204 protein-coding genes and 5 pseudogenes (2 of these 209 cut by a window edge) are annotated in these 230,686 nt (G+C 43.8%); 186 read left to right on the forward strand and 23 right to left on the reverse strand.

The genetic code is table 11. The annotated features are described in order from the left end of the window. Both NQ536_RS00925 and NQ536_RS00930 read left to right on the forward strand, forming a co-directional pair. Positions 1-844 carry the 3' portion of an AraC family transcriptional regulator gene (locus NQ536_RS00925; RefSeq protein WP_004852128.1) on the forward strand. It extends 11 nt beyond the left edge of the window, so 844 of the gene's 855 nt are visible here — the last part of the coding sequence; its start codon lies beyond the left edge, outside the window; it ends in the stop codon at positions 842-844. A gap of 134 nt (positions 845-978) precedes the next feature. After that, a complete protein-coding gene (locus tag NQ536_RS00930) occupies positions 979-1,602 on the forward strand; it encodes a flavodoxin family protein (RefSeq protein WP_004852126.1) in 624 nt (207 codons plus the stop codon). 220 nt (positions 1,603-1,822) lie between these two features. Here the strand turns inward: NQ536_RS00930 and NQ536_RS00935 are convergent, their stop codons facing one another. Continuing rightward, on the reverse strand, positions 1,823-2,653 hold the full coding sequence (locus NQ536_RS00935) for an AraC family transcriptional regulator (protein ID WP_259805368.1): 831 nt from the start codon (positions 2,651-2,653) through the stop codon (positions 1,823-1,825). Between the two features lie 106 nt (positions 2,654-2,759). Beyond that, positions 2,760-3,323 carry a Uma2 family endonuclease gene (locus NQ536_RS00940; protein WP_044998128.1) on the reverse strand — a complete coding sequence of 188 codons (564 nt, stop codon included), beginning with the start codon at positions 3,321-3,323 and terminating at the stop codon, positions 2,760-2,762. Between the two features lie 281 nt (positions 3,324-3,604). On the opposite strand from NQ536_RS00940, the gene NQ536_RS00945 reads away from it, so the two are divergent. From NQ536_RS00945 to proC, 16 genes are all read left to right on the forward strand, one after another. After that, positions 3,605-4,894, forward strand: coding sequence for a galactokinase (locus NQ536_RS00945; protein ID WP_004852120.1), 1,290 nt, complete (start codon positions 3,605-3,607; stop codon positions 4,892-4,894). Positions 4,895-5,192: 298 nt separating this feature from the next. Beyond that, a complete protein-coding gene (gene galT, locus NQ536_RS00950; protein WP_004852119.1) occupies positions 5,193-6,701 on the forward strand; it encodes a UDP-glucose--hexose-1-phosphate uridylyltransferase in 1,509 nt (502 codons plus the stop codon). 190 nt (positions 6,702-6,891) lie between these two features. Continuing rightward, a complete protein-coding gene (galE, locus tag NQ536_RS00955) occupies positions 6,892-7,908 on the forward strand; it encodes a UDP-glucose 4-epimerase GalE (RefSeq protein ID WP_004852117.1) in 1,017 nt (338 codons plus the stop codon). Between the two features lie 287 nt (positions 7,909-8,195). Beyond that, a complete protein-coding gene (locus NQ536_RS00960) occupies positions 8,196-9,611 on the forward strand; it encodes a LicD family protein (protein WP_044998127.1) in 1,416 nt (471 codons plus the stop codon). Beyond that, positions 9,604-11,211, forward strand: a complete 1,608-nt coding sequence (locus NQ536_RS00965; protein WP_004852113.1) for an NTP transferase domain-containing protein — start codon at positions 9,604-9,606, stop codon at positions 11,209-11,211. The genes NQ536_RS00960 and NQ536_RS00965 overlap by 8 nt, the downstream gene beginning before the upstream one ends. A gap of 87 nt (positions 11,212-11,298) precedes the next feature. Next, on the forward strand, positions 11,299-12,021 hold the full coding sequence (locus tag NQ536_RS00970; RefSeq protein WP_004852112.1) for an IspD/TarI family cytidylyltransferase: 723 nt from the start codon (positions 11,299-11,301) through the stop codon (positions 12,019-12,021). Positions 12,022-12,210: 189 nt separating this feature from the next. Then, positions 12,211-12,993 (forward strand): glycosyltransferase family A protein, encoded by a 783-nt coding sequence (locus NQ536_RS00975; protein ID WP_022059319.1) that lies wholly within the window; start codon positions 12,211-12,213, stop codon positions 12,991-12,993. A gap of 21 nt (positions 12,994-13,014) precedes the next feature. After that, entirely contained in the window at positions 13,015-14,046 is a 1,032-nt protein-coding gene (locus NQ536_RS00980; RefSeq protein WP_004852108.1) for a glycosyltransferase family 2 protein, read from the forward strand. A gap of 28 nt (positions 14,047-14,074) precedes the next feature. Beyond that, entirely contained in the window at positions 14,075-14,863 is a 789-nt protein-coding gene (locus NQ536_RS00985; protein ID WP_022059317.1) for an ABC transporter permease, read from the forward strand. 12 nt (positions 14,864-14,875) lie between these two features. Next, positions 14,876-16,102, forward strand: a complete 1,227-nt coding sequence (locus tag NQ536_RS13830) for an ABC transporter ATP-binding protein (RefSeq protein WP_004852104.1) — start codon at positions 14,876-14,878, stop codon at positions 16,100-16,102. Between the two features lie 72 nt (positions 16,103-16,174). Further along, positions 16,175-18,007: a glycosyltransferase gene (locus NQ536_RS00995; protein ID WP_004852103.1), complete on the forward strand. Its 1,833-nt coding sequence runs from the start codon at positions 16,175-16,177 to the stop codon at positions 18,005-18,007. Positions 18,008-18,043: 36 nt separating this feature from the next. After that, entirely contained in the window at positions 18,044-19,144 is a 1,101-nt protein-coding gene (gene glf, locus NQ536_RS01000; protein WP_004852101.1) for a UDP-galactopyranose mutase, read from the forward strand. 170 nt (positions 19,145-19,314) lie between these two features. Continuing rightward, on the forward strand, positions 19,315-23,136 hold the full coding sequence (locus NQ536_RS01005) for an EAL domain-containing protein (protein WP_004852099.1): 3,822 nt from the start codon (positions 19,315-19,317) through the stop codon (positions 23,134-23,136). 104 nt (positions 23,137-23,240) lie between these two features. Further along, positions 23,241-24,671 (forward strand): MBOAT family O-acyltransferase, encoded by a 1,431-nt coding sequence (locus NQ536_RS01010; RefSeq protein ID WP_004852098.1) that lies wholly within the window; start codon positions 23,241-23,243, stop codon positions 24,669-24,671. A gap of 124 nt (positions 24,672-24,795) precedes the next feature. Next, complete coding sequence (locus NQ536_RS01015; protein ID WP_119201911.1) at positions 24,796-26,286, forward strand: DHHW family protein; 1,491 nt, start codon at positions 24,796-24,798, stop codon at positions 26,284-26,286. 56 nt (positions 26,287-26,342) lie between these two features. After that, entirely contained in the window at positions 26,343-27,128 is a 786-nt protein-coding gene (gene proC / locus NQ536_RS01020; protein WP_004852095.1) for a pyrroline-5-carboxylate reductase, read from the forward strand. Positions 27,129-27,201: 73 nt separating this feature from the next. On the opposite strand, the gene NQ536_RS01025 is transcribed toward proC, so the two are convergent. Next, entirely contained in the window at positions 27,202-29,778 is a 2,577-nt protein-coding gene (locus tag NQ536_RS01025) for a hybrid sensor histidine kinase/response regulator (protein WP_155803869.1), read from the reverse strand. Between the two features lie 222 nt (positions 29,779-30,000). Here NQ536_RS01025 and NQ536_RS01030 point away from each other — a divergent pair, with 222 nt between their 5' ends. The 30 genes and pseudogenes from NQ536_RS01030 to NQ536_RS01170 all read left to right on the forward strand — a co-directional run bounded on the left by NQ536_RS01030 (position 30,001) and on the right by NQ536_RS01170 (position 61,206). Continuing rightward, positions 30,001-31,107, forward strand: coding sequence for an HD domain-containing phosphohydrolase (locus NQ536_RS01030; RefSeq protein ID WP_044998201.1), 1,107 nt, complete (start codon positions 30,001-30,003; stop codon positions 31,105-31,107). Between the two features lie 125 nt (positions 31,108-31,232). Next, entirely contained in the window at positions 31,233-31,580 is a 348-nt protein-coding gene (locus NQ536_RS01035; protein WP_044998200.1) for an Hpt domain-containing protein, read from the forward strand. Between the two features lie 35 nt (positions 31,581-31,615). Next, positions 31,616-32,104, forward strand: coding sequence for a type 2 periplasmic-binding domain-containing protein (locus NQ536_RS01040; protein ID WP_227909673.1), 489 nt, complete (start codon positions 31,616-31,618; stop codon positions 32,102-32,104). Continuing rightward, on the forward strand, positions 32,023-33,075 hold the full coding sequence (locus NQ536_RS01045) for an extracellular solute-binding protein (RefSeq protein WP_227909672.1): 1,053 nt from the start codon (positions 32,023-32,025) through the stop codon (positions 33,073-33,075). Before NQ536_RS01040 ends, NQ536_RS01045 begins: the two co-directional genes overlap by 82 nt. Positions 33,076-33,115: 40 nt before the next feature. Further along, positions 33,116-37,009 carry an ATP-binding protein gene (locus NQ536_RS01050; RefSeq protein ID WP_004852085.1) on the forward strand — a complete coding sequence of 1,298 codons (3,894 nt, stop codon included), beginning with the start codon at positions 33,116-33,118 and terminating at the stop codon, positions 37,007-37,009. Positions 37,010-37,074: 65 nt separating this feature from the next. After that, positions 37,075-38,946 (forward strand): hybrid sensor histidine kinase/response regulator, encoded by a 1,872-nt coding sequence (locus NQ536_RS01055; RefSeq protein ID WP_004852082.1) that lies wholly within the window; start codon positions 37,075-37,077, stop codon positions 38,944-38,946. A 76-nt stretch (positions 38,947-39,022) separates the two neighbouring features. Further along, a complete protein-coding gene (locus tag NQ536_RS01060) occupies positions 39,023-39,568 on the forward strand; it encodes a stage V sporulation T C-terminal domain-containing protein (protein ID WP_004852080.1) in 546 nt (181 codons plus the stop codon). Positions 39,569-39,764: 196 nt separating this feature from the next. Then, positions 39,765-40,037 (forward strand): HU family DNA-binding protein, encoded by a 273-nt coding sequence (locus NQ536_RS01065; RefSeq protein ID WP_004852078.1) that lies wholly within the window; start codon positions 39,765-39,767, stop codon positions 40,035-40,037. Positions 40,038-40,051: 14 nt separating this feature from the next. After that, positions 40,052-40,291: an RNA-binding S4 domain-containing protein gene (locus tag NQ536_RS01070; protein WP_004852077.1), complete on the forward strand. Its 240-nt coding sequence runs from the start codon at positions 40,052-40,054 to the stop codon at positions 40,289-40,291. A gap of 108 nt (positions 40,292-40,399) precedes the next feature. Further along, complete coding sequence (locus NQ536_RS01075) at positions 40,400-40,675, forward strand: YabP/YqfC family sporulation protein (protein WP_004852074.1); 276 nt, start codon at positions 40,400-40,402, stop codon at positions 40,673-40,675. After that, the gene (yabQ, locus tag NQ536_RS01080) at positions 40,672-40,998 is read left to right on the forward strand and encodes a spore cortex biosynthesis protein YabQ (protein WP_004852073.1); all 327 of its coding nucleotides are present in this window, start codon (positions 40,672-40,674) and stop codon (positions 40,996-40,998) included. Before NQ536_RS01075 ends, yabQ begins: the two co-directional genes overlap by 4 nt. 190 nt (positions 40,999-41,188) lie before the next feature. Beyond that, entirely contained in the window at positions 41,189-41,503 is a 315-nt protein-coding gene (locus NQ536_RS01085) for an FtsB family cell division protein (RefSeq protein ID WP_004852071.1), read from the forward strand. A 162-nt stretch (positions 41,504-41,665) separates the two neighbouring features. Continuing rightward, complete coding sequence (locus tag NQ536_RS01090) at positions 41,666-43,885, forward strand: SpoIIE family protein phosphatase (protein ID WP_155803868.1); 2,220 nt, start codon at positions 41,666-41,668, stop codon at positions 43,883-43,885. 159 nt (positions 43,886-44,044) lie between these two features. Further along, positions 44,045-45,538 carry a tRNA lysidine(34) synthetase TilS gene (gene tilS / locus NQ536_RS01095; RefSeq protein ID WP_004852067.1) on the forward strand — a complete coding sequence of 498 codons (1,494 nt, stop codon included), beginning with the start codon at positions 44,045-44,047 and terminating at the stop codon, positions 45,536-45,538. Between the two features lie 82 nt (positions 45,539-45,620). Next, positions 45,621-46,142: a hypoxanthine phosphoribosyltransferase gene (hpt, locus tag NQ536_RS01100; protein ID WP_022059302.1), complete on the forward strand. Its 522-nt coding sequence runs from the start codon at positions 45,621-45,623 to the stop codon at positions 46,140-46,142. 46 nt (positions 46,143-46,188) lie between these two features. Further along, positions 46,189-48,114 (forward strand): ATP-dependent zinc metalloprotease FtsH, encoded by a 1,926-nt coding sequence (gene ftsH, locus NQ536_RS01105; RefSeq protein WP_004852062.1) that lies wholly within the window; start codon positions 46,189-46,191, stop codon positions 48,112-48,114. 214 nt (positions 48,115-48,328) lie between these two features. Then, positions 48,329-49,678 (forward strand): esterase/lipase family protein, encoded by a 1,350-nt coding sequence (locus tag NQ536_RS01110; protein WP_044998126.1) that lies wholly within the window; start codon positions 48,329-48,331, stop codon positions 49,676-49,678. Between the two features lie 1,721 nt (positions 49,679-51,399). After that, positions 51,400-51,780: a hypothetical protein gene (locus NQ536_RS01115; protein ID WP_004852055.1), complete on the forward strand. Its 381-nt coding sequence runs from the start codon at positions 51,400-51,402 to the stop codon at positions 51,778-51,780. A 29-nt stretch (positions 51,781-51,809) separates the two neighbouring features. Further along, complete coding sequence (locus NQ536_RS01120; RefSeq protein WP_004852053.1) at positions 51,810-51,932, forward strand: hypothetical protein; 123 nt, start codon at positions 51,810-51,812, stop codon at positions 51,930-51,932. 331 nt (positions 51,933-52,263) lie between these two features. After that, positions 52,264-52,449 carry a hypothetical protein gene (locus tag NQ536_RS01125; protein WP_004852051.1) on the forward strand — a complete coding sequence of 62 codons (186 nt, stop codon included), beginning with the start codon at positions 52,264-52,266 and terminating at the stop codon, positions 52,447-52,449. Between the two features lie 88 nt (positions 52,450-52,537). Then, the gene (locus NQ536_RS01130) at positions 52,538-52,699 is read left to right on the forward strand and encodes a hypothetical protein (protein WP_004852049.1); all 162 of its coding nucleotides are present in this window, start codon (positions 52,538-52,540) and stop codon (positions 52,697-52,699) included. A 16-nt stretch (positions 52,700-52,715) separates the two neighbouring features. Further along, the gene (locus NQ536_RS13765) at positions 52,716-52,907 is read left to right on the forward strand and encodes an ADP-ribosylglycohydrolase family protein (protein WP_004852047.1); all 192 of its coding nucleotides are present in this window, start codon (positions 52,716-52,718) and stop codon (positions 52,905-52,907) included. A 116-nt stretch (positions 52,908-53,023) separates the two neighbouring features. After that, positions 53,024-53,605: an ADP-ribosylglycohydrolase family protein gene (locus tag NQ536_RS13770; protein ID WP_004852045.1), complete on the forward strand. Its 582-nt coding sequence runs from the start codon at positions 53,024-53,026 to the stop codon at positions 53,603-53,605. A 129-nt stretch (positions 53,606-53,734) separates the two neighbouring features. Beyond that, positions 53,735-53,923: a hypothetical protein gene (locus NQ536_RS01140; protein WP_004852041.1), complete on the forward strand. Its 189-nt coding sequence runs from the start codon at positions 53,735-53,737 to the stop codon at positions 53,921-53,923. 106 nt (positions 53,924-54,029) lie between these two features. Then, positions 54,030-54,554: an HD domain-containing protein gene (locus NQ536_RS01145; protein WP_167530862.1), complete on the forward strand. Its 525-nt coding sequence runs from the start codon at positions 54,030-54,032 to the stop codon at positions 54,552-54,554. Positions 54,555-54,753: 199 nt separating this feature from the next. After that, positions 54,754-54,948: pseudogene (locus tag NQ536_RS01150) on the forward strand (transposase); the annotation flags it as partial. Between the two features lie 406 nt (positions 54,949-55,354). Beyond that, on the forward strand, positions 55,355-57,448 hold the full coding sequence (locus tag NQ536_RS01155; protein WP_004852033.1) for a glycoside hydrolase family 13 protein: 2,094 nt from the start codon (positions 55,355-55,357) through the stop codon (positions 57,446-57,448). Between the two features lie 228 nt (positions 57,449-57,676). Further along, positions 57,677-58,282: a hypothetical protein gene (locus NQ536_RS01160; RefSeq protein WP_004852031.1), complete on the forward strand. Its 606-nt coding sequence runs from the start codon at positions 57,677-57,679 to the stop codon at positions 58,280-58,282. A gap of 32 nt (positions 58,283-58,314) precedes the next feature. Beyond that, the gene (locus NQ536_RS01165; protein ID WP_004852030.1) at positions 58,315-60,531 is read left to right on the forward strand and encodes an RNA ligase; all 2,217 of its coding nucleotides are present in this window, start codon (positions 58,315-58,317) and stop codon (positions 60,529-60,531) included. Positions 60,532-60,660: 129 nt separating this feature from the next. Next, positions 60,661-61,206, forward strand: coding sequence for a metallophosphoesterase family protein (locus NQ536_RS01170; RefSeq protein ID WP_004852029.1), 546 nt, complete (start codon positions 60,661-60,663; stop codon positions 61,204-61,206). Positions 61,207-61,607: 401 nt separating this feature from the next. Here the strand turns inward: NQ536_RS01170 and NQ536_RS01175 are convergent, their stop codons facing one another. Then, positions 61,608-62,240, reverse strand: coding sequence for a TetR/AcrR family transcriptional regulator (locus NQ536_RS01175; protein WP_004852025.1), 633 nt, complete (start codon positions 62,238-62,240; stop codon positions 61,608-61,610). A gap of 219 nt (positions 62,241-62,459) precedes the next feature. Here NQ536_RS01175 and NQ536_RS01180 point away from each other — a divergent pair, with 219 nt between their 5' ends. From NQ536_RS01180 to NQ536_RS01215, 8 genes are all read left to right on the forward strand, one after another. Beyond that, positions 62,460-64,568 carry an efflux RND transporter permease subunit gene (locus NQ536_RS01180; RefSeq protein WP_044998198.1) on the forward strand — a complete coding sequence of 703 codons (2,109 nt, stop codon included), beginning with the start codon at positions 62,460-62,462 and terminating at the stop codon, positions 64,566-64,568. A gap of 61 nt (positions 64,569-64,629) precedes the next feature. Further along, positions 64,630-67,005: a hypothetical protein gene (locus tag NQ536_RS01185; protein ID WP_004852021.1), complete on the forward strand. Its 2,376-nt coding sequence runs from the start codon at positions 64,630-64,632 to the stop codon at positions 67,003-67,005. 93 nt (positions 67,006-67,098) lie between these two features. Next, a complete protein-coding gene (gene acpP / locus NQ536_RS01190; protein ID WP_004852019.1) occupies positions 67,099-67,332 on the forward strand; it encodes an acyl carrier protein in 234 nt (77 codons plus the stop codon). A 525-nt stretch (positions 67,333-67,857) separates the two neighbouring features. Continuing rightward, on the forward strand, positions 67,858-68,781 hold the full coding sequence (fabD, locus tag NQ536_RS01195; RefSeq protein WP_004852018.1) for an ACP S-malonyltransferase: 924 nt from the start codon (positions 67,858-67,860) through the stop codon (positions 68,779-68,781). After that, positions 68,774-69,514 (forward strand): 3-oxoacyl-[acyl-carrier-protein] reductase, encoded by a 741-nt coding sequence (gene fabG, locus NQ536_RS01200; RefSeq protein WP_004852016.1) that lies wholly within the window; start codon positions 68,774-68,776, stop codon positions 69,512-69,514. The genes fabD and fabG overlap by 8 nt, the downstream gene beginning before the upstream one ends. Before the next feature lie 165 nt (positions 69,515-69,679). Continuing rightward, positions 69,680-70,930, forward strand: coding sequence for a glycoside hydrolase family 3 protein (locus NQ536_RS01205; protein WP_004852015.1), 1,251 nt, complete (start codon positions 69,680-69,682; stop codon positions 70,928-70,930). Between the two features lie 223 nt (positions 70,931-71,153). Next, entirely contained in the window at positions 71,154-72,389 is a 1,236-nt protein-coding gene (fabF, locus tag NQ536_RS01210) for a beta-ketoacyl-ACP synthase II (protein ID WP_044998120.1), read from the forward strand. A 25-nt stretch (positions 72,390-72,414) separates the two neighbouring features. Continuing rightward, on the forward strand, positions 72,415-73,308 hold the full coding sequence (locus NQ536_RS01215) for a hypothetical protein (RefSeq protein WP_004852010.1): 894 nt from the start codon (positions 72,415-72,417) through the stop codon (positions 73,306-73,308). Positions 73,309-73,484: 176 nt separating this feature from the next. On the opposite strand, the gene NQ536_RS01220 is transcribed toward NQ536_RS01215, so the two are convergent. Beyond that, positions 73,485-74,228 (reverse strand): XRE family transcriptional regulator, encoded by a 744-nt coding sequence (locus NQ536_RS01220; RefSeq protein ID WP_022059291.1) that lies wholly within the window; start codon positions 74,226-74,228, stop codon positions 73,485-73,487. Positions 74,229-75,073: 845 nt separating this feature from the next. Between NQ536_RS01220 and NQ536_RS01225 the strand changes: the two genes are divergently transcribed. From NQ536_RS01225 to NQ536_RS01295, 15 genes are all read left to right on the forward strand, one after another. Next, on the forward strand, positions 75,074-75,547 hold the full coding sequence (locus NQ536_RS01225) for an HAD domain-containing protein (RefSeq protein WP_022059290.1): 474 nt from the start codon (positions 75,074-75,076) through the stop codon (positions 75,545-75,547). Between the two features lie 100 nt (positions 75,548-75,647). Further along, positions 75,648-76,277 carry a F0F1 ATP synthase subunit A gene (locus tag NQ536_RS01230; protein WP_233419710.1) on the forward strand — a complete coding sequence of 210 codons (630 nt, stop codon included), beginning with the start codon at positions 75,648-75,650 and terminating at the stop codon, positions 76,275-76,277. Positions 76,278-76,321: 44 nt separating this feature from the next. Beyond that, complete coding sequence (gene atpE, locus NQ536_RS01235) at positions 76,322-76,546, forward strand: ATP synthase F0 subunit C (RefSeq protein ID WP_004852001.1); 225 nt, start codon at positions 76,322-76,324, stop codon at positions 76,544-76,546. Between the two features lie 121 nt (positions 76,547-76,667). Beyond that, positions 76,668-77,183 carry a F0F1 ATP synthase subunit B gene (gene atpF / locus NQ536_RS01240; RefSeq protein ID WP_004851999.1) on the forward strand — a complete coding sequence of 172 codons (516 nt, stop codon included), beginning with the start codon at positions 76,668-76,670 and terminating at the stop codon, positions 77,181-77,183. Then, on the forward strand, positions 77,164-77,679 hold the full coding sequence (atpH, locus tag NQ536_RS01245) for an ATP synthase F1 subunit delta (RefSeq protein WP_004851998.1): 516 nt from the start codon (positions 77,164-77,166) through the stop codon (positions 77,677-77,679). The genes atpF and atpH overlap by 20 nt, the downstream gene beginning before the upstream one ends. Positions 77,680-77,683: 4 nt before the next feature. After that, positions 77,684-79,186: a F0F1 ATP synthase subunit alpha gene (gene atpA / locus NQ536_RS01250; protein WP_004851996.1), complete on the forward strand. Its 1,503-nt coding sequence runs from the start codon at positions 77,684-77,686 to the stop codon at positions 79,184-79,186. A 41-nt stretch (positions 79,187-79,227) separates the two neighbouring features. After that, on the forward strand, positions 79,228-80,112 hold the full coding sequence (gene atpG, locus NQ536_RS01255) for an ATP synthase F1 subunit gamma (protein ID WP_004851994.1): 885 nt from the start codon (positions 79,228-79,230) through the stop codon (positions 80,110-80,112). A gap of 251 nt (positions 80,113-80,363) precedes the next feature. After that, on the forward strand, positions 80,364-81,752 hold the full coding sequence (gene atpD, locus NQ536_RS01260; protein ID WP_022059289.1) for a F0F1 ATP synthase subunit beta: 1,389 nt from the start codon (positions 80,364-80,366) through the stop codon (positions 81,750-81,752). Positions 81,753-81,805: 53 nt separating this feature from the next. After that, positions 81,806-82,210: an ATP synthase F1 subunit epsilon gene (atpC, locus tag NQ536_RS01265; protein ID WP_004851992.1), complete on the forward strand. Its 405-nt coding sequence runs from the start codon at positions 81,806-81,808 to the stop codon at positions 82,208-82,210. Positions 82,211-82,609: 399 nt separating this feature from the next. After that, positions 82,610-83,335, forward strand: coding sequence for a lysophospholipid acyltransferase family protein (locus NQ536_RS01270; RefSeq protein WP_044998118.1), 726 nt, complete (start codon positions 82,610-82,612; stop codon positions 83,333-83,335). Positions 83,336-83,551: 216 nt separating this feature from the next. Then, positions 83,552-84,250, forward strand: a complete 699-nt coding sequence (locus NQ536_RS01275; RefSeq protein ID WP_004851988.1) for a hypothetical protein — start codon at positions 83,552-83,554, stop codon at positions 84,248-84,250. 126 nt (positions 84,251-84,376) lie between these two features. Next, positions 84,377-85,795, forward strand: coding sequence for a [FeFe] hydrogenase H-cluster radical SAM maturase HydG (gene hydG, locus NQ536_RS01280; RefSeq protein WP_044998196.1), 1,419 nt, complete (start codon positions 84,377-84,379; stop codon positions 85,793-85,795). 74 nt (positions 85,796-85,869) lie between these two features. Continuing rightward, the gene (gene hydF, locus NQ536_RS01285; RefSeq protein ID WP_044998117.1) at positions 85,870-87,210 is read left to right on the forward strand and encodes a [FeFe] hydrogenase H-cluster maturation GTPase HydF; all 1,341 of its coding nucleotides are present in this window, start codon (positions 85,870-85,872) and stop codon (positions 87,208-87,210) included. A gap of 66 nt (positions 87,211-87,276) precedes the next feature. Further along, on the forward strand, positions 87,277-88,191 hold the full coding sequence (locus NQ536_RS01290) for a patatin-like phospholipase family protein (protein WP_004851983.1): 915 nt from the start codon (positions 87,277-87,279) through the stop codon (positions 88,189-88,191). Continuing rightward, positions 88,145-89,596 (forward strand): MATE family efflux transporter, encoded by a 1,452-nt coding sequence (locus NQ536_RS01295; RefSeq protein ID WP_155803867.1) that lies wholly within the window; start codon positions 88,145-88,147, stop codon positions 89,594-89,596. The genes NQ536_RS01290 and NQ536_RS01295 overlap by 47 nt, the downstream gene beginning before the upstream one ends. On the opposite strand, the gene NQ536_RS01300 is transcribed toward NQ536_RS01295, so the two are convergent. Both NQ536_RS01300 and NQ536_RS01305 read right to left on the reverse strand, forming a co-directional pair. Continuing rightward, positions 89,544-91,706: an LTA synthase family protein gene (locus tag NQ536_RS01300; protein ID WP_004851978.1), complete on the reverse strand. Its 2,163-nt coding sequence runs from the start codon at positions 91,704-91,706 to the stop codon at positions 89,544-89,546. The two genes, NQ536_RS01295 and NQ536_RS01300, sit on opposite strands and share 53 nt — an antisense overlap. After that, positions 91,703-92,311 (reverse strand): HAD family hydrolase, encoded by a 609-nt coding sequence (locus tag NQ536_RS01305; RefSeq protein ID WP_004851977.1) that lies wholly within the window; start codon positions 92,309-92,311, stop codon positions 91,703-91,705. Before NQ536_RS01305 ends, NQ536_RS01300 begins: the two co-directional genes overlap by 4 nt. A gap of 211 nt (positions 92,312-92,522) precedes the next feature. Between NQ536_RS01305 and NQ536_RS01310 the strand changes: the two genes are divergently transcribed. From NQ536_RS01310 to NQ536_RS01335, 6 genes are all read left to right on the forward strand, one after another. Beyond that, positions 92,523-93,182 (forward strand): 3'-5' exonuclease, encoded by a 660-nt coding sequence (locus NQ536_RS01310; protein ID WP_022059281.1) that lies wholly within the window; start codon positions 92,523-92,525, stop codon positions 93,180-93,182. A gap of 92 nt (positions 93,183-93,274) precedes the next feature. Then, on the forward strand, positions 93,275-94,690 hold the full coding sequence (locus NQ536_RS01315; RefSeq protein WP_004851971.1) for an AI-2E family transporter: 1,416 nt from the start codon (positions 93,275-93,277) through the stop codon (positions 94,688-94,690). Positions 94,691-94,763: 73 nt separating this feature from the next. Beyond that, entirely contained in the window at positions 94,764-96,068 is a 1,305-nt protein-coding gene (locus NQ536_RS01320) for an ATP-binding protein (protein WP_004851970.1), read from the forward strand. A gap of 224 nt (positions 96,069-96,292) precedes the next feature. After that, complete coding sequence (locus NQ536_RS01325; RefSeq protein WP_004851966.1) at positions 96,293-97,327, forward strand: AIR synthase family protein; 1,035 nt, start codon at positions 96,293-96,295, stop codon at positions 97,325-97,327. Positions 97,328-97,482: 155 nt separating this feature from the next. Continuing rightward, a complete protein-coding gene (locus tag NQ536_RS01330) occupies positions 97,483-97,983 on the forward strand; it encodes a tRNA (cytidine(34)-2'-O)-methyltransferase (RefSeq protein WP_004851964.1) in 501 nt (166 codons plus the stop codon). Positions 97,984-98,139: 156 nt separating this feature from the next. Continuing rightward, the gene (locus tag NQ536_RS01335) at positions 98,140-99,207 is read left to right on the forward strand and encodes a WYL domain-containing protein (RefSeq protein WP_004851962.1); all 1,068 of its coding nucleotides are present in this window, start codon (positions 98,140-98,142) and stop codon (positions 99,205-99,207) included. A gap of 251 nt (positions 99,208-99,458) precedes the next feature. On the opposite strand, the gene NQ536_RS01340 is transcribed toward NQ536_RS01335, so the two are convergent. The 3 genes from NQ536_RS01340 to NQ536_RS01350 are packed head-to-tail and all read right to left on the reverse strand — an operon-like array spanning position 99,459 to position 104,289. Further along, a complete protein-coding gene (locus tag NQ536_RS01340; RefSeq protein ID WP_227909671.1) occupies positions 99,459-101,030 on the reverse strand; it encodes a sensor histidine kinase in 1,572 nt (523 codons plus the stop codon). Then, complete coding sequence (locus tag NQ536_RS01345) at positions 101,030-101,767, reverse strand: response regulator transcription factor (protein ID WP_004851959.1); 738 nt, start codon at positions 101,765-101,767, stop codon at positions 101,030-101,032. Before NQ536_RS01345 ends, NQ536_RS01340 begins: the two co-directional genes overlap by 1 nt. Before the next feature lie 56 nt (positions 101,768-101,823). Beyond that, positions 101,824-104,289: an endonuclease MutS2 gene (locus tag NQ536_RS01350; RefSeq protein ID WP_004851957.1), complete on the reverse strand. Its 2,466-nt coding sequence runs from the start codon at positions 104,287-104,289 to the stop codon at positions 101,824-101,826. 278 nt (positions 104,290-104,567) lie between these two features. Between NQ536_RS01350 and NQ536_RS01355 the strand changes: the two genes are divergently transcribed. From NQ536_RS01355 to NQ536_RS01380, 6 genes are all read left to right on the forward strand, one after another. After that, the gene (locus NQ536_RS01355; protein ID WP_004851953.1) at positions 104,568-105,005 is read left to right on the forward strand and encodes a hypothetical protein; all 438 of its coding nucleotides are present in this window, start codon (positions 104,568-104,570) and stop codon (positions 105,003-105,005) included. A 134-nt stretch (positions 105,006-105,139) separates the two neighbouring features. Continuing rightward, entirely contained in the window at positions 105,140-106,078 is a 939-nt protein-coding gene (locus tag NQ536_RS01360) for a 3'-5' exoribonuclease YhaM family protein (RefSeq protein WP_004851950.1), read from the forward strand. Between the two features lie 259 nt (positions 106,079-106,337). Continuing rightward, on the forward strand, positions 106,338-107,861 hold the full coding sequence (gene rlmD / locus NQ536_RS01365; protein ID WP_004851949.1) for a 23S rRNA (uracil(1939)-C(5))-methyltransferase RlmD: 1,524 nt from the start codon (positions 106,338-106,340) through the stop codon (positions 107,859-107,861). A 275-nt stretch (positions 107,862-108,136) separates the two neighbouring features. Next, positions 108,137-109,066 (forward strand): hypothetical protein, encoded by a 930-nt coding sequence (locus NQ536_RS01370; RefSeq protein WP_004851946.1) that lies wholly within the window; start codon positions 108,137-108,139, stop codon positions 109,064-109,066. Between the two features lie 20 nt (positions 109,067-109,086). Next, on the forward strand, positions 109,087-109,572 hold the full coding sequence (locus NQ536_RS01375) for a hypothetical protein (RefSeq protein ID WP_004851944.1): 486 nt from the start codon (positions 109,087-109,089) through the stop codon (positions 109,570-109,572). 102 nt (positions 109,573-109,674) lie between these two features. Further along, a complete protein-coding gene (locus NQ536_RS01380; RefSeq protein ID WP_167530861.1) occupies positions 109,675-109,812 on the forward strand; it encodes a hypothetical protein in 138 nt (45 codons plus the stop codon). Between the two features lie 151 nt (positions 109,813-109,963). On the opposite strand, the pseudogene NQ536_RS13890 reads toward NQ536_RS01380, so the two are convergent. Next, positions 109,964-110,394 (reverse strand): annotated as a pseudogene (locus tag NQ536_RS13890) (phage portal protein); the annotation flags it as partial. 120 nt (positions 110,395-110,514) lie between these two features. Between NQ536_RS13890 and NQ536_RS01390 the strand changes: the two are divergent. Both NQ536_RS01390 and NQ536_RS01395 read left to right on the forward strand, forming a co-directional pair. Beyond that, entirely contained in the window at positions 110,515-110,820 is a 306-nt protein-coding gene (locus tag NQ536_RS01390) for a type II toxin-antitoxin system RelB/DinJ family antitoxin (RefSeq protein ID WP_044998115.1), read from the forward strand. Beyond that, positions 110,817-111,146 (forward strand): type II toxin-antitoxin system RelE/ParE family toxin, encoded by a 330-nt coding sequence (locus NQ536_RS01395; RefSeq protein WP_004851931.1) that lies wholly within the window; start codon positions 110,817-110,819, stop codon positions 111,144-111,146. The genes NQ536_RS01390 and NQ536_RS01395 overlap by 4 nt, the downstream gene beginning before the upstream one ends. A gap of 41 nt (positions 111,147-111,187) precedes the next feature. Here NQ536_RS01395 and NQ536_RS01400 read toward each other — a convergent pair. Both NQ536_RS01400 and NQ536_RS13895 read right to left on the reverse strand, forming a co-directional pair. After that, a pseudogene (locus tag NQ536_RS01400) lies at positions 111,188-111,492 on the reverse strand (terminase TerL endonuclease subunit); the annotation flags it as partial. Further along, a pseudogene (locus tag NQ536_RS13895) lies at positions 111,486-111,704 on the reverse strand (hypothetical protein); the annotation flags it as partial. The pseudogenes NQ536_RS13895 and NQ536_RS01400, both read right to left, overlap by 7 nt. A gap of 51 nt (positions 111,705-111,755) precedes the next feature. Here NQ536_RS13895 and NQ536_RS01410 point away from each other — a divergent pair. Next, positions 111,756-111,920, forward strand: a complete 165-nt coding sequence (locus NQ536_RS01410; RefSeq protein ID WP_259805369.1) for a hypothetical protein — start codon at positions 111,756-111,758, stop codon at positions 111,918-111,920. 260 nt (positions 111,921-112,180) lie between these two features. Here NQ536_RS01410 and NQ536_RS01415 read toward each other — a convergent pair whose 3' ends face one another. From NQ536_RS01415 to NQ536_RS01420, 3 genes are all read right to left on the reverse strand, one after another. Beyond that, the gene (locus NQ536_RS01415) at positions 112,181-112,699 is read right to left on the reverse strand and encodes a DUF2800 domain-containing protein (protein WP_004851920.1); all 519 of its coding nucleotides are present in this window, start codon (positions 112,697-112,699) and stop codon (positions 112,181-112,183) included. Further along, the gene (locus tag NQ536_RS14065; RefSeq protein ID WP_004851918.1) at positions 112,677-112,841 is read right to left on the reverse strand and encodes a DUF2800 domain-containing protein; all 165 of its coding nucleotides are present in this window, start codon (positions 112,839-112,841) and stop codon (positions 112,677-112,679) included. The genes NQ536_RS01415 and NQ536_RS14065 overlap by 23 nt, the downstream gene beginning before the upstream one ends. 289 nt (positions 112,842-113,130) lie before the next feature. After that, a complete protein-coding gene (locus NQ536_RS01420; RefSeq protein WP_044998114.1) occupies positions 113,131-113,649 on the reverse strand; it encodes a helix-turn-helix transcriptional regulator in 519 nt (172 codons plus the stop codon). Positions 113,650-114,196: 547 nt separating this feature from the next. Here NQ536_RS01420 and NQ536_RS01425 point away from each other — a divergent pair. The 14 genes from NQ536_RS01425 (at position 114,197) to NQ536_RS01490 (ending at position 135,184) form a co-directional block, all read left to right on the forward strand. After that, positions 114,197-114,391: a helix-turn-helix domain-containing protein gene (locus tag NQ536_RS01425; RefSeq protein WP_004851913.1), complete on the forward strand. Its 195-nt coding sequence runs from the start codon at positions 114,197-114,199 to the stop codon at positions 114,389-114,391. Between the two features lie 36 nt (positions 114,392-114,427). After that, positions 114,428-117,097 (forward strand): type I restriction-modification system subunit M, encoded by a 2,670-nt coding sequence (locus NQ536_RS01430; protein ID WP_004851911.1) that lies wholly within the window; start codon positions 114,428-114,430, stop codon positions 117,095-117,097. Continuing rightward, positions 117,091-118,314: a restriction endonuclease subunit S gene (locus tag NQ536_RS01435; RefSeq protein ID WP_004851909.1), complete on the forward strand. Its 1,224-nt coding sequence runs from the start codon at positions 117,091-117,093 to the stop codon at positions 118,312-118,314. The genes NQ536_RS01430 and NQ536_RS01435 overlap by 7 nt, the downstream gene beginning before the upstream one ends. Before the next feature lie 13 nt (positions 118,315-118,327). Continuing rightward, the gene (locus NQ536_RS01440; RefSeq protein WP_004851907.1) at positions 118,328-121,468 is read left to right on the forward strand and encodes a type I restriction endonuclease subunit R; all 3,141 of its coding nucleotides are present in this window, start codon (positions 118,328-118,330) and stop codon (positions 121,466-121,468) included. A gap of 3 nt (positions 121,469-121,471) precedes the next feature. Continuing rightward, on the forward strand, positions 121,472-124,021 hold the full coding sequence (locus NQ536_RS01445; protein ID WP_004851904.1) for a YgjP-like metallopeptidase domain-containing protein: 2,550 nt from the start codon (positions 121,472-121,474) through the stop codon (positions 124,019-124,021). 23 nt (positions 124,022-124,044) lie between these two features. Then, entirely contained in the window at positions 124,045-126,531 is a 2,487-nt protein-coding gene (locus NQ536_RS01450) for an AAA family ATPase (protein WP_004851902.1), read from the forward strand. Beyond that, on the forward strand, positions 126,528-127,565 hold the full coding sequence (mcrC, locus tag NQ536_RS01455; protein WP_004851900.1) for a 5-methylcytosine-specific restriction endonuclease system specificity protein McrC: 1,038 nt from the start codon (positions 126,528-126,530) through the stop codon (positions 127,563-127,565). Before NQ536_RS01450 ends, mcrC begins: the two co-directional genes overlap by 4 nt. Before the next feature lie 14 nt (positions 127,566-127,579). Further along, positions 127,580-128,626: a virulence RhuM family protein gene (locus NQ536_RS01460; RefSeq protein WP_004851899.1), complete on the forward strand. Its 1,047-nt coding sequence runs from the start codon at positions 127,580-127,582 to the stop codon at positions 128,624-128,626. An 879-nt stretch (positions 128,627-129,505) separates the two neighbouring features. Beyond that, on the forward strand, positions 129,506-129,754 hold the full coding sequence (locus NQ536_RS01465) for a hypothetical protein (protein ID WP_044998112.1): 249 nt from the start codon (positions 129,506-129,508) through the stop codon (positions 129,752-129,754). A 25-nt stretch (positions 129,755-129,779) separates the two neighbouring features. Then, on the forward strand, positions 129,780-130,826 hold the full coding sequence (locus NQ536_RS01470) for a virulence RhuM family protein (RefSeq protein WP_044998111.1): 1,047 nt from the start codon (positions 129,780-129,782) through the stop codon (positions 130,824-130,826). A gap of 219 nt (positions 130,827-131,045) precedes the next feature. Beyond that, a complete protein-coding gene (locus NQ536_RS01475) occupies positions 131,046-131,963 on the forward strand; it encodes a hypothetical protein (protein ID WP_004851894.1) in 918 nt (305 codons plus the stop codon). Positions 131,964-132,016: 53 nt separating this feature from the next. Continuing rightward, on the forward strand, positions 132,017-132,268 hold the full coding sequence (locus NQ536_RS01480) for a hypothetical protein (protein ID WP_004851892.1): 252 nt from the start codon (positions 132,017-132,019) through the stop codon (positions 132,266-132,268). Between the two features lie 63 nt (positions 132,269-132,331). After that, a complete protein-coding gene (locus NQ536_RS01485; RefSeq protein ID WP_004851891.1) occupies positions 132,332-132,682 on the forward strand; it encodes an arsenate reductase family protein in 351 nt (116 codons plus the stop codon). A gap of 24 nt (positions 132,683-132,706) precedes the next feature. Beyond that, entirely contained in the window at positions 132,707-135,184 is a 2,478-nt protein-coding gene (locus NQ536_RS01490) for a beta-mannosidase (RefSeq protein WP_004851889.1), read from the forward strand. A 91-nt stretch (positions 135,185-135,275) separates the two neighbouring features. Here the strand turns inward: NQ536_RS01490 and NQ536_RS01495 are convergent, their stop codons facing one another. Next, positions 135,276-136,226 carry a hypothetical protein gene (locus NQ536_RS01495; RefSeq protein WP_044998110.1) on the reverse strand — a complete coding sequence of 317 codons (951 nt, stop codon included), beginning with the start codon at positions 136,224-136,226 and terminating at the stop codon, positions 135,276-135,278. Positions 136,227-136,365: 139 nt separating this feature from the next. Next, a complete protein-coding gene (locus NQ536_RS01500; protein ID WP_004851886.1) occupies positions 136,366-136,785 on the reverse strand; it encodes an Rrf2 family transcriptional regulator in 420 nt (139 codons plus the stop codon). Between the two features lie 154 nt (positions 136,786-136,939). On the opposite strand from NQ536_RS01500, the gene NQ536_RS01505 reads away from it, so the two are divergent. Beyond that, positions 136,940-137,224, forward strand: a complete 285-nt coding sequence (locus tag NQ536_RS01505; protein WP_004851883.1) for a hypothetical protein — start codon at positions 136,940-136,942, stop codon at positions 137,222-137,224. 11 nt (positions 137,225-137,235) lie between these two features. Here NQ536_RS01505 and NQ536_RS01510 read toward each other — a convergent pair. Further along, positions 137,236-137,325 (reverse strand): annotated as a pseudogene (locus NQ536_RS01510) (IS481 family transposase); the annotation flags it as partial. A 185-nt stretch (positions 137,326-137,510) separates the two neighbouring features. On the opposite strand from NQ536_RS01510, the gene NQ536_RS01515 reads away from it, so the two are divergent. Beyond that, on the forward strand, positions 137,511-137,981 hold the full coding sequence (locus NQ536_RS01515) for an HAD domain-containing protein (protein ID WP_004851878.1): 471 nt from the start codon (positions 137,511-137,513) through the stop codon (positions 137,979-137,981). A 24-nt stretch (positions 137,982-138,005) separates the two neighbouring features. On the opposite strand, the gene NQ536_RS01520 is transcribed toward NQ536_RS01515, so the two are convergent. After that, entirely contained in the window at positions 138,006-138,830 is an 825-nt protein-coding gene (locus NQ536_RS01520) for a helix-turn-helix domain-containing protein (protein WP_004851876.1), read from the reverse strand. A gap of 220 nt (positions 138,831-139,050) precedes the next feature. Between NQ536_RS01520 and NQ536_RS01525 the strand changes: the two genes are divergently transcribed. From NQ536_RS01525 to NQ536_RS01630, 22 genes are all read left to right on the forward strand, one after another. Continuing rightward, entirely contained in the window at positions 139,051-139,620 is a 570-nt protein-coding gene (locus tag NQ536_RS01525) for a hypothetical protein (RefSeq protein ID WP_022058784.1), read from the forward strand. Positions 139,621-139,705: 85 nt separating this feature from the next. Further along, entirely contained in the window at positions 139,706-140,203 is a 498-nt protein-coding gene (locus tag NQ536_RS01530) for a hypothetical protein (RefSeq protein WP_022058785.1), read from the forward strand. 63 nt (positions 140,204-140,266) lie between these two features. Further along, on the forward strand, positions 140,267-141,262 hold the full coding sequence (locus NQ536_RS01535; RefSeq protein WP_155803866.1) for a hypothetical protein: 996 nt from the start codon (positions 140,267-140,269) through the stop codon (positions 141,260-141,262). Positions 141,263-141,361: 99 nt separating this feature from the next. Then, positions 141,362-141,529 carry a hypothetical protein gene (locus NQ536_RS01540; RefSeq protein ID WP_004851867.1) on the forward strand — a complete coding sequence of 56 codons (168 nt, stop codon included), beginning with the start codon at positions 141,362-141,364 and terminating at the stop codon, positions 141,527-141,529. Continuing rightward, positions 141,507-142,208 carry a metallophosphoesterase gene (locus NQ536_RS01545; RefSeq protein ID WP_004851864.1) on the forward strand — a complete coding sequence of 234 codons (702 nt, stop codon included), beginning with the start codon at positions 141,507-141,509 and terminating at the stop codon, positions 142,206-142,208. The genes NQ536_RS01540 and NQ536_RS01545 overlap by 23 nt, the downstream gene beginning before the upstream one ends. Then, complete coding sequence (locus NQ536_RS01550; RefSeq protein ID WP_004851861.1) at positions 142,205-142,390, forward strand: hypothetical protein; 186 nt, start codon at positions 142,205-142,207, stop codon at positions 142,388-142,390. The genes NQ536_RS01545 and NQ536_RS01550 overlap by 4 nt, the downstream gene beginning before the upstream one ends. Continuing rightward, positions 142,374-142,955, forward strand: a complete 582-nt coding sequence (locus NQ536_RS01555; RefSeq protein ID WP_004851860.1) for a hypothetical protein — start codon at positions 142,374-142,376, stop codon at positions 142,953-142,955. The genes NQ536_RS01550 and NQ536_RS01555 overlap by 17 nt, the downstream gene beginning before the upstream one ends. After that, positions 142,942-143,142: a hypothetical protein gene (locus tag NQ536_RS01560; protein WP_004851858.1), complete on the forward strand. Its 201-nt coding sequence runs from the start codon at positions 142,942-142,944 to the stop codon at positions 143,140-143,142. The genes NQ536_RS01555 and NQ536_RS01560 overlap by 14 nt, the downstream gene beginning before the upstream one ends. A gap of 41 nt (positions 143,143-143,183) precedes the next feature. Beyond that, positions 143,184-143,648 carry a DUF4253 domain-containing protein gene (locus tag NQ536_RS01565; protein ID WP_022058788.1) on the forward strand — a complete coding sequence of 155 codons (465 nt, stop codon included), beginning with the start codon at positions 143,184-143,186 and terminating at the stop codon, positions 143,646-143,648. Between the two features lie 28 nt (positions 143,649-143,676). Next, entirely contained in the window at positions 143,677-144,390 is a 714-nt protein-coding gene (locus NQ536_RS01570) for a metallophosphoesterase family protein (protein WP_044998109.1), read from the forward strand. 42 nt (positions 144,391-144,432) lie between these two features. Continuing rightward, positions 144,433-145,113 carry a metallophosphoesterase gene (locus NQ536_RS01575; protein WP_004851852.1) on the forward strand — a complete coding sequence of 227 codons (681 nt, stop codon included), beginning with the start codon at positions 144,433-144,435 and terminating at the stop codon, positions 145,111-145,113. A gap of 177 nt (positions 145,114-145,290) precedes the next feature. Next, entirely contained in the window at positions 145,291-146,154 is an 864-nt protein-coding gene (locus NQ536_RS01580; protein ID WP_044998105.1) for a helix-turn-helix domain-containing protein, read from the forward strand. 142 nt (positions 146,155-146,296) lie between these two features. Further along, complete coding sequence (locus NQ536_RS01585; protein ID WP_004851849.1) at positions 146,297-148,324, forward strand: RecQ family ATP-dependent DNA helicase; 2,028 nt, start codon at positions 146,297-146,299, stop codon at positions 148,322-148,324. A 106-nt stretch (positions 148,325-148,430) separates the two neighbouring features. After that, positions 148,431-148,865, forward strand: a complete 435-nt coding sequence (locus NQ536_RS01590; protein ID WP_004851847.1) for a hypothetical protein — start codon at positions 148,431-148,433, stop codon at positions 148,863-148,865. A 26-nt stretch (positions 148,866-148,891) separates the two neighbouring features. Continuing rightward, positions 148,892-149,371 carry a GNAT family N-acetyltransferase gene (locus tag NQ536_RS01595; protein WP_004851846.1) on the forward strand — a complete coding sequence of 160 codons (480 nt, stop codon included), beginning with the start codon at positions 148,892-148,894 and terminating at the stop codon, positions 149,369-149,371. Positions 149,372-149,500: 129 nt separating this feature from the next. Next, the gene (locus NQ536_RS01600; protein WP_004851843.1) at positions 149,501-150,067 is read left to right on the forward strand and encodes a cytidylate kinase-like family protein; all 567 of its coding nucleotides are present in this window, start codon (positions 149,501-149,503) and stop codon (positions 150,065-150,067) included. A 109-nt stretch (positions 150,068-150,176) separates the two neighbouring features. Then, complete coding sequence (locus tag NQ536_RS01605) at positions 150,177-151,946, forward strand: MutS-related protein (RefSeq protein ID WP_004851841.1); 1,770 nt, start codon at positions 150,177-150,179, stop codon at positions 151,944-151,946. 103 nt (positions 151,947-152,049) lie between these two features. After that, positions 152,050-152,769 carry a response regulator transcription factor gene (locus NQ536_RS01610; RefSeq protein WP_004851839.1) on the forward strand — a complete coding sequence of 240 codons (720 nt, stop codon included), beginning with the start codon at positions 152,050-152,052 and terminating at the stop codon, positions 152,767-152,769. 67 nt (positions 152,770-152,836) lie between these two features. Beyond that, positions 152,837-154,054, forward strand: a complete 1,218-nt coding sequence (locus NQ536_RS01615) for a sensor histidine kinase (protein WP_044998102.1) — start codon at positions 152,837-152,839, stop codon at positions 154,052-154,054. Positions 154,055-154,161: 107 nt separating this feature from the next. Continuing rightward, the gene (locus tag NQ536_RS01620; RefSeq protein ID WP_044998101.1) at positions 154,162-154,923 is read left to right on the forward strand and encodes an ABC transporter ATP-binding protein; all 762 of its coding nucleotides are present in this window, start codon (positions 154,162-154,164) and stop codon (positions 154,921-154,923) included. An 11-nt stretch (positions 154,924-154,934) separates the two neighbouring features. Next, positions 154,935-157,391 carry an ABC transporter permease gene (locus NQ536_RS01625; protein ID WP_155803864.1) on the forward strand — a complete coding sequence of 819 codons (2,457 nt, stop codon included), beginning with the start codon at positions 154,935-154,937 and terminating at the stop codon, positions 157,389-157,391. A 151-nt stretch (positions 157,392-157,542) separates the two neighbouring features. Next, positions 157,543-158,121 (forward strand): DUF1294 domain-containing protein, encoded by a 579-nt coding sequence (locus NQ536_RS01630; RefSeq protein WP_004851831.1) that lies wholly within the window; start codon positions 157,543-157,545, stop codon positions 158,119-158,121. On the opposite strand, the gene NQ536_RS01635 is transcribed toward NQ536_RS01630, so the two are convergent. Then, complete coding sequence (locus NQ536_RS01635; protein WP_044998100.1) at positions 158,108-158,626, reverse strand: DUF6512 family protein; 519 nt, start codon at positions 158,624-158,626, stop codon at positions 158,108-158,110. The two genes, NQ536_RS01630 and NQ536_RS01635, sit on opposite strands and share 14 nt — an antisense overlap. 209 nt (positions 158,627-158,835) lie before the next feature. Here NQ536_RS01635 and NQ536_RS01640 point away from each other — a divergent pair, with 209 nt between their 5' ends. The 18 genes from NQ536_RS01640 to NQ536_RS01725 all read left to right on the forward strand — a co-directional run bounded on the left by NQ536_RS01640 (position 158,836) and on the right by NQ536_RS01725 (position 181,036). Then, on the forward strand, positions 158,836-160,008 hold the full coding sequence (locus tag NQ536_RS01640) for an exonuclease SbcCD subunit D (RefSeq protein ID WP_004851827.1): 1,173 nt from the start codon (positions 158,836-158,838) through the stop codon (positions 160,006-160,008). A 180-nt stretch (positions 160,009-160,188) separates the two neighbouring features. Continuing rightward, the gene (locus NQ536_RS01645) at positions 160,189-162,960 is read left to right on the forward strand and encodes an AAA family ATPase (protein ID WP_004851826.1); all 2,772 of its coding nucleotides are present in this window, start codon (positions 160,189-160,191) and stop codon (positions 162,958-162,960) included. Positions 162,961-162,983: 23 nt separating this feature from the next. After that, positions 162,984-163,541 (forward strand): NUDIX hydrolase, encoded by a 558-nt coding sequence (locus NQ536_RS01650; RefSeq protein WP_004851824.1) that lies wholly within the window; start codon positions 162,984-162,986, stop codon positions 163,539-163,541. A 201-nt stretch (positions 163,542-163,742) separates the two neighbouring features. Further along, positions 163,743-164,249, forward strand: a complete 507-nt coding sequence (locus NQ536_RS01655) for an RNA 2'-phosphotransferase (RefSeq protein ID WP_044998187.1) — start codon at positions 163,743-163,745, stop codon at positions 164,247-164,249. A 190-nt stretch (positions 164,250-164,439) separates the two neighbouring features. Next, a complete protein-coding gene (locus NQ536_RS01660; RefSeq protein WP_004851819.1) occupies positions 164,440-165,039 on the forward strand; it encodes a TetR/AcrR family transcriptional regulator in 600 nt (199 codons plus the stop codon). A gap of 117 nt (positions 165,040-165,156) precedes the next feature. Further along, positions 165,157-165,978, forward strand: a complete 822-nt coding sequence (locus tag NQ536_RS01665; RefSeq protein ID WP_004851818.1) for a class I SAM-dependent methyltransferase — start codon at positions 165,157-165,159, stop codon at positions 165,976-165,978. Positions 165,979-166,062: 84 nt separating this feature from the next. Then, positions 166,063-166,488 carry a Fur family transcriptional regulator gene (locus NQ536_RS01670; protein WP_155803863.1) on the forward strand — a complete coding sequence of 142 codons (426 nt, stop codon included), beginning with the start codon at positions 166,063-166,065 and terminating at the stop codon, positions 166,486-166,488. A 95-nt stretch (positions 166,489-166,583) separates the two neighbouring features. Then, positions 166,584-166,877 (forward strand): hypothetical protein, encoded by a 294-nt coding sequence (locus NQ536_RS01675; protein ID WP_015534692.1) that lies wholly within the window; start codon positions 166,584-166,586, stop codon positions 166,875-166,877. Between the two features lie 173 nt (positions 166,878-167,050). Then, a complete protein-coding gene (locus tag NQ536_RS01680) occupies positions 167,051-168,073 on the forward strand; it encodes a metal ABC transporter substrate-binding protein (RefSeq protein WP_044998098.1) in 1,023 nt (340 codons plus the stop codon). Between the two features lie 49 nt (positions 168,074-168,122). Further along, positions 168,123-168,848: a metal ABC transporter ATP-binding protein gene (locus NQ536_RS01685; protein ID WP_004851810.1), complete on the forward strand. Its 726-nt coding sequence runs from the start codon at positions 168,123-168,125 to the stop codon at positions 168,846-168,848. Then, the gene (locus NQ536_RS01690; protein ID WP_004851809.1) at positions 168,814-169,677 is read left to right on the forward strand and encodes a metal ABC transporter permease; all 864 of its coding nucleotides are present in this window, start codon (positions 168,814-168,816) and stop codon (positions 169,675-169,677) included. The genes NQ536_RS01685 and NQ536_RS01690 overlap by 35 nt, the downstream gene beginning before the upstream one ends. A 625-nt stretch (positions 169,678-170,302) precedes the next feature. Continuing rightward, positions 170,303-170,914 carry an NUDIX hydrolase gene (locus NQ536_RS01695; protein ID WP_004851803.1) on the forward strand — a complete coding sequence of 204 codons (612 nt, stop codon included), beginning with the start codon at positions 170,303-170,305 and terminating at the stop codon, positions 170,912-170,914. 29 nt (positions 170,915-170,943) lie between these two features. After that, positions 170,944-172,680, forward strand: a complete 1,737-nt coding sequence (locus tag NQ536_RS01700; protein WP_004851802.1) for a phospho-sugar mutase — start codon at positions 170,944-170,946, stop codon at positions 172,678-172,680. 377 nt (positions 172,681-173,057) lie between these two features. Further along, positions 173,058-174,782, forward strand: coding sequence for a phospho-sugar mutase (locus tag NQ536_RS01705; protein WP_004851799.1), 1,725 nt, complete (start codon positions 173,058-173,060; stop codon positions 174,780-174,782). Between the two features lie 110 nt (positions 174,783-174,892). Further along, the gene (locus NQ536_RS01710; protein ID WP_044998097.1) at positions 174,893-176,656 is read left to right on the forward strand and encodes a phospho-sugar mutase; all 1,764 of its coding nucleotides are present in this window, start codon (positions 174,893-174,895) and stop codon (positions 176,654-176,656) included. Positions 176,657-176,919: 263 nt separating this feature from the next. Beyond that, positions 176,920-177,717: a hypothetical protein gene (locus NQ536_RS01715; protein WP_004851797.1), complete on the forward strand. Its 798-nt coding sequence runs from the start codon at positions 176,920-176,922 to the stop codon at positions 177,715-177,717. Between the two features lie 35 nt (positions 177,718-177,752). Further along, positions 177,753-179,954, forward strand: coding sequence for an alpha-galactosidase (locus tag NQ536_RS01720; RefSeq protein ID WP_004851796.1), 2,202 nt, complete (start codon positions 177,753-177,755; stop codon positions 179,952-179,954). A 56-nt stretch (positions 179,955-180,010) separates the two neighbouring features. Next, positions 180,011-181,036, forward strand: coding sequence for a LacI family DNA-binding transcriptional regulator (locus tag NQ536_RS01725; protein ID WP_004851794.1), 1,026 nt, complete (start codon positions 180,011-180,013; stop codon positions 181,034-181,036). Positions 181,037-181,048: 12 nt separating this feature from the next. Here the strand turns inward: NQ536_RS01725 and NQ536_RS01730 are convergent, their stop codons facing one another. Further along, the gene (locus NQ536_RS01730; RefSeq protein ID WP_004851793.1) at positions 181,049-181,969 is read right to left on the reverse strand and encodes a helix-turn-helix transcriptional regulator; all 921 of its coding nucleotides are present in this window, start codon (positions 181,967-181,969) and stop codon (positions 181,049-181,051) included. A gap of 290 nt (positions 181,970-182,259) precedes the next feature. Between NQ536_RS01730 and NQ536_RS01735 the strand changes: the two genes are divergently transcribed. The 8 genes from NQ536_RS01735 (at position 182,260) to NQ536_RS01770 (ending at position 192,839) form a co-directional block, all read left to right on the forward strand. After that, positions 182,260-183,705 carry an ABC transporter substrate-binding protein gene (locus NQ536_RS01735; protein ID WP_004851791.1) on the forward strand — a complete coding sequence of 482 codons (1,446 nt, stop codon included), beginning with the start codon at positions 182,260-182,262 and terminating at the stop codon, positions 183,703-183,705. Between the two features lie 148 nt (positions 183,706-183,853). Beyond that, complete coding sequence (locus NQ536_RS01740; RefSeq protein WP_004851789.1) at positions 183,854-184,885, forward strand: carbohydrate ABC transporter permease; 1,032 nt, start codon at positions 183,854-183,856, stop codon at positions 184,883-184,885. 1 nt (position 184,886) lies between these two features. Further along, the gene (locus NQ536_RS01745) at positions 184,887-185,771 is read left to right on the forward strand and encodes a carbohydrate ABC transporter permease (protein WP_004851787.1); all 885 of its coding nucleotides are present in this window, start codon (positions 184,887-184,889) and stop codon (positions 185,769-185,771) included. A 24-nt stretch (positions 185,772-185,795) separates the two neighbouring features. Beyond that, positions 185,796-186,971, forward strand: a complete 1,176-nt coding sequence (locus NQ536_RS01750) for an AGE family epimerase/isomerase (RefSeq protein ID WP_004851785.1) — start codon at positions 185,796-185,798, stop codon at positions 186,969-186,971. A 41-nt stretch (positions 186,972-187,012) separates the two neighbouring features. Continuing rightward, the gene (locus NQ536_RS01755) at positions 187,013-188,191 is read left to right on the forward strand and encodes a glycoside hydrolase family 130 protein (protein WP_004851784.1); all 1,179 of its coding nucleotides are present in this window, start codon (positions 187,013-187,015) and stop codon (positions 188,189-188,191) included. A 128-nt stretch (positions 188,192-188,319) separates the two neighbouring features. Beyond that, a complete protein-coding gene (locus NQ536_RS01760; protein ID WP_004851781.1) occupies positions 188,320-189,345 on the forward strand; it encodes a glycoside hydrolase family 130 protein in 1,026 nt (341 codons plus the stop codon). Between the two features lie 534 nt (positions 189,346-189,879). Continuing rightward, the gene (locus NQ536_RS01765) at positions 189,880-190,827 is read left to right on the forward strand and encodes a type I phosphomannose isomerase catalytic subunit (RefSeq protein ID WP_155803862.1); all 948 of its coding nucleotides are present in this window, start codon (positions 189,880-189,882) and stop codon (positions 190,825-190,827) included. 38 nt (positions 190,828-190,865) lie between these two features. Further along, complete coding sequence (locus tag NQ536_RS01770) at positions 190,866-192,839, forward strand: GGDEF domain-containing protein (RefSeq protein WP_155803861.1); 1,974 nt, start codon at positions 190,866-190,868, stop codon at positions 192,837-192,839. 118 nt (positions 192,840-192,957) lie between these two features. Here the strand turns inward: NQ536_RS01770 and NQ536_RS01775 are convergent, their stop codons facing one another. After that, a complete protein-coding gene (locus tag NQ536_RS01775) occupies positions 192,958-193,251 on the reverse strand; it encodes a hypothetical protein (protein WP_155803860.1) in 294 nt (97 codons plus the stop codon). Between the two features lie 303 nt (positions 193,252-193,554). On the opposite strand from NQ536_RS01775, the gene NQ536_RS01780 reads away from it, so the two are divergent. From NQ536_RS01780 to NQ536_RS01955, 36 genes are all read left to right on the forward strand, one after another. Continuing rightward, the gene (locus tag NQ536_RS01780) at positions 193,555-194,532 is read left to right on the forward strand and encodes a DegV family protein (RefSeq protein ID WP_227909668.1); all 978 of its coding nucleotides are present in this window, start codon (positions 193,555-193,557) and stop codon (positions 194,530-194,532) included. 264 nt (positions 194,533-194,796) lie between these two features. Continuing rightward, positions 194,797-195,207, forward strand: a complete 411-nt coding sequence (locus NQ536_RS01785) for an RrF2 family transcriptional regulator (RefSeq protein WP_004851770.1) — start codon at positions 194,797-194,799, stop codon at positions 195,205-195,207. A 109-nt stretch (positions 195,208-195,316) separates the two neighbouring features. Then, positions 195,317-196,066: a Fe-S cluster assembly ATPase SufC gene (sufC, locus tag NQ536_RS01790; protein WP_004851768.1), complete on the forward strand. Its 750-nt coding sequence runs from the start codon at positions 195,317-195,319 to the stop codon at positions 196,064-196,066. 3 nt (positions 196,067-196,069) lie between these two features. Beyond that, positions 196,070-197,476 carry a Fe-S cluster assembly protein SufB gene (gene sufB, locus NQ536_RS01795; protein WP_004851766.1) on the forward strand — a complete coding sequence of 469 codons (1,407 nt, stop codon included), beginning with the start codon at positions 196,070-196,072 and terminating at the stop codon, positions 197,474-197,476. Between the two features lie 14 nt (positions 197,477-197,490). Beyond that, positions 197,491-198,558, forward strand: coding sequence for a SufB/SufD family protein (locus tag NQ536_RS01800; protein ID WP_004851763.1), 1,068 nt, complete (start codon positions 197,491-197,493; stop codon positions 198,556-198,558). Then, the gene (locus NQ536_RS01805; protein ID WP_004851760.1) at positions 198,539-199,756 is read left to right on the forward strand and encodes an aminotransferase class V-fold PLP-dependent enzyme; all 1,218 of its coding nucleotides are present in this window, start codon (positions 198,539-198,541) and stop codon (positions 199,754-199,756) included. Before NQ536_RS01800 ends, NQ536_RS01805 begins: the two co-directional genes overlap by 20 nt. After that, entirely contained in the window at positions 199,746-200,186 is a 441-nt protein-coding gene (gene sufU, locus NQ536_RS01810; protein ID WP_004851759.1) for a Fe-S cluster assembly sulfur transfer protein SufU, read from the forward strand. Before NQ536_RS01805 ends, sufU begins: the two co-directional genes overlap by 11 nt. Before the next feature lie 219 nt (positions 200,187-200,405). Beyond that, positions 200,406-201,518 (forward strand): sensor histidine kinase, encoded by a 1,113-nt coding sequence (locus NQ536_RS01815; RefSeq protein ID WP_227909667.1) that lies wholly within the window; start codon positions 200,406-200,408, stop codon positions 201,516-201,518. Next, on the forward strand, positions 201,508-202,218 hold the full coding sequence (locus NQ536_RS01820; RefSeq protein ID WP_004851755.1) for a response regulator transcription factor: 711 nt from the start codon (positions 201,508-201,510) through the stop codon (positions 202,216-202,218). Before NQ536_RS01815 ends, NQ536_RS01820 begins: the two co-directional genes overlap by 11 nt. A gap of 143 nt (positions 202,219-202,361) precedes the next feature. Continuing rightward, a complete protein-coding gene (locus NQ536_RS01825; protein ID WP_004851754.1) occupies positions 202,362-204,059 on the forward strand; it encodes an AAA family ATPase in 1,698 nt (565 codons plus the stop codon). A 326-nt stretch (positions 204,060-204,385) separates the two neighbouring features. After that, positions 204,386-205,009 carry a GDSL-type esterase/lipase family protein gene (locus tag NQ536_RS01830; protein WP_004851751.1) on the forward strand — a complete coding sequence of 208 codons (624 nt, stop codon included), beginning with the start codon at positions 204,386-204,388 and terminating at the stop codon, positions 205,007-205,009. 108 nt (positions 205,010-205,117) lie between these two features. Then, positions 205,118-206,050, forward strand: coding sequence for a cysteine synthase A (gene cysK / locus NQ536_RS01835; protein WP_004851749.1), 933 nt, complete (start codon positions 205,118-205,120; stop codon positions 206,048-206,050). A 13-nt stretch (positions 206,051-206,063) separates the two neighbouring features. Then, on the forward strand, positions 206,064-207,074 hold the full coding sequence (locus NQ536_RS01840) for a sulfate ABC transporter substrate-binding protein (protein WP_004851746.1): 1,011 nt from the start codon (positions 206,064-206,066) through the stop codon (positions 207,072-207,074). A gap of 18 nt (positions 207,075-207,092) precedes the next feature. Next, positions 207,093-207,962, forward strand: coding sequence for a sulfate ABC transporter permease subunit CysT (gene cysT / locus NQ536_RS01845; protein WP_004851744.1), 870 nt, complete (start codon positions 207,093-207,095; stop codon positions 207,960-207,962). A gap of 17 nt (positions 207,963-207,979) precedes the next feature. Then, a complete protein-coding gene (locus NQ536_RS01850; protein ID WP_004851742.1) occupies positions 207,980-208,852 on the forward strand; it encodes a sulfate ABC transporter permease in 873 nt (290 codons plus the stop codon). Between the two features lie 155 nt (positions 208,853-209,007). Next, on the forward strand, positions 209,008-210,069 hold the full coding sequence (locus NQ536_RS01855; protein ID WP_004851740.1) for an ABC transporter ATP-binding protein: 1,062 nt from the start codon (positions 209,008-209,010) through the stop codon (positions 210,067-210,069). Positions 210,070-210,094: 25 nt separating this feature from the next. Next, on the forward strand, positions 210,095-211,873 hold the full coding sequence (locus NQ536_RS01860; RefSeq protein ID WP_044998095.1) for an adenylyl-sulfate reductase subunit alpha: 1,779 nt from the start codon (positions 210,095-210,097) through the stop codon (positions 211,871-211,873). Beyond that, a complete protein-coding gene (locus NQ536_RS01865; RefSeq protein ID WP_004851736.1) occupies positions 211,854-212,168 on the forward strand; it encodes a 4Fe-4S dicluster domain-containing protein in 315 nt (104 codons plus the stop codon). Before NQ536_RS01860 ends, NQ536_RS01865 begins: the two co-directional genes overlap by 20 nt. A 23-nt stretch (positions 212,169-212,191) precedes the next feature. Beyond that, positions 212,192-213,091, forward strand: a complete 900-nt coding sequence (cysD, locus tag NQ536_RS01870; protein WP_004851734.1) for a sulfate adenylyltransferase subunit CysD — start codon at positions 212,192-212,194, stop codon at positions 213,089-213,091. A 1-nt stretch (position 213,092) separates the two neighbouring features. After that, positions 213,093-214,733 carry a sulfate adenylyltransferase subunit 1 gene (locus NQ536_RS01875; RefSeq protein ID WP_004851733.1) on the forward strand — a complete coding sequence of 547 codons (1,641 nt, stop codon included), beginning with the start codon at positions 213,093-213,095 and terminating at the stop codon, positions 214,731-214,733. A gap of 81 nt (positions 214,734-214,814) precedes the next feature. After that, a complete protein-coding gene (locus tag NQ536_RS01880) occupies positions 214,815-215,324 on the forward strand; it encodes a hypothetical protein (RefSeq protein WP_155803858.1) in 510 nt (169 codons plus the stop codon). Between the two features lie 154 nt (positions 215,325-215,478). Beyond that, a complete protein-coding gene (locus NQ536_RS01885) occupies positions 215,479-216,852 on the forward strand; it encodes an MATE family efflux transporter (RefSeq protein WP_044998094.1) in 1,374 nt (457 codons plus the stop codon). A gap of 481 nt (positions 216,853-217,333) precedes the next feature. Continuing rightward, positions 217,334-218,557: an O-acetylhomoserine aminocarboxypropyltransferase/cysteine synthase family protein gene (locus tag NQ536_RS01890; protein ID WP_004851728.1), complete on the forward strand. Its 1,224-nt coding sequence runs from the start codon at positions 217,334-217,336 to the stop codon at positions 218,555-218,557. A gap of 27 nt (positions 218,558-218,584) precedes the next feature. After that, positions 218,585-219,445: a 4Fe-4S binding protein gene (locus tag NQ536_RS01895; RefSeq protein ID WP_004851725.1), complete on the forward strand. Its 861-nt coding sequence runs from the start codon at positions 218,585-218,587 to the stop codon at positions 219,443-219,445. Then, positions 219,438-219,683 carry a sulfurtransferase TusA family protein gene (locus NQ536_RS01900; protein ID WP_004851723.1) on the forward strand — a complete coding sequence of 82 codons (246 nt, stop codon included), beginning with the start codon at positions 219,438-219,440 and terminating at the stop codon, positions 219,681-219,683. The genes NQ536_RS01895 and NQ536_RS01900 overlap by 8 nt, the downstream gene beginning before the upstream one ends. A 28-nt stretch (positions 219,684-219,711) precedes the next feature. Next, positions 219,712-220,029 (forward strand): thioredoxin family protein, encoded by a 318-nt coding sequence (locus tag NQ536_RS01905; RefSeq protein ID WP_004851721.1) that lies wholly within the window; start codon positions 219,712-219,714, stop codon positions 220,027-220,029. 164 nt (positions 220,030-220,193) lie between these two features. Next, positions 220,194-220,403 carry a sulfur carrier protein ThiS gene (thiS, locus tag NQ536_RS01910; RefSeq protein ID WP_015534732.1) on the forward strand — a complete coding sequence of 70 codons (210 nt, stop codon included), beginning with the start codon at positions 220,194-220,196 and terminating at the stop codon, positions 220,401-220,403. Continuing rightward, entirely contained in the window at positions 220,403-221,212 is an 810-nt protein-coding gene (gene thiF, locus NQ536_RS01915; RefSeq protein ID WP_004851717.1) for a thiazole biosynthesis adenylyltransferase ThiF, read from the forward strand. Before thiS ends, thiF begins: the two co-directional genes overlap by 1 nt. A 157-nt stretch (positions 221,213-221,369) precedes the next feature. Then, on the forward strand, positions 221,370-221,786 hold the full coding sequence (locus NQ536_RS01920) for a M67 family metallopeptidase (protein WP_004851714.1): 417 nt from the start codon (positions 221,370-221,372) through the stop codon (positions 221,784-221,786). Between the two features lie 98 nt (positions 221,787-221,884). Further along, positions 221,885-223,108 carry a glutamyl-tRNA reductase gene (locus NQ536_RS01925; protein WP_004851712.1) on the forward strand — a complete coding sequence of 408 codons (1,224 nt, stop codon included), beginning with the start codon at positions 221,885-221,887 and terminating at the stop codon, positions 223,106-223,108. A 144-nt stretch (positions 223,109-223,252) separates the two neighbouring features. Continuing rightward, positions 223,253-223,882, forward strand: a complete 630-nt coding sequence (locus NQ536_RS01930) for a precorrin-2 dehydrogenase/sirohydrochlorin ferrochelatase family protein (RefSeq protein WP_004851711.1) — start codon at positions 223,253-223,255, stop codon at positions 223,880-223,882. After that, positions 223,872-224,924 carry a hydroxymethylbilane synthase gene (hemC, locus tag NQ536_RS01935; protein WP_004851709.1) on the forward strand — a complete coding sequence of 351 codons (1,053 nt, stop codon included), beginning with the start codon at positions 223,872-223,874 and terminating at the stop codon, positions 224,922-224,924. The genes NQ536_RS01930 and hemC overlap by 11 nt, the downstream gene beginning before the upstream one ends. A 184-nt stretch (positions 224,925-225,108) precedes the next feature. Continuing rightward, the gene (gene cobA / locus NQ536_RS01940; protein ID WP_004851707.1) at positions 225,109-226,692 is read left to right on the forward strand and encodes a uroporphyrinogen-III C-methyltransferase; all 1,584 of its coding nucleotides are present in this window, start codon (positions 225,109-225,111) and stop codon (positions 226,690-226,692) included. A 120-nt stretch (positions 226,693-226,812) separates the two neighbouring features. Beyond that, on the forward strand, positions 226,813-227,784 hold the full coding sequence (gene hemB / locus NQ536_RS01945; protein ID WP_044998093.1) for a porphobilinogen synthase: 972 nt from the start codon (positions 226,813-226,815) through the stop codon (positions 227,782-227,784). A gap of 280 nt (positions 227,785-228,064) precedes the next feature. Continuing rightward, positions 228,065-229,342 carry a glutamate-1-semialdehyde 2,1-aminomutase gene (gene hemL / locus NQ536_RS01950; protein WP_004851703.1) on the forward strand — a complete coding sequence of 426 codons (1,278 nt, stop codon included), beginning with the start codon at positions 228,065-228,067 and terminating at the stop codon, positions 229,340-229,342. 416 nt (positions 229,343-229,758) lie between these two features. After that, positions 229,759-230,686, forward strand: the 5' portion of a protein-coding gene (locus NQ536_RS01955) for an NAD(P)/FAD-dependent oxidoreductase (RefSeq protein WP_004851701.1). 68 nt of this gene lie beyond the right edge of the window; 928 of the gene's 996 nt are visible here — the first part of the coding sequence; it begins with the start codon at positions 229,759-229,761; the stop codon falls past the right edge of the window.

Genomic DNA, 230,686 nt, shown 5'->3' on the forward strand with positions numbered 1-230,686 from the left:
CTCAGCCTACATCCACAATTCTCTGTTAGACATAGTGGATAAGAGCAAACCAATCATAATAACAAGCTGCGGAACTTACAAGCTGTATACGCAGAAGGAGTTTACAACCTACAGACCAAAAGGGCGAAAAGATTATCAGCTAATATACGTGGCGGCGGGTAAAGCACATTTTGAGATAGACGGAAAGGATATGATTGCCTGCCCCGGAAATATGGTTATCTACAGACCAAGACAGATGCAGAGGTATGTGTATTACGGGGACGAACACACGGAAGTATTCTGGGTGCATTTCACCGGGGGAGAGGTGAAGCAGACACTCAGGCGATACGGAATAAATGACGATGTGAATATGTTCTATGGTGGAGACCATGCTGAGTACAGAACCCTGTTCAAACAGATGATACAGGAATTGCAGCTCTGCCGGGATGACTACGAGGAGATGCTGGAATACATATTCAGACAGATACTCATATCAGTACACAGACAGCAGGGACAGGATGATTCCCCAAATGTGTCAGCCATGGCGGAGGAGATGGACCGCGCAGCGGGATATTTCGGAGAGCATTACAACGAGGAGATAGTTGTTGAGGATTATGCAAATGAGTATAACATGAGCGTTAGCTGGTTTATACGGAATTTCAGGCAGCGCATCGGCACCACGCCCACACAGTACATTATGGCAAAACGCATAGCCAACGCCCAGATGCTTCTTGAGAGCTCTGATTATAACATGACAGAGATCGCCAAGATTGTTGGATACGACAACCCTCTCTACTTCAGCAGGGTGTTCAAGAAAGAAAAGGGGATGTCACCGATGGAGTACAGGAAGTCGATCAGGCGGTGATGGCAGTTTGGACTATGCGCAGACAAACAACTGGAAATTCTTATAGTAAAGTGTATATAATATAGAAGAAACTGCCATGTGTGTTGTGGCTAAGTTAGTAATGAAAAATGATTGAATGATTGGAGGAACTGGATATGAAGGTTTTAATGTTGAATGGAAGTGCAAAGTCACAGGGCAATACATACCGCGCGCTTTACGAGGTAGGCGAACAGCTTAAGAAGGAAGGCATAGATTACGAGATATTCCAGATCGGAGCAGATCCGATAAGAGACTGTATAGGCTGTGGTCAGTGCGGTGCAAAGGGCTGCTGTATATTTGATGATGACAAGGTGAATGAATTTGTGGAGAAGGCAAAAGAGGCTGACGGATTCGTATTTGGATCACCTGTATACTATGCTCATCCAAGTGGAAGAATATTATCATTCCTTGACAGGGCTTTTTATAGTGGTAAGAAGGCGTTTGAGTATAAGCCGGGCGCATCAGTGGCAGTTGCAAGACGTGGCGGTACATCGGCAACTTTTGATGTACTGAACAAATACTTTGGCATATCGCAGATGCCTGTTGCAGGCTCTACATACTGGAATCTTGTACACGGACGCGTACCTGGAGAGGCCGAGCATGATGCAGAGGGTATGCAGACCATGAGGAATCTTGCAAGGAACCTTGCATGGATGCTCAAATGCTTTGAAGCCGGCAAGGCAGCCGGCGTGGCACTCCCTGACACAGAGAGAGGAAACCAGACGAATTTCATAAGATAATAAAAGCTGTCGAAGCATAAAGACGATAAATTCCATATCTGTACTGTCTGCAAAACGATAGTGAAAACGACCGAGTTTCGATGCAAGGTGGAGATTGCACCATTTTGTGGGAAATAGATAGTATATCTGGGATGAAAAAAGAGAAACAAGGGGTCAGACTCCAAGAGAGGGGGTCAGACCCTTTGACAGGGAAAGGACGCCGTACGGCGTCCTTTCTATTTTATAGTTCATCGTCCGTCTCAATGTAATCAGGTCGGTTGTTGTTCATGGTCTCCTGGCTTGAGAGCGTTCTCTGGCGCTTTCCCAGCCGGTAGGCGTTTGGCGACAAGCCGGTGGTCTTGCGGAAGATCTTGTGAAAGGCTTCGGCGGACTGGTAGCCGCATGAAAATGCAATACTCTCAACAGAAAGCTCAGATATGGTAAGCATATGCTGGGCTTTTGTTATGCGGAAGTTCTGCAGGTACTTCACAGGGCTCATCCCAGTGTATTGCTTGAACAGATCAGAAAAATAGCTTCTGTTGATTCCAACGTAGTCAGACAGCTCCTCCACCTTCATCGGCATACTGTAGTGGTTCTGGATGTATGATATTGCGTGGTTCACATATGCGTTTCCGGATGGAGCCTCCAGCTTATCCTTCTGTGCATTGGCGATGACGGACAGAGCGAGATAGAGCATACCCATGAGCCTGTAGTGGTCGGCGTGGCCTGATGTGTTGTGGGCAAGCATGTCGAACACATATTTCTTCAGCTTGTCGCCGTCCTCACAGGTGAAGATTGGCTGGTTCTGAGTGAGGCCGATGCTGCTCAGCGTGTCGTGGGCGCATCTGCCCGAGAAACCAAACCATACATAACGCCATGGATGGTGCTCGTCCGATATATATGTGGCCGGGGTGTCAGGTTCGATGAGAAACCCCTGCCCTTTTTTTAAATGATAGTGGGCGCCTTTCACATAGAAGTCGCCCTCCCCCTCAAGAACAAAATGTATAAGGTAGAATGTCTTGACCGCCGGGCCTGCCTTGTGCAGCGGTTCGGTTATCGAGTGCCCGAACACATTCAGGTAGAGGTCTGTGTCATTCTCCTGGGGGAATTCCATTACGATCTTATTTTCCATTTTACAAACTCCGCAGATTAATTTCTGAATGTATTGACTTCAGAAATTAATCTGATAATCTTGATGAGATTTCGGAAAAATCTATATACAGATCTTCATATATATTAACTTTGATTATAGAGTCAAATGAGTATTGTATATTTAAAAGATTTTTCTCGAAATAATTAACAGTGACTGTTTTTCGCCTAGGGTCTACAATCCAGTATTCTTTGACCCCGGCATTCTGATAATAATATAATTTCCGTATATAATCATCAACAGGATTTTCTGGTGAAACGATCTCTATAATAAAATCTGGTGCGCCGTTGCATCTTTTGCCATCCAGCTTATCCTTATCGCAGACAACCATAATATCGGGCTGAACAACAGTGAGTGGATCGTTTGACAGAATAACATCAAAAGGTGCATGGAAAATCTTGCCACTTCCTTTTTTACTGCGGATATAATTGTTTATTGATGTTGATAATTCCATGGATATGGTTTGATGGTCTTCTGACGGACTTGCCATATTGTATATAATGCCATCAAATACTTCTATTTGGGAATCCTCTGGAAGATTTTCGTACTGTTCTAAATTTATAAGATCTGAACGTTTCTGCAATGCAGGCATATGAACACATCCTTTCATTATAATATATAAGAGTATAACATACATTCAACCGGATTATCCATACAATAATAAGTTCCATCAGAAAAACAATCTAACAAATGGACATATATTTGCAACGCTATGCCATGTTCAAAATCTGTATATTGTTATAGAATTATATTCACAAAGCAAGAAGCGCAACGGCGTAGCGCAGAAAAAACGCGCAATATGGACAACAAAAGAACGGACATTAAGAAAAATAACGAAAAATTATAAAATGGAGAAAGGCGGAGTTACAGAAAATGAAGAAGATCGAAGAGTTAAAAAAGATGATATCAGGTGGAGAATTTGATGAGAAGCTTGCACAGATATATCTTGACAAGGATATGATCCCATACAACAGGGAGAGATATGTAAAGGCGCTTGACAAGTTTGTTGAGTTATTCGGAGATCAGGAGGTTGCTATTTACAGCGCTCCTGGAAGAAGCGAGGTGTGTGGAAACCATACAGACCATCAGAACGGACATGTACTTGCTACATCGATCAACCTTGATGCCATAGCAATTGTGGCACCTAGAGAGGATGGCGTGATCGAGCTTGTGTCAGACGATATGCCTAAGGAAGTTATCAATGTAAATGATATCAAGCAGGATCCTGCACTTGAGGGAACAACAACAGCGCTTATCAAGGGCGTTGTTGCAGGGATCAGAGATTACGGATTCAAGGTAGGCGGATTCACAGCATTTGTGACAAGCGACGTGCTCATGGGAGCAGGAATGTCTTCATCAGCAGCATTTGAGAGTCTTATAGGAACTATACTTTCGGGCCTCTACAATGAGATGAAGGTACCATCTGTAGATGTGGCAAAGATTGGACAGTACGCAGAGAACGTATACTTCGGCAAGCCATGCGGACTGATGGATCAGATGGCATGTGCAGTCGGCGGACTTATATATATCGACTTCTTCGACAAGGCAAATCCTGTCATCAAGCAGGTTCCGGTTGACTTCGAGGCTCATCAGTACAGTCTGTGTATCGTTGACACAAAGGGTTCACATGCAGACCTCACAGACGACTACGCAGCGATCCTTGCAGAGATGAATCAGGTTGCAGAATACTTTGGTGAGGAGCTTCTCAGCAGAGTTTCAGAGGAGGATTTCATCAGCAAGGTTGGTGAGATGAGAGCAAGCGGAAAGGTGAATGACAGAGCGGTTCTCAGAGCTCTTCATTTCTATACAGAGCAGGACAGGGTCGCAGAGGGTGTTGCAGCACTTGAGAATCAGGAATTTGATCATTTCCTCGATGTTATAAAGAGAAGCGGAGATTCATCATTCAAGCTTCTTCAGAATATATACAGCGCAAAGGATCCGCTCACACAGAATGTATCAATAGCACTTGGCTTCTCAGAGAAGTTCATCGGCGAGAATGGTGTGTGCAGAGTACATGGTGGTGGATTCGCCGGAACCATCCAGGCATTTGTCAAGAATGCGGCTGTTGCTGAGTACAAGAAGAACATTGAGTCGATCTTCGGAGAGGGTGCGTGCCACGTACTCAAGGTAAGACCTTACGGCGGAATAAAGGTAGTAGAGTAAATGTCACAATTTTTCGGAGAAAAATTGTGATGCAGCACCAGCCTTCGCTGAAAGCGAACTCTAATGGCTGGTGTTCCCGTAGATGTCACAATTTTCCGAAGGGAAATTGTGATGTAGCACCAGCCTTCGCCGAGGAGGTGCCCATGTGTCGGAGACGCATATCGCATGGCACCGACGAACTGCCGCCGACCCTAGGGAGGGGGCGATACCAGACAAGGCGAATTCTAATGGCTGGTGTTTCCGCCTCGTTGTGGAGAAGAAAGAGTAGAGATATAAGTAAGAAAGAAGGGTTACAACCATGATAGATACAAATATCAAGCAGCTTGTTGAGTACGGAATTGCAAATGAGCTGATAGAGGAAGAGGACAGAATATACACGACCAACACCATCCTCGAGATGTTGAAGAAGGACAGCTACGAGGAGCCGGGTGAGGTGCCGGCTATAGACACACCTGAGAAGCTTGAGGAGTGCCTCAAGGGTATTCTGGATTATGCAGTTGAGAATGGACTTATCGCAGAGGATTCAGTTGTTCTCAGAGACCTGTTTGATACGAAGATCATGAACGCACTGGTTCCAAAGCCAAGCCAGATCATAAAGACATTCAGAGAGAAGTATGCAAAGTCCCCAGAGGAGGCAACAGACTTCTATTATAAGCTCAGCAGAGCGACAGATTATATCAGAACATACAGAGTTGCAAGGGATATCAAGTGGGTAAAGCCTACAGAGTATGGTGATATCGACATCACCATCAACCTTTCAAAGCCTGAGAAGGATCCGAAGATGATCGCCCTTGCCAAGACCATGTCACAGTCATCATATCCAAAGTGTCAGCTTTGCATGGAGAACGAGGGATATGCGGGAAGGATCAACCATCCAGCAAGAGAGAACCACAGGATCATCCCTATAGAGGTAAATGGTAGCAAGTGGGGATTCCAGTATTCTCCATATGTATATTACAATGAGCACTGTATCGTGTTCAACGGACAGCACATCCCTATGAAGATAGAAAAGGCTACATTCCAGAAACTCTTTTCATTTGTTGGACAGTTCCCACATTACTTCCTGGGATCAAATGCAGACCTTCCTATAGTAGGTGGATCTATCCTCACACACGATCACTTCCAGGGCGGACGTTATACATTTGCCATGACAAAGGCACCTGTTGAGACGAAGGTTACATTTGCCGGATATGAGGATGTTGAGGCTGGAATCGTAAAATGGCCTATGTCAGTCATCAGACTTGACGGAGAGGATCCAGACAGGATCATAGAGCTTGCCGACAAGATCCTCGGCGCATGGAGAGGCTACACAGATGAGGATGCGTATATATTCGCGGAGACAGACGGAGAGCCTCACAATACGATCACTCCTATCGCAAGGATGAGAGATGGCAAGTACGAGATGGACTTAGTTCTTCGTAACAACATCACCACAGAGGAGCACCCACTTGGACTTTATCATCCATGGGAGCAGTATCACAACATCAAGAAGGAGAACATCGGACTCATCGAGGTTATGGGACTTGCGGTGCTTCCTGCAAGACTCAAGGGCGAGATGGAAGAGCTGGCAGAGGTTCTTGTGGCAGGCGGAGACATCAAGGCTCATGAGAATATCGCAAAGCATTACGACTGGGTACAGACCTTCATAGGAAAGTACGATATAAATGCGGATAATGTACACAAGATACTTCAGGATGAGATCGGCGATGTATTTGCCAAGATCCTTGAGTGCGCAGGCGTATATAAGAGAGATGAGGCTGGAAAGGCTGCATTCCTCAAGTTTGTGGACTATGTAAATGCAAGATAATCGGACGGGCATCTAATATTTATTATTATGACATTTTATTGTACGTAACGCGATGTAGTGGTATAGTGTTGGAGAAAACGTCAGTGAAAAATAAAAAAGTTTATAAGCAGGTGATGATCATCTGCCTAGTATAATGCGCCCGGTGGACCTCTAAAGACCGGTTGCGGCATCATAAAGGAGGAAATTAATTATGAAGATTTTGGTAACAGGCGGAGCAGGTTATATCGGAAGTCATACATGTGTGGAGTTGCTCAATGCAGGATATGATGTTGTTGTGATCGACAACCTCTACAATGCAAGTGAGAAGGCGATTGACAGAATAAAGGAGATCACAGGAAAAGATGTTACTTTCTATGAGACAGATATCCTTGACAAGGAAGCTATGGACAAGATATTTGCAGAGGAGAAGCCGGACTGCGTAATACATTTTGCAGGACTCAAGGCTGTAGGTGAGTCAGTTGTAAAGCCACTTGAGTACTATCAGAACAATATCACAGGAACACTCAATCTGTGTGAGGTAATGAGAAAGAACGGATGCAAGAACATCATCTTCTCATCATCAGCAACAGTATACGGTAATCCAGCGTTCATTCCTATCACAGAGGAGTGTCCAAAGGGAACACCTACAAACCCATATGGCTGGACAAAGTGGATGATCGAGCAGATCCTCACAGATCTTCACACAGCAGATCCAGAGTGGAACGTAATTCTTCTCCGTTACTTTAATCCTATCGGAGCACATAAGAGCGGACTTATCGGAGAGGATCCAAAGGGAATCCCTAACAACCTTCTTCCATATGTTGCACAGGTTGCAATTGGTAAGCTTCAGAGCGTTGGAGTGTTTGGCGATGATTACGATACACCGGATGGAACAGGTGTGAGAGATTACATACATGTAGTAGACCTTGCGGTTGGACATGTAAAGGCCGTCAACAAGATCAAGGAGAATCCTGGCGTTAAGGTATATAACCTCGGAACAGGAAAGGGCTACAGCGTTCTCGATGTCATCAAGGCATTCAGCAAGGCATGCGGACATGATGTTCCATATGTGATCAAGGAGAGACGTGCCGGAGATATAGCAACCTGCTACTCAGATGCTTCACTTGCAAAGAAGGAACTGGGCTGGGAGGCTCAGTACGATATCGATGAGATGTGTGCTGACTCATGGAAGTGGCAGACTATGAATCCAAACGGATACAACGATTAATCATAAAAATAACCATAGATGGAAGTGTCAGATATAAAGTCTGGCATTTCCGTTTTTTGTATATAGAAAGCATTAGAAAAATGCGGCAATTTTCCAAATAGTTGCAAAAAATCAGAGATATAAGTATAATAAAGCGTCCGATGGGGACAATAATGCCGTGTGGCAAAGATTTGTAAAATGTGGGGTGACTAAAACGCCGACAATAATATCAATCGTTGAAAATACAGATGATATTTGATATAGTTAGTGTTAAGTGTCAAGATTCGAGATCGGAAGGAGAATTTGTTATGTTTTTACAGCCACTTAATTATAATGCTTCAACACTTCATTATAAGCATACCAAGAACTGTTTTGTTGAATCATATTCAAAGGGCATCACAAAGTTATCGAGAAAGCCTAAGTCAGAGGCAGACGATTATGCATGCGTTAATCTTTCGGGATTTATAAGAAGAAATTTACGGTACACATTGAGGGTGTCTTTCAAAATAAAGACAAATTCCCCAAGTATAGATTTTTGTCTGCTGAATAAAGACAGGACAAACGTGCAGACAATAAAATCATATGTGTTTGGCGAGGACGAGAAGGAGAAGTGGCTCATAGCGGAAGCTGACTTTACAGCAAATTCCGACGGCTATGTATACTTTGGATTCCGAGGCGGTTTCCTGTATGGCCCTGGAAACTACATCATGATAGACAGTCTTATCATTGATGAGGTATATGCAAGCTCAGGTCTCAAGATTGTCATTGACCAGACCATCGACAGGATCAACAAGCACGCTGATATCAACTACAACAGAGAACAGTTCATTCACTGGAACGAGGCTCGAATCGGTGATGAGACAGCGCTGGATGCCAAGAAGCGTTTCTTCCGTTCACTGAAAAATGACAATGAGGCATTGCTTGTATTACAACAGGCTACGACCATTCTTCTCAAGGAGTTTGGAAGAATATGTGATAAGCATAACATTCCATACTGGCTTGATTTTGGAACGCTGATCGGTGCTGTCAGACACAACGGATTCATTCCTTGGGATGACGATATTGATGTAGGAATGATCAGAAAAGATATTGACACTCTTGAAAAAGTTATGGCAGAGGAGGACACATGCGTTCAGCTCAGCAAGTACTTCTGTGCAGACAAGGATACATGTAACATTGTCAGGATCATTTTCAAGGATGAGAGCATCAAGATATTTGTGGATATATTTATTTACGATTTCTGCGATACGGATGACATGGACCGCACATGGCAGATGAATCTTGAGAGAAGAAGAAAGTTCAGCAGGGATATGACACAATACAAGTGTATCAGAAATGATCCAGGTCTGAACCACTGGGAGAACAGAAGAATTGACAATCCGGAGCATATAAAGCTTATAGAGGAAGTCAGAGATCAATATAACGAAGAACTTGGCGTGAAGAAAGACTCAGGTAACGCTATCATGTGGGGTGTTGATAACGTAAGTTACTTTGCACGCAAGCAGGGTGGAATAGTTGATTATAACAGGATATTTCCTCTTAAGAGAATGGAGTTTGACGGTATGGAATTCAACATTCCAAATCAGTATGATCTCCAGCTTCAGTGCAGATATGGTGATATTTATTCACTTCCAGCAGATATGGACAGCCACTCACATGTAAGCAGAACCGAGGATATGGTTCAGAAATGTGCAGAGATGGTAAGGAGGTATTATAATGATTAAGAAAAATGCCATTATTTTGGCTGCGGGAAAGTCTAACAGATTTGCCCCATTCACCTATGAGAAGCCGAAGGGGCTTTTCAGGGTAAAAGGAGAGATACTGGTTGAGAGACAGATTGAACAGCTGAGAGAAGCAGGCGTTGAAGATATTTGTATAGTTGTTGGTTACATGAAGGAAAAGTTCTTCTATCTTGAGGATAAGTACGGGGTGAAGCTTATAATCAACAACACATTTGCATCAAAGGGCAATATCGTATCGCTCTATGCTGCAAGAGAGTATCTGGGCAACACATTTATATGTTGTGCAGATCACTATTATCCGGAAAATCCATTTATGGATGACAACAAGGATAATGTATCATACAGACTCTGCTCATATAAGATGGGCAAGTTCAGGGAGTTTGAGGTTGACTGTTCAGATGCGGGCGTTATAACCGGTTCGTATATAGGCGGACACGATGCATATGCCATGGTTGGACAGGCATACTTCAACGAAGGATTTTCCAAGACATTCAGAATGCTTTTGGAACGAGAGATAGATGATTTTGGTGTCGCATCCATGTTCTGGGAGGAGTTCTACGCAAAGCATGAGAAGCAGCTCACGCTCTACTGTAAGAAGGTAAACGACTCTGCGGTCCTGGAGTTCGATTCAGTCAACGATCTGAGAAGATTTGACTCTGAATTCCTGATGAACGTAGACTCAGAGATAGTAACAAATATTTGCAAGGTTCTGGGATGCAAGCCCGAGGAGATCAACGACATCAACGTAATACAGGCAGGTCTCACAAATGTATCGTTCTGTTTCACTGTAAATGGAGCCAAATATGTATACAGACATCCGGGCGGAACGTCCGGCAACATCGTCAACAGAAAGTCTGAGGTATATACACAGACTAAGGCGAAAGAGATAGGAGCCGACAAGACACTTATCTACATTGACGAAGAGGGCTGGAAGATATCACATTTCGTGGAAAATATCATGGAGTGCGATTTTGAGAAGTATCCTGATCAGCTCGACAAGGCAATGGAGTATCTGAGAGCGGTTCATGAGGTCGAGGTGTCCGAGAACGCGGAGGTCAAGCATTACGATCTCGTCAGCGAGGCACTCAGACTTATGAAGCTTGCATGTGCCACAAAGGGCAACCTGTTCGTGGAATTTGCAGATATAATAAACAAAGTTACAAAGCTTGGCGAGTACGTCAAGGAGGACATGGACAAGTACGGTATGAAGTACACACTGTGTCACAATGATGTATATGAACCAAACTTCCTGGCAACATCGGATGGTGGTTTCTATCTGATAGACTGGGAGTTTGGCGGAATAAACGATCCTGCCAGTGACATTTGCGGTATGCTCTGCAGATATTACTATACAGACGAGCAGATCGAGTTCTACCTGAAGAAGTTCTTTGGACGTGAACTCACATATGAGGAGCATAGACATTATATAGCATTTATTCCTATATGTGGTTTCTACTTCTTCTGCTGGTCACTGTACAAGGGTAGTGCGGGCGAGGAGGATGGTTTCTTCTTCCTGCAGTGCTACAGGACATGCAACAGATTTCTTGACAAGGCGATCGCGTCATATGAGAGTGAGCAGTGATGCAGAGAGGACCTTATAAGGTGACAGAGATATTAAATTTGAGAAATTATATCTGAGAATTAGATTTTTCATAAGGAAGGACAAGAGATGAACATAGCAGTTATATTGGCTGGTGGCGTTGGCTCAAGAGTTGGCGCGGGAATGCCTAAACAGTTTGTAAAGATACTTGGCAAGCCGGTCATCGTTTACACGATAGAGGCTTTTCAGAAACATGAGGATATAGATGCCATCGAGGTCGTGTGTGTCAAGTCGCATATTGATTATATGAAAGAACTTGTTGACACCTACGGTCTCAGCAAAGTTAAATGGATAACTGAGGGCGGCGCTGATTTTCAGGGCTCGGTTCTCAATGGAATAAACAATCTTCAGGACAAGTGTTCAGAGGACGACATAGTGCTGGTTCATTTCGGTGCTTCACCGTTTGTGGAGGGAGACATCATAGCAGATGCGGTCAGAGTATGTAAGATAAAGGGCAATGCCATATCGACAACTCCATTTTACCTTCTCTCAGGTGTTAAGGATGACGATGAGAAGACTACAAAGTGGATAGACAGAGATACTATAGCCTGCATGAACAGTCCACATGCCTTCAGATACGGTTATATCAGGGATATATATAAGAGAGCGGTTGAGACTGGAGTTATCAAGGAAGTTGAGCCGCACACAACAACTCTTATGTACAAGATGGGAGAGACTATATACTTCTCAAAGGGAAGTCAGTCCAACATCAAGATAACGACCAAGGAAGATCTGGATCTGTTTGAGGGATATGTGCTCATGAAGCAGAGGCATGCCCAGGAAGATAAATAATACAGATAACAAAAATTATAAAAGCGGAGGATTTGACTAAAACTATAAACAAAGCCCTCCGCTTTTTCGTTGTAATGTATTCTATTGACTTTTGAAGACAATAGTTGTATAAGTAAGTAAGCTATGCGTTCTGCGGACTTTTGGAGAAAGACCGTGAACACTCCTTGGATAAGAATAGGTGTTTGATATATGAGATTAGAGATACTGCTTTCGTGCATGAATCTCCGTGGTGAAGACATAGTCGAAAAATCCTGCATAAAGTCTGATACACTGATAGTTGACCAGTGCGGACATGACGGATACAGAGAGTATGAGAAAGACGGCAGGAAGATCAGAATATATTCGGTGAATGACACGGGACTTACAAAAAGTAGAAATTATGCGATAAAGAAATCAACAGCAGATATATGTCTTCTGTGTGATGATGATGAAGTTTTTGTTGATAACTATGAAGAAGGAATATTGACCGCCTACAAGGATATCCCGGAGGCGGATGTGATGATATTTGACATAGGCAATCAGAAGACGATACACCGGGACAAACCGACAAAGCTTGGATATTTTGATCTGATGCATGTCGCGTCATGGCAGATTTCATTTCGCAGAAAAAGCCTGATAGAGAATGACGTATATTTTGATGAGCGAATGGGAGCCGGCTCGGGTAATGGGGCAGAGGAAGAACTTAAGTTCCTTACAGATTGTAGAAAAAAAGGCCTTGCGATATACTTTGTTCCATTTGTCATAGCCGATGTGGCGCAGACAAAATCGACATGGTTCAAAGGATATGATGAGCAGTTCTTCATCAACAGAGGAAACACGACAAGATATATAATGGGATATGTACCAGCACTTCTGTATGCGGTATACTACAGCGTCAGAAAGAGACATCAGTTTAACAGAGACATTTCGTGGTTCAAAGCCTTCAGGTTGATTCTGAAGGGCATGCATGAGAACCGGCTGGGAAAGAATTAAGTTGAAAATAGGTAGATAGAAATGAGCGAAAAGATATTAAGCGTTATAATTCCGTCCTACAACAGCAAGCCATACCTTGACAAATGTCTGGCATCGCTGATAGTTCCAGACAGAATGGATCAGATGGATATCATAGTTGTCAACGATGGTTCAACAGATGGAAGTGAGGCGATCTGTCAGGATTATATAAACAGATATCCGGACAGTGTGTCGCTGATAAATAAAGAGAACGGCGGGCATGGATCCGCTATCAACGCGGGATCGGAAGCCGCCAGAGGAAAGTACATGAAGGTACTGGATGCTGATGACTGGTTTAACACAGAGAGTATTCCTGAGTTTCTGGATATCATTTCAGGGGCATCTGCGGATGTGGTACTCACATGTCATCACACCATCAATATAAGCACTGGCGAGATAAAGAACTGGAGATGCTTCCCGGATGAGCCTGGAAGAGAGTACACCATGGAGGAGGTCATGGGCAACTGGAAGAACTTCGACAGAAGCCTGACATTCCACGGTATAACATACAGAACTGAGTTCTACAGAGAGCACGGTGTAAAGCTTGCAGAGAATGTGTTCTATGAGGATCATGAATATGCAACATATCCATGCTGTGTGGCTCACACCATACTCCCTCTTGGACTGTTCATATATGAATATAGAATAGGAGATGTCTCACAGAGTGTATCTGCGGAAAACCAGCTGAAGAGGATAGACCACACCAAGATGGTCATAGTCAAGATGCTGAAGAACAGGGTGGATATAACGGATCAGTGGGCTCTCGAGTACTGTGATAAAAAGATACATTTGCTATTGCTGAGTTTTATGGTTACTTCCATGTTGTGCGACCCCGACAGGAAAAAGGGCGTGGCGCGTGTAGATCAGCTGATGGGATATATAGCAAAGAAAGACAGACATGTTGTTGAGATGACCATGAGTCATTACAAGATACTCAAGCTTCTCAATGCGGCTCATGTCGGCCTGGAGGGCTACAACAGGATGCTGAATTCAAAGCTTTACAACAAGCTGAGGCATAACAAGAGTTTTGACTAGAGATTATATGATGGAGGATAGACATAAAATGAAAGTGAAAAGCGGTAGCTTTTTGGAAGTTTTTAATTACAAAGACCTTTTGAACCAGCTTGTTTCGAGAGATATCAAGCTTAAGTATAGAAGAAGTTTTCTGGGATATGTGTGGAGTATACTAAATCCGCTGCTCGTTATGATAGTAATGGTTATAGTATTTTCGAAGATGTTTGACAGAAAGATACCGCACTTCCCTGTATATCTGTTTGCAGGACGTATACTGTATGAATTTGTAATAGGCTCATGTGGCAAGGCGCTCGGAAGTATCACCGATAACTCGGCACTGCTCAAGAAGACATACGTGTCGAAATTCATGTTCCCGCTTGCCAAGATAACAAGTTCACTGGTGGACTGCCTGTTTTCGCTCGGAGCATTCCTTCTTGTAATCATATTTACAAGATCCCCGTTTTACTGGACCATGCTCCTGTTTCCAATAGTGTTCTTTCAGGCTTATCTGTTTGCCTGCGGAATGGGATTTTTCCTTGCACAGCTTCATGTATTTTTCAGGGATACAAGATATATATGGAATGCCATAACCACTATGTGGATGTATTGTTCGGCTATATTCTATCCGATCAGTATGCTTCCTGACTGGTTGGAATTCCTTGTGACATATTTCAATCCATTGTATGTGTATATCAGCCAGTTTAGAAGTATAGCTCACACGGGCACGCTTCCTGATCCTATCATCGTGGGACTTGGTTTTGCCTATGCTATTGTATTCTTTGGTATAGGAACCTTGTCATTCAAGAAGAATCAGGATAAATTCATTCTTTATATATAGGAGGTGAGTCTGATGAGCACAATAGATCACAACAAAGAGACACATGAGGTCAGCAGAGTGTTTACATCAAATGCACAGCAGACCACAACAGTTGCGGATGGTGAGACCATCATAGAACTGAATGATGTCACGATAAGATTTAACAAGAATAACCTCAAGGTCGACAATCTGAAGGAGTACTTCATACGTCTTGTCACCAAGCAGCTCATGTTCCAGGAGTTCATAGCGCTCAGGAACATCAACCTGCAAATCAAGAAGGGCGAAGCTTGGGGATTCGTCGGAACAAATGGAGCTGGTAAATCAACTCTTCTCAAGGTTGTTAGCAGAATATTGAAGCCGTCCATGGGAAGCGTGAAGGTGTCGGGAACTGTTGCGGCGCTCATAGAGCTTGGTGCTGGAATAGACCCACAGCTCACTGCCAGAGAAAATATATTCCTAAACGGAACACTCCTTGGTTACTCCAAGGAATTTATAGAGTCAAAGTTTGACGAGATAGTGGAGTTCTCAGAACTTCAGGAGTTCCTTGATTCACCGGTCAAGAACTTTTCATCAGGTATGAAGACAAGACTTGCATTTTCAATCGCAACGGCGGTTGAACCTGACATACTCATAGCAGATGAGATCCTGGCAGTTGGAGATCTAAAGTTCAGAAAGAAATGTAATGCCAAGATGGATGAGATGCTCAAGGGTGGAACAACTCTACTGTACGTGTCACACAATATTGCGTCTGTAAAGAAACAGTGCAGCAAGGCTATGTGGCTTGATCATGGCAATATAATAATGGTTGGAGATTCCGCTAAGGTATGCGATGCATTCCAGAAGGAGATGGAATCACCTGTGCCGATCATTTTAGGAGGCGCAAGAGACGGCGGTCCGGTGGATCCGGATACAGTTATGGAACCTGTTATTAACACGTTGGCTGATGCCGAGATAATAGCCGATGCAGCCAAGAAAGCGGCGGCTGAGGCTGAAAAGAAAGCTGCATCTGCAAAGAAGACTGCTGCGGCGGCAGCAAAGAAGGCGGAGGCTGCAAAAAAAGCGGCTGAGGAAGCTGAAAAGAAAGCTGAGGAGATGGCTGAAGCTGAGAATCATGATAAAGTCGAAGCCGGGGCTGAGACAGAGAGTGGAAAGGCAGATGCATCAGCTGAGTCCAACCCTGCTGAAGAAAAGACAGAAACAGCGAATGTAGATAACAAAGCTGTGAATGTGGATAATGAGGCGGAGAAGCCACAGGAATAGGGAATTGCACTAAATTATATATGAGTATAATTAAAATAAAGATGATTCACAAGACATAGGAGGATAGGAGTAATGTTACAAAGTGTAAAGTTGCAGAATGTTATGCTTCAGATGAATCTGGATATGAATATAGTTGATTATCCTGAGTTCAGTGCTATAGGCAAGGATTATAGATCGCCATTTACTTATGATTCAGATAAAAAATGCCATATAGTGCAGAAGTTTAACCGAGTCAATTTTATGAGTTATTTCAATTGCATACAGGTTAAGAGGTGGGCTGAATATACAGGTGTAAAGAACTTTAAACTTCATCTTACAATGAAGGGGAAGGCGAATATATCGGTGTATGCAATATATGCTGCCTCGGTTGCGGTAACATACAATACACTTTGCGATCAGGTTGTAGAGTGCGATGAGGTCAGCGAGGTTGTCATAAGCATTCCTGAAACAGACAAGGCACTTGTTGGATTCAGAATGGATGCTCTTGAGGACGTGGAGGTATACAGTGGATATTACTCCGGAGATATAGAAGAAGACAGAATAAGAAATGTCAACATTTCGCTTGCGACCACAACATTCAAGAAGCAGGAATACATCAAGAGAAATATCGACCTTATCAAGAAGAATGTTCTGTGTGAGGGAAGTGACCTGAAGGGACATCTTTTCGTGCACGTAATTGATAATGACAGAGAACTTGATCCGGAGGAACTTGATTCAGAGGATCTGAAGGTATACATGAACAATAATGTAGGTGGTGCCGGTGGATTTACGCGAGGTATGATAGAGGCTCTTCATAGAGAGGACAAGCCTACTCATGTTCTTCTGATGGATGATGATGTAATGGTCATGCCTGAGAGTTTGTTCAGGACATATTATCTCTTGAGGATTCTCAAGGATGAATACAAGAAGTGCTTCTTAAGTGGAGCCATGTTTGACTACGATATCCGTGAGAGACAGTATGAAGATGTAGGATATGTCCATAAGAATGATGGATCATACGGTCCGATAAAGAAGCCTATGGACATGAGAAACATATCTAATATAGTGCAAAATGAAAACTACAGCTTTGATGTCGAGGATGCGTATGCAGGATGGTGGTACTGCTGTATTCCTGTTGAGCACATTGAGGAGAGAGGACTCCCTCTTCCAGTCTTCGTAAGAGGTGATGATGTAGAGTTTTCACTTAGAAACAAGCCTGGATTTATTGCACTCAATGGTATATGTATCTGGCATGTGGGATTTGCTGGCAAGTTCAATGCTGCAATGGAGCTTTACCAGGTGCACAGAAACAGTTTTGTTATACAGGCTGCCAGTGGAATCTGTCAGGATGAGGATTTCCTTGCGAGAATTAAGATTATGTTCTGGAAGGATATCACAAGATTTGCGTACAACAATGCAGAGCTGCTTATTGATGCTGTGGATGATTACCTCAAGGGGCCTGAGTATATCAAGACTCTTGACGGCGAGAAGAGTCTGAAGGAGCATAATGCCAAGAACGAGAAGCTTGTACCTCTCTCAGATCTTGGATATTCAGGAGAACTCCCAACAGATCCGTACAAGTATGAGAGCCTCAACAGATTACAAAAGCTTTGGTATGTGATAACCATCAATGGTCACCTTCTTCCAAACTTCCTGCTCAGAAGAACGCCTTATATCATCGCATATGATTGGTTCTTTGTTCCTGGTAAGAACTATATGAAGAAGACGCTTGTGGCAGTGAACAAAAATAACATGACAGGTGCAATAAGACCAATTAACAGAAAGAAGTGCTTCGCGCTCATAAAGAGATACAGAAAGGTGCTTTCAAAATACAAGAAGACACATACGAAGGTGGATCAGGCATACAGGGATTCATTTAAGGAGATGACAACAGAGAAGTTCTGGAGAGATTATCTTCACATTTAGTAAATATACAAAAAAGGATAAGGAGGATAAAGAGATATGGCAAAGTATGATTACCTCATAGTAGGTGCTGGACTATTCGGTGCGGTATTTGCATACGAGGCAAATAAGAGAGGCAAGAGCTGTCTTGTTATCGACAAGCGTTCACACATCGCAGGAAACATTTACACGGAACAGATAGAGGGGATAAATGTACACAAGTACGGTGCACATATATTCCACACATCTGATAAGAAGATATGGGAGTATGTAAATCAGTTCGCAGAGTTCAATAACTATATCAACTCACCTGTTGCTTCATACAAGGATGAACTGTATAACCTGCCATTCAATATGAACACATTCAGCAAGATGTGGGGTATTAAGAAGCCTTCAGAGGCAAAGGCTATCATTGAGAAGCAGATTGCAGACCTGAACATCGGAGAGCCCAAGAACCTCGAGGAGCAGGCTCTGAAGCTGGCTGGTACAGATGTATATGAGAAGCTTGTAAAGGGATACACAGAGAAGCAGTGGGGAAGACCTTGTACGGAGCTTCCTGCATTCATCATCAAGAGACTGCCTTTAAGATTCATATATGACAACAACTACTTTAATGATCGTTTCCAGGGAATCCCTATGGGCGGATACACACAGATCATTGAGAAGATGCTTGAGGGTGCAGATGTCAAGACTGATACAGATTATTTCGACTTCATCAAGGAGAATCCAGACATCGCGGACAAGACAGTTTATACAGGTATGATAGATGAGTTCTTCGGATTCCAGTATGGTCCGCTTGAGTATCGTTCAGTAAGATTTGAAACAGAAGTTCTTGATGAGGAGAATTATCAGGGAAATGCAGTTGTGAACTACACACACAGGGATGTCCCTTACACAAGAATCATTGAGCATAAGCATTTTGAGTTTGGCAAGCAGCCAAAGACTGTTATCAGCCGTGAGTACTCAGCAGAGTGGAAACCGGGTGTAGAGCCATATTATCCGGTGAACAATGACAAGAACAATGCGCTCTATGAGAAGTACAGAGAGCTTGCTGAGACACGTAAAGACGTTATATTCGGCGGAAGACTTGGACAGTACAAGTATTATGATATGGACAAGGTAATAGCAGCAGCACTTGATTGCGTAGAGAACGAATTCTAAGACAAAGTATAAAAAGACACATTTGGAGATTGGAGCTTTACAGTCTCTGAATGTGTCTTTTTTGTTTAGAGATATATACACTTTTGTCATAACGTGATAAAATCATCTTAATTGTGGGCATCAGTCCAGGGGGTAATTTTAATAACAAAGGGTAAAGGGCGTATGTTGTTATGAGAAGAAAAAGGATAGGCGTACTCACAGCGCAGGCGGATGAGTATACTCAAAGCAGATTTCTTTCGGGTCTGTTTGAGAGATCAGCACAGCTTGGGTACGATGTATGTGTGTTTTCGATGTATCTGAAATGCCAGGACACGAGTGATCGTGGAATAGGTGAGTCGAATATATTTAATCTGGTTGAATTTGGGGCGTATGATGCTGTGATCATATTTACCGACAGAATAAAAACTCCGGGAATAGCTGAGGGACTTTTGTGGCGCTTGAAGCAGGAATATGAAGGCCCGGTTCTCGTCGTGGAGGATTATGTCGATGGGTATGATTCTGTAAATATAGATCACCGGGAGAATATCTGTAAGCTGACAGATCATCTGATAGATGTACATGGATATAAAGATATAGTCCTGCTTAATGGCTGGGAAAATAATATCAATTCAGAAATGAAGAAAAAGGGGTTTCTGGACAGTCTTGGAAAACACGGCATGGAATGCAGAGATTCCGATATATATTATGGTAATAACTGGTATGATTCGGGAAGAGAAATGGCGGATGAACTGCTGGATGACAGGGAGAAAATGCCGGATGCAGTTGTGTGCGCCAGTGACTATATGGCTTTGGGACTTGCTGCCGAACTCGAGAGAAGAGGAGTGAAGGTTCCGGAGGATATTGCACTTGTGGGATACGACACAACAGATCTGAATGATGAGAGAGCTATACCGCTCACATCTGTGGATATTCCAGCTAGACAGGATGGAATATATGTTGCTGACTGGGTAGATGCAAAACTTTCAGGGATAGATCCGAAGCCGTACAAATGCAGGGCACGTATACATTGGGGTAAGAGCTGTGGATGTAAAAAGTGTATGGATTCGGCTGCTGCAGATCAGGCGTACAGCAGCAAGGACAGTGTCAGGGTGTGGAATATTGATTCCCAGATGGGGGCATATGACACATATTACAATCACTTGATGGAGGATCTTCTGTCACAGACTGATTACAGAGGTTTTTTCAACACGGTGTTTCAGTATACACATCCAGATGGCAGTTTAAGGAATTTCAGCATATGCATGAATGAGTACTGGAATGCACCAGAAGTTATGATGGGGGCAAATGCACTCAGAGTAGGCTACACCAAGAATATATATAGAATCATAAAATATGGCGGATCAGACAGAAACAATGCTATAGATTTTGATGAGTGTTTCGATGTGTCGAAACTTCTTCCAGAACTTGACAATGACAGGAATGAACCAGAGGCATATATATTTACACCGTTGAATTTTAATGACAGGTGTTTCGGTTATGCGGCGATCAGTGGGGGGGGCGCTTTCGAGTCTTACAGCGGACTTTACAGAGGCATGCTGAAGCAGGTCATGCAGGGGATGGAGGCGTTTTACAGACAGGCAAATCTTCAGAAACTCATAGACAGGCTTAATGCTTCACAGACGAGAGATGACCTTACCGGTGTTTACAATTACAACGGATTTACTCATAAATGCAGGGATATATGCGAAGATGCGTTGATGAATGGAAAGCGTATTCTGCTATTTGCAATAGATATGAAAGGGCTTGGACAGGTCAATACCAGATTAGGCAGAAAGACTGGTGATGATGCAATACAGGTACTTGCCGATATCATCATGTCTTCAATCAGTAAGTCAGATGTGTGCATGAGAATGTGCAATGACGAATTTGTGGTTGCTTCCAGAATGGAAGAGGAAAATGAAAATTATGCGAGGGACGTCATAGAGCGCATCGAGGCTGGAACAAGAAGGTTCAATGAGGTTAATAAAGATGATTATAAAATAGAGATCTGTTATGCCGTGGATCGAGAGATGATCACAGGGGCGGAAGATCTTGACAAGTACATCAATGACCTTATAAATAATAAGAATAATATGAAGATGAAGGAGTATATAGAAAGCTCCCGCAATCCGGAGCTCACTGAGGCGGATCTGGAAAGAGACAGAATGGTTGCAGAGATACTGGACAACAATAGGCTCGCATATTACTTCCAGCCGATAGTGAATGCCAGGACAGGCCAGATATATGCCTACGAGGTACTCATGAGAACATCTGGTGATGAGTATGTGTCACCGCTCGATATAATAGAGAGTGCGGAGAGGATGGGTAGACTCAGCGATGTGGAGCGGGCGACATTTGTCAATGTACTCAGTCTTGTGGAAGAGAAAAAAGATGAGCTTGAGGGCAAAAAGATATTCCTCAACAGTATACCTGGTTGCAGACTTTCCGACAATGATCAGGAACTTATTGAGGAACTGCTTAGAAAGCTGGGAGATAAGATAGTTGTGGAATTTACGGAGGAAGCAGAACTCAGCGATCAGATGCTTGGAGAGATCAAGGAAAAGTACCTGGGGATGAATGTTGAGACCGCCATAGATGATTACGGTTCCGGCTATTCCAATGTAAATAATCTTCTGCGTTATATGCCGAGGTATGTGAAGATAGACCGAATGCTTATGACCAATATACATGAAGATCCGCAGAAACAGCATTTTGTGAAAGACATCATAGAGTTTGCCCATGACAACGACATAGTGACACTTGCCGAGGGGGTTGAGCTTAATAAGGAACTTAGGGAAGTCATACGTCTTGGTGCGGATCTGATACAGGGGTACTATACTGCTAAACCTTCGTCTCAGGCAATCCAAGAGATAGACAAGAAGGTCGTCATGGAGATAGTTCAGTATAATCAGACGGAGACGACAAAGTACGGAAAGAAAACATATGTTATCACTGATGAAGATGATATATCCATGGTTCAGCTTGCGTTCAACAAATATACTGCCCTCGATTTCAGAAAGATAGGAGAGGAATACAGACATATAAATATGACAGGCACGCCAGGTTTTAAATCAAATATTTTGATGAATATAGGGGACGGCTTCAGAGGTGAGCTTCGGATAGACAGTATAAGCCTTGGAGGAGAAAAAGGAACCCCATGTATAAAGCTTGGAAACAACTGTGACGTCAGAATAGTTCTGACTGGGGATAATGAACTGAGAACCGGAGGTATTCAGGTTCCAGAGTCGTCAAGACTGGAGATTGCCGGAGATGGAGATCTGAGGATAACTCAGGCAGGCGGCAAGTACTACTGCATAGGAAATGATCTGTCCTCAAGACATGGAGACTTGTATTTCAGCCAGGATGGAACTCTGTCTATAACTGCGACGGGGATGAGAGGTATAGGTATAGGTTCTGGACTTGGCGGCAACATATATATCAAGCAGGGAAGATTTGAGATAGACCAGCGTGGCCAGGAGGGTGTAGTAATCGGTTGTATGGATAGTGACTGTGAACTTCGAATTGAGAACTGTGATATAGAGATATATAACGGTATAGCAAGAAGTGTATCCATAGGCTCATACAATGGCAATGCTGATATCCAGATAGAGAATATTTCCGGGAAGATATCCGGAGCATCCATCTCAACAGCAGTTGTGGGAACTCTGGGAGGCAGCAAATGCAGGGTGAGGATGCAGAACATCAATGTAGTCATGAATGTCAGATCCAACGAGTGTTATGGAATAGGTTGTAGGAATGGGGATACGGATATAGAGATAAAGTATGCATATGTCAAGGTTGTGGCACAGGGAAGAAATGCTTATGCAATGGGAAATGGTAAACATACGGCGAAAATACTGTTTGTCAATTCTGATATTAACACTCAGGTCACAAACAGTGTAGGAATGGATATAGGCGCGGATGAGAAAGACATAACAATAGGCAATGGCAGGGTCAGCTTTCTTATAAATGGAATGGCCAGGGACAGAGAGGTTCAGACTGTAGACTTGTAGATCTGCCGATATATTTATGTTTTTTATGTTGAGATAAAGTCTGCTGTGAAGTATAATACTGCCGATTAAGTGATTTTTAGAAAGCTTTTTTGGAGATAATAAGTATGGTTTTTTCAAGTTTGATATTTTTATTTGTATTTTTGACTGCCAATCTCATAGTATATTTTGCAGTCCCAAAGGAGAAACGCAATAAGGTGCTTCTCATATTTTCATTAGTGTTCTACGCATGGGGTGGTCCGAGATATCTGCTGCTGCTGGCCGGCGAAACTCTGGTGAGCTGGATATTTGCGCTTAAGATCGACGAGGCGAGAACTGGATATACAAAGAGATCTGAGAAGTTCTATTTGGTTTGTGATATTGTGGTGATGCTTGGCTGCCTGGCTATATTTAAGTATCTCGGTTTCTTTTTCGGCAATTTTAAAATGATATTTGGCGTTCCAAAGGTGGTGCCGGAGCTGGTGCTTCCTATAGGAATATCATTCTACACATTCCAGCTCATATCATATGTGGTGGATGTGTATAGAAACCAGGTGAGACCGCAGAGAGAGTTCTGGAAGCTTCTTCTGTACTCAAGCCTTTTTCACCAGTGCATAGCGGGACCTATCGTTAGATACGAGACAATAGCTGATGAGATAGACAATAGAAAGATAACAGAAAATGACATATATATGGGTGTCAGACGATTTACGGTGGGACTTGCCAAGAAAGCAATACTTGCCAATTCCTGTGCAAGCATCGCCGATACACTTCTCCCAGCCGGTGTTGAAAGCCTCAAGGCACAGACGACACTTGGAATGTGGATAGGAATGATCGCGTATATGATGCAGATATATTTGGATTTTTCGGCATATTCAGATATGGCTATAGGAATGGGCAGAATGGTTGGTTTTCATTATGATGAGAATTTCAACTATCCATACATGGCAAACTCAGTAAATAATTTCTGGAGAAGATGGCATATATCACTTAGCTCATTTTTCAGGGATTATGTGTACATACCGCTCGGCGGCAACAGGTGCAGCACTGCCAAATACATAAGAAACATGGCGATAGTGTGGTTCCTTACCGGAATGTGGCACGGCGCGAGTTGGAACTATATATTTTGGGGGCTTTACTATCTAGCGTTCCTGCTCCTTGAGAAGTTCTTCCTCGGCGGAAGATTTGGACCTGTGGCATCACACATATATACATTGCTTGTCATCCTGTTTGGCTGGACGATATTTAGGTTTGAGAATCTTTCTGAGCTTGGTACTGTGCTTGCAGGAATGTTCGGAGTTGGCACTTCAGGATTTGCAAATATGGCGCTTGGAACCGTGTTCCTCAAGAACATTTTCTTCCTTATATTTGCAGGAGTGGCATGTACCAATCTGGGCAAGAGATTCAGAAAGACAATGATAGAGATGGGCAAGGAGAATGCGCTGGTGTTTAACGTGCATAATGTGCTGGAGATGATAACACCTGCCATACTTCTGATAGTGTCAGTGTTGGCGTTGGTTGGCGCGAGCTACAATCCGTTCCTGTACTTCCAGTTCTAGGAAGGATGGGTAGAAAAACAGTTGGTTATAGAGACTTATTGATTTAAAGAAATTGTATATTAGATCTCGGTCTGTGTTGGTATACTCAGGCGGGGAGACGAAAGTAGATTTGAGTGGATATGATATGAATAGAAGAAATTCAGGAAATAGTTCAAGACAAAATATCAACCGTAGCAGAAGACGGTATGTGAGAAGATATTCCAGAAGCCAGAAAATGAAGATCAGGAAGTTCAGGGCGATCGGGGTTCTGGCATTTGCGGCGATAATGGCGGTCGGAGCGTTTATCGGTCTGCTGTTCTTCGTAAGACCAAAAAAGTCTATGACAGAAAAAAGGGAATTGGCTAAATTCCCATCGTTTACGATAACATCATTTCTTGACGGTTCGTATTTTGAAGGTGTGTCATTGTGGTACTCAGACACATATCCGATGAGAGATAAACTTGTGGCGGCGGATCAGGGACTCAAGTCACTTTATGGCATAGAGACTGGAACCCAGATGGTTGGCGGAAACACTAAGGGCGATGATATCCCAGAGACTGATGAGAATGAAAAGAAGCAGAACTCCCAGACAACGGCGACAACTACCGAGGTGACAACCGAGGATCCAGAGATCGGACTTCCTGCAAGCAAGACAGGTTCCAAGGTGAATAAGGATGCCTCTACGGAAGACGGAACAGTGCAGACCGTTGATCCACCTGATTCGAAGGCCATGGATGCTGCGTTCCAGAAGCAGCTCCAGGATAACCTCTATGTGAAAGATGGCGCGGCGTACAGCCTGTATTACTTTGTACAGGATTCTGCCACTGAGTATATAAATGCGATGAACAATGCGGCATCAAAGCTTTCTGGTGTGGCAGATGTATACGACATACTTGTGCCAAACAATTCAGGAGTGCTCCTTCCAGATGACGATCTTGCAAAACTTGGGGGCTCTGACCAGAAGCAGGCGATAGAATATTACTATAGTATGATGCAGGGCGTAAAAACTGTGGATATATTCGATACACTCAAAGAGCACAATGATGAATATATCTACTTCAGGAGTGACCATCACTGGACGGCGGACGGAGCTTTCTACGCATATGAGGAGTTTTGCAAGACCAAGGGCATAACAGAGATACCGCTTGATAAGAGAAAAAAAGATATATTTAAGGGGTTCCTTGGCAGCTTCTACAATACCCTCCAGAATTCAGATATGAAGAAGAACCCTGATACCATATATGCTTATGAACCTATAGGAACAAATGATATGACTTACTGGAATGATGATGGTTCAGAGCAGAAGTGGAACGTTATAATGGATGTCAATGGTTGGGATAAGGGTACCCTGTACTCGACATTTGTCGGCGGAGATACACCGATGGCAGTGATAGAGAATCCAAAAGTCACTGATGGATCGACGTGCGTGGTGATGAAAGAATCATATGGAAATGCGTTCATACCGTTCCTAGTGGATCATTATTCCACTATATATATATTGGACTACAGATATTCAAATGTTAATGTAATAGACTTTGTTAAGGAAAAGCAGGCAGATGATCTTATCTGTATCAACAACATATCACTCATAGGTGATGAAGATGTAGCAGCCACGATAAGCGGCGTGCTGCAGTAGCATCAGTTGTCTCAGATAAAGGATATCAACAATACAACAAACCGGAGGAGATCGTTATGGACAAATTAGGGTTTATAGGTATGGGAAATATGGCACAGGCACTCTGTGCAGGATTTGTTAATTCTGGCAAGGTAGCGGCGGGAGATGTGTATGCATATGCACCGCACTATGACAAATTGCTCGGCAATGCGGAGAAATATGGATTTACTCCGTGCAGATCACTTTCGGAGCTGGTGGATGCTGTGGACACTGTCATCATGGCATGTAAGCCCTACCAGATAAATGATGTCCTGGTGGAGATCGGAGAGAAACTTCACGGAAAGGCTCTGGTGTCTGTGGCTGCAGGATGGGATTTTAAGAAGTACAGCGAGTATTTTGACAGTTCAGTGAGGGTTCAGTTTGTGATGCCGAATACACCAGCCATGGTGTATGAGGGTGTCATGCTCTTTGAGGCGCAGAACTCACTTGAGGAGGAAGAACGTGCACAGATAAAGGATCTGTTTGCAGCCGTTGGAATAGTTGAGGAGCTTCCTTCAAATCTCATGGGAATAGGCGGTGCTGTTACTGGATGCGGACCTGCATTTGTGGATTTATTTATAGAGGGATACGCCGATGCGGCTGTAAAGTACGGAGTTCCAAGACAGACGGCGTACAGACTGATATCACAGATGATCCTTGGATCAGCAAAACTACAGCTGGAGACCGGGGAACATCCGGGAGTGTTAAAGGATAATGTGTGCTCACCTTCAGGTACGACCATTTGCGGTGTGGCATCCCTTGAAGAGTCAGGGATAAGGAGCGCGTGCATAAAGTCTATAGACGCTATCATGAACAAGAAATAAGATAGGGGGTATCCACGGATACCCCCTATTCTTAGGTTTATGTTTTTATGTTGATATTATCTGAACATTAATATTATTTGAACTTTGAAAGGATACTTATAAGTCTTCTTATGTTCAGTGGCTTGGATAAGTGTTCATTCATACCCGCCAGGCGGCATCTCTCAATGTCCTTTGCGAAAGCATTTGCCGTGATCGCGATTATAGGGATCTGCTTGGCATCAGGGTGGTCAAGTTCCCTTATGGCACAGGATGCCGCGATGCCGTCCATAACAGGCATCTGAAGATCCATAAGGATTCCGTTGTAAGTGCCAGGGGCTGCGGCTTTGAATTTGTCCACACATATTGCACCGTCTTCTGCCCGCTCGCAGGAAATTCCATTCATGCCTAGAAGCTCAGATATCACCTCGTAGTTAAGTTCGTTGTCTTCTGCTACCAGAAGATGCATGCCGGAACATACGGATGTTATATCCGTGGCATAATCGCGGTCGCCGGTCCAGAGATCATCTTTGATGATGAAAGGAACTTCCACAGTGATAGTGATAGACGTTCCCTTTCCCACAGAACTGTTAACTTCTATATCTCCCTTCATCAGATCTACAAGCTCTTTTACTATGGCAAGTCCAAGTCCGCTTCCCCTCACATTGTTTATTCGGGTGTCTGTCTCGCGGGTAAACTTGCTGAACATATCAGCCTGAAATTCCGGCTTTATTCCAATTCCCGTGTCACTTATTCGTGCAACAAGGCGTATATTGTTTGAGTTGTCAATGCGCTCCTCGTAGAGATCAAAAGTTATGTCACCTCCTGCTGGTGTGAATTTTATGGAGTTAGACAGCAGGTTGGAATATATCTGTTTAAGTTTCAAGCCGTCTGCCATCACGTATTCATAGAGTATATCGTGGCAGCTGAAGGTTATGTTCAGTTCGTCGTTCATAAGCTCCTGGGCAAATATATGACTCAGGGTGCTGCTGATCCCTGATACGGACGTCTCGACGGGGTTGAGTTTCTGTCTGCCGTCCTCAAGACTGGTAATATTCAGTATATTGCTCACAAGCTGTTCGATATATTTTCCGGATGTGGTAAGCTTTTTTAGTGCATCACATACCTTTGGTGAGTTGTCTGGGCAATTTTTTGCTATATCCGCAAATCCCATCACTGCGTTCATAGGTGTTCTTATGTCGTGTGCGATCTTTGACAGAAATTCTGATTTTGCTTCATTTGCCCTGTTGGCTTCCTCTGCGAGCAGCATCCAGCTCTGCTCACGGCGCTTTTGCTCACTGATAAGACGGGTGGCATAAAGTATGCTGGTCACGTTGCCTGAAGAATCTCTCTTCTGTACTATAAAACGGGCAGAATGCCAGTTACCGTCGTTGGAGAGGTAATCCATAGCTATGGTCTCCTCGGTGTGCAGTCTCTCCGGTATAGTTGAGAGATCAAAGAACTGAAGTATTTTGTCCTGATATTCTGGTACTACAAAGCGGTGGCACAGTTCCTTCATCTTGGCTGATGCCCTGCCCATGCGTCCTGTAAGTCTGTGAACCTCATTGTCGCTTGAGACTTCTTCGTACATATCCAGTGCGAGGTCGATCCGGTATATGGAAAAGTAAATCTTACTTATGGCAGATATGATCTCATTGTTGAGTGTTGCCTCATCGAGAGCCTCCTGCAGCTGTCTTCTGGAGTTCTGTTCATAGGAGATAAGGTCATCTATGTTCTTGAAACCGATCAAGACTTTTGAGTCGGATCCAAAGTCAAACGGGAAGACCTCTGCCTCAAAGTACTCCTGCCCCACGGAGTTCGGTGTGACCTGATATCTGAATGACAGTCTGCCATTTATCGATATATGGCTTTTCAGGTGTTCGATGCCGAGCTGCTCAAGGAAATTTGGCGATGCAGACTTTATGACATAATTGTCGTAATATGATTTTATGAGGGCGGAATAGCACTTTGCATTGCCGGCCTTCAGATCACTTATCTTTGCCGCATTTGCCGTGGAGTCAAGTTTCAGTGGTTCAATGGTGTCAAGATTTAAGTCCACGCAGTAGACGGATATGTAATCTGTGCTGAGTATGGACAGAAACTTCTGGTCGCGTTCGATATCCATAAGGCTTTTCTCCAAAGAGCGGTTGCGCTGTTCAAGCAGCTCTGTCATCCTGAGTGATTCCCGGACATTTCCAAGGTGACCGCCCACAACTCCAAGGAGGGTGAGGAATGATTCAGATTCATTGATGTGCGGATTGTCAACGCCTATAAAGCCCCGGAGCTCATTCTTGTAGAATATAGGAAATGAAATCTCTGAGTGTATATTCTGGAGAGTTAATAATCTATATTCAGATGGCATGATATCCTTTACGTCATTGACATCATCGATTATGACACTGTCGCCCCGTTCAAAGGCATTCAGCCAATATGGCATGTCGTTTGGATGTACTGACTGAAGATCCTCTATAAATGGTTTCACATTCTCAGCACACCATTCGTAGGAGTTGCAGAAGTCACCGGTGGATTCGTCCTTGTCAAATATATAAACTCGCTCAGATTTTGTGTAGCTGCCGATTATCCTGAGCAGAGTCTGTATGGATGACCTGAGTTCGGCCCGGTTCTGAGCTCTGTCTATGGCGAACATCTGTTGCAGAATTACAAAATTATCCATAAAATATTCCCCCTTCATAATGGTTTCTTTGTTCTAAATGCTCATCGTATTTGTCCCTTTATGACAATTTTACTCGTAAGTGGACTAAAAAGCTATATAAATAGTAATTAATTCCATAGACAATATTATTAATAGCTTCTAAAATTATTGTGGATGATTGTGAAGATTTTACTTTATTTATTATAAGAGGATTCGATGGATGAATCAGAGGAGAGAATCATAATGAGAGAAAAAGTTTTGATAGTTGATGACATCGAACTGAACAGAGAGATCTTAGCTGTGGCACTTGGCGATCAATATGACATCGTGCAGGCAGCGGATGGAGAGAGGACAATCGAGATTCTGAAGAATGACAATGGGGATATATCAGCAATGCTTCTGGATCTCATCATGCCGAATGTAGATGGGTATGCGGTTCTTGATTATATGAAGAACACAGGACTTATAGACAGGATACCGGTCATAGTAATAAGTGCAGAATCAACAAGGGACGTTGAGGTTAAATGTCTTGACATGGGAGTTTCGGACTTCGTCAGAAAACCTTTTGACAGCGTGACAGTCAGGAGACGAGTTAAGAACGCGGCTGATCTATTCATGTACAAAAACCATCTTGAGGACAAGGTTAAGCTTCAGACAAGAGATCTTAGAGAGAAGAATAAACTGCTTCAGGCTCAGGCAGAAAAGATACGAGAGACAAATGAGAAGATAGTGGATGTGTTAGGTACAGTGGTTGAGTACAGAAATTTAGAGAGTGGGGAGCATATCAAGAGAGTCAAAGGATTTACAAGGATACTTGCTGAGAAAGCTGCGGAGAAGTATCCTGAGTATGGATTGACGCAGGATAAGATAGAGGTGATAGTTTCAGCCAGTGCCCTTCATGACGTGGGCAAGATTTCCATCAAGGACAGCGTGCTGTTAAAACCAGGCAAGCTTACCACCGATGAGTTTGAGTATATGAAGACTCACACCACAAAGGGCTGTGAGATATTGACTCAGATTGCTGGAACGTGGAGTGAGGATTATGAGAAGGTGAGTTACGAGATATGTCGTCATCACCATGAAAGATATGACGGCAAGGGTTATCCTGATAGACTTGTGGGCGAGGAGATACCGATATCTGCCCAGCTTGTGTCTATAGCGGATGTGTATGATGCTCTGGTAAGTGAACGGGTATACAAGAAAGCAATAGCCAAGGATAAAGCATTTCAGATGATACTTGACGGAGAGTGTGGAACATTTTCACCGAGGCTGATAGAGTGTTTCAAGGAGTCCAGACAGGATTTTGAGGAGCTTGCGTGCAGACATGATATGAAGAAGGCAGATGCATAGTAGTTGGCTAATATTACACAGACCACTTCGGTCTGGAGGAACAAGACAGGCTGCTTGATATGGTTATAAACAGGTTTATAAAAAAGATATACAGAAAGACATATAGAAAGATGGGAGAGACAGTTATGAATATAAAGGAGTGTTACGATTCAATAGGAGCAGATTTTGAGGATGTGCTTGGCAGACTTGGAAGTGAAAAGCTTATAGAGAGATTTGCGCTTAAGTTTTTGGAAGACGATAGCTATAGTAACCTGAAGGGGGCGCTTGCAGAGAAGAATGCAGAGAATGCATTCCGTGCAGCGCATACACTTAAGGGTGTGTGCCTGAACCTTGGACTAAAGAATCTTTATACAGTGAGCTCAGATCTTACGGAAAAGCTCAGGGGAAGGTCGCTTGATGGGGCTGACGAACTATTCGAGAAAGTAAGAGAACAGTATGATATAACGGTGAACGCACTTAAAAATGTGGGCTGATCCACGTGTCTGAGGAAGATCAGGAGGAGAATAATATGAAGAAGAGAGTGATCGCCAGGATCATGGCAGCGGTCATGTCAATTGCAATGCTTTCAGGCTGCGGCAGCAGTGGAAAAGATGGAACCCAGAAGGCCCGGCTGGATCCGGAGCATCCGGTATCCATAAAAGTCTGGCACTATTACAACGGTACGCAGCAGGCCACATTTGACTCTTTGGTAGATACATTTAATGCCACAAAGGGTAAGGATGAGGGAATCTATGTGGAGAGTTATAGTTATGGATCTGTGTCAGATCTTGAACAGGCTGTCAGTGAATCACTGTCGGGAACTGTTGGCGCTGAGGATCTTCCGGATATATTCTCATCATATGCGGATACAGCATATGCAGTTCAGAGGGAAGACAAGCTCACTGATCTTTTTCTGATGAGGAGCTCTCAAAATATGTGGATTCATATATTCAGGAAGGTTACTTTACCCAGGACGACTCACTATATCTTCTTCCGGTTGCAAAGTCCACAGAGATAATGATGATCAACAAGACAGATTGGGATAAATTTGCCTCAGCAACTGGCAGCAGTCTCGATGAACTGGCTACCATAGAGGGTGTGGTATCCGTTGCAGAGAAGTATTATAACTGGACAGATGCTCAGACTCCGGATGTTACAAACGATGGAAAGGCATTCTACGGCAGAGATGCCATGGCAAATTATTTTGTAATAGGCATGAAACAGATGGGCAGAGAGATATTTGAGGTTAAAGACAGCAAGGTAACATTCAACATAGATAAAGACCTTATAAAGAGATTATGGGATAATTATTACGTGCCATATGTAAAGGGGTACTTTGCAGCGTATGGCAAATTCCGTTCTGATGATGTGAAGACCGGCGATATCATCGCATATACAGGGTCAACATCTTCTACATTCTATTTCCCGGATAAGGTGGAGACAGATGATATGTCATACCCTATAGGATATGTAGTTCTGGATGCTCCCGTCATGGCTGGAGGAGAGGACTACAAGGTTCAGCAGGGTGCCGGAATGGCGGTGACCAAATCTGACAAGGAGCATGAGTACGCATCATGTGAGTTTCTCAAATGGTTCACAGAGAAGGAGAATAACCTTAAGTTTATATGCGATTCAGGCTATTTGCCTGTTTTGAAAGAGGCAAATAGCATAGATGAACTTGACAAGATTATAGAAGAGGACAGTATAGAGGTCAATGACAAGGCATATGAGTGCATAAAGAAGGTAATGAATGAGTTTGACAGTACCATGTTTTATACCACAAAGAACTTTGACAATGGATATGATGCCAGAAATGTTCTAAACTATAATATGTCAGATGCGGCAGATGCGGCAAGAAAAGAGGTTGCAGCGGCATCAGATGATGAGTCGAGAAAGGCTGTGATCGAGAAATGCACATCTGACGAGGCATTTGACGAGTGGTACGATGGATTTAGCAGCGCACTCCAAGAGGCTGTCGGAGAGCAGTAGGGCTGTCTGGTTATTTCCAGAAGGGGGGGGATGGTACATTATGAATAGAAAAAAGAGACTGATGACGATATTCCTCGTGCCAGTAATTGCGGTTATTGTGGCTCAGGGGCTTGTGCCATTGCTTGCAATGATATTCAGCGGAATACGATCAAAAATGTCTGGAAATGTGATAGATCTGGATAATCACACTGTTGAGAACAGACAGGTCGTGCTTGAAAATGATATGGTAGAGCACTGGAGATCCATATACAAGGAGCAGGATCTATTAAACGATACACTTTCACAGGTGCTTGATGATCAGGGGATAGATATAAAGAAATTCCTGCAGGATGACAATGCACAGATGCAATATCTTAACCAGACTTTTCCTGATATGGTGGATGCACTCCAGTACAACACCACATCGGGAGTGTTTCTCATACTTGCAAATGAACAGAAGCTTCAGAACAGAGCAAATTACAGAGGATTCTTTATACGTGACTCTGACCCACAGAATAAGACGGCATCCAACACAGACCTTCTTCTTGAGAGGGGCAGCAAGGAACTTTCCCAGAACTGGTCAATATCCCTTGACAGTGCCTGGACCACGGATTTCACATTTGATGGAAGCGGACGCAGATCATGTGATGATTTCTTCTATATCCCATACGAGGCTGCCATGGAACATTTCGGTGCAAGGATGGTAGATCTGGGATACTGGTCTAAACCGTTTGTTCTTGAGGATAGCAGTATGGACAATCACCATATGATAACATACACTGTGCCGCTCAGGTACGGCGACACCATATATGGAGTGGTGGGGATAGAGATAAGTGTCAGCTATCTTGAGAGCTATTTCACGGTAAGCAGCCTTGACAGCAATCTGAATGCAGGGTACGCACTTGCCATAAAGGATGGTGATGGTATATATCATGCTATAGCTGGCAAGGGTACGCTGTACGATGCTGTATCCAGAGATACCAGGAGCTTTACACTCACACAGCAAAAAGATAACATATCAAAGGTTGATGGCGTGAAGGCGGGTAAGCAGGATATATATGCCGTGGAAAAGGCAATTGATCTGTACAGCGCAAATGTGCCGTACACTGATACATCATGGGTTCTGTGTGGATTCGTGAAAGAGGATTCTGTGTATGGAATGGGAGATGCCTTATTCCGTATTATATGTATATCTGTACTTGTCAGCGTGCTTATGGCGACGGTTCTGGTACTTATATTGTCGAGATATGTGACAAAGCCGGTTTACCGATTGATGGAGAGTGTACGAGGCGGTGTTGAGGGCATACACAGATTCAAGATATCTGATATAGTGGAGGTTGATGAGCTGCACGATGTGATAGAGAATCTTGCGGATGCACAGAAACAGATCGAAGTGCAGATCATAGAGGAGAAAGAAAGATACAGGATTGCAGTTGAAAGTTCACAGGATGTATTCTTTACCTACAATAAGACGGACCAGAAACTTGAGCTTGTAAATACAGGCAGTAACGATGGCACTTGGGATTGTAAGAAACACCCGGAATTCTTGAACAATGATGCAGTACATCCTTTGGACAAGAGAAGACTATTTGATGCAGCACGAAATGCGGACAGCAGGCTTTGCGTTGAATTCAGATTGAAATCGGATGATGACAGTGAATATGAGTGGGTAGAACTCAGAGGCACAGTTATAAATGATGAAAATGGCAATAAAGACAGAATAGTTGGCTGTATCCATAACATAAACCAGAGAAAGTTTCTTGAGGAGACTCAGCAGAATGAGCAGATATATGATGTGCTGACATCATTTTACAGACTTGGCCATGGCATGGGAGCGATTCAGAATTCAAGGCAGACTGAATGCAGGGGAACAATGGTCATAACTGACATAGAGAAGTTCTCACGTATAAATGAAAAATATGGCTTGATATTTGGCGATATAGTGATTGAAAAATTTGCGGCTCTCATAATAGATATAAGCAATGCGCTGGATATAGAGAACGCGGTATTTATAAGAGCGGGTGCAGACCAGATGCTTTTGTGGTTCCCGGGAGTGGACGCTGAAAATGCCACAGAGCTTGTGGAAAGACTGCGTGATGAGATGGGCAATCTCACCAATGACAATTATCTGGAGCTTGATTTCAGATCAGGACTCACGTATGCGGAAGATGAGAAAATTACGACTCAGGAGATCTTTGACCAGGCGAAGCTGGCTCTTACAGTGGCAAAGAAAAAGAACTGCAGGGATGAGATTTATCAGAATATATCCCACAGCGATATGAAAGATGCAGGCAGAGTATGTCTGTGTGGGATAGATTCGGTTGACAGGCTGGATCAGCTGAGCCTCTCGTCGATAGCACTGAATCTGTTCGACAGGGGAACTGAGGCAAGGGTATCTATGGATATGCTTGCGCTAAAACTTGAGGAGAAATATCATGTCACAAATGTGATCATTACCAGATTCAATAAGGAATATATGTCTAACAGCAGGACTTATCAGTGGAGATCGGATGGTATCAGCTGGGAGGGCATAGTCCACTGCGCTGACAGTGATTACGAGAGATTTGCAGCTAGAAACACTTTCCAGATGGTGCTGATATTAGATCAGGAGAGCGGGGACGATCCGGTGTACGGAGAATTTGCTAAAGGAAAGACTGGGGTAGTGTATCACATGATGGACAATGGTCAGTACAGTGGAAGCTTGTTCTTTATAGGTATGGACGGCGGCATACTGCGTGATGATGCCGAGACGAAGATGTTCGAGGAAATGTTGTCGATAATACAGAACAGGATCAACATGCAGCGACATGATCTGTCAGCCCAGGCAAAGTCAGACTTCCTTGCCAGAATGTCACATGAGATCAGAACGCCTATGAATGGAATCATCGGAATGACTGAGGTGGCGTTGCGCCCTGACCAGACTGAGGACAAGCGTATCGAATGTCTGAAGAAGATAGACAGTGCATCCGGATACCTTCTGGGCATACTCAACGATGTCCTGGATATGTCCAAGATTGAGAGTGGCAAGATGAAACTTGTTATAGACAAGTGCAGCATTCCTGATATGATGAAGAATATAGATTCTATCATGGATGCCAAGATGAATGAGAAGGATATTACGTTTGTGCAGAATATCACCCTTCTTCATGACTGGTACTACGGTGACGAGCTCAGGCTCAATCAGATCCTTGTAAATCTTCTGAGCAATGCGGTGAAGTATTCCAATCTTGGGGGACATGTCGACTTGACTGTCAAGGAACTGCCTGTTGATGAGAAGCACTCAGATATATACTTTGCGGTAAAGGATAATGGCATCGGAATCCCAGAGAGCAAGCAGCAGCTTATATTCCAGCGGTTTGAGCAGGCTGACGACTCGGCAAATGCGAGAAAGCAGGGTACAGGACTTGGCCTTGCCATAAGCAGCAGACTTGTACATATGATGGATTCAGATATAAAGGTTGCGAGCGAAGTGGGAAAGGGAAGCTGCTTCAGCTTTACCGTGAGACTGGAGAGAGTTCCTGAAGGTGACATTGTGGAGAAGAATACAGCTGAGCGTGCCAACTTCTCAGGACGCAGGATCTTGGCAGTTGAGGATAATGAACTCAATATGGAGATAATAAAGATGATCCTTGAGGAGAGAGGCATGACCGTTGAGGAGGCACGTGATGGGCAGGAGGCTGTTCAGCGTGTCGAGGAAGTGTCTGATGGTTATTATGATCTGATCCTTATGGATATCATGATGCCTGTGATGGATGGACTTGAGGCGGCAAGAACCATAAGACACATGGACAGGCAGTATTGCAAAACTGTTCCGATAGTTGCCATGAGTGCGAATGCATTTGATGACGATGTGAAAAGATCCATGGCAAGCGGAATGAATGGGCATCTGTCAAAGCCTGTGAATATAGGCAAATTAGAGGAGATGCTGGCATCGCTGTGGGGTGGGAAACAATAAATATAGTTGTATGTAAGGGATTTCTGAGAAAACAGTTTTTTATATGTCGATAAGGGGGGATAGTGATGATACAATGCTTACAGACTATGGCATGTGAGTACGCCATACTTGTCATAATGATCTATATAGGGCTTCGATGTTTCTTTCAGAGGAATAACCAACTCATCAGGCGGTTTTCTCATTTTGTGGTTGGAATCATAATTTTCCAGATAATAAATATACCTGTGCGAATGATTGACGCGGGACTTGCACATATGTCGCAGATAACAGTGTTTGTTCTAAACAGTGCTTTTATGATAGCGGAGACGTTTGTCACCTATGAATGGTTTGTTTTTTTTGAACACGTACAGGACTCATTTCTCATCAAATCAAAGCTTGTGAGATTGTTCGGGATTGTTCCGCTTGTCCTTATAACAGTGCTCAGCATAGCATCGTGGTGGACGCACTGGCTGTTTTACGCAGACGATGCGGGAGTGTACCACAGGGGGACTTTGTTCGCGCTCCAGATAGTATTTCCATATACCTATGTAGTCGTCACGCTTGTAAGTGCGGTGGCATATTCAATAACGAGAAAGGAGAAGAGATCGGCGGTCATCATGACAATTGCCTTAATACCGGCTTTGATATGTTCTGTACTTCAAGTAATAGCTGGTGGCTCTTACATACTTGCAGGTCTTACCCTGTCGGCGATATTTGTGTACATGGAGCTGTGTATGGAGGATATCCGGAAAGTTGAGAAGCTTGCGATGCTGGAAAAGTCCAAGCGTGAGCTTGAGGAGGCGCTTGACATGGCAAATAAGGCGAACAGCGCCAAGACTGTGTTCCTGAATTCTATGTCGCACGATATAAGAACTCCTATGAATGCTATTATCGGATTTACAGACCTTCTCGGCGAAAATCTTGGGGACGAGAAAAAAGCAAGGGACTATATAGGTAAGATAAAGTCGTCCAGCGACTATCTGCTCTCACTTATCAACAACGTGCTTGAGATGGCACGTATAGAGAGCGGAAGGTCTGATCTAGATGAGAGGGATATATCTGTGGAGAAGAGTCTTGATGCGGTTTACTGGATTTTTGAGGCTCAGATGAAGGAGAAGCACATTGACTTCATATGGGATGTCAACGTCAAACACAACAATATCAAGTGTGATGTTGTCAAGTTGAAAGAGATCCTCATGAATATAATTAACAATGCGTATAAATATTCACTTCCGGGGGACAGTGTAGCAGTCAGGATAGAGGAGATCCCGTGTGACCGTGATGGATATGCGAGGATACAGACGACTGTTAAGGACACTGGAATAGGAATGTCGGAGGAGTTCCTTGAACACATATTTGAGGATTTTACAAGGGCACAGACCTCCACGGAGAGTGGCCAGTTTGGAACGGGGCTCGGCATGGCTATAGTGAAGAAGATAGTCGACCTCATGGGCGGAACCATAGATGTACAGAGCAAGCAGGGGGTAGGCACAACGTTCACGGTCACACTGGAACACAAGATTGCGGAAATTGCTGCAGAAAACAGAGAGGTGGTAAAATCTACAGAAGATTATTCTTTCAGAGGTAAGAGGATACTGCTGGTGGAGGACAATGACCTGAATGCAGAGATTGCCCAGACTATTCTAGCCGGGACGGGTATGACCGTGGATAGGGCATGCGATGGCATCCAATGTGTAGATGTTTTGAAAGGTTCTGAACCGGGATATTACGACATGGTTCTCATGGATATCCAGATGCCGAACATGGACGGCTATGAGGCAACAAGAATTATAAGGCAGTTTGAAGATAAGAGACTTTCAGAAATACCGATAATTGCTATGACAGCAAATGCATTTGCAGAGGACAGGAAACAGGCATTTGATGCAGGTATGAATGGGCATATAGCAAAGCCTATAAATGCAGAGGATCTTAAGATGACTCTGGCGGGCATATTATAAAGAATAATTTAATAAAAATTCCACATAATAACTCCAAAGCAATAATTTAACATGTGATGGAGGATTGATACGGAATATGAAGGCGACAGGTATTATTCGCAGAATTGATAATTTGGGACGCCTCGTGGTGCCAAAGGAGATAAGAAAGGTTCTAAGAATCAAGGAGGGCGACCCGTTAGAGATATTTATGGGAAACGATGGTGAGATCATGCTAAAAAAGTATTCTCCGATGGCGGATTTGGCGGTATTTGCGCAGCAGTATGTGGACGCGGTATCGCAGAGTCTGGGGCTTCCCGTTGCGATAACCGACAGGGATTCGGTCATTGCAGTAGCGGGAATTCCCAAGAAATATATGCTTGGAAAGGAGCTTCACCGAGAGCTAGAAGATGTCATAAGTGACAGGAAGATGATAGTGGCGAGAAAAGGAGAGCCTGGATTTGTCCGTATAACCGTAGACGGTATGGAGTGTGATGGGCAGGTCATACAGACCATAATAGCGGAGGGGGATGCGATAGGATCTGTCATAGTCATGGTGAGGGACAGTAGCCACAAAATAGGTGATATTGAGCAAAAAGCAGCGGCTATTGCAGCCTCTTTTTTGGGCAAACAGATGGAAGGTTAGAGCCATGGGTCATAAACTGGCAAAAAGTAAGTAAAATCAAGGGGTTTCAGCCTTGAAATCCCTTATTTTCCTTGACAAATATAGCCATTTTAGGTATAACTATACATGTTGAACTCATAAGATTGTACATTAGGGTTTAGATTGTGAATGTACAGCATATGGAGAGTTATTAAACATAATAAGGAGGAATTTTCTGATGAATAAGACAGAATTAGTAGCAGCAATCGCTGAGAAGACAAAATTATCAAAGAAGGACGCTGAGGCAGCATTAAAGGCATTCACTGATGTTGTAGCAGACGAGTTAAAGAAAGGTGAGAAGATTCAGTTAGTTGGATTTGGTACATTTGAGGTATCAGAGAGACCAGCTAGAGAGGGAAGAAACCCAAGAACTGGCGAGACAATGACAATCGCTGCTTCAAAGGCTCCTAAGTTCAAGGCTGGAAAGGCATTAAAGGATTCAATCAACTAATCTGAAGGTTTGAGATGAGACTTGATAAGTATCTTAAAGTATCCAGAATTATTAAGAGGAGAACTGTGGCCAACGAGGCATGTGATGCCGGGCGGGTTATGGTGAACGATAAGGTGGCAAAGGCCGGAACGGAGGTCAAGGTTGGGGATGTTATCGAGATAGCATTTGGCAATAAGACTGTGAAGGTCAGAGTTACCATGATCGCAGATTCCACCAAAAAGGAAGATGCGAAAGATATGTTTGAATATGTATAACATGTTTGAGTATGTGTAAAAATATGCCGGAATATACGAAAGTTATTCCGGTATATTTTTTTTATGCCCTCATATAGTTTATTAAGCATCTTAAAAAGGTTTCTAAGTATGGCGGAAGCAGCAAATAAGAACAAGCCACATAAGCTCATAATCGACAATAGAAACAGCATGTCCATGACCGGCGTGACAAAGGTCATATCTATAGATACTGATCTTGTGCTTCTGGTGACGGAGCAGGGGAAACTGAAGATAACGGGTAAGAATATGCAGGCAAGCACTCTGGACCTTGACAAGGGAATATTGGAACTCACAGGAAATTTCAACACGATGGTGTATTCCGGGGAAAAGGAGGGAGCTCTGTCTCTCAAGAGCCTGTTCAAATGATCAGTGAATTCGTGCGCATCCAGGCCGAAGGGTATGTGCTCTGTCTGATGGTGGGAGCAGCGATGGGGATCGTTGGAGTAGTGTTTGGAGGACTCAGAAAGCTTCTAAGGTCAGGCAAAATTGTGACCTGGTTCTGCGATCTTGCACTTTGGTTAGTATTAAGTGTTGCTATAATTGCGCTCAATTACATATGTTGTGGTGGAAGGATAAGGTTATATATTTTTTTAGGATTTTTTTCAGGTTTTTTAATTACTTTTTACACAATAAATTGGGTTGCGTCGAAAATGGCGGACTATATATTGTACAGAAAAAACAAGGATTAGAATAATGTGAAAATGTGAGAGGCAAAAGTGCGTTGACATAATTAGTCTTAAATAGTAAAATTATGTCAATATGTTTGTTCGGATACAATTTTTTTGTATATTATTACAAGAAATAGCAAGAAATATCAGTAAATATGAGAATCCAACAGATTTAACGTAAAGATATCAATGAGTAAGAGGGGATTTCCTGATGAGCAAGAGAACTGGCAGAACGGGTTCAAAAAACAAAATATCCAGTAGAATAGGCGTGATAACTGTTATTTGCTGTCTGGCGCTGCTTGCTGGTGTGGTCATGTACAAGGCAAGGACTCTTGAAACACAGAAGAAGGAACTTCAGGTGCAGGCTGAGGAGCTTCAGGAACAGCTTGACGATGCCAAGCAGAAGCACAAGGAGCTTGAGGAGAAGGAAGAGTATATGAAGACTGATGAGTATGTCGAGGATGTGGCGAGATCACAGCTTGGTCTTGTTTACCCGGATGAGATAGTCATCAAGCCAAAGGAATAATTCATCAAAGGAATTACTTATCAAAGGACTGATTTAAAAGAATAATTTTTAGAATAATATCACAATAAAGCGGATGCTGATCTCAGCATTCGCTATTTTTTTACATATGAGCCGTCTATACTGTTGTTCACTATCAACGTGAAACAGGAGGCTGTATATTATATGAGGGAAAGAATCAATTCGGGAATCAGGACGGGAGTTATGACGCTTCTGTGTATTGCTGGCGGAGCATTTGTGGTGTGCCGTATGGCTCCGTTTGCCGCTGCCATATATGCGGCATGCTGTCTGATGGGCGGCAGCTATCTGCTCCTGTATGTGTGTGCGGCAGGGGGGATTACCCTGGGAGCATTTGGACTTTTGGGTATGCCATATATTGAAAATGGGATCGTGGAACATTCTGGGGATGTAGCAGTGAATGTGTGTAGAAGGTATATGCTGCTTTTGGCATGTGTGCTATTTATAATGAAGATGTGTGATATAAGGAGAAAACGGGAAGGTCAGAGAGGCAGGTCGGCTGCTGATGGGAATGAGGGAGTGCTTCCAATCGCGCTTGCAGCATTGATAGTTGAAACTGTATTTTCGGATAGTGGATGGGCTGTGGGTGTCGGCAGGGGAATCGTCGCCGGAATCGTGTACGTGTGTGCATTTTACATATTAAAGCCGGGGATACTGGCGGTTACTAGCCGGGTTTCGGGAGGTGACTGGAAACGAGAGGCAGGGATTGCCGGATACGATACAAATCAATGTATCGTCAGCATCATGGCAATATGTGCCATTATGCTGTGGCACATTCCTGATGATATAGTCGGTGGCATAGCTCCGTCACTTATGGCAGCCCTCTTGATGCTGTTGTATGTAGTGTACAGGTCGGGTGCTTCCTACGGCTGCGGGCTTGCCGCTGCGGCGGGAGGTATCCTTTCCGTAAAGACAGGTAATATGGGCTGGATCCCTTGGATGCTGCTGGTCACGGTGGTTATGCTCATAGGAAGAGCACTTTCAGGTCACAGAAGGATACCGGCATGTATATTTTATGTGCTTGGAGCGGTTCTTGCCGCCGTTGCTGCGGGACCTGGTTTTATATGTAACGCTGAGATAGGACATGCTATGGGGGAGGGGAGGCTGCTTCAGAGGTATGGGACATTTGACTGGACAACTCTTACCACATATGACATTATAGTGTGCTGTGTCAACCTAGGGCTTCCGGTGATGCTGTTTGTCGCCGTGCCCGGATCTCTTTTGGGGAAATCTGCTGATGATATAAGTCCGGCATGCCTTCAGGCGGCAGCGACGGAGATAAGCAGGATGACATCTTCTAAAATGGAAGATATGGCAAATACATTCAGGCGGCTTGATTACACATTTGCCGGAAGTGAGGATCCTGGGATAAGTCTGAGTCAGGTTGGAGAGCTTGTTGATGGATTCAGAAGGCAGATAGAGAGAATAGGAGAGGCACGGGAAGTATCCGACGAAAAACTGCTTGGACAGATGCGCGAGTTGGGCATGGAAGATGTGAGAGTGACAGAACTCACGGATGACAGTGGGAGAAACCGCTTTTATGTGGTGGGAAGAACGACTGGTCAGGGTATGGTGCTTTCAAGGCAGGTAGCGGTGATCCTCAGCCGGTATTTTGGAAGGAATATAAGGGTAGGAATGAATTCGCCGAGTTTGTTCTTTGATGACTACAGGATGGCGGCATATGAGGAGAGTGCGGCATACAGGGGAATGTACCATGTGAGAAGGATAAGAAAATATGGTTCCCCGGTGTCCGGAGATAATTTTTCCGTCAAGGAATACGAGGATGGCAGGCTGGTGATGATGCTGTCAGATGGAATGGGCAGCGGAAGCCTGGCGTCCTGCGAGAGCTGTATGATGCTTGATACCATGGAGGAGATGCTTGAGGCGGGATTTCCTCCGGAATACAGCATTGCATTTGCCAACAGGTGCATGTCGAAGAAAAATCAGGGGCGCACATTTACCACGTTTGACATGGTGGTAATAGATATGTATGATGGTTCGATGACGAGTTTCAAACAGGGGGCATCTCTGACATACGTTGTTCATCCAGGCGAAAAAGGTAATTCGGTGGAGGTCATATCGAGCACAACGCTTCCAGTTGGGGTGCTTGACGAGGCGGACTGTGATATTGCGGATATTAATCTCTCTGCCGGTGATGCGGTTGTGATGGTGAGCGACGGAATCTCAGATATGGATACTGATGGAGTCATGAACCGCCTGCTCGGGAACATACACATTGGAGATAGCCGTAAGCTGGTGGATGAGATAGTGGGAAAAATGCTTGGACAGGAAGACATATCACCGAGGGATGATGTGACGGTGATGGCCGCGGTGATAGGAAGATCAGAAAAAAGTGGTGCGGCATAGCAGGAGATTTATGTTATAATGACCATTGCGGCAGCTGCGCTTGCGCGAGCTGACATAATGCGAATGCCCACATTGAGCCGGCAGGCGATATGTTATAATGAGCATTGCGATAAGGATAAATGTATTTTTGCAGGATAGAAAGATGGCACGGGAGATAACATGGGAGATAGTATAAATACAGAAGATACACGGAAAAATTCAATTGATCCATTTGAGAGGCAGGTCCTTGGCTATATAAGGAAATACAATATGTTTGACAATGTTAAGCACTGCGTATGCGGTGTGTCCGGGGGGGCTGATTCGGTGAGCCTGATCACGGTGCTCGTGAGGCTTTGCGGATATCTTGGGATAGAACTGCATGTTGTCCATATAAACCATATGATACGCGGTGCTGCGGCCGACTCGGATCAGGAATACGTGGAAGAATTGTGCAGAAAATATGGTGTATCCTGCAATTCTTACAATATAGATGTGCAGACTATGGCATCTGACCGAGGATTCACAGTGGAGGAGGCAGGAAGGCTTGCCAGATATGATGCATTTGACACGGTGAGACGGCAGTATGAGGGCGAGGGCTGTGTGATAGCTGTGGCCCACAACAGAAACGATGTCGCAGAGACAGTCATATTCAATATGGCGAGGGGAACCGGAATGGGAGGAATAAAGGGAATCGCACCAGTGCGGGAGAACATTGTCAGACCTTTGCTTGGCTGTGACAGATCGGAGATAGAGGGTTATCTTGACAGGATGGGGATACCATATTGTACAGATGCCACGAATAATGAGGATGATTACACAAGAAATAAGATAAGACACAAGATCCTGCCGCTTATGGTGGAGATAAATGAACAGGCGGTGGAGCATATATGCGACATGGCGGAGCTGGCAGCGGATTACGAAAGGCTTGCGTTGGGCGTGGTGGAAGAGTTTCTGAAGAGTCAGGGAATAGACATTTCACAGGAAAATCGTGGATGGACTGGTACTGAGAGCAGATGCGGAGAGTACAGTGTTGACAGAGGCACGCTGTTTGCCCAGAATAAGCTGATCCGGGAACTGGCGATAAGACAACTGGTTGGGCTTGTGTGCGGAGGTCTAAAGGACATAGGAAGAAATCATGTCGCGGAAGTCATGAAGCTGTGTGATGCAGAGACGGGATCGGGTATAGATCTGCCAGGGGGAGGCAGAGTGTATGTGCAGTATGACCGGATAATATTTTCCACAAAGACAGACAGTGATACAGAGAAAGAGCGGGGCTGTGATCCTGTCGATATAGATATGACCAGGGATGGTATATACGAAATGGGAAATGTGAGACTGACCGTGAGAATATACGACCGCCCGAAAATGCTTGACCTTTCAAAAAAAGAGTGTACGAAGTATCTTGATTATGATAGAATAATACAGTGTTTGCAATTGCGGACAATGAAAAACGGCGATTACATTGTAGTAAATTCCGCCGGTTCCAGAAAGAAACTGAATAGACTGTTCACCGATGCGAAGATTCCAGCGGATAGGAGAGGGGAGATACCCCTTGTGGCTGCGGGTTCGGAGATAGTCTGGGCTGTCGGACTCAGAATAGGTGAGAACTATAAAGTGACTGATAATACACGCAGGATATTGCATATGGAATTTGAGAATGCTGGACAGAGATGAACGAAAGTATGGTCGTGGGAAATAGCATGCTGATGACCATTTATCATTTACACAGGAAAATGTTTTATAGGAGGAAACAGAGTTGAAAGAACAGATTGGTGTTATGCTGAGTAGCAGTGAAGTTGAGACACGTATCAGTGAGATGGCAGAAGCTATCGATAAGGCATATGAGGGCAAGACGATACATTTGATAGGAATACTCAAGGGAAGCGTTTTTTTTATGTGTGAGCTTGCAAAGAGAATGAAGAATCCAGTGACAATGGATTTTATGTCGGTAAGCAGCTATGGCGACGGAACAAAGTCATCAGGTATAGTTAAACTCAACAAGGATCTGGACGAGTCAATAGAGGGCAGAGATGTAATTATAGTTGAAGATATTCTCGATTCAGGAAGAACACTCTCATATCTTGTAAAGCTTCTGGGTGAGAGAAAGCCTGCAAGTTTGAATGTCATAACATTACTTGACAAGCCAGACAGAAGAGTTATCCCAGTTGAGCTTTATATGACAGGATTTGAGATTCCTGACAGATTTGTGGTCGGATATGGTCTTGACTGTGCCCAGAAATATAGAAATCTTCCATATATAGGAGTGATAGAGCAGTAAAAATTCCATGCTCACACAGTGAAATATGGGTTAATAAGGAGAATATATGAACAAGAGAAAATTCAGAAATGGAATGTTGATCTATCTGCTTATCCTTGTTGTGGCATTTATACTCATCAACAGATGGATGCAGAGCGATACGGATGTGACTACAACTTACAGTTATGTTGATCTGACGAACGATCTCGATGAGGGCAATGTATCAGAGCTTGTCATAAATCAGAACGCAGAGATACCTACGGCTGTTGTGCAGGTTGGGTTCACCAACGGCAAGACCATTGCGTTTTATGCGGCAGATGTAAATGAGATCATTGATATTTACAACAAATATCAGGAAAAGGTCGATGCTTATAACAGCTCAATAACTGATTCTGCAGATAAGAAGCCAATTGTAAAGTACAGTCTCAATGACGTGGAGAAGACCAGTATCTGGAGCGTTATCATACCATACGTGCTTGTCATGGTAGTGCTTATGCTTATAATGATGCTGTTCATGAGATCAGCCCAGGGCGGTGGTGGCGGCGGCCAGATGATGAACTTTGGCAAGAGCAGAGCCCGCAAAGCTGACGAGAGTGCCAAGAATGTCACATTTAAAGATGTGGCAGGACTTGAGGAGGAAAAAGAAGATCTTGAGGAGATAGTAACTTTCCTGAAGAATCCTCAGAAGTTTGTGAAAGTTGGTGCACGTATACCAAAGGGTGTTCTGCTGGTAGGCCCTCCGGGAACAGGTAAGACACTCATGGCAAAGGCCATTGCAGGTGAGGCTGGAGTGCCTTTCTTCAGCATATCCGGTTCAGATTTCGTTGAGATGTTTGTCGGTGTAGGTGCTTCAAGAGTGAGAGACCTCTTCGCAGAGGCCAAGAAGAATGCGCCGTGTATCGTATTTATAGATGAGATTGATGCGGTTGCAAGACAGAGAGGTTCAGGTCTTGGTGGCGGTCATGACGAGCGTGAGCAGACTCTCAACCAGCTGCTTGTCGAGATGGATGGTTTTGGTGTAAATGAGGGAATCATCGTTCTTGCAGCTACAAACAGAGTGGATATTCTGGACAAGGCTATCCTTCGTCCGGGACGTTTCGATAGAAAGATACCGGTCAACAGACCTGATGTAAAGGGCAGAGAGGAGATCCTCAGAGTCCACGTGAAGAATAAGCCTCTTGCCGAGGATGTAAATCTTCACGAGATAGCTAGAACCACAGCAGGATTTGCCGGTGCAGATCTGGAGAACCTGATGAACGAGTCGGCAATTGCTGCGGCAAAGGCCAACAGAGCTTACATCACCAAGGAAGACGTTGACAAGTCATTTATCAAGGTGGGAATCGGCGGGGAGAAGAAGAGCCGTCTGGTGCCTGAAAGCGAGAGAAGGATCACGGCGTACCATGAGTCGGGGCATGCGATCCTGTTCCATCTGCTCCCACATGTCGGACCTGTACATCTCGTGTCCATCATACCTACAGGTATGGGAGCCGGCGGATATACGATGCCGCTTCCTGAGAATGACAATGTGTTCATGACAAAGGGCAAGATGCTCGATGAGATCAAGGTGAGCCTTGGCGGAAGAATTGCAGAGGAGATGATCCTCGACGACATAACGACCGGGGCTTCACAGGATATCAAGGAGGCGAGCAAGTACGCCAGAGCCATGGTCACAAAGTACGGTATGTCCGACAAGCTTGGCCTCATAAACTATGAGAGCAACGATCAGGAGGAAGTATTTCTTGGAAGAGATCTTGGACACTCAAGAGTGTACAGTGAGGAAGTTGCAGCGGAGATAGACGAGGAAGTAAAGAGAATCGTGGATATGTGCTACAAGGAGGCAAAGGCTATCCTTGAGGAGAACATAGATATACTTCATAAGTGTGCAAGTATACTTCTTGAAAAGGAGAGAATTGCAAGACCTGAGTTTGAGGCATTGTTTGTTAAGGAACAGACAGATGCAGCTCAGAATGGTGAGACGACCGCTGATGCGTAGAAAGACAGCCGGGAGTCTGGTGAGATAAAGACAGAGTAGAGAGATTAAAGAAGCAAAAACACAAATAAAAACAGATGCCCGCATAGCTGCGGGCATTTGCTGTATGATGGGGAATTGATGATGAGACTTGAGTACGCGGTGCATGAAAACTGTGTGCGGGGTGATGCAAGCTGTGCTTCAGTTTCATAAAATATACATTTGGAGGATGACGGGGATGAAGATCATAAAGAGAGGGATAAACGCGGTTATACCGTTTCTGCTGGCGAATGTGTATCTGCTGGCAAGGTACCCAAAGTGGCAGATTCCGCTTTTGCCACTGATAATAACGTTGCTGATCATATGGGATATGGTCATATTGGCGATGCCGTTGCTCAGTCTTAAAAATATACAGACAAGGGGAATAAAGAGATGCCAGAGAGGATGCGAGAATCTGTATTCTTTCCTGGCGGCGACAGTATTTTCGGTGGTGGTGCTGATACTTATGATAGTGGGCGTTGTCGATGTGTCAGGGTGGACATGGAAGAACTGGGTGCTGTACATACTGACAGCCGTGATTGTTCTGGCGATAACGTTCTGGTTTGGAATGATCAGAATATATGTATCATCAAAACAGCTTGGGATCAAATGGCGTGTTATCGGAATACTGTGCGGATGGATACCTGTGGTACATTTGATAGTCCTTGGCAAACTGATAAAGCTTGCATCTGACGAGGCGGTATTTGAGAATGAAAAGCTTATAATGGATAACAACAGGAAACAGAATCAGGTGTGCGCCACAAAATATCCAATTTTGATGGTACATGGAGTATTCTTCAGAGATTTCAGATATCTGAACTATTGGGGAAGGATACCTGCTGCTCTTGAGGCAAATGGCGCAAGGATATTCTATGGCAATCATCAGTCCGCGGCGTCAGTTGCGGATTCGGGGCATGAGATCGCGGATAGGATAAAGCAGATAATCCAGGAGACGGGATGCGGCAAGGTGAATATAATCGCACATTCCAAGGGAGGCCTCGACAGCAGATATGCCATATCTAAGCTTGGAATGGCGCCTTATGTGGCATCCCTCACAACTATAAACACTCCACACAGGGGATGTGAATTTGCGGACTATCTTCTGGGCAAGATACCAGAGAAACAGCAGCAGACCGTGGCAAATACCTACAATTCCGCGCTTAAGAAGCTGGGCGACACAAACCCTGACTTCATAGCGGCGGTGACAGACCTTACCGCGTCAGCGTGTGCAAAACTCAACAGAGAGCTCCCAGATCCGCCGGGAGTATATATACAGAGTACAGGCTCATGCATGAAAAAACCTTCCGGTGGACGATTCCCGCTCAATACCACAAATGCGTTTGTAAAGCATTTTGACGGTGAGAACGATGGACTTGTCGGATATGAGTCGTTTAAATGGGGCTCTAACTTCATTTACCTGAAGCCTCAGGGCAGTCGGGGAATATCCCACGGAGATGTCATAGATCTTAACAGGGAAAACATAGATACGTTTGATGTGAGGGAATTTTATGTGAACCTGGTAAGTGACTTGAGGAGACGCGGATTTTAAGAAATATCAGTTGTTTTGTCTAATGTGAACAATAAAAAATGAAATATAGGTAAAATTATGGAAATGCATTGTGATAATGCACAATGACATTTGCCAAATAAAAAAATGTTTGGGCAGACTTTTGACGGGATTTGTATATAATAATAATTGTAACCCCCAATACATTATATAGTTTTGGCTACACCCCATAAGTAACAAAATACCTTCTCCAAAAGAGCTTGCCTACTCCGGCAGGCTCTTTTACTTTTTCCAATGTTTGTGCGGCTTCCGAGACTTTTGGTCTTGTTTTTTTGACCTCAAAAATGGTTTACATAAACGAAAATATTATGTTTACTTTACAAATTGCTTTACAAATGAACCCCGCAATGCCTTTATTTATCTGGGCTGAGCGGGGTTTTTATCTGGACGATTTTCAGTTGATTGGGGTATTTGTAAGAATCAGGTTATTAATACTTTATTAGATATTATCATAAGGTTCACAAATGTGAAAGCAATACTTGACAGTTTACAAAAAGGAACGAAATATCTAGATATTACGAGGTGGACATTAAAAGTCCATAAACCTCTGGAATTCGGACAAAAAAATGGACTTTTAAAGCCATTCCGAAGATTGTGAATTTGAATTAAGATAATGCCACAATTAAATATCAGTTACAGACAAGTGAAAATCTTAGGGTGCTGCCTTTGATTTAATCTACTAACTGTCACTGCTACCACATTAGTAGTCGGATGGATCGAGAGATGAACGGCGAGGCGCAGGGCAGAGATTAATAGAAGGAGTAGCAGTATTGTAGGAGGATAATAAACCACATGGGATATAGAAGAATATCCCAATCCTCGAAATGGCGGTAGAGGAGATAGTGCGTATCATTTGATAAGGGCGTCGTGAACGACAGGAAATACTTCCTGGATCGGCTTTCTGTAACTCCTATGTGTACAGGGCGATGAGGTGAGTTGAGAGACTTAGTGTACACCTACATAGTTACCTTTATATATCTGATGATAGTGGTAAAAAAATAAAGCTTAATGATAGATATTTTAATATTTTGTAAGTCAATATAAATAGGAAAGATATTAAAAATTATACTACTAGTTAAATGCTGATTTGAATTTGCTGTGTTAGAATTTTGATAGATGCTATGACTTACGCTTATTCTAACACAAGCAAATTCCTATATGGAGTTTCTTAAGGATGGTAAGCTAATGAGTGCATTTTTAATTGATTATGAAAATATAAATGGCGTCTCTATTCTCCCAGGATTAGATCTGTTATCGCCCCAAGATAAACTTATTTTATTCTATTCTAAAGCATGTAGCAGTCTTCGAAAAGAGTATTGGGATATCGAAAAGCTCTTGCTGGTACTCCATATCAGTTTATGGTTAACGATATATGTGAGTTTGTATCAAATAGGGAAGAGATTAATAAACGTTCGTAATATACTGAGGCCATGAATAGCTTTGGACGTGAGAATGGAAGAGCTTTATATAACATAATAAAGGATGTTGTTTGATATTTATAATATAGGAGCTGAAAAGCCATGAGATTAGGTGAAATAAGAAAATTCTAAGGAGGAGTTATTAATTACTAAAATCCCTAAAAAATGTATCGAAATTGTTCTATGCGGATCAGATCAAATAAGGTTAAAGTGTGAAAAACATAAAATAAAGATAGATTAAATGATTAAAAATAAAAAACAAACTAATAGAGGAGGAAACGCTTTATGTCAGAGAAAATGTTAGTAACACAGGCGCTTGATGAGAGGGATCTTCTGGTTAAGAAGATTAATGAGAAGATATATAGAGTGAATCCATATTGTCCTCACTGTGGAGAGGAACACTGCTATTTTGCAGTAAGACTTACGCCGGAAGAACAGGAGAAGCTTGATGAATATTATATTAAGCTGGAAAAGGAACATGGAAAGATGTCTTATCTAGAAGTGGCATTACACGAAATCGATGCTCCTGCATTAATAATTGAGCGAGATTTCAGATGTATTTGTGGAAACGTTTTTAAAAGACGTGTAGCTATAAGTAGGGATAGCGAAGTTGGATATCATAATCCGGAAACAGTAGGCGAAGTTGGCTCGCATCCAGTGTTTTAGGATGTTATGTGATTTCGAGGAGAAGGAACATGGGTAGAAAAGTACAAGTAAATATGACAGATGGTGATTACCTCAGATTATTAGACAGGACTCTTGATGAATTTAATATAGACTGGTTTGATGTGGATAAAAAACTGGTTTGCGAGGACTAAAATCTGCGAGGAAGTAATCAGATATGCTGCATACTCCTCTGATGAAGAAGAAAAGCTTCTTGATTTTTTTTGAAAGAAGAAAAGTATTTACAGGCTGAACTGGATAATGAATCTATGCTACCTCATATTGAAAATGAAGGATATACAGAAGAAATGGATATTCCGGAAGTGTATTATCCCTGATGTTTATCTGAAACCGTGGATGTTTGAGAGAGCATCAGAGAAAATTTCAAAGGGAAACTATGACTAGGTAGTTCTACTGGGTGATATCGTAGATGACTGGAATCAGGAGAGAAATCTGGATTTATATTCGGAAACATTTGATACTGTTATGGGATTTATTAAGAAGTATCCGGATACTTTATTTTGTTACGGAAATCAGGATCTTTCGTATCCCTGGGAGGCTCTTGAATCTGGGTATTCTGCATATGCACATGACATGGTTGTAAGATGTTTAAAAGAACTGGTAGACGCCCTACCTAAGGGAAATGCTGCATTTATACATAGAATATATTAATAAAATGGGTAAAGCGTATATGTGGGTTGATGATAGTCCTATATGGGCAAGACCTTAGAATAGCAGTATGAGATTATATCCTTCTGATATGTTACAGGTTGTAGGACATACTCCGGTGGAGTTTGTAGTAAAAGAGGAAAATCTACTGACACTGGATAATTTTTCTACATATAGGAATGGGGAGCCTATTGGCGATGAAAGATATGTATGCGTAGATACGATAACGATGGAATATGAAATGATTGATTAAAGTAAAGGGGTGTCATATGTTAGGAGCAATAATAGGTGATATGGTAGGTGTACCATATGAGTTTAATAACATTAAGACAAAAGATTTTGAACTGTTTTCGGATGAAACTAGATTTTCAGATGATTCAGTTCTTACATGCGCTGTTGCAAAAGCGCTTATTGATTCTGGAATTGATCCATCTGATGAAAAAATAAAAAAAATGTTGTAAAGCAGCTTAAATACTTCGGTAACAGATACATCCATTCAGGATATGGTGGAAGATTCCGGAAATGGCTGCAGAGCGACGAAACAGAACCGTATAACAGCTGGGGAAACGGATCAGCCATGAGGGTGTCACCTGTAGGATGGTTTTACGATACTGTTGAAGAGACAAGAAAAATTGCGGCTATCACAGCTGAAGTAACACATAATCATCCTGATGGAATAAAAGGAGCTGAAGCTACAGCTGCAGTAATATTTCTTGCAAGGATTGGTGATACAAAAGAAGAAATAAAAGAATATGTGGAAAAGGAATTCTACAAATTAGATCGTACGTGTGATGAAATAAGACCTGATTATAAGTTTGATGTAAGCTGCCAAGGGACAGTACCGGTAGCTATTACAGCATTCCTTGAAGGTAATAATTTCGAAGATGTATTACGGATTTCAGTTTCGATGGGGGGAGATTCGGATACCCTTGCATGTATTGCATGTGCTATGGCTGAGGCATATTATGGAATACCATCATGGATGATTGTAAAAGTATTGAACAGACTTCCGGAACACCTGCGCAAGATAGTAAGTGATTATTATAACAAACTGGACTGGTTTCATGAGATTGCTTATAAAAGGGGTGCTCTTAATTATTTTGATGAATATGAATATAAGAAAATGATTGCTGAGGAGTCAATGAAAGATGGGATTTAGGCTTGATCCACCTAGGCGGATATATAAAGTGCTGAGTAGAAAGTATGTGAAAAATACTGCAAACAAAATCATAGCAAAACTTCAGTTATCATATCCATAAAATCAAGCTGGGACAAGGTTGATGCGGATGTGTTTACATCAGATAGTAATAATGTTAAGGATATTTTGAGGCTATCCTTTGATGATATCGATGTTGAAGATAATGCGAATCGTTGTATGCAATATGAAGATGGAAAAAAGATAGCCGAGTTTGTAGATAAGTGGAAGGATATTGAAACTATCATTGTTGAAGAGTGGCATGGAGGAAAGGTGCACTAAGATGAATATAAGAGAATTGATAAAAATACTACGCTCAGCGAATAATACTAGCGATATTGATAAATATAGAGAAGATATTATTACACTGATTCCTCAAACAAAAATAATGATAGATTTTAATCAGCAGAATTATGCGCATCAGTATGATCTCTGGAATCATAGCCTTCAGACGGTAGTAAATCTTCCAGGCGATATTAATGATGATATGGTATATCTTGCGGCACTTCTGCATGACATTGGTAAGCCGGATTGTCAGACTGCCGATATGAAGGATGGGAAGATAAATATGCATTATTATGGACATCCAGAAAGAAGCTATGAGATAGTCAAGGATGATATTGATAATGAACTTACAGCAAAAGGAGAAAGGCTGACAGATGATGAAATGAGAAGACTTCTGTATTATATAAGATTTCATGATGACAGAGTAAGCCTTAGAATGAAACATCTCAGAAGACATCTGAGGATGGGAGTAAGTTTAGCAGAGTTTCAGAATCTGATGAAGCTTGAGGTGGCAGATGCCAGGGCTCATGTGATGTTGCCAATCATAGAGCAGAGAATTGAAATATGTGAAAAGCTGTCAGGAGACTATGGGAAGAAGCTTTATGAAGATATTTTGGCAGGAAAGTAAAAGAATTTTTTTAGTGGAAAAAAATTCAGCATTTGCGTGAGATGAATAAATTCATTATATATATGGGAGAAATGCCGTGAAGACTATACAACAGATTATCAGAGAAATGGATTCAAAAAAAAATGAAAAATGCATTTTTTTGTGAACATCCTATTGAACTATTTGATATCAGTGGTTTAGATGATAAGCCCTTAGGTGAAATTACCGAAACAAAGAAACGGACAATAGTAGAAATGGACATTCCCATAAAACTATGCATACCAGTTATGGAGATATGGATGTAGCCATTCCAAGGGATCGTAATGGTGATTATGAATCACAGCTGATTAAAAAATATCAAAATACCGTAACTCAGGACATGGAAGAAAAAATACTTTCCATGTATGCTAAAGGTGCAGTATTTATTTTGTTACTTTCTGGGTGTAGTAAAAGTAACAAAATAAATGATACTTGGTTTACATAATTATTATTAATCTTACTTTACAAATTACTTTACAAAAATTTTGAGTAATTGACCGAAAAACACCGATTTAGACAGATCTCACAAATATGAACAAACCCCATATTTATGCGGTCTACAGCGGTAGACAGCAAGAGAGGTGTCCAGCTAAAGGGACGCCCCATAAGTAACAAAATACCTTCTCCAAAAGAGACAGTCGTTCGGTGACTGTCTCTTTTATTATATATATGCAGGTTTTGTTGTATTTGGGTAGTTAAGATATGTTTTATTTTGTTGCCTAATCTCTTGAAAAGTATTAATATAAAAAGAGTATGTGTATGTGCAAGGGAGATTTTATTGTATGGTGGAAAAGAAAACCAATGGGCAGAAGATACACGAGTATGTATATAATGTTAAGCCTGTATTAAATAAAGGTGGACTGTTTGCGGACGGAAGCAAGTACTATGTCAGCCCACAGGAGCCGGATGCGGATCAGGATGTGAAAGTCAGATTCAGAACCACAGCCGATAATGTGGATGAAGTATTTCTTATATATAATGAAGAAAAAGTACAGATGACAAAGGAGAGCTCCAACAGGATATTTGATTTTTATAATGCGACTATACCCGGAGGTCTGCCATTCATAAGATATCATTTTGAAATACATTCAGGAAGAGTTACATGCTTCTATGACAAACTGGGACCTACGAAGCAGAACGACAGAGAGTACGACTTTGAGATATGTCCGGGATTCAAGGTACCGGAGTGGGCAAAGGGCGCGGTATTCTACCAGATATTTGTGGACAGGTTCTGCAACGGCGATTTGTCCAACGATGTGTTGGACAATGAGTATGCGTATATAGGTGCTGGTTCAGTACAGGTGAAGGATTGGAATCAGAGGCCGAGCACTATGGATGTGGGACGTTTCTATGGCGGGGATCTGCAGGGTGTCATGGATAAGCTTGATTATCTGCAGGATCTGGGCGTGGATGTAATATACCTGAACCCTATATTCGTATCACCGTCCAACCATAAGTACGATATACAGGATTATGATTATGTCGATCCTCATTTTGGAAGAATAGTTGACGATGAGGGCGACTGCCTTCCAGGAGGTTGTCTTGAGAACAAGCAGTCGCCAAGATATATAAACAGAGTTACAAATAAAAAGAATCTTGAGGCCAGCAATCAGCTCTTTGCCGAGCTGGTTGAGGAGATACACAAGCGTGGCATGAAGGTCATCCTTGATGGAGTGTTCAATCACTGCGGTTCATTCAACAAATGGATGGACAGGGAGTGCATATATGAGAACCAGGAGGGCTATGAGAAGGGTGCATTTGTATCGAAGGACAGCCCCTACAACACTTTCTTCAAGTTCTACAATGACAATGCATGGCCATACAATACAACATATGATGGCTGGTGGGGGCATGATACCCTGCCAAAGCTCAACTATGAGGATTCACCTAAATTAGTTGAGTACATCATGAAGATAGCGAAAAAATGGGTGTCACCTCCATATAATGCAGATGGATGGAGACTTGACGTGGCTGCGGATCTGGGACATTCCCCAGAGTACAACCACCAGTTCTGGCGCGAGTTCAGGAGAAATGTTAAAGAGGCAAATCCGAATGCGATAATTTTGGCTGAGCACTATGGTGATCCAAAGAGCTGGCTGAAGGGTGACCAGTGGGATACGGTCATGAACTATGATGCATTCATGGAACCTATCACATGGTTCCTCTGCGGTGTTGAAAAGCACAGCGACGAGTTCCGCGGAGATCTGCTTGGCAACTACGATGCATTTAAGGGTGCTATGAACTATCACATGTCCAGATTCCTTAGACCATCGATAGACGTGTCCATGAATGAGCTGTCCAACCACGACCATTCCAGATTCCTTACGAGAACCAACAGAAAGGTCGGACGACTTCACACCATGGGAGCGGATGCTGCTGATCAGGGCGTGGACAAGGGAATATTCAGACAGGCTGTTGTGTTCCAGATGACATGGCCGGGGGCTCCTACCATATATTATGGGGATGAGGCTGGTGTGTGCGGCTGGACAGACCCTGATAATAGAAGAACCTATCCGTGGGGACACGAGGATCAGGAGCTTATACAGTTCCACAAAGACATGATAAAGATACACAAGTCGTATGAGGCTCTTAAGTCGGGTTCTGTATTATATCTCCACGGCGGACACAAGATGCTTTGCTATGGAAGATTTACGGACAACAAGCAGGTGGTTGTCATCATGAATACGAATTATGAGGATGTGGATCTGAAGCTTCATATCCGTCAGATAGGCGTGTATAATCACTCGATTCTCAGAAGAGTGATGCTGACAAATGAAGAAGGCTATACGTTAGAGCCACAGGACTATATGGTGGAGCACAATGTGCTCACGATCAAAGCACCTAAGATGAGTGCCATGGTGCTTGTAAGAGCATAAAAATCTAATAGAATATATAGTATATATTAAAAAATCTCCGAAAAAGATTTGAATTTGTGACAAACAGCAGGTGTTTCTTTTTCGGAGATTTTTGTGTATAAACAGGCGATTGATAAATGCTTTTGTAAGCTTGAAGTATAAGAGACTTAAACCACAGGTTGAATGAAAAAATAGGGATATGTGTGTATAGTGATATAAAGTGTTCAATAGGATATGAGGTGGTAAAAGATGGGAATATGGTTTGGAACTACAGAAAGCAAGGGTCCATACGGATATATGTGTACAGGCCTTTTATATTCGAAAGACGGAGATAATACGTTTGCACTGAATAAGCTGGTGCTGGTTATTGTTGATATGACGTTAAAGGAGTGTATAGAGAGGTCATTATACACTGACATGTATGAATATTCGCCAGATGAGATAATTGAAAAGGATGGGGCACACTATTGTAAATCCTTCATGGGCGATGATATCCCGATATTGAATTACGATAAGCTGAACATTCCGCAAAGGCTTGAGTGCAAAACCGGAATTCCGGTTGGAACAGGTAACAGGATTGCCAGAAGCGAAGTGGATGTATGGGGTGAGAAATACAGAGAGCTGTATGCTTTTCTGCTTGACTTTGATAAGGATACTATGACAGGCAAAGTTTTAGGCTTTGATGGACTAGGCAAGATATTTAGACAAAGGATGAATCCGACAGAAGGGACAGATTCTGATGACAGACTGATCCGTATTCGTGCCTCATATATAAATAGCTACCTGAATTTCAGCTATTATAAAGATGAAAACGGGGAAATTGTATGTGAATATACGCCGATATGGACACAATAGATAAAATAGTAGCATAAAGGGGAAAAAGTATAATGAGAGTATTGCTTTTACTTAGGGGATCTGCCGGATGCGGCAAGTCCACGTGGATCGAGAAGAATAATTTAAAGCCTTATACGCTGTCGGCGGATGATATAAGACTTCTGTGCCAGAGCCCTGTGCTGCAGGTGGATGGCACACATGGGATAAGTCAGAAGAATGATGCTGCTGTGTGGAAGACATTGTTCAGTCTTCTTGAGACGCGTATGCAGAAGGGCGAGTTCACGGTTATAGATGCCACGAACTCCAAGACATCTGAGATGAACAGATATAAGAGCATGTGTGAGACATATAGATACAGAATATACTGTGTTGATTTCACAGATATCCCGATAGAAGAGGTAAAGCGGAGAAATGCAGGCAGGGATGAGATAAAGAGAGTGTCAGATGATGTCATAGACAAGATGTACTCCCGGTTTAAGACACAGAAGATACCTGCGGGCATCAAGGTCATTAAGCCGGATGAGCTTGACATCATCTGGATGAAGCTCAGAGATTTCTCAGAGTATAAGAGAATCCACCACATAGGTGACGTGCACGGCTGCTACACGGCGCTTATGAAGTATCTGGATGAGAATGGCGGAATAAAGGATGATGAGTTCTACATATTTGTCGGTGATTACATAGACAGAGGTGTGGAGAATGCGGAGGTCGTGAACTTCCTCATCTCCATAAAGGACAGGAAGAACGTTCTCATGCTCGAGGGCAATCATGACAAGTGGCTTTGGCTTTGGGCAAATGAGTGCACAGGCAGGTCAAGGGAGTTTGAGCTTGTCACAAGACCAATCCTCGAGAACGCGAATGTGAACAAGAAGGATGTGAGACAGTTATACAGAAAGCTGGGACAGTGTGCTTACTACAGCTATGATGGCAATATATATCTTGTTACGCATGCGGGACTCAGCGTGGTTCCCGACAATCTCACATTTGTGGCAACTGATCAGATGATACACGGTGTCGGAGATTACAACGACTTCGAGAAGATAGCTCAGACATTCTACGAGAAGATGCCGGAGAATTACTATCAGATCCATGGACACAGGAATACCAAGCAGCTCCCGGTCAGGGTGAACGACAGAGTGTTCAACCTTGAGGGAAGAGTCGAGTATGGCGGAGACCTCAGATGTGTTCAGGTGGATGCTGATGGAATCCATGAGATAGAGATCCACAACGATGTGTTCAAGGCACCTGAGATACAGGAGGAGCAGACCGTTACCACAAGCTCTGTTGCAGATGTGATCATTTCCTTGCGGGGGAACAGGTACATACAGGAGAAGACATTTGGTAATATTTCGTCATTCAACTTCACGAGCAAGGCATTCAATGACAGGGTGTGGGATGAGCAGACCACAAAAGCAAGGGGCTTGTACATTGACACATTCAAGGGAAGAGTCGCAGCGAGGGCGTATGACAAGTTCTTTAATATCAATGAGCACCCTGAGACAAAGTTTGATATGCTGCAGAATAAGCTGCAGTTTCCGGTGACTGCCTATGTCAAGGAGAACGGTTTCCTGGGACTCGTGAGCTACGATGAGTACAACGACGATCTGTTGATAGCGAGCAAGTCCACTATAGAGGGTCCATTCGCCGGCTGGCTGAAGGATATGATATATGAGAAGGTGACACCGGAGAATATAGAGAATATGAAGCGGTTTGCGAAGGACAACAATGTGACATTTGTATTTGAGTGTGTTGATATGAAGCATGATCCTCACATCATAGAGTACCCGGAGAGCAATCTGTATCTGCTTGATATAGTTTACAACCAGATAAACTATGCAAAGTACGATTACGATGCGATGTGTGATACAGCCCACCGGTTCGGCCTGACACCAAAGAAGAAGGCTTGCGAGCTTGCAACCTGGCAGGAGTTCTATGACTGGTACTATGATATCCTTGAGGATGATTACGAGTATAACGGCAGAGTCATAGAGGGATTCGTCATCGAGGACAGCGCCGGATATATGACAAAGCTCAAGCTTGCATATTATAATTTCTGGAAGCTTATGAGGACAATATCCCATGAGGCGATCAGAAACGGATATATCAAGAGGACTTCAGCACTCACCACCCCTCTTGCAAATGAGTACTATGCGTGGGTGAGAAAGCTTCACGATACAGAGGATCCTGCAAATGTTCCGAGGGATATATGCACGCTTAGAAGATGGTTTTATAATGACAAGAAGCAGGCGGAAGGCGATAGCCTGATATAGGTGATCATAAGAGGTAACACGTTGAATGCTTGACGGGTTATATCATGGCAGCAGCCTGACATAGATAATTATTCGGGCTTCTGTATACAGTTTCATTGTACGTTGAGTAGGAACGAGAGGTGGTATTGTATGATATTTTATACGTCCGATCTTCATTTTGGACATGCAAATGCTATAAAATTTGATGAGAGACCATTTACAGATGTGGATGATATGGCTGATGGAATGATACATAACTGGAACAGCAGGGTAGGAAAGAATGATACAGTGTATATTCTCGGGGATTTCTGCTTTAAATTAAAAGATCCGGAGCCGATCCTTGCAAGACTTAAAGGACGCAAACACCTCATTATTGGCAATCATGATCAGGTAATAATGGGAAGTGAGAAGCTGCAGTCCTACTTCGACGATATACAGAAGATGGACTATGTGAGCGACAGAGGCAAGCTGATAGTCATGTGTCACTTCCCGATAGCTGAGTGGAATAAGAAGAAAAGCGGGGCATACCATTTCTATGGACACATCCACAAGAGCAGTCCCGAAGTGTACAGCTTCATGACCAGTCAGGGACGTGCTTACAATGTAGGCTGCATGATCAACAACTACATGCCATGCACCGCCGACGAGATCATCCGAAATAACGAAATATATCAAGCCAGATTACAGTCAGGATAATCTGTGGATAATTGATGCTATGTAGAAAGATGTCAGCAATCAGTAAATCAGATTTTCAAAGGTTGCCATTCCTAATTATGAAAATAATAAATGACATATAGTGCAATTTAATGCTATAAAAAACCAGCCCATAGGTGTTAACGAAAAAGTAGATTACCTCCGGGGAATAGAATAAAAAGCCGATGCAGCAGTGCCAGAAATCGGTAGCGCAGACTTTTCTGTATCAGCATTTTCTTGCTAAGTCGCAGGCCTCACAGCCCTTATCGAGGCCGGAGACGCATGCAGATAGAAAATGCTGAAGCAGGAAGAGGTCAAGCGTGATTTCAGACACTGCTGCATCGGCTTTTTCTGTTCCCTCGGAGGGGCACAACCTTCCGTCAGCACCTATGGGCGTCCGTCAACTAATTCCTCGGCGGCAGCGTAATGTAGTTCCTGTCAGATGGTTGGAACAGCTTTGGCCTGAAGTCCTCCTTGGTGAGTTCGAATATGGAGTGGGACACCAGGAAGTAGTAAGCTTCCACAGCTTGATCTACATCGATGTTCGTGATCTCCGGGCTGTTAAGGTAACCCTTGATGGCTACGGTGAGACCCATGACAAGATACTTACATATAATGAGAGGAGACAGCATAGGGTTGGATGGAATCTGATCGGTGTCGAATATCTTCAGGTGTTCCTTGAAGAAGCTAGTGAACTGCTCGATCATGACCTGCTCAAAGCTGTTCTGTCCGGTTGTCTCGAAAAGCTTTCTGTAAAGCTTTGCTTCATTGATAATGTGGGTGAAAAGGTACTTGATCGCTTCTAGGATCATGTTGTGTTCCAGCAGGACTTCAAGCTCCTTTGTCACTTCATTGTAAAGCATATAGTCCATCAGTTCGTATTTGTCTTTGAAATATCTATAGAAGATAGGTCTTGATATACCCACATCCTCAGCAATCATAGTAACTGTAATTTTCTCGAAAGAATACTCATTTACAAGCTTTTTAAAGCTTCTGATAATTTTGTCTTCTGTCTTTTCTTCGCTTAGATTTGGCACTTCCCAAACCTCCTTTTTAGTCTATATATGACAGTTCCAAGTGAATCTGTTTATCAGATGTATGACCAAATGTTCCAATTTTGAATATGTGTTCATACGTTTGTTACAGATTACCATATTTGTAACAAAATGTAAACGTTTTCGTATTTTGAGTAGTTTATTAAAAAAAAATCAGGTTGTATAATCCACCACAGAATAGAAAAAGGAGATGTTATGGCTATGTTAAAACTAGGAGAAAAGATAGTAAGTGCGAGAGTCGTGATACTGATCCTCGGCTTCATTCTTCTCATACCAGCGGCATACGGGTATATCAAGACCAAGGTAAACTACGATATTCTGTCATATCTTCCTAAGGATATCGAGACAATGGTAGGTCAGGATATACTGGTTGACCAGTTTGGTACAGGAGCCTTTTCACTGTACGTTGTGGAGGGTATGGAGGATAAAGAAGTATCCGCACTGAAATCAAAGATTGAAAATGTAGACCATGTGTCAAAGGTTATCTGGTACGACAGCTTTGCTGATCTGTCGGTTCCTAAGGATATGCTTCCTGAAAAACTGTATAACGCATTTAACAATGACGACAAGGATGCCACCATGATGGCGATCATATTTGATGATACAACTTCTGCTGATAGCACTATGGATGCTATTGAGGAGATACGAAAGATATCGGATAAGCAGTGCTTTCTTTCTGGTATGTCAGCGGTTGTTGTAGATACAAAGAAGCTGTCTGAGAAGGAAACCCCAATATATGTTCTGATAGCGGTGATCCTCAGCAGTATAATCCTTGCGATCACCATGGATTCGATCATGATACCGGTACTGTTTCTGGCAAGTATAGGTATGGCGATCGCATACAACCTGGGTTCAAATATATTTATGGGTCAGGTGTCCTACATAACAAAGGCGCTGGCTGCGGTACTTCAGCTCGGTGTAACAATGGATTACTCGATCTTCCTGTGGCACAGCTACAAGGCACAGCAGAAGGAGTATACGGATAAGAAAGAAGCTATGGCGCATGCGATCGCTGAGACTATATCATCTGTTGTGGGAAGCTCCATAACAACAGTTGCTGGATTTGTGGCACTGTGTTTCATGAGCTTCACACTCGGACTTGATCTTGGTATCGTCATGGCAAAGGGTGTTGTTTTCGGAGTTATCGCCTGTGTAACGATACTGCCATCTCTCATCCTTGTGTTTGACAAGGCAATAGAAAAGACAACACATAAGGTAATACTTCCTGAGTTTAAGGGAGTAGGAAAATTCATAGCTAAGCACTACAGGATATTCTTGGTATTGTTTGTGATCATCCTGATCCCGGCAATATATGGATACAATCATACAAAGGTTTATTACAAGCTGGATTCATCGCTTCCGGACAGCCTGGAGAGCGTGCAGGCCAACACAGAGCTGGCTAAGGAATTCAATATGAATTCAACACATATGATACTTGTCACAAATGATCAGAGTGATAAGGACACACGAAATATGATGTCGGATATTGAGAATATAGATGGTGTAAAGTTCTGTCTTGGACTTGACAGCATCATCGGTTCAGGAATCCCATCGAACTTCATCCCTTCGGAGGTGACAGAGGCACTTAAGAGTGATGAGTGGCAGTTGATACTTGTTGGTTCTGAGTATGAGGTTGCATCGGATGAGGTCAACAACCAGTGTACTGAGATAGAGAAGACTATAGATTCATACAACGATAAAAACATGCTTGTCGGTGAGGCACCTTGTACAAAGGATCTTATCAGGATAACAGATAAGGATTTCGCCTCAGTAAGTGCAGTTTCAATCGGTGCTATATTCCTCATCATACTCTGTGTATTCGGTTCAATATCACTTCCAATAGTGCTTGTTGCCGTCATAGAGTTTGCGATATTTATCAACATGGGTATTCCTTGCTTTACAGGAACCGAGCTTCCATTCATAGCGTCAATAGTAATTGGAACTATCCAGCTGGGTGCTACGGTCGATTACGCGATACTGATGACTACCAAGTACAAGAGAAATAGACTTGGCGGATACAGAAAGTTTGATGCGGTTGCAACTGCATGTCAGGAGTCAGTACAGTCAATAGTTGTCAGTGCGCTTTCGTTCTTCGCTGCAACATTTGGCGTAGGTCTTTTCTCAGACATAGACATGATCAGTGCACTGTGTACACTTATGGCACGAGGTGCACTCATAAGTATGTGTGCTGTTATCCTGATGCTTCCATCAGCACTGATGCTCTTCGATAAGATCATCATGTTCAGATACAGAAAGAACCTGATCGATGGACCATCTGCTGATGCCGGCAAGGACACAGTTCAGGCATAAGCTGGTTAATATAGAAACAACGTAGTACGCAGAATCCGCTACATGGATTCTCACATATATTATGGAAAGAGGTAATAACATGATCAAGTGGAAGAAATATATGTGTGTTGCGCTGTCAGCAGCAATGATGGCAACACTTACGACCGGATGTGGAGATACATCAAATGACAGTACAACTACAGACAAGGCAGAGGCTACAACAGAGAGCGATTCAGATACACTTCAGGATGCCCTTGCAGCTGAGATATCAGCAGACGATTCAGATGACGCTGACAAGGAGGAGACAGTGTACGTCCTCGCAGATGCAGATGGTACAGCAAATGATGTCACGGTATCCACATGGCTGAAGAACGCCGATGGCTCAGAGGGGCTTAACGACAAGACCAATCTTTCAGATATTGAGAACGTGAAGGGTTATGAAGGCTATAAAGATAATGGTGATGGAACTATTACCTGGGCGGCAAATGGATCAGACATCTATTATCAGGGAAAGTCAAGTGAGAAGCTTCCTGTTGATGTGAAGATCACATATAAACTTGACGGCGAGGAGATAGAGCCTTCAGAGCTGGCTGGCAAGAGCGGTAAGGTAACGATCAGATTTGATTATACAAACAATACTAAGCAGACTGTAAAGGCTGGTAGTAAGAACAGCGAAGTCATATCACCATTTGTAATGCTTTCAGGAATGATCCTTCCGGTAGACAAATTCTCAAATGTACAGGTTGAGAACGGAAAGGTCATCTCAGAGGGAAGCAACCAGATCGTAGTCGGATATGCGGTGCCTGGATTTAAGCAGTGCCTGCAGAAAGGAATAGATGACAGCAAGATACAGACAGCTATAGACAATATAGATGTTCCTGACTACGTTGAGGTTTCCGCAGATGTAACAGACTTTGAGCTTGCCATGACAATGACAGTTGCAGCAAGCGATCTGCTTGACTCAGATGCAGAGGATGCAATAGATGAGGTAAAAGATAAGGCTGATATCAGCGATCTCTCATCCAGTGCAGATAAGCTCGGAAGCTCAGCAGATCAGCTTGAGGAAGGCTCAGGAAAGATTACAAACGGACTTGAGACACTCAAGGATGGAACATATTCACTCAAGAATGGTGCGGAGACACTGGCAAATGGTGCTGCTTCACTCAAGGATTACACAAGCCAGCTCGCAGATGGAACCTCAAAGATATCGTCGGCCATGGATTCATTGGATGCAGGTATCACTTCTATAAAGACAGGTTCAGCAGCATTGAACGATGGTGCGAAGACACTTGCAAGTGGAGCAAAGACACTGGATACGAGTATTGGTACACTCCAGACAGGTGCAGATACACTTAACTCAGGAGTTAAGGAACTTCAGGCTGGATTTGCCGGAGATTCCAACAGTGTAGGTCTGTCAAAGGGCGCAAGTTCACTCGCATCTGGAGTAAAGACAGCATACGATGGATCACAGGCTCTTGCAAAGGGTGCATCTGATATTAAGACAGGTGTTGATACTCTGATAACAATGATGAAAGGAATGCCGACACAGGTTGTAACTCAGGCAGAAGCAAATGTATATAGCCAGCTTAGCGGAAATATAACAAGTGAGGCAGGAATAGATGCAGCAATGGCACAGATAGAGCAGGCACTTCCTATGGGCCAGGCGGCATATGATGCATATGTTCAGCAGGAAGGCGCATACGCGCAGCTGATAGAGCAGTACAATGGACTTGCACAGGCAAAGGGTGCTCTCAATGCCATAGATCAGATAGGGGAATCTCTCACAGCTACAATCACAGATGAAAAGACAGCCACCCAAATAAAGTCATTGCAGGATGGAGCGGCAACACTTGACACCAAGATGGGTGAACTTTCGGCAGGACTTAAGTCTGCAAATGACGGTGCAGCAACACTTTCAGCAGGCGTTGACAAGGCTTACACAGGAGTGAAGGCTTTGGCAAGTGGAACTGGTGATCTTGCTGCCGGAGCAAAGGCCTTGAAGAATGGTTCAAAGAGCCTGAGCGATGGAGCGGCATCATTATCGAAAAATATGAACACTCTCTATCAGGGAAGCTTGACGCTTGCGACAGGCAGTGGTGAACTTAAGACTGCTGCGAGCACACTTGATACGAGCGCAGGGCAGATTGCTGATGGCGCAAAGTCACTCAGTGAAGGTGCAGACCAGCTCAACTCAGGTTCAAAGACACTCGACAGTGGAGCAGATAAGCTTGTATCCGGATCAAAGACGCTCAGTGATGGCATGAAGCAGTTCAACGAGGACGGTATCAAGAAGATCACAAAGCTGTTTGCAGGAAACTATCAGGAAGATATAGACTACATCGAGGCACTGTTCTCAGATGATGCAAAATACACGAGCTTTGGCGGTGCTATAGATGGAACAAAGAGTACTGTAAAGTTTATATATGAGACCGCAGCGATCAAGGCAGATGATAAATAATCTTTGTGTTGACTTTAATGTGACCGTAGGTTATAGTATAAGCGTCCATGAGGGCAATGGTAACATTTACTATATTTTAGGAGGAATTTGAACATGTTTGATAAGGTTAAGGCAATATTCGAGGAGCAGTTAGGAGTTTCACAGGACGAGATGAAGCTTGAGACAAACTTCAAGGATGATCTTGGTGTAGATTCACTTGATCTGTATGAGATCGTTATGAAGCTTGAGGACGAGTTCGATGTTGAGATCCCTGCTGAGGAGCTCGATGATGTAGCTACATTTGAGGATGTACTTAACTACCTTAAGAGCAAGGGTGTTGAGGAGTAATCAGTAGATAATAGTACGACTAAGACATTTTGAGTAGTTCTCATTCGGAGATATTGCTAACTGAACAGATTGGACTGTTTTGAATACATTGTTATTCAAAGTTGTCATGTATCGGACATGACATAACTTTGGTAGCCAGCCAGGACGCCTGTCCTGACTGACCATCCAAGGCTATGGGATGATTTAAGGATAATATTTCACTATTGTTAATATAGCAGGTGTGTACAGTGATGCACATGTGCTTTTTTTATGCCCATTTATTTACCATAATGGCAAAGGGGACAGGTACCTCCGTCCCCCGGTTCGTGAGATGCTAAACCGTAAGGCAGGAATCAGCGGATAACCCTGGCGTCCTGCCGGGATATATCCGCTTGCGATTTGCCGGACCCTGTTCTATAATAGGGGATGGCTGACATGTATTAAGAATATGTCAGGACAAAAAGACTGGTGCAATTCAGTACAGGCAGATCACAATGATGTACGAATGTAAAACAATTACAAAATATAATAAAGGCGGTAAAAAGAATGGGTAAGACAGCAGTTATATTCCCAGGCCAGGGCGCACAGTATGTGGGCATGGCAAAGGATTTTTATGACAACTTTGAGGACAGCAAGAAGGTATTTGACGAGGCGGATGAGGTTCTGGATATAGAGCTCAAGAAGACATGTTTCGAGGAGAATGACGACATCAACAAGACAGAGTACACACAGCCGGCTATGGTTGCAGCGGAGGTTGCCATATATGAGCACCTGAAGAACGCAGGCCTCAAGGCTGATGTATTTGCGGGACTCTCACTCGGAGAGTACAGCGCGCTTGTTGCAGCAGGAGCGATGACTCTCGCTGACGGAATCAAGACAGTTAGAAGAAGAGGTATCCTCATGCAGAACGAAGTACCTCTTGGAATGGGTGGAATGGCAGCAGTCATAGCTATGGACGCTGACAAGATCGCTGAGATATGTGAGAACACACCTGGCAAGGTACAGATAGCAAACTACAACTGTCCTGGACAGATAGTTATCTCAGGTGAGGCAGAGGCTGTTAAGGCTGCATCAGCAGCACTTGCTGAGGCTGGAGCCAAGAGAGTTATCCCACTCAACGTAAGCGGTCCATTCCACTCACAGATGCTTGTCCCAGCAGGTGAGAAGCTTTACGACTTCCTTCAGGATATCAAAATAGCAGATGATTTTGCACCTTACTACTGCAACGCAGATGCGGAGAAAATCACAGACGCAGCAAAGGTTAAGGAGCTCCTGAAGAGACAGGTGTACTCATCAGTAAGATGGCAGCAGACAATAGAGAACATGATAGCTGACGGCGTTGACACATTTATCGAGGTTGGTCCGGGCAAGACTCTCACAGGCTTCATGAAGAAGATCAACAGAGAGGTAAAGAGTATAAATATTGCAACTGTAGACGATTTAGCGAAATTGGAGGAACTGAATGCTTAAGGATAAGGTAGCAGTGGTAACAGGTGCCGGAAGAGGTATTGGACGTGAGATAGCAAAGACATTTGCCGGATATGGCGCAAAGGTAGTAGTAAACTTCAACGGCTCAGAGGAGCGTGCAAACAGCCTGGTTGAGGAGATCAAGGCAGAAGGCGGAGAGGCAGTGGCTTTCAAGGCAAATGTGGCAGATTTCGCTGAGGCTGAGGCTCTCATGAAGTTTGCAGTCACTACATATGGAAGAATAGACATTCTCGTGAACAATGCGGGAATCACAAGAGACAACCTTGTGCTTGGCATGAAGGAGGCTGATTTCGATGATGTTATCAATATCAATCTCAAGGGTACATTCAACTGTATCAAGCATGTGTACAGAACCATGATGAAGCAGAAGTATGGACGTATCATCAACATGTCATCAGTAGTCGGAATAGAGGGAAATGCAGGTCAGGTGAATTATGCAGCGTCAAAGGCAGGCGTGATCGGCATCACCAAGTCTATAGCAAAGGAGCTTGGAAGCCGTGGAATCACAGCAAATGCCATAGCACCAGGATTTATCAAGACAGACATGACAGATGCACTCTCAGACAAGGCAAAGGAGGCTATGCTTGACCATATCACAGTCAAGAGACTCGGTGAGGTTTCAGATATCGCTGAGACAGCGGCATTTTTGGCTTCAGACAAGGCATCATACATAACAGGCCAGGTCATAAAGGTCGATGGCGGCATGAGTCTGTAATCTTTAATGGCCATGACACAAAATAAAACAGGGTATAATCAAAAACGATGATACCCTGTTTTATTTTTTATATTTTCTGGCACGGCACTGGAACCTGCCATGAAGTTGAGCCTATGATATATCATATAATTATTGTATTTTTTTAGACTAACGGAGAGTGAGAAGATGAAAAGGATATTTGCTGTATTGGCGATGCTAGTGTGTGTAATAGGTGGAATAACTGGAATATTACTTTTAGGAAACGATGAAGGAGATGATGTTTCGACTAAAAAGGTACAGGACGCAGCCGGCGGAGATCATGGGATTACAGAAATAAGTTCCAAAGAAAGTGTAAATACTGAAAAAAAGCCAGTCGATACGACAGAGACCACAGAGGATGCTGTTTCTGAGCTGGTCGATAAAACCATGGCGGAGATGAGTCTTCACGACAAGGTGTGTCAGATGATGTTTGTCACACCTGAAGGACTGACAGGTACAGATGATGTCATGGTGGCTGGTGACGCTACAAAACAGGCACTCCAGGCTTACCCTGTTGGGGGAATAATTTACTTTGCCAACAACTTTGACAATGTGGATCAGACCAGGGATATGATATCCAACACACAAAGCTACAGTAAGATAGGTTTGTTTATTGCGACCGATGAAGAGGGCGGCAGAGTAAACCGGATTATGGATACACTGGGGACTACGTATATAGGCCCCATGTATGATTACAAGGATGATGGACCGGATGCTGCATTTGAAAATGCAAAAACCATAGCATCAGATATGTCAGCACTCGGGTTCAACCTGGACTTTGCGCCGGTTGCCGATGTGTGGTCAAACCCGGACAACACGGTGATCGGAGACCGAGCATACAGTGATGACTATGCCCAGGCTGCAGAGCTTGTCGGAAGTGCGGTGAAGGGATTTCAAGATGGAGGCGTGATATGCACTCTCAAGCATTTTCCGGGACATGGAGACACTGCGGAGGATTCACACTACAGCAGCGCGTATGTCAACAGGACAAAGGCACAGATAATGGCGGATGAGATGCAGCCGTTTAGGACCGGGATCGATGCGGGGGCAGAACTGGTCATGGTCGGTCATCTTATAGTTCCTGATATAGATGAGCTTCCGTCTACACTGTCGTATAAGATAGCCACGGAAATGCTCCGCGGAGATATGAAATTTGACGGCGTAGCCATAACGGATTCCATGGAGATGGAGTCCATTGCAGACAATTATGGTGTGGCGGACTCGGCAGTCATGGCAGTTCAGGCCGGAATGGATATGCTGCTTCAGCCCGCGGATCTTGCGGTTGCAGTCAATGCCATCGTGACAGCAGTTCAAAATGGCGATATCACAGAGCCCCGTATCGATGAGAGCGTCCGGCGGATACTCACTCTCAAGGCTGAGCGGGGGCTTCTGGAGTAGCTGGAGGATCGTCTCGGAGCGCGCCAACATAGTATTGAACATAGTATTGAATACTATTTATCCTTGTTATATATATCACATTGTGGTAAAATTTATATATCTGGGACGCAGAAGGTACTAAGAAGTGCATACGGGCCACCGGGCAATGTTCGATGGCGTATAGACAAAAGGACTGCTGCCGGCAGTCCTTTTGTGTTGCAAATATGAAAATATGAGGTATGAGATGAAGAGAGTTGTTGTAACAGGAATGGGTGCAGTTACACCTATAGGAAACAGTGTAGAAGAGTTCTGGGAGAATATAAAGAAGAATACAGTTGGAATCGGAGAGATCACCAAGTTTGATGTCAGCGATTACAAGTGCAAGCTTGCCGCTGAGGTGAAAAACTTTGATCCAAAGCAGTACATGGATCCAAAGGCAGCAAGACGTATGGAGCCATTTTGTCAGTATGCCATAGCAGCTACAGGCGAGGCGATCAAGGATGCAGGTCTTGACCTTGAGAAGGAAGACAGAACAAGGATAGGAACATGTATAGGAAACGGACTTGGCGGTGTGGCAACCATAGAGAAGGAGCACAAGAAGGTCGTAGAGGGCAAAGCGAACAGGGTCAGTGTAATGATGGTTCCTATGATGATATCCAACATGGCTGCGGGTAATGTTGCAATACAGTTTGGTCTTGAGGGCAAATGTACAGACATAGTTACAGCCTGTGCTACAGGAACAAACTCTATAGGAGAGGCATACAGATATATACAGGCAGGAGAGGCAGATGTCATGGTAGCCGGAGGCGCTGAGTCACCTATCTGCGAGACAAATGTATCAGGATTTATATCAATGACAGCGCTTTCAAGCGCAGAGGATCCAATGAGAGCATCCATACCATTTGACAAGGATAGATGCGGATTTGTAATTGCCGAGGGTGCCGGCGTGGTAGTACTTGAATCCCTTGAGCATGCACAGGCGAGAGGTGCTCAGATACTTGCTGAGGTAGTAGGTTATGGCTCAACATGTGACGCATATCACATCACATCCCCTAAGGAGGATGGAAGCGGCGCAGGTCGTGCCATGAAGCTTGCCATGGAAGAGGCAGGAATCTCACCTGCTGACGTTGACTATATCAATGCTCATGGAACAAGCACGCATCACAATGATCTGTTTGAGACGAGAGCTATCAAGTATGCTATGGGCGATGATGCATACAATGTGAATATCAATTCCACAAAGTCTATGATAGGACATCTGTTTGGAGCTGCCGGTGCAGTTGAGTTCATCACATGCGTGAAGTCCATAGAGGATTCATACATCCATCCAACAGTTGGTCTCCGTGAGACTGAGGGTGAAATGGATCTTAACTATACAATGGGTGAGGGTGTTCATAAGGACATTACATATGCACTCAGCAACTCACTGGGATTTGGCGGACACAACGCAAGTATCCTTGTAAAGAAGTTTGAGGCATAGGACAGCAAAAAGGAGGGTTACAGTTATGTATGAGAACAAGAATATGCTCAGCTGGCTTGGATATTTTGCAGATATGATGAAGGTCAGCCCTGAGAAGATAAAGATGCTGAATATATGTGGAAAGCAGAAGAATGTTGTTCCAACTATAGACACGCACAAGAGGGTACTGATATTTGCCGATGAGAGTCATGAGGATCTTCTCTACACACTGTGGGAGAAGGGATTTGGCGAGTATGACATGTGGTATGCCGAGGGAATTGAGCCTGGCGGCGAGGTACATCACGACAAGATAGAGAAGGTGCTCAATAAAAAGATAACAGGACCAACAGCTATATTTATCATGAACGAAAAGACCAGAGAGTCTGTAAGATATGGAATAGCAAACGATTTCTTCTCAGCAGGTACGGTTCACTATGTTGGCAAAGAGATACGTGCAGTTATCATGAGTCTGCTTGACGTTGACACACACGATACGATCCTTGCACTTCAGGCTGAGAGTATTGTCATAGAGGCTGCCATAGTTGCCAGCGAGGGCAATATCATAGCAGTGGAGCCGGATGAAGGCTCTAGACGTTCCATGGAAGAGAATGTGGACAAGTTTGGCGTACATAATGTCCAGATCATCCCAGATATGAGCGAGGAGACCTTGGCAGCGATACCTGTTCCAAGGCTTGCGTTTATAGTTGCCAACCATTATCTTGAGTCTGATATGGAGAGACTTTTGAAGATCAATCCGGAGATGCAGTTCGTCATATATACTCTTGATCTTGGTATACTTGCCCAGGCAAAGCTTATATTTGACAAGCTGGGGATAAAGAATATGGAGGCAATTCAGATATCCGTATCCAAAACAAATAAGGATAATATGTTCGTGACACAGCCATCACCTTGGCTTATCACAGGTGCGGCTGAGAAATAAACGGATTATTAGAAGCTGTAACGAAATATAATAGTAACAAACTATAATAATAAGAACAAATGCCAAAAGAGACTGATTGATATGTAAGAGCTTATGAGATCAGTTCCTTCTGGCATTTGTTTTTTTTATTCGTGATCAGCCGTTAGCAGCAATGTGCTGGCACTGTGTTGGATATTTTAAGAAATAGGCGGCATCCGGGTGTCCTGAAGTCTGATTATGCCAAGGATAGTTCCGAGGCATATGATGTCGCTGGTGAGATAAATGGATTTGTCACATCTGCTGACAGCTTCAAGGTATGGTGAACCGTCGCGCTCGGTGTACTTGCGGATCATCTCAACGCCGTCCTCGTTGAGAAATACTGCGATGTCACCCAATCTTGGAAAATCCTTCTCCACTGCAAGTAAGTCATCCTTCATATATATAGGATGAAGCATGTTAGTGGTGAGGCGCAGGCAATAATCTGCTGTTGGAAAATAATCAGCAGGCATGTCTATGAATTCTGTTGCGTGTGTAGAGTAGTCGGTGTTGGAAGCCAGCGTGTGAGTTGACGAGATACATGGTATCTTTCGTGTGCTGGCAGTGGAATTCCTGCCTGGAAGCTGGCGCTGCATGTGGTCCTCAGAGTCCGCCATGAGCATGACCATGTTCTTGCCATGTATGTTGAGAGTCCTGAATTTGCTCAGAAGATAGAGCTCTTCGTGTGTCAGACTCTGGCGATGCAGAAAACCGTCCATGGTGCAGCCTAGTGCATCCGCAATAGAAATCATAAGCTGTATTCCCGGACTCTTGGTCTTGCCGCTCCTGATTGCTTTTATCGTATCCTCAGAAATGCCAGTCATATCGGCAAGTTGGCTGATAGTTACACCTTTTTCAGCCATGACATCTTTGAGTCTGTATCCTATATCGTAATAATCTCCCATATATACCCACCTCATAAAAAAATCTAAAATTTGTAAAAATGCACTGAGATATGCAAATTATACAAACAGATATATCTATTATATATAGAAGAAATGCAAATGTCCATATCAAAGTGTAAAAAACTACACCAGCGCGCATATTGCCGGTGCGCACTGGTGTAGAAACATCTCTTCCATTTGTCTTGCAAATAGGTATAATAGAAGTATCTGTTACATCGAGAGATGACAAGGGGGTCATTTTCTACAACGATCTGTCACAATGGGGGTGACGGATTTCGGCAGAGGGAACAAGGCTATCACATACCGAGCGTTGGGCGTCGATATGAAGATAGTCTTTTTTCGTGGGCTGGGGACGGCTGTGTATTTTTCGGGAACAAGTAATCATCTGCTATATATGTGGTATCACGCTCTACTACCCTCACTTCGGTTTGCTTCTTATCCCAGGGGGTGTTTGGGATTGGGTATAGGGAAAATATTGTAGTAAATAAAGCTGAATTCTGAGTGAAATAGAAAAACGGTGCGTTACAAAACACAGTTGCGTATAGATTTAATGCTGTTGCTTAGAGTGGTTTGAATGGAATTGACAGAAGTTTGCTGATTATAAACTAAATGTTAAAATTATTAAAAAAGTATAAACTGGTGATACGCTAGGTTTTATGCGGGTTTCTTGCGAAAACTGTAACAAAAACAAGTTTTTGTTATAAAAAACAATACAAATATAAAAAATGATTAAAATATGACTATAAGGGCAAATAAATGACTTTAAATTTGTTTTGAATGGTGCTAAAATACGCAAGCAAGGAGCGAGAGAGCTCGTAAATAAAAAAATAGGGGATTATGACCGTATGAATGTAGTATTTTTTGATGTAGACGGCGTACTGAATTCAGAAAAATTCCTGTGTGATAAACAAGGGGAGTTTATAAATCCAAAGAATGTGGCGAATCTTAAAATGATAGTTGATGCCACACAGGCTAAGCTGGTTATGACCAGTGACTGGAGAAAACAGGTGATCGATAAGGATGTCAGTAAAGCACATGTAAGAGAACTGATAGGCAGACTTGCTGATGCTGGATTGGAAGTTTATGGGGCAACTCCTTCAGGGGATGAACTTAGAAACAAGTATGGCAATTATACCAGAGCATGTGCGGTCAAGGAGTATGTGACCGCCAATTCCGTGGAAGGATATGTCATATTGGATGACATGGATATGGACTGGGAGATTCATGGTCTTGATTCTCATTGGATCAATACGGAGAATGTACTTGTGGGGTTGACTGAGGCAGATGCCAGGAATGCTGTTTCCATAATAAATGGATAACGGCATCATGACATATAATAAACAGTGCGAAAGGAAGTGATGTCTTACGGATCTGGCAGAAGAGTTATCCAATGAACTCCAATGCAAAACAGTATTTACAATACCAATATTTGGTGGGATACCGGTAACAGAGTCCGTGGTGGTAACATGGATCATTATGGCGGTACTTGTGTTGTTATCTATCATACTTGTAAGGAATCTCAAGGTTGAGAACCCTGGCAAGAAACAGCTTGTGCTGGAGACCATAATAACGACCTTTAACAATCTGTTCAAAGGTGTTATCGGAGAGGCTGGAATGAAGTATGTTCCATATCTGATAACGGTTATTCTGTACATTGGTATGGCCAACATCATGGGTGTGTTTGGATTTAAACCACCGACAAAGGATTTGAATGTGACAGCCTCGCTTGCCATCATGAGTATAGTTCTCGTGCAGGTGGCAGGAATAAGAGGAAAGGGAACAAAGGGCTGGGTCAAGAGCTTTGCAGAGCCGGTAGCAATAGTTGCACCGCTTAATGTGCTTGAGCTTGTCATCAAGCCGCTGTCGCTGTGTATGCGACTATTTGGTAATGTTCTCGGAGCATTCGTCATTATGAAACTGATAGAGGCAGTAGTTCCACTCATTGTCCCTATCCCACTCAGCCTGTATTTTGATTTCTTTGATGGATTCTTGCAGGCATTTGTATTTACTTTCCTGACTACGCTTTACATGCAGGAAGCGATGGAGTAAAGATTATTTGAAGTTTAAAATGAAAATAAGAAGGAGAAAATGATATGAACGGATTATTAGCAATTGGAGCAGGTATAGCAGCATTAGTAGGACTTGGAGCAGGACTTGGAATCGGCCTTGCAACATCAAAGGCAGTTGAGGCTGTAGCAAGACAGCCGGAGGCAGACGGAAAGATCACAAAGCTTCTTATCATCGGTTGTGCCCTTGCAGAGGCAACAGCTATCTACGGTTTCGTTATCGGACTTCTTGCAATCATTCTTCTTAAATAATCAGATTTTAGGTCAGATGGATATTTTGATATAAATATCTAATAGAAATCTGGAGTTGCAGAAGAGATGCAGATTCATCTGTATATGCAGATAACAGAAACAGAAAGATAGGAGTGGCTATATGATTGATATAGAATTTTCTACAATAGCATTCACCATTATCAACTTAATAGTTCTGTTTCTTCTTTTGAAGAAGTTCTTGATTGGACCGATCAACGATGTCATCAAGAAGAGAGAAGATATGATCGCTGGCAATATATCGGATGCCAACAATCAGAAGGCTGAAGCGATGAAGCTCAAGGCACAGTATGAGGATACCCTTGCAGGGGTTGATGCAGAGTGCAGAGAACTTCGAGAGAAATCCCGTGTGGAGGCCAAGAATGAGTATAGCCGTATTATAGATCAGGCTGATGCAAAGTCAGTCAAGATGATAAAGGATGCGGAGAAGACCATAGAGATCAAGCAGAACAAGGCACTTTCTGATATGCAGTCACAGATCGCAGAGCTTGCAATGGCAGCAGCCGGCAAGATAGTGGGCGGTGAAGGTGATGCGGCATCAGCAGGTTCAGCCATGTATGATGACTTTTTAAATGAAGTGAATAAAGCAGGTGATTCAGGTGACGCAGAAGGCAATTAATTACGGAATTGTCCTCTATCAGCTTGGAATCAGTCAGGACATGGTGGAGGAGATAAAAGCGCTGGTGGATGAAAATCTGGAGTTGGCAGATGCGCTGGCAAGTCCGGTGGTAGAGCATGCAGAAAAGCGCAAAGTCATTGACAGAGTATTTGACAGATTTGGCAGTAAGGAACTTGTCAATTTTATGAAAACTCTGTGTGACAATGATGGATTTGACATGATAAATGATATATTTGACGAGTATGAGAAGTATGCCAGAGAGCAGCAGGATATCCTTTCGGCAACTCTCTATTATGTCACACCGCCAACTGATAAGCAGAAAGCAGGTATCGAGGACTTCCTTATGAAAGAGTATGGAAGCAAGGCGGTACAGCTTTCCATGGTGGAGAAAAAAGAATTGATAGGTGGATTTGTCATAAGAACGGGAGACCGTGAGTACGACAGAAGCATTCTGGGCAGGTACAAATCCCTTAGACAGAAACTGGTTATGAGGTGATAAATTGAGTTCAATTAGTTCAGAGGATATTATTTCTATACTCAAAGAAGAGATAGAGAATTATGATTTTGACTCCAGGGACAAAGAAGTCGGCAAGGTCATCTATGTAGGTGATGGAATTGTAACCGTATACGGTATAGACAATGCCATGTACGGAGAGATCGTCGTCTTTGAGAATGGCGTCAAAGGTATGGTTCAGGATATCAGAAGAACAGAGATAGGATGTATTCTGTTCGGTCGTGATACAGGAATCAAGGAAGGAACAAAGGTCAGCAGAACAGGCAAGCGTGCAGGTATCCCTGTAGGCGATGCATTTGTCGGACGTATAGTTGATGCTCTTGGAGCACCTATAGATGGAAAGGGCAGCATAGAGACAACTGATTATCGCCCTATTGAGAATCCGGCACCAAGCATAGTTGATCGTAAGTCGGTCAACCAGCCACTTCAGACAGGAATCCTCTCAATAGATGCCATGTTCCCTATAGGTAGAGGACAGAGAGAGCTGATCATAGGAGACAGACAGACAGGTAAGACATCCATAGCGATAGATACCATTTTGAATCAGAAGGGTAAGGATGTCATCTGTGTATATGTGGCTATAGGCCAGAAGGCTTCAACCATAGCAAAGGTTGTAAACAACCTGAATAAATACGATGCGATGGACTACACGATAGTCGTTGCATCTACAGCAAGTGATTCAGCACCACTTCAGTATATCGCGCCTTATTCAGGCACAGCGATCGCGGAGTATTTCATGCATAAGGGCAAGGATGTGCTGATCGTGTACGATGATCTGTCAAAGCACGCAGTTGCTTACAGAACATTGTCACTGCTTCTCGGACGTTCACCAGGACGTGAAGCATATCCTGGAGATGTATTCTATCTCCATTCAAGACTTCTTGAGAGATCAAGTAAGCTTAAGGATGAGCTGGGCGGAGGTTCCATCACAGCACTTCCTATTATCGAGACACAGGCAGGTGATGTATCTGCTTATATACCTACAAATGTCATATCTATCACAGATGGACAGATATTCCTCGAGAGCGATCTGTTCTTCTCAGGTATGAGACCTGCTGTCAACGTTGGTCTGTCGGTATCACGAGTTGGTGGTGCAGCGCAGACGAAAGCGATGAAGAAGGCCGCAGGAAGTATCCGTATCGATCTGGCACAGTACAGAGAGATGGAGGTGTTCACACAGTTCAGTTCAGATCTGGATGAGAACACCAAGGAACAGCTGCAGTACGGCAAGGGACTTATGGAGCTTTTAAAGCAGCCTCTGTGCAATCCGCTGTCAATGGCAGAGGAGGTTATCATCCTGGTAGCAGCTACAAATAAAGTATTCCTTCCAGTAGAGGTTTCGGAGATCAAGAAGAAGAAACTTGAGATGCTTGAGTTCTTCCACAGTGCCCACAAGGATATCGTGGATGAGATCGAGGAGAAGCAGGTGCTTACTGATGAGCTGAAGGACAAGATAGTCGCAGCTGCTAAGGAGTTTATCGAGAGATAGATTTCAGAAGAAATTAGAAGATTCGTTGAGAGGTGATTTGATTGGCAAATACCAAAGAAATCCAGAATAGAATAAAGAGTATCAAGGATACTCAGAAGATCACCAATGCAATGTATATGATCTCATCTTCCAAGCTGAAAAAGGCCAGGACAGATCTTGAGAATACGGAGCCGTATTTCTACACACTTCAGGTTGCCCTTGCCAGAATGCTCAGACATGTTCCTGAGATGGAGCACTTGTACTTCGACAGTAGAGAGGGAATCAAGGAAGAGGACAGAAGACGTGGATATCTTGTGATCACCGCCGATAAAGGTATGGCAGGAGCTTACAACCACAATGTAATCAAAATAGCTGAGCAGGAGCTTGCAGCCCACCCGAACAGTGAGCTGTATGTAGTCGGCCAGGTTGGAAGACACTACTTCGCCAAGAAGGGAGTGCCTATAGATATACATTTCCAGTATACAGCGCAGAATCCTAGTCTTCACAGAGCCAGAGTCATAGCGGACAAGATGCTTGAAAACTATGAGAACGGCGATATAGATGAAGTATACATCATATATACCAACATGAAGAGCAGTGTGGTCGTGGAGCCACAGATGATACAGCTTCTCCCTATGAAGAGAACTGACTTCGCAGGCGTTCCTGCGGATGTGTTCCACGAGGAGATCACCATGGAGCCTTCACCTAAGGCGGTGCTTGACCGAATCGTGCCAAACTGCGTCATGGGATATATATACGGTGCTTTGGTAGAGTCCTTCTGCAGTGAGCAGAACAGCCGAATGATGGCGATGGACTCAGCCACAAAGAGTGCCAAGGAGATGCTAGATGATCTCAATATCAAATACAACAGAGCAAGGCAGGCAGCCATAACCCAGGAGATCACCGAGATCGCCGGTGGCGCCAGAGCTCAAAAAGATAGAAGTTAATTTATATATGTAGATAGGTGGATGCGAAACTCGTAAACTTGAGTGCGGATGAGGTGTTTGTGTTGCCAAGCAGGGGAATTTGAGGTCGCCGGTCCTTAGGTGGCGCGCGTTATGCGGCACCTAAGGACCGTTGCAGACCGAAATGAGCGGGAGCGACCCCGGATTGGCAATACAAATACCTCAGGAACAGTGATGCTTAAAGGTTTCGCATACACCTTCAAAGAGAAAAATTAAGAAGGAGGTCTGATGTTTTGAAAAATGGTAAGATAGTACAGGTCATGGGACCTGTCGTAGATGTAGAATTTCCAGACAACGATCTGCCATACATCAAGGATGCTCTTGAAGTAGATAATCATGGGAAAAAATGTGTTATGGAAGTAGCACAGCATGTAGGCAACAATACAGTAAGATGTATCATGTTGTCCGCCAGCGAGGGACTTTCAAGAGATATGGAAGTCGTTGCAACCGGATCTGGAATCAAGGTTCCTGTAGGAAATCAGACACTTGGACGTCTGTTCAATGTGCTTGGTGAGACAATAGATGGCAAGGAGGATCTCTCGGATACAGAACACTGGGTAATCCACAGAGAGCCGCCAACATTCGAGAATCAGAGCCCGGTCATCGAGATACTTGAGACAGGTATCAAGGTTATAGATCTTCTTGCACCTTACTCAAAGGGTGGTAAGATCGGTCTGTTCGGTGGTGCCGGAGTTGGTAAGACAGTCCTTATTCAGGAGCTTATACAGAACATAGCATCTGTACATGGTGGATATTCCATATTCACCGGAGTTGGAGAGCGTTCAAGAGAGGGTAATGATCTGTGGACAGAGATGAGCGAGTCAGGCGTTATAGACAAGACCGCCCTGGTGTTCGGACAGATGAATGAACCACCTGGAGCCAGAATGAGAGTTGCAGAGACAGGACTTACTATGGCAGAGTATTTCCGTGATGTAAATCATCAGGATGTGCTGTTGTTCATTGACAATATATTCAGATTTACACAGGCAGGTTCAGAGGTTTCATCACTTCTCGGACGTATGCCATCAGCCGTTGGTTATCAGCCAACACTTGCAAATGAGATGGGTGAGCTTCAGGAGCGAATCGCTTCTACCAAGGAGGGTTCAGTCACATCAGTTCAGGCCGTATATGTGCCGGCCGATGACCTTACAGATCCTGCCCCAGCCACAACATTTGCACATCTGGATGCAAATACAGTTCTTTCAAGAAAGATCGTTGAGCAGGGTATCTATCCGGCAGTAGATCCGCTGGAGTCAAGCTCAAGAATCCTTGAGGCTGATATAGTCGGCGAGGAGCATTACGAAGTTGCAAGACGTGTGCAGGAGATCCTTCAGAAGTACAAGGAGCTGCAGGATATCATAGCGATCCTCGGTATGGAGGAGCTGTCAGATGAGGATAAGCTCACAGTTACAAGAGCCAGAAAGGTTCAAAAATTCCTGTCACAGCCATTCCATGTAGCTGAGAACTTTACGGGTATACCTGGAAAGTATGTAAGTCTTAAAGATACTATCAAGGGCTTTAAGATGATAGTTGACGGTGAGATGGATGAGTATCCAGAGTGGGCATTCTTCAATGTGGGTACTATAGAGGAAGTAAAGGAAAAGGCCGAGAAGGGCCAGTAAATATCAGAGGATATCAGCAGACATCAACAGATATCAGAAAAGGAAGTGCATAGATGAATACATTTTATCTGAGAGTTATTTCCAGCAATAAGATATTCTTCGACGGCCGGGCAGAGAAAATAGTTCTTCCACTTGAAGATGGAGAGAAAGCGGTTCTTGCACATCATGAGAATATGGTCATAGCTACCAGCATAGGAGAGATCAGGATCACCACCAGTAAAGGTGAGCAGGTCATAGGTGTTGTGGGCGAAGGCTTTGTTCAGATAGTAAATAACCGAGTTGTCCTTATCGTGGATTCCGCAGAGAAACCGGAGGATATCGACAGAGTCAGAGCCAATGAGGCGAAGATCAGAGCGGAAGAGAGACTCAGACAGAAAGAGAGTCTGAAAGAATACAAGCAGAGCGAGGCATCCCTTGCGCGTGCTCTCACGAGGCTCAAGGTAACAGAAAAGGTGTAGTGCGCAAAAGGGAAAACAAGCGGTTATGCGAAGTGAAACGAGCATGACCATTTGATTTTCCCTTGCGCCTACAACGAGAAGTCGTTCGGCGGAAGCCGAACACAGAGCGCGTCAGTGGGACGAAGGCAGAGCGCGTCAGCGCGGGACTTCGCCACCCTAAAAAGGCAGTGTCCACATTGGTGTGATCCAGTGAGACACTGTCTTTTTATATGTGGTAGATTATTGATAAAAGCTCATCATTTACCTAAAAGTTCAATCTGACACAATGAAAAAAATGTTACTTGACAACTTTTATCTTTGTTGAGAAAATATTAAGATAGTATATGGTAAATTTATGAAAAAGAGTACGTGTGCATGTATGTGCACACATTTTTGAGTTAAAAGGTATTTGAGGTATTTATGTTAAGATTTATTTGGGTAATAGTTTCGTGCATTTTTCTGATCATGTACTATGTGCCAAAGATGTCGTATTATGCAAGACACCCGGAGAAATATAGTGAGGACATATGCTATCAGATGGCCCAGGTTATGTGTAATCATGTGAGACATCGCGCATTTATCAAGACGGTGGCAACGGGTATGGAGAACCTTCCGAAGGAGGGCGGGTACATAATGTATGCCAACCATCAGGGTAAGTATGATGTTCTGGGAGTCATAGTTTCCCATGACAAGCCGATCACGTATGTTATGGATGCCAAGAGATCTAAGCTGTTCATAGCGAATCAGCTCACAGAACTACTCAAGGCACAGAGACTTGACAAGGAGGACATCAAGCAGCAGGTAAAGGTCATAAATGATGTGTCAACGGAGATAAAGGCAGGTAGGAGATATATACTGTTTCCAGAGGGCGGTTACGATCACAGCCATAACGAGTTAAAGGAGTTTATGCCGGGAAGCTTCAAGATAGCTAAGAAGGCAAAGTGCCCGATAGTTCCCGTTGTGCTCTATGACTCGTTTAAGCCATTTGAGGGATGGTCGCACAGAAAGGTGACGACCCAGCTGGCATTTCTCGAGCCTATTCCCTATGAGGCGATAGCGGACAAGACCACAACAGAGATAAGGGATATGGTCGTGGACAGGATCCAAAAGAAGCTTGATACCATGGAGACCATGAACTGTTGGTAAACAGATAGCCGGAATGAAGGACAGATATACGATGGTGACGGAAGAGATTTGATATTTTGATATATTGAATATAACGAGAGAAGACAGATCATATAATTGCTATGGTCTGTCTTTTTTGTAGGATTTTTATGTAGGTAACTTCACTTGACTATATCAAATCAGGTGAATACAATATAGAAAGACATTTTATGATTAAAAAGGATTGGAATTGGAGATATGGGACAAAGTAATAAAGAGAAGATTAAAGATGCCGACAGACAGGGGGCGTCAGAGAAAGAACAGGAAAAGAGAAACAGATTTTTAAAGAAGCTGATAGTTGTGCTTGCCGTGGCAATCGTGGTGACGTTCACGGTGTTTTATGTGATATATTACAGATTTTCTTATCAGGCGGACAAGCTCACAAAGGAAACTGCCAGAATATACGCATTTGGCGATGGCAGCGAAATGGCAGATCATATCGCGCCGGGTTACATTGAGAAGTATGAGAGTAAGTCCAAGGTGCTCTCTGTCAGCGACATCCAGGATATATATATAGGCAAGTTCAGAACCTATGTGGATGAGAAGATCGGAGAGATCGACAAGATAGAGTGCAAGGTAACCGATATGCAGGCGGTAAGCAATGTTGAGGATCTTCAGCAGGCATTTGAGGATAATGGAGTCAGGAAGGTATCGCAGTACAGGACTGTTGATGCCGACTGGATAGTGACAAATGAAAATGGCGATGAGGTGACGATCCACATTCAGGAGGCCATACTTAAGTGTGATGATGGCTGGTTTGTAGATTATGTGCTGCTTCCAGACGAGATAAGTGGAATCGGCTCGCCGGAGGCTGTGGGAGAAGAACAGACATCGGAGTCGGATGGTGTGGATACAGCAGAAGATACAGCACAGCCGGATGAAGGGGACACAGAATAGTCATATGATGCGGATGAGACCGTGGATACGGAATAGACAGAATGAGGACTTTTACTAGTTTAGATATATGTACAGTGTGCATTTGATTGGAAGAGCATACAGTATATGAGAAAGAAGGCAGAAGGAATGTATGATGTGAGATCCATGAAGGCGGAGGACTTCATAGATGACGCAGAGATCAGGGAGACTCTTGATTATGCGGACAGGAACAAGGACAATGTGGAGCTCATAGACTCTATAATAGAGAAGGCAAAGCTCAGGAAGGGGCTGACACACAGGGAGGCATCGGTGCTCCTCGCATGTGAGATGCCAGACAAAACAGCAGAGATCTGTGATCTGGCTGAACAGATAAAGAAGGATTTCTATGGCAACAGGATAGTCATGTTTGCGCCGCTATATCTGTCGAATTACTGTGTAAATGGCTGTGTATATTGTCCGTATCACATTAAGAACAAGCATATTGCCAGAAAGAAGCTCTCACAGGATGAGGTGAGACGAGAGGTAATTGCATTACAGGATATGGGACACAAGAGACTTGCCATAGAGGCAGGTGAGGATCCTCAGATGAATCCAATAGAGTACATTCTTGAGTGTATAGACACCATTTACAGCATCAGACACAAGAACGGTGCCATAAGGCGAGTAAATGTGAATATAGCTGCCACCACAGTGGAGAATTACAGAAAACTCCATGAGGCAGGCATAGGAACATATATATTGTTCCAGGAGACATACGATAAGGATGCTTATGAAAAGCTTCATCCGTACGGACCGAAGCATGACTATGCTTATCATACAGAGGCTATGGACCGTGCCATGGAGGGCGGAATAGACGATGTTGGATTGGGTGTGCTCTTTGGTCTGGACAAGTACAGATATGAATTTGCCGGACTTCTCATGCATGCAGAGCATCTTGAGGCAGTTCACGGCGTCGGACCACACACCATAAGTGTTCCAAGAGTAAAGAAGGCGGATGACATCGATCCGGATGCGTTTGACAATGGAATAAGTGATGATATTTTCTGTAAGATCGCGGCGTGCATCAGGATAGCAGTTCCGTACACGGGCATGATCATTTCTACGAGAGAGAATCCCAAGGTGAGGGATGAGATCATAAGACTTGGCGTGTCACAGATAAGCGGAGGCTCCAAGACCAGCGTGGGTGGCTATTATGAGCCGGAGCCGGAGGATGAGAAGTCGGAGCAGTTTGATGTCAGCGATACAAGAACCTTGGATCAGGTCGTGAACTGGCTTATGACGAAGGGGTATATCCCATCGTTTTGTACGGCATGCTACAGGGAGGGAAGAACCGGAGACAGGTTCATGAGCCTTTGCAAGAGTGGTCAGATACAGAACTGTTGCCATCCAAATGCTCTTATGACGTTGGAGGAATATCTGGTGGATTACGCATCACCTGAGACTGCGGAGCTTGGACGGAGGCTTATACAGGACGAGCTTAAGAACATTCCAAATGAAAAGGTCAGACAGATAGTGGTTGAGAGACTTGACAGGATAAAACATGGGGACAGAGATTTCAGGTTCTAACATGGATGTGGACACCCACATATGTGTGTGATGTACGTGATGTTCAGACAAACCAGAAAACAGGAGGCTCGGAAATGGGACTTAACGATACGCCATCGGCGAACAGAGTGCATATAGGATTCTTCGGCTGCAGGAATGCGGGCAAATCAAGCCTTGTGAATGCGGTCACGGGACAGAGTCTGGCGGTGGTGTCCGATGTGGCTGGAACGACCACGGATCCAGTGTATAAGTCAATGGAGCTTCTGCCCCTTGGACCGGTAGTCATAGTGGACACGCCAGGAATAGACGATGCCGGAAGTCTTGGAGAACTCAGGGTGGCAAAGACCAGACAGGTGCTGTCAAAGGTTGATGTGGCGGTGCTTGTGGTGGATGCAACCGCGGATATGCCGCAGGCGGACAGAGAACTTCTCGATCTGTTCCATGAGAAGAATATAAATCATATAATTGCATACAATAAGAGCGATGCTTCACAAGAGCTGATGGCAAAATGTGGCTTGACCGACGAGACGGGCAGCTCAATTTGGGTTAGTGCGGAAAAGGGATATGGAATACATGAGCTTAAGGAACTGATAGGAAAGCTGACTACAACGGATACCATGACAAAAATGCTTGTGGGAGATCTGCTTAGCCCTGGTGATGTGGTCGTGCTTGTTATACCGATAGATTCCGCGGCTCCAAAGGGAAGACTTATCCTTCCGCAGCAGCAGGTTATAAGGGATGTACTTGAGGCAGGAGCGATATCAGTTGTGTGCCGTGACATGGAGCTTGCTGACACGTTGGAGAGATTTGGCAGTCAGGTATCGATGGTCATAACGGATTCCCAGGCATTTGGAAAGGTGATGAAGATAGTGCCTGAAGACATCTATATGACGTCATTTTCAATACTTATGGCGAGGTTTAAGGGCCAGCTTCAAATGGCGGTTTTGGGGGCACATGTTCTGGATGAGCTGAGAGATGAAGGTGGCATAGAAATTATGGCAAAGATCGGGGCTACGGAGAATGATCGGTCTGAGAGCGAGTCATCAAAGAGCGAGTCTGTCGGCAGTGTGACAGGGAAAGAAGCTGTAGACACAAAAAGAAATATTCCGAGAGTCTTGATAGCCGAGGGCTGCACCCATCATAGACAATGTGATGACATAGGAACGGTCAAGCTTCCGGGATGGATAAGAAACTACACGGGGCTTGAGCCTGAGTTTACATTTGTCAGTGGAACGGAGTTCCCGGATGATCTGACAGGATATGACCTGATCATCCACTGCGGAGGGTGCATGCTAAATGAGAGAGAGATGAAGAACAGGCAGCAAATGGCGCAGCAGCAGGGAGTTCCTATGACAAATTATGGAACGGCTATAGCGCATATGAATGGTATCCTGGAGCGGAGTCTCAGGGTATTTAACGGCATATACGATAATTGATGCAGAAAACAAAAGGGCAGTTCAGTTGATGTTAATACCGCCGGGCGGCGGAAGAATGGAGATCATATGGCGAAGACAGGATTGGTACTTGAGGGCGGAGGACAGAGAGGTATATATACCGCAGGTGTTCTGGACGTTTTTATGGATAATGATATAGAGGTGGATGGTGTGATCGGTGTGTCTGCCGGGGCGATACATGGACTCTCCTATGTGACAAGACAGAGAGGCCGAAATATGAGATACAATATGAAGTACAGGAATAACAAGCATTACATGAGTATGTATTCGCTCATAACAACGGGAGATATATGTGACGAGCAGTTCTGCTACCATGATATCCCAGAGAGATTGGATCCTCTGGATTATGACGCATTTGTGGCAAATCCAACCAGATTCTATGTCGGCTGTTCCAATCTTGAGACAGGCGAGGCCGAGTATCTCGAGTGCACAGATATGCGTAACCCCGCGGATGTGAATAAGGTCAGGGCATCGGCATCGCTGCCACTTATATCTAATACGGTAGAGGTCGATGGGATGAAGCTGCTTGACGGCGGAGTGTCGGACAGCATCCCGATATTTGCGTTCAGAAGAATGGGCTATAGAAGAAATATAGTGATCCTCACAAGACCTAAGGGTTACAGAAAAGGTCCGGACAGGATGCTCAGGCTGGAAGCAGGGAGATACAGGGAATATCCGGAATTTGTCAGAAGGTGCCATATGAGGCATTTGTACTATAATAAGACTCTTGATAAGCTGGAGGAGCTTGAAAAGCAGGGAGACACTCTGATAATCAGACCGAGTCAGACTATAGAGATATCAAGACTTGAGAAGAAACCGGAGATGATTGAGGCTATGTATGAGCTGGGTGTGTATGATGCAAAAGAGAAATTACAACAGGTGAAAGAATTTCTCAGGGAAAGCAGGGAAGATGCACATGGACAGGCAGAGAAACAGACAGCTGTCACAGAGGAAGAACGATAAATATAACACACTTATACTCTCTGGGATGGAGATCCCGGATAGCGTATATACACAAAAGAAGGCACAGGAGAATCAGAGCAAAATGGCTGAGACTCCGGTGCCTTCTCTTATTTTATCGCTCTCGGTGTCAACGGTCATCACTATGCTCGTGGCGACCACGTACAATATCGTAGCCACTTATTTTGTGGCGGATCTCGGCGAGTCTGCTGTTGCGGCGGTGGGGCTCATGTTCTCAGTCATGGCACTTATCCAGGCTGTAGGCTATACCTGGGGGATGGGTGCGGGCAGTGAGATCGCAAGGCTCCTCGGGCAGCAGAATAAAAGGGCGGCAGAGCAGACTCTGGCGACGGCGCTTGCGGGTGGTGTGGTGTCAGGGGTAGTCTTGGCTGTGATATTTGGCATATTCAGATCAGAAATTGTAAGTCTGCTTGGAGCAACGGACACGAGTCAGGAATTGGCGGAGCAGTATGGAATATATATTATGATGGGCGCGCCGGTGATGTGCGGAGCATATGTGCTCAACAATGCTCTGAGAGCGGAGGGGCAGCCGTACCTTGCACTCATGGGAATAGTTGCCGGAGGCGTGACAAATGCTGTACTGGATTATGTTCTTATAAAGGTGCTGGGATTTGGGATAGGAGCTGCAGGGATCGCCACATTTGCTGGGCAGGCAGTGAGTCTGGTTATCATGTATGCATGCGTCAGGGCCAGATTCAGCATGGTCAGGCTGCACATAGGTTATCTGTGGAAATTCAAGGGTGTAGTGCAGGTCATCAGGATCGGTATGCCTTCTTTCCTGAGACAAGGACTTATGTGCGTTGCGGCTGTTTTGCTGAGCCGGAGCTGCCGGCGGTATGGGGACACGGCACTTGCCAATATAACGGTGGCAAATAAGATTTTTGCGGTCGTATTTGCCGTTCTTGTGGGATATGGGCAGGGATTTGCACCTGTGTGCGGGTTTGCGTATGGAGCTAAGACGTACAGAAGAGTCAAAAGATCTCTGAATTTCACCATGGCGACTTCGGTGGTGTTCATGGTGATGGTGGGAGGAATGTCATATCTGTGGGCAGACAGGCTGTGCGGAGTATTTATGGAAGATGCCGGTCTTGCGGCTTTTTCCCTGAGGGCGCATGCTGTATCTATGCCGTTTTCGGCGGTATGTCTTGTGATGGGAATGTACTATCAGGCTCTGGGAGCATATGGAAAGGCCACACTTATATCCGCCCTGAGACAGGGGGTTTTCTTTATCCCCCTCATATGGCTGCTGCCAGTCTGGTATGGCGAACATGGTGTGGCTGTAGTTCAGGCTGCCGCGGATATGTTGTCCGGCATCACGGCCTTGGTGTTCTGGTTTATCTGTCAGAGGACCTTCCGTACACAAATGAAAAATAGTCAGTGCCGATGACTTCATCCGATATGTACAGTCTGTTTTCGACCTCGGCTATCATGGAGTCTAGATAGTCATCCGGTACTTGCGATTCCGGTACCAGATATATGGTCTCTCCCGTTGAGGCGTCATATTTTATCTTGTCGGTTATAAAGCTTTGGTCGGCGAATATCACAAGTTCATCTGAGCTTGAAAGTATGTTGCGCCCGGCAAGCAGTCTTGAATCGAAGTCTGCTCCGAGAAGGTTCAGGACGGTTGGAAGGATATCTATGCTGGCGCAGAGCTTATCTACGACAACAGGCTTTCCCATGGATGAACACCATATTCCGAATTGGTTTCTGTGCAGTTCAAAGTCGTCGTCCTCTATGTCCTTGCCGGCAAGCTCATTGTACACGCCGTCACTCAGCCCATAAGGGTAGTGATCAGGTGCGACTACGAACAGGGTGTTGTCGAGTTTTCCTGCCTTCTCAAGCTTGTCCATGAGGTATTCCAGTGCCTTGTCAAGCTCCATCTGGGCTGCGACATAGGCGACAGCTTCGTCAGAGTAACCCTTGCCGGAGAGAAGTGATTCGGCTTCCTCACGATTCTTCTGACATATGTACTGATTGTCATAGTTGTATGGCAAATGTCCTGAAAAACTCATGAGGTACATATTGAAATGGTCGTCAGCTATGAAATCATTGTATACAGCCTCGATACATTCCAGATCTGAGTACATGACGTGATCCGGGATGTCCAGTCCCGCCCCGATGGCCTTGAAGGTGGTGTATCCCATATTCGGATGGGTGCTGGTTCTGTCGTAATATGTGGCGTCAAAGTCGTGATAGCCGTAGCTCTTGTATCCCTGACTGTTCAAAATATTGCCCAGAGCATAAGGCTGATATGTGTCTGCAGATTCCTCGAAGCTCCATTTGGAGGAGGCCGGGTACTGACTGAGACAGTTGGCAAATTCCCCGTCTATTGTGCTGTGATACCAGAGTGGATTATAAAAGTTGGTAAATTCAAATCCTTCATGGTATATCTTGTACAGGGTAGGGGTTGCCTCCTTGGATATTCCGTAGGTGCTGAGGCTTTCAGCCGTGACAAATACCACATTGTAGTCCTTGAACATGCCGGTGTATTCGTCTGTGTAGGTCGGCTGCACTCCTGAGAAATATGCTGTTATGCTCTTTAACTCATCGTCATCGGTGGAGTTATAGAGCTGGGTGAAGTTGATATTCTCATCTATTTGAGGCACATACTGAGGCTCTGACGATTCGGTGCTGTTTGAGCCGGATGCACTGTTCGAAGACTCGTTGCCTGATGACTTGCTGTTCTGGTTTTCTTTATCGCTTGATAGTGATGACATACTGTTTGACCTGCCCTGTATGTCCAGAGCAGATTCTGCAAGCTCAAATGTCTTGTCAGAGTTGCTCTTGGTTATTATAACTGTGCAGTCCCTGCCGGTGGTCATGATGACTCCCAGTTTGTTCATAGACAGCTCAAGCACGTAGCGGCCGTGGAAAAGGGAGTAAGGAGTGTATGCTCCGGTTCCGTGCACTGCCAGAAGACATATGGATGCGATCCACATGACTGCGGATGATGCGGTCTGTACAATGACGCCTTTAAGTACACCGTTGCTCTCGCCGATACGGCCTCTGTCAAAAGTAAACTTTAATTTGTTTAGCAATACGAGACAGATAAGTGGGAGCAGGAAGAGCAGTATCACGTACCAGTTGGCCCTCAGAGTGGCGAACAGGACAGACTTAAAATTCATGGCATCGTGGGCACCTCCGATGGAGACCAGACTAAGGAAAGTCCTGAAGATCTTATAGTACACAAACTGGGCTATATAGTAGACGGTGAAAATTCCCCATATGGTATACGCTGTGATGGCATTTGCAATTCTGTGCCAAAATGATGTCAGCGCGGATAGAGTGAGACCGCATGCAATGGCAAATGTCAGCGGATGCATTATATTGCTGTCTATACCATGGTAAATGGCTATGTGAAACAGCAGCTCCATGTATATAAAAGCAGCGGAAAAGAATACCGGGCGCCAGAGAGAATTCCTACGTTTTACAGTACTTTTGCTGTGGAGTGTTTTATCGCTACTTCGCGTGTTATCTGTTGGTTCGTTTCGACTCATATATTCTCCTTCTCAAGGATGCTCTCGAGTTTTGTTCTGACAGCTATAGGGTCAGTGACAAGGAGAGTGTTGAAACCAAGCTTTGATGCTGCATCAAGATTTGCCTGTCTGTCATCGAGAAATATACATTCCTCCGGGATGAGGTTGTATTTGCTGCACAGACGCTGGTAAATTCTCTCGTCTGGTTTGGTTATGTGGCACTCGTATGACACGACTCTTCCGTCTGTATAAGGAAGAAAGTGGAATCGCGGAGTGTGAAGTGCGAACAGTCTTCTCGGATAGTTGGACAGCAGGTATACGTGATATCCTCTGTTTTTCAGTGATTTGAGCCATTTGTCCGCATCCGGGAACATGTCGACCACGTCATCCAGATTGTTCATGAACAGATCTATATATTCACTGCATTCCGGGCTCAGTTCCTTGAATTTTTGTATGAGCTCTGATTCTGGGATGTCATCGAGATCAAAATGGTTCCATAGTGGATGATTTACCATGTTGCGATCCAGAGTATCTATAACGTTTTCGGGTATTCCAAGTTTCTGCATTGTTGTTCTCCAGTGGAAATCAACGAGAACCATGCCTATATCAAATATGATGTTTTTCATTTGTCTAATCCTTTCTGCTTGATAAAATATGTGTCAGTGAGTCGTTTAGCCACTAAAATTCTAACCCATATCCGATCAAAAATATATACTAAAATAAATCAGAAATAAGTTTATTTACAGTTTTTTGTTTTTGGTGTAAATTGTTATAATGAATGTATGTATATCACATAATGATGATACGTTCAGAATGCCTGATGAATGGGGATTATGTATGAGATACGTTTTTGTGGATTTTGAGATGAATCTTATAGATTCAGAACACAAACAGGAAAAGAAGATTTGCAAGAGTGAGATAATTGAGATCGGTGCGGTAAAACTGGATGATGAATATAACGAGATAGATTCGTTTAAGAGTTATGTCAAACCGGCATATGGAAACATGGCATCGCGTATAATAAAACTCACGGGAATAACAGATGAGATGCTCGAGACTGCCCCATCATACGAGGATGCTGTGGGCAGATTTATAGAGTGGTGTGCAGATGCGGATGTTATCTATGCGTGGAGCGAGAACGACCTGAGACAGCTGCGAGGTGAGACCAGACTGAAACAGTACACTCATCCGGAACTTGAGAGGGTATTTGCAAAATGGCAGGACTTCCAGAAGGAATATGCCAGGATGATAGGCACATCCAGAAGGATATCACTGTCGGATGCTGTATTTTATCTGGGAGAGAACTTTCAGGGTGCAGAGCATGATGCGCTGTGGGATGCCAGAAACACGGCTGAGGTATTCAAGCTGTCGAAGGATGAGGAGAATTTCTTCAGGATAATGGCTCCGGTCATTGATGTGTATAAGCCAAAGAAAAAGCTGACATATTCATTGTCGGATACATTTGGCAATATTCATTTGGATGATCCGGGGGACTAATCATGGATCTGAACTGAGTGGACAATGGCTGTATGTGTCGAAGTCAAGAGAGAAGCATTGTATGATTTATTAGGAGAGACAGAGGTAATATAATGAATTGGAATAAGAAAGATACGATAAGGATACTGCTCATTTTGTGCGGTGTTGTATTGTTTGCATATGTGTTGTTCAACTTTGATAAGGTATCCAGCCTTTTCAGCTGGCTGGTAAATATCCTTATGCCGTTTGTGATAGGGTTTGCCATAGCATTTGTGGTGAATGTTCCGATGAAGGGGCTTGAGAAGGTTCTTTTCAAAAATGAGAATAGCCGCCTGTACAGATTTAAGCGTCCGGCCTGTCTGATATTGTCGTTTCTGTGCATCATAGCGGTATTTACATTTGCAATAACAATGATCATACCGGAGATGTCCAAGACCATAACTGCATTTGCAGATAAGCTGCCAGATGCTATGGATGACATCCAGAGGAAGGCGATCAAGCTTATGAAGGATCAGCCGGAGATAGTAGACAAGATAAAGAGTATCGATATCAACTGGGATTCAGTTATATCCAATGTGGTCGGTATTGTGAAGAACGGCGGCAGCAGTGTGTTGTCTTCCACGTTCTCCATTGCCAGCAGTGTGGTAGGTGGATTTGTGGATGTCCTCGTGGGTATTTTCTTTGCCTGTTATATATTGGCACAGAAGGAGACTCTGGAGAAACAGGTCAAGGGAATCCTATATGCAGTGTTCAAGGAGGACAAAGCTGACAGATTTATACAGACTTGTGTGCTGGCTGACAGAACTTTTTCCAAATTCATATCGGGACAGTGCCTTGAAGCATGTATTCTTGGCTTGATGTTCTTTATCACCATGACCATATTCAGGATTCCGTATGCACTTACGGTGAGCATAATAATCGCGGTATTTGCGCTGATACCGGTGATCGGTGCTTTTGTGGGATGCTTTGCGGGCGCGATCATGATACTTGTGGAGAATCCGAAACAGGCCATAATATTCCTTATCATATTTATCGTGCTGCAGCAGATAGAGGGCAACTTTATATATCCTCACGTGGTTGGCGGCTCTGTGGGACTTCCATCCATATGGGTGCTTGTGGCAGTCATGTTGGGTGGCGACTTGATGGGCATCCTCGGAATGCTTATATTTGTGCCTCTTTTCTCGGTGCTCTACGCAATGTCTGAGGAGTATGTGGTAAAGAACCTCAGGGAAAAGGGTATATCGTGGAAGAAGTACAATCTGGCGTGCAATATACCGGAGGGACGGTGGAATGGCAGGCTGGACGAGGAATGCGCCTCGGAGGTGAAAGCTAGATCAAAGCATAAAAATGAGAGTGATAAGCAGACCGGCGCGGATAAGGCTCAGATGTCTGGCAGTACAGCCGGAGATGGCTGCACCAAGGACAATACCAATAAAAATTCTAACTGTAATATCGACAGAAATGCCAATAGACAAAACAATATAAATAACGATAAGAGCAACAGCAGAAATAACAGAAAGAGAAAATAATATCGGCGGGAGTGCGTGATGTGCCGCAGGTGGTGATCCGAATTCAGAGCCGTTTAGAAAGAAGGATATACAAATGTACAGAGACATAGCGAAACTTGTTTTATACAGAGATCTTGGAGAGGACAGCATACTAATGAAGCTGTCTGGAATATTTGAGGACTTTGATCTTAAGAGGTGCGAGAACGCGGAGCTGTGTGCCCGCATATACAACCAGATTAAGAGACTCCTGGATCTTGCAACCAGCTATGGATTTGATAAGAATCTGTGGCATAACTACCTCGCATTTATACTTATCACAAATGAAAACTCATTCAGTATAACCAGCGAGAAGGTTGGGGCAAATGACGGAACAGTCAACTATTTTGCAAAGAACGACTTTAAGATATTCAAGAAACTGTTTGATTTTGATTTCTCCGAGATAGAGAGCGCACTTGGAATAGATTGTTTCTCAACTATCAACAACTATAAGTCCATAGGTAAGAAGGAGAGAATGTACAACAAGAATGTCAGCGAGAAGGTTCAGGCTGTCAGCAATGCGATAGAGGAGGCTGAGAACGAGGATCAGATATTCGATATCGTGACGGAGTTCTATAAAGCATATGGCGTTGGAATGTTCGGACTTAACAAGGCGTTCAGAATCACCCGTGAGCACGGAGATCTTGAGTTTGTGCCTATCAACAACACAGAGGATGTAATGCTGGATGATCTCATCGGCTATGAGATACAGAAGAAAAAGATCGTGGACAACACAGAGGCATTTGTGGAGGGACGCAAGGCGAACAATGCACTTCTCTTTGGAGACAGCGGAACAGGAAAGTCCACAACTATCAAGGCGATAATCAATGAGTACTATGACAGGGGTCTTCGTATGATCGAGATATATAAGCACCAGTTCCAGGATCTGTCACAGGTTATCTCACTTATCAAGAACAGAAATTACAGATTTATCATATACATGGATGACCTTTCATTTGAAGAGTTTGAGATCGAGTACAAGTATCTCAAGGCTGTCATCGAGGGCGGACTTGAGATCAGACCTGACAATGTACTCATCTATGCCACATCGAACCGCCGTCATCTCATCAAGGAGACATGGAACGACAGGAATGATATGGAGAATAACAATGGTATTCACAGAAGTGATACTATTCAGGAGAAACTGTCACTTGTCAACAGATTTGGAGTCACGATCAGCTACAGCGCACCGTCACAGAAGGAGTATTTTGAGATCGTCAAGGGACTTGCTGAGAAGGAGCATATCACCATGGATGAGAAGGAACTCTGCGCAGAGGCCAACAAGTGGGAGCTTGCCCATGGCGGAATAAGCGGACGTACTGCACAGCAGTTTATCAACTACCTCAAGGGACAGGGGCTGTAAAATAATTGCTGTTGAACTACGGTTTATATTTTGCTATTATTAAGATAATTTTGAAGTTGCATTTACGATGATAAGGAGTGTGGGAAAATGATAGATCTCAGCAGCAAAAAGGGTAAGACACTGGTATCGAGGATCATAGTTGTGATTCTGTGTATCGCAATGGTAGTTACACTTTTAGTTTCAGCATTCTAATTTAGAATAACAGGTCGAAATGGAGAGTATATATGAGAGGAAAGTTTGGTGAGCATCAGACGGTGCGATCAATACTTAAGAGTTTGCCACATACTGTCCATGATGACGTAACGAGAGCCGGAATAGGAGAAGACTATGCCCGGCTCTTGTTGCGTGATGGGGATGGCGGAGAAAATACAGGTAAGACAGGAGATGCAGATTGCAAAAATGCGGGTGCGGCAAAAAGCAAAAGCGTGAATGTTGCCACTGGAGTGTGTATCGACAGCGGATATATGGGACTGAGGCTTGATATAGCCCGTCTTTACAACAGTGTAAGGATCGGTGGCTATATGCCGTGGGTGGCAACGGATACCATCGTTATGCCAGATGATGATGAACGACGAATGAAGAAATTGCTCGGAAAGCTTGCGGGCATATGTGCAGAATGTGGGGTGGACATCATCACAGGACATACCGAGGTGAATACCGCTGTGTTTGAGCCGATCATAAGTGTGACTATGATGGGAAAACAGTCAGGACATAGTGATGATGCAGACCTGTGCAGACTAAAACGACCAGTTGGTATGGATATAGTTATGTGTGGGCAGACAGGTGTGGGTGGCACCTTACAACTCTATTATGATAATCAGAAAGAGCTTTTCGAGAGGTATTCAGAGAGCTATCTGAGACCTGTAGAGAGAATGGAAGAATTGATACTGCTAGGCAGACAGGTGGATATAGCACTGGAGCATGGCAGTGTGTATGCCCATGATATATCGAGGGGCGGCGTATTTGCTGCTCTCTGGGAGATGGGGGATGCGCTGAAGTGTGGGCTTGAGGTGTGCCATGATGACATACCGATACTGCAGGAGACGATAGAGATATGTGAGCACACAGGGGATAATCCATATATGATAGACGGCTGCGGCGCGGCACTTTTTGTGGTTCCGGATGGAGAACATCTGGCTGATAAGCTCTATGAGGCAGGATATGAAGCATCAGTCATAGGTCACCTTACGGAAAACAGCGACAGAGTAGTGGTTCATGACGAGGAGAGGAGGTTCCTTACCCCACCAAGATATCTATAAATTTGAGTAGAAGCTACGTACGATTTGCATGGAGTAACTGCTGACTGCCATGGATGATCGTACTATATTGATTGCGCGTATCAGTGTGAAATCTATATAGATCACATATAGGTGATTCCGTTGATAACTCGTATTTGAGTATAGGAGGAGTAGTTATGTTAAATATTGTATTACATGAGCCGGAGATACCGGCAAATACAGGAAACATTGGAAGAACATGTGTGGCAGCAGGTGCAAGACTGCATCTCATAGAACCTCTGGGTTTTCAGATAAATGAGAAGCAGCTAAAACGTGCTGGGCTTGACTATTGGGACAAGCTGGATGTGACAACATATGTGAACTTCGAGGATTTTCTTGCAAAGAATCCCGGAGCAAAGATATACATGGCGACGACCAAGGCTAGAAAGAAGTATACAGACGTAAGGTTTGAGGATGATGCATACATAATGTTTGGCAAGGAGAGTGCCGGTATACCAGAGGAGATACTGGTTGACTATAAGGATACAGCAATCAGAATCCCCATGTTCCCGGACATCCGTTCATTAAACCTTGGCAACTCTGTGGCAATAGTGCTCTACGAGGCACTCAGACAGAACGACTTCCCAGGTCTTGAAGAAGCAGGCAACCTACACCGCCTAAATTGGGACTTGTCATAAAGCGAAGCTTTATGATATTGCACGCATCAGCGTGCTACCGCTTGACATGCAATAGAGGGGGATCCGCTTGCGGGGGAGTAGGCTGTTGCGTCATGTCTGGTGCAAGCCAGACATGTCACATTGCACGCATCAAAATAATACAAAGGGGGAAGAAACATGGCATATCCTACCAGTGGAAAGAAAATGCTCAACATCTGTATTCTGGACATATTGAAGAAATATACGGATTGTGATCACACGATGGATCAGAAGGATATCATGAGGAAGCTGACTGAAGATTATGATATCACAGTTGACAGAAAATCCATAAAGGCAAATCTTGACTGTCTGTTCGACTATGGATATGAGATAGAATGTACAAAGACAGAGCGTATCAAAAAGGACGGAACAAAGGAGATCATTACATCAAACTGGTACTACAATCATGAATTTGATGATTCTGAACTAAGAATGATGATAGACAGTATTCTGTTCTCAAAGACTATTCCTGCCGGACAGGCCAGTGAGCTCATTAAGAAGATAGCAGGACTTTCGAATATATATTTCACAAATAAGATGACACATGTCAGCAGTCTGCCAGGTCTGGAGCATACAAGCAATCAGCAGACACTGTACAATGTCGGCTTGATAGATGACGCTATTTCAGAAAAGAAACAGATATCATTTGTGTATAACAACTATTGGGAGGACAAGAAGCTCCATCCGCGACGTGAGGAACCGTATATAGTCAATCCGTATCAGATGGTCGCAAATGATGGAAAGTATTATCTCGTATGCAACTATGATAAGTATGACACTCTATCGAATTATCGTGTGGACAAAATGACACAGGTTAAGATAATCAACAAGCCGGCTAAAAAACGTGATAAAGTCAAGGGCATGGAGCATGGCCTCAATCTGCCGAAGCATATGGCAGAACATATATATATGTTTGCCGACGAACCGGTTACGATAATACTCCGGGTGAAGAAGTCAGCTATATCAGATATAGTGGACTGGTTTGGAAGCAACTTTGATGTGGTGGATGAGAGTATTGCCAGACAGTATGAAGGATTTCGTGAAACCACGGATGCCGTGACGTATGTAAGACTTGTGTGCAGCCGTCAGGCCATGTCACACTGGGCGATGCAGTACGGAACATCGGTGGAGGTTATATATCCTACGGAGCTTCGAACCCAGATTGGTGAGGCTGTAAAGGAAATGAATAATAGATATAATGATTAACAAGACAGCTGTCAGTATAATAAAACTGACAGCTTTTTTGTGATATATATTTTTTGAGAAACTTTTCACCAAAAATCACTTTTACTGCAAGAAATCGAAGATTTTGATCGGAATATATATTAGAAACACACAGGGAGGTGAAAGCCGCTGTGGATAAATGGAGAGAGATGTAAGGTGAATTAAAAAAAACCCGGGTACTACAACAGAGCTTCGCTCTGGTGTAATATCCGGGTTTTGGTTTTTCTTAGAGTTTATGAGTCCTTGATCCTGAACTTGCCGTTACTCTTAATGCTTGGAGAGGAAGTATCTGCTTCGGAGTATCCCTCATTGCGTGATTCAATGTGAACCGGTTTGATAGGAACCAGCATATCCTTCTCTTTCGGAAGAGAGAAGATAAACTCGCTTCCCTTGCCTTCCTCGGATGTTAAGGTGATCTGCTCACCGTGGGCTTTGATGATCTCTTTGGTTATGGCCAGTCCAAGTCCAGTTCCGGTTTTGTCCTTGCCTCGGCTTGGGTCTGTCTTATAGAACCTTTCGAATACCTTCTTCTGGGCATCCTTTGGAATTCCAATTCCCTCGTCCTTGACACTTATAAATATCTTGTTGTCTTTCTCGGTCACCTGCACTCTGATCTGTCGTCCCTCAGGTGTGAACTTTATAGCGTTGTCAACAAGATTATATATAACCTGCTGTATCTTGGTTCTGTCTGCGTACACAATGGTGTTGTCGGTCAAAAATACGCTTTCAAGAAATATTCCTCTGTCCTGACATCTCTTTTCAAATGTATTCACGGTAGGTGTTATTATATCTCTTATATCAAAGTTTGATTTGTCAAGCTGCAGGTCGAACGAGTCGAAGTTGTTCAGCTCCAGAAGTCCTTGTGTCAGCTTGGTAAGTCGCTGCGCTTCATTAAGCACTATTCCTAGATATTTTTCGTGCCGCTCGAGCGGAATGGTTCCATCCAGCATGGCTTCGATGTATCCCTTTATGGACGTCAAAGGAGAACGGAAATCATGGGATATATTGGATATAAATGACTTTCGGTATTCGTTTGAGCGGCTGAGCTCGTCAGCCATCTCCTCCATGTATCTGGCAAGTTCCCCAAATTCGTTGTTGGCTGTCACATTTACACGGGCATTGAAATTTCCCTGCGCATATGACTTTGAGGTCTTGATGATCTCACGTATAGGTTTTAATAGGCTGTTGGACATGAGCATCAATGCTATCATGGCGATCAGCATGAGACTCAGAAATGGCACAAATGTCGTGGAAAGCATTCGAGTCTGGATATCCTGCTTGAACGTCATAGGTGATGCCAGTATGATAGTTCCAACATAATTATTCCATGAGTAAAGAGGCTGTCCAATGATGAGTGTTTCACTAGGGAAATAGCCGTTAAGTGTATTCTCATAACAGAATGCGGATTTTAGGTCATCACTGTCAACGTAGTTTTTTAGCGAATCTGATTTGCTGCCAGTGGAAGAACTGCCTGATGAATCAGAAGAGCCTGATTTCTCTGACTCGGAAGCTTGAGATTTAAATACTATATTGCTCTTATCATCGGTGAGCCATATTTCCATGTCTAGTGTAGTGGCAGTATGCTGAAGATCACTGTATAAAGTTTTATTGTCTATGGTTCCGTTTTGGTATTCTGTGATGGAGCTGTCGACAAGCAGCGAGATTTCGTTTTTCATGGTGGCTTTGCGCTCCGAAAGTACGGATTTCTGTGCGATTGCTATGCTGTATATCATGAGCAACGAAAATATCAGTACGACCAGAATGACAAATCCTACAACGATTTTATCAAATGCAGTTTTCTTCATTATGACGCTCTCCATTCGAACTTGTAGCCAATGCCCCATACGGTGGCAATGCTCCAGTTGTGATTGTTATTTAATTTCTCGCGAAGTCTCTTGATATGTACATCGACGGTTCTGGTATCTCCGACATATTCATACCCCCACAGCTTGTCTAGAAGCTGCTCCCTCGTAAACACCTGATTTGGTCTGCTTGAAAGAAAATAGAGTATCTCCAGTTCCTTTGGCGGCATCTCGAGATTGTGTCCCTCGAAGGTCACGGTGTAATTGGATATATTGACCACCAATCCGTCATACTCAACAAATGTTCCCACGTGGTCTGCACTTGTGACATCATAGGTAGAATTCTGTGTCTGCTTCTGTGTACTCTCGGTCATTGCCGATCTTCTGAGAAGTGCGCCGACCCTGGCGACAAGCTCATTTGAGTCAAATGGCTTAACAATATAATCGTCAGCGCCAATCTTAAGTCCCAGCACCTTGTCAAATACCTCTCCCTTGGCTGAGAGCATGATGATAGGTGTGTTGGATGTCTTTCTGATCTCAGTGCATACCTGATATCCGTCCATACCCGGAAGCATGACATCTAGGAGAACCAGATCAGGTGAATATTCTTCAAATAACTGCAGAGCTTCCGTGCCGCTTGCGGCTATCTCGGTCTCATAACACTCTTTGTTGAGGTAGAGTGAGATGAGCTCTGCGATGTTCTCATCATCGTCAACGATGAGAATATTATTTTTGCTCATATGTGTAAACCTCCCGCTAAAATAATTTACAACGATCACTTACAATAACCACTGTTCTAGAGTTCCACTATGGTAACTCCTGCGTCGCCCTCTCCGAACTCGCCAAGTCTGAAGGATTTGACATGTGGCTGTGATTTCAGGAACTGATGTATTCCCTTTCGAAGAGCACCGGTGCCCTTGCCGTGTATGATGGTGACTCTGTGCAGATGCGCCATAAGTGCATCATCAAGGAATCTGTCCACAAGTGATGTGGCCTCATCGACCGTCATTCCAAGCACATTTATCTCAGGCTTGATATTCATCATCCTCGCCATGCTCTTGCCACCTGTGACTGTGGCTTTCTGCGGTTTCTTCTTCTCGTGCTCAACAAGCAGGAGATCTGTCGGTGGAAGAGATGCGCTGATTATACCCATCTGAACCTTGAGTTTGCCCTTGGAGTCCGCCAGAGCGGTGATGGTTCCCTCGGAATCCATGCTGATAACATGTACGGTATCGCCGACCTTGAAGTCAGATGCTTTGTGATCGGACTTCACTGTCTTGCGCTTCTCCTCGTTCATCTTGCCGAGGTCGTTGATCTTCGCACGGAGCTTCTGCCTCTCTGCCTCCATAGCTTTGGCGTCGGCTTTCGCCGGGTTTGTAGTCCATTTGTTGTATTTCCTGATTGCGGCATCGGCTTCAGCCTTCGCCTCCTCTATGATCTCGGATGCCTCCTGGCGCGCCTTTGCCAGAATCTCGGCTTTCTTGTCGGAGAGCTCTGAATCCTTCATCTGTGCACGTTCCTGAAGCTGCTTTGCGTCTTCCTTGAGTCTTGCAATGTCGGCTTTGTCCTGCTCAATCTCCCTCTTGCTTCTCTCGAGATCCGCGATCAGGGTCTCAAAGTCAACAGTATCGCTGTCGATGTTTGCCTTTGCGCTCTCGATGATGCTCTCGTCGATCCCAAGCTTCTTGGCGATGGCGAAAGCATTTGACTTTCCCGGAATACCGATCATCAGTTTATATGTCGGCTGGAGTGTAGCCACGTCAAATTCGCAGCTAGCATTCTCGACACCCGGTGTGCTCATGGCAAATGTCTTGAGCTCACTGTAGTGTGTGGTCGCCATACATCTGACACCCATGTCGTTCAGATGTGACAGGATGGCGATGGCAAGAGCCGCGCCCTCTATAGGATCGGTGCCGCCGCCCAGCTCATCAAAGAGTACCAGACTGCCAGGCGTGACGTGATCCAGTATGTACACGATGTTGCTCATGTGGGATGAGAATGTGGACAGATTCTGCTCTATACTCTGCTCATCTCCGATATCGGCAAACACGTCGTCAAATACATTCAGCCTTGAACCGTCAAGTGCCGGAATGTGGAGTCCGGACTGTCCCATGAGGGAGAAGAGTCCCAGAGTCTTGAGAGATACCGTCTTGCCACCTGTGTTAGGACCGGTCACGATCAAAAGATTGTAGTCCTCACCCAGTTTGATGTCCACAGGAACAACCGTGTGCTTCTCGAGCAGTGGGTGCCTTCCCTGCCTGATATCGACGATTCCGTCTGTGTTGAATATCGGTTCGGTTCCCTTGTAGCTTCTTGCAAATGATGCCCTTGCGAATATAAAGTCCAGTTCCGCCAGAGTGTCGAAGTCGTATTTTATGTATTCGATCTCCGCTGCGGTCTGTGCTGACAGAGATTCAAGTATCTTCTCGATCTCGGCAAGCTCCTGATTGTCCAGCTCCTTCAGTTCGTTGTTCAGGTTTACGATCGCCATAGGCTCGATGAACACTGTTGCTCCGGTTGACGACTGGTCGTGTATCATACCAGGAAAATGGTTCTTGTACTCGGCTTTGACCGGGATACAGTATCTGCCATTTCTCATGGTTACCAGGTTGTCCTGGAACATGGTCTGCTTGCTGGTATCGCTGACAAGCTTTGCAAGCTGGTTGTGCAGCTTTTCATTTGTCAGGCGCTTGTTCCTTCGCACGGCCTTGAGACCTGATGAAGCGTCATCGGCAAATTCATTCTCAGAAATTATGCATCTGTGGATCTCTCTGGACAGATGCTCTAATGGCATGAGTTCCAGAAATCTCGTGCGCAGACTGTCAGGACATGTAGTGCCATCCGGGTTCATGCTAAGACCAAGCATCTTGTTGGAGGCTTTCTCCTCCTCGATCTGCTCCTTGCTGCGTCTTCTCGTATCTGTCATGCTTGTGCCTTCGTTCTCGCCGTATTTCTTGGCGGTGAGTGCGAGATCCAGCATGCTGGCAACGTCAAGCAGCTCAGCAGTGGTAAGGATGCCCTCAACCTCAAGCCGCTTGAGCGAGGCTCCGATATCCTTGAGGCCTGCAAATGACAGATTACCCTGAGTGTTCAGACGCCTTAATGCATCTCTTGTCTCCTGCTGGAGCGTCTCGATCATGGCGAGGTCCTTGCGGGGCTTTATACGCTGGCATTTCCTCTTCGCCATGGGTGATGAGGCAAATGTTGTCAGCATCTCGACTATCTTGTTGTATTCTATAACTCTTAATGTTCGCAGATTCATTTTCAGTGTTTCCTTTTTATTTTGATAAGTGCTGTAAAAGCGCAATTAAGTATACATAAAGTTTCTAATTCTACACATACATAATTGATTATACCCCTTATAATTATAGAGCGTCAACACATTGCAGGTGTAGAAAAACATACATTTTTCCCTGGTTAATCAAAGCGAATGGTTGCGGGAGGAAACCAAAGCTGATATTATGGAAAAGATAGGTTAAAGGGTGACGAGGCAATATATTACAAACAATATATTTACAAAAGGAAGAGGAGAAAAAGCGGATGAAAGAGTTGTTACAGTTTTTATTGGGAATCGTATTGATGATAGCAGGAGGCGTGATGTTCCTTAAGAATGTCGTCGTGTCTGATTGGGGACTTCTCAGTTCCTTGTTCCGTATAGGCGGTGGGGTGAATGTCAGTGGAATATTTATAATTCTGCTGGTCATCGCATTTATCGCACTTCTGGTTAAGCCGAACATGGGAACAGGTCTTGTGTTTACAGGACTTTGCATTGCATTCTTTGTATGCATCGTAATCTCACTTAATGTTTCACTGAGATATATGTCAGGACTTGAGCTTACACTCATACTTGGCACACTGTGCGTTGGAATAGCATTTGTCATCAAGGGGCTGTTCGGTGTGAGAAAGCTTGACAGGGAGGAGTCACGTAAGAAAGGCAAGGCGGCTTCGGACAAGCTTAATGAGTACGACAATATGTAGAATAAGAGATACAATACAGGCGGTTGTGGAAATGTTCAGTAAATACTGGATTTTCACAACCGCCTATTGTATTCTTATATATGATTAAAATTAAAGCATACAATAATAATTAAACATAGAAAGAGGAAAGAAAAATGGTATTTATAACAGATTTCAACGAAGGCGACATGATATCGAATGTCTATCTCTGCAAGAACAAGCAGACAGGAACTACAAAATCAGGAAAGACATATTACAACCTGGAGCTTGTGGATAAGACCGGAAGCATAGCCGGAAAAGTCTGGGAGCTGAGCAATGCTATAGGGCACTTTGAGGCAAAGAATTTCATCAAGGTGGATGGTCAGGTGACATCATTTAACAATGAGCTTCAGCTCAACATCAAGAAGATCAGGATCGCAGACGAGGGAGAGTACGTTGAGGCTGATTATATGCCATGTACCAAGAAGGATATAGAGCAGATGTACAAGGACCTGATGGCACTCGTAGAGTCACTCGACAAGGATTACTACAAGGTGCTTCTGAAGAAATTCTTCGCCGAAGATCCTGCATTTGTCAAGGAATTCAAGAATCATTCGGCTGCAAAGTCGATACATCACGGATACATAGGAGGCTTACTTGAGCACTCACTGGCAGTTGCCAAGATGTGTGACTACTACACCACATATTATCCGGTGCTCAACAGGGATCTGCTGATCACAGCGGCACTTCTCCACGACATTGGCAAGGTCTACGAGATCTCCAAGTTCCCTGAGAACGACTACACAGACGCAGGTCAGCTTCTGGGACACATTGTCATGGGAACGATGATGATCCGCGATAAGATCAATACCATAGACAATTTCCCTGCAAAGGCGGCAAATGAGCTGGAGCACTGCATACTGGCTCACCACGGAGAGCTTGAGTACGGCTCACCAAAGAAGCCGGCACTCATCGAGGCACTGGCACTGTCCATGGCGGACAACACAGACGCCAAGATCCAGACATTTATTCAGGAGCTGGATGCGGCAAAGGACAACAATGGCTGGCTGGGCTTCAACAGAGCTCTCCAGTCCAACATCCGAAAGACGTCATAGGGACGTTCCTTTTGTCACGAGGAGCGTCCCTGTGTCACAAGGAGCGTCCCTGTGTCACAAGGAGCGTCCCTGTGTCACAAGGAGTGCCCCTGTGTCACAAGGAGTGTCCCTGTGTCGCGAGGAGCATCCCCTGTGTCATGAAGCGGAGCGTCTACGTGCATGAGAAATGGTATCATATAACGGTTAGATTAATAATATAAAGGGACAATCTTCAAGGCATAAGATCGCCCCATAACGGCAATAGGAAGAGAGATAGTATATGTCAGATATTAGGAACAATAGGAGACCTAAGAACAATAGACGAGTAAATGGTGTGCAGAGAAAAAAAGCTGTGGAGGCAGTGAATAGTGCAAGTTCAGTTGTTAGAACATCCGAAACGGATGCGACAAATACTGGTGAAGTCACACTTGTCAAAAATGAGGATTATCAGGTGCTCATCGAGGACATGGGCAATGACGGAGAGGGCATTGGACACGTTCAGGGCATGACTGTATTTGTCAAGGATGCCGTGGTGGGCGATCTGGCGGAGGTGAAGATCGTCAAGGTGAAGAAGAACATAGCCTACGGAAGATTGATGAAGCTCATCACACCATCGCCATACCGCGTGGAGCCGGTGTGCGACAAGGCGAAACGATGCGGCGGATGCACCATGCAACAGGTTTCCTATGAGCAGCAGCTCGAATACAAGTGGAACAAGGTGAAGAACTGTCTGCAGAGGATCGGCAAGATGGAGAACGTGGAAGCCATCATGGAAAAGCCAGCCTACGGCATGGATGATCCATTCCACTACAGGAATAAGGCACAGTTTCCTGTCGGTAGGGATAAGAACGGTGATGTGGTCATCGGATTCTACGCAGGAAGAAGCCATGACATCATAGACACAGAGAGCTGTGCCATCGGTGCACCTGTGAATGACCAAATAGTTGCTATCGTCAGAAGCTTCATTGAGGACAATCACATATCGACCTACGACGAGGAGACTGGAAGAGGTCTGGTCAGACATATCCTTATCAGAGTTGGATTTACCACCAAGGAGATCATGGTGTGTCTGGTGACAAATGGCAACAAGCTTCCGCACAGTGAGATTTTGATAGATGAACTGGTTAAGATAGACGGCATGACATCCATTTGCCTGAATGTCAACATGGAGAATACGAACCGTATACTCGGTGATAAGTGCATAACCCTTTGGGGACAGTCATACATCACGGACTATATCGGTGACATCAAATATCAGATATCCCCATTGTCCTTCTATCAGGTAAATCCTGTCCAGACAAATGTCCTGTACAACAAGGCTTTGGAGTATGCGGATCTGTCAGGCGATGAGACCGTGTGGGATATGTACTGCGGAATAGGAACCATATCCTTGTTCCTCGCACAGAAGGCAAAGAAGGTATACGGAGTGGAGATCGTTCCACAGGCTATAGATGATGCAAGACACAACGCCGAGATCAACGGGATCACAAATGCCGAGTTCTTTGTCGGCAAGGCAGAGGAAGTCGTTCCAGATATATATAAGAAGGGTGGCGACGGCTCCCACGCGGACGTCGTGGTCGTAGACCCACCACGAAAGGGCTGTGATCAGGTTCTTCTGGACACTCTGGTCCACATGGCGCCGGAACGTATCGTCTACGTGAGCTGCGACCCGGCAACCCTGGCAAGGGATGTGAAGATACTTCAGGAGAAGGGGTATGTGGCGAATAAGGTGGCGGTTGTTGATCAGTTTTGTCACAGCGGGCATGTGGAGAGCGTGTGCTTGCTGTCAAGGAAAGATAAATAAAGGCTGAAAAGTAGCGTATTTCCGGGCTTTTTGCGAGGTTAGCATCATCAGAGAAGCCTTGCGGAAAGCTCGGTTTTCTTGTATGGAAACATATCTACTTTTTAGCCTGACCGGAGAAAAAGTCGATGATCGGAAAAATGCGGTAGGGTTTAGGCTGTGGATTAGATGTCATAGGTTGTGGCACTGGGATTGTTGTCAGAAACGACCGCAGTTCAAGCCACTTGATATTAAGAGGCAGACTTGGCAGTGAAATAGATAACAGGAGGTGGCTATGTATGATTTGTGCTTATTGTGGAAAAGAAGCTAAAGGGACTAAAGAGCATATAATATCAAGTGGAATACTTGGATTATTTCCGGAATGCTTCGCAACAATAGACGGAGAGAGAAGTATCGTGCATCAAGGGGACCCTATGGTGAAGGATGTTTGTGCAGACTGTAATAACAATAGGATTTCGTACATCGATTCTTATGCAAAAGAATTTATTGAGAAGTATTTTTTAGTGAAGTACAAAAAAGATGACACTCTTTCTGTAGAATATGACTATACAATGATTCAAAAAATGTGTTTGAAGTTTGCGTTCAATGACTTGAGGGCTAGGAAGAAGGATGTATCTTTTTTTGATGATGAAGTAAAAGAATTCTTGTTGAATGAAGAAAAAAGTAGTCCGCTAGGGAATATTACAATCTTGGCGGGACTTGCAGTAAACACTTCGCCTGCACCGGATTATATGTTTGGAAATATGAAACTCCGCTGGGGAGATTCGCCACTATTACTGGCGAATAGTATTGTCACAAACATTGATTATAATACCGGGCAGATCACCTTGCGAGAGGAGAGGGAAATACAAGAGTTTGAGAATTATGCATTATCGTATGTATTTAGGTTCAATAGTTTACAACTTCTTATACTTTGTTGGGACAGAGATATTAAGGAAGATGTACTCAATAAGAACAACATAATCTTGAAGTATCAATATCCGTACTCCATTTTGGATGCTTCAGGAAATACGGTGTTGTCCAGATGTACTAGTGAAGCAACATATCATCATGAACAGCTAATCGACGTAACATGGGGACAAGGCCTGATGGATGAAATCAGCTATATGCGTGGCACATTTTCTGAACAAAGTGAAAAATATTTTGAAGAAGTTCAGAAACGATGGGATGAAGAAGAACGAAAACTGGCAGAAGAACATCCAAGATAAATAACGCAGGAGGACGATACATGACATTATCAGCAAAACGATTAGGAGAAAGGTGTGGCTTGACAGCAGAGGAAATGAACATCTTATTAAAAGAAGAAGGATTCCTTTCTGGTGAGCCCGGAAATTATTATCCAACAGAGAAAGGAAAACTATTCGTAGTTGAAAAAGGCGATGACAACGGGTACGGTGGTTATGCATTTCGAGGTTGGAATTGGTTCGAATGGGATGAAAGAATCTTAGAAGAAATTGATACGTCAATGGAACGCAAGCGCTACATAAGAGAGAAAACTTCTGAAGAGCGTCGACGCCGCAGAGCAGAGAAGGCTGCTGAATCGGAAGCATACTGGAATAAAGTTAATAGCCAAAACGAAAATTCTATGGGAGGAACTACTACTGAACCAAATGATAGTTCAGCAGGGAAAATAGTTTTAGGAGTACTTGCGTTGGTAGGTTACGGAGCATACATGGCTATAACTCATTTTACAAAAAAGAAGGAGGGAAGTTGATAATAAAATGATTTAAATGTCGTGGAATGAAGTGCCATGTATTCTGAGTGAGTCGTGAACATGAATGGTATTTGCTAAAGGATGATTAAGGAGGAAGGACAAATGGTTAGAGAAGAATTAAAAGCACAGATTGATGAATTAATGAGACAGTATGCTGACGAAGAAATTGACGGAGTTACTTATCAACAAAAGATGATGGAATTAACCACATTGGCTCAGAAAGAAAAAGAGGAAGATTGATAGTCAACTTGTAAGTAAGGGCTCTCCATCACTGGAATTTATCTAGTAATGGAGAGTCTTTTTATGCCTACGAAATTATGAATCTACATTGATACTAACGTCAGATTTAAGTTGGATGGTGATGTGGGCATCCCAGATGATTATCTGGTCATCCCTTATCGTCACGATCCACACTCATTCGATTAGCCATCAGCGGATAGAGAGCGATGACTTCACCTTTGCCATTTCGTATAATTTGCACATAGGCATTTCCATAAAGGAGAAGATGCGTCATCAAGGTCTCTCGGAAGACAAAAGATGTCATTTCCGGATTTGGCTCATCGTGAATCAGTCGATACAGAGGATGCTTGATTGCCTTTTTTTACTACCGGAGTCAGTATACTTATAAATATGAACCGGCAGTCCTGCAATAGACTCCGAAAGAATTCTGACACAGGCGTAGACTGAAGTCATCTGCATGGCACTTCGTTCATTGACGGCTTTGCCAGAGTTGCTTCCACCAAAGAGAAAACGATAGGCACTGCCATTGGTACTGTTGATGGGCTTGTCTCTGGAATGAAATAGCCCCGATAAAAATCCCATAAATATTCCTTTATGCTTTAAGAGGCGTATAAAATTCAAAGTTACATCACAAAATAATTTGCGCAAATGCTTGTAATTGCAAGCAAAAACAAATATAATGAAGAAAAAGGAGGCGATACTATGGCAAATACATCTGCTGTTTATGCAAGAATAGATACTAATCTCAAGGATAATGCTGAGAGCATTCTTTCTCAGCTTGGCATTTCTCCATCCAGTGCAATTCAGATGCTTTATAGTCAGATCGTACTGAAAAAAGGTATGCCGTTTGAATTGAAACTTCCTTCTTCTAAGCCATCAGCTGTTGGTGCAATGACCAGAGAGGAACTTGATGCAGAACTCCAGAAGGGTGTTGATTCCATCAAAGCAGGAAAGGTATATTCTGCAGATGAAGTCGATGCGGTACTTGCAAAGGAGTTTGGCATATGACGGATAGCTATAATGTCGGCTATTCTGTAGATGCACTTGGTGATTTGCGTGAAATCTATTCGTACATTGCGAATGAACTCCTTGTTCCGGAGACAGCCGCAGCTCAGCTGGGGCGCATACGAAAGGAAGTTCGTTCATTGGATTTCATGCCAGCTCGTTATACCTTAGTTGAATGGGAGCCTTGGCATTCGATGAAAATGCATCAGCTTCCGGTAGACAATTTTATTGTGTATTATCTTGTCGATGACAAGGAGAGGACAGTCACAGTAGCACGAATATTCTACGGTGGTCGTGATATCGAAGGAATCATAAATTCAAATAAATAAACAGAAGTGGAGCTTTTTGTGTAAAAACAAAAGTTCCATTTTTATATGAATAAAATTCCTCTGTCATCATAGATAGAAGCGCCTGTATTATTTCCACAGCGGATTGCACGGTCAAGTCCCATAATAGTGGCGACGGCTCCATCGATTTTCTCTGTGGATTTTTCTTAGTCAGCCTTTATATTGCCTGCTGGGTCGGTGCGGATATAGATATTATCCATCATCCAACGGAGTACCGGATGACCACCGTGAGCCAGCTTTTGCTCCAGCGTTAGCTTCATAAGTTCCTTTGCCGGTGGGACATATCCTTAAATCCCTGACCGAAAGGAACAACAGTAAAGCCCATGCCCACTTGATGACAAATTCATCTTCCAGGGCAAGAAAGACTTCTTTGGGAATCTGTTCTCCACAAGCAGGGTCAATCACCTGAACGGGTTGGTTGTCTGTGCTATAGGCAAAGAGTAAGATTTCAAAATTGGGGGACTCCACATAACGATAGGCGCCTGTTTTCTGAAGAGGCACATCACTGTATGTCTCAATATCAATGCTAAGTGTTTTCACGAGATTGTCCTTTCTACAAAACAGGCAGCAGAGAAATCTCTGCCACCTGCCGTGTTACTGTTTATCTTTATTATTGGATTTGTATTTACTAATGTCACGTCGGATGTGGTATACCGCATAGCGGATAAGATAGAGAATGATTTTCCCTATGTTATAAATGATGAAGTCACATACCGCTACAAAAAAGGGGTATGCGATGGCGTTAGCAATAAATAGATTTAAGATTTCTGCAAAGCCATTCATAGATTGTCTCCTTTTGTTGAAAGATGTACTGGCGGCAGCAAAATCACCGCCAGCAGGTTAATAGATTACTTAGAGTCCTTCATGCGTTTTTCGTGGTATTCGAGATCACGCTTGTCATTTCCCTGTTCGCGCTTTTCGCGTTTGTGGTCATTGATGATACTCTGAATCATAGAGATTGCAGTAGTAAGGCCACACACGCGAAGTAGCCGATACAGATGTTTACAAGAATTGTGCTAATCATAATTGTTTTCATAGTTTGTCACCTCAATATAATCATTTTTTGCTGTGTTCATTGCCGGGCGTTTATCGCTCTCCGGCACAAGAGTAGGTTTGCCTTGTGGCTTTTCAATGTAGGCTGCAAGGAGCTCTTCAAAGCGAGACTTACCGAGCAGCTTTTGCATGGCTGTGATACCAAGCAGCTTCTTTTCGTAAGGGTCAAAACCAGCAGCTTCGACAGCTTTCGATACGTCGTCTTCACTGGTGTATCTGCGGTTGGAACGACCCTCGACCAGCTTCCAGCTGGTCCATTCTTTACCGCTGATTGCCTGCTGGAGTGCATACTCCTTGATGTCGTTGGCCCAAGAGATCAGTTCGTCGACACGGGAAAGGATGACTTCAATTTCCGAATCCTCCAACAGTGGCGGCAACTTGAAATCGTGCTGTGCGAGTAGAAGATTGGCTTCAGCTCTGGCTCGGCATTTATGATTTGCTTTACAGAATCCGCACCATTCACCGCACAGGAAGTTTTCCATCACCGGAAAAGCCTAAGTCAGCAGTAGGTTTCAGAACTTCATCGACCCATTGATACAGGTCATCCTTGCTGACCTCATAGGTGGAAACGTTCTGGTGTATGGGCTGGTAGATGGTCATAGCCATATCGTTCATTTTTGACATTTACTGTTTCTCCTTCCTCGGATTGTCTGTGTGCGGCGATGATTCTGAGATTCTTCGCCATTCTTGCGGATACCTGGCTGGTTGCAGTGAGAGTAGCAATCACTTCTGCGTCAGTGCCGCTTCTGTTGTGAAAAGTTCGATTCACGATGTTCACCTCGCTTTCTGTAGGTCGCTTTGTTTCGTCTTACACTACTCAATGGAGGTGAGATTGCCGTTTGGCCGAAAAATATAAGAAACTTTTTTGAAAAGAAAAATCGTCCCCTGAAGAAGCAGAGGACGACCATTCATATTAGATGTAGTCCTTAAGCTCGGAACGGAGCTTCTTGAACAGCTTGTCCCTACGATATACAAAGGTATTGCGAGAGAGTCCCATTTCCTTGCCGCAGTCACGTTCAGATTTTCCCTGCATAATAAGCTGACAGATAAGTCGACCTTCCGGGTCCAGTTCATTCAGCTTTGCATAGAGAGCGTGAAGAAGTTCTGCATCCTCCAATACTTCAGCGATAGCTGCAGATTCATCTGGCATATCATCAAGCCAGCTCTTTTCGTTTCCGTCAGAGTCATTTACAGTATTGTCGAGAGAAAGCTGATCGCCAGCTTTGGCATAAGGACAGGTTAAACAATCCATGTCACATAAGTAGCGTTTGCTTGCAGGGCAGACACAGCGGCCATGTTCCTGCTGACGCTTGCGATAGGCGTTGATGTCACGGTAGTAGTTCGTGTAGAACTCCTTGTTGACATCCACCCAGCTTTTGGATTCCTTGATGTAGATACGATACTCTTTACTCTGATTGTCTTTGTTTGCCATTCGATTTTCTCCTTTCGGCATTTGAACCGAAGCGGAGATAACCGATATGGCTGCCAGTGTTTTTCATAAGATGGTCACCTCATGCGGATAACTCCGCTTCTTTCCGGTGACCAGCCGTTCGTAAGCTGGCAACTCTATTAATAATGTTCTCTTGTTCATCAACTACGAACACACCACGTGGCCACGAAGATGGTGAGTTGATGAACAAGTCAGACTGGTTAACGTCTTGTCCGAGACGAGTTTTTAATAACTATCTTAAATATGCCAGATTTCAAAATAAAAACCTCAGACATGCCTATGTCCGTTTTTAGGAATAATGAGATGATTGATGGAACGGATAATGATTGAAAATCCTGGATTTACAAAAGAAAAGACCGGACATATACATGTCCGGCTACCTAAAAACAAATATGAACGAATAGTAAATTTTCTAAGAAAAATAATAACAAATATAAGCAAATAACAAGAAACTGCTTGTTTTTGCTGGCGAAAATGACTATAATATTATTGGGTAATTATATCTATACGTAACTTCGAGAGGTGAAATATGGAAGATAAGTTGAATGATAAATGGATAAACATTGAAGAAGCTGCTGAATACCTAGGTGTCAAGCCGGTGACGCTCCGAGGATGGATACGTAATGATAAAGGAATACCAGCACACAAAATCGGGAAGCAATGGAAGTTTAAATGTTCTGAACTTGATGTGTGGGTTAAAAGTGGAAAAAGCGCTATCGAGTAATTGAGACAGTAAATAAAATACAAGGAGATTCTGGCAATGGCAGTAAAGAAAACAGAGCTATATAGCTCCCTTTGGGCGAGCTGCGATGCATTGCGCGGAGGCATGGATGCATCACAATATAAGGATTACATACTTACACTTTTATTTATGAAGTATGTAACTGATAAATACAAAGGACAGAAATACGGAGATTTGACGGTTTTTGATAAGGCAAATGATCCGAATCCTGACCCTGAGAAAAGAACAGGCTGTTCTTTTGATGATTTTATAGCACTTAAAAATAAGAAGAACATTGGTGAAGGTATAGATAAGATTATAGCTCGCCTAGCTGAAGTAAACGAAGGGTTGAAGGGCGTTATAGATATTGCTCATTTTAATGATGAAGCAAAAATAGGTAAAGACAAAGAGATGGTTGATAAGCTTACTAAGCTTATTGCAATTTTTCAGCGTCCTGAACTTGATTTTTCAAAGAACAAAGTAGAAGGCGACGATATTATTGGTGACGCTTACGAATATTTGATGCGTAACTTTGCGTCTGAAAGTGGAAAGAGTAAGGGACAATTCTACACTCCGGCAGAGGTATCTCGAATTCTTGCAAAAATTATCGGTATCGATAAGTGTACAGACCATGATGCAACCGTATGCGATCCGGCTTGTGGAAGTGGATCTTTGTTAATCAGAGCATTAGCAGAAGCTCCTTTTGAAATTTCAGGCTATGGTCAGGAAAAAGATGGTTCTACAGCTGGTTTGGCAAAGATGAATGCGGTTCTTCATAATAAAGCTACAATTAGAATTATGGCAGGAAACACATTCTCAGATCCGCAGTTTATGAAAACTGATAATCCATCAGAACTTGAGCGATTTAATTATATTGTGGCAAACCCTCCATTCTCTCTTAAAAACTGGTCCGATGGGTTAAAAGAGTTTGGGCGATTTTCTGGATATGGGGATAGACCACCTGAAAAGAATGGTGATTACGCTTGGTTAATGCACATTTTGAAAACCCTGAAGTCTACTGGTAAAGCAGCAGTAATTCTTCCTCATGGAGTATTGTTTAGAGGAAATGCTGAAGCAACTATCAGACAGACAATTGTTGATAAAGGCTGGATTAAAGGAATTATCAGCTTGCCTCCAAACTTATTTTACGGAACGGGTATTCCTGCTTGCATTCTCGTAATTGATAAAGAAGGTGCGGAAAACCGCGCTGGTATATTTATGATTGATGCAGGCAAGGGCTATGTAAAAGATGGAAGCAAGAACAGACTCCGTGAACAGGATATTTATCGTATTGTAACTACTTTTAATGAGCAGATTACAACAGATCCTAAATATGCTCGTTTTGTACCAAACAAAGAAATTAAGGAAAAGAATGGGTACAACTTAAATATTTCTCGTTACATTGATTCTTCTGCCCCGGAAGATATTCAGGATATCTATGCGCATATTCATGGTGGTATACCAGCAGCGGATATTGATGCACTAGAACGTTTCTGGACTGCATTCCCGACTCTGAAGAATGAACTTTTTGGTGTGTTTAGTGAAGGATACTATAAGCTGAATGTAGAAGAAGATGTGATTCGTCAGACAACATACTCTAACGCAGAATTTGCTGTTTATGGAGAAATGATTGATGAAGTATTCGCAAATTGGAAGTCTTACGCAGATTCTAAACTTAAGAATTTGAAGGCTGGCGTGTCTGCAAAAGAACTGATTATTGAATTGGCTCAAGCTATATTGAAAGAGTTTGAGAGCCTTTCACTTATTAATAAATATGATGTATATCAGGTACTTCTTGCTTACTGGAATGAAGTGCTTAGTGATGATGTTTCTATGATTATCTCCGACGAAGCTGGTTATGGCGTTGCAAGAGAAACAGAAAACATTATGAAAGAAACAAAGAAAAAAGATGATGATGGAAATCAGGAATTGAAAGTTGCAGGATGGGAAGGAAAACTTATTCCCAAAGCGCTTATTATTTCCGAACTTTTCCCGGAAGAGAAAAAAGCGATGGATGACCTTGTTGATTTTGTTGTAGAAACAGATTCTCGTCTTATGTCTTTAGTTGAAGAATCTGCAGAGGATTCCGTTTTGTCCGATGTGGCTGAAGGTGGAAAAGTTAAGAGCAAGGATATCCAAGAAAAGATGGATGAAATCATGAGCCATGTTCATACTCCACTGATTGATGGACTAGTCAAATTACAGGGCATGCTTCCTATGAAGAAAAAGGAGTATGTGGATTATATTAGTAACAATATTATTCTTGAAGTGGCTTATACAGAAAAAGGTACTGTGACAAAGACATCCGTTTCATATGCATTGGCAATGGCACGCGCAGAAGCACCAGCTCCGGAAGCATATGCAGATGATTATGCAGAGTTGAAAGCTGCGTTTGAATTAGCTAAGAAGTCCGAAGAATCAACAAAGCTTATCAAGGAGATGGATAAAGAACTTGACGAGAAGGCTCGTGAGAGATATGCAACTTTAACAGACGATGAAATCATAGATTTACTGGTAAATAAAAAATGGTATTACACCATCGGTACAGGTATTAATGATTTGTATGCAGCAATCTCCCATCAGCTTGCAGACCGCATTATTGAACTTTCTAAACGTTATGAAAATACTCTTCCTGATCTTATGAAGCAGACTGCTGACTATGAGGCAAAGGTCAAGAGTCATCTGGAGAGGATGGGCTTCAAATGGTAAAAGAATTAAAACATACGGAGATTGGTGATATTCCAGTAGACTGGGAACTCCAAACATTTGACGAAACGTTTAGGGTGATATCCAATAATACTCTGTCACGTGAAAATTTAAATAATCGTGGTGGAGCTGTAAGAAATATTCATTATGGTGATATTTTAACAAAGTTTCCGGAAGTATTGGATTGTAACGAAGAAGAAATTCCATACGTAAATGAGTTATCTCTGTTATCTTCATCGACTCAATTACTTCAGGACGGTGACATTGTTGTTGCAGATACGGCAGAGGACGAAACTGTTGGAAAAGTTATTGAGGTACAGAATCTCGGTGATAGTAAACTTGTTGCAGGACTTCATACCATTCCATGTAGAGTGAAAAAAGGTGATTTTGCTCCGGGGTGGTTAGGATATTACATGAATTCTGATTTATTTCACAATCAAATATTGCCATATATAACAGGTATAAAAGTGTCATCAATATCAAAAGGAGCTATTTCAGAGACATTGATATTGGTACCTCCATTTGATGAACAGGAGAAAATAGTACAATCATTAAATAAAATACAGTTATTAATGACATCAGAAACAAAAGTTGTAAATAAGATAAAGCTTGTTAAAAATGGATGTTTATCGAAAATGTTTCCACAAAAGGATGACACAGTTCCAGAAATGCGTTTGCCAGGATTTACTGAAGCTTGGGAACAGCGTAAGTTGGGTGATGAAGCAACCGAAATGTTAGCAGGCGGAGATATCGACAAAAGTAGAGTTGTTGAAAATGGTCAATATCCAATATATGCAAATGCGTTAACAAACGATGGTATCGTTGGATATTACGATGATTATTATCGAGTAAAAGCTCCTGCTGTAACAGTTACTGGTAGAGGTGATGTAGGGCATGCACAAGCGAGAATAGATGATTTTACGCCTGTTGTAAGATTGCTTGCCATTCGTTCAGAACATGATGTTTATTTTTTAGAGAATGCAATAAATAAACATGTTGTAATTGTTGAGTCAACAGGAGTTCCGCAACTAACTGTACCACAGTTGGGGAATTATATAATCTCATTTCCTACAACAACCGAGGAAGAGATTAAAATCGGAAGCTATTTCCACAATCTCGACCACCTCATCTCTCTTCATCAGTGTAAGTGTGATAAATATTCGAATATTAAAAAAGGTATGATGAGCGACTTGCTTACAGGGAAAATACGATTAGTTTAGGAGGAATGTACGCATGAGTATTGGCGACACAGAAAGAGCTACCCAAGATCGTGTGGTTAGCTTCTTTAAGGATAGAGATATCCTTGATTATGAATACGTAGGCAATTTAAAAGATGCCGCAAACAAGAACATCCGTGAAGACCGTCTTCGTGCGTACTTGCGCCTTAGCGGTTACAGCCAGAAATTGATTGACGGAGCTGTTTCTGAACTGGTAAAAGCAGCAGATGATATGACACATGGTTTGTACGATGCAAATCATAAAGTCTATTCTCTTTTGAAGTATGGTGCCAAGGTAAAGGAAACAGCCGATGGAGCACCAAAGACGGTTTATTTCATGGATGTGGAAACACCTACAAATAACGACTTTGCGATTGCCGAGGAAGTTACAGTAGTTGGTCGTCAGGAAAAAAGACCAGACCTTGTAATTTATGTGAATGGTATTGCGATGGCGGTCATTGAATTGAAGAAAAGTAGTGTATCTGTTTCTAATGGTATTCGTCAGAATTTGACAAATCAGAAAGATGGATTTATCGCTCCATTCTTTACGACGATGCAGTTTTGTATGGCCGGTAATGAAATAGAAGGTTTGCGCTATGGAACAATTCAGACCAAAGAGAAATATTATATGGAATGGAAACCAGATGGATTCCATGAAAATGAGGATGAGCGTGACCCAGAGGATGCACGCATCATGGCTTATTGCGAAAAACTGGACAACCTTCTTTTACAGCAGATTTACCAGATGTTCGATAAAAAGCGTTTTATTGACCTTATTGAAAACTTTGTTGTGTATGACAAGGGAATCAAGAAGGTGTGCCGATACAATCAGTTCTATGGTATCAAGCGTACACAAAGGCGATTGGCAAAACAGCACGGTGGTATTATTTGGCATACTCAAGGTAGTGGAAAAACACTTACTATGGTTTGGCTTTCAAAATGGATTCTTGCAAATTGTGAAGAAGAGGATCCTCGTGTGCTTATCGTTACAGACCGAGACGAGCTGGATGAACAGATAGAAAAAACTTATATCGGTGTTGATGAAAAGATCACCAGAACCAAGAGTTGCGATGACTTGCTTCAGAAATTAAATTCTTATGATGATTCATTGTTGTGTTCATTGGTGCATAAGTTTGGCCGTCGTGGTGGTGAAGCCACAGAATCTGATTATGATAAGTATATTGATGAGTTGAAAAAAGCACTCCCTGCAGATTTTAAGGCAAAGGGTAAAATTTTTGTATTTGTAGATGAGTGTCACAGAACTCAGTCTGGTAAATTACATGCAGCAATGCAGGCAATTATGCCGGAAGCTATCTTTATTGGTTTCACTGGTACACCATTATTAAAGAAAGATAAGAAGACAAGTATCGAAGTTTTTGGAACATACATCCATAGCTATAAGTACAATGAAGCGGTTAAAGATGGTGTTGTACTGGATTTGAGATATGAATATAGAGATATTCCGCAGGATATTACAGTCCATGATAGGATTGACCAGTGGTTTGATGTTAAGACTCGTACTCTTTCAAGCAGAGCAAAGGCAAAACTAAAAGAGAAATGGGCAAGCATGCAGAAGATTTATAGCTCACGTTCAAGACTTGAGCGCGTTGCTTGGGACATCATTCAGGATTTCGACTTGAAGCCTCGTCTGATGGATGGTAATGGAAATGCTATTCTTGTAGCTGATTCCATTTATACTGCATGTAAGTATTATGAAATCTTCCAGCAGCGTGGGTTTAAGAAATGTGCAATCATTTCATCCTACACACCACAAGCAGGAGATCTCAGAACAGATACTGTAAGTGCTGATGACGAAACAGAGACTTTTGAAAAATACGAGATTTATCTTCGCATGTTAGGCTTTGACCCTGACAACCTTCCGGAGAAAGTTTCAATTCAGAAGAAAGTGGAAGATTTTGAGAAAGAGGTAAAGGAAAAGTTTGTCAATGAACCTGCAAATATGAAGTTGCTTATTGTAGTTGATAAGCTTCTCACAGGATTTGATGCACCTCCTTGTACATATCTTTATATTGATAAGAGCATGCAAGACCACGGTTTATTCCAAGCGATCTGTCGTGTAAATAGACTGGATGGTGATACCAAGGAATTTGGTTATATTGTGGATTACAAGCAGCTTTTTGGAAATTTAAAAAATGCTATGGATAAGTACACATCTGGAGCATTTGAGAACTATGCCCCTGAAGATGTAGATGGACTTCTTAAAGATAGAGGTGATGAGGCTATTAAACATTTCAAAGATATTTACGAAGAGCTAGAAGAATTATGCGAGGGTGTCGAAGCTCCGAAAGAAGATTTGCAGTATCTTCACTATTTCTGCGGCGTTTCCGGCATGAGCGAAGACATGGATGAAATCTATGCTCGCCTTCGTGAAAAATTATATAAACTCGTAAGCAGTTTAGTTCGTGCTTATGCTGAAGCAAAGCAGTATATGGTTGATATTTGTTCTGCAACAGAACTTAATGCTTATGAGAATAAAGTACATTTCTATATTGAGTTAAAGCAAACTATCGGAAATAAGAGCGGCGACTTCTTAGATTTTAAGGCATATGAACCGGATATGCGAAAGCTTATTGATAATTACATCATGGCTTCTGATAGTATCAAAATTGGTGAATTTGATGACCTAACACTTCTCGATTTCGTAATGGATCAAGGTGAAACGATGACCGGAGAAGATACGCCTTCAGGTCAGAAAGAAGGTGCGGCGGAAGCAATTGAAAACAATATCCGTCGTAAAATGGTAGAAAAGGTAACTGTAAATCCAAAATACTATGAAAAGATGTCAGCGATTTTGGATAAACTGATTCAAGATAGACAGAAGGGCGTTTTGTCCTATAAGGAACTTCTTGATGAATATATTAAACTCGCAAAGAATGTTGACCATCCGGAAGAAAATGAAGACTATCCTGAAAGCGTGAGATATAGTAAGGCCATGCAAGCATTATATGATAATGTTGGCGGGGATGAAGTGTTGGCTATTGAACTTCATAAAGCTGTTATGAATAGTAAAATGAGTGGTTTTCGTGGGGATTCAATCAAGGAAAGAAGAATCAAGAGAGCGTTGTTTGCAATTCTCAATGATGATGCAGAGGTTGAACGTCTGTATAAGATTATTGAGAAGCAGGAGGAATATTAATAGATGAGAATTGTGATTTCGGGCATACCGATCGATATTCAAAAAAAGAATATTAAGAATATGCACCTTCAGATAAAACCGCCTGATGGACATGTTGTTATTTCGGCACCATTATCAATGGATGATAAGGCAATCGAGGTGTATGCTCGAACCAATCTCAGTTGGATAAAAAAACAAATTGAGAAGTTCCAGCAACAACCAAGAAGTGCTAAGCGGCAGTATGTTAGCGGTGAAACTATGTACATCTGGGGCAAACAGTATTACTTATCCTTTGTACCAGATGCTCAAAAGAACAGCTTTGAAATTCAAGGAGATAAAGTAATTCTCTCAATGAGAGAAGATAGTACGGTTAAGCAACGAGAAAACTATGTGCGTGAACAGTATCGTAGCTTACTAAAAGTTGAGATAGAAAGACTTCTTCCTAAATGGGAACAAATTACTGAGCTTCACTGTGAGTCGTGGCAAACAAAATATATGGTTACGCGTTGGGGAACCTGTAACACTGAAAAAAAGAAGCTGTGGTTTAATCTGCAGTTGGCCCAGAAACCTATTGAATGTTTAGAATATGTTATTTTACATGAATTGATTCATCTGAGGGAACGTACACATAATTCGACATTTATTGCATATATGGACATGTATATGAAAAACTGGAGAGCAGTACGAAAAGAATTGAATGATTCAAGACTAGACTATTATGATGCTCAGGATGAGAGTCCTTTGCAAAAATTGATCGACCAAAGAAGATATGATGAGATAAAAGACGCTGTTCTTGATTATATGACGGAAAAAGTGAAAGAGAATAAAGCTACACTATCAGACATCGAAATCCAAAATGTAGTCCATATTGAACAGGTAGATGATGGTGCGATTAGCTTTTCTGTAATCGTTAGTTGTGATATCGAACATTCTATATCTTCAACGGGTAGGGTTTCGTTTACTGAAAAATGGCTTGATGTAAGGTGTAAAGTTCTTTTAGGCGTGGAACTAACAGATTTTGAAATTATAAATATTAATGAATGTGAGCAACAGGAAGATTCAGATAATGACAAGTATTCCGGTGAATTGGTACCGATTATTTCAAGAGATGCTTTTGAAAATGAAGCTACAAAATTCCTGGAGAAATATTATCCTTTGGCTTTACAGGAACCGGTAGCTGTTCCTATTAGAAAGATTGCAGAGGACATGGGTCTTTCGATTATAGAAGATTCGTTGCTTTCATCAGAACTTGATATTTTTGGTTTGGTTGTTTTTGAAGACGGAAATATTAAGGATAAAAACAAGAATATTGTTATCAGAAATGCCAAACGTGGAACAGTTTTGATAGATCCTCGTGTATATTATGAACGAACCTTAGGTACTGTGAACTTTACCATTGCGCATGAGTGCTTCCATTGGTATAGGCATCAACCGTATCATGCTTTGATGAAGATGCTTGGAGCAAATGATGAATTAGGGAAAATAATACAGTGTTCTATAGGTAGCAATGCAAAAGATTCAGAAAAGTGGAAGGCTGTGGATTGGATGGAGTGGCAAGCTAATGGAGTTGCTCCACATATCTTGATGCCAACAAATACAGCAAAAATAAAAATTTCAGAACTCATAGAAAAATACCATATTCATTTTGATGGTACAGATGGTTATCAAATCGAGGAAATGATTTCAGAATTAGCTGATTTCTATGGATTATCAAAACAGGCAGTTAAGATGCGCATAAGAGAAATGGGCTTTGCAAAAGTTGATGGTGCATTTACATATGTTAATGGACAATATGTTACTCCATTTTCATTTGATGCATCAGCCTTGACGGATAATCAATCGTTCACAATATCCTCAGCTGATTTATTTAAGGCGTATTGTTTAAATAAAGACTTTAGAAAAGCCATTGATACAGGAAAGTTTGTTTATGTTGAGGGCCATGTTTGCCTTGATGATGAGAAGTATATCATACATTCAGAGGGGCGAGTAAAACTTACACAGTATGCTTTATCTCACATTGATGAATGCTGTCTTGCTTTTGATAAGGGATATAGTTATCAGTCGAAGTATCAGGGACAAAAATACTATGTCCAAATGATGTACAAGACGCCGAGTCAGGTGGCAGCACAAGAATACTCATTTGAGATGAATGCTCACAACAGAACATTGTTATCTCAAATCCAGAGAGCAAGTCGAAGCGCTGATGCAATGAGATTATATCCGGGAGCCTTCTCTGAAACATTGGTACAGCTTATGAAAGAGAAAAAGCTTTCTAATAAGAAATTAGCAGATGCCTCATTGGTGGGCGAACGTACAATACAGAGATTAAGAAATGAGGAAGAATATCCCACAACAGTTCAAACGGTTTTGGGATTGTGTTACGGATTACAGCTTTCAGTGCCTGAAGCAGAAATGTTGGTCGGGAAAACCGATTTCAATATAAAGCCAACTAATCCACAAAATAATGCTTATAGATGCGTATTAAGCTCATGTGCCGAGAATAGCATATATGAGGTTAATGAGATGTTAGAATCTTGTGGATTTGAGCCACTTGGTAGTTCAAAAATGGGATAATGCATAAGGAGGTACTTTATTAAATGCAATACGATTGGATAGATTTTTACACAGAGTTTGCTACTAAGCTTCTTCCTTTTAAAACTGATAGAAAGACCCTTATTCAGAAAATATATGCGGTGTATGACGCAGCTGGAATTAGTGTTCCGAAACTTGAAAGTGGCGATGTGATTATTGATGTTGATCCGTTCACCATCTTTGGCACATTCAACAAGGGAATAACAAATGCTAATAGAATTGCTATTCTTAACGGGATAGCATCAGAGTTTGGGATTGCTACACATGTTCCGAGTATTTTTGATGGAATTCCGGTTCTCAATAATCTGAAAGCAACATTCTATGGATTTAAAGATGATAGAAAAGCAGGTGATATTGATAATTTGTGGAGCTTGTTTGAAACTGCTCTTGTACTTGCCGATAATGACACAGCAGATAACCGCCGGAAATTTTCTGACGTTTATGATATGGTACATGATCAGCTTTGCATTCGCTGGAATATTACGATGGGTCTGTATTGGATTCGTCCTTATTCATTTATTAACCTGGATTCCAGAAATCGCTGGTTTATAGCTAATGCTCAGAATATGCCGGGTGAATTTGTTGTGGCCGCTGAGAAGAAGTTGAAGAAAGTTCCATATGCAGCAGATTATCTTGAAATAAGGGATCTGTGTAAAAAAGTTCTGGATGCGGGTCAATATGAATACAAGAGCTTCCCGGATTTATCCTATACGGCATGGATTGTCTCTGAGAAAGTAAATCAAGAGAAGTCTGTTGAAAAAGGCAAAAAGACTTCCAAAGCAGAATTTCTCAAATGGTTTATGCCATTATTACAGGCGCTGCGTGATCTGGGAGGATCTGCGACACCAGCAGAGGCAAGAAAGAAAATCATAGAAAACGAGCACTTGTCGGACGAGGTAATAAATGAAACCAGAGGCAAAACACAAGTTAACAAATTTGAAAATGAAGTTGCTTTTGCAAGAAATTATCTCGTCGGAGCGGGCTATATCGATAAGAGCGTAAGAGGCGTGTGGACACTTACTGAGGCAGGAAAGACAGTGGAATTAACAGCGGAGATGGCATCAGATATTTTCAAAAAAGGCGTCTCTGATGCAAAGAGCAATAAAACGAATGATAGCGATGCTCTTGCAGACAACGATATCGATACCGTTCGTTATTGGCTCTATGCCCCGGGGCAAGGTGCTGATAAATGGGAAGAGTGCTATAAAAATGGCTATATGCTGTTGGGCTGGGGAGAAATTGGAGATCTTGGAGTATTCAGCTCTAAAGATGAAATGAAACAGCAGATGAAGCAGGAATATGGCGATAGTAGCTCTTATAAGAATTCAGCTCATGCTACATGGCAGTTCGTCCATGATATAAGGGTTGGTGATGTTGTATTTGTGAAGAAAGGCAACAATGGCATTCTTGGTAAAGGAATCGTTGAGTCTGACTACGAATACGATGCTGATCGTGCAGATGAGTATTCAAATGTCAGAAAAGTTAACTGGACCAATAAGGGTAATTGGACAATTAACCATCAGGCACCGCAGAAAACTTTGACTGATATTACTCCATATAGTGATTTTGTGCAGGAAATTAAAGACTTATTTGAAGACGATGATATAGTTGACGACGAGCAGGAAGTTACCTATCCAGAGTACACTGTGGAGAATTTCCTAGATGATGTCTATATGTCTGAAGAAGACTATTCTAGATTAGTTGGCTTGCTTAGAAACAAGAAAAACATTATTTTGCAGGGCGCTCCAGGGGTGGGAAAAACTTATGCTGCTAAGCGCTTGGCATATTCCATGATGGGTGTAAAAGATGTAGAGCGTGTGATGATGGTGCAGTTCCATCAGAGTTATTCCTATGAAGATTTTATTATGGGTTTTCGTCCATCTGCTACAGGATTTGAACTGAAGAAAGGTGCATTCTATAATTTCTGTAAGAAGGCTGAGATAGACAGTGATAACGAATATTTCTTTATTATAGATGAAATCAATCGTGGAAATCTGAGTAAGATCTTCGGTGAACTGTTTATGCTGATTGAAAATGATAAACGAGGAAATGCGCTGCAGCTTCTGTATTCGGATGAAAAGTTTGCAGTTCCGAAGAATGTCTATATTATTGGCATGATGAATACTGCAGACAGAAGCCTTGCTATGCTGGATTATGCACTTCGTAGAAGGTTTGCTTTCTTTGATATCAAGCCAGGGTTTGAGACTTCGGGGTTCCGTGAGTATCGTATGGCATTAGATAATGAGAAGTTCAACAAACTGATCAGTTGCGTCGAGAGTTTAAATAGAGAGATTTCTGTCGACGAATCTCTGGGCGAAGGGTTCTGCATTGGTCACAGCTACTTCTGCAATTTACAACCTGATGCAATTGACGATAGTTGGCTTTATGGTGTTGTGGAATATGAGTTGATACCTTTGTTGAAAGAATATTGGTTTGATGAACCTATGAAGGTGAAAGATTGGAGCGAAAATCTAAGGAGTACGATTAAGTGATACCAATTCAAAACATCTATTATATGCTGTCCTATGCATTTCAGATATTGAATGAGCAAGGTTATAAGAATATAGCCACAGAACAATTTAATAATACTGCTGAGCTGATGGCGGCTATCTTAGAAAAAGGTATCGCGATTCAGCTAAAGCGAGGACTGGGTAAAGAATATATTCCGCAGACAGAGGCGCTCTCTTCACTGCGAGGAAAGATTGATATTGCAGAGTCCATCAAGACACAGTCAATGCTACGGAAACAGCTAATCTGTACATATGATGAGTTTTCGGTTAACAGTATCATGAATCGGATCATCAAATCTACAGTTGAGATCCTCCTGCGCTCGAATATATCGAAACAGCGAAAGAAAAATCTTAGAAAGTTAATGCTGTATTTCAGTGAGGTGGATTTTATTGATTTGTATACGGTAAATTGGAATGTTCAGTATAATCGAAACAATCAGACCTATCGTATGCTGATCTCGATATGTTATTTGGTAGTAAAGGGTCTGTTGCAGACTCAATCAGATGGAAGCACCAAACTGATGGATTTTCTGGATGAGCAGCGTATGTGTCGATTGTATGAAAAGTTCATTCTGGAATACTACAGGAGAGAGTTTAAAAATCAGATTACCGCAAATGCATCACAGATTCCGTGGCAATTGGACAACGACGAGAATTCTATGCTGCCGGTGATGCAAAGTGATATTATGCTCCAGCGTGATGATAGAGTTCTTATCATTGATGCAAAGTACTATGAGCATAGTATGCAGGTACAGTTTAACAAGCATACACTTCACTCGGCTAACCTTTATCAGATTTTTACTTATGTGAAGAATAAGGAATACGAATTGAGAGAGAAGGACCATACGGTTTCGGGAATGCTTTTGTATGCGAAGACTGATGAAGAAATATATCCGAATAATGTATATCAGATGAGTGGTAACCAGATCACAGTCAGGACTCTGGATTTGAATTTACCATTTACAGAAATAGCAGAGCAGCTAGATACAATAGCAAAATTGCATTTCAGTTTATAAAGGAGGCCTCCTATTTGAAAAAGAAAAAAGACGAAATAACCATCCGTTCCAGTGCAGCAGAATACTTAACCTATGTTGCCTCTGTCGGTGATCAGCAGGACAGCATAGAGATGCGCTATGAGGATGAAAATATATGGCTGACACAGAAAATGATGGCCACATTGTATGGCGTGGATGTTCGTACAATCAATGAGCATATTAAAAATATTTATTCCGACTCAGAGCTTGAGGAAGATTCAACTATCCGGAATTTCCGGATAGTTCAAACCGAAGGTTCACGTCAGGTGACTCGTGATACAAAGCATTATAATCTTCAAATGATTATTGCTGTTGGATTCAAGGTAAATAATGAGCGAGCGGTGCAGTTTCGCAAGTGGTCCAATGGCATCGTGAAGGACTACACCATCAAAGGATGGGTCATGGACGATGAGCGTCTGAAAAATGGTGGATCCGTACTTACGGTAGAATACTTTGACCGTTTACTTGAGCAGATTCGTGAAATCCGTCTTTCTGAGCGTAGATTCTATCAAAAGATAACGGACATTTATGCAACAGCTCTTGATTATGACCGCACAGCAAAAACGACAAAGCAGTTCTTTGCAAAAGTGCAGAACAAGATGCATTATGCAGTTCACGGTCATACGGCATCAGAGTTGATTTACGAGCGAGCAGATGCTGATAAGCCACATATGGGGCTGACCACGTGGGCAGCAGCACCGGAAGGTAAGATAGTAAAAAGTGATGTGAGCGTTGCGAAGAATTATTTGAGTGAGCAGGAAATGCGTTCACTGGAGCGTATTGTATCTGCTTATCTGGATTTAGCAGAGGACCGTGCAGAACGTCAGATTCCAATGACGATGGAGGATTGGTCAGAGCGACTGGATCTATTCCTGATGGCTGATGACAGAGAGGTTCTTCAGGATGCAGGAAAAATTACGGCAGAGATCGCCAAGGCTAAAGCCGAGACTGAATTTGAAAAGTACCGTGTTATTCAGGACAGACTGTTTATGTCTGACTTTGATAAATACATGCTGGAATTGGAAGAGAATGCGAAGAAGTAGTAGCATCGCCATTAAAATTTCAACTTGCCAAGATCGAGTGCATGGGAGTTGGGGCATCAGTCGTGGCGAAAAATAGCTGTTGACCTGTTCTATGTACGAAGAACAGACAAGGTGGAGACGATGGCGGTTCTCTGTTAAATTTAACTTTTATGTTGGAATCACTATAATAGTAGAAACGAATAAAAAGTTGAACTTTTTCCGTAGACGGGCGAGGTTCAGACTGTGATATGGATAGCGAATTGTATCAATACTTTTTTGCTACAGAATTTGTTGATATGTTTCCGCAAACAAACGGAGATATTTTGCTACAGTCTACATTAGTCTGGACCGGTTCCCGAAAACTGACATCAATCTGGACGTATCGTGCCATGTGGAGACGGTCTGTTTGCTGTCAAGGAAAGATAAATAAAGGCTGAAAAGTGGCGTATTTCCGGGCTTTTTGCGAGGTTAGCATCATCAGAGAAGCCTTGCGGAAAGCTCGGTTTTCTTGTATGGAAACATATCTATTTTTAGCCGGACTTGAGAAAAAGTGTATTGTTGTAAAAATGCGGTAAGTGCAAACATTGTTGACACAATTATGATGGATGAACCATCCTAGAATTGTTTCCTCATGTACCATAATAAGATGTCTTTAAAGATGAAGTCACAAGGGGGCAGGTACATCTAGCATCGTGTTAATGTGTGCCTGATACTTTGAACTTGCAGAAAATACTTGGTCATTCCCAAATTGACACTACCATGCAGTACGCAATGGTGAATTAGATGAAAAAGTGGTTGTTGCAAAAATTGCAACAACCACGAGGTATGGAGCAATAGAAGGAAAGCGGACGTTGGATTATAGTTGATGAGAATAAGAAGAAAGATCACTAAGGAGACCAAGTGGACAGAAAAAACGAAGCCCTAAACTACCTGAAACAATGCCCCAAGATGGCGAAATGGATGAATATATGCATTTGCTGTGGCTCAATGGGTTATAACCCGGATATGCCAGACAAGATTACTTCGAGAGATGGCAATGGGGAATATAATACTGTATTTTCAAGAAACATAAAGAAGTATTTTTCTCCACTGAGAGTAAATGACATGGGGATGTGCGCCATTTGTCAGAAATATTGGAGAAATAAATAAGTATTTGCAAAAGGAGACCTCTTATTTGAAAAAGAAAAAAGACGAAATTACTATCCGTTCCAGTGCAGCAGAATACCTAACCTATGTTGCCTCTGTTGGCGACCAGCAGGACAGTTTTGAAATGCGCTATGAGGATGAGAATATATGGCTGACACAGAAGATGATGGCCACATTATATGATGTGGATGTTCGTACAATTAATGAGCATATTAAGAAGATTTATTTTGACTCAGAACTTGAGGAAGATTCAACTATCCGGAATTTCCGGATAGTTCAAACCGAAGGATCACGTCAGGTGACTCGTAATACGAAACATTATAATCTTCAAATGATTATTGCTGTTGGATTCAAGGTGAATAATGAACGAGCAGTGCAGTTTCGTAAGTGGGCCAATGGCATAGTGAAGGACTACACCATCAAAGGCTGGGTCATGGATGACGAACGTCTGAAAAATGGTGGCTCTGTGCTTACAGTAGAATACTTCGACCGTTTGCTTGAACAGATTCGTGAGATTCGTTTGTCTGAGCGTAGATTTTATCAGAAGATAACGGACATCTATGCTACAGCTCTGGATTATGATCGAACAGCGAAAACAACAAAGCAGTTCTTTGCAAAGGTCCAAAACAAGATGCATTATGCAGTCCATGGTCATACGGCAGCAGAGCTGATTTACGAGCGAGCCGATGCAAATAAGCCACAAATGGGATTAACCACTTGGGCAGCAGCACCGGAAGGTAAGATTGTAAAAAGTGATGTGAGTGTTGCGAAGAATTATCTTTCAGAGAAGGAAATGCGTTCGTTAGAGCGTATTGTATCTGCTTATCTGGATTTGGCAGAAGATCGGGCGGAACGTCATATTCCGATGACAATGGAGGACTGGTCAAAGCGGCTGGATCTATTTCTGATGGCAGATGACAGAGAGATTCTTCAGGATGCAGGCAAAATCACTGCTGAGATTGCCAAGGCAAAAGCTGAAACTGAATTTGAAAAATATCGTGTTATTCAGGATAGGCTGTTCATGTCTGATTTTGATAAGTACATGTTGGAATTGGAAGAGAATGCGAAGAAGTAGCATGAAACCAGTGATGATGTGGATGGGTTCGGATGAGTAACTTCCAGACACAAATCGGTAATTCATAGAGTGCTGTCTTTTCATGTGAAGACCGTCTGTTTGCTAAGCAAGAAACCTTGAGTTTATGCGGTATTTAGGTGGTTCTTATGGATAATGTGTCCGCAAATAGTTGTACCCATTGTTGTGAAATGAGTTCGTAGTTGGAGAAAATAGGAATATATGAGAAAAAATGACAAATTTCCATTCGCTATTACCAGGAAAGCATTGGTTGTGTATATTGTTTTTACAGTTCTTCTGGGACTATTTCTGTTTTTTGTCAGAGGGGATGTGGCTGGAAAATGTGCGGCATGTATTGTTTGCCCTATGCTCATTGTATATTTAATCTATGCGTATTGTAAAGAGAGCAAAGCAGATATGAAAGCTCATGATACAAAAGCACAATATATGAATGGCAGTTATTTTGAAAGCCCTGAGTGGCATGAGAAATATGTAGCCTATCTCAATGAGCATCCTTTTGAGAAACCTAAATATCAAAGCATGAAACTGGATTTATTAAAAAGATTTCAAAGACGGGAATATCTTGTCAAAATGATATTGCCATTGTTCCTAATGTTTTGTACCTTGTGTCTTATTCCTTTAGGGCGTTATTATATGGCTATCATAGGATTTTGTCTATTCGGATTCTTGTTTTGGCTAGAGTTTTCACTGTATATAGGAATGCCGGTACGGAAGTGGTTGAAGGGCGATATTGATTATGAGGAGATTGAAGCGTCATATTTAAAAAGTCAGATGCTTTTCTATAAAACAAATGCATTAGCATTTGGAACTACACATTTACATGGATTCACAGAGAAAAAAATATATGCAATAGATTATCGATTGGTGGAAGGAATATCAAGAAAAATAGTACGCCTTAAGAAGTATGAGGATGGAATTTATAATACTGAGGAGTATCAGCATTTTGCAGTTATTCATGTCAGACTGCCCCAAAGCGGAAACATTCACGATGTTGAGATCGAACTAAATGAGTTTCAGGTTCAAATGGCAATCGATAAGTTATCCGTCTATAAAATTGGTGAAGATTTGATGGAAAATCTTTCTGTAAATGAGCATAAAGAAAATGAGGCTGTAATATAGCCAATGCAGCATCCAGCATTGCCTAAAAAGGATAAAGAAGATAAGGAGACTCCATGGACAGAAAAACCGAAGTCCTAAACTACCTGAAACAATACCCCAAGATGACAAAATGGATGAATACCTGCAGTTGCTGTGGCACAATGGGCTATAACCCTGATATGCCAGAAAAGATTATTTCGAGAGATGGCAATGGAGAATATAACACTGTATTTTCAAGAAACATAAAGAAGTATTTTTTTCCACTTAGAGTAAATGATATGGGGATGTGTGACATTTGTCAGAAATATTGGGAAGAAAATTATTAAGCAACTTGATATGATGAAATAGAGGCTTGCAGCAATAAACCAAATAGAAAAGGGGAAAAGACGATGGAATTTATATGTTACCCAAAGTGTTCAACCTGCCAGAAGGCAAAGAAATGGCTGGACGAGAATAAGATCGAATACATGGAGCGCCACATTGTGGACGACAATCCAACATATGAGGAACTGAAGAAATGGTATGAGAAGAGCGGACTGCCACTCAAAAGATTTTTTAATACGAGCGGCATGCTGTATAAGGAGATGAAACTGAAGGACAAGCTTCCGGACATGAGCGAGGATGAGCAGTTGCAGCTTCTTGCGACAAATGGCATGTTGGTGAAGAGACCGCTTGTCGTTGCTGAAGATTTCGTGCTGACTGGATTTAAAGAGAAAGAGTGGACAGAGAAAATGCTGTAGTAGGAACGTCCCTATGGAGAAAAAATGAAAAAAATTGATGTAAACAACAGTTGGGAAATGCATCGCGTAGGCGATGACGATTGGATAACGGCGACAGTGCCGGGATCGGTGTATGGGGACCTGCTGCAGGCGGGTAAGATGGAAGATCCATTCTGGAAGGACAATGAGATAGAAGCACTGAAGCTGATGGATTACGATTATGAGTACCGCACTAGCTTTTCGTGTGATGATGAGCTGCTGGGATCGGATGAGGTTATCCTTCGGTTTGAAGGGCTGGACACCATTGCGGATATCACGCTAAATGGTGTGAAGCTTGGACACGCCGACAATATGCACAGGACATGGGAGTATTCGGTAAAGGATATCCTGAAGCAGTCGGATAATATATTAAGTGTATATTTTTATTCGCCGACAAAGTTCATCGCAGATGCATTTGCGAAGGCTCCAACACGGGGAACCGAGGATGCCATGAACGGATTTGTACATATCAGAAAAGCTCACTGCATGTTTGGCTGGGACTGGGGCGCACATCTTCCAGATGCAGGAATATGGCGGCCGGTCAGCTTGCTTGGCATCGATACCGCACGGATAGATTCTGTAGAAATCCTGCAGCATCATGGTCAGGACTCAGTGGAACTTGATATAAAGCCGGAGATAGAATTTGTCCGGAAGTATATTGGTTCTGAATCAGAGACGGGACAACTGAGTGTAAAAGTTAGAGTAGTAGATCCGGCTGGAAACGAAATTATAAATAGAATATTAAATGAAGATATCACGAAGAATATACATATAGACAACCCACAGCTCTGGTGGCCGCGCGGGTATGGAGAGCAGAACCTTTACACTGTATCTGTTGACCTTGTGAAAGATGATGGTACGGTGGTTGACAACTGGACGAGAAAGATTGGCCTGCGGACAATAACCATGGATCGTACAAAGGATAAATGGGGTGAGAGATTTGCCACCTGCGTAAACGGTGTAAATATATTTGCCATGGGTGCGGATTACATTCCGGAGGACCATCTCCTTGGACGTGTGACACCTGAGACCACAAGAGCTCTGCTTGAGAAGGCGGTATTTGCGAACTTCAATTCTATACGTGTGTGGGGCGGTGGATATTATCCTGACGACTGGTTCTATGATATGTGCGATGAGATGGGATTTGTGGTGTGGCAGGATTTCATGTTTGCGTGTGCTGTCTACGATCTCACACCAGAATTTGAGGCAAATATCACCGCGGAATTTATTGACAACTTAAAGAGGATCCGCCATCATGCGTCACTCGGGCTTATGTGTGGCAATAATGAGATGGAGCAGTTTGTTAAGGAGAGAAAATGGGTGAGCAAGGACAGCGAGGTGCGGGACTATATTATTATGTACGAGCGAATTCTCCCTAAGATCATGAAGCAGTATGCTCCACAGGTATTTTATTGGCCAGCGAGCCCGTCCTCAGGTGGTTCATTTGATGATCCGAGAGACGAGAACCGTGGTGATGTGCATTATTGGGCTGTGTGGCATGGTGATAAGCCATTTTCTGAGTACAGAAAGTTTTACTTCAGATATCTTTCCGAATTCGGTTTCCAGTCATTTCCTTCAAAGAAGACTGTTGAGACATTTACGAATGATGAGCGTGATATGAATATCTTTTCATACATTATGGAGAGGCATCAGAGAAATGGATCGGCAAATGGAAAGATAATGAATTATATGCAGCAGACGTATAGATATCCATCTGATTTCGAGACGGTTATCTACGCATCGCAGCTTCTGCAGGCGGATGCTATCAGGTATGGCGTCGAGCATTTTCGAAGAAACAGAAATGATGACAGGTGCATGGGAGCAGTGTACTGGCAGTTCAACGACTGCTGGCCGGTTGCATCCTGGTCCAGTGTGGATTACTGCCAGCGCTTAAAGGCACTTCACTACTATGCAAGACGTTTCTTTGCTCCGATCATGATCTCCTGTGAAGAGGAGGGCATGCTTGGAAGCGGACAGGAGCTGGTGAGACTTCCATTTGAATTCCCGAAGTCCATACGCCTCTGCGTGGCAAATGAAACCATGAACACAGAGAAAATACTTGTGTCCTGGCAGTTGAGGGACGCGTCAGCGCGTGTTCTTGAATCCCACGAGGAGGAGATCACTGCGCCAGCGCTGACGAGCGTATGGCTTGACAAGGTTGAACTCCCTGGTATCGACATTTACCACCAGTATGTGAGCTATCAGGCAAGCATGAAAGGACAGGTAATATCAGAGGGGACTGTCATATTTTCATATCCGAAGTATTTCTGCTACGAGGAGCCTCATTTGCAGGCGACAGTAGATGGCGACTATATCACAGTCAGTGCGGATGCTTATGCGAAGAGTGTGGAGATCCTGAACCAGAATGAGGATCTTATCCTGTCGGATAATTATTTTGACCTGAATGCAGATTCAAAGACTGTAAAGGTTATAAGTGGAAGCGTGGATAAGCTGAGACTTAGAAGTGTATATGATATAAATTGACCTTGATAGGATAGAGTTACAGATAGTAAATGCCAGCGCTTAAAATGCGCTGGCATTCTCAATTTTCATAGTTTCGAAGATGAGAGATAAATTAGTATACCCCCGCAGGATACAGATCGCCATCCGGAAGAACAGGTGGCTCTTTCTCGGCATTCTCAGGTATAACTTCCTTGCGTTCACCAGGGGCAAGCTTGATCGTTCCGGCACTTGACTGTACATAGATCACGCTGTAGCCGATATTTTCTACATATAATGGCTTTTCGTCTGTATATTCGGAGTAGAACTCGATATTCTGATAATGCGGGAAATATCTCACGTCAACAAGCTCATTGCATTCCAGCCCTTTATTGTATGCACTTATCAGAAAGCTGTCCTGAAATGTTCCGACGTGCGGGTATGCCGAATATTCGCAGGGAGTGTTGGCTTCAGAATCTTCTGGCACATAATACAGTGAATGAAAGTAATACTCACAGAAATTGGCAAGTACAAGAAGAACTTTTCCCGGTTCTATAACAGGTCTGAGCAGCGTGTCCATTCCTTTATATTTCATCTTCAGGACTTCATAGTCTGGAATAACATCTGAGTACTCATTCTGATGTTCCCAGTCGCAGTACGCAAGAGGACAGTGATACACGCTGTTCATAGTTGTGACAACAAGCTCCTCGGCCTCGGTATCTACATGTATATCATTTACAACCGAAGTATGGATCCATGTGCCATCTGTGAGTCTTTGATGTCCGGTTACGACGCCGTGTCCAATCTGGTATCGTTCGCCTTCTGATACAAATGACTCAACATACCAGTAGTGAAGCATGAGCTTTTCGTTATCATTTACCAAATTGTCCACATAGGAATCGATGATCTGCCGTCCCAGAAGCTCATAGCTGCTTCCTGGAAATGGTCTGGACATTCCCATCACTATCCTGCGTCCGTTATATGAAAATACCAGCTTGATCACCATGCCGTAGTCCTTTATGACGCCCTTTATATCATATTTATCTGAATATACATTTATCTCCTGCTCGAGCATTGAACTATCCATACCAGAGGCCACCTCACTTCTCTATATTTTATAGTATACTAATTATCCATCCTTTTGCCCGGATTGGTCAATCAACTGGTAGTTTAATAGAAATGAGATAATGATCGAATTCCTAATTATTATCTCTGTGGTATGATCATCAATCGAGATTTATATCTTTGTAGATATCGGATACATAGGTTTCTTTCATTGTATTAAATATTTGGTGCTTGATGTTTTCAAATATTACATCTGCGGATTCTTTAATTTGTTTATCGATGGTAGTTGCAGTATCAGGAAAATCGTAAAATTTCAGTAAATTGTCAGAAGGCTCTGCTACCAGTTCATAAACATCATAAAGGGTGAGCTTGGACAGATCACAGTTTAAGTTCGTCCCACCTGGACCGGGCTTAGAAACGATCAAGTCCTTTTTCTTTAGGTCCAGCATGGTATATCTGATAATAGATGCATCAGCTCCTGTGTGGGCAGCGATAAAGTTGCTTGTTATTTTTTCATCTTTGTATAAATAGCAAATGGTGAGGATCTGTAAAGCTAAGGTGTATTTGGTTGAAAATCTCATTGTAGTGTAAAACTCCTTTCGAAAGAAAATGTGAAAAAATATCACAGACTATTGACAGGACATAAATATGTGGTATGCTTACAATATAGTTTGTTGTGATCATATTACAAACTCAGTATAATACAAAAAACTAGTTATATCAAGGAGGATAAGTATGGAGAACAACGGAAATATCACAATTACTTTTAAAGTAAACGAAAAGGAATACTGGAACTTCAAGCGGGTATGTAGAGCAGAGAGGAAAATCCCTGCGGTGCTGTTGAGGGGGTTCATAACGAAGTTTAATGAAGAAAGCAAAAAATATATTGACGAAAATGAGGCCCTTGACGAATCAGAATTGGAAGAGGAGGCTCTGGAGTTGGAGTACCTGTATGACGAAGCTTTATGCGGGTATACAGAAGAGGAAAAAGGAGAAGTTTTTGATTGCTACGATTTTTAACCTATAAGCTTTACCTGATTATAAAAGCGTTCCTGATCTTTTCTATGTCTGCGTTCTACCTTGCTATTGTGGCGAGGTGTACGCGGACGGATCAGTTTATGACTGTTCATCAATTATTTTGACCTGAATGCAGATTCAAAGACTGTAAAGGTTATAAGTGGAAGCGTGGATAAGCTGAGGCTTAGAAGTGTATATGATATAAGTTGATCTTGATAAGAGAGATTTATAAATGGTGAATGCCAGCGCATTATATATGTGCTGGCATTCACAAGAAAGGAGAAGCCATATGAGTTTTGCATTGTTTCTGGACATAGATGGTGTATTGAATACCCGGACGACAGTTGTGGGGGCGCCCAGTGGCAGAACAGGGATCGATGAGTCCAGAGTGAGGCTGCTGAAAAAGGCATTAAAACAGTTTGGCGATGCAGCAATCGTTCTGACTTCTGATTGGAAGCTTATGAGAGAAGACGGGGATGACTTCTCATATCTTGTATCTATGCTGGCCAAATTTGGACTAAGCCTGTCTGGAAAGACAACCGATGTCTGGGTTGGCAGAGGTGAGGGCATCCAAAGCTATCTGGCGGAACATCCTGAGATAGATGAATATGTGATACTGGATGACAACACATTTGATTTCTCCAATTATCCTAAGCTTTGGGAACGGCTGTTGCTTACCAATGGCATAGAAAATGCCGAATATGCATCAAAGACACCGGCGATTGAGGCTATGCTTTTTCTGGAAGCAGTTAAGGATTGAAAAGCAACAAACATAAGAAAAAACTTAGACCGTCCTGAAAGGGTATTCGTGCGAGACTCTGCGGATCACGCCTGTCAGTTGCTCCATAAGCCTTTTTTCTACATCTTCGAAATGAACCCTGCTCATGAGATAGGCATATGAGTGCAATGCAATGATAGAAAGTACTGCATCGTGTTGTTCGGATTCATTCAGATTATCAAAGTCTGGATAGGAAAAGGTGAGATTATTTCTTGCTTCTGTGAGAAAACATTTGTCCATAAATTCGTATATATCCTTGTATTTCTTAAATATTTCCTCTGATTTCAAAAAACGGATAAATGTATTTTCTGAGTAGTCCAGTGGAAAAGTGGAGGTGTAATATCTGCTGAAAAGCAGCTCCAGTCTGGATATAAAAGAGCTGGTGAAAGCTGTCGTGATCACATCCCTCAGTTTGTTGTAATAATTCAGCCATGTTACATATTGTTCTATCTCTGCATAGGAATCACCAGAAAAAAGCTCGTTTACCAGGATGGGAGCCATCTTGTTCTTCATGATAGTTATAACAGCATTCTCATCAAGCTTTAGTTCGTCGCAACAGGTCTTTACTGTAAAATTTCTTACCTCATCAAATCCGAGCAGGTAGTTGGGATCCACATTGTATAGATCACATAGATCCACAAATTCATCAAGTGAAGGGAGCCTTTCCATCTTTTTACTTTCAAAATTGGACAGGGTGGAACGATTGCTGAGGTTTATGGATTCACATACCTTCGCTTGCGTCATACCTATACCCTTTCTTGCTTTACTTAAACGATTCTTAAACTCAATAAAATTGTTGGTATGTGTGTCACTCAGACTGTGCTTTCCCATATAATTTTCTCCGTTGATTTTGCATATTATTGGCGTAATATCGATGCATTTAAATTAGCTTTTTATAGATTATATCACTAGTGACACAAATATGATACATTAATAATGAGAAAAATGATGAAAATGTGTTAAAAAATGCGTACATACAAATACATAAAATTGCTGTAAGCTAGAATAAGCATTGAGTGATACATTTGAAAAGGAGGAATTTGATAATTTGATGATGAATAAATTAAAGGCGAAGAAGATGTGTGTGGATTATCTTAAACAGCACACGCTGGAATTTCATGAGTGCTTAGATACAGATAATGGCAGTACGGGTATAGTAGTGGCACTGCCACATTGCTATGATTGTCCGGACAAAAGGCTAGAGGCGGAGCTGTCTTTTTATGATTCATGCATTGAGGCAAGGGTGTTCTATACTCAGAACGCAGCTTCCTGGGTGGAGGAATCAACTAATAAGGATGCCCTCTACAGACTTATGAACTTTATCAATGCCAGAGTCTGGCCTCAGAGCCACGATGGAGCAGATGGAACATTATATAGTGCAAATTGCCTGATATGTCCACGTATTTATGTTACTGAGGATGACAGCTATGATATAACTGCGACAGCGATGGTCGATAATAATATATACGATATGGCGCCACTGGAGGTCATGGATGCGGTTACGGTGTCGATGCCACAGATATTGAATGAGCTTAGCGCTCCTATATTTCTTTTGGTGCTGGGCAAGATAGACGTTGAGACCGCAATGCAGCTTGTTCGGGAGAAATTCGGTATGGAGTGATTGACAGATTTAATAGTTGATATATGTGTAAAGGCTTTTTATGTAGACTAAAGAGAGAAAAAAGATGAAAGGAAGCGTTAGATAAGTGAGAAAAAATTTATATCTTTCTGAATTAGGCATTTCAAGAGCGATATATTCTGGAAATTTTGTTACAGAGAAAAGAAGATATAGAATGTATCAACGATATAAATATGGATTTGATTATCGAGATATTTTTAACATAGATGCATCTTTTGCTGAGTGGCTCTATTCACATATGCGCATGTACAGAGAGAATAGTATTCATGATGAAGAATTGCATACTGTTATATTTGAGGGAAATGAATTTTCTATCGGGGAAGCTATAGATTGGATCATACAAAAGACCGGTGAATATTTGCGGTATAAGTACTATTTGGATACACATTTTGACTATGTAACCAGACATCCGTTTAAAGGGAAAATGCTTTGCAGGTTAAATCCATCTATCAGAGAATATTTAGAGGATTATGATTGGTCTGAAGAAAAGGAGCATGAAGTCGAGGAAGATTACATTAAGGCTGGGAGACTTTTTCTAGAAATAATGGGATACTGCTGGCTGTAATTGGACACACAAGTAATAGAGGGAGGAACTTTTATATTGTACGTGCGAAAGGAGAATAAGAGAATGGGGAAAGATTTTATCGATGAATTTATACCGTCAAAGGATACAAGAGCTTACCTGCATAGCATTCATTATGAATTCACGGATTTGGAGAAGGCAACGATTGTTGCAAACCATATTATGATTTCATATGAAGAAAAAGTAAAATGGCTAAATAATTTTATGCACCAAATATCTGATGACGCGTTAAAAGATAGAATATCAAAGGCATTAGAGAATTTATCTTATAATGAATCTTTTTTTGACTTTGTATTTATTCCACATGACTTTCGACATGGGGATATTGTAAGATGCCTCTATGGTGACTGGAATACAACTGAGTTTTGTGAAAAAGTAGGAATAATTCTCAATTATTCTGATAAAGAATATGAGTTCTATAAAAATGTTAAAGGGGATTATTCAGATGTTCAGGTTTGTGTAGATATTAAGTTTGACGGAGCAGCTTATCAGGGAGAGTTTGAACACGAGCACATTAATCCAATATACATTGAGCGTATAACTTTAAATGAAAAAGATGAAAGAAGGGCATATCTCAATTATCTTACGAATTTATATAGCAAAAAGGATGCTATGGGTGAAACCGATAATAGTAAGCCTGAATATGCGGGTGGTTCTGATGATTTATTAGAGCAAAGATATCTTGGCAATTATATCCCGGTTCAAGATGAGGCTACTGGTAAATGGTGTGTGCAGATGGGATATGGTTTTGAAAGTGGAGATGTAAATTATATTGCAACGGAGTTCTCTGGAATGGGGTTAATATATCATTTGATGTATAATGGCGAGATGGATCACGTCCATGGATTCGATAGCGTGTTAGCTATGGTTTTGCAAGATCCGGAACATGTAGATATCGTGACGGAATATGATGAATATTCAGAACAGGAAATCAAAATGGTGAAAGAAATAAAGAGGGTAGTGGCATTTGTACAATCACATCACAGACCTATGACCAACGAAGAACTACGTAAAAATAGATTAGAGATAAAGAATAAATGAGAAAATAATTATGGGAACAAATGAAGATTTGCCAAAGATGCTGATGCCTGTTTAATAATCGAGTATTCTGGTGACGCTGAAGAAAAGGACATCTTTCACATGGGTGTAAAGACTGGAAACATTATAGAGATAGATAAAAATGGCAGAGACGAACTATACTATCCCCAATCTACATTGAGAGCCTGGTATGATGATATGAAGGAAAGATTGCTGGAAGATTATTATAGTGGTAGGGGGCATATACATGTATCATTATATTATTGCTGATATACACAATTCGATAAAAGAGTTTAATAGTATAATAGACCAGATAGCCCCCTCAAGACAGGATGAAATCGTCCTGCTTGGGGATGTCTTTGATCGCGGAGGGGAGAATTCAGATCCGGTTGGCGTTTACTTTAGCATTTTGCGGCTAAGCATGAATGTAAACGTGAAGTGGGTTCGAGGCAATCACGATCACATGCTCGCGGAGTATATTTATTCTTACTATGGTGGAAAGAAGAGATGCAATATACCACCATATCAATACAACTCGTTTGATCTGATGAAGGATAGACTTGCTCCAGTGGACATGCTGGACTTGGCTGATTTGATAAAGGGGCTGCCCCTGCAGATAGAGATCAATATTGGATCAAAGAAATATCTTCTTGCGCATGCCATGACATTTGATCCAGCACTTGTAGAACAGGATGATACGTTGTATCTGGAAGGTCTTTATGACATGGAAGAGTATTGGCGCCAGGGCGTGAAAGGGTATGTATCACTTGTAGGCCATACAGATTCAAGCTATCAGTATAACAATTCACATGGTAGATATCTTGATGGACAACATTCAATTTGGACGAATGATTTGGAAAATGTGTACATGCTGGATTGCGGATGTGGCTTGCCAAATGGGAGGCTGGCCTGCATATGTTTGGAAACAGGTGAGAGATTCTATGCATGAATTGGGCAGTCAAGAGCTTAATAATAAAATTGATCACACTTATGTGTCAGACACGCAAGGTGTCAGGTGCAGATGAACAGAACATGTATAAGTATATTCATGTGTACCTGATACCGTTCATGTGCTATGGAAAAAGAGTTATAAAAGGAAGTGAGATGATACACTATGGCAATTCAATTTAATGAGCTTAGGCAATACTTAGCAAGAAACGTTAGGTTGTCAATTTGTTTTGAGGATGGGTATTACCACAATTATCTGATGATTTCAGATGTTCCGGCTGAAAAGTATAAGAATCTATATGTTTATGGAGTTGGAATGATCGATGTAGAATTTAGTATGGATGTGTACGCTGCTCCAAAGGATTTGGACGGCGTAATCACTTCAACAAAAGATGATACTATAGAACCTGCGATTGAGATTGTTCTTCATGAAGCTCCGCGCAATATAGAAAGAAAAGCAGAAGATGTTCTTTTGTTCAAAGATATTAAACCGTACTTACAGATAGGTAGGAATTTTGCTGTCGTTAACAGAGAAGACTGGTCATACAAAGTATATGAATATCGAAAAGATATCCCTAGTAATTATGATGACATGTTTTTATATGGCATAGGCATGGAGGATAATTCAGATGAAAGTGATAAAAATATTATAAAAATGTTAGAAAAAAGAAAGTGTGATTCTTACATGAACAAGCAAATGGTAATTGTTTTGTCAAATACAGCGAGGACAGATATTGACGCAGTATAACTGTAAGACAGGTCATACAGATTCAAGCTACCAGTATAACAATCCACATGGCAGGTACCTTGACGGAAATCATTCAATCTGGGTGAATGATTTGGAGAATGTGTACATGCTGGATTGCGGATGTGGCTTGCCAAATGGGAGGCTGGCCTGCATATGTTTGGAAACAGGTGAGAGATTCTATGCATGAATTGGGCAGTCAAGAGGTTAATAATAAATGAGGAAATACATATGGGAAAAAAGATAAATATTGAAGCGAGTGATGAACCTTGTATGTTCCAGTTCTTTAAAAAGTATATACACCAGACAGACAAGAACGAATTTTATTGTGATAACAGGGTTGTTGATATCAGTAACCCTAATCCGGGAGTAGTTGTTGATTTTAAAAATATTGATCACACTTATGAAGTATTTGCAGTACTTGGAAATTATTGGGGAGGATGGAACTCTACGCCGACAGCAGCAGAGATGTATAATAGAGCTAAGGAATGGGAAGAGCGATTTGGCACGGAGATAGTTGGATTATCATATAACAGCGTTGATTTTGTATTGAACCGAAAGCTATCTGATATAGAAATAGAGGATTTGATCAAAGAATGTGAGGATATTCAGGCAGATGCGGCTTGTAGTGGCGGATATGAAGAAATGCAAAAAATAATAAGAGAAAAAGGCGAGCTTCATATATGGTGGGATTAATATTATAAATATTGGGGAGGCGGTTTAAGTGGCTACATATGTAATTTCAGATATCCATGGAATGTATAACAAATTCACCGAGCTTTTGAATAAGATCAAGCTGAAGGATACGGACACTCTGTATATTCTGGGCGATGTTCTGGACAGGGGACCAGATCCGATCAAAACATTGCTCAAGATAATGAGCATGTCAAATGTGATCTGCATGCTTGGCAATCATGAGGACATGGCACTTGACTGTCTTAAGTTTTTTATGACTACTGAGATAACGGAACAGTCGTTGTCTGAGGTGTCTGAAGAGATGCTGGAGAACCTGGTAACATGGCAGTACAATGGCAGCAAGACGACCATAGACGGGTTTCGGGCACTGGACAGAGCGAAGCAGCAAGAGGTCATTGACTTCATAGAGGATATGCCAGAGATAGAGGAGATATCGGTAGCTGGACAGAAATATCTACTTGTGCACGGCGGGCTAGGGGATTTTTATCCTGGTAAACCGATCGAGAGTTACACGATTGAGGAACTTATCTGGGCAAGCGCGGAGTATGATATTCAGTATTTTGACGACACTTATGTAGTGACAGGCCATACCCCGACACAAGGCATACCGGGTAATCCCAGACCTGGATACATATACAGACAGAATAATCATATCGCCATTGACTGCGATGCGGTGAGAAGAAGCGGGCGGCTTGCGGCGATAAGGCTTGATGATGGCAAAGAATTTTACACAGGAGACTGATGTTCAAGAGAACAGGGAGGAGTGCTTATGAGGATATATTGTATGAGTGATATTCATGGCTGCATAGCTGAATTCGTGGATGCTTTAGCTTTGGTGTGGGATCACCTGGATGAGCCTGATACTATGCTTTGCCTGCTTGGGGACTATATTCATGGAGGCGCAGATGGTTATGCAGTCCTGGATAAGATAATGAATCTGCAGAAGAAATATGGTCCTGATAAGGTAGTTGCTCTTATGGGTAACCATGAGGAATTTGTTCTTCTGGGAGACTCGAGTATAAACCGGCTGATCGGTGTCTTTGATGACGATGCAGATGATGCCCGGGAATGTGATGATGACAGATATATAAGATGGATCGAGAATCTTCCGAGGTATTTTACAGAGGGCAACACGATATTTGTCCATGCTGGCATTGATGAGGAAGCCGGTGACATGTGGGAATGGATGACCAGCGAGGACACTTATGTCAACAAGTATCCGGCGGAGACCGGGAAGATAGAAGGACTTGATATGAAGGTCGTAGCCGGACATGTTGGCACAGCAGAGATCTCCGGGGATCCAAGATTTCATGATATTTACTATGATGGTGAATCACACTATTACATTGATGGAACGGTGCTGGACAGCGGCGTTATCCCAGTCCTTCTAGTTGATACTGATGAGGACAAATATTACAAAGTCACAGAGTCTGGTGAATGGCTTGTACAACCATTTACTACTTAGTCCTTTCCCTTAAAATACAAAGGCGCACAGTTCCGTTGGGAGCTTGTGCGCCTTTGTACATTCATTTGCTGAGAACAATATAGCACGGCGGGAGTGAAAATCGAATCTAAGATATTGCAGTAAAGGTGGATATGTGCTACAATATCCGAAAAGTCGGAAGTGAAACGGGGGTACATTGTGAAGGTATATGAGAAGATATTTGCAAGGCTTGACGAACTGAATATGAGCCAATCAGAGCTTTCGAGAAGAACGGGGATTTCCACCAGCACGATAAATGACTGGAAAAAGAAGAAGATCAATCCCCAGGCAGACAAGCTGGTTGCTATCTGTAAGGCACTTGACATGTCATTGGCAGACCTGCTTGGAGAAGACGGGGCTGAGAGCAGTGGCACAGATTACAGTGCCGAGGAGAAATATCTGGTGGAGTGTTATCGCAGATCGGATAATTATGTGAGAAGGCATATGCTCAGATATATGGAGCTCATTGACAATGTTGAGCCAAATGAGATGAAGACACCACAGAGGAATGTTGCCGTTATACAGGATGTGGATGGGAATAATATTGTGTTTATCAATGATATTATTTTTAAGGGAAAACGTTCTATAACATGGCCCGATGTTGAGGAATATCTGCGCCAGAATGTGGGAGAGTTCTATTCTATAGCAGAGACTGGAGATATAGTTTATATCGGTACAGATTTGCCGGACGAATACGCAGGATCTAATTACACGAAACATATTAAAGGAACAGTGGCAAAAGCAAAGGCAAGTGCGGCTCAGGCAATTACTGAGATAATTGAAATAGCAACATCCAAAACAGCGGAAGAAAATAAAAAAGAGAAACATAGCCGTAATGCTAAAAATGGCTGGTATAGATATGATACCAGATTTGCGTTACCGGTTTACGATGAAGGTGGTGAGGTTGAGCGGTACAATGTGTTTAGTGCAAGATTATTGATCAGACATGCTGCTTCTGGGAAAATGTATCTGTATGATGTTTTAGAAATAAAAAAAGAAACGAGCAAGCCTTGTCAGGTGTAAAACCCTACCCAGTAGAAAACCCATTTCTTAATAAGTAAAGAATAAATCATGCTAAAGAAAAAGTCAACAGACATTTGAGGCGGAGGTTTCGGATTTGTAAATATTATTTATTTTAGCTTGAAGAGGCTGGAAAGGACATAGATTGAATTTACAGGAGACATTAAAACACTATTTTGGATATGACAGTCTGAGATCAGGACAGCAGGAGCTTATAGATGGAATACTTGCAGGAAGGGATGTGCTTGGAATTATGCCAACCGGAGCAGGTAAGTCGCTTTGTTATCAATTGCCGGCTTTGATGATGGAAGCCGCCGGGAGGGGAGTGACGATAGTTATCTCACCGCTAATATCACTTATGGTAGATCAGGTTAAGGCACTGAACCAGGCGGGAGTTCACGCTGCGTATATCAATAGTACATTGACAGAAGGACAGATCAGAAAAGCTTTGGAATATGCCGGACAGGGCAGATATACACTCATGTATGTTACCCCGGAGAGACTTGGCACTGCGCAGTTTCTGGATTTTGCCGGCAAGGCAAGTCTTGCAATGGTGACAGTTGATGAGGCTCATTGCATATCCCAGTGGGGACAGGATTTCAGACCAAGCTATCTGGAAATAGCGGATTTTATAGATAAGCTGCCAGTGCGCCCTGTTGTGAGCGCGTTTACCGCTACAGCAACAGATATAGTAAGGCGGGATATCGTCCAGAATCTTAGACTTGAATCTCCTGTCACGATTGTCACAGGATTTGACAGACCGAATCTGTTCTTCAAGGTTGTGAACAGGAAAGGCGGACGTGAGACGGACAACAGTGTATTGAACTATGTCAAGAGACATGAGGGAGAGAGCGGGATCATATATTGTGCTACCAAGAAGAATGTGGAGAAGGTACACGAATTGTTGGTGGCACATGGAATATCTGCCGGTCGGTATCATGCCGGATTATCGATGGAGGAGCGCAAGAGGAGTCAGGAGGATTTTACATATGACAGGCTCAGTGTGATGGTGGCGACAAATGCATTTGGCATGGGTATTGATAAGTCAAATGTGAGGTATGTGCTTCATTATAATATGCCGCAGAGCCTTGAGTATTACTATCAGGAGGCTGGAAGAGCCGGACGTGATGGTGAGGAAGCGGAGTGCGTACTGTTCTTCTCAAAGCAGGATATCATGATAAACAAGCGTTTGCTGGAACATAAGGTTAGTTCTGCAAATGCAGGCATAGACGATGATGAACTGCGGGCAAATGACCAGCGGAAGCTGAATCAAATGATACGTTATTGTGAAACGGATCAGTGCCTGAGACAGTATATACTGAGGTATTTTGGAGATGAAAGCCCTTGCACATGTGACAAATGCAGTAATTGTGTTGTGACGGAGGAAGAGACAGAGCAGTCATACATAACTGACAAACGTGCTGTGAAAAAGATGGCGGTGATGGCTGATCTGACAGATGAGGGAATGGAACTGTTTGAACTTCTCCGGGCTGGACGCCTGGAGCTTGCAAGGAAGCAGAATGTGCCGCCATTTATCATTTGTTCGGATAAGACTCTCAAGGATATGTGCATTAAGTTGCCGAGAAACAGTGAGGATATGAAGAACGTATATGGTATGGGAGTGCAGAAGACGGAGAGTTATGGAGAGACATTTGCAGAGATTATAGACGAATTCTGCCTTGCACATACGGAATATGTGGAGAGCATGAAAGAGGAAGCTTTGGATTCTGACAATCTTGGTGACTTAGGGACACAAGGTGTGGAATCGGAAAAGCAGCGCAGAAAAGAGAAAACAGTCAGGAAGAAAGAGTTCTATATTGATCCGAACATGCTTGATGATGTGGAGATCGTCGATGAATGTATTGTTTCTGAGCTGGCGAATCGTATAAATGAACTGAATCAGAAACAGGGAATCACAGGCATGAAAAAGCTGACAGCGGCATTTATCAATGGTCTGCTACAGCAAAATGGCTACATTGAAGAACTGGACATGGATGATGGCAGCAAGACGAAGCGGGTTACCTCAAAAGGGGCGGAGATTGGAATTCGTGAGGAAGAGCGGAAAGCGAAGTTTGGCAGAAGATATTATGCAATCACACATAGCAGGGAGAGCCAGAAGGTGATAATAACTCTGCTTAAGGAGTATTTTTCACAGGATACGGTGAGGGAATAGTGGAGTGAGAAAAATATTATTCATCTTAAAGGGATCGAAATCGATACGTTTAAAAAGAAAGTGATAGATTACTTTATGATTAACAATAGATTGACAATAATGAGGTATGAAGATAATGGTATTTGAAACTATATACAGTTTGTATGAAAAAGAAGTAGTAAACGAGATTAAGAAATTAAAAACGGATGAAGAAATAAAATTTATTGAAAGAAAAGGAATTATACGAGATATTGTGTTGAAAAGGTTGGCAAAAGCATTAAGTGTGGCTGTATACAGAAATGGAAAGATAGAGGATGTACATGCGGGGGAATGCGAAGGGGAAGACTATTTTAGAGGTATACCGGATAGTTGTATGAAAGCAATTAATAATGATGTTTGTAATAAAATATATACGATGTTAAAACTATTGCTTAGTACAGATGAGGATGATTTTAAGATAGCTAATGCAGTTCTAAGATTCTCAGAGATGTGTGCGTCAGATTGGAATGAACCAGAACTGGATGATAGTATATACAATAAAGAACTGTTTGATTTGTTGTAATCATTTTTAGAAAGAGGATCAGACATATGAAGATAATAAATGCAACACCAAAAGACAAAGAAGAACTGCTCTCGCTCTATCACGCCATGATAGGTGGACCGTGTGAGTGGAGCGAGAATTATCCTGACGAGAATACCATAGCATTTGACCTGAAGAACGAGGATCTGTTTGTTATGAAGAATGACAAAGAAGAGATTGTAGCCACAATATCCATAGATCACGACGATGCTGTTGAGGCACTTACGTGCTGGAGAGCAGATCTGGCTCCATCGGGAGAACTTTCAAGGCTGTGCGTCAGGAAGGATATGCAGGGACAGGGAATTGCGAAGACTATGATGAACTATGCCTGTGATGTTCTGAAAAGCAGAGGCATGAAGGGCGTTCATATACTTGTCAGAGAGGGACATGTGGTGGCGCTTTCGACATACGCCAAGATTGGCTTTGAAACGGTTGGAGAGTGTGATCTTTTTGATAAGCATTTCGTATGTATGGAACGGGGATTCTAAAGAGGTAGATATTGCAAGTTATAGGATGCAGCTGCAGCTATATTGTAATATAATGGGGGTGTATTGTTTGATGAGTTATAGAGATGAGACATTTTTATTATATAAGAATGACGAGTGGAGGTGCACAGAATGATAATTACAATAGGCAGAGAGTGTGGATGTGACGGCGATGAGGTGGCAGCAAGACTTGCCTCAAAATATGGTATAACCTGTTACACAAAGAAAGAGATAATAAGGCTGGCAAAGGAGAAGGGTGTGTATGACAAATATCCGTTTTTCTTTGGAGAGAAGGCTATAGATTCTATGATGCAGTCGGTGTCAGATGACTTTGTCGTGAAGAGAAGAAAGACTCCGGAGGAGGTACTTGAGAGATTGCTTGACGGACAGGATGGTGTTGTAGTGGGAAGAGCATCGGACTTTGCATTCAAGAACAGGAACGATGCAGTGAGAATATTCCTGTGCGGAGATAAAGACGGCAGAATAAAGAGGATAATGGACAAGCATGGCATATCAGAATCAAAGGCAAAGAGTCTTGTGGAGGAGACTGATGCCAGGCGGAGAAGCTATCATGACTATTACTCAGGAGAGAACTGGGGATATTCAGGACATTATGACCTGTGCCTTGACGAGGTGAAGCTCGGCGTGGACGGTGTTGTGGAGATGGTCGCAGCGTATATGAAGGTAATAGGCAAGTAGAACTGAGACAGATGGAAGCGCGGTTAAAGACCGATGAAAGGCAGATAGAAGCCGGATAGTGTGAGTTAGTCAGATAGGTTTTCGACATTATGATTTGAAAGGTATAGATATGGGAGAAAAAGCAACTGGAAAATACAGCCTTTTGGTTCCGGATGGCGAGTATTTGTCCCAAATACTGAGCCCTGTGACCATGCATGATCTGGGATTGGACATGATATGCAGGCAGTTGTCATCCAAGGAGGCAGAACAGAATTATATAATGCGCGTTATGTCGCAGATGTATGAGGATCCGGAGGTGACCCGGTACAGATGTGATATATTTGAGGACATTCTTGACCATAAACAGTTAAGGGAAGATATGATGGAGACCCTCAACAGGATAAGTTTTCTGAAGGATTACGGAAGCTTTCGCCGCGAATACGATGAAGGTGCAAGTGTGTGGGAGCTGATGCACAGGCTTGATGAGATAGGCGATTATATCAAGTGTGTTGATGCCCTATATGAATGTCTTAATAAGTATGAACTTCATTCTGACGGATTTGCCGGGCTCAGGGATTATGTGAAGAGAATATATAGTGATAATGGTTTTGGTGAACTTAAGGAAGATATATCCAGACTGAAATTTGATACCTCAGAGATAAAGAGTATAACGGTTGGAATCAATCTGAATGAGAGATTTGAAGCTGAGGGCGTAGGCCTTATATCAGTGAACAACAAATACTTCACCAGAGGTGGTGTTCTCAGTAATTTCTATGATCATCTAGTAACCAGAGACAGGATCAGCAATGAGGCGCAGTGGAAGGGAGATTATAAGTTCCAGCCATTTGATGCAAGAAGTGAGCTTCAGGTGAACGCTCCTATGCAGCAGATGGTGCAGACTGCCGCTGTGGGTACCGTGGCAGGTGCTGCTGCCGGAATTGGCGGAATACCTGAGGGCGACCAGGCAAAGGATGTGACCAGATATACGGACAGAGTAGTGGGACATATGGTATCCGGGATAGTGAAGAAAATGAGACAGGTGCTCAATAAATATGTATCCATAACCATCACAGACATGACGGATCTCATACCGGAGCTTACATACTATATAAGATGGGCTGAGTATATAGAAAAATTGCAAAGCAGAGGTGCGGTATTTTCCAAGGCAAGGGTTGTGAACTCTGCATATCAGCCGGACGCAGGTACATCTGAGGAAGCCAATTTCAAGAGCAGATATTATATGAAGGCTCGTGGCGTATACAATATCAAGCTTGCAGCATTTGATACGGAGGAGTCGGATCACATAGTGACCAATGATCTGGACTTTGACAGCGATCACAGAGTGTATATCCTCACAGGTGCCAACAGAGGCGGCAAGACGACTATAACCCAGACGATAGGCCAGCTTTTTGTACTGGCTCAGGGCGGTATATATATCCCGGGTGATGAATTTGAATTTGCTCCTGTGGACTGCGTATTCACGCATTTCCCTGCTGACGAAGACAAGACCCTGGATCTTGGAAGACTTGGTGAGGAGTGCAAGAGGTTTAAGGAGATATTTGACGGTGCGGGTGACGGCAGCCTGATACTTCTCAATGAGACGTTTTCAACTACGTCATTTGAGGAGGGCTATTATATAGCCAGAGATTCCGTGAGAGCGATTCTGACAAAGGGAACGCGGACGATATACAACACCCATATGCATAAGCTGGGCTTTGATGTGGATGAGATGAATGAAGGACGCGCAGATGGCAAGGTATATTCGCTGATCGTACATAACGAGGGATCACAAAGATCTTACAAGATCGAGATAGCGCCGCCGGCTGGCAGATCATATGCCAGTGACATAGCGGAGAAATATGGTGTTACATATGATATGCTGGTGAATAAAGAAAAATAGTTGGCTGTATGCACTGCTTGCGGATGATATTACAGACGATATGTGGGCAGTTTAGAGTCATATAATATGAATTGTCTACAGTGAAGATATTGGAGGGTATAGGATGACAGAAAAGCATACAGACAAGAGAACAATACTTATAGTGGATGATGACGCTGATCTGTCTATGCTGATACAGGATATGCTGGAGGACAACGGCTATGCTTTTCTGTACGCAGCCAGCATAGACGATGCATATGAAGTGCTGACAGATAACAAATGTGATCTCATACTTCTGGATATCAATCTTCCCGATGGTACAGGTTTCTCATTCTGTAAAGAACTCAGGCATACTTCGCAGGTGCCAATCATATTTGCAAGTGTAAGGACGAGTGAGGATGACAAGGTGAATGGTCTTGATATGGGTGGAGATGACTATATCGCAAAGCCGTATTCACTGAAAGAGCTTATGTCTCGTATCCGTTCGATACTCAGGAGAACTTATGGTGTTGATGACAATAAGTCTGAGATGTTGACCCTGAACACAGACGGGAACGAGATAGAGATCAACAGGTACGCACGGACTGTGAGCAGAAACAAAAGTAATGTGGATATGAAGCCGAAGGAATTTGACCTGCTTGTATACATGGCGGAGAACAGAGGCAGAGTATTGACCAAGGAACAGATCATGAGTGCCGTGTGGGGGCTGTACAGTGATGTGGAGCCATCCACGGTTGCGGTGCATGTGAGGTGGCTCAGAGAAAAGCTTGAGACAGATCCGTCACATCCGCAGCTTATCCGTACGGTATGGGGAACGGGATATGTGCTGGGAGATAGTGAATAGACAAAGACAGTGAGAATAATATGAGCTTGTAAGGTGGATGTCCACTTGGCAGCTATAGGGAGTTTATATGAAGCGACATTCAGTAAGAAGCAATATAATAAAAATGCTGATCGTGTTCATGTGCGCTATAACCATAGTTTTTGGCTGGCTGTTCTACAGGGAGAAGCAGGACGAGACACGGCGGATAAAAGATGATGAATATGGGCAGTATATAGTGGAACTGAATGAAGTGAAACAACTGTATGATTCGGGATCCACAGATGCTGACGAAAAGCTTGACGCTGTAATGAATGAACTCAGGGAACAAAAGATAGATACCGGCAAGTCAGGACTTAGGAATATAGTGATCATGTATATCGTTGTCTTGTGTGTTGTGATTGTATTATTCCTGTACATATACGTGTGTGTTCTCAGGCCATTTGACGAGATGGAGGATTATGCATCACATCTGGCAGCAGGGGATATGGACACCGAACTTAAGTACAGACGGGTAAATATGTTCGGAAGCTTCACGTGGGCATTTGACCATATGAGAACGGAGATAGTGCATGCAAGGCGTAGAGAGCAGGAAGCGATAGAGAACAACAAGACAGTTATAGCCACGCTGTCACATGATATAAAGACTCCAATCGCATCCATAAGAGGATATGCGGAGGCATTGGTCATGAATATGGATGCCACCCAGGAGCGCAGGGGGAGGTATGCGTCGGTCATCATGAAGAAATGTGATGAGGTTACGTCCATAACGAATGACATGTTTATTCATTCCTTGCATGATCTGGACAGACTGGTGGTGAAGAGTGATAAGGTTGAGATAAAACCTCTGCTGGAACAGGTCCTGTCAGATATAGGTCTCGGAATGGATATCGTGGTGAATGGAGATATAACCGAGGCAGTGCTTGAGCATTCAGATTCGGGAAGAGTGGTTCAGGTGATAGAAAATATACTGTCAAATGCCTCTAAGTATGCCAGAGACACAGAGATAAGTATTGTTACGGAATGTATATCGCCCGAAAAACTTCCAAGAAATGTCCATGTGGGCGGCGCTGATATGATATACAGTCTGTCCATAAAGGATCATGGAACAGGAATTCCGGATAAGGATATGCCGTTCATATATGAGAAGTTTTATCGAGGGGAAAACTCCGGTGATGAACCTGGAGCGGGCCTTGGACTATTTATTGTCCATTATCTCATGGACAGAATGGGCGGAGATGTGGAACTTGTAAATCATGTTGATGGCCTGGAGGCAGTGTTATATTTTGCAGCAAGAAAGGTTTGTTAAGGACTTGTTAATAAATAGGGTGATATGGTTGTAGCACGGTGGCGAGGTGAAGATCTGTAGAGGATGTCTGAATGCCCCCGTGCTACAACTATAAAAAGGAGAGAAAAATGGCAGATATAATACTTCAGGCAAGAGACCTTTGCAAAAGCTTTTCCAGTGAGGGCGTGCAGAACCATGTGCTCAACAACATGGATCTGGATATCTATAAGGGAGATTTTACAGTCATCATGGGAGCGTCAGGCTCGGGAAAATCCACACTGCTTTATAGTCTGTCCGGGATGGACAGACCGACTTCGGGAAAGGTCATATATGATGGCGAGGATATAACAGAATATAATGAGAAGCGCATGGCAGAACTCAGGGTGTATGAGTTTGGATTTGTGTTTCAGCAGATACATCTTGTTAGTAACCTCAGCATTAGAGAGAACATACTTGTGCCGGGTTATATGAATAAGGATACGAGCACAAAAGAGACTGAAAACAGGGCTGATGAACTCATAAAAAAGATGAATATAGAAAGTGCTGCTGACCGACTTCCTGCACAGGTGTCCGGCGGAGAGGCACAGAGGGGCGCTATTGCCAGAGCGGTCATCAACAGTCCGGGTATCCTTTTCGCGGATGAGCCGACAGGCGCATTAAACCGTAGGAATACTCAGGATGTGCTGGACCTTCTCACCGAGCTCAATGTTGAGGGACAGAGCATACTCATGGTTACCCACGATGTGAGGGCTGCTATCAGGGCGAACAGGATCATCTACATAGAGGACGGAAGGATCATAGGTGAGCTGAAGCTGTCACAATATATTGAAGAAGACCGCAAGAGACGTGAGAGCCAGATAGATGCATGGCTTGGTTCCATGCAGTGGTAGGAGGTGCCGGGATGAGATATATCATGATGGTGCTTCGAGGAAATATGAGAAGAAACAAGGGCGTGCATATAAGTGTGCTCGTGCTCATGCTTATCATTTCTCTGGCATTCTGTTCAGTGCTTTCTTACTACACGAATTCCATAAGGCATGATTCGGAAGCTATGGAAGAGGTTGGTTATGGAGGTATGCTTGCCGCACTTTATGGGGAGAACAGGCTGGATGCCTATGGAACAAGTGCAGACAAGATAATAAAGAATATTGGCAAATGTGATGCGGTGCAGGAAGTGAAAGCAACAGATGTTGTATATCTGCTGCTTAAGGACTGCAATGGAAAAGGCGGAAACAGCAGCTTCGTTTTGAATGATACAGACAGCGTGCTCACATATGATCAGTATGATGTGGATAACAAAATGACAGATCGCCGGCTTGAAAAAGGTGAGGTAAGTGTGCCGTTCAGTTTCATAGGTATGTATGACTGCAAGATTGGTGATACAGTCGAGCTGGGCAATGATAACGGTTCTTATACCTTCAAAGTTGCGTCATTTTTCGAGGATCCATATATGGGATCTTCGGTCATGGGAATAAAGACGATATTGATCTCAGATGAGGATTTTGCGGATCTTAAGGCAAAGGCTGCGGAAGATCATAGAAGCGGACTGGAAGATGACAAGAGATCCTTTGAATTGTCAAAGCTTATCATAATAGATAAAAAGCCGGGCCTGGACCTCACGGAGATGGAGTTTGAGAGAGAACTGAATAATGTGAGTGATTTCGCATCATATTGCTGGATAACTTTATCAAAGGAGCAGGCGGGAAGTTACATGCTTCTTATGACAAAGGTATTCTCCGCGGTGCTGCTTATATTTGTTGTGCTGCTTCTGGTGGCGGCTATGATAGTTCTAGGACACAACATCGGCAGCAGCATAGAGATGGATTTTGTTAACATAGGAATACTCAAAGCGGTCGGAATGACAAATTCATCGGTGAAGCTGGCGTTGCTTGCCGGGTATATGTGCACTGTGGCGGCTGGACTGTTTGCTGGAATACCACTGGCCATTCCGATACTAAAAATTATAAATAGTGCCACAAGATCTTCTTCAGGACTTGAAGTTCCGTCTGATATTAATGTAGGACTTGTGCTGTGTGTCATATTGTCGATACTGCTTCTAATAGCAGCATTTATCATGTTGAAGACAAGGAGAATATCCGAGGCCACACCTATAAAGGCGATAAGAGGTGGACGGGACAGTGTGCATTTCTCAAGCGTTCTGAAGCTTCCGGTCTCAGGCAAGAAACTTGGTGTGAGTCTTGCATACAGACAGTTTATATCTGAGAAGAAACAGTATGCCGCAGCCATCATAGTGACTGCTATACTTGCCATGTTCATGATACTTATGAACGATATGATGCGCTGGTTTAATTCACAGAATATGCTGGTGGATATGTTTTCAGTCACGAAGTATGACCTGACTGCTTCGTTTGTCGATGAGGATACGCAGAAGGATATAGAGAATGTTATATCAGAACACACAGCGTATAGAAAATATCAAATGTCCAGCGAGTACCTTCTGTTCGATGATGTGCAGATGTATTGTTATATAGTGGAGGACCCTGATATGATCAACACGATAAGAAAGGGAAGAACCTGCACATATGACAATGAAGTGCTGATAACCCAGTATGTGGCTGATGGATTTCACATGGACGTAGGTGACACAGTCACAGTCAAGCGCGGCGGCGTGGCAAGGAAGATGGTGATCTCCGGCATATACGATTCGGCAAATGATGTGGGCAAGAATTTTGCAATTAGTAAGGCTGCATATAGTAAGTTTGCCAGCGAAGGGATCGTAAGTGAGTCTGGTGTCAGTGGAGCTGCCAAAAGCAGTTCAGATGAAGAGGAATGGAGCGGCAAAGAAATATGTTATGATCTTGACAATACTGATGAATGTGATGCGATAATCCAGGAGATAGATAAGAGATATGGCGATAATCAGGGCATCACGTATTCAATACATTCAGCAAAGGATGATTTTGAAGGAGTGGCGGGTACAGTCAACATTGCAATACAGGGACTCACATTGCTCACATATATGTTGGGGGCTGTATTCGTGATAGTCACGGTCATAATCGTGTGTGGCAAGGTTCTCATGCGTGAGCAGAAGGATATCGGAATATACAAGGCACTTGGATTTACATCCTTCAGACTCAGATGCCAGCTTGCGGTCCGCTTTATCGTGACGGCAGTTGTGGGTTCGCTGCTTGGTATAGTTCTGGCACTTATCGTCAGCAAGCCATTCTTCAAGGCAGGATTTGAATCATTTGGAATATACAGTTTTAATTTAAGTACAAGCGTGATATCACTGGTTATACCATTGGTATTTATGAGCGTGTTATTCTCTGTGGTAGCATTTATCAGAGCGGGGAACATCAGAAAGGTTCAGCCGCAGGTGCTCATCGCAGATCAGTAGAAGTATATAGGAGAGTGGAACTATGTATACAGCCGTAGTTCTGCTCTTTTTTTGTTTGCCACGAGTTCTTGACATTTGTCACTTGTTATGGTCATGCCCTATGGAATATAATGTCTGTATACAATGTCAGTAGACAAGGTGGGTATATATAATGGATAAGTTGATCATATATCTGATATGTATAAATATACTAGGAGCTGTTCTTGATGGAGTGACGGCTGCGAGACGCAGGAGAACAAGCCATAAGGCACTCAGTGTTCTGCTGGGGATCATAGCCATTGCCGGTGGTGCCCCTGGCATGATAATAGCATTTGCGTTGTGTGACAGGACTGCATCCAAGACAAATATGATGCTGAGAGTGTTCACAGTGTGCGTGTGTGTGATAGAACTTGCGGTGTTCATGACTTGGAAGCTTAGACCTGCGGGCAAATGGAGCTTTGCATTCTGGGATGTGTTTGTGGAATACAGATGGACATTGTGGTTCGTTGCGGCAGTGAGTGTTGTAACATTTGTCATGTTCGGAATTGACAAATACAGAGCGGTCAAGGGCGGATACAGGATCCCCATAGCGGTCCTTCTCGGTATGGCATTTGCCGGTGGAAGTATTGGTGCTCTGCTTGGAATGGTGGTGTTCAGGCATAAGATAAGGAAGAATTATTTCTCGGTTGGAGTGCCACTTATACTTGTAATGCAGGTGGTGCTTCTGATGTGTGTGGTTAATCTGTTGTAGGAACCGCAAATACCCCCAGTTCAGGCGGATAGTTGGTAAATGCAAAGAATGCAACCGCGAGAATTGCCAGGATAGTCATGGAAACGTAGTCATTTATGCACATTTGCCTGGATTCTAATCTGTTTTCGGTGCGCAATGCATACATAACCCCGGCGAAATAAAGTGCGATATTCAGAAACTCATAATTCCTGCCCAGTACACCGTTTAGAGTGTAGAAACCGACCACAATGAATGCCATACCTGACAGGATACCGACAGTCCTTGCTGGAAGATAGTTTTCCGGCAGGGACTTATCTTTTATATGAGCCCAGAGAAATTCGATTATCGTAAGCAGGAGCATAGGGAAAAATATGAGTTTTAGATGCTCCCAGGTCGACTCGTTCACTGCTGAGAACAGTCCGACTGCGGGATTGTCTCCCGACCATTCGTAGGTGAAGTGTAGCAGGACTCCAAGAATCGAAATGAAGATAAAGCGGAAAAGGTTGAGTCTGGTTTTTGCTTGCATTAAGGACCCTCCAAAGAAACAGGTGCTATATTATATAGTGTATGATGAATTGGGCATAAAATATGTAAATCTGATAAAAATCCTTGTCTTAGAGCAGGCTCTATATGTTATCTTTAACCCGCAGGTTGATTTCTTACTCGCCGCATCTGTGCTAAACTATAGGCAGCGATATAATAAAGAAACGGAATTGCAAGAAAGGAGAACTGTGCATGCGTTTGATCCATTTATCTGATCTTCACATAGGAAAGCGTGTAAATGAATTTTCCATGTTGGAGGATCAGGAGTATATATTAAAAGAAATACTGGGCATCATCGATGATGAGCAGCCGGATGGAGTCATAATAGCCGGTGATGTATATGATAAGTCTGTGCCGAGCGAGGAGGCGGTGAAACTGCTGGACAGCTTCCTGACCTCACTTGCAAAGAGAAAGCTGCAAGTATATATCATCAGCGGCAACCATGATTCGGCGGCCAAGCTGGCATTTGCATCAAGTCTGATTGATCTCAGTGGAATCCATATATCGCCGGTATATGATTCGGCACAGATAGCCATGATGGGAGATGGGTTGGTCAGACCATATAAGCTGGAGGATGGAAAAGGACAGATGGTGAACATATACATGCTGCCATTTGTGAAGCCGGCAATGGTCAGAGCGGTGTTCCCTGATGAGGCGGATGATATAAAGGATTACACGGATGCCTGCCGTGTGGCGGTGGAGCACATGGATGTTGATGAGAAGGTTACAAATATCCTTGTGGCCCACCAGTTCGTGACCGGGGCTGTGCGCTCGGAGTCGGAGGAGAATGTGGGCGGTCTGGACAATGTGGATGTGTCGGTATTTGACTCATTTGACTATGTGGCGCTGGGGCATATACATGGACCGCAGAAGGTGGGCAGGGAGACCGTCAGATACTGTGGAACACCGCTTAAGTATTCACTCTCTGAGGCTAAGCATACGAAATCTGTGACGGTTGTTGACATCCCTGAGAACAAGAAAATAGAGATAAGGACAGTTTCGCTTGTTCCGATGCATGAGCTGCGCGAGGTAAAGGGAACATTTGACGAGCTGATGGACAGGCGAAACTATGAGGGGACGGCTGTGGATGATTATCTGTATGTGGTTCTCACGGACGAGGACGATGTGCCGGATGCTTTGGGAAAACTCAGAACGGTCTATCCAAATGTGATGAAGCTTGGATACGACAACACCCGAACCCGTGTGACACAGACGATAGACGATGGCGCTGTGCTTGAAGGGAAAAAGCCTATAGATCTGTTTGAAGAGTTGTATGAGAAACAGAACAATCGGCAAATGAGTGATGAACAGAAGAGTTTTGTTCAGGATATTATAGACGTTATATGGAAGGAGGAGCGCTTATGAGCGAAGCGAATAATTCAAATGCGCTCCGACGACCTGCCCCGCTCGCGGAGGCGAGAGGGGCGATACATTGTGAAAGAGAGGAGCGCTTATGAGCGAAGCGAATAACTCAAATGCGCTCCGACGACCTGCCCCGCTCGTGGAGGCGAGAGGGGCGATACATTGTAAAGGAGAGGAGCGATTATGAGACCACTTAATCTTACGATGTCGGCATTTGGACCATATGCGGGTGTCCAGGAGCTTGACATGACACAGCTTGGGGCTGAAGGCTTGTATCTTGTGACTGGGGATACAGGTGCGGGAAAGACCACGATATTCGATGCCATCTGTTATGCGCTGTATGATGAGCCGAGTGGCGCAGGTCGTGATGCTAGGATGATGAGATCAACGTATGCGGATGTGGACACAGACACCTACGTTGAACTGACATTTGAACATATAGGAAAAATCTACAGGGTTAAAAGAAATCCTTCTTATGAGAGACGCAAGAAAAAAGGTGAAGGAACTACCCTGCAGGAAGCGGCTGTAGAATTGTATCTGCCGGATGACTCAGTCATTGTCAACAGGACAAAGGCCAACTCATACCTTCAGGAATTGATGGGTGTGGACAGAGAACAGTTTTCACAGATATCCATGCTTGCACAGGGTGAGTTCAAGGAGCTGTTGGTGGCTGAGTCCAGTGACAGGCAGAAGATATTCAGCAAACTTTTCCACACATCAAGGTATTTTTTTCTGCAGAAGCGGCTTCAGGATGAGACGAGAAAGCTTCAGAGTGAACGGGACGATATGAAGAAGAGTATAGAGCAGTATATATCTGGAATAGTCTGCGGAGAGGATGATCCTCTGGGGCTCAGTGTCCAAAAGGCAAAGGCCGGCCAGATGCCAGTTGATGAGGTGCTTGCACTTATCGAAAAGCTTATTGGAATGGAGAAGGTAAGAACGGCTTCGTATGAGAAGCAGATTGGCGTGCTTGAGACCCGGATAGGGGGGCTCGACACGCTGATAGGCAAGGCGCAGCAGACAGAGAAAGCCAGAGTACAGCTTGGAAAGGCACATTCGGAGCTTGCAAATGTACAGAATGACAGAACTACTGCTGAGGCAGAGTTAAACAGGACAAAGGATGCACTTCCAGAGACAAAAGAGCTCCAGAGGCAGGCGGCGGTTATAAATAACGAGCTTCCGGACTATGAAAAACTGGATGCAAAGAGAAGAAATATTGCAGACGGTGAACAGCGCCTGCAAAGGCAAAATCAGCAGGCAGAGAAGGGCAGAACGCTTGTGGCAGACAAGCAGAAGCTCATAGGAAAGCTAAAAATGGAGCAGGTGCAACTTGCGGATGCGGGAGAGAAAATCGTGGCTTTTACGGCATCAAGGGAAAAGATGGCTGACGCTATTGACTATCTGAACGGAATAAACAGATTGCTCATGGAATACAGCAGAAGAAAGCAGGCGGTGGACAAAGCACAGAAGCAGTATCTGCTTGATAACGAGATGTATACCAGAAAGCAGGATATGTATGAGCATATGAGCACGCTTTACAGGAATGCCCAGGCGGGAATCCTTGCAAAGGATCTGAAGGAGGGACAGGCGTGTCCTGTGTGTGGTGCAACGGAGCACAAAATCCTTGCATCGCTGCCAAAGGAGGCTCCGACAGATGCGCAGTTAGAGGACGCGAAGAAGGATACGGACAGAGCACGCGACAGGGCAAATGCCAGCGCTACGGATGCAAAGGTAAAGCTTGCCAGTGTCACGGAGATCAGAACCAGCATTATTGAGCAGGCTGGAAGGAAATTTGACGCCCCGGAGGATATAGACGGTCTGCCGGAAAAGGTTGAGAAGAATATAGGATATTACAATGAGAAGATTGCCGATACAGACAGACAGATCGAGGCTGAACGCAAAAGGGTCAGCAGAAGGGATGAGCTTGCTGCAAAACTTCCTCAGGAGGAAGAAACATTGGCCGGTATGCAGACAAAGCTGGCAGACATCGAAAAAAATATATCAGCGCTTACAGCAAAGCTTGCCTCTGACAGAGAACAGGTGACTGAACTGGCCGCGGGACTCAGATTCAGAAATCGGAGCGAGGCGGAAATGAAGATGAACGAGATTCTTGGCAGAGCAAAGAAATTGCAGGATTCATTTGAAGCCTCTGAGAAGAGATATAATGCTGTGATCCAGAATATTAAGGCGCTGGAGGGGCAGATAAAGGCTCTGACAGACACGCTGGAGTCAGCAGAGAAGCTTGAACTTGCCAAGCTTGAGGAAGACAAAGTCGCAGCAAGAAATGAGCTTGGAAGAATCAGACTTTTCATGCAGGATGGAAACAGCCGCATCCGCGCAAATGAAACGGTGATGGCGAATATAAGCAGGAAGTCCGATGAACTTTCGGCAAAAGAAAAGGAATACGTCAGTGTGAAGTCACTTTATGACACTGCCTCAGGGAATGTATCCGGCAAGAATAAGATAAACCTTGAGGCATATATACAGATGTCGTATTTTGACAGGATAATTCAGCGCGCGAATCTGAGATTCCTGAAGATGTCAGACGGTCAGTATGAACTGAGCCGTGTGACGGACAGCAGTGACAAGAGAAGCCAGATCGGTCTTGACCTCTGTGTTGTGGATCATTACAACGGCAGCAGACGAGACGTTAAGTCTCTTTCTGGGGGCGAGTCATTTATGGCATCACTCTCCCTTGCACTTGGACTCTCCGATGAGGTGCAGGCTTCGGCTGGCGGAATTCAGATAGATACGATGTTTGTGGATGAGGGCTTTGGCTCACTGGACACAGAAAAGACTCTGCCACAGGCATACAAAGCGCTGGTCAGCGTGACCGAGGGATGCAAGCTGGTGGGAATAATATCGCACGTGACTGAACTCAAGGAGAAGATTGACAAGCAGATCGTGGTGGAAAAGGACAGAACCGGCAGGGCGAAGGCGAGGCTGGTGGTGTAGGAATAGAAGGACGGTACAAAATAATGGAACTTTTTGATATATGCGACGAACAGGGCAACCCTACTGGAGACATAGTGGAGAGGAGCGAGGCACATGCAAAAGGCATATGTCACAGGACTGCCCATATCTGGATAGCGAAGCAAGAGAATGGAAGGTATAAGGTTCTCCTGCAGAAGCGGGCAATGAATAAGGATTCATTTCCAGGAAGGTATGATACCTCATCGGCGGGGCACATACAGGCGGGAGATGAACCTCTGGAGTCGGCACTCAGGGAGCTCGGTGAGGAGCTTGGCATCAAGGCTGAGGCTTCTGACCTTGACTTTGCGGGAACATTCAGAATACAGTATGAGAAGGAATTTCACGGCAAAATGTTCAGGGATAATGAGGTGGCATTTGTGTTCGTGTACCAGAAACCGGTGGACATAGCAGACCTGACGATCCAGAAGGAAGAACTGGACGGCGTGAGCTGGTTTGATCTGGAGGAAACCTATGAGGCATGTAAGAACCATGACCAGAAGTTTTGCGTGCCGATTGGAGGGCTTGAGACGGTAGGGAAATACCTTAACGAAATAATACGTTAAAGTTACTGAAAGAATTTTGCATGTAGCGTTGGCTCACGATGAAGATGCCTATAAAAGCGCTGACGTTTGTCAGATATCGTAAAGTGATTTATGAAAAAATAATCCAAATAAAAGGCTCAAATGAATCTTGATGATTGTAGTTGACTGGAGGAGAAGAGCGTGGAATACGATGAAAAATATTTAAATAAGCTCAGCCGTTTTATGAGTCTGATTCTTCGACACAGACCAGAAAGTATCGGAATCAGTCTGGATGAGCATGGCTGGGCAAATGTTGACGAGCTGTTGTCTGGTATTGGAGAACAACACCCGATCGATATGGATATGTTGGAAGAGATTGTCCGTGCTGACAAGAAACAGAGGTATTCATTCAATGAAGACAAGACTCTTATAAGGGCAAATCAGGGACATTCGATACCTGTTGATGTCGAGCTGGACGAGGTGAGTCCGCCGGAAGAATTGTGGCACGGCACGGGTGAAAAGTATGTACAGGATATAGAAACAGAGGGACTTCTGCCTAAGAGCCGTCTGTATGTCCACTTGTCAAATGACAGAGACACAGCATTTAAGGTGGGACAGCGACATGGAAAACCGGTTTTATATATTGTAAGATCTGGAGAGATGTACAGGGATGGATATAAGTTCTATCTTTCGAAGAATGGCGTGTGGCTTACGAAAGCAGTTCCGGTGAAGTACCTGCAGAAGCAGTAGAATACAGCTCTGTCAGTTGGGGGATAGTAGGAAAAGTAAGAATTTGTATAAGTCAGGAACAATGGTTACATCTCTGTCAGTTAGTGGATAGCTGGAAAAAAGCCAGAGCGTAAAGAAAGGCGTTACAAATAATACTTTACATAAAAAACGGTTGTTAGATTGGTTAGTTTGTGCTAACATGACATGTGTTATGGAAAACGACAAGCGCAGTGAAACGATAGAAAAACTGAAAAAAGCAGGTAAAGAGGAATTCCTTAAAAATGGTTACCAGAGGGCAAGCCTTAGAAGAATATGCAATAGTGCGGGAGTTACCACCGGAGCCTTCTACTTTTCATTTGAGAGTAAAGAGGCATTGTTCAAGGCGATACTCGAACCGCTTGTGAATCAATACGAGGTCATGCTTGGAAAACTTATGAAGGGGGAGATTGAGAACCCCGGCACGGGCGTAGATGCAGACAAGATCATGATGCAATTCCTTCTGGCACACAGGGAAGAGGCAATGATCATCATGCATGGCGCTGACGGCAGCTGCTATGAGAATTATCACCAGAGGGTTGAGGAGTTCATGAGACATTCATTTGCGGCATATTACAGATCACAGCTTGGATGCGAGCCGGATGAGACTTTGGTTCGCGTGCTGGCGAAGATGCGGCTTGAAGGAGCCATGGCGATACTGAACGAGGATGTAGATGTGGAGAAGAAAATGTATCTGACAGAAAAGATCGGCATTCATGCCACAGGCGGTACAGAAAAGTTGATAGAGAGTTTAAAGAAAGAGGTTCATCGATGATGAACCTCTTATTTTTACGAACATAACAAAACAAGACAAATGTTATATTTTATGTAAATGCCGCGCGCAGCGCCTCTCATGCGTTTGCACAATTAAAAAGCAGGAGGAAATGAGAAAATGGTTAGCACACAGAACAATACAGTAAGCAGATCAAAGGTAGACATAACGGGAGTCCCGGAGACAATGCTCCAGACACTCTATGCCAGAGCGAAAGAATCAAGAAAACCGGATCATGCCATATACGATGGCAAGGCCATAGAGATAGTTGACAGTCTTGATTATGATTTTTCCCTTGCAGATAAAGACATGGCGATGGGAAGCGGAGTCATAGCTAGAACTATAGTGCTTGATAAGCTTGTATCAGAATACCTGAAAAAGCACAAGGGTGCTGTGGTTGTGAATATCGCCTGTGGTCTTGATACCCGTTGCTATAGAAATGAGGGTAAATATAAAGGCTGGTACAACATTGATCTCCCGGAGACCATGACTGTAAGGGCAAAGTTCCTACGGGAGGACGGACCGGTGTACCAGATAGCGGAATCCGCCATGGACGGCAAATGGGCTGACATGGTAGAGTATGCCGGCGAACCTGTGCTGGTCATCATAGAGGGGCTTACGATGTATCTCACAGGAGCTGATGTGAAGAAAATATTCGACATAATAGACAGGAAATTTACTCATGCTACGGTGTTCGTAGAGACTATGGCTCCGTTCATGGTAAAGCATATCAAGGAGAAATCCATCCATGGAAGCCATGCCAGGTTCTCCTGGGGCGTGCCAAATGGAGAGAAGCTGGCGGAGATCATACCGAAATACAGATACATAGAACAGCACAGTCTTGTAGAAGGAATGGCTGAGTTCATACCGGTATATAAAGTCGTTGGCAAAATACCATTTGTCAGCAATATATCAAACAAGATAGTAGTGATGGAAAAGTGATAAAAAAGTGTTGACATAAAGTTAAAAGCCATTTATTATACAGTAAAAATGCAAATGATTTGCAAATTCAAAAAGAGGGATAGTATGGCGAGGGAGTATAAAACGAGAATAAGTCAGGCTATAGAGGCATTTGCCACTGAGAGGCAGGACAGAGGGTTTTGCGCGGCTGATGTAAGTGTGTATTTGGATGAGAATGGCATAGATGCGAATACAACAACTGTATATCGCAATCTTGACCGCATGGTTACCCAGGACAAATTGATAAAGTATCAGAGTGCTGATGGTGGTTCAAGTATGTATAGAATGGAAAAGGCTGATCATAGTTGTCACGAGCACCTTCATATGCAGTGTGTTAAGTGCGGAAGAGTCATACATATTGACCGCGATACCATGAATCACATAGCTAAAGGAGTTCAGGAGAGGTATGGATTTATGATCGACTGTGACAGATCGTCGATATGTGGTATTTGCAAAGATTGTCAGAGACGTTGTGGAGTCGCTGTAGTCTAAACCAAACGGGATTGTTACAGATGGAATTGTATCGTTACGGTCACAACGAAAACTATATATCCCCAAATTCCTACAATGAAAAGGAGGTGTGCAGAATGAGTAAAAAGAGAATAATGTCATGGATCCTTATAGTGTTCTTTGTATCAGGAGTACTTTTCTCTTACGGCTATATTGCGCGTAATGTGGAGCATGACTGTACGGGGCAGGAATGTCCTATATGTATGCATTTGCAGCAGGCTGCACAGTTCCTTTCAAATATAAAGACAATGTCAACTACGCCAGTGTTCCTGGCGTTCTTAAGTGTGTTCACACTTGGAGTTGTATTGGTGTATACCCACGAGTATTGTACCGATACGCTCGTTTCCCTGAAGGTGGAATTACTGAATTGATTTAAAGTATGGATATTGACTGAGAATTGCGTCTGGAAATACATCTAAAGATAAGGGCGAATACTTATTATTGGTGTTTTTGATCTAGAGGCAGTTTATTAAATTTACCCAATTATAGGCATCAAAATATGCCTGTCAATTTTATCAATCAATTCGGAGGTTTATTGATCATTATGAAAAATAGAATATTTGGCCTTGTTATGGCATCGGTACTTACTGTTTCAGCATTTTGTGGCTGCGGAGCATCAAGGATGGCAGCAGATTCTGATCAGAAAGAGGAAAGTGTGCCCAAAAATGCGGCAAATGCTGCGGCATATAGCATTGTATGTACGACTTTTCCTCAGTATGACTGGATCCGCAATATTATAGGCGATGATTCCGACAAGTTTCAGCTTACTATGCTGCTTGATCAGGGCACGGATCTTCACAGCTATCAGCCAACTGCAGAGGATATAGCAAAGATAGCTGACGCAGATATGTTTGTGTATGTTGGCGGTGAGTCTGACGGCTGGGTGGAAAGTGCCCTGAAAGAAGCGACTAATAAGGATATGAAGGTTGTAAATATGCTTGACGCTTTGGGAACTGCAGTCAAAGTCGAAGAGGTAGTTCCAGGCATGCAGGCAGAGGAGGAAGAGGAAACCGAAGAAGGGGAAGGGCCTGAGAATGATGAGCATGTGTGGCTATCATTGAGAAATGCGGTAACACTTACTGATGCTTTGTCTGAAAATATACAGGAGATTGATCCGGCAAATAAGGAAGATTATGTGGAGAATGCAGGCAAGTACGTGGATAAGCTCAATGATCTTGACGGAAGATATGCGCTTACTATATCTAAGGGAAAACGTCAGGCGATCCTGTTTGGCGATAGATTCCCTTTCCGATATATGGCGGATGATTATGGGCTTACTTACTATGCTGCATTTGTGGGATGCAGTGCTGAGTCGGAGGCAAGCTTTGAGACAATAACATTCCTTGCGCATAAGGTGGATGAGTTAAAGCTTCCGGTTATTTTGACGATAGAGGGTGCGGATCACAATATAGCAGAGTCGATAAAGAACGCGACCGAGTCAAAGAATCAGGAGATACTGACAATGAACTCAATGCAGTCTGTAACCGCAGAGGATATGGCTGATGGAGAGACATATCTGAACATGATGGAAGATAACCTGAATGTACTGTCTCAGGCGTTAAATTAATTGCGGCTTAACTAGATAGACTGATGTTTAAAGGAATAGGAGAAAACAAATGTCATATATAACGTGTAAAGACCTGGCAGTCGGGTACGATGGAAGATCAGTTGCGTCAGGTCTTAATTTCAGTATAGACAAGGGAGACTATCTCTGTATAGTTGGAGAGAACGGAGCGGGAAAGAGTACCTTGGTAAAAACTCTACTTGGGCTGCTGAAACCGGTTTCAGGAGAGATAAAGTTTGGCGATGATCTGACATCGCATGATATAGGCTATCTGCCGCAGCAGACACCTGTGCAGAAGGATTTCCCTGCGACTGTATGGGAGGTAGCTTTGTCGGGCGCACTGACTAAGTGTGGAGCGCGTCCTTTTTATGGCAGAAAGGAAAAGCAGCTTGCACAATCTCAGCTTGAAAGACTTGGGATATGGAATATACGCAGGGAATGCTACAGGCATTTGTCAGGAGGACAGCAGCAGCGCGTCCTTCTGGCGAGAGCCTTGTGTGCAACTGAGAATCTTCTTCTGCTTGACGAACCGGTAACTGGCCTCGATCCAGTCGCGACGGCCCAGTTCTATCAGATGATACAGCAGTTAAATGAAAATGGTGTGGCAGTGATCATGATATCACATGATCTGAGGGCAATAGATTGCGCCAGACATGTACTTCATATGCATAATGGAGGCTCATTCTGGGGTAGCAGAGATGAATATAAGAACAGCAGATATTGGGATATCATTTCAGTAGAATATGAGAAAGGCGGTGGACAAAGTGCAGCTCATTAATAAATTAACTTACTATATGCAGTATCCATTTGTCAGGTATGCGCTTATCGTTGGAGTTCTTATAGCTTTGTGTTCGTCACTTTTTGGTGCAACATTGGTTCTTAAAAGATTCTCATTTATTGGTGATGGTCTTTCTCATGTAGCATTTGGTGCAATGGCTATAGGCTCAGTCCTGAAACTGACAAATAACACGGTCATAGTAATGCCGGTGACTGTGGCTGCTGCAATTCTCATACTTATGTCAGGGCAAAATGCAAAGCTTAAAGGCGATGCAGCTATAGCTATGATGTCCGTCGGAGCTCTTGCTGTCGGTTATCTGATAATGAATGTGTTTTCCACGTCAGCAAATGTATCTGGTGATGTGTGCTCTACATTGTTTGGTTCAACCTCAATACTTACATTGACAATGGGAGAAGTGTGGTTGTGTATAGTGATGTCAATATGTGTAATAGTGTTTTTCTGTTTGTTCTATAACAGGATATTTGCGGTCACATTTGATGAGAGCTTTACAAGAGCAATCGGGAAAAATGCAGGGGCATATAATCTGGCTCTAGCTGTGATAATCGCTGTGATAATAGTGCTTGCGATGAACCTGGTGGGCTCCCTGCTCATCACGGCACTTCTGGTATTCCCTGCACTTTCGGCAATGCGAGTTATGTATAGCTTCAGGTCAGTGGTATTATATTCGGCTGTACTGTCAGTTGTGGGAACTTTGACCGGCATGCTGGTATCTATATTATTTTCAATACCGGTAGGATCTACGATCGTTGCATGCGATATGGTTATATTTGCATTTAACAGTATAGCAGGGAAAGTGATGAGGAGATAAGAATATAAACTCGGGGGAGATGCCGTATATCCAGATGATTACCCGGCGGATCAGAGCCAGGTTGTAGTGACGGGAGTATTTGAAACTTACACAGAAGAGGCTGGACAGACATTTTATTATTGCAGGCTGAGAGATGCAGAATATCAACTGATATCGGAAGATGATCAGTAGAATATAAACAGCATAATGTTATGTAGAATCCGGGCAGATTAAAATGTCCGGATTTTATTTGTACAAGTGGTGAGTTAGGATCGTGCCAGCGAAAAAAGTTTGTCGAATGGTGGGTTAACTTGAGAAAATATGGCAAAATGTCGCAAGTATATTAAAAAACATTAAAAATAGCTAAAAAATGATAAAATTACCTAAAAAATAGTTTGATATATTATGAAAACTGTGCTAATTTTGAATAAAGGTAAATATTCAGCCGTGCAGGATAAGAACAGCGGATTCGACATGCTTGCATGTAAGAATCAGGTGTTCTTATCCTGTGGTGACTCGAATAGAGTCACCGCCCCATACAGTGAGCAAAATAGCTGCGCAGCAGCGAAAGAGCACGGGAACCGTGCGGTTTTGCGAATGTATGGTCGGCTGAATACATTAAAATACATAGAAGGGAAGCGATGAAGTGAAAGAGAAATACAGAGATGTGCAGAAACTTACGGATAATCCGTTCCTCAATCTTTATCATATAGATGCGGTTGACACAGATGGAAAAGACTTCAATTATTACTTTGCTTCAAGGAACAAAGAAAACAATATAAAGCTGAAGACCCATGATGTAAGACCGGAGGGCATAGTCATATATGGCGTGACGACTGAGAATGAGCCAAAGCTTGTACTCATAAAGCAGTACAGATATCCTCTTGATGCGTACATATATGAGCTTCCTGCGGGACTTGTGGATGGAGATGAGACTCCTGCACAGGCGGCGGTCAGAGAGATGAAGGAAGAGACTGGGCTTTCCCTTGAAGTATATGAGGGCGGGGCAGAGCTCTATAGAAGACCGTTCTATATGGGACCGGGATTTACAGATGAGATGAGCTGCGCAGTATTTGGCACGGTGACAGGAACACCAAATCTTGACAGCAAGGAGAGTACAGAGGACATTCAGGTCATACTGGCAGACCGCGCTGAGGTCAGGAGAATCTTGACAGAGGAACAGGTATCCCTCAGGGGAGCATACCTCATGACACATTTTCTCTCGGATGGAGATCCGCTGGGATTCCTTAAAAGTTAGAAGACGTCGAATAAAAGGAGAAGTTTAAAATGAGTTACAGAGACACATATGATTTTTGGATGACAGATGATTATTTCGATGATGACACAAAGAAAGAACTTGCAGCTATAGCTGGCGATGACGCCGAGATCGAAGACAGATTCTACCGTGATCTCGTATTTGGAACCGGTGGACTACGTGGGGTTATCGGGGCCGGAACAAACAGAATGAATTTCTACACTGTTCGTAAGGCAACACAGGGACTTGCAAACTTTATAGTAAAGCAGAATGCCCAGGAGAAGGGCGTAGCAATAGCGTATGATTCAAGAAAGTATTCACCGGAGTTTGCCGCTGAGGCTGCTCTCTGCCTATGTGCAAATGGAATCAAGGCTTATCTTTTTGAGTCGCTCAGACCTACACCGGAGCTTTCGTATGCAGTCAGAAAACTTGGATGCACAGCCGGCATCGTTATAACAGCAAGTCACAACCCACCTGAGTACAATGGTTATAAGGTGTACTGGGAGGATGGCGCACAGATCACGGCGCCAAAAGACAGAGAGATCATTGCAGAAGTCAAGGCTGTGACAGATTTCCACGCAGTAAAGACTATGGATAGGCGAGAAGCCTTAGATAAGGGGCTTCTTACCATCATAGGTGCAGAGATAGATGACGCATATATGGAGGAACTCAAGAAGCAGATCATCCATCCGGAGATCATCAAGGAACAGTCGGAGAATATCAAAATCGTGTACACACCGTTCCACGGAACAGGTCTTGTGCCTGTAAAGAGAGTTCTGTCCGAGCTTGGTTTCAAGAACGTATACATTGTTCCCGAGCAGGAGCTTCCAGATCCCGAGTTCACAACACTTGAGTATCCAAATCCGGAGGATCCAAAGGCATTTGAGCTTGCACTTAAACTGGCAAAGGAGAAAAATGCGGACATCGTTCTTGCGACAGACCCGGATGCCGACCGTCTTGGAATATACGCGCTCGATACAAAGACTGGCAGATACATGCCATTTACAGGAAATATGTCGGGACTTATAATCGCCGAGTATCAGTTCAGAGAGAGAGCAAAATGCGGTCTTATGCCGAAAAATCCGGCGATGGTCAAGACTATTGTAACTACAAATATGGCTGACCCTTTGGCGGCAGATTACAATGTAAATCTCATCGAGGTTCTCACAGGCTTTAAGTTCATCGGTGAACAGATAAAATTCTTCGAGCAGAATAACTCATACAATTTTGTGATGGGTATGGAGGAGAGCTACGGATGCCTGGTTGGAACATATGCCAGAGACAAGGATGCTCCGGTTGCGGTTATGTGTCTCTGCGAGGCTGCTGCATACTGCAAGAGCCAGGGAATCACTCTGTGGGATCACATGCTCGATCTCTATGAGAAGTACGGATACTATAAGGAAGGTCTCTACACAATAACACTCAAGGGTGTTACGGGAGCAGAGAAGATAAGAAGGATCATGTCTTCACTTAGATCAGAGTCCATCACTCAGATAGATACACTCAAGGTTCTCAAGGTTCGTGATTACGAGAAGAATACTATCACAGATCTTGCCACAGGAGTAGTAACAGAGTCAGGACTTCCACAGTCCAACGTTCTCTACTATGACCTTGAGGATGGCGCGTGGGCATGCGTACGTCCATCAGGTACGGAGCCAAAGATCAAACTATATTACGGAATCAAGGGAACAAGCCTTGAGGATGCCGATGCAAAGCTTGAGTCTCTTCAGGCTGCACTTGTTGAGAAGCTCAATAAGCTTGCAGAATAATTGGCGGAGTAATTTGCTGGGTAATTGATAACGATAAAATTATCGCAGAGAGCGGTGTTTTTCTGGAAAAAGATACAAAATTCTCCTCGGACAGCACAAAAAGGCTGTCTGGGGAGAATTTTTTGCGTTGCGCAATAAAGTGATATAAAACGCAAGATTAAATATTGAAATTAAAAACGCATTAATCTAATATTTAATTAAGTAAAATTAGCTAAAAAAGAACTAAACAAAATATGCGAAAACAAGCTGGTCAGACAGTGTTTTGCGACAAAAACGGCATATGACAAGCATAAAACAAGCATAAGACAAGAGAGTGTGCGTTGAATATACATCGGTATAACAGGGATTAGTAGTTTGGAAAAAAGGGGGATCTAAGTATGGATGCAGAACAGAAATATGAGATGTGGCTTGGCAGTGACCAGGTTGACGAGTACACAAAGAAAGAGCTTATCAGTATCAGAGATAATGCAGAAGAGATTGAGGACAGATTCTATACAAATCTGGAATTTGGAACAGGCGGACTTCGAGGCGTGATGGGAGCGGGAACAAACCGCATGAACATATATACAGTCCGCATGGCGACACAGGGAATAGCAAATTATCTGGCAAAGCTCGGAATATCAGAGCCGTCGGCAGCTATAGCATTTGACAACAGAAACAATGCATCGCTGTATGCGCTTGAAACTGCTCTCTGCCTGTGTGCAAATGGTGTGAAGGTGTATCTGTTTGATGCACTCCGCCCGACACCGGAGCTTTCATTTGCGGTCAGATATCTGCACTGTAATATCGGCGTGAATATAACGGCAAGCCACAATCCAAAGGAGTACAACGGATATAAGGTTTACTGGGATGACGGAGCCCAGATCGTATCTCCACAGGATAAGGAGATCATTGCAGAGGTCAACAATATAGAAGATTTCTCCATGGTTAAGACTATGGACAAGGACGCTGCAATAGATGCAGGACTGTTGAATGTGATCGGTCAGGAGATCGATGACGCATATATAGGAGAGCTTCACAAGCTTGTCATGAATCCGGAGGAGATTCAGAAGGCGGGAGATCTGAAGATCGTATATTCTCCGCTCCACGGAACAGGCCTTAAGCCTGTTACAAGAGTTCTCAGCGAGCTTGGTTTCAAGGATGTACATGTCGTTGAGGAGCAGGCTGTTCAGGATGGTAATTTCCCAACTGTAAAGTCCCCAAATCCTGAGGGCGCAGAGGCGTATGCCCTGAGTCTTGAGCTGGCGAAGAAGGTCGGCGGCGAGCTTATACTTGTCACAGATCCTGATGCGGACAGACTTGGGATGTATGGATATGACAGCAAGAATAATGAATATAAAGAATTTACGGGCAATATGTTCGGTGCGATCCTTTGTGATTACGTGCTGATGCAGAGATCCCGGAGCGGAAGACTGCCTGAGAATCCGGCGATTGTAACTACGGTTGTTATCACCAATATGGTCAAGGAGATATGTAAGAAGTACGACACCTTCTGTGACTGCAACAACCTGATCGGATTTAAGAATATAGCATCGAGAATGAGAGCTTACGAGCAGACAGGTGAACACAATTATGTGTTCGGGCTTGAGGATACATTTGGCTGTCTGCCTGGCACATATGCAAGGGACAAGGACTCGGTTGGAACGCTGATGCTTCTCTGTGAGGCTGCGGCATACTACAAGAACCGTGGAATGACTCTGTGGGACAGAATGGTTGAGCTATGGCAGGAATATGGATTCTACAAGGAGAAGGTTCAGACTATGAAGTTTGACGGACGTGAGGGCGCTGCAAAGATACAGTCTATGATTCAGACTTTGAGAGATAATCCGGTCCGGAAGGTCGGCGCTTACAGTGTGGAGAAGATCTACGACTACAAGCTTGGAACAGAGACAGACGCCGCAACAGGCAAATCCGAAGCGGCAGTTCTTCCAAAGTCCAACATGATATATTACCAGCTTGCGGATGGCGCGTGGTTCCTTGTGAGACCTTCAGGCACAGAACCGAAGATCAAGTTCTACCTCGGGGTAAAGGGAAGCTCTCAGGAGGATGCGGCAGAGCAGCTTGACGAGCTTGCAGCAAATGTGAAGGCGATGTTCTCGTAAAACGGGATGATTGGTAAGAAACGAAATAGCTGGCAAATAAATGTCAGCAGAAAATAGGTTCGAAGATCGCGGTCGCGACTAAAAATAATTACAAGGTGGAGGCAAAAAAGATGGGTTACATGGACGAATACAAGTTCTGGCTTGAGTCAGACTGCTTTGATGAGAAGACCAAGGAAGAGCTTAGAAGTATCGCAGATGATGACAAAGAGATCCAGGACAGATTCTACAAGAATCTGAAATTTGGAACCGGCGGAATGCGCGGAATCATGGGTGCTGGAACCAACAGAATGAATATATATACAGTTACAAAGGCTACACAGGGCCTTGCTGAATACATACTTGAGGTTGGCCCTGAGGCTGCTAAGAGAGGTGTAGTAATTGCACATGACTGTCGAAATATGTCAGCAGAGTTCACGGAGGCATCAGCTCTGTGTCTCAACGCAAATGGTATAAAGACTTATGTGTTTGATGCACTCCGCCCTACACCTGAGCTTTCATTTGCAGTGAGAGAGCTTGGATGTATAGCCGGAATCGTGGTGACAGCAAGCCACAATCCACCTGAGTACAACGGCTATAAGGTGTACTGGGAGGACGGCAGCCAGATCGTATCCCCTCAGGATCAGGATATCCTGAAGCATGTGGCGGATGTTGAGAGATACGAGGATGTCAAGACCATGGACAAGGACAAGGCGGTTGCAGACGGTCTGTTCTGTATGGTTCCTGCAAGCGTAGATGAGAACTACTATCAGGCGCTCATAAAGCAGACTATCCACGGCGACATCATTCCGAAGGTTGCAGACGATATCAAGATAGTATACACACCACTTCACGGAACAGGGAATGTACCTGTAAGAGAAGTGCTCAAGAGACTTGGCTTCAAGCACGTATATGTTGTAGAGGAGCAGACTGTTCCTGACGGAGACTTCAGTACAGTCAAGTCACCAAATCCGGAGGAACCATCAGCATTTGCCATGGGAATAGAACTGGCAAAGAAGGTTGATGCGGACGTTATCATGGCCACAGATCCTGATGCAGACAGACTTGGAATATACGTCAAGGACAGCACGGGAATCTGGAAGGACACGGAATTTGCAGATGATCCTGCATATCCATATGTCCGATTCAATGCCAATATGACAGGTGCCCTGATAGCAGAATATGTATGCCGCGAGCAGAAGGCAGTCGGCAAGCTGCCGGCAAACGGAGCTATCTGTAACACGGTTGTCAGCACCAATCTTACAAAGGCGATAGCAGAGAATTACAACCTGAAATATATAGAGACACTCACCGGATTCAAGTACATAGGTGAGCAGATACTTCTTTTTGAGAAGAACAACACATACAAGTTCATCTTCGGAATGGAGGAGAGCTTTGGATGTTTGGTAGGAGACTACACTCGTGACAAGGACGCCTGCGCAGCCGTTGTCATTTTATGTGAAATAGCAGCGTTTTATAAGCTGCAGGGAGAAACCATCTGTAATGCCATGGAAGAGGTTTACCGCAAATATGGCTATTACTTTGAAGGTGCGTTTGGGATAACTCTAAAGGGTGTAGATGGTGCAGCACAGATTAAGGAGATGATGGAGAACTTCAGAAACCATCCACTTACGACCTTTGCAGGTATCAAAGTTACCGGCATGAGAGACTATGTGAGCGGAATCCGCAAGCCGCTTGATGGTGAGGAGGAGAATATGGGCCTTCCAAAGTCGAACGTGCTGTACTATGAGCTGGAAAATAATGCGTGGTTCGCGGTTAGGCCTTCCGGAAACGAACCAAAGATCAAATTCTACTTTGGCGTGAATGAAAACAGCCTAAAAAATGCCATGTCAAAGATAGACGAGATGAAAGCATGTGTGCAGGAGCTTGTTAAATAAATAGTCACAAAATATGGCAGAATTTACTGCCGAAAAATAAAAACATTCCTTCCATATACTACAAAATTTAACATACAAATGCACTTTCCAGCCAATGCGCTGAACAAGAGGGATCTCGGCTTTGAGGCTGAGGTCCCTTTTGTAAAAGTAAAATATAGTTAAAAATGCTAAAAATCTGTTCAAAAATTAACTAAAAAATGCTACAATGTATAAAGTAACTGCGGTGTGCGGTAAACGCGGATAGGAGTAGTATAGGAGATCATATGCCAGAAATAGAAAAAGAAAAAGAAATAGAAAAAGAAATAGAAAAGAAAAATGTAAAAAGTATCGCTGGACATATCATAGATGAGAAAACCGATGAAAAAGAGAAGCGAGAGCCGGAGAGCGTTTTGGATGTGGATGAGCATATGTCTGAGAAGCAGAAGCTCAGTCTTATGAACAAACAGCAGAAAAGGGAATACATACTGGAGTATTATGCCCCGAAGGCTCTATTTGCACTTGTTGTTGTTGGCATCGTTGTATTCCTTGTCGTAAAACATTTTACGGCGGAATCTGCTGCGCTCAATATCCTTGCGGTCAACACTACACAACAGGGATCCGCGGCGAATGACAAGGAGTATTATGAGGAATTCCTCCGTGAAAACGGTCTTGATGCGGAGAAGGAATATGTCAGTATAAGTACAGGAATCGGCGTGTCAACTGATCCGAATGATGCCATGAGCCAGGATAGTCTACAGCTTATGCAGAACAAATTCATGGCGAATGCGGTGGACGTGTTCTTTGCCGACACAGACCTTGTCATGAGTTTTGGAGAGTTCGGATATATGCAGGATCTTGATAAGGTGCTGACTGATGAACTGAAAGAAAAGTATAAAGATTCGTTTGTGTATGCAACGGTTATTGAAACGGGTGAGAAGATACCTGTCGGAATAAAGATCGGTGATAATTCTTGGGTGAAGGATACCGGTTGGTATGAAATGGATGCTGCAGTGGGATTTGGTGAGAATGCCAAGAATATGGATCTTGCACTTGAATTTCTTGAATACATAAGCAGAGAGTGATACCCATAAATAAAACGAGGAGACTATAGATACATATGAGCATAAGATATGATGAGACAAACAGAATATTTGAACTTGATACGAGAAACACGAGTTACCGGATCGGAATCGCCGATGAAGAGGGGTTTGTCGGACATATATATTATGGACAGAAGATTCGTCCGCAGAAATGTGATCAGTTTTTGAGAACGTGTGAGGCTCCTTTTGTTCCGTCCAAGAATAACAGGGAGAGATGTTCATTTATGGACACATTTCCGACAGAGTATTCCGGAAATGGAATAGGAGACTACAGGGAGAGTTGTATTGCAGTAAAGACCGCAAATGGCAGCAGAACCGTTGATTTGAAATTTGTGGATTACGATATTGTAAATGGAAAGCCGGGGATTAGTGGCCTTCCGGCATCATTTGCGGGAGAAGAGGAGGTTCAGACTCTCGTTGTCCATATGATGGATGGGGGATGTGGCATTGATGTTGACCTGATATATTCTGTGTTTGAGGATGAGGATGTTATAACCAGAAGTGTGAGTGTGAAAAATGCAGGTGATAAGGATATCAGGCTCACAAAGGTATATTCTGCATGTATAGACATGGATGACGAGGATTTTGAGATGCTCACTCTCCACGGCTCATGGGCCAGGGAGAGACAGATCGAGAGACGCCCGATAGCTTATGGCAAGCAGAGTGTAAGCTCTCTCCGCGGTGAGTCATCCCACCAGGACCATCCGTTTATGGCATGGATGACAAAGGGTACAGATCAGACTACGGGTGATGTATATGGAATGCATTTTGTGTACTCGGGTAACTTCATCGCACAGATAGAGAAATCACAGTTTGATTCCATACGCGCAGTCATGGGCATACATTCAGAGGGATTTGAGTGGTGGCTCACGCCTGGAGAGACATTTACAGCGCCTGAGGTTGTGCTTACATACAGCCATGATGGACTTGGACAGATGACTAGAAATCTTCATGATTTTTACAGATGCCACATGATAAGGAGCAGATATCTTCACAAGAAGAGACCTGTCCTCATCAACAACTGGGAGGCTACATATTTTGACTTTGATACCGATAAGCTCCTTGCGATAGCAAAGAGTGCGGCAGAACATGGAATAGAGATGCTGGTCATGGATGATGGCTGGTTTGGACATAGAAATGATGACGCCACAAGTCTTGGAGACTGGTTTGTAAATGAAAACAAGATCAAGGGCGGTTTGAAACATCTTGTTGATGAGGTGAATAAGCTGGGGCTGAAATTTGGAATATGGATGGAGCCTGAAATGATTTCTCCTGATTCTGAACTTTACAGAAAGCATCCTGACTGGGCGTTTGCGGTTCCGGAGAGAGCGGCTACATTATCGCGAAATCAGTACGTGCTTGATCTCTCGAGAAAAGAAGTTAGAGACTACGTGTATGAATGTGTGCATAACGTGATATCATCCGCAAATATTGAGTATGTTAAGTGGGATATGAACAGACAGCTCACGGATATTGGCAGCGTAGAATTCACCGGAGACAGGCAGGGAGAATTGGCTCACAGGTATGTGCTTGGAGTATATGAGCTGCAAGAGCGCCTTGTTAACGATTTTCCAGATCTTTTGCTTGAGAACTGCTCGGGCGGTGGTGCAAGATTTGACCCTGGCATGCTTTTCTACAGTCCGCAGATATGGTGCTCCGATGACACGGATGCCATAGAGAGACTTTCTATACAGGAGGGAACGGAACTGATATATCCGCTTTCGACCATGGGCGCCCATGTGTCGGATTGCCCTAATCACACAGTTGGAAGGAGTACACCTTTTATGACCAGGGCACATGTGGCTCTGGCGGGAACATTTGGCTATGAGCTCGATATCACAAAAATAAGTGAAGAAGAACGTGCGATGATCCCTGAGCAGGTCTCTATGTATCATAAATATAATGATCTTGTAAGGGAGGGTGATTATTATAGGGTTGCATCGTACAGGGAAAATGGACTGTATGATTGCTGGATGGTTGTTGCAAAGGATAAGAGTGAGGCATTGGTGACTTACGTTCAGGTGCTTGGAAGACCTAATATGCACAGCAGAAAGATAAAACTTTTAGGGCTTTACGCGGCTGCAGATTACAGACTTGATGGCACGGACGAAGTGTATGGGGGAGATCTTCTGATGAATGCCGGGATGCTTGTGGAAGATATGCGTGGGGATTATATGAGCAGACTTTATCACTTTGTGCTTGACAATAGTTTAACTTAAAATAAAATAAAATTAAGTTGTTTAACCACGTAAAATTTAAGTGAGAAGGACTAGTTATGGCAAAATCAGTAAAATTAGGAGACATAGCTGCCATTGTTGGCGTGAGTACCGTGACGGTCTCAAAAGCACTTTCAGATCAGAAGGGTGTAAGCGAGGAACTCAGAGCACAGATCAAACAGTTGGCAGATGAGATGGGATATCAGTCACCATCTGAGATCAGAAAGAAGACGGCAAAGAAAAAGTATAATATTGGTGTTCTCATTCAAGAGATATACCTTGGAAAGTATCCATCGTTCTATTGGCAGTTATATCAGGTGCTTAACAAAAAGGCGGTGACAAGAGGCTGCTTTACTATGCTGGAGTTTGTTACTAGAGATAGTGTATTGAACGCTGATATGCCTATGCTCTTGGAGGATGACAAGGTTGATGGAATAGTTGTTGTAGGTTCCATGGGTAAGGAATACCTGGAAAAGCTGGAGAAGACAGCCAAGGTTCCTATAGAATATGTGGATTACTATGACAATTCGAGGCCGATAGACACGGTTATAGCAAACAGTTTCTATGGAAGCTATATGCTGACTAATTATCTGCATGATATGGGACATAGAGATATTGCATATGTTGGCACGATAGGTTCAACGAACAGTATAACTGACAGATATCTGGGTTATGTAAAATCATTGCTGGAGCATGGTATTCCGCTCAGAGAAGACTGGGTTATTCCGGACAGAGATGTGAAGACGGGGCAGTTTGACGAGGAGAACTGCTTCAAACTTCCGGGGAATATGCCTACAGCGTTTGTGTGCAACTGTGACCTTGCGGCAGCTACGCTCATAAAGATACTCAATGCTGTGGGCTACAGAGTTCCTGAGGATGTGTCCGTTGTGGGGTTTGATAATTACTTGTATCCTGGAACCTGCGATATAGGCGTGACCACATACGAGATCAATATGCAGGAGATGGCAGAGAGAACCCTGCATAAGATTATAAAAAAGATATCCAACGAAAAATATACTGATGGCATATTTGTCGTGGATGGACGAATCGTGATAAAGGATAGCGTTGCCAGAATAGAACGATAATAAAACTACATATCAATTGTAATGCAAATCGGAAATAGACACCGGTGCAGCCTGCTTGAAAGACAGCGGAGTTGTACCGGTGTCTTTTTTGAACAGATTTATAAAATGGTTTGTGTTCTCGATTCCAACCTGGGATCCGACCTCGTGGACGGACAGATCTGTTGTGAGAAGGAGCCTTTTGGCAGCATCGATCCTGCGACTGTTGAGATAGCGCATAGGTGATTCACCGAAGTGAAATGAAAATTCTCTGCATATCCTGTATCTGCTGATCCTGTAAGTTGCCTCGAGGTCATCAAGCGACAGCGGTTCGGCGTAGTTTTTATCCATCTGATTCTTTACCGATAAAAGGTAAGAAGGCACACAATCCATCTTCTTGGATGAGTTTTCAATAAATACACATAATTCGGTCAGGATATCATTGAACCATTTGGAAATTCTGAAAATATCGGTGGCAGACAACTCCCCTTGGAGTCTGCTTATCAGTGAAAGATGGCTCCAGAGTACAGAGGCTCCGGCAGAGTCCTTTTTATAATATATGGATTCGGGGAGAAACTCGTGATACAGGCGAAGCGGAGCTCCGAGGATGAATGCCTCGTAGAAACGACACTTGCCGTTCGTGGCGTATGTTATTTCTGATCCTGCCTCAAAAAGTGCGGCTGTATTCTTGGAATATGATGATTTGCTGCTGCCTGATGTTACTGTAAGAGTTCCTTCATATATATAGAAGAAATGGTAACACGGGATGAAAGAGAAGGTATAACTGCATGAATAAGCAAAAGAATTATCGCCGCTGGCAAGAAGATGAATCAGGCCATCGTTAATCATTGATTCTTCATATGTAAAGAACGCACTGTGGAATCTTGCGTTGTCAATATCTTTCTGAATATTGTAACCTGACAGTACAGTGCAGGAAATTAATTCTTTAGCTAACATGTAAACCACCTCCTATCCATAATAATACAATTATTAAACAATCATCACAAGCTAAAAGCGATATAAATTAGTGACTAATTAGCTAAAAAAACAATAAAATACTAATTAAAGATAAAAACGTATGGATAAAATGTCTATTTGATATTGAAAAAAGGCAACCGTAATGGTAAAATTAACGAAAAATACAAGATATGGTGATTAATAACAAGTATGAGTGATGACTAAAAAATAAATTAATGTATACTTAATATAAAGTTAAAAACAAAGAAGGTTTTAAGGAGGACAAAACTATGAAATCAAAGCGTATTGCATGTATCGCAATGGCTGGTCTTATGGCAGCATCACTTGCAGGTTGTGGAGGCTCAGACAGCGATAACAAGGACACAGCAGAGGCAACAAAGGCTACCACAGAGGCAGCAGGAAGTGATTCAGCAGATGACACAACAGCTGATGCTGAGGGAATCAAGTCATATGCAGACATCCAGTTAGGAACAGACTTCACAGATCTTTCAGCGGAGATCAAGTTCTACAACAACAGAACTGATATGGACTCAGATGACTACGGCGGAAAGAACTGGAAGCAGTATCTTGAGGACTTCAACAAGGAGTATCCAAATATCAAGGTTGATGTTATCACAGATACAAACTATGCAGAAGATGCTCTTACACATCTTCAGTCAGGAAACTACGAGACAGTAATGTGTATCCCGGCAGTTGACATGGCAGACCTTTCAACATATTTCATGTCATTTGGCGATTATGATACAATGAGCAGTCTTGTAAATTACTCAAACAGATGGCTGTATCAGGGTCAGGTATATGGTGTACCTCTTGCAGCTACAACACAGGGTATCGTATACAACAAGAAAGTATTTGCTGATGCAGGTGTGACAGACGTACCTAAGACACCAGAGGAGTTCATCGCGGCACTCAAGGCAATCAAGGATAAGAATCCGGATTGTATTCCACTTTACACAAACTATGCAGCAGGCTGGACAATGGGAGCCTGGGATGATTATATCGCGATCACAGCAACAGGCGATGCTACATACAAGAACCAGAAGTTAGCCCATACAAAGGATCCATTCAAGAACTATGGCGACGATACACATGCTTATGCAGTATATAAGATCCTTTACGATGCAGTATCACAGGGACTTACAGAGGATGATTACTCAACAACAGATTGGGAGTCATGTAAGGGAATGATCAACAACGGCGAGATCGGATGTATGGTGCTTGGTTCATGGGCATACCCACAGATGGAAGCAGGCGGACCTAACGCAGACGATATAGGATACATTCCTTTCCCTATCTCAGTAAATGGTAAGCAGTACGCTTCATCAGGTGCAGATTACTGCTACGGTATCAACGTAAACGCTTCAGATGATGAGAAACAGGCAGCTCTTGTATTTGTTAAGTGGATGACAGAGAAGTCAGGATATGCTTACAACGAGGATTCACTTGCAATTGTTCCTGGTTCAGAGTCAAAGATCTCATTCGACGGTGTTGACTTCGTTGCAGACGAGGCAGCTCTTGAGGGCGAGGAGGATTACCTCAACCAGCTCAACTCAGAGTCAGAGCTTAACGTAAGCAATGGTGGTAACGACAAGATCCAGGCCATCATCGAGCATGCTGCAAACGGCGACATGTCATTCGACGATATCATGGCTGAGTGGAACCAGAAGTGGTCAGATGCTCAGGAGTCATTAGGAATCGAAGTTACTGAGAAGTAATAAAGATTTCAATATAAATAAGTAAGAATAAGCTACAGATCGGGGCGGGATTGCCCGCCTCGGTTTATTTTGAGAAAAATGTCATCAAACGAGTATTTGATGACAGGCTACCAGCAGTGTAGCTCATGATTATAAAAAAGGCGGTGGAATGAGTATGGCTAACAAAAAACAATCCGGCTTTGGTAAATGGGCGTCAAGCAGGAAGGGGCAGCAGGTTATAATATGCGCAGCCTTCGCAATTATCCCATTGCTTTTGCTATTAGTATTTACATATATACCATTCGGAGAGATGGTTAAATTTAGTTTCTACAAGATGAAATATACGACGCCTGTAGAAAAGAGAGAATTCGTAGGATTAGCAAATTATATCGATGTGTTCACAAGAAAAGACTGTTTCGGTGCATTAAAGCTCAGTTTGTATTACATCGTAGGAGCACTTGTACAGTTAGTGCTTGCACTTTTCCTTGCAACTCTTCTGAGTTTCAGAGTAAAAGGTGGTAACCTTTTCAAGGGATTTATTTTCTTCCCTTATCTTATCAGTGGTATCGCTGTAGGTTTCATTTTCAAATTCTTCTTCACAAGAGGATTCGTGTTTGACTCAATCCTTCAGTTGTGTGGATTTAGCTTAGACAACCTTCCATACTGGCTCAAAGACCAGAGTGTCAACAACTGGACACTGGTTTCAACCTCGGTCTGGAGATACCTTGGACAGATGATGGTTCTCTTCATTGGAGCTATCATGTCGGTAGATGCAGAACTTTATGAGGCGGCAGAGCTTGATGGTGCAAATAAATTCCAGCAGTTTAGATATATCATACTGCCAAGTATCAAGACAATCGTTACATTAAATGTAATTTTAGCAATAACAGGATCACTCAGTGCTTTCGAGCAGCCTTTCGTTATCACAACAGGTGCAAACGGAACAGGTACTTACTTCATCATCATGAACAAGATAGCACATACAAGCCAGAAAGTCGGTCTTGCTTCAGCAATGGCCGTTGTACTTCTCCTTATCATACTTATATGTGCTGCGCTTCAGAAACTGTTCTTTGAGTACATATTCAAGGATTCAAGCTCAGATGATGAGAGTTATAAGGCAAAGAAGCTCCGCAAGAAACAGGAGAGAGATACCAAGAAATACGTGAAGCAGATGGCTGCTTCTGCGAAGGGAGGCAAGTAACATGGCAAGAGGAAAGACAGATGTGCCAAGCATAGCACCAATAAAAGAAAAACGAACCGTTGGATATTATGTAAGAGGTTTCCTCAAGTACTTTGTACTCATATTCTTCTCGCTGTGTGCGGTTGTACCTCTTATATCATGTGTTACAACAGCCTTCAAGACAACAGATGAGTATAAGGCTACTTCAGTAATGGAACTTCCTGAAAGCTTTCTGAACTTCAGCAACTTTGTAAAGGCATTCACGACTGCCAACATGGGACGTGCGTTCATCAATTCAGTCATAGTTATGATATGTGTACTCCTTGTGTCAGTAGTAATAGGAACACAGCTTGCATATGTGCTTAACAGATTCAAGTTCCCGGGAAACGGCTTTATCAGAACACTTTTCCTTGTGGCATCATTGCTCCCTGCAGTTGCTATGCAGGTTACAGTCTACAACATCATGGGTGATCTGAGATTCATAGATCACTTATATGGTTACATCATCATGAGCTGTGGTACAGATGTTATCTCAATCTACATATTCATTCAGTTCATGGAGAATATATCAGTATCTCTTGATGAGTCAGCTATCGTGGATGGTGCATCATACTGGACTATCTACTGGAAGATCATACTTCCACTTCTTAAGCCAGCTATCGTTACAGCTTGTATATTGAAGGGCGTTGTAATCTACAACGAGTACTATGCTGCAAACCTTTACCTCATAAGCCCGGAGATCAAGACAATGGCTATCTCACTCTACAAGTTCGTAGGACCTATGGGAAGTCAGTACAACCTGATCTGTGCAGGTGTCATCATATCGATCATACCGGCACTTATAGTATTCATCTGTTGTCAGAAACAGATTTACAGTGGTATTACACAGGGTGCTGTAAAGGGTTAATAATTTATTAGAAGAAGAGAGTTCATGAATATGAGAAATGAAATTCAAAAAGAATTAATAGATGCTATCATCCCATTCTGGGAGGCCCTGAGGGATGATGAGTACGGCGGATTTTATGGGTATATGGATTACGACCTCAACCTTGATAAAAAGGCTGAGAAGGGTTGTATTCTTAACAGTAGAATTATCTGGTTCTTCGCAAGTGCGTATAAGGCACTCAAGGACCCGAAGCTTCTAGATGAGGCTGCTCATGGATATGAATTTCTGAAAGAATATTGTATAGACAGGGAATATGGCGGAATATATTGGTCCATGAATTACGATGGTTCACCCAAAGATACGACAAAACACACCTACAATCAGGCATTTAGTATATATGCCTTATCCGCCTATTACGAAGCTTCCGGTGATTCGGAAGCTTTGGACCTGGCCCTGCAGCTTTTCCATACAATAGAAGAGAAATGTACTGATGAAGGTGGCTATCTCGAGGCATTTACAAGAGAGTTCAAGCCAGAGTCAAATGATAAGCTTTCTGAGAATGGTGTTCTCGCAGAGAGAACAATGAACACACTGCTCCATGCACTTGAGGCTTACACAGAACTTTATAAGGTATCCAAGGATTCCAAGGTAAAGGCGCGCCTGGAATGGCTGCTCGATGTATTTGCTGATAAGGTATACAATCCGGAGCTTAAGAGACAGGAAGTGTTCTTTGATAAGGATTATAACTCTCTGATTGATCTGTACTCATACGGACATGACATTGAGACATCATGGCTTCTGGACAGGGCTACCGAGGTGCTTGGAGAGGCAGAGTACACAGAGAAGATCACAAAGATAACAGATATCCTTGCAGAGCAGATATATGAGCTTGCTTTCGATGGACATTCAGTTCTGACAGAATGTGAAAAGGGCGTGCCATACACGGTAAGAGTATGGTGGGTTCAGGCAGAATCAATAGTAGGATTTATAAATGCTTATCAAAAGTCAGGTGATAAGAAGTATTACGAGGCTGCCGAGAAAGTCTGGGAGTACATAAAGGAATACTTTATTGACAAGAGACCAGGATCAGAGTGGTTCTGGGATCTGAATGCAGATGGATCACCAAGAGTCGGACGTCCTATAGTTGAGCCATGGAAGTGTCCATACCACAACGGCAGAATGTGCCTTGAGATTATGAACAGACTCGCTGATGGCAAATAAATAGCATTCAATTGCTTTCAAATTATAAGGAGAATGCCTAAATGATGAATGAGAAATATTATGTAGAGCTTGACAAACTGAACAAGCTTCTTGAGAGAAAGAATAAGAAGACAGATTTCTATAATGGAATCTATGACAGATATGAGTACCCTGTACTCACAAGAGAGATGATACCTCTCACATGGAGATATGACTTAAATCCTGAGACAAATCCATATTTCATTGAGCGTCTCGGCGTTAACGCTGTCATGAACTCAGGTGCTATCTACCTGAACGGCAAGTATTATCTTGTCGCAAGAATAGAGGGAAATGACAGAAAGTCATTCTTCGGCGTAGCTGAGAGTGACAACGGTATCGATGGATTCCGTTTCTGGGATTATCCAATCCTTCTGGACGATGTATGTCCTGAGGAGACAAATGTATATGATATGAGACTGACACAGCACGAGGATGGATGGATCTACGGTGTGTTCTGTTCAGAGAGCAAGGATACAACTGTAAATGACCTCTCAGCAGCAGTTGCAGCAGCAGGTATCGTGAGAACAAAGGATTTAAAGCACTGGGAGCGCCTTGACAACCTCAAGACTCTTCGTTCCCCACAGCAGAGAAATGTTGTACTTCACCCTGAATTTGTGGATGGCAAGTACGCATTCTATACACGTCCAATGGATGATTTCATCGAGACAGGAAGCGGCAGCGGAATAGGATTCGGTCTCTGTGATGATATAGAGCATGCGGTTATAGACGAGGAGAAGATGACAAGTCTTCGTAAGTACCACACTATAACAGAGGCAAAGAACGGTGCAGGTGCACCTCCTATAAAGACAGACAAGGGCTGGATCCACATCGCACATGGTGTGAGAAATACAGCAGCCGGTCTCAGATACGTGCTTTATGCATTTGCGACAGATCTCAATGATCCTTCAAAGGTTATCGCTGAGCCATCAGGAATGCTTATCGGACCTCGCGGCGAGGAGAGAGTCGGCGATGTATCAAACGTTGTATTCACAAATGGCGCCATCGTAAACGAGAACAACGAGGTGTTCATCTATTATGCATCAAGCGATACAAGAATGCATGTTGCAACAACAACAGTTGACAGACTCATTGATTATGTATTCAACACACCTGCTGATCCGGGAAGAAGCGTTGAGTGTGTAGCGCAGAGATGTGAGTTGATCAGGAAGAACCTTGAGTTCCTTAAGAATGCAGACAAGTAAGACAATAAAATGAACTGATCGCCTGACGAAATGGTGTTTGTGCTGAAGTAAGAACTCATTTCGTTCGGGTGAGAGATATAACGTGAAAAATATATATCCGGCGGGAGAGCTGGAAGAAAGAGGTACTTATGTCAGAAGTAAAAATGTTCAGCGAGCCTGTGCCAAACGTGCCATGGCAGGACAGACCGGCAAATGACAATCATGACGCTCCAATCTGGAGATATACAGAGAATCCTATAATAGGAAGAAACCCGGCAAAGGGTGTTGCAAGAATATTCAACAGTGCGGTAGTTCCATTTGAGGGAAAATTTGTCGGAGTATTTAGAGGCGAGCAGGTAAATGGAATTCCATACATCTACCTCGGAGAGAGCGAGGATGCTATCCACTGGAATATCAGCGAGGAGAAGATCAAGTTTGTTGATGAGAACGGTGAAGAGTTCATGCCTATATACGCATATGATCCAAGACTTGTAAAGGTAGAGGATACATACTATGCGATCTGGTGCCAGGATTTCTATGGCGCAGCGATAGGTATAGCAAAGTCAAAGGATCTCAAGACATTTGTGAGAATCGAGAACCCATTCCTTCCATTTAACAGAAATGCAGTTCTCTTCCCAAGAAAGATCAACGGTAATTTCGTGATGCTGTCACGTCCAAGTGACAGTGGACACACACCATTTGGTGATATATTCGTAAGTGAGAGTCCTGATATGGTTTACTGGGGTAAGCACAGACATGTCATGGGCAAGAGCAGCGAGTGGTGGGAGTCACTCAAGATTGGCGGCGGTGCAGCCCCTATCGAGACTTCTGAAGGATGGCTGTTATTCTACCACGGAGTATCAGGAACGTGTAATGGTTATGTATACTCAATCGGTGGAGCAATCCTTGATATCGACAACCCATCGATCGTTAAGTATCGTTGTGAGAACTTCCTTCTCACACCAGAAGAGTGGTACGAGGAGCGTGGATTTGTTCCTAATGTATGCTTCCCATGTGCTACTATTCACGACAGCGAGTCTGGAAAGATCGCCATTTACTACGGTGCAGCTGACAGCTATGTGGGCCTTGCATTCACAAAGCTTGATGAGATCGTAGATTACATCAAGTCGCACAGTGTGGTAACAACTTCTGATACCGAGATCGGTAGAAGATAGTTAGTTATATAGCGTAATGAGCCCCTACTCATACGCGGCAATTGTATTAATTTTTCTCATTTCCCAAGGCGGTGCCCGCCGCCTTCGGGGCCCCTCTTAAAAATAAATGTAATGGCAGGTGATTGCCAAAACTTTTAGACTATGACAGCCTGGCAGTAAGCCAGGCTGAATTTGGTTCTGAGAGCTTTGGCAATCATATGACAGATTTTGGATCTGATAAAAAACGTGTTATATGATTGAAAAAAGATATATTGCGTGGTCGAGACTTGCGCTTTCATAAAAAACTAAAAATAAAAGACTAAAAAGTCGGGAAAAGGACTCTGATGTATAGAAAAAAGGCAACAGATGCAATAAAATAACAGTGACATACATTATCATGGAAATGACGAGTGAAGAAGTCATAATCAATGTAAAAATATGATTCCTTCACCGTCTTATATAGAACAGGCAATTGGGGACAAACAAGAGTATCATACACAATATCTCACAACGTAGATTCTCCAATTGCCGTACGTCAAAAGGAGGAAAATGACAATGAACAAGGAAATACTTTTTTTAAATCCCGTGTTTACGCACAATATCTGGGGCGGTACAAAGCTCAGAGAAGAATACGGATATGATATTGAGGGCGATGATATAGGCGAGTGCTGGGGAGTTGCGGCACATGAGAATGGCAATTGTACAGTGAAAAATGGCGAGTTTGCAGGTCAGACGCTTGCCGACTTATGGGACAGCCACAGAGAGCTGTTTGGTGGCATAGATGGTGTCAGATTCCCACTGCTTATAAAGATAATCGATGCAAAAGATGATCTGAGTATTCAGGTGCATCCGGACGATGCATACGCAGCAGAACATGAGAATGGTTCATTTGGCAAAATGGAGTGCTGGTATATTCTTGACTGCAAGGAAGATTCAACACTTGTAATCGGTCATAATGCAAGGACAAAGGAAGAATTGTGCGATATGATCGAAGGTAAGAAATGGAAGGAGTTTATCAGAGAGATCCCTGTTAAGAAGGGGGATTTCATTCAGATAGATCCTGGTACAGTACACGCGATCAAGGGCGGAATTACACTTCTTGAGACACAGCAGAACAGTGACATCACATACAGAGTTTATGATTATGACAGACTGAGCAATGGAAAGCCTAGAGATCTGCACGTAAAGCAGAGCATAGATGTTATAACAGTTCCTGCAAAGCCGGTTGAGGACAGCGTTATAAGTGTCAAGGCAGATAAGGCAAATGAACTCTGCGAGCTTATAAGCTGTAAGTATTACACAGTATACAAGCTGGATGTTGAGGGAAAGGCAGAGCTGAATGTGGGCGACAAGCCATTCCTTATCATGTCTGTAGTTGCGGGAAGTGGAACAGTGGATGGAAACGCCATAAAGAAGGGTGATCACTTTATCCTGCCAAACGGATACAGCAACCCAGTGTTTGAGGGCAATATGGAGATCGTAGCATCCACAGTCAGCAAGTAAGATCCTGCCTTTGGAAGAGAATGTCAAGGGGGATAGTTATGAAGAGAAAGACGATAGGTGTTCTGGTAGGCGGAATCACGGATGATTTTACGAGGCTGCTTTGCCATGGGGTTATAGAGAGAGCAAAGACACTTGATGTCAATATAGTTGTTATTCCGGGTAAGTTCCTTGACCGGGAATACCCAGAAACGTCAGATATATATTATGAATATCAGTATCAGACACTGTTTTCCTATGCTACAAAGGAGAATCTGGACGGCGTTATTGTTGCATCGAGTTGTATTGGCTGCTTTGCAACCAAGGAGCGTATCAGCGAATTTATGAAAAGATATCTGCAGATGCCGTGCGTGATAGTGGCTGCAGATGAGCCGGATCAGATTTGTGTCAGATATGACAATGGTGCAGGCATAAGAGAAGGACTCAATTACATGATCGAGGAACTTGGTTATACAAGAATAGGCATGATAGGCGGTCCGGACTCCAATTATGATGCAAAGGAGAGAAGGAGAACCTACATTGAGGTGCTTGAGGCTCATGGAATAGAGTTTGATCCGGGACTTTATGTGGAGGGCAATCTTACATCGGAATCAAAAGAGGTTTTCAGAGATATTCTGGACAGAAATCCGGATATGCAGGGAGTGTTCTGTGTGAATGATTCCTGTGCATCTGGTTTTTATGAAGAACTTAAGGCGAGGGGCATTCTGCCGGGAAGAGATATATCAGTCATGGGTTACGATGATATTGAGTGGGCTACACAGATATATCCGACGCTTTCGACTGTGCGTGCAGACGCGGGAAAACTTGGCTCAGAGGCTGTAAATCTTATGGTCAGGCTTATTGATGGCAAGCAGGTTGAGAGTAAGATACTTCCTACTGAGTTTATCAGAAGAGATTCATTCTGTAAAAAAGGCGGATCAAGAAAACGTAGTAAGAATGTCATTGAGGGATATCTCTCAATGAACCATATGCTCTCAGAGCAGTGGGAAGAGCGGAATAAGACTCAGTTCAAGATGAAGACATTTATCCAGAAGGTCTTGAGCTTTGACAGAGGCAACGACAGAAGTTATGGAGAGATTCTTGGCACTATGGACTGGCTGGACATAGAGAATGCATTTATATTCTTATATAAAGAGCCAATAATACATCTGATCGGTGAGCCATTTGAACTGCCTGACCAGTTATATCTCAAGACTAAGGATCTTAAAGAGAAGGTCAGCAGTGTGATCACTGTGAACCAGAAGGTGTCATCATCAAATCTCTATGATTTTGAGAGCCTCGGTGTGGAAGGAGCTGGGATATATGTACTCTTGCCGCTGTATTCCAACGAAATACTCTATGGAGTTCTTCTGTGTGATCTCACGGAAGGAGTTCTGGTAAATGGGGAGTTCCTTGGAAACCAGGTCTCAGCTGCTGTCAAGATGATCAATCTGCTCAAGACGAACGAGGAGATCATGAAGCGTCTTGAGGAGAGTATGGCGATCCTGCAGAAAAACAACATTATGCTTGACAATCTGTCAAAACAGGATCCCCTTACAGGAATCATGAACAGACGAGGTTTCTTTGACAGATCATTACAGCTGCTCAAGGAATGTGAGGAGCAGAAAAGGACGGCTACGGTATTCTACGCTGATATGAACAGTCTCAAGATCATCAATGATAGATATGGACATGATGAGGGTGATTTCTCTCTTAAAACCATAGGAGGTATTCTGATCAAATCTGTAGGCGATAATGGAATCGTAGGCAGAATAGGCGGCGACGAGTATTGCTGTCTTGTACTCGGCCTTAAGGACTCTGACGCTGCAGATGCATTTGCTGAGGAAGTATACAGTTCATTTGAGAAGTTTAATGAGCACTGTGATAAGCCTTATAAAGTGAGTGTATCGCTTGGAAACTGTCAGATCGTAGAATATAACAAGAAAGGTCTTCAGAATGCCATGACTATGGCAGATGAGAAGCTGTATGAGGTGAAGAAGTACAGAAAGAAGGACGTTGTTAAGGTTAAGAATTGATAATTTATATAATAAATAAAAGGTATGATCAGGTTGCGTTGAGTGCAGCTTGATCATACCTTTTGACATTTGAGGATTGCGCGTTGTCATTGTTTTATTCTGAATAAAGACAGTATAATTAGTTATCTCCTGATTTCAGAGCTGAAAGCTCGGCTTTTAACTTAGCAATCTCTGAATCCTTCTCTGCAATCTTTTTATTCATTTCCGCCATCTGCTTTTCCATCTTGGCCTTTTCTTCCTGAAAAACATCCACAAAAGTAATGATCGATTGTTCTACCATATCTGTAACCTCCTCCGTTTCCTCGTACGCGGAATACAGTCTGGTATATAATACCTGGGTGAGTCTGTATAATTGCGCTCCATCTTCAGGTGTTATATTCCCGAGTTCAACGTTCTTATCTATATTTCCCATTATATCGGTTTTGATAAGGCTTTTCAATATTTCGATGTTCTCCGGAGTGCGAGATTTTTGATTCTTGAGCATTTCTCGAAGTTTTAAAAGAAAGAATGGGATTTGGTATGTCAATAGATTTGGGCAAATGCGCTTATAAAGCGAATTCGTGACGCTGAGAGTGGAAAAATGGGCTAAAAATGGGGGGGATTTTACTTTTTGTAAAATTTATGCTCCCAGGAAAAATGTCTAAAATGTATAAATACAGAAAAAATATTTAATAATACTTGTGTGATGCATATTGTGCATGGAGGTGTTGTTGAGATGAAAAGAAACGCGCATGATCAAAATGAAGAGCAGGAAGGAAGACTGGAAGTTGATTCGATGACTCAAGAAGTTGATTCGAAAACTCAAAGTATGGGCGGAGAATCTGACAGGGAGCAAAGAAAGAGTAATCATAGATGGAAACTGGTTTCAGATTCCGGCTGCAGTCTGCTCGTGCCGGATGGACTGGCTGGAATAGATATAGATTATGCTGAGGTTCCGTTTACAATATCTGTTGATAACACAGATTATATAGACGAACCGGGTATAGATATAGAGAAGATGCTTGAGCATATTGCAAATTGCCGGTCAGGCGGAAGAACTAGCTGCCCATCACCCCATGCGTGGCTAGAGGCGTGGGGTGATGCGGAAAATGTTATTGCATTTACGTTGTCAGCTGCATTATCGGGAAGTTACAACAGTGCTATAGCTGCAAGACACATGGCGCTTGAGAAGAATCCCGGCAGGAATATTGCGGTGATAAATACATGCGGAGCCGGAGTATTCCCTGAACAGCTGGCAAACATCATATATGAAGGAATTGAGGACGGGGATTCGTTTGACGTCATAGTAAGCGCCGCTGACAAGGCAGTGAGGGAGATACAGGTGGTGTTTGCACTGGGGAGTCTGGACAACCTGATAAAGGCGGGCAGACTAAATAAGCTTGTGGGGTATGCGGCTCATAGATTCAATATATCCGCAATAGGTGTGGCATCACCTGGTGGACGAATTGAACTCAGACACAAATTCAGAGGTATGAAGAAGATATATGGCAAGCTGATAGACACTCTCCGGGAGACGGGATTTACAGGGGGAGAGCTTGTAATAAGCCACTGTATGAACGAGGACGGAGCAGAGAAACTGGGGCATCTTATCAAGGCTGAATGGCTTGACGCGGATGTGAGCATCGTACCTGCAAGCGGACTGTGCAGCTATTATATGGGAAAAGGTGGGATGATAATAACATATCGTGAGTAGACTGATGTGTGGATAGATCATATAAAATACTTGGAATAGACAAAATAATGAAAAATAATTAAAAATAATGGAAGGCTGCCGCACCTTCTATTATTTTTTGTGTATTAACCTATTGACATAGTAGGTAAATGGGAATATCCTATTTTTGCGAGTCAGATATTGACTTATTACGCCAAAAAATGGCGGATGAGGGTGATGACTGGAATGATCGTGTATTTGTGGCAGGAATGTGGTCACACTCATATGTAAGGAGGATTTACAGATATGGTGATTTCTTCAAAGGGAGAATATGCCCTGAGGGTCATGGCAGACCTAGCCATAAACCACGACGGCAGATTTATTCCGTTAAAAGAAATAGTTCAGAAAGAGGAACTGTCCCAGAAGTATCTGGAGAGCATAATGCGCATGCTGTCCAAGGCGAATCTGATAGAGGCAGCCAGCGGACATGGAGGAGGCTACAGACTCAAAAAGGCTCCTGAGGAATATACATTGTGGGAGATACTTGAACTCACGGAAGGCGGGCTTGCCCCGGTGGCATGCATGAAGAACAGCACGATTACCTGTGACAGATCCAAGCAGTGTTATACTCTGCCGATATGGCAGGGCCTGGCTGAGCTGATACAGGAATATTTCCAGGGTAAGACACTGGCGGATATAGCCAGAAATGTGGAATGAGCAGAGTAATTTGATACAGGCAAAAAGATAATTAAAGCGGGACAATTGAATCGCCGGATATAGAAGTGATAAAGCAATTGCCGGGCTTGGTATAAAAGGAGGCAGACTGATGTCAGATAAAAAATTATTGGAAGTTAAGAATTTACATGTTGATGTTGAGGATAAACAGATCCTTCACGGTGTGAACCTGGAGATCGGCAAGGGTGAGACACATGTACTTATGGGACCTAACGGAACCGGAAAGTCAACCCTTGGATATGCACTTATGGGTAATCCGAGATATACGGTCAGAGAAGGTGAGATATGGTTTGATGGCAAGAACATCACAGAAGAGGCTGTCAATGAGCGTGCAAAGGCAGGAATATTCCTCTCATTCCAGAATCCTCTTGAGGTGCCTGGTGTGACACTCAGCTCATTTATAAGAAATGCCCTTGAGCAGAAGACCGGCAAGAGAATCCGTCTCTGGGATTTCAAGAAGGAGCTTGAGAGAACCATGGAGATCCTTCAGATGGATCCATCATATGCAGAGAGAGACCTGAATGTGGGATTTTCAGGTGGTGAGAAGAAGAAGGCTGAGATACTTCAGCTTCTGATGCTTAAGCCATCACTGGCAATCCTTGACGAGACAGATTCAGGACTTGACGTTGATGCAGTCCGTACAGTATCAGCAGGTATCGAGGAATACCAGAAGAACTGCAAGGGAAGCCTGCTTATCATCACACACAGCACCAAGATCCTTGAGTCACTTACCGTTGACTACACACATGTCATGGTTGAGGGTAAGATCATAGAGACTGGTGACGCATCACTTGTGGACAAGATTAACGAGTCTGGATTTGCAGAGTATGAAAGGATATAGAAGATGAAGGAAAAGACATATGTAGAGGACATAGACAGAAATATATATGACTTCAAGTATGACGACAAAGATGCCTATAAGCTTAAAGCTGGTCTCACACCTGAGATAGTTGAGCAGCTTTCTAAGGAGAAACATGATCCGGCATGGATGCAGAATTTCAGACTTGAGTCTTTACAGATATACAACAATATGCAGGTGCCTGACTGGGGCCCATCCATCGAGGGACTGGATATTGACAATATAGTTACTTACGTAAGACCAAATACCAAGATGAAGGGAAGCTGGGATGAAGTTCCTGAGGATATCAAGGATACATTTGAGAGACTTGGAATCCCTCAGGCTGAGAGAAAATCCCTTGCGGGAGTTGGTGCACAGTACGATTCAGAGCTCGTATATCACAATGTCCGTCAGGAGGTTGCGGACATGGGAGTTGTGTACACTGATATGGAGAGTGCACTCACAGGTGAGTATGCAGACATGGTGCAGAAGCATTTCATGAAGCTTGTCACCCCTCATGATCACAAATTTGCAGCACTTCACGGAGCTGTGTGGTCAGGCGGTTCATTTGTATATGTGCCACCTGGAGTAAAGGTCGAGATCCCGCTTCAGTCGTATTTCAGACTTAACGCAGCGGGCGCAGGTCAGTTCGAGCACACACTCATCATCGTCGATGAGGGGGCAGACCTCCACTTTATAGAGGGCTGTTCAGCGCCGAAGTACAATGTGGCGAATCTTCATGCGGGTTGTGTGGAGTTGTTTGTCGGCAAGAACGCAAAGCTCAGATATTCAACCATAGAGAACTGGTCCAAGAATATGTACAACCTGAACACCAAGAGAGCCCGCGTTGAAGAGGGTGGAACCATCGAGTGGGTATCGGGTTCATTTGGATCACATGTGTCATACCTTTATCCGATGAGCGTGCTCAAGGGCAAGGGCGCCAGGATGGAGTTCACCGGAGTTACATTTGCCGGTAAGGGACAGAACCTTGACACAGGAGCCAAGGTAGTCCATGCGGCACCTGACACAAGCTCATATATCAACACAAAGTCTATCTCGAAGGATGGCGGTATAAGTACATTCCGTTCGTCTGTTGTAGTGACAAAGGAGGCAGAGAACTCCAAGGCGGCGGTATCATGCCAGTCACTTATGCTCGATTCGATATCACGTTCGGACACAATACCGGCCATGGATATCAGAACCAAGAAGGTAAATGTGGGACATGAGGCACAGATAGGAAGCATCAGTGACGAGGCCGTGTTCTACCTGATGTCCAGAGGAATGAGCGAAGAAGACGCGAGAGCATGTATAGTCAGTGGATTTGCAGACAATGTATCGAAGGAGCTGCCGCTTGAGTATGCTCTTGAGATGAACAACCTCATCCGTCTTGAGATGAAGGGCAGCATAGGTTAAGGAGGTGCGGTGACATGGAGAACAATAACGAGATGAAAATCAACAAGCTCCCGGCAAAGACATGGTACTGGCTTCGCATGAACGACACAGCACTTAACTGGAATCCGGACATGACGGGATGCAGTGTGAAGATAGATGGCGGAAAGAAAGCTGATAAGCAGGCTTCTGATTTCGATGGAATAGAGACTGGTGCAGGAAGAGATGCGGACGTACTCTTCGCACAGCAGGCAGCAGGAAGTGTACTTGTTGCGGACGAGACCAATAAAGGGCAGACAGTGCACGTGCTGATAAATGGAACCGGGGCAAATGGCAGCAGCGGCTATGCTTACGTGCAGGCAGATGCAGGTTCAGACATGACAGTCATAGAGACATTTGGTGAGAATGCGGAGGGCGGCAGCCTGGCATTCAGAACACGCTTTAATATAGAGAAGGACGCACATATACGTCTTGTGCAGATATTTATGCAGGATGAGAACACGACCATACTCAACGATGTGGGAAGTGAGTGTGCAGAGAACGGACAGCTCGATGTACTTCAGATATTTATCGGCAAAGGCAACCTGTACAACGGCGTGAGAACTGAGCTTATCGGTAAGCGTGCTTCAACCAACATGGATATAGGTTACCTTGGCCAGAAGAAGCAGGTCATAGATATCAACCTTGTGGTTAACCATATAGGCAAGAAGACCAACTGCAGCATACAGGTGGATGGAACACTTAAGGATGCTGCGGAGAAGATATTCAGAGGTTCGATAGATTTCAAGACAGGTTCATCGGATTCGAAGGGCGCTGAGACTGAGAATGTACTGCTGCTCGGCGATGATGTGGTGAACAAGACTATTCCGCTCATCCTCTGTGCAGAGGAGAATGTGGAGGGTTCGCATGGAGCGACCATCGGTGAGCTTGATGAGGATACACTGTTCTATTTCGCATCAAGGGGAATCGATATGGAGACAGCTGAGGACATGATGACCAAGGGCAAGATGGAGGTCCTCTACCGCAAGATCCAGGACGAGGACACAGAGAAGCTGGTGGAGAAGCAGCTTGCGGAGGTAATGGAATATGACAGACAGGAATTATAGAGAGGATTTTCCTCTGTTGAGGAATAACGATACAGCATATATAGACAATGCGGCCACAGCACAGAAGCCACAGGTGGTCATAGACGCTGAGAGAGAGTTCTACGAGAAGAGCAATGCGAATCCGCTCAGAGGCTTCTATCCACTCAGTCTTGAGGCTACAGAGAAGTATGAGAGTGCCAGAAAGGTAGTCAGGGACTTCATTCACGCTGACTCTGAGAAGGAGATAATCTTCACAAGGAATACCACGGAGAGCCTTAACCTTGTGGCATACAGCTACGCGCTGAATAACCTTAAGGCTGGTGACGAGATAGCGGTCACCATCATGGAGCACCACAGCAATATGCTTCCATGGCAGATGGCAGCCAGAGTCACAGGCGCAACTCTCAGATATCTCGACTGCGAGAAGGATGGAACGCTGACTGACGAGACCATCAATGCCGGCATCAATGAGCACACTAAGCTGCTTGCTGTCGGACATGTGTCAAATGTTCTCGGATGCGTGAATCCGGTCAGGAAGATGGCTGACAGAGCGCACAGCTTTGGTGCGGTTGTCGTAGTTGACGGTGCGCAGAGTACACCGCATATGACTATAGATGTGCATGAGCTGGGTGCTGATTTCTTTGCATTCTCAGGTCACAAGCTGATGGGACCTATGGGAATAGGAGTGTTATACGGAAGACAGGAACTGCTTGACGCGATGCCTCCATTCATGTCAGGTGGAGAGATGATAGATTCGGTTTCAAGAGATGGTGCGGTATATGCGGAATTGCCTCACAAGTTTGAGGCTGGTACAGTCAATGCGGCTGGAGCTGCGGGACTTGCGGCTGCTATAGGCTACATCAAAGAGGTTGGATTTGACTATATAGAAAAGAGAGAGCTGGAGCTTACCACCCGTGCCATGGAGGGACTTGCGAAAATACCTCATGTGCATGTGATCGGTTCGGACAAGCCGGAGAATCACACAGGAATAGTCGCGTTCACCATAGACAATGTTCACCCGCATGACGTCAGCGAGATCATGGCTGCGGATGGAATAGATGTGAGAGCAGGACATCACTGTGCACAGCCACTGCTCGTCCACCTCGGCGTGTACAATACGACAAGGGCAAGCTTTATGTTCTACAATACAGATGAAGAGGTAGATGCATTTGTGGAGAGTGTTGCAAATGTGAGAAGGAGAATGGGATATGCAGAATAATATTCAAAACAGGAATTTTTATAATGAGATCCTTACAGAGCACAATATGAGACCTGAATTCAAATATGATCTTCCGGCGGCAAATGTGGTCCTGGAGGGTGTAAATCCCAACTGCGGTGATGACATCTGGCTCAAGCTCAAGGTTGAGAACGGAGTCATCGAGGATGGATCATTCGTGGGAGACGGATGTGCTATATCCCAGGCGTCGGCAGATATAATGCTTGGAATGATCATAGGAAAGACCAAGGAGGAGGCCTTGAAGCTTGGGCAGCTCTTTCTGAAGATGATACAGGGAGAGGCTACAGACGAGGAGATAGACCAGCTTGAGGAGGCATCAGCGCTCAAGGATATAGCGCATATGCCGGCAAGGGTAAAGTGTGCGGTCCTCGGATGGCACACCCTTGAAGAAGCGTTGAAGAATATATCATAAGGGTGGATTCCTTATGATAATGCGGGCGCTGCGCGAAGCGCATCGGAATGCGCCTGCTCCACATATAGTAGATATTCTTTATCTGTATCTTAACTATAGGCATGATATACTTCACTTGAATGTGTGAAAGCGGGCGCCGCTGGTAGAATCTATGTCGTTTGTGACATAAGGTGTACTGGTGGCGCTTTCTTTAAAATAATCCAAAAGGGATTGATACATATGAAAAAAATAAATATACAAAAAAGCAAAAAAAATAAGGGGTGTAAATGTAAGGACATTATAAAAAATGCGCTGTTGATGCTGGTGATGATAGCAATAGGGGTTGGATTGTGTCTGATAATAAAGACAACATTTACTACAGACATATTGATACCGGCCGTCATGGTGTTTTCGGTATTTTTGATATCGGTGTTCACTGACGGATATGTGTATGGAATACTGGCATCTGTAGTCAGCGTGATAATAGTGAATTTTGCATTTACATTTCCATATTTCAAGATAGATTTTCTTATTCCTGAAAATATCACATCGGCGATAATCATGATAGCCATAGCGTTTATCACCTGTGGTTTTACAAGTAAGATAAAGCATCAGGAAATGCTCAAGAAAGAAAGTGAGATGGAGAAAATGAGGGCGAACCTGCTGCGTGCAGTGTCGCATGATTTTCGAACTCCGCTTACCACCATTTACGGGGCCAGCTCGGCACTTATAGAAAGTGGCAGCGAATTTACGGATGAGCAGAAGGAGAAGATGCTCAGGGGAATACAACAGGATTCACAGTGGCTTTATCGTATGGTTGAGAATCTGCTGTCCATCACCAGGCTGGATGGCGATATTAAACTAATAAAGACGTCCATAGCACTGGATGAACTCATAGATTCTGTGCTTATCAAATTTGCAAAGAGATATCCTGATCAGGAGGTGGAAGTCAATCTGCCCGACGAGCTGGTCATCATACCTATGGATGCCATTCTCATAGAGCAGGTTATCATCAATATCCTTGAGAATGCAGTACAGCATGCAGAGGGAATGAAGAAGCTGGCATTGAATGTGAAATGCGATGGCGACAGGGTTGTGTTTGAGGTTCAGGATGATGGCGATGGAATACCAGAGGATAGGTTGAAACACCTGTTTGATGGAAGCCTCCTGGGGGACAGCTCTGATGAGGTGTCCGTGGACTGCCGGCAGAGAAGGAATGCCGGAATAGGTCTGTCGGTATGTGCGACCATCATAAAAGCACATGGAGGAGATATAAGTGCATACAATTCCGCGGAAGGCGGTGCAGTATTCAGGTTTACACTGAAGATAGAGGAGGTTACGGATGAGCAATAATAAATACAAAGTCTTGATAATAGAAGATGAACAGAATATCAACAACCTGCTGGACACTCTCATGCAGGCAAATGGTTATCAGACCATCATAGCCACATCCTGCGGAAGCGGTCTTATGATGTATGCGTCACACAGACCTGACATAGTGATACTTGATCTGGGACTTCCGGATAAGGATGGAATAGCATTTCTCACGGAGATAAGAAAGACGGATTTTACGCCTGTCATAGTCCTTTCGGCGAGGTCGGATGAGAAGGACAAGGTGGAGGCTCTCAATCTTGGCGCAAATGATTATGTGACGAAACCATTTGGCTCGGAGGAACTGGTGGCGAGGGTCAGGTCAGCACTCCGCACAGCACTTTACCAGGCACATGACAGTGAGCTTCCGACAGGCAGGTTTCAGTCGGGAGATCTGCTCATCGATTATGAGGCAAGACGGGTGTTCATAGGCAGTGATGAGATAAAGCTCACACAGACTGAGTACAATATCGTGGATCTTCTTTCGAGACATCCGGGCAAGATGCTTACATACAGTTTTATCGTTAAAGAGGTATGGGGCTACAATGATGCCGGAAGTACCAAGAGGCTTCAGGTCAATATGGCAAATATCAGAAAGAAGTTCGGCGTGAAACCGGGTAAGAAGAGTTACATCATAAATGAGCTGGGAGTCGGTTACAGGATGTGCGATGACAGTGAGTGATGTGTTCTGGAATTTTTAACAAGATATAAAAATATTGTGACAGTTAAAAATAGCTTTTTAGGATTCAATCCGCTATACTATAGGATATGGTATAGCGGATTGTTTTGCAGTTATTTTGCAATTATTTGCAATGGAGGTTTCATATGAGTGGTAATTTAAAATTGCCGGTTGGAATAGATGATTTTAGGAAAATACGTGAATGCGGTTTTTACTATGTGGATAAGACAAAGCTTGTAGAGCAGCTTATGCAGAATTGGGGCGAGGTAAATCTGTTTACCAGACCAAGAAGATTTGGCAAGACGTTAAATATGAGCATGCTCAGAAGCTTTTTTGAGATCGGCACAGATAAGTCTTTGTTTGATGGACTATATATATCGCGGAACAAAGAACTCTGTGATATGCATATGGGTAAATATCCGGTTATCTCCATTACGCTTAAAGGCATTGAGGGGATGACATTTGAGGAAGCCCGGAATATGTTGAAGATAATCCTGAAAAATGAAGCGAGGAGACACTATTATCTGAAAAACAGCGACAGGCTGACAGATGATGATAAGCAGCAGTACGAACAGATATTGCTTGGTACGTCGGAGAATACTGCTGATAGTCTCAGGCTGTTATCTCAGCTTTTGTTCCTGCACTATGATAAAAAGGTAGTTATATTGATCGACGAGTATGACGTGCCTTTAGATAAAGCTTTTCAGAATGGTTATTACAGCGAGATGACATCGTTGATCCGTGGAATTCTGGGACAGGCATTGAAGACCAATGATTATCTGCAATTTGCTGTTTTGACCGGATGCCTGCGTATATCTAAGGAGAGCATTTTTACAGGTTTGAACAATTTTAAAGTTCTTTCCATTGCCGATGCAAGATTTGATGAGCAATTTGGATTCACCGATTCGGAGGTTAGAGACATTCTGGAGGAGTATGGAGTATCTGATAAAATCTCAGAGGTGAAGGACTGGTATGATGGATATCGTTTCGGCAAAGCGGATGTATATTGCCCGTGGGATGTTATCAATTATGTGGATCATCTTCAGGCGGATCCGAATGCCAGACCGCAGGCATATTGGATCAATAGCAGTGGAAATGGGCTTGTGAGGAGGCTCATCAACATAGCAGATGAGTCAACAAAGGATGAGATAGAGAGACTTATTGCTGGTGAGACTATAGAGAAAGCTATTCGTTTGGAACTGACATATGATGAGATTGACAACAGCATTGACAATATATGGAGTGTTCTGTTTACAACCGGATATCTCACGAATGCGGGAGAGATAGAGCTTCCGGGAGGAGGTGGATATGGTTACAGACTTGTAATTCCAAATAAGGAAGTCAGACAGGTGTTTGTATCTCAGATACAGGAATGGTTCAGGCAGACCGTGACTTATGATGATGGATCTGTACAGGATCTGTGCGAAGCTTTCATGGCTGGTGATGCCGATAAGATCCAGAGTAATCTAAATATGATACTGATAAAGACAATAAGTGTTTTGGATACAAAGGCTCGTGATGACCAGAAAGAGAATTTCTATCATGGACTTTTACTTGGGCTGCTTAGAAGTAAGCCTGATTGGAGAATAAAATCCAACAGAGAATCTGGAGATGGATTCAGCGATATAAGTATAGAACCAACAATCCCTGAAAAGGGAATTGTAGTTGAAGTCAAATATTCAAATACAATAAGCGGACTTGATGATGCCTGTGGTAAGGCGATGAAGCAGATCAGAGATCGCAGGTATGATGAAGCGCTGCGTGAGGATGGAAGAGAGGATATCATTGCTTACGGAATTGCTTTTTGCAGAAAGAGATGTAAGGTTGTGTGCGAGAAAATGTAACGCTAACAAAGGCAGGTTGATGTAAATTAAAAAAGTATTTTATGTAAAAGGGGGCTGTGAAAAAACTCAATCGAGTTTTTTCACAGCCCCTTTTTTGTTTATTATCTAATATAATTACTGGAAAAATAAAAACACATAATCCCTATTGACATAGTAGGAAATAAGTTGTATACTCCAACATGTTGACAGATAATTACTACATATCAGATAGGATATATGTGGATTTATAGCGTAAGCTATAATGAAATTTATTGAATGGAACGCTATTGGACGGGACGATGAAAGTTGGATGAGCGTTAGCTGAAAGTTAGACAGGAGGTGGACACATGCAACAGGTGTTGTGCTTTGGAGATTCCAATACATGGGGATACAATCCTGAGAATGGAGAGAGATTTCCCTGGGGGATCAGATGGACCAGTATATTGCAGCAGAAGCTGGCAGATAAAGAGATAAGGATCATAGAGGAAGGCCTCTGTGGAAGAACAACAGTGTTCGAGGATCCACTGAGACAGGGAAGAAAGGGCGTGTCGCTGTTCCCAACTCTGCTGGAGACACACAAACCGGAGAATATAGTGATCATGCTTGGAACAAATGACTGTAAGACAGTGTTCTCGGCATCACCGGATGTTATAGGCAAGGGAATACGGAGACTGCTCATTCAGGCAAAGCAGTATTCAGCGGACAGCAGGATACTTCTCGTATCGCCGATACATTTGGGCGAGCAGGTGTGGAAGGATGAATTTGATCCTGAGTTCTCACCGGAATCCGTTGAGGTGTCAAGAAAACTCACAGATGTGTACAGGAAGATAGCCGATGAGTTCGGCGTGGAATTCCTGGCGGCATCATCCGTGGCGGACAGCAGCGAGGCAGATCAGGAGCATATGAATCCTGAAGGTCACGCGGCACTGGCGGGAGCGATAGAGGAAAAGATTTATCAGATGGCCTGTTAAGAATTATATAGAAAATAATGCACAGTATATAAAGATGGTTGAGAATCAAGAAATAATATAGAGACTTGAAAAAGTAAAAAAGAAAAGAAAAGAAAGGAAACAAGAACCATGGCAAAGATAGCATCACAGTTGACAGAACTTATAGGAAACACTCCACTTCTGGAGCTTACAAATTACGAGAAGGAGCTTGGACTTAAGGCGCACATCGTTGCAAAGCTTGAGTACTTCAATCCACTTGGATCAGTGAAGGATCGTGTGGCAGCAGCCATGATCGAGCAGGGAATCAGGGATGGCCTCATCAATCAGGATACAGTCATCATCGAGCCTACATCAGGAAATACGGGAATCGGACTTGCATTTGTATCAGCGGCAAAGGGACTTCACCTGATACTCACCATGCCGGACACCATGAGCGTTGAGCGCAGAAAGATAGTGTCAGCTCTCGGCGCTGAGATTGTGTTAACACCTGGCAGAGAGGGAATGAAGGGAGCCATTGCCAAGGCAAATGAGCTCAAGGAGCAGTACGGAAATGCGTTTATCCCACAGCAGTTTGAGAACAAGGCAAATCCTGCTATCCACAAGAAGACAACAGCAGAGGAGATCTGGAGAGATACAGACGGAAAGGTTGATGCATTTGTATCAGCAGTAGGAACAGGCGGAACAGCCACAGGAACAGGAAGCGGACTCAAGGAGCACAACCCGAAGGTTAAGCTGATTGCAGTTGAGCCTGCTGATTCACCGGTTCTCTCAGGTGGTGCACCCGGACCACACAAGATACAGGGAATCGGAGCCGGATTCATACCTGGAGTTATGGATCTGAGCATCGTGGACGAGATCATCAGGATCCAGAACGATGACGCATTTGACACAGCAAGAAAGATTGCAAAGACAGATGGTGTTCTGGTTGGAATATCCGCAGGTGCGGCACTCTATGCGGCAACTGAGCTTGCAAAGAGACCTGAGTACGAGGGCAAGACCATCGTGGTCCTCTTCCCTGACACAGGAGAGAGATACCTCTCAACATCACTGTTTAACCTGTAATTAGGAGAAAAATATGAGACTTGGGAAAAGAGTATTGCTTCTGTCCATGGCGGCGGTGCTTGCGATAGGCGCGGCCGGCTGTGGCGGTAAGAAGGACGATGTTATCACAATTACAAATGTTTCGTATGACCCAACGAGGGAGCTGTATGAGCGATACAATGACATGTTCGAACAGTATTATAAGGAGCAGTACGGACAGGACATCAAGATCATCCAGTCTCATGGAGGCTCCGGCTCACAGGCGAGATCGGTTGTGGAGGGCTGTAATGCAGATGTTGTCACACTGGCACTTGAGCATGACATTGACCTCATATCGGAAAATGGTCTGATAGATAAGGGCTGGATAGATGAATTTGGCAAGGATTCGGCGCCGTACACATCCACGATCGTCTTTCTGGTTAGAAAGGGAAATGACAAGAACATACAGGACTGGAACGATCTGGTGAAGGACGATGTGGAAGTCATAACACCTGATCCGAAGAGCAGCGGTGGTGCCTGCTGGAATTTCCTTGCGGCTCTTGCTTATGCGAGGGAGACGTACAGTGATGAAAATGATATATGGCAGTTCATGAAGAAGCTTTATCAGAATGTGTCGGTCATGGATTCAGGAGCCAGAGGTTCAACCACCACATTTGTGGAGAATGGCAAGGGTGATGTGTTGATAGCCTGGGAGAATGAGGCGATAGCGACACTGAAGGAATATCCGGAGGATTACGAGATTATCAATCCATCCGTGAGTATACTTGCACAGCCAAGTGTGGCGGTTGTCGATGACAACGCAAAGCACAATGGAACAGAGGAGGTCAGCACAGAGTATCTGAAGTACCTGTACAGCGATGACGCTCAGAGGCTTGAGGCCGAGAGCGGATACCGTCCGACAAATGAGGAGATACTTGCAGAGTATTCGGATGTGTTTGATCTGAACATCAAGCTGTGGACCATCGATGATTTCGGAGACTGGGACAAGGCTTATGAGGATTTCTTCGATGACGGAGCAAGGTTTGATGAAATTTACGATTATTAAAATGGATTGGAAAACGAGATGGCAGCAGAGGAAAATGGCAAGAAGGACAAACTGAATAATGCAAAAAAGACCAGAGTTATCCCGGGATATCACCTGACACTTGGAATAGTCATTGCCATGCTGTCGCTGATAGTTCTGATCCCTTTGGCATCGGTGCTGGTGTCATCGCTTAAGCTCTCGCCGAGTGAATTCTGGCATCTGCTTTTGAAGAAAAACGTGCTGAATGCATTCAAGACCAGCATCGGCTGTTCGTTCATAGCGGCGGTAGTCAACACGGTGTTTGGTCTGATAATAGCGTGGACACTGGTAAAGTACGATTTCCCCGGCAAGAAGATACTGGACGGATTCATAGAACTTCCATTCTGTCTGCCTACAGCAGTTGCCGGTATCACGCTGTCGAGACTGTACAGTGAGGACGGATTCCTTGGAAAGCCGCTTGCGGCTCTTGGAATAGATGTTGCATACACAAAGATCGGACTTACCATCGCACTTGTATTTGTGGGAATACCATTTGTCATAAGGGCGGTGCAGCCGATACTTGAGAAGATGGACAACCAGTACGAGGAGGCGGCCTACATGCTGGGCGCCACACCGAGAAGAATATTCTTCAAGGTCATACTTCCAGAGCTCAGACCGGCGCTGCTTACAGGATTTGGGTTGGCATTTGCCAGAGGGATCGGAGAGTACGGCAGTGTCATTTATATATCAGGCAACAGCGCAAAGGAGCAGACACAGGTCATATCATACGTGATCATGCAGAAGCTCAGCTACATAGACTATGCCAGCGCAACAGCGATAGCACTGGTGATGCTGGTAATATCATTTGTACTGTTATTTGCGATCAACATAGTACAGTTAAAGCAGTCCAAGAGAACAAACCTATTATAGATGAGGAGACACGGAAAATGAGCGAACAGGAAAAGCTGCAGCGCGGCAAGCGCAGGACAAAGATAATACTGATAACCGTGACGGTGCTTTTTATAGTGCTCATGCTGGTAGTCCCACTTATATCGGTGATAACAAGTGCGCTGAAGGAGGGCTTTAAGTTCTATCTTCAGTCGATCACAACAGAGTATGTGATAAGTGCACTTGGTGTCACACTTATTGCCACTGTCATAGCTGTGGTGGTAAACACATTTTTCGGAATATGCGCGGCATGGCTGCTGACGAAGTTCTCATTCAAGGGCAAGCAAGTGCTGGCAACATTGATAGACATTCCGTTTTCCATATCACCGGTCATTGTAGGACTTGCCTACCTCATGACATTTGGAAGACTCGGATGGACGTATCCGGCGATCAGATGGATCAATGATATGCTGGGGACAAACATCAGGATAACATTTGCAGTTCCAGGCGTTGTGCTTGCTACCATATTCGTGACATTCCCATTTGTGTCGAGGGAGCTTATCCCGGTGCTGAACGCCCAGGGCAAGGATGAGGAGGAGGCAGCGGCGCTCATGGGGGCGAAGGGCTTCACGATATTTAGAAGGATAACACTTCCCCAGATGAAATGGGGACTCATATACGGAATCATCCTCTGTACCGCCAGAGCGCTAGGCGAGTTCGGTGCGGTAAATGCACTGTCCAAGACAAGGGGCGGGACATTTACACTTCCACTTGAGATCGATGCGCTGTACATGTCAGGAACGGAGGAATCCATCACGGCGGCATTTGCGGTATCGTCCATACTGGTGATCATAGCGGTCATCATATTGTTCCTGAGAAATCTGCTTGAGTACAGAGCGAAGAGGAAACGCGCTTATGAACGAAGTTCATAACTCTCATGCGCGTGACGACTTGCCGCTGAGCGGAGGCGAGGGGGCGATACCCGAGAAGGGCGAAGTGAGATAGTCTGCATATGGGATGGCTTGCAGGAGCTTCGAGAGATAGATCAGATGTGACAGAATAAGAAAACAATAAGGAGGCTGACGACATGTACGTCGAGATGAAAAATATATATAAGAAATATGGAGACTTCCTGGCGTCCAACAATGTCAGCTTCGGTGTGGAGAAGGGTAAGCTGGTGGCGCTTCTGGGACCGTCGGGAAGCGGAAAGACGACACTTCTCCGAATGATAGCCGGACTTGAAAATCCAAATTCCGGTGACATATACATAGACGGCAGGCGTGTAAATGATATACCGGCTGCGAAGAGAGGAATCGGATTCGTATTTCAGAATTACGCATTGTTCCGTTATATGACGGTATTTGACAATGTGGCATTCGGACTGGAACTTATGAAGGTTCCTAAGAAAGAGATCAAGAAGAGAGTCATGGAGCTACTGGAGCTGACGGGGCTTTCGGGGATGGAGAAGAGATATCCGAATCAGCTCTCAGGCGGACAGAGGCAGAGAGTGGCATTTGCAAGAGCGCTGGCTCCGAATCCACAGGTGTTGCTGCTGGACGAGCCATTTGCCGCAATAGATGCAAAGGTCAGGACAGAGCTTAGGACATGGCTCAAGGAGATGGTTGAAAAGCTTGGCATAACGAGCATATTTGTCACTCACGATCAGGACGAGGCTGTTGAGGTTGCGGATGAGATCATCATCACCAACCACGGACAGATAGAGCAGATGGGATCACCGATGGAGATATACAAGACTCCATCTACACCGTTTGTGGCACAGTTCATCGGAAGGTCAACCGTTGTGGAGGACTACGAGAAGCTCAAGGGTTTTGACAGGGTGCCGGGAGCGGACAGAGCGGTCATCAGACCGGAGTTCGTCAAAATATCCAAGAGCGGCAGGCTGGATCAGTACCAGAGTGCGGCGGAGTCGGGGATAGTCAAGGATGTGCTGTTCCGCGGAAGCCATCTGGACGTCACGGTGGATGTCAACGGAGTGGAGATCGTCGCCGAGAGATCCATGGAGAAGGATGTCGTAAAGCCGGGGGAGCAGGTCCACGTTCTCATCTACAGGCTGTATGTATTTGATGAGAATCAGACATATCTGCTGGAGAACAAGGCAATGCAGGATAACGATGTATTCTACATCTAATTATAAAAGTGATTGGAGAGAAAATATGGGTATTGCAAACAGGAAAATACTTCATACGGACATTTTGATAATCGGTGGTGGTACGGCTGGCTGCTATGCAGCGCTGACTGTCAGAGAACATTCTGATTATTCCATCATCATCGCAGAGAAGGCAAACATAAAGAGAAGTGGATGTCTGGCGGCGGGTGTGAACGCCATCAACGCATACATAGTGAAGGGCAGGGAGCCTGAGGACTATGTGGACTACTGCAGGAAAGACGCTGACGGGATCGTCAGAGAAGATCTTTTGCTTTCTATGTCACAGGGGCTGAACCGTGTAACAGACAAGCTGGAGAAGCTGGGGCTGGTTATCCTCAAGGATGAGAATGGAGAGTATGTTGCAAGGGGCAACAGAAATATCAAGATAAATGGCGAGAACATGAAGCCGCTGCTTGCAAAGGCGGTTGAGGAGCTTGACAGCTGTCAGATACTGAACAGAGTCAACATCACGGACTATATAGTTGAAAATAATCAGATCCTCGGGGCATTTGGATTCTCCATAGAGGATAATACGGCCTACGAGATCAGAGCAAAGAAAGTGCTCTGTGCTACAGGCGGTGCGGCGGGACTTTACAGACCGAACAATCCGGGATTTTCGAGGCATAAGATGTGGTATCCGCCGTTCAACACCGGAGCGGGATATGCAATGGGAATAAATGCCGGAGCGGAGATGACTACATTTGAGATGAGATTTATAGCACTCAGATGTAAGGACACCATAGCACCTACGGGAACCATAGCCCAGGGTGTGGGCGCAAAGCAGGTCAATTCACTCGGCGAGGTATACGAGAACAAATATGGACTCACCACATCCCAGAGAGTGTACGGAACGGTGAGAGAGAATATAGAAGGCAGAGGTCCATGCTATCTGAGAACCGAGGGCATCACCCCAGAGCAGGATGACTCACTGAAGAGGGCATACCTCAACATGGCTCCGAGCCAGACTCTCAAATGGCTTGAGTCCGGCAAGAATCCGAGTGAGCAGAATGTGGAGATAGAGGGCACAGAGCCTTATATAGTCGGCGGCCACACCGCAAGCGGTTACTGGGTGGACAACGACAGAGAGTCCACAATACGCGGGCTGTTCGCAGCCGGAGATGTGGCGGGCGGATGTCCACAGAAGTATGTGACCGGAGCGATGGTTGAGGGAGAGATAGCAGCCATTGCCATGGTAAAGCAGCTTGACGAGGGATACCTTGATCCTGAGCTTGACGAGGAGGCTGAATTTGACAGAAAGATAGAGGAGTACGACCATTTTCTCGACACTGACGAGAAGATGTTCACATATGAGGCGATAGAGGAGGCCATGCAGAAGGTCATGGACAACTACGCCGGAGGAATATCCACCCACTACCAGTTCAACGTGAAACAGCTTGAGCTGGCAAAGGAGAAGATAGAGCAGCTCCAGAAGCTTGTATGGCACATAAGTGCCCACGACATGCACGAGCTCATGTTTGTGTATGAGGTGAAGGAGAGGCTCACAGTTGCACTCTCTGTAATCGCACACCTGAAGGACAGGAAGGAGACGAGATGGCACAGCTTTGCTGAGAACCTGGACTACCCGGAGAAGAGCAAAGAATGGGAGATATTTGTCAACTCAAAGATGGTGGACGGCGAGCTTAAGATGATACATCGTGAGCTAGTTAATTTGTGCCAGGTTCCCGCAGGGAATATGGCATGCAGCGTCAGCCCCTCGCCGGAGGCGACTTCAAATGGGCTGATGTTCCAAGGAAAGGGGGATGCATATGAGCATAGTGATAAATAAAGAGCTTTGCAAAAACTGCGGCAAATGTGCAAATGTCTGCCCGGGTTCCCTCATAAAGAGAGATGAGGATGGACAGATATTCATGAAATACCCTAAGGATTGCTGGGGGTGCTCATCCTGTATCAAGGAGTGTGCATTTGACGCCATCTCATTATATCTCGGAGCTGACATCGGCGGAATGGGAAGCCAGATGTCGGTGGAGAACAAAGGAGATCTGCTTCTGTGGAATATCCGAAAGATGGATGGAACCACAGACCAGATAGTGATAGACAAGAAGGAAGCTAATAAATATTAAAAAGAAGAAAGGTTGGTATAGATATGGGTACATTATCACATCTTGACGAACTGGAGGCAGAGGCGATATACATCATCCGCGAAGTTGCTGCGGAGTGTGAGAAGCCGGTTATGCTTTACTCAATAGGAAAGGACAGCTCGGTAATGCTTCATCTGGCACTCAAGGCATTCTATCCTGAGAAGCCGCCATTTCCATTCTTGCATGTAAATACAACATGGAAGTTCAAGGAAATGATCGAGTTCAGAGACAAGACAGCGAAGAAATACGGACTTGACATGATCGAGTACATCAACGAGGAGGGTGTCAAGAAGGGCATCACCCCATTTGACCACGGCTCAGCATACACAGATATCATGAAGACACAGGCACTCAAGCAGGCTCTTGACAAATACGGTTTCACAGCAGCATTTGGTGGCGGACGTAGAGACGAGGAGAAGTCCCGTGCGAAGGAGAGAATCCTCTCATTCAGAAATGCTCAGCATGCCTGGGATCCAAAGAACCAGAGACCGGAGATGTGGAAGCTGTTCAACACCAAGATCCAGAAGGGCGAGGAGGTCAGAGTATTCCCACTTTCCAACTGGACAGAGGCTGATATATGGGAGTACATAGAGCGTGAGAACATAGAGATCCCATCGCTGTACTTTGCAAAGGTTAGGCCTGTTGTATACCGTGACGGAAATATCATCATGGTCGATGATGACAGAATGAAACTTAGACCTGGTGAGAAGATAGAGATGAAGAGTGTTCGTTTCAGAACTCTCGGATGCTATCCACTGACAGGCGGCGTGGAGTCCACAGCGGACACACTCCCTGAGATTATCGAGGAGACGCTCAGTGCGGTATCCTCAGAGAGAACCACCAGAGTTATTGACAACGAGGCAGCAGGCAGCATGGAGCGTAGAAAGAGGGAGGGATACTTCTAAGATGAGCGGATTACTTAAATTTATAACATGCGGAAGTGTAGATGACGGAAAGTCAACACTTATAGGACATATATTATACGATTCAAAGCTTTTATATGCAGATCAGGAGAAGGCTCTAGAGCTTGATTCCAAGGTAGGAAGCCGCGGCGGTGCCATTGACTATTCGCTTCTTCTGGATGGACTGATGGCGGAGCGTGAGCAGGGTATCACCATCGACGTTGCATACAGATATTTTACAACAGACAAGAGAAGCTTCATCGTGGCGGATACACCGGGTCATGAGGAGTATACAAGGAACATGGCGGTTGGAGCTTCATTTGCCGACCTGGCAGTCATCCTCATCGATGCAAAGCAGGGCGTGCTAGTGCAGACCAGAAGACACGCAAGGATCTGCGCGCTGATGGGAATCAGATACTTTGTATTTGCAGTAAATAAGATGGATCTTGTCGAATACGATGAGAAGCGTTTCAACGAGATAGTTGAGCAGATAAATGAGCTGTCATCCGAGCTCAGCCTGCCAAATATCACGATAATCCCAGTGTCAGCTACAGAGGGTGACAATGTGACAAATAAGTCAGAGAACATTCCTTGGTATGAGGGTCCAGCACTCCTTACATACCTTGAGGATATAGATATCGCAGAGGATAACACAGAGGCAGGATTCTATATGCCTGTTCAGAGAGTGTGCCGTCCTGACCACACCTTCAGAGGTTTCCAAGGTCAGATCGAGGATGGTGAGATCCACGTTGGAGACGAGATCAACACACTCCCAAGCAACGAGACTGCAAAGGTCAAGAGCATCCATGTGGGATTTGACACAGTTGACTCAGCCCAGAAGGGACAGCCTGTAACGATTCAGCTTGACCGTGAGGTTGATGTGTCAAGAGGATGTGTGCTCACAGTTGATTCAGGTGCAAAGGTTGCATCTTCGATCACCGCAACACTCCTCTGGATGGATGACGATGAGCTGTACAATGGCAAGAACTTTTTTGTGAAGCTCGGAACAAAAATGATCCCTGGTACAGTTACACATATCGATTACACCATAGATGTAAATACAGGTGAGCAGAAATCAGCGGACACCCTTTCCAAGAATGGTATTGCAGTCTGCAGGATCGCATTTGCCGACAGGATCGTTGTAGACGAGTTCAAGAAACACAAGACTCTCGGAGAACTCATACTCATCGACCGTGTAACAGACATGACAAGTGCCTGCGGTGTTGTCGAGGAGGTTCACACTGAGGAGACCGGAATTTACGAGGGACGCGTGGACAGAAATGTGCGTGCAGCGATCAAGGGACAGAAGGCTGTCATAGTTCCATTTGCAGCAGGCAATGTCACAAGAGATTTCGTTGAGTCTGTAGAGAAGAAGCTCAGCATCGATGGACGTCATACATATCTGTACGCTCCAGATATCCGCGAGGATGTAAATGCTGTATTAAAGCATCTTCATCATGCCGGAATCATCGTGCTTCTCTTCGCAAGCGAGCAGCAGATCGCAGGAGTCAAGGTAGAAGGCGCCGAGGTCTACAGCGGCGACTGGAACCCAGATGGCGAGCTTGACGCAGACGAGATAGCAGATGAGATCCGCAAGGAGTCTGTATACGACGCGGCTCAGGTTCACGATGGAAACTACATCTAGTGGGGACGTTCCTTTTGTACCGAAGAGTGTCCCCTGTCACGTTATGCTCCCCTCGCCGCTAACGCGGCCCTGAGGATGGACGTGAGCGGTGCATTTGTTATGGGACTTGTGGGATGTGGAGGTACGGACTCGTCAGACAAGTCTGCAGAGAGTAAAGAGAATAACAACAGTGAGGCATTCGTAACAGACAGTGCAGAGATCACGGTGGACGATGTGAGAAATCATGCAGAGACACCTGCGTCAGACTTTGAATATATAGATAATGGTGATAGTGTATCCATAAAGGCATATAATGGAAGTGATCCGATAGTTGTCATACCGGAGCAGATAGACGGAAAGGATGTTATATCCATAATTAACGGGCCTTTTAGCAATGACAGTTTAAAATATGTAGACCTGGGCTACAATCTTAAAGAATTTGATGATGCTTATTTTTCGGATACATTAGAAGTGATTCATCTTCCAGCAGGGGTAGAGAATCTCGATAAGGGAGTCTTCTTTGGCGAAGATACCTTGACAATTGTTGGCAAAGCTGGTTCGTTTGCAGAAACATTTGCAAAGGAAGAGGGAATAAAATTCGAGGCGGAGTGATAAAGGCTGTGTGAAAGAGGCAGGACGAGAAAGTCCTGTCTTTTTTATGTGTAAATAAACGACATAGACATAAAAGTTGACATAATCAGGCAAAGTGTATAACCTTATGTACATAAAGAAAATGATATTATGTCGAAAGAGTCTGAGGAAAATTATGAGTTCTACAGTAAAACAAAATAAATATGAAATTGATATGTGCAACGGGACGATCATGGACAAGCTGATCTCGTTTTCGTTACCGCTTATGTTGTCAGGAATTTTGCAGCTGATGTTCAACGCAGTGGATATCATCGTTGTCGGAAGATTCAGTGGAAGTCAGGCCCTGGCGGCGGTCGGTTCAACCACAGCACTTATCAATGTATTTACCAATTTGTTCATAGGGATATCTCTTGGGGCAAATGTGCTTGCGGCAAGATTTTATGCTGCGGGAAAAGATAAAGAAATGTCAGAGACAGTACATACCGCGATCACGTTAGCGCTGATCAGCGGTATTATTATGGCCTTTGTCGGGCTGATATGTGCAAAACCGGCGTTAGCGCTTATGGATACACCGGATGATGTAATCGATCTTTCGTCTGTATACATGCGGATTTACTTTCTGGGAATGCCGTTTTTTATGCTGTACAATTACGGCGCTGCCATACTCAGAGCGGTGGGAGATACAAAGAGGCCGCTCCTTTTCCTGGTTATTTCAGGAATTGCAAATACAGGTCTAAACCTATGCTTTGTGATCATTTTCAAGCTTGGAGTTGCCGGTGTGGCAATCGGAACTGTTATCTCACAGCTGATATCCTGCGTGCTTGTGCTCCGTTGTCTCTACATGTCAGAGACGAGCTATCAGCTTAGATTTTCAAAGCTTACCATCAAGGGGGTATATGTAAAGCAGATCTTTTCGGTCGGAGTTCCGGCGGGAATTCAGAGCACAGTCATCAACTTTTCGAATGTGCTGCTTCAGTCGTCAGTCAACTCATTTGGCTCGGTTGCCATGGCGGGCTACACGGCGGCAAATAATATATTTGGATTTCTGTATGTGACGGTGAATGCTGTAACGCAGGCGTGCATGAGTTTTACGAGCCAGAACTACGGTGTCGGCAAATGGAAACGTATGGAGAGAGTTCTGATCGACTGTTTGATATTGTCATTTGCGGCAATGATGGTTCTGGGCAATGGAGCGTATTTCTTTGGACCGCAGCTGCTGCATATATATACGAGCAGCGACGCGGTTATAAAGTGCGGAATGGAGATTCTGCTGTATACGACAGTCACATATTTTCTTTGCGGATTTATGGACTTGTTCCCGGGGGCGCTTCGTGGGATGGGACATTCCGGAGTTCCGATGCTCCTCTCGATCATAGGAACGGTGGGAACCCGAATCGTGTGGATATATTGGATTTTTCCGAGACACAGATCCCTGGCGGTTCTGTTCATCTCATATCCGGCGTCCTGGATCATAACCCTTGCTATGCAGATAGTATGTTATTTCTATGTGAGGAAGATGCTGTATAAGAAAATTGCAAATAAGAAATGAGTGAAAACGTATGGGGAAGTTGCCAGAGAAATGGCATGTGCCGTGTATACCGTACGGAATTATAAAATAAGCAATGCGCCCCTCGCCGCTAACGCGGCCCTGAGGATAGCATGCGCCGTGGAAGACGGACGAAATTATAAAATAAGCAATGCGCCCCTCGCTGCTAACGCGGCTCGTGGAATGGCATGCGCCATATAGATAACAAAAAAACACCAGTTGATTGTGAGCAAGCTCCCGATGACTACCACTACAAAATAAGCCATGCTCCCCTCGCCGCTAACGCGGCTCGTGGAATGGCATGCGCCATATAGATAACAAAAAAACACCAGTTGATTGTGAGCAAGCTCCCATCAACTGGCATTTTTTATTATCTGCATTGCTTATTTTATAATTCCTATTGACATAGTAGGGTATAAGAGATATAATCCTATCATGTTCGTAGGAATTATAGGATTTATTATTTAGTGAGGCATAGAAGATCATGAGATTTAACACAGCATTATTACACAGCGCAAAGCTTGGTGATGAGAATACAGGCGCCACACTTACACCGATCTATCAATCTAGTGCATTCTATCAGCCTTCGGCGGAGCTGCATGAGAAGCTATTCCACAACAAGGCGACGGGGTATTCTTATACGAGGATCAATAACCCGACGATATTTGCATTTGAGGAGCGGATGACGAATCTTGAAAAGGGAGTAGGTTCGGTGGCGTGTTCTTCTGGAATGGCGGCACTCACAAATGCACTCTTAAATATAGTAGGAACTGGCGGAGAGATAGTCTCCAGCACAGGACTCTACGGCGGAACGATAGATCTGTTCCATGATCTGGAGGCATTTGGAATCAAGACGACATTTGTGGAGATATCGGATAAGGATGCGGTCGAGGCAGCGATAAATGAGAACACCAGAGTGATATTTGCTGAGACCATCGGCAATCCAAAGCTCGATGTGGTGGATATAAAGGCTCTTGCAGAGCAGGCACATTCACACAGGCTTCCTCTTCTGATAGACAACACGGTTGCCACGGCATTCCTGGTCACACCGCTGACACTTGGAGCGGACATAGTCATCAATTCCACATCCAAGTACATCAATGGCAACAGCGATGCCATAAGCGGAGTCATCACCGACAGCGGCAATTTCAAATGGGACGCAGAGCGTTATCCGCTTCTGCAGCAGTACAAGATGTTCGGAAAGTTCGCCTATATAGCAAAGCTCAGAAACGGACTTTTTAGAAATACAGGAGCCTGCATAGCTCCGCAGACGGCATTTTACAATATGCTGGGCATGGAGACATTGGGGCTTCGAATGGAGCGATGCTCACACAATGCACTTGCCCTTGCACAGTTTCTGGAAAGTCAGGAGGGTGTAAAGGTCAACTATCCGGGGCTTGAATCCAGTTCTTGGCATGACATTGCAGATGAACAGCTGCACGGTGGATATGGTGCCATAATCACCATCAGAGTCGGCAGCAAGGAGAAGGCATTTGCGGTGATGAACAAGCTCACAATACCGCAGATAGTGTCGAACATAGGAGACACAAAGACGCTCATCGTGCATCCTGAATCAACACTGAATGCGCACAGCACAGAGCAGGAGAAGCTTGACGCCAACGTATATGATGATATGATTCGTATTAGTGTCGGAATCGAGGACGTGGAGGATCTGATAGAAGATTTCCAGAAGGCCCTTGTCGACTAATACACAAATGATTTGGAGGAACTACATATGGCAGTAGATTACGCAGCTCTGAAAAAGGGCGGATTCATGAGACAGAAGCAGAAGAATAACTTTTCTCTGAGACTTCAGGTGGTGGGAGGAAATCTTACCGCAGAGAATCTCAAGAAGATAGCAGAGGTTGCCGAGAAATACGGAGATGGACATGTACATCTCACATCGAGACAGAGTGTTGAGATCCCATTTGTTAAGCTTGACGATGTGGAAGAGGTAAAGGAAGAACTGGCAAAGGGAGGCTGTAAGCCGGGTGTGTGTGGCCCAAGAGTAAGAACAGTCACAGCGTGCCAGGGAAATCAGATCTGTCCGAGCGGCAATATAGACACTTATGATATAGCCAAGAAGCTTGATGCGAGATATTACGCAAGGGAGCTTCCTCACAAGTTCAAGTTCGGTGTCACAGGATGCCAGAACAACTGTCTGAAGGCAGAGGAGAACGATGTGGGAATCAAGGGCGCAATGGTAGTAGAGTGGGATGAGCCATCATGCATCATGTGTGGCGTGTGCGTCAAGGCGTGCCGTGAGGGCGCGATCACCATGGCGGACGGCAAGATCATCCTCGACACAGACAAATGTAACTATTGCGGTCGATGCGCAAAGGCATGTCCTACAGATGCATGGAAGGGCGAGACAGGATACCTTGTCTCATTCGGAGGATTATTTGGAAATACGATCCACCGCGGCGAGGAGTTACTTCCGGTTGTTACATCTGAGGAACAGCTTTTCCGTATCACAGATGCGGCAATACAGTTCTTTGCAGACAATGCAAAGCCAAGCGAGCGTTTCCAGTTCACTCTGGAGCGCGTGGGCTTAGACAAATTCAAAGAAGTATTAAAGGAGGCTTACAATGGCTGATTACGAAATCGATGACAGAGTAGATATAACTGATGTGGTGTGCCCGATGACATTTGTCAAGGCGAAGGTAGCCATGGAGGAGCTTGAGATAGGACAGGTGCTTGCGGTTACCATGAACGACGGCGAGCCTGTACAGAACGTACCAAGAAGCTTCAAGGAGGAAGGACAGCAGATCCTGAAGCTCATCGACAACGAGAATGGCACTTATGATCTTATAGTGAAGAAGCTGGAGGATTGATCAGATCCGGCAGGAAAGGAGAAAATGAATGGCAGTAAGAGTCAGTGCAGAGGATTTCGATGCGAAGGTTCTTCAGTCGAAGCTCCCGGTCATCGTGGAATTCTATTCGGACAGCTGCATACCATGCAAGCAGCTCTCACCTATCCTTGGCGGCATAGAAGATGACTACGAGGATAAGGTAAATGTGTACAAGGTAAATGTAAACTTCGACGCAGAGCTTGCTGAGAAGTACGCAGTCATGGCGTCACCAACCATACTCTTTTTCAAGGGAGGCGAGGAGGTTTCCCGCATCCGTGGCCTTGTGAAGAGAAATGCGCTGGAGGAAGAAGTTGGCAAATTATTGTAGAAATTCATTGGTAAAGTGACATGATGGAGTATTTGACTGTAGTCAATTACTTCCGGTGCATATAAGAATGAAACTATATAAATAATTTTATAAAGTATATAATCACATTTTATGTCAGTCTGGCAACGCCGGACAGGCAAATGAATCGTCAGGAGGAAAGAAAAATGACAGTCACAATAGCAGGAAAGAAGAAAGAGATAGCAGAGAAGACAACAATAGCTCAGATCATCGTGTCAGAGAACGTTGAGAATCCGGACTATGTCACAGTAACAGTAAACGATGAGTTTGTTGACTCAGATGCATTTGCAACAACAGAGCTCAAGGACGGCGATACAGTAGAGTTCCTCTACTTCATGGGAGGTGGCAGCTTCTAATGGCATTCACAAACGAACAGATGGAGCGTTACTCACGTCACATCATCCTTCAGGAAGTTGGCGTGAAGGGACAGAAGAAATTGTTAAATGGCAAGGTGCTGATCATCGGCGCAGGTGGACTGGGAGCGCCAGCCGCTATGTACCTGGCAGCAGCCGGAGTAGGAACCATCGGTATAGTTGATGCCGATGAGGTAGATCTGTCAAATCTTCAGAGACAGATCATTCACGGAACAGCAGATGTGGGCAAGGCAAAGGTCAAATCCGCAAAGGAGACCATGAACGCCATGAACCCTGATGTAAATGTGATCACATACAGAGAGTTCGTGACATCAGAGAACATCATGGATCTCATCAAGGACTATGATTTCATTATCGATGGAACAGACAACTTCCCTGCGAAGTTCCTTATAAATGATGCCTGTGTTATGGCTAAGAAGCCATTTTCACATGCAGGAATCATCAGATTCAAGGGCCAGCTCATGACATATGTTCCAGATGAGGGACCATGTTACAGATGTGTATTCAAGGATCCACCTCCAAAGGATGCGGTTCCTACATGTAAGCAGGCCGGAGTCATCGGAGCAATGGGCGGTGTTATTGGAAGTCTTCAGGCTATGGAGGCGATCAAGTATCTCATTGGAGTTGGCGATCTTCTGACAGGAAGACTCCTTACATTTGACGCACTTAAGATGGAATTCCACACAGTAAAGCTCCCTCACAAGAAGGGCTGTGGCTGTGCTGTATGTGGACCAAATCCAACCATCACCAAGCTCATCGACTACGAGCAGGTAGAGTGCGACGGAAAATAAAATGATCTCTGTAATCCGCCTGTGTATAGGGCTGTGAATGCTGAGTCTGACTGACAATACCATATCTGGGAGCGCTCCCGCTTAATGCTGCATGATCAACATAGTTGATACAGGTGGGTCACAGAGATAGTTGAATATAAGGAGGATATGAAGTAAGATGTTGTACATGACAAAGTCTGATTACGAGAAGATACTTGCACACTGCAAGGAAGGCCTTCCAAATGAGTCCTGTGGTCTGATCGGCGGTGTTAGAGAGGGCGATAAGAAGTACATCAGGAAGGTGTATCTCCTGACAAATATTGACGCCAGCAACGAGCATTTTTCCATGGACCCGAGAGAGCAGCTTGCGGCAGTTAAGGATATGCGTGCAAATGGATACGAGCTTCTTGGCAACTTTCATTCCCATCCAGAGTCTCCGTCCAGACCTTCGGAGGAGGATAAGAGACTTGCATATGATTCCAAGGTGAATTATCTGATTCTCTCCCTCATGGAGATAGACAATCCGGTACTCAAGGCCTTCAACATAGATGAGGAAAAGAATGTGACGATAGAGGAGCTTGTTATAGAATCATGATAGATAGCAGGCATTTGAAGGAACAGGGCGGGCTTTGATACCCGCCCTTGTTCTTTACGCGGACTGTGTCATAAATTTTATTTGGAGTTACTGAAGAGATGTTTTGCATAAGTATAAACCATAAGAATACGCCGGCCGATGTCAGGGAGAGATTTGCATTTACGACAAAAGGACAGAGACAGTTCACTGAGCGCCTTAAGGCTGAGGTGGGTGGATGTGTCGTGTTGTCGACCTGCAATAGGATGGAGATATACTTCATAGATAAATATGAACAGGTGGAAAAGCTGTTGGCAAATGACAGGGAGGTTCCGGTCAGCCTCATAAGAAGATATAGCATGAATTATGAAGGATTTCAGTGTGTGTTACATCTGTGCAGAGTGGCGTGTGGTATGGATTCCATGGTGCTCGGCGAGGTGGAGATCATACATCAGGTGAAGAGCGCATATCTTGTGGCAAAGGAGCTTGGAGCCTGTGACGGCGAGCTGAATATAGCATTTCAGGGAGCACTTGCGGCGGCAAAGGCGGTGGCAACGGAGAGTGATGCCACGAGGCTTCCGATATCCGTCGGAACCTTGTCAGCACGGGAGGCAGTGAATTTTACAAGAAATGGCGGCATTGAAAACACGTGCAGAGATGTTCGAAGTGATGTGGTAAGCAGCAGTCAAGTTGAGAGTGAGGATGCTGAAAAGGCAAATACCGGGCATATCCTAGTCGTAGGAGCCACAGGCAAGATAGGCAGCATAGTTGTCAAGGATATCGCAGATCTTGCGCCAGACATAGAGATAACAGGCACAAGCAGAAGCCACCACAGTGCAGATAGCATATTTGGCAGACATCAGCAGATCAGGATAGAGGACTACAGCAGAAGATATGAGCTGGCAGCCTGGGCGGATGTCATCATCAGCGCGACAGCAAGCCCTCATTATACATTTGTCAGGGATGAACTGGCAGAAGCCGTGAAAATGCATCATAAGCGGAGGTTGTTCCTGGATCTGGCAATGCCGAAGGACATTGACCCGTCAGTCTCAGAGGTGGACGGATGTGTATTGCGTGACATAGACTATATCAGGACACTCTCCAGAGAGAACAATGAGAGCAGGGCAAAGACAATCACAGAGATGGAGCCGTGGCTCATATCACAGGTTGACGAGATCATGAAGAACATAGCATTTTCGAGGTTCAACAGGGAGCACGGAGACGTGATGGCGAAGCTTAAGACTATAGATGGTGCAAAGATGGTATATAAACTCAAAGGACAGCTTGAGTATGAGGCATTTGAGAAAATGCTGGACAGTATTGTGACTGCCGGATGTGAGAACTGAATACTGCTTGTTTGCCTGAGATTATGCAGTATCATCGTCTGATGATGGTTATGTCAGATGTCAGATAATTGGAACAACTTTTGGTGCTTTTTTATAGAGACTCAATAATAGAAATTAGAGGTAGTGATGTCGTATTTCCCATTTATGATCGAACTGAATAATGAGAGATGCCTGATCGCAGGAGGCGGAACTGTTGCATACAGAAAGGTGTGCAGCATGCTGGAATTTGGCGCGGTGGTCACGGTGGTGTCCCCAGAGTTTTGCCCGGAGCTTTTGAAACTGGCGGAGCAGGTGAATACGCCAGACAAATACTGTGCAGCGACAAGCGATGATCGTGGTTCTGTAGAGAATTTTGCAGATTATTCTGGATGCCTAACACTTGTAAAAAGACGTGTGCAGCCACAGGATATTGTTAGCGCATTTGTCGTCATAATGGCGACGGACGATGAGAAGGTCAACCACGAAATGGCGGAGCTTTGCAGGCAGCAGCGAATACTTGTAAATGTGGTTGATGTGAAGGCGGATTGCGGATTTTATTTTCCAGCGATCATAAAGGATAAAGAGGTTGTTATAAGCGTTTCCACCGGTGGACAGAGTCCAGTGCTTGCGGGCACGATCAAGAGAAATATAGAGAGCCATTTAGGTAGGAGTTATGGCGATATAGCGGAGCGTATGGGTGAGCTCCGCGAGCAGATCAAAGCACAGATAGACGGCGAGGAAGAGCGAAAGAAAGCGTTTCAGCAAATGGTTAGGAGTCTGTTAGATGAGAGTTGAGAATGGACATGGTAAAAATAAACCGAATATTCGTAAATTTGCGGAGAATGACATGGCAGATGGATTCAATAGTGACTGTTTGGATTGCGAAAGCGGAGGACAGAAAAAAACAGTAAAAGTTGGAACCCGCGGCAGCAAGCTTGCTCTTGCTCAGACTGAATTGGTGATAAAGGCACTCAATGAGAGATTTCCCCAGATTGATTTTCAGATGGTTACAATGAGTACCCGGGGGGATCGGGACACCAGCAGAGCGCTTCTGGAATTCGGAGGCAAAGCGGTATTTGTCGAGGAGTTCGAGGAAGCTATACTTAAAGGTGACATAGACATAGCGGTACACAGTGCCAAGGATATGCCGATGGAGATCATGGAAGGTCTTACGATATCGGGTACACTTCCGAGAGCATGTCCGCAGGACGTTTTTATATATAAGAGTGGCAGGTCATTTGACAGAAACGACAGTTTCGTGGTGGGAACCAGCAGCCTGAGACGGCAGTACCAGATAAGAGACATGTATCCAAATGCGGTGTGCAAGAATCTGAGAGGAAATGTCGGCACCCGCATACAGAAGCTAGAGGACGGCGAATACGATGCCATCATTCTTGCAGCGGCAGGGCTTGAGCGCCTGGGAGTTATTGAAGATAAAGGCAATGACAGTACAGAATGCTTTGAAGTGCACAAGGACGAGCTTACATTCAGATACCTCAGTACAGAGTCAATGCTTCCGGCAGCGTGCCAGGGAATCATAGCCATAGAGACGCGAACATCCGGCGAAGCATACGACATGGTGAGGGCGATAAATGATACCGAGGCATACACACAGCTCACATGCGAGCGCGCAGTCTTAAGCCGCCTGAACGCCGGCTGTCACGAACCGATAGGCGTGTACTCAGAACTGAAAGGCAAACACATGAAGCTAAGCCTGATGAAAGTAGATGCGGCTTCATCGGACAAAGAGAAAGATGAAGAAATCCAGATACACAGAAAGACGGTAGAAGGAAACACCTCAGAATGGGAACAACTGGTAGAGGCGTTGATAAAGTAGGTTATAGCATAACAGATATGTTTCTATTTCAAGAAAAGAAAAATGTTATGAAGCAGTGTATTTTGAAGATAAGTAGAAAAGTAAATTTTATCGATATGTAAGCTGGGTGTGCTGGATTTGTGCCTGCTGGGCTACGCACAGCAGGCACAAATCCAGCACACCCAGCGCATGGGAGAGCAAAAAAATGGTATATTTGATAGGCGCAGGCCCCGGCGACCCGGGACTCATTACGGTGAAGGGCCTGGAATTCATAAAACAATGCGATACGATCATATATGACAGGCTTGGCACCTACCAGCTTCTGGAGATGGTGAAGCCGGACTGCCGCAGGATATACGTCGGCAAACAGGCGGGCAGCCACTACAAGAAGCAGCCTGAGATAAACGAGATACTTGTTGAGGAAGGTCGCAAAGGCAACATGGTGGTGCGCCTCAAAGGTGGCGATCCATTTGTATTCGGAAGAGGCGGCGAGGAAGTGACCGCACTTTTAGAAGCGGGGATCCCATTTCAGGTGATACCGGGAATAACATCCGCAGTGGCGGTTCCGGAGGTGTGCGGCATACCAGTGACCCACCGGGGAACGAGCAGAAGCTTTCACGTGATAACAGGACACAAGCGGGCAGACATACACAGATCAGATGAAGATGTTTTAAATGACTATGCTTATATTAGAAATCAGGAAGGGACAAGCGTGTTCCTCATGGGACTTAACAGGCTGCCGCAGATCATGGAGAGACTTGTTCAGACTGGGGCTGAGGAACATACTCCGGTCGCGGTCATTTCCAAGGGAACCATGCCTGGACAGCAGATAGTTCGTGGCGATATACAGTCCATTGCGGACAAGGTGAACGATGCAAAGCTAGAATCCCCCGCAATCATAGTCGTGGGTGAAAATGCAGCACTGGATTTTACTGCACCGAACAGAGGACCGCTTCAGAATGTCCACGTTGGACTTGTTGGAACGCCAAAGCTTCGCGAGAAGATGAGAGTTGCAATAGATGCACTTGGCGGTCAGTCCTACAGCATAGTGGATATGAGTGTGGAGCAGACAGAGGAGAAGGACAGGCTGCGTGTGGCTCTGGAACATATAGAAGATTATAGCTGGCTGGCATTTACCAGTCAGAACACCATAACCCTGTTTTTCAAATGGCTCAGGGAGTGGAATATAGATGTCAGAAAACTGGTTCATCTGAAATTTGCGGTGGTCGGTGCCGGAACAAGGGATGCGTTAAGATCCGAAGGCTACATAGCGGACTATGTGCCGGACGAGTACACCACAAGCGCCCTTGCTATGGGTCTTGCAAACGTGATGAATGACGGAGAGAAGCTTCTCCTTCCGAGGGCCGTTCAGGGCAGCGAGACAATGCTTGATATACTTGATAAGGGCGGCGTAACATACGAGGAGATTCCAGTATATGATGTGGTTGGCCGCAGGATGGAGAGCATACAGTATCTGAAAGATCTGGATGTGATCACATTTGTCAGCGCGTCAGGTGTCAGGGGATTCCTGAAAGTCCTTGACGCAGAGAAAAATGGATCTGGCATGGATCATATGCCGAATGATGTTGATTCATGCAGGGAGCATACGAATAATACAGAAAGTACTTTAAAAATTCATGATATAATGAAAAACATCCGCATAGCAGCACTTGGAAATGTGACAGAGAAGGCTTTGGAGAAAGCTGGTTATCATGCGGATATAGTTCCGGAGGTCGGTGATATTGAGCATCTTATATCATCCATCGGCGAATTCTATACTCACAGGTAGCATCAGAAGTGGGGGACAGGTACCTCCGTTCCCACTATCCGTTTCGTAAAAGGGGACAGGTACCTCCGTCCCCATTTGAATAATAGAGAGAACATGTATGTAGAGAAAAGAGGCAGTAATATGATAAGACTCAGAAGACTTCGTGGCAGCGAGGCCATCAGAAATATGGTTAGAGAGAACAGGGTTAACAAGGAGGATCTTGTATATCCGATGTTTGTGGCGGAGGGCACAGGAATCAAGAATCCGGTAGACTCCATGCCGGGAATATACCAGTATTCACTTGACACATTTGAGGAGGAGCTTCGCAGAGTGGCGGACGCCGGAATCAGCGCGGTTCTCCTGTTCGGCATACCGGCTCACAAGGATGAGGTGGGCAGCAGCGCGTACGACGACCAGGGAATCATGCAGAAAGCGGTCAGGAGGATAAAAGAGCTGTATCCGGACATGATAGTCATAGCGGACATTTGTCTGTGTGAGTACACATCACACGGTCACTGCGGAATTATACATGACGGCAAGATACTCAACGATGAGACTCTTCCATATCTGGGCAAGATGGCTGTATCCCTTGCAAAGGCCGGCGCGGACATGGTGGCTCCATCAGATATGATGGATGGACATACCGCTTACATCAGAAAGGCACTTGACGACAACGGGCTGACGGATGTACTGATCATGGGTTACAGTGCGAAATTTGCATCTGGTTACTATGCACCATTTCGCGATGCGGCACATTCTGCACCACAGTTTGGAGACAGAAGGACATACCAGATGGATCCCGCAAATGGCAGGGAGGCTCTGAGAGAGTGCGAGGCGGATATCGCCGAGGGAGCAGACATAATCATGGTCAAGCCGGCACTTGCTTATCTGGATGTAGTCAAGGATGTGAGAAACCACACGGACTATCCGATAGCTGTGTACAATGTCAGCGGCGAGTACTCCATGGTCAAGGCAGCTGCGGCAAATGGCTGGATAGACGAGAAGAGGATCGTAATGGAAAACATGACAGCCATGAAGCGTGCCGGAGCAGGGATCATCATAACCTATCACGCCATAGACGTGGCACATTGGCTTGAGTCGGAATCAATATGACGGAGTCATATTTCGGAATGATTCCGACGATCTGCCCCACTCGACGGAGGAGAGAGGGGCGTTGCCAAAGATGAGGAGAATGCGACATCAACACTTAAAAGAAGATAGAGCTGAGTAGGACAATAGTTGCTATGTATAACGAGGCATTTTTATCTATTTGGAATATAAATTAGAAAAAGATACAATATTGTATCTAAACGGCTAAAATAACATAGCTTTGCGAAAAACAAAAGGAAACAAAGAAAAAAGTCACACAGGACGATAAATTATAGAAAGAAGAATGGCAATGACAAATTCACAGGATCTATTTGAGAAATCACAGAAGGTAATTCCAGGCGGCGTCAATTCACCGGTCAGGGCATTTGGCTCGGTGGGACGGACACCTGTATTTATGAAGAAAGCAAAAGGTTCACATATATTTGACGAGGATGGCAACTCCTATGTGGATTATGTCTGCTCCTGGGGCCCGGGAATTTTGGGGCATGCCGATGACAGAGTCATAGATGCGGTAAAGGCTGCTTGTGATGATGGACTTACATTTGGCGCACCGACAAGGAAAGAGCTCGAGATCGCAGAATTGATAAATGAGCTCATGCCGTCAATGGAGCTGACACGAATGGTCAACTCGGGAACAGAGGCGGTGATGAGTGCCCTCAGAGTGGCGAGGGGATTTACAGGCAGAGATAAGATTGTAAAGTTCCGCGGCTGCTATCACGGACACAGTGATGGACTTCTGGTCAAAGCAGGCTCGGCAGCACTTACACAGTCAGTTCCGGACAGTCTGGGAGTTCCAAAGTCGTATACACAGCATACACTCATAGCTGAGTATAACAACGAGGACAGCGTAAAGAAGTTATTTGAGGCGGAGGGCAAAGACATTGCCGCAATCGTGGTCGAGCCGGTTGCCGCAAATATGGGAGTTGTCCCACCGCATGATGGATTCCTTCAGTTCCTCAGGGACATAACAAATGAGTACGGCTCACTTCTTATATTTGATGAGGTCATCACAGGTTTCAGACTCAGCCTTGGCGGTGCCCAGGAATACTTCGGGGTAAAGCCTGATCTCACAACACTTGGCAAGATAGTTGGAGGCGGAATGCCGGTGGGAGCATACGGCGGACGCCGCGATGTCATGAGCATGGTGGCACCACTTGGCGGAGTATACCAGGCGGGAACTCTGTCGGGCAATCCGATTGCCATGACAGCCGGACTCACAACGCTCCGCATACTCCAGAAGGAAAAGGATACAATATATCCGGCGATAGAAAAGAGCACAAGGCAGATAGCCGACACAGTCAGAAGCACATTTGGCGACACAGTCCATGTCAACCAGATAGGCTCACTGATGAGCGTATTCTTCACAGATCAGGAAGTAGTGGATATGGACACGTCAATATCCAGCGACACCGCAAGGTATGCAAAGTATTTCTCATACATGCTGGACAACGGAATCTATCTTGCACCATCACAGTTCGAGGCAATGTTCGTGTCCTACGCACACAGCAAGGAAGACGTGTCCAAAACCTGTGAGCTGATAAAGAAATACAAAGAGAACTAGAGAGACTTAGTAGGTCAGAAGATGTCTCATTAAAAAGGAATTTATATTCCTATATTGTAGAAATAATTAGATAAGTATTAAAAGAGTGGTTTGGAAATAACATAATAAAACTAACGGTTATCGAAGAGTAAGCTGTCATGTTTATGTGATGCTACAAAGGCGGGTAGCACATAGACGACGGAAGCTTGTCGCTCCTTGCTGAGCGGGAGCCCCCCTGCCCTTATAGGGGGCGGGAGCGAATGCAAATAATGTGTCAAGTTTTCTGTGAAAACTTGACATGTAGCGTCAGCCCTCGCCGAAGGCGACTTTTGATGGGCTGATGTTCAATTCAGGAGCTAAGACAAGGTGACAGAGTCGTGCGTAGCCTTGGAGCATCACATAAACATGACAGCGACCTTCTTCGACAAGGAGGAAATATGAGAGATTTGGTTATTGTGGGCAGCGGCCCTGCGGGTCTGTCCGCCGCAGTCTACGCCAAGAGGGCGATGATGGATGTGGTGGTACTGGAGAAGGAGGCATTCTCCGGCGGGCAGATCGTGAATACAGAGCAGGTTGACAACTACCTTGGACTGCCGGGCATAAGCGGCTTTGACATGGGTATGAAGTTCAGAGAACACGCGGATACATTTGGCGTGGAGTTTGATGACAGAGAGGTGACAGCCATCGAGGATCACGGCGATCACAAGAAGGTCAGCTTGGAGGATGGCAGAAGCATAGAGACAAAGGCGGTTCTGATAGCCACGGGTGCAAAGCACAGAAAGCTTGGCGTTCCCGGTGAGGAGGAATTCACAGGGGCAGGAGTTTCTTACTGTGCCACATGTGATGGGGCGTTCTTCAAGAACAAAGAAGTCGCAGTCGTGGGCGGAGGCAATATAGCCCTTGAGGATGCCCTATATCTGTCAAAGATGTGCAGCAAGGTACATCTGATCCATAGAAGGGCTGAGTTCAGAGGTGAGAAAATACTTGGTGCGCAGGTGCTTGAGACTGAGAATATAGAATTTCACCCATTTGCGCAGGTGACAGAGATAGGCGGAACACCGGGCAAGCTGGAGCTCAAGGTTGCTGTGAAGACACCGACAGCAGCGGGCGGACAGGCAGATGCAGGGGCAAATGTCAATGCATCTAGTGAAGAAACATCAGCATTTGGCAGCCACGATTTCACACTTCCGGTAGCCGGTGTATTTATAGCAATAGGCACAAGCCCGATCACAGATTTTCTTGGTGACGTCGTGGAGCTTGATGACGCTGGTTACGTTGCAGCGGGCGAGACCGGACAGACCAGCACACAGGGAATATTTGCCGCGGGAGATGTGAGGACCAAGGCGGTGCGCCAGGTGGCGACAG

This window comes from Coprococcus eutactus, from assembly GCF_025149915.1.
Taxonomy (GTDB): domain Bacteria; phylum Bacillota; class Clostridia; order Lachnospirales; family Lachnospiraceae; genus Coprococcus; species Coprococcus eutactus.

What these genes read in the sequence shown, in the direction of transcription:
- NQ536_RS01670 (WP_155803863.1), top strand. Translation starts at nt 166,063, where the DNA reads ATGGCGAGGGAGTATAAAACGAGAATAAGTCAGGCTATAGAGGCATTT.
- galE (WP_004852117.1), top strand. Translation starts at nt 6,892, where the DNA reads ATGAAGATTTTGGTAACAGGCGGAGCAGGTTATATCGGAAGTCATACA.
- NQ536_RS01515 (WP_004851878.1), top strand. Translation starts at nt 137,511, where the DNA reads ATGAGTTTTGCATTGTTTCTGGACATAGATGGTGTATTGAATACCCGG.
- NQ536_RS01725 (WP_004851794.1), top strand. Translation starts at nt 180,011, where the DNA reads ATGGCAAAATCAGTAAAATTAGGAGACATAGCTGCCATTGTTGGCGTG.
- NQ536_RS01395 (WP_004851931.1), top strand. Translation starts at nt 110,817, where the DNA reads ATGACGGATAGCTATAATGTCGGCTATTCTGTAGATGCACTTGGTGAT.
- NQ536_RS01125 (WP_004852051.1), top strand. Translation starts at nt 52,264, where the DNA reads ATGGGATTTATTAAGAAGTATCCGGATACTTTATTTTGTTACGGAAAT.
- glf (WP_004852101.1), top strand. Translation starts at nt 18,044, where the DNA reads ATGGCAAAGTATGATTACCTCATAGTAGGTGCTGGACTATTCGGTGCG.
- NQ536_RS01765 (WP_155803862.1), top strand. Translation starts at nt 189,880, where the DNA reads ATGAACAAGGAAATACTTTTTTTAAATCCCGTGTTTACGCACAATATC.
- atpE (WP_004852001.1), top strand. Translation starts at nt 76,322, where the DNA reads ATGAACGGATTATTAGCAATTGGAGCAGGTATAGCAGCATTAGTAGGA.
- NQ536_RS01840 (WP_004851746.1), top strand. Translation starts at nt 206,064, where the DNA reads ATGAGACTTGGGAAAAGAGTATTGCTTCTGTCCATGGCGGCGGTGCTT.
- NQ536_RS01705 (WP_004851799.1), top strand. Translation starts at nt 173,058, where the DNA reads ATGGATGCAGAACAGAAATATGAGATGTGGCTTGGCAGTGACCAGGTT.
- NQ536_RS01445 (WP_004851904.1), top strand. Translation starts at nt 121,472, where the DNA reads ATGAGAATTGTGATTTCGGGCATACCGATCGATATTCAAAAAAAGAAT.
- NQ536_RS01685 (WP_004851810.1), top strand. Translation starts at nt 168,123, where the DNA reads ATGTCATATATAACGTGTAAAGACCTGGCAGTCGGGTACGATGGAAGA.
- fabF (WP_044998120.1), top strand. Translation starts at nt 71,154, where the DNA reads ATGAAGAGAGTTGTTGTAACAGGAATGGGTGCAGTTACACCTATAGGA.
- fabG (WP_004852016.1), top strand. Translation starts at nt 68,774, where the DNA reads ATGCTTAAGGATAAGGTAGCAGTGGTAACAGGTGCCGGAAGAGGTATT.
- NQ536_RS01905 (WP_004851721.1), top strand. Translation starts at nt 219,712, where the DNA reads ATGGCAGTAAGAGTCAGTGCAGAGGATTTCGATGCGAAGGTTCTTCAG.
- NQ536_RS01035 (WP_044998200.1), top strand. Translation starts at nt 31,233, where the DNA reads ATGAATATAAAGGAGTGTTACGATTCAATAGGAGCAGATTTTGAGGAT.
- NQ536_RS01500 (WP_004851886.1), bottom strand. Translation starts at nt 136,785, where the DNA reads ATGAGATTTTCAACCAAATACACCTTAGCTTTACAGATCCTCACCATT.
- NQ536_RS01415 (WP_004851920.1), bottom strand. Translation starts at nt 112,699, where the DNA reads ATGGAAAACTTCCTGTGCGGTGAATGGTGCGGATTCTGTAAAGCAAAT.
- NQ536_RS01430 (WP_004851911.1), top strand. Translation starts at nt 114,428, where the DNA reads ATGGCAGTAAAGAAAACAGAGCTATATAGCTCCCTTTGGGCGAGCTGC.
- NQ536_RS01085 (WP_004852071.1), top strand. Translation starts at nt 41,189, where the DNA reads ATGAGCAAGAGAACTGGCAGAACGGGTTCAAAAAACAAAATATCCAGT.
- NQ536_RS01595 (WP_004851846.1), top strand. Translation starts at nt 148,892, where the DNA reads ATGAAGATAATAAATGCAACACCAAAAGACAAAGAAGAACTGCTCTCG.
- NQ536_RS01475 (WP_004851894.1), top strand. Translation starts at nt 131,046, where the DNA reads ATGAGAAAAAATGACAAATTTCCATTCGCTATTACCAGGAAAGCATTG.
- NQ536_RS01635 (WP_044998100.1), bottom strand. Translation starts at nt 158,626, where the DNA reads ATGCAAGCAAAAACCAGACTCAACCTTTTCCGCTTTATCTTCATTTCG.
- NQ536_RS01770 (WP_155803861.1), top strand. Translation starts at nt 190,866, where the DNA reads ATGAAGAGAAAGACGATAGGTGTTCTGGTAGGCGGAATCACGGATGAT.
- NQ536_RS00985 (WP_022059317.1), top strand. Translation starts at nt 14,075, where the DNA reads ATGAAAGTGAAAAGCGGTAGCTTTTTGGAAGTTTTTAATTACAAAGAC.
- NQ536_RS01485 (WP_004851891.1), top strand. Translation starts at nt 132,332, where the DNA reads ATGGAATTTATATGTTACCCAAAGTGTTCAACCTGCCAGAAGGCAAAG.
- atpC (WP_004851992.1), top strand. Translation starts at nt 81,806, where the DNA reads ATGAATACATTTTATCTGAGAGTTATTTCCAGCAATAAGATATTCTTC.
- proC (WP_004852095.1), top strand. Translation starts at nt 26,343, where the DNA reads ATGGACAAATTAGGGTTTATAGGTATGGGAAATATGGCACAGGCACTC.
- NQ536_RS01090 (WP_155803868.1), top strand. Translation starts at nt 41,666, where the DNA reads ATGAGGGAAAGAATCAATTCGGGAATCAGGACGGGAGTTATGACGCTT.
- NQ536_RS01565 (WP_022058788.1), top strand. Translation starts at nt 143,184, where the DNA reads ATGGGAAAAAAGATAAATATTGAAGCGAGTGATGAACCTTGTATGTTC.
- cysT (WP_004851744.1), top strand. Translation starts at nt 207,093, where the DNA reads ATGGCAGCAGAGGAAAATGGCAAGAAGGACAAACTGAATAATGCAAAA.
- NQ536_RS01360 (WP_004851950.1), top strand. Translation starts at nt 105,140, where the DNA reads ATGGTATTTATAACAGATTTCAACGAAGGCGACATGATATCGAATGTC.
- NQ536_RS01130 (WP_004852049.1), top strand. Translation starts at nt 52,538, where the DNA reads ATGTTACAGGTTGTAGGACATACTCCGGTGGAGTTTGTAGTAAAAGAG.
- NQ536_RS01785 (WP_004851770.1), top strand. Translation starts at nt 194,797, where the DNA reads ATGGTGATTTCTTCAAAGGGAGAATATGCCCTGAGGGTCATGGCAGAC.
- NQ536_RS01340 (WP_227909671.1), bottom strand. Translation starts at nt 101,030, where the DNA reads ATGAAGAAAACTGCATTTGATAAAATCGTTGTAGGATTTGTCATTCTG.
- NQ536_RS01680 (WP_044998098.1), top strand. Translation starts at nt 167,051, where the DNA reads ATGAAAAATAGAATATTTGGCCTTGTTATGGCATCGGTACTTACTGTT.
- NQ536_RS01860 (WP_044998095.1), top strand. Translation starts at nt 210,095, where the DNA reads ATGGGTATTGCAAACAGGAAAATACTTCATACGGACATTTTGATAATC.
- NQ536_RS01715 (WP_004851797.1), top strand. Translation starts at nt 176,920, where the DNA reads ATGCCAGAAATAGAAAAAGAAAAAGAAATAGAAAAAGAAATAGAAAAG.
- NQ536_RS01335 (WP_004851962.1), top strand. Translation starts at nt 98,140, where the DNA reads ATGGCATATCCTACCAGTGGAAAGAAAATGCTCAACATCTGTATTCTG.
- NQ536_RS01075 (WP_004852074.1), top strand. Translation starts at nt 40,400, where the DNA reads ATGGCGGAAGCAGCAAATAAGAACAAGCCACATAAGCTCATAATCGAC.
- NQ536_RS01300 (WP_004851978.1), bottom strand. Translation starts at nt 91,706, where the DNA reads ATGAGTCGAAACGAACCAACAGATAACACGCGAAGTAGCGATAAAACA.
- NQ536_RS01275 (WP_004851988.1), top strand. Translation starts at nt 83,552, where the DNA reads ATGGGACAAAGTAATAAAGAGAAGATTAAAGATGCCGACAGACAGGGG.
- NQ536_RS01885 (WP_044998094.1), top strand. Translation starts at nt 215,479, where the DNA reads ATGAGTTCTACAGTAAAACAAAATAAATATGAAATTGATATGTGCAAC.
- NQ536_RS01305 (WP_004851977.1), bottom strand. Translation starts at nt 92,311, where the DNA reads ATGAAAAACATCATATTTGATATAGGCATGGTTCTCGTTGATTTCCAC.
- NQ536_RS01575 (WP_004851852.1), top strand. Translation starts at nt 144,433, where the DNA reads ATGAGTGATATTCATGGCTGCATAGCTGAATTCGTGGATGCTTTAGCT.
- NQ536_RS01815 (WP_227909667.1), top strand. Translation starts at nt 200,406, where the DNA reads ATGAAAAAAATAAATATACAAAAAAGCAAAAAAAATAAGGGGTGTAAA.
- NQ536_RS01520 (WP_004851876.1), bottom strand. Translation starts at nt 138,830, where the DNA reads ATGGGAAAGCACAGTCTGAGTGACACACATACCAACAATTTTATTGAG.
- NQ536_RS01620 (WP_044998101.1), top strand. Translation starts at nt 154,162, where the DNA reads ATGGCAGATATAATACTTCAGGCAAGAGACCTTTGCAAAAGCTTTTCC.
- NQ536_RS01160 (WP_004852031.1), top strand. Translation starts at nt 57,677, where the DNA reads ATGGGAATATGGTTTGGAACTACAGAAAGCAAGGGTCCATACGGATAT.
- NQ536_RS01895 (WP_004851725.1), top strand. Translation starts at nt 218,585, where the DNA reads ATGGCAGTAGATTACGCAGCTCTGAAAAAGGGCGGATTCATGAGACAG.
- NQ536_RS01345 (WP_004851959.1), bottom strand. Translation starts at nt 101,767, where the DNA reads ATGAGCAAAAATAATATTCTCATCGTTGACGATGATGAGAACATCGCA.
- NQ536_RS01830 (WP_004851751.1), top strand. Translation starts at nt 204,386, where the DNA reads ATGCAACAGGTGTTGTGCTTTGGAGATTCCAATACATGGGGATACAAT.
- NQ536_RS01890 (WP_004851728.1), top strand. Translation starts at nt 217,334, where the DNA reads ATGAGATTTAACACAGCATTATTACACAGCGCAAAGCTTGGTGATGAG.
- NQ536_RS01920 (WP_004851714.1), top strand. Translation starts at nt 221,370, where the DNA reads ATGTTGTACATGACAAAGTCTGATTACGAGAAGATACTTGCACACTGC.
- NQ536_RS01180 (WP_044998198.1), top strand. Translation starts at nt 62,460, where the DNA reads ATGTTAAAACTAGGAGAAAAGATAGTAAGTGCGAGAGTCGTGATACTG.
- hemB (WP_044998093.1), top strand. Translation starts at nt 226,813, where the DNA reads ATGATAAGACTCAGAAGACTTCGTGGCAGCGAGGCCATCAGAAATATG.
- NQ536_RS14065 (WP_004851918.1), bottom strand. Translation starts at nt 112,841, where the DNA reads ATGTCAAAAATGAACGATATGGCTATGACCATCTACCAGCCCATACAC.
- NQ536_RS01930 (WP_004851711.1), top strand. Translation starts at nt 223,253, where the DNA reads ATGATCGAACTGAATAATGAGAGATGCCTGATCGCAGGAGGCGGAACT.
- NQ536_RS01270 (WP_044998118.1), top strand. Translation starts at nt 82,610, where the DNA reads ATGTTAAGATTTATTTGGGTAATAGTTTCGTGCATTTTTCTGATCATG.
- NQ536_RS01660 (WP_004851819.1), top strand. Translation starts at nt 164,440, where the DNA reads ATGGAAAACGACAAGCGCAGTGAAACGATAGAAAAACTGAAAAAAGCA.
- galT (WP_004852119.1), top strand. Translation starts at nt 5,193, where the DNA reads ATGATAGATACAAATATCAAGCAGCTTGTTGAGTACGGAATTGCAAAT.
- NQ536_RS01735 (WP_004851791.1), top strand. Translation starts at nt 182,260, where the DNA reads ATGAAATCAAAGCGTATTGCATGTATCGCAATGGCTGGTCTTATGGCA.
- NQ536_RS01370 (WP_004851946.1), top strand. Translation starts at nt 108,137, where the DNA reads ATGATTTGTGCTTATTGTGGAAAAGAAGCTAAAGGGACTAAAGAGCAT.
- NQ536_RS01825 (WP_004851754.1), top strand. Translation starts at nt 202,362, where the DNA reads ATGAGTGGTAATTTAAAATTGCCGGTTGGAATAGATGATTTTAGGAAA.
- NQ536_RS01745 (WP_004851787.1), top strand. Translation starts at nt 184,887, where the DNA reads ATGGCAAGAGGAAAGACAGATGTGCCAAGCATAGCACCAATAAAAGAA.
- NQ536_RS01650 (WP_004851824.1), top strand. Translation starts at nt 162,984, where the DNA reads ATGGAACTTTTTGATATATGCGACGAACAGGGCAACCCTACTGGAGAC.
- NQ536_RS01490 (WP_004851889.1), top strand. Translation starts at nt 132,707, where the DNA reads ATGAAAAAAATTGATGTAAACAACAGTTGGGAAATGCATCGCGTAGGC.
- NQ536_RS01030 (WP_044998201.1), top strand. Translation starts at nt 30,001, where the DNA reads ATGAGAGAAAAAGTTTTGATAGTTGATGACATCGAACTGAACAGAGAG.
- NQ536_RS01375 (WP_004851944.1), top strand. Translation starts at nt 109,087, where the DNA reads ATGACATTATCAGCAAAACGATTAGGAGAAAGGTGTGGCTTGACAGCA.
- NQ536_RS01325 (WP_004851966.1), top strand. Translation starts at nt 96,293, where the DNA reads ATGAGAGGAAAGTTTGGTGAGCATCAGACGGTGCGATCAATACTTAAG.
- NQ536_RS01780 (WP_227909668.1), top strand. Translation starts at nt 193,555, where the DNA reads ATGAAAAGAAACGCGCATGATCAAAATGAAGAGCAGGAAGGAAGACTG.
- NQ536_RS01495 (WP_044998110.1), bottom strand. Translation starts at nt 136,226, where the DNA reads ATGGATAGTTCAATGCTCGAGCAGGAGATAAATGTATATTCAGATAAA.
- NQ536_RS01700 (WP_004851802.1), top strand. Translation starts at nt 170,944, where the DNA reads ATGAGTTACAGAGACACATATGATTTTTGGATGACAGATGATTATTTC.
- NQ536_RS01855 (WP_004851740.1), top strand. Translation starts at nt 209,008, where the DNA reads ATGTACGTCGAGATGAAAAATATATATAAGAAATATGGAGACTTCCTG.
- NQ536_RS01555 (WP_004851860.1), top strand. Translation starts at nt 142,374, where the DNA reads ATGGCAATTCAATTTAATGAGCTTAGGCAATACTTAGCAAGAAACGTT.
- NQ536_RS01750 (WP_004851785.1), top strand. Translation starts at nt 185,796, where the DNA reads ATGAATATGAGAAATGAAATTCAAAAAGAATTAATAGATGCTATCATC.
- NQ536_RS01225 (WP_022059290.1), top strand. Translation starts at nt 75,074, where the DNA reads ATGAATGTAGTATTTTTTGATGTAGACGGCGTACTGAATTCAGAAAAA.
- NQ536_RS01730 (WP_004851793.1), bottom strand. Translation starts at nt 181,969, where the DNA reads ATGTTAGCTAAAGAATTAATTTCCTGCACTGTACTGTCAGGTTACAAT.
- NQ536_RS01355 (WP_004851953.1), top strand. Translation starts at nt 104,568, where the DNA reads ATGAAAGAGTTGTTACAGTTTTTATTGGGAATCGTATTGATGATAGCA.
- NQ536_RS13770 (WP_004852045.1), top strand. Translation starts at nt 53,024, where the DNA reads ATGAGGGTGTCACCTGTAGGATGGTTTTACGATACTGTTGAAGAGACA.
- yabQ (WP_004852073.1), top strand. Translation starts at nt 40,672, where the DNA reads ATGATCAGTGAATTCGTGCGCATCCAGGCCGAAGGGTATGTGCTCTGT.
- NQ536_RS13830 (WP_004852104.1), top strand. Translation starts at nt 14,876, where the DNA reads ATGAGCACAATAGATCACAACAAAGAGACACATGAGGTCAGCAGAGTG.
- NQ536_RS01675 (WP_015534692.1), top strand. Translation starts at nt 166,584, where the DNA reads ATGAGTAAAAAGAGAATAATGTCATGGATCCTTATAGTGTTCTTTGTA.
- NQ536_RS01820 (WP_004851755.1), top strand. Translation starts at nt 201,508, where the DNA reads ATGAGCAATAATAAATACAAAGTCTTGATAATAGAAGATGAACAGAAT.
- NQ536_RS01800 (WP_004851763.1), top strand. Translation starts at nt 197,491, where the DNA reads ATGGAGAACAATAACGAGATGAAAATCAACAAGCTCCCGGCAAAGACA.
- NQ536_RS01055 (WP_004852082.1), top strand. Translation starts at nt 37,075, where the DNA reads ATGATACAATGCTTACAGACTATGGCATGTGAGTACGCCATACTTGTC.
- NQ536_RS01535 (WP_155803866.1), top strand. Translation starts at nt 140,267, where the DNA reads ATGGGGAAAGATTTTATCGATGAATTTATACCGTCAAAGGATACAAGA.
- NQ536_RS01850 (WP_004851742.1), top strand. Translation starts at nt 207,980, where the DNA reads ATGAGCGAACAGGAAAAGCTGCAGCGCGGCAAGCGCAGGACAAAGATA.
- NQ536_RS01865 (WP_004851736.1), top strand. Translation starts at nt 211,854, where the DNA reads ATGAGCATAGTGATAAATAAAGAGCTTTGCAAAAACTGCGGCAAATGT.
- NQ536_RS01205 (WP_004852015.1), top strand. Translation starts at nt 69,680, where the DNA reads ATGAAAAGGATATTTGCTGTATTGGCGATGCTAGTGTGTGTAATAGGT.
- NQ536_RS01330 (WP_004851964.1), top strand. Translation starts at nt 97,483, where the DNA reads ATGTTAAATATTGTATTACATGAGCCGGAGATACCGGCAAATACAGGA.
- thiF (WP_004851717.1), top strand. Translation starts at nt 220,403, where the DNA reads ATGGCATTCACAAACGAACAGATGGAGCGTTACTCACGTCACATCATC.
- NQ536_RS01025 (WP_155803869.1), bottom strand. Translation starts at nt 29,778, where the DNA reads ATGGATAATTTTGTAATTCTGCAACAGATGTTCGCCATAGACAGAGCT.
- NQ536_RS01145 (WP_167530862.1), top strand. Translation starts at nt 54,030, where the DNA reads ATGATAGATTTTAATCAGCAGAATTATGCGCATCAGTATGATCTCTGG.
- NQ536_RS01015 (WP_119201911.1), top strand. Translation starts at nt 24,796, where the DNA reads ATGAATAGAAGAAATTCAGGAAATAGTTCAAGACAAAATATCAACCGT.
- NQ536_RS01155 (WP_004852033.1), top strand. Translation starts at nt 55,355, where the DNA reads ATGGTGGAAAAGAAAACCAATGGGCAGAAGATACACGAGTATGTATAT.
- NQ536_RS01545 (WP_004851864.1), top strand. Translation starts at nt 141,507, where the DNA reads ATGTATCATTATATTATTGCTGATATACACAATTCGATAAAAGAGTTT.
- NQ536_RS01480 (WP_004851892.1), top strand. Translation starts at nt 132,017, where the DNA reads ATGGACAGAAAAACCGAAGTCCTAAACTACCTGAAACAATACCCCAAG.
- NQ536_RS00970 (WP_004852112.1), top strand. Translation starts at nt 11,299, where the DNA reads ATGAACATAGCAGTTATATTGGCTGGTGGCGTTGGCTCAAGAGTTGGC.
- hemC (WP_004851709.1), top strand. Translation starts at nt 223,872, where the DNA reads ATGAGAGTTGAGAATGGACATGGTAAAAATAAACCGAATATTCGTAAA.
- NQ536_RS01550 (WP_004851861.1), top strand. Translation starts at nt 142,205, where the DNA reads ATGAATTGGGCAGTCAAGAGCTTAATAATAAAATTGATCACACTTATG.
- NQ536_RS01720 (WP_004851796.1), top strand. Translation starts at nt 177,753, where the DNA reads ATGAGCATAAGATATGATGAGACAAACAGAATATTTGAACTTGATACG.
- sufU (WP_004851759.1), top strand. Translation starts at nt 199,746, where the DNA reads ATGCAGAATAATATTCAAAACAGGAATTTTTATAATGAGATCCTTACA.
- fabD (WP_004852018.1), top strand. Translation starts at nt 67,858, where the DNA reads ATGGGTAAGACAGCAGTTATATTCCCAGGCCAGGGCGCACAGTATGTG.
- NQ536_RS00995 (WP_004852103.1), top strand. Translation starts at nt 16,175, where the DNA reads ATGTTACAAAGTGTAAAGTTGCAGAATGTTATGCTTCAGATGAATCTG.
- NQ536_RS01525 (WP_022058784.1), top strand. Translation starts at nt 139,051, where the DNA reads ATGATGAATAAATTAAAGGCGAAGAAGATGTGTGTGGATTATCTTAAA.
- NQ536_RS00965 (WP_004852113.1), top strand. Translation starts at nt 9,604, where the DNA reads ATGATTAAGAAAAATGCCATTATTTTGGCTGCGGGAAAGTCTAACAGA.
- NQ536_RS01665 (WP_004851818.1), top strand. Translation starts at nt 165,157, where the DNA reads ATGGTTAGCACACAGAACAATACAGTAAGCAGATCAAAGGTAGACATA.
- NQ536_RS01605 (WP_004851841.1), top strand. Translation starts at nt 150,177, where the DNA reads ATGGGAGAAAAAGCAACTGGAAAATACAGCCTTTTGGTTCCGGATGGC.
- NQ536_RS01755 (WP_004851784.1), top strand. Translation starts at nt 187,013, where the DNA reads ATGATGAATGAGAAATATTATGTAGAGCTTGACAAACTGAACAAGCTT.
- NQ536_RS01050 (WP_004852085.1), top strand. Translation starts at nt 33,116, where the DNA reads ATGAATAGAAAAAAGAGACTGATGACGATATTCCTCGTGCCAGTAATT.
- hydG (WP_044998196.1), top strand. Translation starts at nt 84,377, where the DNA reads ATGTATGATGTGAGATCCATGAAGGCGGAGGACTTCATAGATGACGCA.
- NQ536_RS01185 (WP_004852021.1), top strand. Translation starts at nt 64,630, where the DNA reads ATGGAAAGAGGTAATAACATGATCAAGTGGAAGAAATATATGTGTGTT.
- NQ536_RS01740 (WP_004851789.1), top strand. Translation starts at nt 183,854, where the DNA reads ATGAGTATGGCTAACAAAAAACAATCCGGCTTTGGTAAATGGGCGTCA.
- NQ536_RS01540 (WP_004851867.1), top strand. Translation starts at nt 141,362, where the DNA reads ATGGGTGTAAAGACTGGAAACATTATAGAGATAGATAAAAATGGCAGA.
- NQ536_RS01640 (WP_004851827.1), top strand. Translation starts at nt 158,836, where the DNA reads ATGCGTTTGATCCATTTATCTGATCTTCACATAGGAAAGCGTGTAAAT.
- NQ536_RS00940 (WP_044998128.1), bottom strand. Translation starts at nt 3,323, where the DNA reads ATGCCTGCATTGCAGAAACGTTCAGATCTTATAAATTTAGAACAGTAC.
- sufC (WP_004851768.1), top strand. Translation starts at nt 195,317, where the DNA reads ATGTCAGATAAAAAATTATTGGAAGTTAAGAATTTACATGTTGATGTT.
- sufB (WP_004851766.1), top strand. Translation starts at nt 196,070, where the DNA reads ATGAAGGAAAAGACATATGTAGAGGACATAGACAGAAATATATATGAC.
- cysD (WP_004851734.1), top strand. Translation starts at nt 212,192, where the DNA reads ATGGGTACATTATCACATCTTGACGAACTGGAGGCAGAGGCGATATAC.
- rlmD (WP_004851949.1), top strand. Translation starts at nt 106,338, where the DNA reads ATGTCAGATATTAGGAACAATAGGAGACCTAAGAACAATAGACGAGTA.
- NQ536_RS01630 (WP_004851831.1), top strand. Translation starts at nt 157,543, where the DNA reads ATGGATAAGTTGATCATATATCTGATATGTATAAATATACTAGGAGCT.
- atpF (WP_004851999.1), top strand. Translation starts at nt 76,668, where the DNA reads ATGATTGATATAGAATTTTCTACAATAGCATTCACCATTATCAACTTA.
- NQ536_RS01110 (WP_044998126.1), top strand. Translation starts at nt 48,329, where the DNA reads ATGAAGATCATAAAGAGAGGGATAAACGCGGTTATACCGTTTCTGCTG.
- NQ536_RS01220 (WP_022059291.1), bottom strand. Translation starts at nt 74,228, where the DNA reads ATGGGAGATTATTACGATATAGGATACAGACTCAAAGATGTCATGGCT.
- NQ536_RS01115 (WP_004852055.1), top strand. Translation starts at nt 51,400, where the DNA reads ATGTCAGAGAAAATGTTAGTAACACAGGCGCTTGATGAGAGGGATCTT.
- NQ536_RS01610 (WP_004851839.1), top strand. Translation starts at nt 152,050, where the DNA reads ATGACAGAAAAGCATACAGACAAGAGAACAATACTTATAGTGGATGAT.
- NQ536_RS00975 (WP_022059319.1), top strand. Translation starts at nt 12,211, where the DNA reads ATGAGATTAGAGATACTGCTTTCGTGCATGAATCTCCGTGGTGAAGAC.
- NQ536_RS01440 (WP_004851907.1), top strand. Translation starts at nt 118,328, where the DNA reads ATGAGTATTGGCGACACAGAAAGAGCTACCCAAGATCGTGTGGTTAGC.
- NQ536_RS00960 (WP_044998127.1), top strand. Translation starts at nt 8,196, where the DNA reads ATGTTTTTACAGCCACTTAATTATAATGCTTCAACACTTCATTATAAG.
- NQ536_RS01805 (WP_004851760.1), top strand. Translation starts at nt 198,539, where the DNA reads ATGACAGACAGGAATTATAGAGAGGATTTTCCTCTGTTGAGGAATAAC.
- NQ536_RS01900 (WP_004851723.1), top strand. Translation starts at nt 219,438, where the DNA reads ATGGCTGATTACGAAATCGATGACAGAGTAGATATAACTGATGTGGTG.
- NQ536_RS01760 (WP_004851781.1), top strand. Translation starts at nt 188,320, where the DNA reads ATGTCAGAAGTAAAAATGTTCAGCGAGCCTGTGCCAAACGTGCCATGG.
- NQ536_RS01655 (WP_044998187.1), top strand. Translation starts at nt 163,743, where the DNA reads ATGAGTCTGATTCTTCGACACAGACCAGAAAGTATCGGAATCAGTCTG.
- NQ536_RS01775 (WP_155803860.1), bottom strand. Translation starts at nt 193,251, where the DNA reads ATGGGAAATATAGATAAGAACGTTGAACTCGGGAATATAACACCTGAA.
- ftsH (WP_004852062.1), top strand. Translation starts at nt 46,189, where the DNA reads ATGAACAAGAGAAAATTCAGAAATGGAATGTTGATCTATCTGCTTATC.
- thiS (WP_015534732.1), top strand. Translation starts at nt 220,194, where the DNA reads ATGACAGTCACAATAGCAGGAAAGAAGAAAGAGATAGCAGAGAAGACA.
- NQ536_RS01010 (WP_004852098.1), top strand. Translation starts at nt 23,241, where the DNA reads ATGGTTTTTTCAAGTTTGATATTTTTATTTGTATTTTTGACTGCCAAT.
- NQ536_RS01590 (WP_004851847.1), top strand. Translation starts at nt 148,431, where the DNA reads ATGAAGATAATGGTATTTGAAACTATATACAGTTTGTATGAAAAAGAA.
- NQ536_RS01070 (WP_004852077.1), top strand. Translation starts at nt 40,052, where the DNA reads ATGAGACTTGATAAGTATCTTAAAGTATCCAGAATTATTAAGAGGAGA.
- NQ536_RS01380 (WP_167530861.1), top strand. Translation starts at nt 109,675, where the DNA reads ATGGTTAGAGAAGAATTAAAAGCACAGATTGATGAATTAATGAGACAG.
- NQ536_RS01420 (WP_044998114.1), bottom strand. Translation starts at nt 113,649, where the DNA reads ATGGCAAACAAAGACAATCAGAGTAAAGAGTATCGTATCTACATCAAG.
- NQ536_RS00945 (WP_004852120.1), top strand. Translation starts at nt 3,605, where the DNA reads ATGAAGAAGATCGAAGAGTTAAAAAAGATGATATCAGGTGGAGAATTT.
- NQ536_RS01615 (WP_044998102.1), top strand. Translation starts at nt 152,837, where the DNA reads ATGAAGCGACATTCAGTAAGAAGCAATATAATAAAAATGCTGATCGTG.
- NQ536_RS01690 (WP_004851809.1), top strand. Translation starts at nt 168,814, where the DNA reads ATGAGAAAGGCGGTGGACAAAGTGCAGCTCATTAATAAATTAACTTAC.
- NQ536_RS01645 (WP_004851826.1), top strand. Translation starts at nt 160,189, where the DNA reads ATGAGACCACTTAATCTTACGATGTCGGCATTTGGACCATATGCGGGT.
- NQ536_RS13765 (WP_004852047.1), top strand. Translation starts at nt 52,716, where the DNA reads ATGTTAGGAGCAATAATAGGTGATATGGTAGGTGTACCATATGAGTTT.
- NQ536_RS01925 (WP_004851712.1), top strand. Translation starts at nt 221,885, where the DNA reads ATGTTTTGCATAAGTATAAACCATAAGAATACGCCGGCCGATGTCAGG.
- NQ536_RS00930 (WP_004852126.1), top strand. Translation starts at nt 979, where the DNA reads ATGAAGGTTTTAATGTTGAATGGAAGTGCAAAGTCACAGGGCAATACA.
- NQ536_RS01315 (WP_004851971.1), top strand. Translation starts at nt 93,275, where the DNA reads ATGAATTGGAATAAGAAAGATACGATAAGGATACTGCTCATTTTGTGC.
- NQ536_RS01170 (WP_004852029.1), top strand. Translation starts at nt 60,661, where the DNA reads ATGATATTTTATACGTCCGATCTTCATTTTGGACATGCAAATGCTATA.
- NQ536_RS01065 (WP_004852078.1), top strand. Translation starts at nt 39,765, where the DNA reads ATGAATAAGACAGAATTAGTAGCAGCAATCGCTGAGAAGACAAAATTA.
- NQ536_RS01040 (WP_227909673.1), top strand. Translation starts at nt 31,616, where the DNA reads ATGAAGAAGAGAGTGATCGCCAGGATCATGGCAGCGGTCATGTCAATT.
- NQ536_RS01215 (WP_004852010.1), top strand. Translation starts at nt 72,415, where the DNA reads ATGTATGAGAACAAGAATATGCTCAGCTGGCTTGGATATTTTGCAGAT.
- NQ536_RS01425 (WP_004851913.1), top strand. Translation starts at nt 114,197, where the DNA reads ATGGAAGATAAGTTGAATGATAAATGGATAAACATTGAAGAAGCTGCT.
- NQ536_RS00980 (WP_004852108.1), top strand. Translation starts at nt 13,015, where the DNA reads ATGAGCGAAAAGATATTAAGCGTTATAATTCCGTCCTACAACAGCAAG.
- hemL (WP_004851703.1), top strand. Translation starts at nt 228,065, where the DNA reads ATGGCAATGACAAATTCACAGGATCTATTTGAGAAATCACAGAAGGTA.
- NQ536_RS01390 (WP_044998115.1), top strand. Translation starts at nt 110,515, where the DNA reads ATGGCAAATACATCTGCTGTTTATGCAAGAATAGATACTAATCTCAAG.
- NQ536_RS01060 (WP_004852080.1), top strand. Translation starts at nt 39,023, where the DNA reads ATGAAGGCGACAGGTATTATTCGCAGAATTGATAATTTGGGACGCCTC.
- NQ536_RS01310 (WP_022059281.1), top strand. Translation starts at nt 92,523, where the DNA reads ATGAGATACGTTTTTGTGGATTTTGAGATGAATCTTATAGATTCAGAA.
- NQ536_RS01165 (WP_004852030.1), top strand. Translation starts at nt 58,315, where the DNA reads ATGAGAGTATTGCTTTTACTTAGGGGATCTGCCGGATGCGGCAAGTCC.
- tilS (WP_004852067.1), top strand. Translation starts at nt 44,045, where the DNA reads ATGGGAGATAGTATAAATACAGAAGATACACGGAAAAATTCAATTGAT.
- NQ536_RS01350 (WP_004851957.1), bottom strand. Translation starts at nt 104,289, where the DNA reads ATGAATCTGCGAACATTAAGAGTTATAGAATACAACAAGATAGTCGAG.
- NQ536_RS01875 (WP_004851733.1), top strand. Translation starts at nt 213,093, where the DNA reads ATGAGCGGATTACTTAAATTTATAACATGCGGAAGTGTAGATGACGGA.
- hydF (WP_044998117.1), top strand. Translation starts at nt 85,870, where the DNA reads ATGGGACTTAACGATACGCCATCGGCGAACAGAGTGCATATAGGATTC.
- NQ536_RS01505 (WP_004851883.1), top strand. Translation starts at nt 136,940, where the DNA reads ATGGAGAACAACGGAAATATCACAATTACTTTTAAAGTAAACGAAAAG.
- NQ536_RS01120 (WP_004852053.1), top strand. Translation starts at nt 51,810, where the DNA reads ATGGGTAGAAAAGTACAAGTAAATATGACAGATGGTGATTACCTCAGA.
- NQ536_RS01295 (WP_155803867.1), top strand. Translation starts at nt 88,145, where the DNA reads ATGGACAGGCAGAGAAACAGACAGCTGTCACAGAGGAAGAACGATAAA.
- NQ536_RS01710 (WP_044998097.1), top strand. Translation starts at nt 174,893, where the DNA reads ATGGGTTACATGGACGAATACAAGTTCTGGCTTGAGTCAGACTGCTTT.
- NQ536_RS01625 (WP_155803864.1), top strand. Translation starts at nt 154,935, where the DNA reads ATGAGATATATCATGATGGTGCTTCGAGGAAATATGAGAAGAAACAAG.
- NQ536_RS01290 (WP_004851983.1), top strand. Translation starts at nt 87,277, where the DNA reads ATGGCGAAGACAGGATTGGTACTTGAGGGCGGAGGACAGAGAGGTATA.
- cysK (WP_004851749.1), top strand. Translation starts at nt 205,118, where the DNA reads ATGGCAAAGATAGCATCACAGTTGACAGAACTTATAGGAAACACTCCA.
- acpP (WP_004852019.1), top strand. Translation starts at nt 67,099, where the DNA reads ATGTTTGATAAGGTTAAGGCAATATTCGAGGAGCAGTTAGGAGTTTCA.
- NQ536_RS01005 (WP_004852099.1), top strand. Translation starts at nt 19,315, where the DNA reads ATGAGAAGAAAAAGGATAGGCGTACTCACAGCGCAGGCGGATGAGTAT.
- NQ536_RS01600 (WP_004851843.1), top strand. Translation starts at nt 149,501, where the DNA reads ATGATAATTACAATAGGCAGAGAGTGTGGATGTGACGGCGATGAGGTG.
- NQ536_RS01320 (WP_004851970.1), top strand. Translation starts at nt 94,764, where the DNA reads ATGTACAGAGACATAGCGAAACTTGTTTTATACAGAGATCTTGGAGAG.
- cobA (WP_004851707.1), top strand. Translation starts at nt 225,109, where the DNA reads ATGGTATATTTGATAGGCGCAGGCCCCGGCGACCCGGGACTCATTACG.
- NQ536_RS01450 (WP_004851902.1), top strand. Translation starts at nt 124,045, where the DNA reads ATGCAATACGATTGGATAGATTTTTACACAGAGTTTGCTACTAAGCTT.
- NQ536_RS01435 (WP_004851909.1), top strand. Translation starts at nt 117,091, where the DNA reads ATGGTAAAAGAATTAAAACATACGGAGATTGGTGATATTCCAGTAGAC.